At 52.7% G+C, this 224,058-nt stretch carries 222 protein-coding genes, 7 tRNA genes, 3 other RNA genes, 3 pseudogenes and 1 riboswitch (1 of these 236 only partly in view); of the genes and pseudogenes, 128 read left to right on the top strand and 107 right to left on the bottom strand.

What is annotated here, in order from left to right; genetic code table 11:
- Positions 1 to 197: 197 nt before the first annotated feature.
- Both fur and fldA read right to left on the bottom strand, forming a co-directional pair.
- A complete protein-coding gene (gene fur, locus J1784_RS23265; RefSeq protein WP_013576469.1) occupies positions 198 to 653 on the bottom strand; it encodes a ferric iron uptake transcriptional regulator in 456 nt (151 codons plus the stop codon).
- A gap of 314 nt (positions 654 to 967) precedes the next feature.
- A complete protein-coding gene (gene fldA / locus J1784_RS23260) occupies positions 968 to 1,495 on the bottom strand; it encodes a flavodoxin FldA (RefSeq protein WP_112287653.1) in 528 nt (175 codons plus the stop codon).
- A 408-nt stretch (positions 1,496 to 1,903) separates the two neighbouring features.
- On the opposite strand from fldA, the gene J1784_RS23255 reads away from it, so the two are divergent.
- A complete protein-coding gene (locus tag J1784_RS23255) occupies positions 1,904 to 3,586 on the top strand; it encodes a methyl-accepting chemotaxis protein (RefSeq protein ID WP_217151144.1) in 1,683 nt (560 codons plus the stop codon).
- Positions 3,587 to 3,661: 75 nt separating this feature from the next.
- Here the strand turns inward: J1784_RS23255 and ybfE are convergent, their stop codons facing one another.
- Entirely contained in the window at positions 3,662 to 3,943 is a 282-nt protein-coding gene (gene ybfE / locus J1784_RS23250) for a LexA regulated protein (RefSeq protein ID WP_056772022.1), read from the bottom strand.
- 262 nt (positions 3,944 to 4,205) lie between these two features.
- Positions 4,206 to 4,988: an esterase gene (ybfF, locus tag J1784_RS23245; protein WP_217151168.1), complete on the bottom strand. Its 783-nt coding sequence runs from the start codon at positions 4,986 to 4,988 to the stop codon at positions 4,206 to 4,208.
- Between the two features lie 238 nt (positions 4,989 to 5,226).
- Here ybfF and seqA point away from each other — a divergent pair, with 238 nt between their 5' ends.
- The 3 genes from seqA to J1784_RS23230 all read left to right on the top strand — a co-directional run bounded on the left by seqA (position 5,227) and on the right by J1784_RS23230 (position 8,342).
- Positions 5,227 to 5,784, top strand: a complete 558-nt coding sequence (seqA, locus tag J1784_RS23240) for a replication initiation negative regulator SeqA (RefSeq protein ID WP_217151143.1) — start codon at positions 5,227 to 5,229, stop codon at positions 5,782 to 5,784.
- Positions 5,785 to 5,809: 25 nt separating this feature from the next.
- Complete coding sequence (gene pgm / locus J1784_RS23235) at positions 5,810 to 7,453, top strand: phosphoglucomutase (alpha-D-glucose-1,6-bisphosphate-dependent) (protein WP_217151142.1); 1,644 nt, start codon at positions 5,810 to 5,812, stop codon at positions 7,451 to 7,453.
- A gap of 172 nt (positions 7,454 to 7,625) precedes the next feature.
- Positions 7,626 to 8,342 carry a PadR family transcriptional regulator gene (locus J1784_RS23230; RefSeq protein ID WP_217151141.1) on the top strand — a complete coding sequence of 239 codons (717 nt, stop codon included), beginning with the start codon at positions 7,626 to 7,628 and terminating at the stop codon, positions 8,340 to 8,342.
- On the opposite strand, the gene kdpE is transcribed toward J1784_RS23230, so the two are convergent.
- Genes kdpE through J1784_RS26670 form a run of 6 tightly spaced genes read right to left on the bottom strand, consistent with a single transcriptional unit; the run spans position 8,332 to position 16,222 of the window.
- Entirely contained in the window at positions 8,332 to 9,021 is a 690-nt protein-coding gene (gene kdpE / locus J1784_RS23225) for a two-component system response regulator KdpE (RefSeq protein WP_120160358.1), read from the bottom strand. The genes J1784_RS23230 and kdpE overlap by 11 nt on opposite strands.
- Entirely contained in the window at positions 9,018 to 11,714 is a 2,697-nt protein-coding gene (gene kdpD, locus J1784_RS23220; RefSeq protein WP_217151140.1) for a two-component system sensor histidine kinase KdpD, read from the bottom strand. The genes kdpE and kdpD overlap by 4 nt, the downstream gene beginning before the upstream one ends.
- A gap of 7 nt (positions 11,715 to 11,721) precedes the next feature.
- Positions 11,722 to 12,300: a potassium-transporting ATPase subunit KdpC gene (gene kdpC, locus J1784_RS23215; protein WP_217151167.1), complete on the bottom strand. Its 579-nt coding sequence runs from the start codon at positions 12,298 to 12,300 to the stop codon at positions 11,722 to 11,724.
- A gap of 33 nt (positions 12,301 to 12,333) precedes the next feature.
- Positions 12,334 to 14,400 (bottom strand): potassium-transporting ATPase subunit KdpB, encoded by a 2,067-nt coding sequence (gene kdpB, locus J1784_RS23210; RefSeq protein WP_217151139.1) that lies wholly within the window; start codon positions 14,398 to 14,400, stop codon positions 12,334 to 12,336.
- A 43-nt stretch (positions 14,401 to 14,443) separates the two neighbouring features.
- Positions 14,444 to 16,132 carry a potassium-transporting ATPase subunit KdpA gene (gene kdpA, locus J1784_RS23205; protein ID WP_217151138.1) on the bottom strand — a complete coding sequence of 563 codons (1,689 nt, stop codon included), beginning with the start codon at positions 16,130 to 16,132 and terminating at the stop codon, positions 14,444 to 14,446.
- Entirely contained in the window at positions 16,133 to 16,222 is a 90-nt protein-coding gene (locus J1784_RS26670; RefSeq protein ID WP_071823630.1) for a K(+)-transporting ATPase subunit F, read from the bottom strand.
- 305 nt (positions 16,223 to 16,527) lie between these two features.
- Here J1784_RS26670 and J1784_RS23195 point away from each other — a divergent pair, with 305 nt between their 5' ends.
- From J1784_RS23195 to J1784_RS23175, 5 genes are all read left to right on the top strand, one after another.
- Complete coding sequence (locus J1784_RS23195; RefSeq protein WP_013576456.1) at positions 16,528 to 16,734, top strand: YbfA family protein; 207 nt, start codon at positions 16,528 to 16,530, stop codon at positions 16,732 to 16,734.
- Between the two features lie 287 nt (positions 16,735 to 17,021).
- Positions 17,022 to 17,975: a YbgA family protein gene (locus tag J1784_RS23190; protein ID WP_217151137.1), complete on the top strand. Its 954-nt coding sequence runs from the start codon at positions 17,022 to 17,024 to the stop codon at positions 17,973 to 17,975.
- Between the two features lie 10 nt (positions 17,976 to 17,985).
- The gene (gene phrB / locus J1784_RS23185; protein ID WP_217151136.1) at positions 17,986 to 19,416 is read left to right on the top strand and encodes a deoxyribodipyrimidine photo-lyase; all 1,431 of its coding nucleotides are present in this window, start codon (positions 17,986 to 17,988) and stop codon (positions 19,414 to 19,416) included.
- A 33-nt stretch (positions 19,417 to 19,449) separates the two neighbouring features.
- Complete coding sequence (locus J1784_RS23180) at positions 19,450 to 20,433, top strand: MBL fold metallo-hydrolase (RefSeq protein ID WP_217151135.1); 984 nt, start codon at positions 19,450 to 19,452, stop codon at positions 20,431 to 20,433.
- Positions 20,434 to 20,460: 27 nt separating this feature from the next.
- The gene (locus tag J1784_RS23175; protein WP_217151134.1) at positions 20,461 to 21,204 is read left to right on the top strand and encodes a type 2 GTP cyclohydrolase I; all 744 of its coding nucleotides are present in this window, start codon (positions 20,461 to 20,463) and stop codon (positions 21,202 to 21,204) included.
- A 117-nt stretch (positions 21,205 to 21,321) separates the two neighbouring features.
- On the opposite strand, the gene J1784_RS23170 is transcribed toward J1784_RS23175, so the two are convergent.
- The gene (locus tag J1784_RS23170) at positions 21,322 to 22,713 is read right to left on the bottom strand and encodes an MFS transporter (protein ID WP_238485684.1); all 1,392 of its coding nucleotides are present in this window, start codon (positions 22,711 to 22,713) and stop codon (positions 21,322 to 21,324) included.
- 276 nt (positions 22,714 to 22,989) lie between these two features.
- On the opposite strand from J1784_RS23170, the gene pxpB reads away from it, so the two are divergent.
- The 6 genes from pxpB (at position 22,990) to J1784_RS23140 (ending at position 28,343) form a co-directional block, all read left to right on the top strand.
- A complete protein-coding gene (gene pxpB, locus J1784_RS23165) occupies positions 22,990 to 23,655 on the top strand; it encodes a 5-oxoprolinase subunit PxpB (RefSeq protein WP_217151132.1) in 666 nt (221 codons plus the stop codon).
- Entirely contained in the window at positions 23,649 to 24,578 is a 930-nt protein-coding gene (gene pxpC / locus J1784_RS23160) for a 5-oxoprolinase subunit PxpC (RefSeq protein ID WP_217151131.1), read from the top strand. Before pxpB ends, pxpC begins: the two co-directional genes overlap by 7 nt.
- The gene (pxpA, locus tag J1784_RS23155) at positions 24,568 to 25,305 is read left to right on the top strand and encodes a 5-oxoprolinase subunit PxpA (RefSeq protein ID WP_217151130.1); all 738 of its coding nucleotides are present in this window, start codon (positions 24,568 to 24,570) and stop codon (positions 25,303 to 25,305) included. Before pxpC ends, pxpA begins: the two co-directional genes overlap by 11 nt.
- Before the next feature lie 15 nt (positions 25,306 to 25,320).
- The gene (gene pcp / locus J1784_RS23150) at positions 25,321 to 25,971 is read left to right on the top strand and encodes a pyroglutamyl-peptidase I (protein WP_217151129.1); all 651 of its coding nucleotides are present in this window, start codon (positions 25,321 to 25,323) and stop codon (positions 25,969 to 25,971) included.
- Positions 25,971 to 26,765: an endonuclease VIII gene (gene nei / locus J1784_RS23145; RefSeq protein ID WP_217151128.1), complete on the top strand. Its 795-nt coding sequence runs from the start codon at positions 25,971 to 25,973 to the stop codon at positions 26,763 to 26,765. Before pcp ends, nei begins: the two co-directional genes overlap by 1 nt.
- A 144-nt stretch (positions 26,766 to 26,909) precedes the next feature.
- Positions 26,910 to 28,343: a CBM96 family carbohydrate-binding protein gene (locus J1784_RS23140; RefSeq protein WP_217151127.1), complete on the top strand. Its 1,434-nt coding sequence runs from the start codon at positions 26,910 to 26,912 to the stop codon at positions 28,341 to 28,343.
- A gap of 75 nt (positions 28,344 to 28,418) precedes the next feature.
- Here J1784_RS23140 and J1784_RS23135 read toward each other — a convergent pair whose 3' ends face one another.
- Positions 28,419 to 29,702 (bottom strand): citrate synthase, encoded by a 1,284-nt coding sequence (locus J1784_RS23135; protein ID WP_217151126.1) that lies wholly within the window; start codon positions 29,700 to 29,702, stop codon positions 28,419 to 28,421.
- Between the two features lie 885 nt (positions 29,703 to 30,587).
- Between J1784_RS23135 and sdhC the strand changes: the two genes are divergently transcribed.
- The 27 genes from sdhC (at position 30,588) to pnuC (ending at position 53,171) form a co-directional block, all read left to right on the top strand.
- Entirely contained in the window at positions 30,588 to 30,977 is a 390-nt protein-coding gene (gene sdhC / locus J1784_RS23130; RefSeq protein ID WP_101077384.1) for a succinate dehydrogenase cytochrome b556 subunit, read from the top strand.
- The gene (gene sdhD, locus J1784_RS23125) at positions 30,971 to 31,318 is read left to right on the top strand and encodes a succinate dehydrogenase membrane anchor subunit (protein WP_095921202.1); all 348 of its coding nucleotides are present in this window, start codon (positions 30,971 to 30,973) and stop codon (positions 31,316 to 31,318) included. The genes sdhC and sdhD overlap by 7 nt, the downstream gene beginning before the upstream one ends.
- Before the next feature lie 3 nt (positions 31,319 to 31,321).
- Complete coding sequence (gene sdhA / locus J1784_RS23120) at positions 31,322 to 33,088, top strand: succinate dehydrogenase flavoprotein subunit (protein WP_095921203.1); 1,767 nt, start codon at positions 31,322 to 31,324, stop codon at positions 33,086 to 33,088.
- 18 nt (positions 33,089 to 33,106) lie between these two features.
- Positions 33,107 to 33,823, top strand: a complete 717-nt coding sequence (locus J1784_RS23115; protein WP_217151125.1) for a succinate dehydrogenase iron-sulfur subunit — start codon at positions 33,107 to 33,109, stop codon at positions 33,821 to 33,823.
- Between the two features lie 405 nt (positions 33,824 to 34,228).
- Positions 34,229 to 37,036, top strand: a complete 2,808-nt coding sequence (sucA, locus tag J1784_RS23110; RefSeq protein WP_120506248.1) for a 2-oxoglutarate dehydrogenase E1 component — start codon at positions 34,229 to 34,231, stop codon at positions 37,034 to 37,036.
- 45 nt (positions 37,037 to 37,081) lie between these two features.
- Positions 37,082 to 38,311, top strand: a complete 1,230-nt coding sequence (gene odhB / locus J1784_RS23105; protein ID WP_217151124.1) for a 2-oxoglutarate dehydrogenase complex dihydrolipoyllysine-residue succinyltransferase — start codon at positions 37,082 to 37,084, stop codon at positions 38,309 to 38,311.
- Between the two features lie 100 nt (positions 38,312 to 38,411).
- On the top strand, positions 38,412 to 39,578 hold the full coding sequence (gene sucC, locus J1784_RS23100; protein WP_113876027.1) for an ADP-forming succinate--CoA ligase subunit beta: 1,167 nt from the start codon (positions 38,412 to 38,414) through the stop codon (positions 39,576 to 39,578).
- Complete coding sequence (gene sucD / locus J1784_RS23095; RefSeq protein WP_013576436.1) at positions 39,578 to 40,450, top strand: succinate--CoA ligase subunit alpha; 873 nt, start codon at positions 39,578 to 39,580, stop codon at positions 40,448 to 40,450. The genes sucC and sucD overlap by 1 nt, the downstream gene beginning before the upstream one ends.
- Positions 40,451 to 41,149: 699 nt before the next feature.
- A complete protein-coding gene (cydA, locus tag J1784_RS23090; RefSeq protein ID WP_120160391.1) occupies positions 41,150 to 42,718 on the top strand; it encodes a cytochrome ubiquinol oxidase subunit I in 1,569 nt (522 codons plus the stop codon).
- Between the two features lie 14 nt (positions 42,719 to 42,732).
- Entirely contained in the window at positions 42,733 to 43,872 is a 1,140-nt protein-coding gene (gene cydB, locus J1784_RS23085; RefSeq protein ID WP_120506245.1) for a cytochrome d ubiquinol oxidase subunit II, read from the top strand.
- A gap of 10 nt (positions 43,873 to 43,882) precedes the next feature.
- The gene (cydX, locus tag J1784_RS23080) at positions 43,883 to 43,996 is read left to right on the top strand and encodes a cytochrome bd-I oxidase subunit CydX (RefSeq protein WP_013576433.1); all 114 of its coding nucleotides are present in this window, start codon (positions 43,883 to 43,885) and stop codon (positions 43,994 to 43,996) included.
- 2 nt (positions 43,997 to 43,998) lie between these two features.
- Positions 43,999 to 44,292 (top strand): cyd operon protein YbgE, encoded by a 294-nt coding sequence (gene ybgE / locus J1784_RS23075; RefSeq protein ID WP_217151123.1) that lies wholly within the window; start codon positions 43,999 to 44,001, stop codon positions 44,290 to 44,292.
- Positions 44,293 to 44,441: 149 nt separating this feature from the next.
- A complete protein-coding gene (gene ybgC, locus J1784_RS23070; protein ID WP_217151122.1) occupies positions 44,442 to 44,846 on the top strand; it encodes a tol-pal system-associated acyl-CoA thioesterase in 405 nt (134 codons plus the stop codon).
- On the top strand, positions 44,843 to 45,532 hold the full coding sequence (gene tolQ / locus J1784_RS23065) for a Tol-Pal system protein TolQ (protein ID WP_056771666.1): 690 nt from the start codon (positions 44,843 to 44,845) through the stop codon (positions 45,530 to 45,532). Before ybgC ends, tolQ begins: the two co-directional genes overlap by 4 nt.
- Positions 45,533 to 45,543: 11 nt before the next feature.
- Positions 45,544 to 45,975, top strand: a complete 432-nt coding sequence (gene tolR / locus J1784_RS23060) for a colicin uptake protein TolR (RefSeq protein WP_013576429.1) — start codon at positions 45,544 to 45,546, stop codon at positions 45,973 to 45,975.
- Between the two features lie 113 nt (positions 45,976 to 46,088).
- On the top strand, positions 46,089 to 47,303 hold the full coding sequence (gene tolA, locus J1784_RS23055) for a cell envelope integrity protein TolA (RefSeq protein WP_217151121.1): 1,215 nt from the start codon (positions 46,089 to 46,091) through the stop codon (positions 47,301 to 47,303).
- Between the two features lie 130 nt (positions 47,304 to 47,433).
- Positions 47,434 to 48,726 (top strand): Tol-Pal system beta propeller repeat protein TolB, encoded by a 1,293-nt coding sequence (gene tolB, locus J1784_RS23050; RefSeq protein ID WP_120506241.1) that lies wholly within the window; start codon positions 47,434 to 47,436, stop codon positions 48,724 to 48,726.
- A gap of 47 nt (positions 48,727 to 48,773) precedes the next feature.
- Positions 48,774 to 49,283, top strand: coding sequence for a peptidoglycan-associated lipoprotein Pal (pal, locus tag J1784_RS23045; RefSeq protein WP_095921214.1), 510 nt, complete (start codon positions 48,774 to 48,776; stop codon positions 49,281 to 49,283).
- A gap of 9 nt (positions 49,284 to 49,292) precedes the next feature.
- Positions 49,293 to 50,084: a cell division protein CpoB gene (gene cpoB, locus J1784_RS23040; RefSeq protein WP_217151120.1), complete on the top strand. Its 792-nt coding sequence runs from the start codon at positions 49,293 to 49,295 to the stop codon at positions 50,082 to 50,084.
- Between the two features lie 197 nt (positions 50,085 to 50,281).
- Positions 50,282 to 50,357: transfer RNA gene (locus J1784_RS23035), tRNA-Lys, on the top strand.
- Between the two features lie 14 nt (positions 50,358 to 50,371).
- Positions 50,372 to 50,491, top strand: a non-coding RNA gene (locus J1784_RS23030) — RtT sRNA.
- Positions 50,492 to 50,562: 71 nt separating this feature from the next.
- Positions 50,563 to 50,638: transfer RNA gene (locus tag J1784_RS23025), tRNA-Lys, on the top strand.
- Between the two features lie 14 nt (positions 50,639 to 50,652).
- Positions 50,653 to 50,772: non-coding RNA, RtT sRNA (locus tag J1784_RS23020), on the top strand.
- Positions 50,773 to 50,837: 65 nt separating this feature from the next.
- Positions 50,838 to 50,913 (top strand) — tRNA-Lys (locus J1784_RS23015).
- A gap of 14 nt (positions 50,914 to 50,927) precedes the next feature.
- A non-coding RNA gene (locus J1784_RS23010) (RtT sRNA) lies at positions 50,928 to 51,047 on the top strand.
- Between the two features lie 296 nt (positions 51,048 to 51,343).
- Positions 51,344 to 52,408, top strand: a complete 1,065-nt coding sequence (gene nadA / locus J1784_RS23005; protein ID WP_217151119.1) for a quinolinate synthase NadA — start codon at positions 51,344 to 51,346, stop codon at positions 52,406 to 52,408.
- 40 nt (positions 52,409 to 52,448) lie between these two features.
- Entirely contained in the window at positions 52,449 to 53,171 is a 723-nt protein-coding gene (gene pnuC, locus J1784_RS23000; RefSeq protein WP_217151166.1) for a nicotinamide riboside transporter PnuC, read from the top strand.
- A 79-nt stretch (positions 53,172 to 53,250) separates the two neighbouring features.
- On the opposite strand, the gene zitB is transcribed toward pnuC, so the two are convergent.
- Positions 53,251 to 54,204 carry a CDF family zinc transporter ZitB gene (zitB, locus tag J1784_RS22995; protein WP_217151118.1) on the bottom strand — a complete coding sequence of 318 codons (954 nt, stop codon included), beginning with the start codon at positions 54,202 to 54,204 and terminating at the stop codon, positions 53,251 to 53,253.
- A gap of 127 nt (positions 54,205 to 54,331) precedes the next feature.
- Entirely contained in the window at positions 54,332 to 54,661 is a 330-nt protein-coding gene (locus J1784_RS22990; RefSeq protein WP_217151117.1) for a YbgS-like family protein, read from the bottom strand.
- Positions 54,662 to 54,862: 201 nt separating this feature from the next.
- Here J1784_RS22990 and aroG point away from each other — a divergent pair, with 201 nt between their 5' ends.
- On the top strand, positions 54,863 to 55,915 hold the full coding sequence (aroG, locus tag J1784_RS22985; RefSeq protein WP_217151116.1) for a 3-deoxy-7-phosphoheptulonate synthase AroG: 1,053 nt from the start codon (positions 54,863 to 54,865) through the stop codon (positions 55,913 to 55,915).
- Positions 55,916 to 55,980: 65 nt separating this feature from the next.
- Here the strand turns inward: aroG and J1784_RS22980 are convergent, their stop codons facing one another.
- The 8 genes from J1784_RS22980 to J1784_RS22945 all read right to left on the bottom strand — a co-directional run bounded on the left by J1784_RS22980 (position 55,981) and on the right by J1784_RS22945 (position 63,674).
- Positions 55,981 to 56,454, bottom strand: coding sequence for a GNAT family N-acetyltransferase (locus J1784_RS22980; protein WP_217151115.1), 474 nt, complete (start codon positions 56,452 to 56,454; stop codon positions 55,981 to 55,983).
- Positions 56,455 to 56,795: 341 nt separating this feature from the next.
- The gene (gpmA, locus tag J1784_RS22975; RefSeq protein WP_217151114.1) at positions 56,796 to 57,548 is read right to left on the bottom strand and encodes a 2,3-diphosphoglycerate-dependent phosphoglycerate mutase; all 753 of its coding nucleotides are present in this window, start codon (positions 57,546 to 57,548) and stop codon (positions 56,796 to 56,798) included.
- Positions 57,549 to 57,752: 204 nt separating this feature from the next.
- Positions 57,753 to 58,088 carry a PsiF family protein gene (locus J1784_RS22970; RefSeq protein WP_217151113.1) on the bottom strand — a complete coding sequence of 112 codons (336 nt, stop codon included), beginning with the start codon at positions 58,086 to 58,088 and terminating at the stop codon, positions 57,753 to 57,755.
- A gap of 164 nt (positions 58,089 to 58,252) precedes the next feature.
- Complete coding sequence (galM, locus tag J1784_RS22965) at positions 58,253 to 59,299, bottom strand: galactose-1-epimerase (RefSeq protein WP_217151112.1); 1,047 nt, start codon at positions 59,297 to 59,299, stop codon at positions 58,253 to 58,255.
- A complete protein-coding gene (galK, locus tag J1784_RS22960) occupies positions 59,293 to 60,441 on the bottom strand; it encodes a galactokinase (RefSeq protein ID WP_217151111.1) in 1,149 nt (382 codons plus the stop codon). Before galK ends, galM begins: the two co-directional genes overlap by 7 nt.
- Complete coding sequence (gene galT / locus J1784_RS22955) at positions 60,438 to 61,490, bottom strand: galactose-1-phosphate uridylyltransferase (protein WP_217151110.1); 1,053 nt, start codon at positions 61,488 to 61,490, stop codon at positions 60,438 to 60,440. Before galT ends, galK begins: the two co-directional genes overlap by 4 nt.
- 19 nt (positions 61,491 to 61,509) lie before the next feature.
- Positions 61,510 to 62,526, bottom strand: coding sequence for a UDP-glucose 4-epimerase GalE (gene galE / locus J1784_RS22950; RefSeq protein ID WP_113877919.1), 1,017 nt, complete (start codon positions 62,524 to 62,526; stop codon positions 61,510 to 61,512).
- A 248-nt stretch (positions 62,527 to 62,774) separates the two neighbouring features.
- The gene (locus J1784_RS22945; RefSeq protein WP_217151109.1) at positions 62,775 to 63,674 is read right to left on the bottom strand and encodes a LysR substrate-binding domain-containing protein; all 900 of its coding nucleotides are present in this window, start codon (positions 63,672 to 63,674) and stop codon (positions 62,775 to 62,777) included.
- 140 nt (positions 63,675 to 63,814) lie between these two features.
- Here J1784_RS22945 and J1784_RS22940 point away from each other — a divergent pair, with 140 nt between their 5' ends.
- Complete coding sequence (locus J1784_RS22940) at positions 63,815 to 64,642, top strand: MFS transporter (protein ID WP_217151108.1); 828 nt, start codon at positions 63,815 to 63,817, stop codon at positions 64,640 to 64,642.
- On the opposite strand, the gene modF is transcribed toward J1784_RS22940, so the two are convergent.
- A complete protein-coding gene (modF, locus tag J1784_RS22935; protein WP_217151165.1) occupies positions 64,596 to 66,065 on the bottom strand; it encodes a molybdate ABC transporter ATP-binding protein ModF in 1,470 nt (489 codons plus the stop codon). The genes J1784_RS22940 and modF overlap by 47 nt on opposite strands.
- Positions 66,066 to 66,188: 123 nt before the next feature.
- On the bottom strand, positions 66,189 to 66,971 hold the full coding sequence (gene modE, locus J1784_RS22930; RefSeq protein WP_217151107.1) for a molybdenum-dependent transcriptional regulator: 783 nt from the start codon (positions 66,969 to 66,971) through the stop codon (positions 66,189 to 66,191).
- A gap of 188 nt (positions 66,972 to 67,159) precedes the next feature.
- Between modE and J1784_RS22925 the strand changes: the two genes are divergently transcribed.
- Positions 67,160 to 67,315, top strand: a complete 156-nt coding sequence (locus tag J1784_RS22925) for an AcrZ family multidrug efflux pump-associated protein (protein ID WP_217151106.1) — start codon at positions 67,160 to 67,162, stop codon at positions 67,313 to 67,315.
- Here J1784_RS22925 and J1784_RS22920 read toward each other — a convergent pair.
- A complete protein-coding gene (locus tag J1784_RS22920) occupies positions 67,312 to 67,488 on the bottom strand; it encodes a hypothetical protein (protein WP_217151105.1) in 177 nt (58 codons plus the stop codon). The two genes, J1784_RS22925 and J1784_RS22920, sit on opposite strands and share 4 nt — an antisense overlap.
- A gap of 54 nt (positions 67,489 to 67,542) precedes the next feature.
- Between J1784_RS22920 and modA the strand changes: the two genes are divergently transcribed.
- The 3 genes from modA to modC all read left to right on the top strand — a co-directional run bounded on the left by modA (position 67,543) and on the right by modC (position 70,246).
- A complete protein-coding gene (gene modA / locus J1784_RS22915) occupies positions 67,543 to 68,316 on the top strand; it encodes a molybdate ABC transporter substrate-binding protein (protein ID WP_217151104.1) in 774 nt (257 codons plus the stop codon).
- Between the two features lie 177 nt (positions 68,317 to 68,493).
- A complete protein-coding gene (gene modB / locus J1784_RS22910) occupies positions 68,494 to 69,183 on the top strand; it encodes a molybdate ABC transporter permease subunit (RefSeq protein WP_217151103.1) in 690 nt (229 codons plus the stop codon).
- Between the two features lies 1 nt (position 69,184).
- Complete coding sequence (modC, locus tag J1784_RS22905) at positions 69,185 to 70,246, top strand: molybdenum ABC transporter ATP-binding protein ModC (protein WP_217151102.1); 1,062 nt, start codon at positions 69,185 to 69,187, stop codon at positions 70,244 to 70,246.
- On the opposite strand, the gene J1784_RS22900 is transcribed toward modC, so the two are convergent.
- Entirely contained in the window at positions 70,243 to 70,521 is a 279-nt protein-coding gene (locus tag J1784_RS22900) for a helix-turn-helix domain-containing protein (protein WP_217151101.1), read from the bottom strand. The two genes, modC and J1784_RS22900, sit on opposite strands and share 4 nt — an antisense overlap.
- Positions 70,522 to 70,665: 144 nt before the next feature.
- Here J1784_RS22900 and J1784_RS22895 point away from each other — a divergent pair, with 144 nt between their 5' ends.
- Positions 70,666 to 70,935, top strand: coding sequence for a helix-turn-helix domain-containing protein (locus J1784_RS22895; protein ID WP_217151164.1), 270 nt, complete (start codon positions 70,666 to 70,668; stop codon positions 70,933 to 70,935).
- A 63-nt stretch (positions 70,936 to 70,998) separates the two neighbouring features.
- Here J1784_RS22895 and J1784_RS22890 read toward each other — a convergent pair whose 3' ends face one another.
- Entirely contained in the window at positions 70,999 to 71,820 is an 822-nt protein-coding gene (locus J1784_RS22890; RefSeq protein WP_217151100.1) for a pyridoxal phosphatase, read from the bottom strand.
- A gap of 181 nt (positions 71,821 to 72,001) precedes the next feature.
- Here J1784_RS22890 and pgl point away from each other — a divergent pair, with 181 nt between their 5' ends.
- The gene (gene pgl, locus J1784_RS22885) at positions 72,002 to 73,000 is read left to right on the top strand and encodes a 6-phosphogluconolactonase (protein WP_217151099.1); all 999 of its coding nucleotides are present in this window, start codon (positions 72,002 to 72,004) and stop codon (positions 72,998 to 73,000) included.
- Between the two features lie 254 nt (positions 73,001 to 73,254).
- Entirely contained in the window at positions 73,255 to 74,766 is a 1,512-nt protein-coding gene (locus tag J1784_RS22880) for a methyl-accepting chemotaxis protein (RefSeq protein WP_217151098.1), read from the top strand.
- Positions 74,767 to 74,860: 94 nt separating this feature from the next.
- Here the strand turns inward: J1784_RS22880 and J1784_RS22875 are convergent, their stop codons facing one another.
- From J1784_RS22875 to J1784_RS22860, 4 genes are all read right to left on the bottom strand, one after another.
- Positions 74,861 to 76,141, bottom strand: a complete 1,281-nt coding sequence (locus J1784_RS22875; RefSeq protein ID WP_217151097.1) for a putative acyl-CoA thioester hydrolase — start codon at positions 76,139 to 76,141, stop codon at positions 74,861 to 74,863.
- 121 nt (positions 76,142 to 76,262) lie between these two features.
- Positions 76,263 to 76,745, bottom strand: a complete 483-nt coding sequence (locus J1784_RS22870; protein ID WP_120506216.1) for a kinase inhibitor — start codon at positions 76,743 to 76,745, stop codon at positions 76,263 to 76,265.
- Positions 76,746 to 76,782: 37 nt separating this feature from the next.
- Positions 76,783 to 77,475 carry a type 1 glutamine amidotransferase domain-containing protein gene (locus tag J1784_RS22865; protein ID WP_217151096.1) on the bottom strand — a complete coding sequence of 231 codons (693 nt, stop codon included), beginning with the start codon at positions 77,473 to 77,475 and terminating at the stop codon, positions 76,783 to 76,785.
- A gap of 42 nt (positions 77,476 to 77,517) precedes the next feature.
- Positions 77,518 to 78,555, bottom strand: coding sequence for an NADP-dependent oxidoreductase (locus J1784_RS22860; RefSeq protein WP_217151095.1), 1,038 nt, complete (start codon positions 78,553 to 78,555; stop codon positions 77,518 to 77,520).
- 271 nt (positions 78,556 to 78,826) lie between these two features.
- Between J1784_RS22860 and aphA the strand changes: the two genes are divergently transcribed.
- A complete protein-coding gene (aphA, locus tag J1784_RS22855) occupies positions 78,827 to 79,540 on the top strand; it encodes an acid phosphatase AphA (RefSeq protein ID WP_217151094.1) in 714 nt (237 codons plus the stop codon).
- A gap of 53 nt (positions 79,541 to 79,593) precedes the next feature.
- Here aphA and J1784_RS22850 read toward each other — a convergent pair.
- The 3 genes and pseudogenes from J1784_RS22850 to J1784_RS22835 all read right to left on the bottom strand — a co-directional run.
- Positions 79,594 to 80,038: pseudogene (locus tag J1784_RS22850) on the bottom strand (type VI secretion system baseplate subunit TssF); the annotation flags it as partial.
- 264 nt (positions 80,039 to 80,302) lie between these two features.
- The gene (locus J1784_RS22840) at positions 80,303 to 81,082 is read right to left on the bottom strand and encodes an ABC transporter substrate-binding protein (protein WP_217151092.1); all 780 of its coding nucleotides are present in this window, start codon (positions 81,080 to 81,082) and stop codon (positions 80,303 to 80,305) included.
- Positions 81,083 to 81,122: 40 nt separating this feature from the next.
- A complete protein-coding gene (locus tag J1784_RS22835) occupies positions 81,123 to 82,277 on the bottom strand; it encodes a methionine aminotransferase (RefSeq protein ID WP_217151091.1) in 1,155 nt (384 codons plus the stop codon).
- Between the two features lie 155 nt (positions 82,278 to 82,432).
- Here J1784_RS22835 and J1784_RS22830 point away from each other — a divergent pair, with 155 nt between their 5' ends.
- Complete coding sequence (locus J1784_RS22830; protein ID WP_217151090.1) at positions 82,433 to 83,386, top strand: LysR substrate-binding domain-containing protein; 954 nt, start codon at positions 82,433 to 82,435, stop codon at positions 83,384 to 83,386.
- Here J1784_RS22830 and bioA read toward each other — a convergent pair whose 3' ends face one another.
- The gene (gene bioA, locus J1784_RS22825; RefSeq protein ID WP_217151089.1) at positions 83,387 to 84,664 is read right to left on the bottom strand and encodes an adenosylmethionine--8-amino-7-oxononanoate transaminase; all 1,278 of its coding nucleotides are present in this window, start codon (positions 84,662 to 84,664) and stop codon (positions 83,387 to 83,389) included.
- A gap of 130 nt (positions 84,665 to 84,794) precedes the next feature.
- Between bioA and bioB the strand changes: the two genes are divergently transcribed.
- From bioB to bioD, 4 genes are all read left to right on the top strand, one after another.
- Positions 84,795 to 85,832, top strand: a complete 1,038-nt coding sequence (gene bioB / locus J1784_RS22820; protein WP_217151088.1) for a biotin synthase BioB — start codon at positions 84,795 to 84,797, stop codon at positions 85,830 to 85,832.
- A gap of 3 nt (positions 85,833 to 85,835) precedes the next feature.
- Entirely contained in the window at positions 85,836 to 86,987 is a 1,152-nt protein-coding gene (gene bioF / locus J1784_RS22815) for an 8-amino-7-oxononanoate synthase (RefSeq protein WP_217151087.1), read from the top strand.
- Positions 86,971 to 87,762, top strand: coding sequence for a malonyl-ACP O-methyltransferase BioC (gene bioC / locus J1784_RS22810; protein WP_217151086.1), 792 nt, complete (start codon positions 86,971 to 86,973; stop codon positions 87,760 to 87,762). Before bioF ends, bioC begins: the two co-directional genes overlap by 17 nt.
- Before the next feature lie 65 nt (positions 87,763 to 87,827).
- Complete coding sequence (gene bioD / locus J1784_RS22805; protein ID WP_238485656.1) at positions 87,828 to 88,505, top strand: dethiobiotin synthase; 678 nt, start codon at positions 87,828 to 87,830, stop codon at positions 88,503 to 88,505.
- Positions 88,506 to 88,509: 4 nt separating this feature from the next.
- On the opposite strand, the gene J1784_RS22800 is transcribed toward bioD, so the two are convergent.
- On the bottom strand, positions 88,510 to 89,220 hold the full coding sequence (locus J1784_RS22800) for an ABC transporter ATP-binding protein (protein WP_217151085.1): 711 nt from the start codon (positions 89,218 to 89,220) through the stop codon (positions 88,510 to 88,512).
- 16 nt (positions 89,221 to 89,236) lie between these two features.
- Between J1784_RS22800 and J1784_RS22795 the strand changes: the two genes are divergently transcribed.
- From J1784_RS22795 to J1784_RS22780, 4 genes are all read left to right on the top strand, one after another.
- The gene (locus tag J1784_RS22795) at positions 89,237 to 89,560 is read left to right on the top strand and encodes a hypothetical protein (protein WP_217151084.1); all 324 of its coding nucleotides are present in this window, start codon (positions 89,237 to 89,239) and stop codon (positions 89,558 to 89,560) included.
- Between the two features lie 649 nt (positions 89,561 to 90,209).
- The gene (gene uvrB, locus J1784_RS22790; RefSeq protein WP_217151083.1) at positions 90,210 to 92,216 is read left to right on the top strand and encodes an excinuclease ABC subunit UvrB; all 2,007 of its coding nucleotides are present in this window, start codon (positions 90,210 to 90,212) and stop codon (positions 92,214 to 92,216) included.
- 66 nt (positions 92,217 to 92,282) lie between these two features.
- Positions 92,283 to 92,651: a VF530 family protein gene (locus J1784_RS22785; protein ID WP_013576381.1), complete on the top strand. Its 369-nt coding sequence runs from the start codon at positions 92,283 to 92,285 to the stop codon at positions 92,649 to 92,651.
- 38 nt (positions 92,652 to 92,689) lie between these two features.
- A complete protein-coding gene (locus tag J1784_RS22780; protein ID WP_217151082.1) occupies positions 92,690 to 93,214 on the top strand; it encodes an isochorismatase family protein in 525 nt (174 codons plus the stop codon).
- A 63-nt stretch (positions 93,215 to 93,277) separates the two neighbouring features.
- Here J1784_RS22780 and J1784_RS22775 read toward each other — a convergent pair whose 3' ends face one another.
- Positions 93,278 to 94,186, bottom strand: a complete 909-nt coding sequence (locus J1784_RS22775) for a gluconeogenesis factor YvcK family protein (RefSeq protein ID WP_217151081.1) — start codon at positions 94,184 to 94,186, stop codon at positions 93,278 to 93,280.
- A 261-nt stretch (positions 94,187 to 94,447) separates the two neighbouring features.
- Positions 94,448 to 94,605, top strand: a riboswitch (molybdenum cofactor riboswitch).
- Here J1784_RS22775 and moaA point away from each other — a divergent pair.
- From moaA to J1784_RS22745, 6 genes are all read left to right on the top strand, one after another.
- Entirely contained in the window at positions 94,595 to 95,581 is a 987-nt protein-coding gene (gene moaA / locus J1784_RS22770; RefSeq protein WP_217151080.1) for a GTP 3',8-cyclase MoaA, read from the top strand. (Overlaps the previous riboswitch by 11 nt.)
- Before the next feature lie 31 nt (positions 95,582 to 95,612).
- On the top strand, positions 95,613 to 96,125 hold the full coding sequence (moaB, locus tag J1784_RS22765) for a molybdenum cofactor biosynthesis protein B (protein WP_217151079.1): 513 nt from the start codon (positions 95,613 to 95,615) through the stop codon (positions 96,123 to 96,125).
- Between the two features lie 2 nt (positions 96,126 to 96,127).
- Positions 96,128 to 96,619 (top strand): cyclic pyranopterin monophosphate synthase MoaC, encoded by a 492-nt coding sequence (moaC, locus tag J1784_RS22760; RefSeq protein WP_217151078.1) that lies wholly within the window; start codon positions 96,128 to 96,130, stop codon positions 96,617 to 96,619.
- Positions 96,616 to 96,861, top strand: a complete 246-nt coding sequence (gene moaD / locus J1784_RS22755) for a molybdopterin synthase sulfur carrier subunit (RefSeq protein ID WP_217151077.1) — start codon at positions 96,616 to 96,618, stop codon at positions 96,859 to 96,861. The genes moaC and moaD overlap by 4 nt, the downstream gene beginning before the upstream one ends.
- Before the next feature lies 1 nt (position 96,862).
- Entirely contained in the window at positions 96,863 to 97,315 is a 453-nt protein-coding gene (gene moaE / locus J1784_RS22750; RefSeq protein WP_217151076.1) for a molybdopterin synthase catalytic subunit MoaE, read from the top strand.
- A gap of 118 nt (positions 97,316 to 97,433) precedes the next feature.
- Positions 97,434 to 98,144: a Bax inhibitor-1/YccA family protein gene (locus tag J1784_RS22745; protein ID WP_013576373.1), complete on the top strand. Its 711-nt coding sequence runs from the start codon at positions 97,434 to 97,436 to the stop codon at positions 98,142 to 98,144.
- 698 nt (positions 98,145 to 98,842) lie between these two features.
- Here J1784_RS22745 and J1784_RS22740 read toward each other — a convergent pair.
- Positions 98,843 to 100,048 carry a multidrug efflux MFS transporter gene (locus J1784_RS22740; protein WP_338019939.1) on the bottom strand — a complete coding sequence of 402 codons (1,206 nt, stop codon included), beginning with the start codon at positions 100,046 to 100,048 and terminating at the stop codon, positions 98,843 to 98,845.
- Positions 100,049 to 100,426: 378 nt separating this feature from the next.
- Here J1784_RS22740 and rhlE point away from each other — a divergent pair, with 378 nt between their 5' ends.
- Positions 100,427 to 101,836, top strand: a complete 1,410-nt coding sequence (gene rhlE / locus J1784_RS22735; RefSeq protein ID WP_217151075.1) for an ATP-dependent RNA helicase RhlE — start codon at positions 100,427 to 100,429, stop codon at positions 101,834 to 101,836.
- A gap of 72 nt (positions 101,837 to 101,908) precedes the next feature.
- On the opposite strand, the gene J1784_RS22730 is transcribed toward rhlE, so the two are convergent.
- Positions 101,909 to 102,556 carry a helix-turn-helix transcriptional regulator gene (locus tag J1784_RS22730; protein ID WP_217151074.1) on the bottom strand — a complete coding sequence of 216 codons (648 nt, stop codon included), beginning with the start codon at positions 102,554 to 102,556 and terminating at the stop codon, positions 101,909 to 101,911.
- Positions 102,557 to 102,676: 120 nt separating this feature from the next.
- Between J1784_RS22730 and J1784_RS22725 the strand changes: the two genes are divergently transcribed.
- From J1784_RS22725 to pbpG, 4 genes are all read left to right on the top strand, one after another.
- Positions 102,677 to 104,122: an MFS transporter gene (locus J1784_RS22725; protein ID WP_217151073.1), complete on the top strand. Its 1,446-nt coding sequence runs from the start codon at positions 102,677 to 102,679 to the stop codon at positions 104,120 to 104,122.
- A gap of 58 nt (positions 104,123 to 104,180) precedes the next feature.
- A complete protein-coding gene (gene dusC / locus J1784_RS22720; protein ID WP_217151072.1) occupies positions 104,181 to 105,110 on the top strand; it encodes a tRNA dihydrouridine(16) synthase DusC in 930 nt (309 codons plus the stop codon).
- A gap of 52 nt (positions 105,111 to 105,162) precedes the next feature.
- Positions 105,163 to 105,588, top strand: a complete 426-nt coding sequence (locus tag J1784_RS22715) for a VOC family protein (protein ID WP_217151071.1) — start codon at positions 105,163 to 105,165, stop codon at positions 105,586 to 105,588.
- 197 nt (positions 105,589 to 105,785) lie between these two features.
- Positions 105,786 to 106,724: a D-alanyl-D-alanine endopeptidase gene (gene pbpG, locus J1784_RS22710; protein ID WP_167458038.1), complete on the top strand. Its 939-nt coding sequence runs from the start codon at positions 105,786 to 105,788 to the stop codon at positions 106,722 to 106,724.
- 203 nt (positions 106,725 to 106,927) lie between these two features.
- Here the strand turns inward: pbpG and J1784_RS27010 are convergent, their stop codons facing one another.
- Positions 106,928 to 107,011, bottom strand: a complete 84-nt coding sequence (locus tag J1784_RS27010) for a small membrane protein YohP (protein WP_019105993.1) — start codon at positions 107,009 to 107,011, stop codon at positions 106,928 to 106,930.
- Between the two features lie 108 nt (positions 107,012 to 107,119).
- Positions 107,120 to 107,749, bottom strand: a complete 630-nt coding sequence (locus tag J1784_RS22705) for an aspartate/glutamate racemase family protein (protein WP_217151070.1) — start codon at positions 107,747 to 107,749, stop codon at positions 107,120 to 107,122.
- A gap of 265 nt (positions 107,750 to 108,014) precedes the next feature.
- On the opposite strand from J1784_RS22705, the gene J1784_RS22700 reads away from it, so the two are divergent.
- The 5 genes from J1784_RS22700 (at position 108,015) to J1784_RS22680 (ending at position 113,501) form a co-directional block, all read left to right on the top strand.
- The gene (locus tag J1784_RS22700; RefSeq protein WP_217151069.1) at positions 108,015 to 108,734 is read left to right on the top strand and encodes a gluconate 2-dehydrogenase subunit 3 family protein; all 720 of its coding nucleotides are present in this window, start codon (positions 108,015 to 108,017) and stop codon (positions 108,732 to 108,734) included.
- A 54-nt stretch (positions 108,735 to 108,788) separates the two neighbouring features.
- Complete coding sequence (locus J1784_RS22695; RefSeq protein WP_217151068.1) at positions 108,789 to 110,561, top strand: GMC family oxidoreductase; 1,773 nt, start codon at positions 108,789 to 108,791, stop codon at positions 110,559 to 110,561.
- Positions 110,562 to 110,563: 2 nt separating this feature from the next.
- Positions 110,564 to 111,874, top strand: a complete 1,311-nt coding sequence (locus J1784_RS22690) for a c-type cytochrome (protein WP_217151067.1) — start codon at positions 110,564 to 110,566, stop codon at positions 111,872 to 111,874.
- 220 nt (positions 111,875 to 112,094) lie between these two features.
- Complete coding sequence (locus J1784_RS22685) at positions 112,095 to 112,760, top strand: hypothetical protein (protein WP_217151066.1); 666 nt, start codon at positions 112,095 to 112,097, stop codon at positions 112,758 to 112,760.
- 150 nt (positions 112,761 to 112,910) lie between these two features.
- Complete coding sequence (locus J1784_RS22680; protein WP_120133666.1) at positions 112,911 to 113,501, top strand: Yip1 family protein; 591 nt, start codon at positions 112,911 to 112,913, stop codon at positions 113,499 to 113,501.
- 139 nt (positions 113,502 to 113,640) lie between these two features.
- Here J1784_RS22680 and dld read toward each other — a convergent pair whose 3' ends face one another.
- Positions 113,641 to 115,332 (bottom strand): D-lactate dehydrogenase, encoded by a 1,692-nt coding sequence (gene dld, locus J1784_RS22675; RefSeq protein WP_217151065.1) that lies wholly within the window; start codon positions 115,330 to 115,332, stop codon positions 113,641 to 113,643.
- A gap of 206 nt (positions 115,333 to 115,538) precedes the next feature.
- Between dld and phnC the strand changes: the two genes are divergently transcribed.
- The 4 genes from phnC to phnE (J1784_RS22655) all read left to right on the top strand — a co-directional run bounded on the left by phnC (position 115,539) and on the right by phnE (J1784_RS22655) (position 119,360).
- Positions 115,539 to 116,372, top strand: coding sequence for a phosphonate ABC transporter ATP-binding protein (phnC, locus tag J1784_RS22670; RefSeq protein ID WP_217151064.1), 834 nt, complete (start codon positions 115,539 to 115,541; stop codon positions 116,370 to 116,372).
- A gap of 106 nt (positions 116,373 to 116,478) precedes the next feature.
- Complete coding sequence (gene phnD / locus J1784_RS22665; RefSeq protein WP_112291356.1) at positions 116,479 to 117,411, top strand: phosphonate ABC transporter substrate-binding protein; 933 nt, start codon at positions 116,479 to 116,481, stop codon at positions 117,409 to 117,411.
- 162 nt (positions 117,412 to 117,573) lie between these two features.
- Positions 117,574 to 118,437, top strand: coding sequence for a phosphonate ABC transporter, permease protein PhnE (gene phnE, locus J1784_RS22660; RefSeq protein WP_120133730.1), 864 nt, complete (start codon positions 117,574 to 117,576; stop codon positions 118,435 to 118,437).
- On the top strand, positions 118,437 to 119,360 hold the full coding sequence (gene phnE / locus J1784_RS22655) for a phosphonate ABC transporter, permease protein PhnE (RefSeq protein ID WP_217151063.1): 924 nt from the start codon (positions 118,437 to 118,439) through the stop codon (positions 119,358 to 119,360). The genes phnE (J1784_RS22660) and phnE (J1784_RS22655) overlap by 1 nt, the downstream gene beginning before the upstream one ends.
- Before the next feature lie 64 nt (positions 119,361 to 119,424).
- On the opposite strand, the gene J1784_RS22650 is transcribed toward phnE (J1784_RS22655), so the two are convergent.
- Together J1784_RS22650 and J1784_RS22645 are read right to left on the bottom strand one after the other, a co-directional pair.
- Positions 119,425 to 120,546, bottom strand: coding sequence for a ribosomal protein uL16 3-hydroxylase (locus J1784_RS22650; protein WP_217151062.1), 1,122 nt, complete (start codon positions 120,544 to 120,546; stop codon positions 119,425 to 119,427).
- Between the two features lie 150 nt (positions 120,547 to 120,696).
- Complete coding sequence (locus J1784_RS22645) at positions 120,697 to 122,076, bottom strand: NAD-dependent succinate-semialdehyde dehydrogenase (protein ID WP_217151061.1); 1,380 nt, start codon at positions 122,074 to 122,076, stop codon at positions 120,697 to 120,699.
- A gap of 338 nt (positions 122,077 to 122,414) precedes the next feature.
- Here J1784_RS22645 and J1784_RS22640 point away from each other — a divergent pair, with 338 nt between their 5' ends.
- On the top strand, positions 122,415 to 122,744 hold the full coding sequence (locus tag J1784_RS22640; RefSeq protein WP_217151060.1) for a DHCW motif cupin fold protein: 330 nt from the start codon (positions 122,415 to 122,417) through the stop codon (positions 122,742 to 122,744).
- Positions 122,745 to 122,804: 60 nt separating this feature from the next.
- Positions 122,805 to 123,902: a D-alanine--D-alanine ligase gene (ddlA, locus tag J1784_RS22635; RefSeq protein ID WP_217151059.1), complete on the top strand. Its 1,098-nt coding sequence runs from the start codon at positions 122,805 to 122,807 to the stop codon at positions 123,900 to 123,902.
- Positions 123,903 to 123,971: 69 nt separating this feature from the next.
- Here ddlA and J1784_RS22630 read toward each other — a convergent pair whose 3' ends face one another.
- From J1784_RS22630 to J1784_RS22600, 8 genes are all read right to left on the bottom strand, one after another.
- A complete protein-coding gene (locus tag J1784_RS22630; RefSeq protein WP_217151058.1) occupies positions 123,972 to 124,310 on the bottom strand; it encodes a helix-turn-helix domain-containing protein in 339 nt (112 codons plus the stop codon).
- Positions 124,294 to 124,494 carry a type II toxin-antitoxin system RelE/ParE family toxin gene (locus J1784_RS26755; protein ID WP_338019937.1) on the bottom strand — a complete coding sequence of 67 codons (201 nt, stop codon included), beginning with the start codon at positions 124,492 to 124,494 and terminating at the stop codon, positions 124,294 to 124,296. Before J1784_RS26755 ends, J1784_RS22630 begins: the two co-directional genes overlap by 17 nt.
- 9 nt (positions 124,495 to 124,503) lie before the next feature.
- Positions 124,504 to 124,647, bottom strand: coding sequence for a hypothetical protein (locus J1784_RS26750; protein ID WP_338019936.1), 144 nt, complete (start codon positions 124,645 to 124,647; stop codon positions 124,504 to 124,506).
- A 184-nt stretch (positions 124,648 to 124,831) separates the two neighbouring features.
- Positions 124,832 to 126,046: an MFS transporter gene (locus J1784_RS22620; protein WP_217151057.1), complete on the bottom strand. Its 1,215-nt coding sequence runs from the start codon at positions 126,044 to 126,046 to the stop codon at positions 124,832 to 124,834.
- 243 nt (positions 126,047 to 126,289) lie between these two features.
- Positions 126,290 to 126,547: a multiple stress resistance protein BhsA gene (gene bhsA / locus J1784_RS22615; RefSeq protein WP_152325512.1), complete on the bottom strand. Its 258-nt coding sequence runs from the start codon at positions 126,545 to 126,547 to the stop codon at positions 126,290 to 126,292.
- Positions 126,548 to 126,707: 160 nt separating this feature from the next.
- A complete protein-coding gene (gene bhsA, locus J1784_RS22610; protein ID WP_217151056.1) occupies positions 126,708 to 126,965 on the bottom strand; it encodes a multiple stress resistance protein BhsA in 258 nt (85 codons plus the stop codon).
- A gap of 167 nt (positions 126,966 to 127,132) precedes the next feature.
- Positions 127,133 to 127,390, bottom strand: coding sequence for a multiple stress resistance protein BhsA (gene bhsA / locus J1784_RS22605; protein ID WP_217151055.1), 258 nt, complete (start codon positions 127,388 to 127,390; stop codon positions 127,133 to 127,135).
- Between the two features lie 410 nt (positions 127,391 to 127,800).
- Positions 127,801 to 128,058, bottom strand: coding sequence for a hypothetical protein (locus J1784_RS22600; protein ID WP_217151054.1), 258 nt, complete (start codon positions 128,056 to 128,058; stop codon positions 127,801 to 127,803).
- Positions 128,059 to 128,259: 201 nt separating this feature from the next.
- Between J1784_RS22600 and J1784_RS22595 the strand changes: the two genes are divergently transcribed.
- Both J1784_RS22595 and J1784_RS22590 read left to right on the top strand, forming a co-directional pair.
- Positions 128,260 to 128,919: a TetR/AcrR family transcriptional regulator gene (locus J1784_RS22595; RefSeq protein ID WP_217151053.1), complete on the top strand. Its 660-nt coding sequence runs from the start codon at positions 128,260 to 128,262 to the stop codon at positions 128,917 to 128,919.
- 45 nt (positions 128,920 to 128,964) lie between these two features.
- Entirely contained in the window at positions 128,965 to 129,804 is an 840-nt protein-coding gene (locus J1784_RS22590) for an oxygenase MpaB family protein (protein WP_338019935.1), read from the top strand.
- 3 nt (positions 129,805 to 129,807) lie between these two features.
- On the opposite strand, the gene abgT is transcribed toward J1784_RS22590, so the two are convergent.
- From abgT to J1784_RS22575, 3 genes are all read right to left on the bottom strand, one after another.
- Entirely contained in the window at positions 129,808 to 131,331 is a 1,524-nt protein-coding gene (gene abgT / locus J1784_RS22585) for a p-aminobenzoyl-glutamate transporter (protein WP_217151051.1), read from the bottom strand.
- A gap of 104 nt (positions 131,332 to 131,435) precedes the next feature.
- Entirely contained in the window at positions 131,436 to 132,890 is a 1,455-nt protein-coding gene (locus J1784_RS22580) for a M20 family metallopeptidase (protein WP_217151050.1), read from the bottom strand.
- The gene (locus J1784_RS22575; RefSeq protein WP_217151049.1) at positions 132,890 to 134,206 is read right to left on the bottom strand and encodes a M20 family metallo-hydrolase; all 1,317 of its coding nucleotides are present in this window, start codon (positions 134,204 to 134,206) and stop codon (positions 132,890 to 132,892) included. The genes J1784_RS22580 and J1784_RS22575 overlap by 1 nt, the downstream gene beginning before the upstream one ends.
- Positions 134,207 to 134,407: 201 nt before the next feature.
- Here J1784_RS22575 and J1784_RS22570 point away from each other — a divergent pair, with 201 nt between their 5' ends.
- Together J1784_RS22570 and J1784_RS22565 are read left to right on the top strand one after the other, a co-directional pair.
- Positions 134,408 to 135,304 carry a LysR family transcriptional regulator gene (locus J1784_RS22570; RefSeq protein ID WP_217151048.1) on the top strand — a complete coding sequence of 299 codons (897 nt, stop codon included), beginning with the start codon at positions 134,408 to 134,410 and terminating at the stop codon, positions 135,302 to 135,304.
- A 141-nt stretch (positions 135,305 to 135,445) separates the two neighbouring features.
- Complete coding sequence (locus J1784_RS22565; RefSeq protein WP_217151047.1) at positions 135,446 to 136,552, top strand: suppressor of fused domain protein; 1,107 nt, start codon at positions 135,446 to 135,448, stop codon at positions 136,550 to 136,552.
- A 624-nt stretch (positions 136,553 to 137,176) separates the two neighbouring features.
- Here J1784_RS22565 and J1784_RS22560 read toward each other — a convergent pair.
- A complete protein-coding gene (locus J1784_RS22560) occupies positions 137,177 to 138,670 on the bottom strand; it encodes an MFS transporter (protein WP_217151046.1) in 1,494 nt (497 codons plus the stop codon).
- Between the two features lie 362 nt (positions 138,671 to 139,032).
- Between J1784_RS22560 and osmF the strand changes: the two genes are divergently transcribed.
- The 4 genes from osmF to J1784_RS22540 are packed head-to-tail and all read left to right on the top strand — an operon-like array spanning position 139,033 to position 142,897.
- Positions 139,033 to 139,971 carry a glycine betaine ABC transporter substrate-binding protein OsmF gene (osmF, locus tag J1784_RS22555; protein WP_217151045.1) on the top strand — a complete coding sequence of 313 codons (939 nt, stop codon included), beginning with the start codon at positions 139,033 to 139,035 and terminating at the stop codon, positions 139,969 to 139,971.
- Positions 139,972 to 140,031: 60 nt separating this feature from the next.
- Entirely contained in the window at positions 140,032 to 141,201 is a 1,170-nt protein-coding gene (locus J1784_RS22550) for an ABC transporter permease (RefSeq protein WP_217151044.1), read from the top strand.
- Positions 141,198 to 142,142, top strand: a complete 945-nt coding sequence (locus J1784_RS22545; RefSeq protein WP_217151043.1) for an ABC transporter ATP-binding protein — start codon at positions 141,198 to 141,200, stop codon at positions 142,140 to 142,142. The genes J1784_RS22550 and J1784_RS22545 overlap by 4 nt, the downstream gene beginning before the upstream one ends.
- Positions 142,139 to 142,897, top strand: a complete 759-nt coding sequence (locus J1784_RS22540; RefSeq protein ID WP_217151042.1) for an ABC transporter permease — start codon at positions 142,139 to 142,141, stop codon at positions 142,895 to 142,897. Before J1784_RS22545 ends, J1784_RS22540 begins: the two co-directional genes overlap by 4 nt.
- On the opposite strand, the gene J1784_RS26945 is transcribed toward J1784_RS22540, so the two are convergent.
- Positions 142,886 to 143,062, bottom strand: a complete 177-nt coding sequence (locus tag J1784_RS26945; RefSeq protein WP_217151041.1) for a hypothetical protein — start codon at positions 143,060 to 143,062, stop codon at positions 142,886 to 142,888. The genes J1784_RS22540 and J1784_RS26945 overlap by 12 nt on opposite strands.
- Positions 143,063 to 143,286: 224 nt before the next feature.
- Between J1784_RS26945 and yedA the strand changes: the two genes are divergently transcribed.
- The 5 genes and pseudogenes from yedA to J1784_RS22510 all read left to right on the top strand — a co-directional run bounded on the left by yedA (position 143,287) and on the right by J1784_RS22510 (position 147,517).
- Entirely contained in the window at positions 143,287 to 144,204 is a 918-nt protein-coding gene (gene yedA, locus J1784_RS22530; protein ID WP_217151040.1) for a drug/metabolite exporter YedA, read from the top strand.
- A 240-nt stretch (positions 144,205 to 144,444) separates the two neighbouring features.
- Positions 144,445 to 145,005: pseudogene (locus J1784_RS22525) on the top strand (DUF6531 domain-containing protein); the annotation flags it as partial.
- Positions 145,006 to 145,123: 118 nt separating this feature from the next.
- Positions 145,124 to 146,146 (top strand): RHS repeat-associated core domain-containing protein, encoded by a 1,023-nt coding sequence (locus J1784_RS22520; protein ID WP_217151038.1) that lies wholly within the window; start codon positions 145,124 to 145,126, stop codon positions 146,144 to 146,146.
- Between the two features lie 62 nt (positions 146,147 to 146,208).
- Positions 146,209 to 146,877, top strand: coding sequence for an ankyrin repeat domain-containing protein (locus J1784_RS22515; protein ID WP_217151037.1), 669 nt, complete (start codon positions 146,209 to 146,211; stop codon positions 146,875 to 146,877).
- 274 nt (positions 146,878 to 147,151) lie between these two features.
- Positions 147,152 to 147,517, top strand: coding sequence for a DUF4019 domain-containing protein (locus tag J1784_RS22510; protein ID WP_217151036.1), 366 nt, complete (start codon positions 147,152 to 147,154; stop codon positions 147,515 to 147,517).
- A gap of 727 nt (positions 147,518 to 148,244) precedes the next feature.
- On the opposite strand, the gene J1784_RS22505 is transcribed toward J1784_RS22510, so the two are convergent.
- The 9 genes from J1784_RS22505 to J1784_RS22465 are packed head-to-tail and all read right to left on the bottom strand — an operon-like array spanning position 148,245 to position 155,155.
- Positions 148,245 to 148,781, bottom strand: coding sequence for a DUF3833 domain-containing protein (locus J1784_RS22505; RefSeq protein ID WP_217151035.1), 537 nt, complete (start codon positions 148,779 to 148,781; stop codon positions 148,245 to 148,247).
- Positions 148,782 to 148,803: 22 nt separating this feature from the next.
- Positions 148,804 to 149,331: a hypothetical protein gene (locus J1784_RS22500; RefSeq protein WP_238485655.1), complete on the bottom strand. Its 528-nt coding sequence runs from the start codon at positions 149,329 to 149,331 to the stop codon at positions 148,804 to 148,806.
- The gene (locus J1784_RS22495; RefSeq protein ID WP_217151034.1) at positions 149,331 to 149,831 is read right to left on the bottom strand and encodes a DUF2878 domain-containing protein; all 501 of its coding nucleotides are present in this window, start codon (positions 149,829 to 149,831) and stop codon (positions 149,331 to 149,333) included. The genes J1784_RS22500 and J1784_RS22495 overlap by 1 nt, the downstream gene beginning before the upstream one ends.
- On the bottom strand, positions 149,828 to 151,060 hold the full coding sequence (locus J1784_RS22490; RefSeq protein WP_217151033.1) for an SAM-dependent methyltransferase: 1,233 nt from the start codon (positions 151,058 to 151,060) through the stop codon (positions 149,828 to 149,830). The genes J1784_RS22495 and J1784_RS22490 overlap by 4 nt, the downstream gene beginning before the upstream one ends.
- A 2-nt stretch (positions 151,061 to 151,062) precedes the next feature.
- Positions 151,063 to 151,779, bottom strand: coding sequence for a DUF1365 domain-containing protein (locus J1784_RS22485; RefSeq protein ID WP_217151032.1), 717 nt, complete (start codon positions 151,777 to 151,779; stop codon positions 151,063 to 151,065).
- Positions 151,776 to 153,134, bottom strand: a complete 1,359-nt coding sequence (locus J1784_RS22480) for an NAD(P)/FAD-dependent oxidoreductase (RefSeq protein WP_217151031.1) — start codon at positions 153,132 to 153,134, stop codon at positions 151,776 to 151,778. Before J1784_RS22480 ends, J1784_RS22485 begins: the two co-directional genes overlap by 4 nt.
- Position 153,135: 1 nt before the next feature.
- Positions 153,136 to 153,852 (bottom strand): SDR family NAD(P)-dependent oxidoreductase, encoded by a 717-nt coding sequence (locus J1784_RS22475; protein ID WP_217151030.1) that lies wholly within the window; start codon positions 153,850 to 153,852, stop codon positions 153,136 to 153,138.
- A complete protein-coding gene (locus J1784_RS22470; protein ID WP_217151029.1) occupies positions 153,852 to 154,304 on the bottom strand; it encodes a nuclear transport factor 2 family protein in 453 nt (150 codons plus the stop codon). Before J1784_RS22470 ends, J1784_RS22475 begins: the two co-directional genes overlap by 1 nt.
- Positions 154,304 to 155,155: a MerR family transcriptional regulator gene (locus J1784_RS22465; protein ID WP_217151028.1), complete on the bottom strand. Its 852-nt coding sequence runs from the start codon at positions 155,153 to 155,155 to the stop codon at positions 154,304 to 154,306. Before J1784_RS22465 ends, J1784_RS22470 begins: the two co-directional genes overlap by 1 nt.
- 180 nt (positions 155,156 to 155,335) lie before the next feature.
- On the opposite strand from J1784_RS22465, the gene J1784_RS22460 reads away from it, so the two are divergent.
- On the top strand, positions 155,336 to 155,905 hold the full coding sequence (locus J1784_RS22460) for a helix-turn-helix domain-containing protein (protein WP_217151027.1): 570 nt from the start codon (positions 155,336 to 155,338) through the stop codon (positions 155,903 to 155,905).
- A gap of 24 nt (positions 155,906 to 155,929) precedes the next feature.
- A complete protein-coding gene (locus J1784_RS22455; protein WP_217151026.1) occupies positions 155,930 to 156,466 on the top strand; it encodes a GNAT family N-acetyltransferase in 537 nt (178 codons plus the stop codon).
- Positions 156,467 to 157,059: 593 nt separating this feature from the next.
- On the opposite strand, the gene J1784_RS22450 is transcribed toward J1784_RS22455, so the two are convergent.
- The 15 genes and pseudogenes from J1784_RS22450 to rutA all read right to left on the bottom strand — a co-directional run bounded on the left by J1784_RS22450 (position 157,060) and on the right by rutA (position 173,715).
- Entirely contained in the window at positions 157,060 to 158,058 is a 999-nt protein-coding gene (locus J1784_RS22450; RefSeq protein WP_420803991.1) for an ABC transporter permease, read from the bottom strand.
- Between the two features lie 8 nt (positions 158,059 to 158,066).
- Complete coding sequence (locus J1784_RS22445) at positions 158,067 to 159,548, bottom strand: sugar ABC transporter ATP-binding protein (protein ID WP_217151160.1); 1,482 nt, start codon at positions 159,546 to 159,548, stop codon at positions 158,067 to 158,069.
- A gap of 686 nt (positions 159,549 to 160,234) precedes the next feature.
- Positions 160,235 to 161,095 carry a VOC family protein gene (locus J1784_RS22440; RefSeq protein WP_217151025.1) on the bottom strand — a complete coding sequence of 287 codons (861 nt, stop codon included), beginning with the start codon at positions 161,093 to 161,095 and terminating at the stop codon, positions 160,235 to 160,237.
- Entirely contained in the window at positions 161,088 to 162,197 is a 1,110-nt protein-coding gene (locus J1784_RS22435; RefSeq protein WP_217151024.1) for an alkylhydroperoxidase domain protein, read from the bottom strand. Before J1784_RS22435 ends, J1784_RS22440 begins: the two co-directional genes overlap by 8 nt.
- Positions 162,194 to 163,255, bottom strand: coding sequence for a putative FMN-dependent luciferase-like monooxygenase (locus tag J1784_RS22430; protein ID WP_217151023.1), 1,062 nt, complete (start codon positions 163,253 to 163,255; stop codon positions 162,194 to 162,196). Before J1784_RS22430 ends, J1784_RS22435 begins: the two co-directional genes overlap by 4 nt.
- 32 nt (positions 163,256 to 163,287) lie before the next feature.
- Positions 163,288 to 164,908 (bottom strand): annotated as a pseudogene (locus tag J1784_RS22425) (dipeptide ABC transporter ATP-binding protein).
- On the bottom strand, positions 164,905 to 165,768 hold the full coding sequence (locus J1784_RS22420) for an ABC transporter permease (RefSeq protein ID WP_217151022.1): 864 nt from the start codon (positions 165,766 to 165,768) through the stop codon (positions 164,905 to 164,907). The pseudogene J1784_RS22425 and the gene J1784_RS22420 overlap by 4 nt, the downstream one beginning before the upstream one ends.
- Positions 165,765 to 166,724, bottom strand: coding sequence for an ABC transporter permease (locus J1784_RS22415; protein WP_217151021.1), 960 nt, complete (start codon positions 166,722 to 166,724; stop codon positions 165,765 to 165,767). The genes J1784_RS22420 and J1784_RS22415 overlap by 4 nt, the downstream gene beginning before the upstream one ends.
- Before the next feature lie 17 nt (positions 166,725 to 166,741).
- Positions 166,742 to 168,382 (bottom strand): TIGR04028 family ABC transporter substrate-binding protein, encoded by a 1,641-nt coding sequence (locus J1784_RS22410; protein WP_217151020.1) that lies wholly within the window; start codon positions 168,380 to 168,382, stop codon positions 166,742 to 166,744.
- Between the two features lie 254 nt (positions 168,383 to 168,636).
- Complete coding sequence (gene rutG, locus J1784_RS22405; protein WP_217151019.1) at positions 168,637 to 169,986, bottom strand: pyrimidine utilization transport protein G; 1,350 nt, start codon at positions 169,984 to 169,986, stop codon at positions 168,637 to 168,639.
- 25 nt (positions 169,987 to 170,011) lie between these two features.
- Complete coding sequence (gene rutF / locus J1784_RS22400; RefSeq protein WP_217151018.1) at positions 170,012 to 170,590, bottom strand: NADH-dependent FMN reductase RutF; 579 nt, start codon at positions 170,588 to 170,590, stop codon at positions 170,012 to 170,014.
- 32 nt (positions 170,591 to 170,622) lie between these two features.
- The gene (gene rutD / locus J1784_RS22395) at positions 170,623 to 171,423 is read right to left on the bottom strand and encodes a pyrimidine utilization protein D (RefSeq protein ID WP_217151017.1); all 801 of its coding nucleotides are present in this window, start codon (positions 171,421 to 171,423) and stop codon (positions 170,623 to 170,625) included.
- 38 nt (positions 171,424 to 171,461) lie between these two features.
- Positions 171,462 to 171,848, bottom strand: a complete 387-nt coding sequence (gene rutC, locus J1784_RS22390) for a pyrimidine utilization protein C (RefSeq protein ID WP_217151016.1) — start codon at positions 171,846 to 171,848, stop codon at positions 171,462 to 171,464.
- A 26-nt stretch (positions 171,849 to 171,874) separates the two neighbouring features.
- Positions 171,875 to 172,627: a pyrimidine utilization protein B gene (rutB, locus tag J1784_RS22385; protein WP_217151015.1), complete on the bottom strand. Its 753-nt coding sequence runs from the start codon at positions 172,625 to 172,627 to the stop codon at positions 171,875 to 171,877.
- Positions 172,624 to 173,715, bottom strand: coding sequence for a pyrimidine utilization protein A (gene rutA, locus J1784_RS22380; RefSeq protein WP_217151014.1), 1,092 nt, complete (start codon positions 173,713 to 173,715; stop codon positions 172,624 to 172,626). The genes rutB and rutA overlap by 4 nt, the downstream gene beginning before the upstream one ends.
- 335 nt (positions 173,716 to 174,050) lie before the next feature.
- Here rutA and rutR point away from each other — a divergent pair, with 335 nt between their 5' ends.
- Together rutR and J1784_RS22370 are read left to right on the top strand one after the other, a co-directional pair.
- Positions 174,051 to 174,740 (top strand): HTH-type transcriptional regulator RutR, encoded by a 690-nt coding sequence (rutR, locus tag J1784_RS22375; protein ID WP_217151013.1) that lies wholly within the window; start codon positions 174,051 to 174,053, stop codon positions 174,738 to 174,740.
- A gap of 10 nt (positions 174,741 to 174,750) precedes the next feature.
- A complete protein-coding gene (locus tag J1784_RS22370) occupies positions 174,751 to 175,740 on the top strand; it encodes a metal-dependent hydrolase (protein WP_217151012.1) in 990 nt (329 codons plus the stop codon).
- Between the two features lie 54 nt (positions 175,741 to 175,794).
- Here the strand turns inward: J1784_RS22370 and cycA are convergent, their stop codons facing one another.
- The gene (cycA, locus tag J1784_RS22365) at positions 175,795 to 177,195 is read right to left on the bottom strand and encodes a D-serine/D-alanine/glycine transporter (RefSeq protein ID WP_217151011.1); all 1,401 of its coding nucleotides are present in this window, start codon (positions 177,193 to 177,195) and stop codon (positions 175,795 to 175,797) included.
- A gap of 370 nt (positions 177,196 to 177,565) precedes the next feature.
- On the opposite strand from cycA, the gene J1784_RS22360 reads away from it, so the two are divergent.
- Positions 177,566 to 177,641: transfer RNA gene (locus J1784_RS22360), tRNA-Lys, on the top strand.
- A 78-nt stretch (positions 177,642 to 177,719) separates the two neighbouring features.
- Here the strand turns inward: J1784_RS22360 and J1784_RS26940 are convergent.
- Positions 177,720 to 177,935, bottom strand: a complete 216-nt coding sequence (locus J1784_RS26940) for a site-specific integrase (RefSeq protein ID WP_217151010.1) — start codon at positions 177,933 to 177,935, stop codon at positions 177,720 to 177,722.
- Between the two features lie 943 nt (positions 177,936 to 178,878).
- Between J1784_RS26940 and J1784_RS22350 the strand changes: the two genes are divergently transcribed.
- Positions 178,879 to 179,250 (top strand): hypothetical protein, encoded by a 372-nt coding sequence (locus J1784_RS22350; protein ID WP_217151009.1) that lies wholly within the window; start codon positions 178,879 to 178,881, stop codon positions 179,248 to 179,250.
- A 186-nt stretch (positions 179,251 to 179,436) separates the two neighbouring features.
- Here J1784_RS22350 and J1784_RS22345 read toward each other — a convergent pair whose 3' ends face one another.
- Positions 179,437 to 179,685: a hypothetical protein gene (locus J1784_RS22345; protein WP_120506137.1), complete on the bottom strand. Its 249-nt coding sequence runs from the start codon at positions 179,683 to 179,685 to the stop codon at positions 179,437 to 179,439.
- 227 nt (positions 179,686 to 179,912) lie between these two features.
- Between J1784_RS22345 and J1784_RS22340 the strand changes: the two genes are divergently transcribed.
- Complete coding sequence (locus J1784_RS22340) at positions 179,913 to 180,332, top strand: hypothetical protein (RefSeq protein WP_217151008.1); 420 nt, start codon at positions 179,913 to 179,915, stop codon at positions 180,330 to 180,332.
- A gap of 56 nt (positions 180,333 to 180,388) precedes the next feature.
- Here the strand turns inward: J1784_RS22340 and J1784_RS22335 are convergent, their stop codons facing one another.
- On the bottom strand, positions 180,389 to 182,155 hold the full coding sequence (locus tag J1784_RS22335; RefSeq protein WP_217151007.1) for a sensor domain-containing phosphodiesterase: 1,767 nt from the start codon (positions 182,153 to 182,155) through the stop codon (positions 180,389 to 180,391).
- A 193-nt stretch (positions 182,156 to 182,348) separates the two neighbouring features.
- On the opposite strand from J1784_RS22335, the gene leuA reads away from it, so the two are divergent.
- Positions 182,349 to 184,019, top strand: coding sequence for a 2-isopropylmalate synthase (gene leuA, locus J1784_RS22330; RefSeq protein WP_217151006.1), 1,671 nt, complete (start codon positions 182,349 to 182,351; stop codon positions 184,017 to 184,019).
- A gap of 9 nt (positions 184,020 to 184,028) precedes the next feature.
- Here the strand turns inward: leuA and J1784_RS22325 are convergent, their stop codons facing one another.
- The 3 genes from J1784_RS22325 to J1784_RS22315 all read right to left on the bottom strand — a co-directional run bounded on the left by J1784_RS22325 (position 184,029) and on the right by J1784_RS22315 (position 185,321).
- Positions 184,029 to 184,790: an AraC family transcriptional regulator gene (locus J1784_RS22325; RefSeq protein WP_217151005.1), complete on the bottom strand. Its 762-nt coding sequence runs from the start codon at positions 184,788 to 184,790 to the stop codon at positions 184,029 to 184,031.
- A gap of 3 nt (positions 184,791 to 184,793) precedes the next feature.
- Positions 184,794 to 184,967: a hypothetical protein gene (locus J1784_RS22320; RefSeq protein WP_217151004.1), complete on the bottom strand. Its 174-nt coding sequence runs from the start codon at positions 184,965 to 184,967 to the stop codon at positions 184,794 to 184,796.
- Positions 184,968 to 185,096: 129 nt separating this feature from the next.
- The gene (locus tag J1784_RS22315; RefSeq protein ID WP_015697982.1) at positions 185,097 to 185,321 is read right to left on the bottom strand and encodes a DUF2594 family protein; all 225 of its coding nucleotides are present in this window, start codon (positions 185,319 to 185,321) and stop codon (positions 185,097 to 185,099) included.
- 778 nt (positions 185,322 to 186,099) lie between these two features.
- Between J1784_RS22315 and uvrY the strand changes: the two genes are divergently transcribed.
- The 6 genes from uvrY (at position 186,100) to J1784_RS22285 (ending at position 189,641) form a co-directional block, all read left to right on the top strand.
- Positions 186,100 to 186,756: a UvrY/SirA/GacA family response regulator transcription factor gene (uvrY, locus tag J1784_RS22310; RefSeq protein WP_013576296.1), complete on the top strand. Its 657-nt coding sequence runs from the start codon at positions 186,100 to 186,102 to the stop codon at positions 186,754 to 186,756.
- The gene (uvrC, locus tag J1784_RS22305; RefSeq protein ID WP_217151003.1) at positions 186,749 to 188,584 is read left to right on the top strand and encodes an excinuclease ABC subunit UvrC; all 1,836 of its coding nucleotides are present in this window, start codon (positions 186,749 to 186,751) and stop codon (positions 188,582 to 188,584) included. Before uvrY ends, uvrC begins: the two co-directional genes overlap by 8 nt.
- 56 nt (positions 188,585 to 188,640) lie before the next feature.
- Positions 188,641 to 189,189 carry a CDP-diacylglycerol--glycerol-3-phosphate 3-phosphatidyltransferase gene (pgsA, locus tag J1784_RS22300; protein WP_101077248.1) on the top strand — a complete coding sequence of 183 codons (549 nt, stop codon included), beginning with the start codon at positions 188,641 to 188,643 and terminating at the stop codon, positions 189,187 to 189,189.
- A gap of 147 nt (positions 189,190 to 189,336) precedes the next feature.
- Positions 189,337 to 189,412 (top strand) — tRNA-Gly (locus J1784_RS22295).
- Between the two features lie 58 nt (positions 189,413 to 189,470).
- A tRNA-Cys gene (locus tag J1784_RS22290) sits at positions 189,471 to 189,544 on the top strand.
- Between the two features lie 11 nt (positions 189,545 to 189,555).
- Positions 189,556 to 189,641, top strand: a tRNA-Leu gene (locus tag J1784_RS22285).
- Between the two features lie 287 nt (positions 189,642 to 189,928).
- Here the strand turns inward: J1784_RS22285 and J1784_RS22280 are convergent.
- Complete coding sequence (locus J1784_RS22280) at positions 189,929 to 190,195, bottom strand: hypothetical protein (RefSeq protein WP_217151002.1); 267 nt, start codon at positions 190,193 to 190,195, stop codon at positions 189,929 to 189,931.
- Between the two features lie 266 nt (positions 190,196 to 190,461).
- Here J1784_RS22280 and J1784_RS22275 point away from each other — a divergent pair, with 266 nt between their 5' ends.
- Positions 190,462 to 191,121: a metallophosphoesterase gene (locus tag J1784_RS22275; RefSeq protein WP_217151001.1), complete on the top strand. Its 660-nt coding sequence runs from the start codon at positions 190,462 to 190,464 to the stop codon at positions 191,119 to 191,121.
- 85 nt (positions 191,122 to 191,206) lie between these two features.
- The gene (gene deoR, locus J1784_RS22270) at positions 191,207 to 191,971 is read left to right on the top strand and encodes a DNA-binding transcriptional repressor DeoR (RefSeq protein ID WP_217151000.1); all 765 of its coding nucleotides are present in this window, start codon (positions 191,207 to 191,209) and stop codon (positions 191,969 to 191,971) included.
- A 4-nt stretch (positions 191,972 to 191,975) separates the two neighbouring features.
- Here the strand turns inward: deoR and J1784_RS22265 are convergent, their stop codons facing one another.
- Positions 191,976 to 192,452 (bottom strand): GyrI-like domain-containing protein, encoded by a 477-nt coding sequence (locus J1784_RS22265; protein ID WP_217150999.1) that lies wholly within the window; start codon positions 192,450 to 192,452, stop codon positions 191,976 to 191,978.
- A 177-nt stretch (positions 192,453 to 192,629) separates the two neighbouring features.
- Here J1784_RS22265 and J1784_RS22260 point away from each other — a divergent pair, with 177 nt between their 5' ends.
- The 3 genes from J1784_RS22260 (at position 192,630) to J1784_RS22250 (ending at position 193,854) form a co-directional block, all read left to right on the top strand.
- The gene (locus J1784_RS22260; RefSeq protein ID WP_217150998.1) at positions 192,630 to 193,139 is read left to right on the top strand and encodes a YlaC family protein; all 510 of its coding nucleotides are present in this window, start codon (positions 192,630 to 192,632) and stop codon (positions 193,137 to 193,139) included.
- Between the two features lie 127 nt (positions 193,140 to 193,266).
- Positions 193,267 to 193,542 (top strand): hypothetical protein, encoded by a 276-nt coding sequence (locus tag J1784_RS22255; protein ID WP_120134614.1) that lies wholly within the window; start codon positions 193,267 to 193,269, stop codon positions 193,540 to 193,542.
- Positions 193,543 to 193,590: 48 nt separating this feature from the next.
- On the top strand, positions 193,591 to 193,854 hold the full coding sequence (locus tag J1784_RS22250; RefSeq protein WP_232829968.1) for a hypothetical protein: 264 nt from the start codon (positions 193,591 to 193,593) through the stop codon (positions 193,852 to 193,854).
- A gap of 87 nt (positions 193,855 to 193,941) precedes the next feature.
- On the opposite strand, the gene J1784_RS22245 is transcribed toward J1784_RS22250, so the two are convergent.
- Positions 193,942 to 194,154, bottom strand: a complete 213-nt coding sequence (locus tag J1784_RS22245; protein WP_095921306.1) for a YccJ family protein — start codon at positions 194,152 to 194,154, stop codon at positions 193,942 to 193,944.
- A gap of 223 nt (positions 194,155 to 194,377) precedes the next feature.
- Between J1784_RS22245 and J1784_RS26665 the strand changes: the two genes are divergently transcribed.
- The 3 genes from J1784_RS26665 to J1784_RS22235 all read left to right on the top strand — a co-directional run bounded on the left by J1784_RS26665 (position 194,378) and on the right by J1784_RS22235 (position 195,790).
- Positions 194,378 to 194,509: a hypothetical protein gene (locus tag J1784_RS26665; RefSeq protein ID WP_013576285.1), complete on the top strand. Its 132-nt coding sequence runs from the start codon at positions 194,378 to 194,380 to the stop codon at positions 194,507 to 194,509.
- Positions 194,510 to 194,760: 251 nt separating this feature from the next.
- Positions 194,761 to 195,123: a DUF2502 domain-containing protein gene (locus tag J1784_RS22240; protein ID WP_217150997.1), complete on the top strand. Its 363-nt coding sequence runs from the start codon at positions 194,761 to 194,763 to the stop codon at positions 195,121 to 195,123.
- A 406-nt stretch (positions 195,124 to 195,529) separates the two neighbouring features.
- Positions 195,530 to 195,790 (top strand): hypothetical protein, encoded by a 261-nt coding sequence (locus J1784_RS22235; protein ID WP_217150996.1) that lies wholly within the window; start codon positions 195,530 to 195,532, stop codon positions 195,788 to 195,790.
- Between the two features lie 90 nt (positions 195,791 to 195,880).
- On the opposite strand, the gene J1784_RS22230 is transcribed toward J1784_RS22235, so the two are convergent.
- Together J1784_RS22230 and J1784_RS22225 are read right to left on the bottom strand one after the other, a co-directional pair.
- The gene (locus J1784_RS22230) at positions 195,881 to 196,327 is read right to left on the bottom strand and encodes a universal stress protein (protein WP_217150995.1); all 447 of its coding nucleotides are present in this window, start codon (positions 196,325 to 196,327) and stop codon (positions 195,881 to 195,883) included.
- Positions 196,328 to 196,356: 29 nt separating this feature from the next.
- On the bottom strand, positions 196,357 to 197,136 hold the full coding sequence (locus J1784_RS22225) for an IclR family transcriptional regulator (protein WP_217150994.1): 780 nt from the start codon (positions 197,134 to 197,136) through the stop codon (positions 196,357 to 196,359).
- A 255-nt stretch (positions 197,137 to 197,391) separates the two neighbouring features.
- Here J1784_RS22225 and J1784_RS22220 point away from each other — a divergent pair, with 255 nt between their 5' ends.
- Together J1784_RS22220 and J1784_RS22215 are read left to right on the top strand one after the other, a co-directional pair.
- Entirely contained in the window at positions 197,392 to 198,993 is a 1,602-nt protein-coding gene (locus J1784_RS22220; RefSeq protein WP_217150993.1) for an MFS transporter, read from the top strand.
- A gap of 56 nt (positions 198,994 to 199,049) precedes the next feature.
- Positions 199,050 to 200,081 carry an HlyD family secretion protein gene (locus J1784_RS22215; protein ID WP_217150992.1) on the top strand — a complete coding sequence of 344 codons (1,032 nt, stop codon included), beginning with the start codon at positions 199,050 to 199,052 and terminating at the stop codon, positions 200,079 to 200,081.
- A gap of 90 nt (positions 200,082 to 200,171) precedes the next feature.
- Here J1784_RS22215 and mdoC read toward each other — a convergent pair whose 3' ends face one another.
- Positions 200,172 to 201,356, bottom strand: a complete 1,185-nt coding sequence (gene mdoC / locus J1784_RS22210; RefSeq protein ID WP_217150991.1) for a glucans biosynthesis protein MdoC — start codon at positions 201,354 to 201,356, stop codon at positions 200,172 to 200,174.
- A gap of 331 nt (positions 201,357 to 201,687) precedes the next feature.
- Here mdoC and J1784_RS22205 point away from each other — a divergent pair, with 331 nt between their 5' ends.
- The 3 genes from J1784_RS22205 to J1784_RS22195 all read left to right on the top strand — a co-directional run bounded on the left by J1784_RS22205 (position 201,688) and on the right by J1784_RS22195 (position 206,247).
- Positions 201,688 to 203,223 carry a glucan biosynthesis protein G gene (locus J1784_RS22205; protein ID WP_120134653.1) on the top strand — a complete coding sequence of 512 codons (1,536 nt, stop codon included), beginning with the start codon at positions 201,688 to 201,690 and terminating at the stop codon, positions 203,221 to 203,223.
- Entirely contained in the window at positions 203,216 to 205,798 is a 2,583-nt protein-coding gene (mdoH, locus tag J1784_RS22200; protein WP_217150990.1) for a glucans biosynthesis glucosyltransferase MdoH, read from the top strand. The genes J1784_RS22205 and mdoH overlap by 8 nt, the downstream gene beginning before the upstream one ends.
- Before the next feature lie 203 nt (positions 205,799 to 206,001).
- The gene (locus J1784_RS22195) at positions 206,002 to 206,247 is read left to right on the top strand and encodes a YceK/YidQ family lipoprotein (protein WP_217150989.1); all 246 of its coding nucleotides are present in this window, start codon (positions 206,002 to 206,004) and stop codon (positions 206,245 to 206,247) included.
- A 16-nt stretch (positions 206,248 to 206,263) separates the two neighbouring features.
- On the opposite strand, the gene J1784_RS22190 is transcribed toward J1784_RS22195, so the two are convergent.
- Complete coding sequence (locus J1784_RS22190) at positions 206,264 to 206,671, bottom strand: MysB family protein (protein WP_217150988.1); 408 nt, start codon at positions 206,669 to 206,671, stop codon at positions 206,264 to 206,266.
- A gap of 212 nt (positions 206,672 to 206,883) precedes the next feature.
- Between J1784_RS22190 and J1784_RS22185 the strand changes: the two genes are divergently transcribed.
- The gene (locus J1784_RS22185) at positions 206,884 to 207,282 is read left to right on the top strand and encodes a VOC family protein (RefSeq protein ID WP_217150987.1); all 399 of its coding nucleotides are present in this window, start codon (positions 206,884 to 206,886) and stop codon (positions 207,280 to 207,282) included.
- 39 nt (positions 207,283 to 207,321) lie between these two features.
- Here the strand turns inward: J1784_RS22185 and mdtG are convergent, their stop codons facing one another.
- The 4 genes from mdtG to J1784_RS22165 all read right to left on the bottom strand — a co-directional run bounded on the left by mdtG (position 207,322) and on the right by J1784_RS22165 (position 211,881).
- Complete coding sequence (mdtG, locus tag J1784_RS22180; RefSeq protein WP_217150986.1) at positions 207,322 to 208,560, bottom strand: multidrug efflux MFS transporter MdtG; 1,239 nt, start codon at positions 208,558 to 208,560, stop codon at positions 207,322 to 207,324.
- A gap of 284 nt (positions 208,561 to 208,844) precedes the next feature.
- Entirely contained in the window at positions 208,845 to 209,279 is a 435-nt protein-coding gene (locus tag J1784_RS22175; protein WP_217150985.1) for a DoxX family protein, read from the bottom strand.
- Between the two features lie 224 nt (positions 209,280 to 209,503).
- Positions 209,504 to 210,439, bottom strand: a complete 936-nt coding sequence (locus tag J1784_RS22170; protein ID WP_217150984.1) for a Kdo(2)-lipid IV(A) acyltransferase — start codon at positions 210,437 to 210,439, stop codon at positions 209,504 to 209,506.
- A gap of 344 nt (positions 210,440 to 210,783) precedes the next feature.
- On the bottom strand, positions 210,784 to 211,881 hold the full coding sequence (locus J1784_RS22165) for an NADH:flavin oxidoreductase/NADH oxidase (RefSeq protein ID WP_217150983.1): 1,098 nt from the start codon (positions 211,879 to 211,881) through the stop codon (positions 210,784 to 210,786).
- 230 nt (positions 211,882 to 212,111) lie between these two features.
- Between J1784_RS22165 and trhO the strand changes: the two genes are divergently transcribed.
- Positions 212,112 to 213,167, top strand: coding sequence for an oxygen-dependent tRNA uridine(34) hydroxylase TrhO (gene trhO / locus J1784_RS22160; RefSeq protein WP_217150982.1), 1,056 nt, complete (start codon positions 212,112 to 212,114; stop codon positions 213,165 to 213,167).
- A 69-nt stretch (positions 213,168 to 213,236) separates the two neighbouring features.
- Here trhO and J1784_RS22155 read toward each other — a convergent pair whose 3' ends face one another.
- Positions 213,237 to 213,815, bottom strand: coding sequence for a YceI family protein (locus J1784_RS22155; protein ID WP_217150981.1), 579 nt, complete (start codon positions 213,813 to 213,815; stop codon positions 213,237 to 213,239).
- A gap of 62 nt (positions 213,816 to 213,877) precedes the next feature.
- Positions 213,878 to 214,423, bottom strand: coding sequence for a cytochrome b (locus J1784_RS22150; RefSeq protein WP_217151158.1), 546 nt, complete (start codon positions 214,421 to 214,423; stop codon positions 213,878 to 213,880).
- Between the two features lie 559 nt (positions 214,424 to 214,982).
- Between J1784_RS22150 and J1784_RS22145 the strand changes: the two genes are divergently transcribed.
- The 3 genes from J1784_RS22145 to J1784_RS22135 are packed head-to-tail and all read left to right on the top strand — an operon-like array spanning position 214,983 to position 220,323.
- On the top strand, positions 214,983 to 216,161 hold the full coding sequence (locus J1784_RS22145; RefSeq protein WP_217150980.1) for an efflux RND transporter periplasmic adaptor subunit: 1,179 nt from the start codon (positions 214,983 to 214,985) through the stop codon (positions 216,159 to 216,161).
- Between the two features lie 9 nt (positions 216,162 to 216,170).
- A complete protein-coding gene (locus tag J1784_RS22140; RefSeq protein WP_217150979.1) occupies positions 216,171 to 219,266 on the top strand; it encodes an efflux RND transporter permease subunit in 3,096 nt (1,031 codons plus the stop codon).
- A 19-nt stretch (positions 219,267 to 219,285) separates the two neighbouring features.
- Entirely contained in the window at positions 219,286 to 220,323 is a 1,038-nt protein-coding gene (locus J1784_RS22135; RefSeq protein WP_217150978.1) for an AI-2E family transporter, read from the top strand.
- A gap of 2 nt (positions 220,324 to 220,325) precedes the next feature.
- Here J1784_RS22135 and J1784_RS22130 read toward each other — a convergent pair whose 3' ends face one another.
- The 6 genes from J1784_RS22130 to pyrC form a co-directional block, all read right to left on the bottom strand.
- A complete protein-coding gene (locus tag J1784_RS22130) occupies positions 220,326 to 220,784 on the bottom strand; it encodes a MarR family winged helix-turn-helix transcriptional regulator (RefSeq protein ID WP_217150977.1) in 459 nt (152 codons plus the stop codon).
- A gap of 175 nt (positions 220,785 to 220,959) precedes the next feature.
- Positions 220,960 to 221,628, bottom strand: a complete 669-nt coding sequence (locus tag J1784_RS22125) for a LuxR C-terminal-related transcriptional regulator (protein ID WP_217150976.1) — start codon at positions 221,626 to 221,628, stop codon at positions 220,960 to 220,962.
- A 202-nt stretch (positions 221,629 to 221,830) separates the two neighbouring features.
- Entirely contained in the window at positions 221,831 to 222,946 is a 1,116-nt protein-coding gene (gene solA / locus J1784_RS22120; protein WP_217150975.1) for an N-methyl-L-tryptophan oxidase, read from the bottom strand.
- Between the two features lie 142 nt (positions 222,947 to 223,088).
- Positions 223,089 to 223,343, bottom strand: a complete 255-nt coding sequence (gene bssS / locus J1784_RS22115; protein ID WP_013576258.1) for a biofilm formation regulator BssS — start codon at positions 223,341 to 223,343, stop codon at positions 223,089 to 223,091.
- 346 nt (positions 223,344 to 223,689) lie between these two features.
- Positions 223,690 to 223,944: a DNA damage-inducible protein I gene (gene dinI / locus J1784_RS22110; protein ID WP_217150974.1), complete on the bottom strand. Its 255-nt coding sequence runs from the start codon at positions 223,942 to 223,944 to the stop codon at positions 223,690 to 223,692.
- A gap of 81 nt (positions 223,945 to 224,025) precedes the next feature.
- A protein-coding gene (pyrC, locus tag J1784_RS22105) for a dihydroorotase (protein ID WP_217150973.1) crosses the window boundary here: on the bottom strand, positions 224,026 to 224,058 show its 3' end. Its footprint extends 1,017 nt past the window's final position; 33 of the gene's 1,050 nt are visible here — the last part of the coding sequence; the start codon falls outside the window, past its right edge; it ends in the stop codon at positions 224,026 to 224,028.

The raw sequence follows: 224,058 nt of genomic DNA, 5'->3' as shown, positions 1-224,058 counted from the left end.
TCACCTTGCTTATACCTGTCCCAGATAATCGCTTTCTGTTCTGGCGTGTAGTAAATGCGCGTTCTTCGTTTCATGGCAACGTCCCCCTTGTTTAAGGATAGCGTTGCGTCGACCCGTTGAACTCACACTGATAAACGGACATAAAAAAACCGCTTTTCAGCGGTTAATTTTAGATCGATATCAACGAGCCCGGCAGATTACTGCGCAGGTTTGTCATTGTGCAAAGAGTCATCTTCGCGGCAGTCGCCTGCTTCACAGTGGCCGTACAGGTACAGGCTGTGGTTAGTCAGTTTGATGCCGTGTTTTTTAGCAATTTCACGCTGACGACCTTCGATGTATTCGTCACGGAATTCAATCACACGACCGCAATCCAGGCAGATCAAATGATCGTGGTGATGTTGTTGTGTCAGTTCAAATACGGACTTGCCGCCTTCGAAATTATGACGGGTGACGATACCGGCATCGTCAAACTGGTTCAGAACACGGTAAACCGTGGCCAGACCAATTTCTTCGCCCATATCAATCAGTTGCTTGTAAAGATCTTCCGCACTAACGTGATGACCTTCCGGCGCTTGCAGCACTTCCAGGATTTTGAGGCGCGGAAGCGTGACTTTTAAGCCGGCTTTCTTCAGTGCGGTGTTGTTGTCAGTCATGCGGATTCAGTCCTGTTACTATGTGCTAATCAAGTTGAGGCATGCAGCCTGTGGCATCGGCGGCACAAAATTGTTCGTTTACTGTTCTTCGTTTAAAGGAAGTGTGCCCATTCCCGTAAACGACAGCCTGTTAATAAAGATCACAAATTACCTGTCACATTAATAATGCAACGACTTGATCGATAGAAAAAACAGATGAACTCAGTGTACCTTGATACGACCGAAAGTTACAATTTTGTAGCGGTTAAATTGTTAATTTCAGTAATAGTTTGGCCCTTCAATTGTAGAATAAATCCTCAGGGCCAACAGGGTTTTTAGCCAATAATTTCTGAAAGGCTCAGTTCTTCTGTGATCTGTTTTACCCACGCATCAACACGTTCAGCGGTCAGTTCCGGCTGACGGTCTTCGTCAATTGCCAGTCCGATGAAGTGCTTATCATCCGCCAGGCCTTTAGACGCTTCGAAATGATAACCTTCAGTTGGCCAGTGACCGACAATCACTGCGCCGCGCGGTTCAATGATATCGCGCACGGTACCCAGCGCATCGCAGAAATACTCGGCATAGTCTTCCTGATCACCGCAGCCAAACAGAGCTACCAGCTTACCTTCGAAATCTATCTCTTCGAGCGACGGGAAAAAGTCGTCCCAGTCACACTGTGCTTCACCGTAATACCAGGTTGGAATTCCGATCAGCAAAATATCGAATTTTTCCAGATCCTCTTTGCTGCTCTTCGCAATGTCATGCACCTCTGCAACATCTTTACCCAATTGTTTCTGGATCATTTTAGCGATGTTTTCGGTGTTACCTGTATCGGATCCAAAGAAGATACCTACAACGGCCATAAGATTACCTAACCTCTTGTTCTAAATGAAGTGCCCTGCATTGCAGGCAATAATAGCGAAGATGATACCAAACTCGCGAGGCGGAGAATATGCTTCTGCTCGCCTTCTTAACTGGGGAATAAGTTTATCGGGCAATATTTTAAAGTGTTATCGCCATCGTGTGCTAATTAACCTCAAAGTTACTGAGGTTAAAAGCAAAGTGAAGAAATATACCGGCTCCTTCCTTAAGTTTATGCACGTCCCGCCGATAGATGAACCGAGAGTAATCTCATCATAATAAAGAAATCGATGCCCGGAGAGGTGTTCAAACATGTCCGGGGCCGCAAGCCTGCGGGTTACCTGTCTTGATTCTCCGCATCCCCGTCAATCCTCAGACCAGAAACAGTCCTGTTTCGAGAGAGGCATATCGTGCAGTTTTTAAAAAATATTACCATCAGGGCCGCTTTATTAACCATTCTTGGCATCTTTTGCGTGATGTGGGCCGGTGTTTCGCTTTATACCGTCACATCGCTTGGCACACTGACCCAAAACACCAGCAACAGTACCGAACTGGTCAACAACATGACGCTGATCAGCAAAGGTAACGATCAGTATTTCCGTACCGTAACGCGCCTGAGCCGTGCGGTTGCACAGCTTCAGGCCGATCCGTCGAAAGGACCTGAAATTTTTGACAGTGCAAAACAATCCCTTGATGGCCTGACCCAGGCGCTGGCCGGTTTTAAATCATCGCCACATCCGGGTGTGGACGATTCCGCCATTCAGGAATTACTGACCAGTTGGGAAAACTTGCTGACTCAGGGCGTTACGCCGCTATTCAATGCCGCCAGCAGCAAGAATATCGACAGCTATAACCAGTTAGCCAACACCACGGTTCCGGCGCTGAGCCGTAATTTTGGCTCATCAATGGAAAAGGTCAGCGGCCAGATTGCGGTTGATTTTCAGGCTGCACAAACCCAGTCCAATCATCTGACCTACATGAGCAAAGTGATCCAGCTGAGCGCATTCGGTATCGGGCTGATCCTGTTGCTGCTCACCGATCGTTATCTGGTGATGGCGCTGGTAAAACCTCTGGATAAAATCCGCGATCAGTTCGCGGTGATCGCCAGCGGTGACCTGACGCATTATATGGAAGAGTTCGGTAAAAACTGTGCCGGTAAACTGATCCCGCTGTTAAACGTGATGCAGGCGAGTCTGGTGAATACGGTGCAGACAATCCGTAACTGTACGAACCACATCTATCAGGGCGCGTCGGAAATTTCAGCGGGCAATAACGATTTGTCTTCGCGTACGGAAGAACAGGCTTCTGCGCTGGAAGAAACCGCAGCCAGCATGGAAGAACTGACGGCGACGGTGAAACACAACGCCGACAACGCACATCACGCCAGCCAGCTGGTGATTGAAGCCTCCGGCACGGCGCAGAAAGGCGGCAATATTGTGGCGGATGTGGTCAGTACCATGAAAGACATTTCCGGCAGCTCGAAAAAGATTGCGGAAATTACGTCGGTCATCAACAGCATTGCTTTCCAGACCAACATTCTGGCGCTGAACGCTGCGGTTGAAGCCGCGCGTGCCGGTGAACAGGGCCGTGGATTTGCGGTGGTCGCAAGCGAAGTGCGCAATCTGGCACAGCGCAGCGCCCAGGCGGCGAAAGAAATTGAATCGCTTATCAGTGAATCGGTTTCCCGCGTAGACAGCGGTTCCAGACTGGTGGAAAACGCTGGTCTGACGATGAATGAAGTGGTGCGCTCGATTACGCATGTCACCGATATCATGGCGGAAATCGCTTCGGCATCCGATGAGCAAAGCAAAGGTATCGGTCAGGTCGCGGTCGCGATCACTCAGATGGACAGCGTGACACAGCAGAACGCCTCGCTGGTGGAACAGGCCTCGCAGGCGGCAGTTTCTCTGGAAGAACAGGCTTCATTGCTCAACAACGCCGTGGCTACATTCAAACTCAAAGACAGCGTGACCAACGTGAAGGGACGACCAGCGAAAGCAATTTCCACTCCGTTGCTGCGTCCGGATACCGGTATGGCCGGGATGCTTTCAGTGAAAGGTGCCAAAAGCTCGGAAAATTGGGAAACATTCTGAGTGATAAAGGGTAGGTTGGGGTAGATAAAGAAAGGAAAAACAAACGGGTAGCCTGGAAAGGTTACCCGTTTTCACTCAGCCTTCATGACCGTTAAGATGCGCCAGCAGCATCTCTTCAATCAGTTCGCTACGACTGATATTACGTTCTTCAGCCAGCTTGTTGAGCGTATCAACAGCATCGGCATTCATTTTCAGCTCAACGCGACGCAGGCCGCTCGCTTTATCGCGGCGTAACTGATTGCGCTTGTTGATCCTGAGCTGTTCATCACGGGATAGCGGATTTGTTTTTGGACGCCCAGGACGGCGGTCATCTGCGAACAGATCAATCGTCGTGCGATCCAGTTGTTCTTTTGCCATAGGTAGCGGTACAACCAGGGAAGTTTTTACATCGGAAAACGGCAAGCCGATTCCTGACGAGCGTTTCACACATTTCGGGCTAAGAAACCCTGACCCAATTTACCCCCCGCAACTCAGCCTGAGTGAAACGGGGCGGCAAAATTATAGCGCGCAATCATACACTGGCGCGCCTGGGGTTCACAACGCCTGATTGCCCTGATTTCATGATAACTTTCGAAGTTGTGCAGACTTTTTGCACAATTTATCCCCAGGATGTTAAACCTTAGTCCACATCGATGAAACGGTGAACAGCGCGCAGCACGGCCTCGGGTTTCTCCGCGTGAACCCAATGTCCGGTTCCGGCGACGACATAAGCTTTTGCCTGCGGGAACTGGCGGGCGATATCTTCGCGGTAGGCGTCCTGCACATACGGGGACAATCCGCCGCGGATAAACAACGCCGGGTGATCCCACGCTGGCACATCTTCCCAGCCGGTGATGGTTTCGTATTCACTGAGCAGCACCGGTACGTTAAAGCGCCATTCTCCCTGCTGGAAAGATTTCAGCAGGAACTGAATCACACCTTCTTCCTTTATATACTCACGCATACAGGTGGCGGCGGAAGTCCGGTCGCGTACACCGGCGGCGGTGACGGCGTTAATTGCCGCAAAAATCTCATCGTGGCGTCGAACCTGGTAATCGACCGGCGCGACATCAATGGCGATCAGCTTTTCGATGCGGCCTGGGATAAGCGCCGTCAGTGCCATTGCCGCTTTGCCGCCCATAGAGTGGCCGATAACAATGATTTTTTGGAAACCGACTTCATCCAGCGTTTCTGCTAAATCCTGCGCCATGGCGGCGTAAGACATGTCGTCAGAACGCCCGGACTGGCCGTGATTACGCAAATCGACCTGCAACACTCTATGCTGTTGTTTCAGATCGCGGCCCAGAACGCCCAGATTATCAAGGGTTCCGAACAGGCCGTGGATTAACAAAACCGGCAGGGCATGGCTGCCAGCGACTTCAGGTTCTTGCAGGCGATAATGTAATTTCATGGCGAAGTTCATACTGATAAACGATTCCATTAGGTTATCATGAGTTGCGGATGATTTTTTTAAAACAGAAAGTTTCTGCCAGATGCCTGAGCGGGATTTGACTACCAGAGAAAGAACAGGCCGGAGCCTGCATGCAGCAAAAACGGGAACTAGTCTGGTTTTTGCTTCGCGGCACAATTCCCCTGTTTGTTACTGTGTAGAAATTTGTATAATCCTTTTGAATTAAGTAGAAAAACAGTACTGGATAAAGATGAAAACTATTGAGGTTGACGAAGAACTCTACCGCTACATTGCCAGCCACACGCAGGCTATCGGTGAAAGTGCGTCTGATATTTTACGCCGTATGTTGAAGTTTACTGCCGGACAGACCGCTCCTGCCGCGCCAGTGAATGCTTCCGTTATTGCCGGCACCGTTGCACAGGAAAAACCTGCCGCCGCCGCTACAGCACCGACTTCGCGTGATAAAGTCCGCGCCGTCCGTGAACTGTTACTGTCTGACGAATACGCAGAGCAGACCAAAGCGGTGAACCGCTTTATGTTAATCCTGTCGACCTTGTATGGCCTGAACCCGAAAGAATTTGCCGTTGCGACCGAGTCATTAACGGGCCGCACGCGTACCTATTTTGCCGGTGACCAGCAAACCCTGCTGCAAAACGGCATTCATACCAAGCCTAAACACGTTCCCGGAACGCCGTATTGGGTTATTACGAATACCAACACAGGTCGCAAACGCAGCATGATCGAACACATCATGCAACTCATGCAGTTCCCGGCGGAACTGACTGACAAAGTGTGCGGCACCCTCTAAATTTCAGCGTAAGGGAGAAGCGCCAGTGGCTAATCACCCCCGTGCAGGGCAACCTGCTCAGCAAAGCGATTTGATTAATGTGGCGCAGTTAACGTCACAGTATTACGTTCTGCAACCGGATCCGGCTAACACAGCGCATGCTGTGAAATTCGGTACGTCCGGCCATCGCGGTAGTTCGTTGCGTCACAGCTTTAATGAAGCGCACATCCTGGCCATTGCTCAGGCAATTGCTGAAGTGCGTAAAGAGCAGGGCACCACCGGCCCGTGCTACGTGGGTAAAGACACGCATGCGTTGTCCGAACCGGCGTTTATCTCTGTGCTAGAAGTGCTGACGGCGAATGGCGTTGATGTCATCGTTCAGGATGACAACGGCTTCACGCCGACGCCTGCGGTGTCTCACGCAATCCTGACTCACAACCGCAACGGCGGCGCGCTGGCTGATGGCATCGTCATCACACCTTCGCACAACCCACCGGAAGATGGCGGCATCAAATACAACCCGACCAACGGTGGTCCGGCAGATACTAATCTGACCTCTGTGATTGAGAAACGCGCTAACGCGCTGCTGGCGGCAAAGCTTGCGGGCGTGAAGCGTCAGTCTCTGGATCAGGCGTGGAAAAGCGGTCATCTGGTCGCGCAGGATCTGGTTCAGCCGTTTATCGAAGGCCTGACCGACATCGTTGATATGGCTGCGATTCAGAAAGCGGGCCTAAAACTGGGTGTGGATCCTCTCGGTGGTTCCGGTATCGAATACTGGAAACGTATCGCAGAGCATTACAAACTGGATCTGACGCTGGTGAACGATGAAGTCGATCAGACTTTCCGTTTCATGCATCTTGACCACGACGGTGTGATCCGCATGGACTGCTCGTCTGAATCCGCGATGGCCGGTCTGCTGGCGCTGCGTGATAAATTCGATCTGGCCTTCGCCAATGACCCTGACTACGACCGCCACGGCATCGTGACGCCAGCCGGTCTGATGAACCCGAACCATTATCTGGCGGTGGCGATTCAGTACCTGTTCCAGCATCGTCCGCAGTGGGGCAAAGATGTTGCCGTCGGTAAAACGCTGGTGTCCAGCGCCATGATCGACCGCGTAGTGGAAGATTTAGGCCGTAAACTGGTAGAAGTGCCGGTAGGCTTTAAATGGTTCGTGGATGGTCTGTTTGACGGCAGCTTCGGGTTTGGTGGCGAAGAAAGTGCAGGGGCTTCTTTCCTGCGTTTCAACGGCACACCGTGGTCTACCGACAAAGACGGTATCATCATGTGCCTGCTGGCTGCGGAAATCACCGCCGTCACTGGCAAGAACCCGCAGGAACATTACAACGAGCTGGCTGCCCGCTTCGGCGCACCAAGCTACAACCGTATTCAGGCACCTGCGACTCACGCGCAGAAAGCCGCGTTGTCCAAACTTTCTCCAGAACAGGTGAAAGCCGACACGCTGGCAGGTGACCCGATCACTGCCCGTCTGACCAACGCACCGGGTAATGGCGCGTCAATCGGCGGCCTGAAAGTGATGACCAAAAACGGCTGGTTCGCGGCACGTCCGTCCGGTACTGAAGAAGCGTACAAAATCTATTGTGAAAGCTTCCTGGGTGCTGAACACCGCGAACAAATCGAGAAAGAAGCGGTAGAAATCGTCAGCAAGGTTCTTGCCGACGCCAAATAAGCCACTTTCTTCATCTGATTAAAAGCGCTGATTATTCAGTGCTTTTTTTTTGCGCAAAATCCAGATGTAAAAAAGATATATCTAAACGCGCAATAAGACTTGCCACTGTCTAAAATTCGATCTAATTTAGATATATCGAAATGATTCGATATATCTAAATAGGACGTAAATTATGTTTAGCAAAATGTTTGAAGGCCGCCATCGCGGTCACGGTTGCCGGGAAGAAGGGCATCGCGGCCATTGCCGCAATGAGTCAGAACGCAGCGATCACAGCGAGCGCCACATGTTGCGCCGAGATGGTCGTCATCGTGGAGAAGAACGCGGTGAAGAAGGGCGTGAACGTCGCGGACGGGGCGAAGGTCGTCGCGGGGGGCGTGGCGAGCGTGGTGTACATCGTCTGTTTGAACACGGTGATTTACGCCGCGTACTGCTGGCGCTGGTGGCGAAAAAACCGAGCCACGGTTATGAGCTGATCAAGGCGATTGAAGAAGCGTCGTCCGGTCTCTACGTGCCAAGCCCAGGCGTCATTTATCCGACGCTGACGCTGCTGGAAGAGCAGGATTTTCTCGAGCCTGTTGCGACCGGTAATGGCCGTAAAAGCTATCAGATAACCGAAGCCGGGAAAGTGGAACTTGCGCAACATCAGGCTGCGGTGGATGTGATTTTTGCCCGTCTGGCTGGCGCTCAGCGTCCGCGTGAAAATAATCTGGCAGAAGGTATTCATGAATCAATGCACCGCCTGCGTCACGCGTTGCGCGGCAACATGATGCGTTCGGATTTAACACCGGAGCAGGTGGTGCGTGTGAGTGCGATATTGCAGCAGGCGGCAGAAAGTCTGGAAGCCGAATTTGGCGACGCCAAACCGGAAACCGACGAACCTAAGGCATAAAACGATAGCCCACGCCGGTTTCGGTCAGTAAATGACGTGGCCGGGTGGCGTCGGCCTCCAGTTTCTGGCGCAAATGCCCCATGTAGATGCGCAGATAATGGCTGTGTTCGACGTAATTCGGGCCCCACACGTGGCTCAGCAACTGACGCTGGGTAATGACTTTGCCGCTGTTTGCCAGCAATTCGGCCAGCAGGCGAAACTCAATCGGCGTCAGATGACAATCTTCTCCGTTACGCTGTACGCGGCGGTTAATCAAATCCACCGTCACATCAGCAAACGTCACCAGCGGGCTTTCCTGTGAATTGCCCGCATGACGGCGCAACGCAACGCGAACCCGCGCCAGCAGTTCACCGACGCCAAACGGCTTGGTCAGAAAGTCATCGGCACCGGCATCCAGCGCCGCAATTTTGTCTTCTTCGCTGGTGCGTGCCGACAGCACAATCACCGGGATGGCGCTCCAGTGGCGCAAATCGCGGATATACGTCAGGCCGTCACCATCCGGTAAACCGAGATCGAGAATAATCAGATCCGGCTTACGTGTACCAGCTTCTATCAGCCCGCGTTGCAGCGTCTCACTTTCAAATACCCGCAAGCCTTCCGCCTCGAGTGCCGTGCGCACAAAGCGGCGGATCTCTTTTTCATCTTCAACAATTAAAATATTTACCGGGGATGCGCTCACGTTGCCTCGTCGATGTCAGTGTCCATATCCGCTTCCATCTCAGGCAGGGCTTCCAGCGGCAACCTGAAACGAAAACGCGCGCCGCCGTCAGGGCCATTCTCAGCCCAGATTCGTCCGTCGTGCACCTCAATAATGGCACGACAAATCGCTAATCCCAACCCCACGCCGGGAATGGCTGACTCTTTATTTCCACGGGCAAATTTTTCGAAAATAGCGTGCTCGGCACCGGCCGGAATTCCCGGGCCATTATCCCAGACTTCGATTTCCAGCCACTCATCCAGCGGCGTGGCTTTGATTCCAATCGTCGCGCCAACTCCGGCATATTTATGGGCGTTTTCCAGCAGATTGATCAGCACCCGTTCAATCAGGCTGGCGTCGCAGCTGACCAGCACCATTTCCTTCGGTAAATCGATTTCGATGTGGTCGTGCGCCAGCACCGGTTCAAGCATCCGCAGCGCGCTGCCGGTGATTTCTTCCACCGACTGCCACTCTTTGCGCAAATTAAATCCGCCGGACTGAATGCGCGCCATATCCAGCAAATTATTCACCAGCCTCGTAGTGCTCAGCACCTGCTGGCGGATCTGGCTGGCCTGCGGCGCGTGCTTCGACCCTTCCGATGCCAGATCCAGTGTCAGAATTTCTGCCTGCCCGAACAGCACCGTCAGCGGCGTGCGTAAATCGTTGGAAAGCGCGGAAAGCAGCGAGTTTCTCAGTTGCTCGCGTTCGGTTTCCAGCCGCGCCGTTTCAGCCCTGGCCGCCAGATGCAGACGTTCGAGCGCATTGGCAATCAGCACGGTAAAGGTCTGTAACAGGCGTTGCTGTTCCGGCACTAACAGCTGGCGGATATTGGACGGTTCGACTGCCAGCAGACCGCGCGATTCACCGGAAGCAATCAGCGGCAGAAGCTGATACGGCACGCCGGGCAGGGTATCAGTGCCCGCCCCGGCAGGCAGTTTTTTATCAAAACTCCAGCGGGCGATGGCGTCATCCACCACAATCGACGTGATTTCACCCGCAGGCTGTGCCAGCTCACCGTTCTCCTGCGGCAGCAAAATGGCGGTTTTGGCGTTCAGGCTGGAAGAAATAAAGTGGCGGCTGGTTTGCGCGATGGCTTCCGGCGTCAGCGACTGACTCAGTCCTTTGGACATTTCATACAGATGCTGCGCACGCTTTTCACGGTGGCGCGCAATACGCGCCTGATAACGCACACCGGCGGTCAGATTCCCGATCAGAATACCGACCAGCAGCATCACGCCAAACGTCACCAGATATTGTGCGTCAGTGACCGCCAGCGAGCCGCGCGGCTGCACGAAAAACAGATCAAAACTGACGACGTTGATAACCGCCGCCAGCACCGAAGGCCAGCGACCATAGAACAGCGCCACCACGACCACGCCAAGCAGATACACCATCACCAGGTTAGCCTGGTCAAACGTCGGCACCAGCCATTGTGACAGCACAGTAATCACCGCACACAGCGCCACGGCCAGGGCACAGCCCCGCAACTGGCGGCTGAAACGGTCGGCGAAAGTGCGCGGGTCCTGTTCTTTTCGTGCCGGATTAGGTGGCGAATCTTCCAGCCCGACGACGATTAAATCGAGATCCGGCGCGATATCCGCCAGCTTATCGGCAAAGCTGGCGCTGAATTTCCAGCGTTTTTCGCGGCGGCGGCCGGTCAGAATTTTACCCAGACGATGTTCACGGGCGTAGCGCAGAATAGCCTGTTCTTCCTGCGGATCGGAAAGCGTGGCGGTTTCCGCACCCAGTTCCTGTGCCAGTTTCAGGGAATGCAAAATCGCGCGGCGCTGGCCTTCCGGCAGGCGGTGCAGTCGCGGGGTTTCCACGTAAACGGCGTGCCAGACGCAGCCGAGACGCGCGGCCATGCGGGAAGCGACACGCACCAATTTTTCGTTGCCGCCGCCATGACCAATGCACAGCAACAGCGCGTCGCGGGTATGCCAGACACGGTTGACGCCCTGATCGTCGCGATACTCACGCATCTGATCGTCCACGCGGTCGGCGGTGCGACGCAGTGAAAGTTCGCGCAGGGCAATCAGATTACCTTTGCGAAAGAAGTGTTCGATGGCGCGTTCGGCCTGACCAGGGATATAAACTTTGCCTTCTTTCAGGCGCTGACGCAGGGAATCGGGGGGTAAATCTACCAGTACCACTTCGCTGGCGTCATCAAACAAACGGTCGGGAACCGTTTCGCGAATAATAATGCCGGTAACGCCGCTGACCACATCGTTCAGGCTTTCGAGGTGCTGAACGTTGACGGTAGTAAACACGTCGATCCCGGCATCAAGTAATTCTTCGACATCCTGCCAGCGCTTCGGATGGCGGGATCCGGCGGCATTGCTGTGCGCCAGTTCGTCCATCAGGATCAGGGCAGGGCGGCGGGCCAGCGCGGCGTCGAGGTCAAATTCCTGCACCTGACGGCCAAGATGGCTGATGCGTTTCGGCGGTAACAGAGAAAGCCCCGGCAGCAGCGCCTGCGTTTCCTGCCTGCCGTGGGTTTCTACCACGCCAACCAGCACGTCGAGGCCGGTGGCGCGCAGACGCTGTGCTTCCTGCAACATGGCAAAAGTTTTCCCGACGCCCGCACAGGCGCCGAAAAAGACTTTCAGTTGCCCGCGTGGCTTCTCGTTGGCGAGCGCCAGCAGGCTGTCAGGATCGGGGCGGTCGTCAGTCATATTTTCCTTATTGAGCTTTCAGTTCATCCAGCGCCTGATTCAGCCCGAGCACGTTAACCACGTCAGGGCCGAGGAAACCAATCAGCGGTGATGATGTATTATCATCAATCAATTTATTCACTTGCGCCAGTGGCAGACCGCGCGCGGCAGCAATGCGCGGTGCCTGCCATTGTGCGGATTCCACCGAAATCTGCGGATCTAAACCGCTGCCGCTGGCGGTCACCAGATCCACCGGCACCGCAGCCGGACTTTGCGGATTCGCCTTACGCAGTGCCGCCACACGGTCTTTCACCGCCTGATCCAGCGCCGGATTACTGGCCGCCAGATTACTGCCACCGGAAGCCATCGGGTTATACGGCGAGTCGGAGGTGACAGATGGACGCCCCCAGAAATAATCATCGCGGGTAAAATTCTGCCCGATCAGTTCTGAGCCAATCACTTTATTGCCGCTGTCTTTAATCAGCGACCCCATCGCCTGAGTGCTGAACACCAGCTCAGAAACGCCGGTGGTCAGCAGCGGATAAACGACGCCGGTCGCCAGTGTCAGCAGAACCGTCATCACCAGAGCCGGGCGGACATAGGACATTCTTTTAACGGACATAATGGTCTTCCTCAAAAATCAGCTCAGATGTAAAACGGTCAGGATCACGTCAATCAGTTTGATACCGGCAAACGGCACCAGCAGGCCGCCGACGCCATAAATCCACAGGTTACGGCGCAGCAGCGCGGCGGCACTCATGGCTTTATAGCTCACGCCTTTTAGCGCCAGTGGGATCAGAAACACAATCACCAGGGCGTTGAAAATAACCGCCGACATAATGGCCGACGACGGCGACGTCAGATGCATCACGTTCAGCGCATTCAGCTGCGGATACGTTGCCGCGAACGCCGCAGGAATAATGGCGAAATACTTCGCCACATCGTTGGCGATACTGAATGTGGTCAGCGAGCCACGGGTCATCAGCATCTGTTTACCGATGTGTACCACTTCAATCAGTTTGGTCGGGTTGGAATCGAGATCGACCATGTTCCCGGCTTCTTTCGCCGCCTGCGTCCCCGAGTTCATCGCCACCGCCACATCGGCCTGCGCCAGTGCAGGAGCGTCGTTGGTGCCGTCGCCGGTCATCGCCACTAAACGGCCTTCGGACTGATACTGGCGGATCAGAGCCAGTTTGGCTTCCGGCGTGGCTTCCGCCAGAAAATCATCGACACCCGCTTCCGCAGCAATCGCGGCGGCGGTCAGACGGTTATCCCCGGTAATCATCACCGTTTTGATACCCATTTTGCGCAGCTCGGCGAAACGTTCCTTAATGCCGCCTTTGACGATGTCTTTTAGCTCGACCACGCCCAGCACTTTCGCGCCTTCCGCCACCACCAGCGGCGTGCCGCCTTTACGCGCGACGTTTTCCACCAGGCCATCGACGGCTTTCGGGAATGTGCCGCCGTTGGATTCCACATGGCGACGAATCGCATCCACCGCACCTTTGCGGATGCTGCGCTCGCCGACGTTAACGCCGCTCATGCGGGTCTGTGCGGAGAAGGGGACGAAGGTCGCATTCAGTGAATGGATGTCGCGTTCGCGCAGGTTAAAGCGTTGCTTCGCCAGCACCACGATACTGCGGCCTTCCGGCGTTTCATCCGCCAGAGAAGATAACTGTGCGGCATCGGCCAGCTCCTGTTCCGTCACCTGAGGGGCGGGCAGAAACTGAGATGCCTGACGATTACCGAGCGTGATGGTGCCGGTTTTATCCAGCAGCAGCACATCCACGTCACCGGCGGCTTCCACCGCACGGCCACTGGTAGCGATAACGTTGGCTTCCAGCATGCGGCTCATCCCCGCCACGCCGATGGCTGACAACAAGCCACCGATGGTGGTCGGGATCAGACACACCAGCAGCGCGACCAGCACGGTGACGGTAACCGGAATACCGGCGTGACTGGCGCCCACGCTGAACAGAGAGAACGGATATAACGTGGCTGTCGCCAGCACGAACACCAGCGTCAGCGCCACCAGCAAAATGGTCAGCGCCACTTCGTTTGGCGTTTTGCGGCGTTTCGCGCCTTCGACCATCGCAATCATGCGATCGAGGAAGGTATCGCCGGGGTTCGCCGAACACTCGACCACCAGCCAGTCAGATAAGACGCGCGTTCCGCCGGTAACAGAGGAAAAGTCGCCACCGGATTCGCGGATAACCGGTGCGGATTCACCGGTAATGGCGCTTTCATCCACTGACGCGCCGCCGACCAGCACTTCACCGTCGCAGGGCACGGTATCACCCGCTTCGATCAGCACGTAATCGCCTTTGCGCAGCGTATCGGCGGCGACTTTAATCACCGGTGATTCAGGGCGCGGTTCATAAATCTTTTTCGCCCAGCTGGTCTTCTGCACGCCTTTCAGGCTCTGCGCCTGCGCCTTACTGCGGCCTTCCGCCAGCGCTTCGGCGAAGTTGGCAAACAGCACGGTGAACCACAGCCACAGCGACACACTGCCGGTAAAGGCCGCGCTGCCGTCAGTGCGATTCATCAGGATCGCCAGCCAGATAATTGTGGTCAGAATGCTGCCCAGATACACCACGAACATCACCGGATTGCGCCACTGAACGCGGGGATCCAGTTTTTTCACTGAATCCAGCAGGGCAGTGCGGATCAGACGGGGTTCAAATAACGCACGTTGTTTACGACTCATCTTTTTAGTCTCTATATTCATCAGTTCAACGAGTTATGCAGCATTACTGTGCTGACCAGACCTGCAAATGTTCCGCGACCGGCCCCAGCGCCAGCGCCGGAATAAAGGTTAGCGCGCCCACTAACAGCACGGTGCCAACCAGCAGGCCGATAAACAGCGGACCGGACGTCGGCAGGGTGCCGTTGCCTGCCTGCTGGCGCTTTTTCGCCACCAGTGAACCGGCAATCGCCAGCACCGGAATGATCACCCCGAAGCGGCCAAAGAACATGCAGGCTGCCAGCAGCAGGTTGTAGAACGGCGTGTTGACGCTCAGCCCGGCAAACGCGCTGCCGTTGTTGTTGGCGGCGGAAGACACCGCGTACAGCACTTCACTGAAACCGTGTGCGCCTGGGTTTAAAATCCCCGCACGACCGGCGTCGGTGACCAGCGCCAGCGCGGTGCCGAGCAGCACCAGCGTGGGTGTGACCAGGATCGCCAGCGCGGTCATTTTCATGTCGTAAACGTCGATTTTCTTACCGAGATATTCCGGCGTGCGGCCGATCATCAGCCCTGCGATAAACACCGTCAGCAGCACGAACAGCAGCATGCCGTACAGCCCTGAGCCCACGCCGCCGAACACCACTTCACCAATCTGCATCAGCCACATCGGCACCATGCCACCGAGTGCGGTAAAGGAATCGTGCATGGCGTTGACCGCACCGCACGACGCCGCCGTCGTGACCACCGCATACAGACTGGAGGCCAGAATACCGAAGCGGCTTTCCTTACCTTCCATATTGAAGTTGCTGTTGGCACCGAGCATCGTGAAGTGCGGATTGCCTTTCAGTTCGGCGTACATCACTACCACTACGCAGACCACGAATATCACCGACATCGCCCAGACCAGCGCGTGACCCTGACGGTTGTCGCCGACCACGCGGCCAAACGCGAAGCACAGTGCACAAGGGATGATGAATATCGCCAGCATCTGCACCATGTTGGTCAGCGCTGTCGGATTCTCAAACGGATGTGCTGAGTTAGCGCCAAAGAAGCCGCCACCGTTGGTGCCAAGCATTTTGATCGCTTCCTGCGAAGCTACCGGCCCCATCGGTAATGTCTGTTGCAGACCTTCCAGCGTAGTGATGTGCTGATACGCTTCGAAGTTTTGCAGCACGCCCTGACTGACGAAAAACAGCGCCAGCAGGAAGGACACCGGCAGCAGCAGATACAACGTGATGCGCCATAAATCCGTCCAGGCATTTCCGATGGTCTGCGCTGAAGGGCGCGCAAAGGCGCGGATCAGGGCGAATGCTACGGCGATACCGGTTGCAGCAGAGAGGAAGTTCTGGACGGTCAGCCCGACCATCTGACTGAGATAACTCAGCGTGCTTTCGCCGCTGTATGCCTGCCAGTTAGTGTTGGTGACGAAGCTTACTGACGTGTTAAAGGCCAGATCCCATGACAGCCCGCCAAAATGCTGCGGGTTCATCGGCAATACGCCCTGCGCCATCAGCATCGCCATCAGTACAATGATGCCCAGAACGTTAAACACCATGATCGCCAGCGCGTACTGCCACCAGTTCATTTCGGCATGGCTGCTGCCAGACGTGCGTAAAACACCGTTTTCTATGCGCTGTATAAACGCGCCGGGCTGTCCTTCAATCAGTTGAGCAATAAAGTTTCCCAGTGGTTTTGCCAGCAGCAAAAGCACCAGCATAAAACTGGCAATCAGTAAGGATCCGGTTGCGGCCATTTAAAAATCCTCCGCATTCAGCAGGGCATAAACCAGATAGCCGAGCAGCAGAAGAACCAGTAATGCGCCGCAGATTACGCCAACACTCACAATCCACCTCCACAGGTGTGTTTTTATGTTGTGGCGAGAATAAGGAAAGGCGGGAAAAGATCCTGAAAAGAAACAAAGCCTGCGTGTAAAAAAAGTATAAAAATGCGCAAAAAATGAAACTCCAGAGAAACTTTAATTGCGTATTTATTTAACCATTCTGTAACTCAATTACAGCAATAGGGCAAAATTGGCGAATATTTACACTTCTGAGTGGTCAGATGAGTAGTAAAATTTCACCAATTGCAGTATATTTTTCGCAACTTACAGTTTCCGAAAAATATGACAGGAGCAACGCTATGAGTGCTATGAATGATTACACGCCGTACACAATGACCCGCATACTGGCCCGCCGCGCTTTTGTTATCGCAGCCGGTGTTCTGGCTCTGCCGGTTATGCTATTCCGCGCCGACCGCGCCCGTTTTTACAGCTATTTACACCGCGTCTGGATGAAAACCAGCGATAAGCCTGTGTGGCTGAGTCATGCTGAGATGGCGACACAAGATTTCTACTGAGTTATTCCCGTCGTCCTTGACGCCGCAGCTGCGTTGGCTACATTCGCTCACCCGAATCACTGACCTCAGTCAGCTCATCGGGAATTGCTCATTTGCCGCCTTGCTGCAACTGCAATGACTCGTGACTAACCTGAGGCAGGATAAAACCCCGTTTCCCCGACGGGGTTTTTTATTGTCCGCCGTTAAACCTGTACAACATTATTTTTATGTATAACTTGTGCTAAGGTTATACATGCAGGTGATGAAGTTCAGGCACCCCTTTTTTTTCTTACTTCCGGGAGCTGATCATGGCGAAAACAATTCCAGTTGGCATCAGTGCATGTCTGTTGGGTGACAACGTCCGTTTCGATGGCGGTCATAAACGCCTGGCATTTGCGGTCGAGCAATTGTCGCCTTATGTGCGCTTTGAGTCTGTCTGCCCGGAAATGGCCATCGGCTTACCGTCACCCCGCGCGGCGCTGCGTCTGATTAAAAGTGACGATGGCGTGATCATGCGATTCAGCAACGACGAAACCACCGATCTCACCGAGAAAATGCAGGCTTACGCCGAGAAACGCGTCGCGCCGCTTGATCATCTTTGCGGCTATATCGTCTGCGCAAAATCCCCCAGCTGCGGGATGGAACGTGTGCGTGTTTACAGCGCCAACGGTAAGGACGCTAAGAAATCCGGTGTCGGTATTTATACCGCCGAGCTGATGAAACAGCATCCGTGGTTACCGGTGGAAGAAGACGGGCGGCTGAACGACCCTGTTTTACGCGAGAATTTTGTCGAGCGTATTTTTACGCTGTTCGAACTGAATCAGCTGCGTGATAGCGGTCTGACGCGCGGCAAACTGATGGCGTTTCACAGCCGTTATAAACTGATTTTGCTGGCTCATTCACAGCCTGAATATCGTGAACTGGGGCGTTTTGTTGCCGTGATGGCGGAGTGGGATTCCCTCGATGAATACTTTAAAGAATACCGCCAGCGACTGATGACTCTGATGAGTCACAAAGCCACGCGCCGTAATCACACCAATGTGCTGATGCATGTGCAGGGATATTTCCGCAAACAGCTGAGTTCGCCGCAACGTCAGGAACTGGCCGGGCTTATCGACCGTTACCGTCAGGGCATGCAACCGCTGCTGGCACCTATCACTTTACTCAAGCATTACATGTCGGAATATCCGGACGCTTATCTGGCTGACCAGCGCTATTTCGAGCCATACCCGGAAGCCTTAAAACTTCGATACGGACATTAAAAGGAGTGTTATGACCACGCATTTAGTCTGGTTCCGTAATGACCTGCGGATAACCGATAACCGCGCGTTGCACGCCGCTTGTGAAGATCCGCAGGCACGTGTCATTGCCCTTTTTATCGCCACGCCGGAACAGTGGAAGCAGCATGAAATGGCGCCGCGTCAGGCGATGTTTATTTATCAGCACCTTCAGGCACTGCAACATGCACTGGCGGAACGCGGGATAGAACTGCATTACCACCAGTGTGATGATTTTGCCGAAAGCGTGGACTGGCTAAAAGATTTCTGCAACGCCGAAAAAGTGGATACGCTGTTTTACAATAAACAGTATGAAATCAATGAGCTTAAGCGTGATGCGGCACTGGAGAAAGTGATCAGAGAATCGGTCATCTGCCATGCGTTTGACGACAGCCTGCTGCTGCCGCCGGGTTCGGTAACGACCGGCAATAATGAGATGTACAAGGTGTATACACCTTTTCGCCGGGCGTTTTTATCCCGCCTGACCGAATCTGACAGCCGTTCCTTACCTGCGCCACCCGCCCGCGAGAATGTCGGAAAAGTGGTGATGCACCGGCTGATGCCGTTTGATTATCCGCTGGCCGATATTGGTAAAGATTTTGCGATTGGTGAGGAAGCCGCCCGCAACCAGTTACGCAGTTTTTGCCGTGAACAGGTGCAGGATTATCTCGAACAGCGCGATTTACCGGCGGTCGATGGCACCAGTTCGCTTTCGCCGTATCTGGCGATTGGTGTGCTATCGCCGCGCCAGTGTCTGAACCGTCTGCGCACCGAATGCCCGCAGGTGCTGGAGAAAACCGACGGCGGCGCATTCGGCTGGCTGAATGAGCTGGTGTGGCGTGAGTTTTACCGCCATCTGATCGTCGCCTGGCCGAAGCTTTGCAAACATAAGCCGTTCGTGGAATGGACCGACAATGTGCGCTGGCGTCATGCGCCGGAAGAGTTGCAGGCGTGGAAAGACGGGAAAACCGGTTATCCGATTGTTGATGCGGCCATGCGTCAGCTGAATGCGACCGGCTGGATGCATAACCGCCTGCGCATGATTGTCGCCAGTTTTCTGGTGAAAGATTTGCTGATTAACTGGCGGGAAGGCGAGCGGTATTTCATGTCGCAACTGCTCGACGGTGACCTGGCAGCCAACAATGGCGGCTGGCAGTGGGGCGCGTCTACCGGTACCGACGCCGCACCGTATTTTCGCATTTTCAATCCGACGACGCAGGGAGAACGTTTTGACAAAGCCGGACGCTTTATCAAAGCCTGGGTGCCTGAACTTGCGGATGTGCCAGAAAGAGACATTCATCAACCCCATCGCTGGGCGGAAAAACATCAGCGCGTGCTAGACTATCCGCTGCCGGTTATTGATCACGCGCGGGCACGTAAAGATACGCTTGCGGCGTTTGAGGCGGCAAAAAACCGGTCTGACTGACCTTATTCTCTCACCACGACAAGGAGCGATGTGATGAAAAAACACCTGCTGGCGCTGATGCTGGTGTGCTGGGCGGGACAGGCCACCGCGGGATTTGATGTGGTGGCGCTGGGCGTGAACGGCGGCGTAGAAGAAGGTAATCTCACCTCGTACCTCATCAGAAGTGATGACCAAAAACTCTATCTCGGGCTGGACGCCGGTTCTGTTTTACCGGGCATCCGCAAGGCACTGGATAAGGGCAGCTTCCCGCAGTTGACGGCTGAAAATGCCGCGCCGCTGACGCCGCAGGGCGCGGTTTTCCGTAATCTTATCGGCGGATACTTTATCAGCCACGGTCATCTCGACCATCTGGCGGGGCTGATTATCAGCTCGCCGGAAGACACTAAAAAACCGATTTACGGCTCGGCGGACACCATCGGCACGCTGCGTCAGCATTATTTCAATGGCCGTATCTGGCCAAACTTCACCGACTCCGGCAGCGGTTTGCGCATCGGCACTTATCGCCTGAACCAGCAACGTCCGGCGCAGCGTTTCTCCCTCGGCCTGACCGGCCTGGACGGCAATATTTATCCCCTGAGTCACGGCGGTACGCCGTCGAGCATGATCCTTGTGAGCCGTAACAAAGAGTCGTTTGCGTTCTTCGGTGATACCGGCCCTGACGAAGTGGAAAAATCGAAGAACCTGGATACCGTCTGGCGCGTGCTGGGCGATGAGGTTAAAGCCAAACGTCTGAAAGGCATCATCATCGAAACGTCGTATCCCGATGGCGTGCCTGACAGCAAACTGTTCGGTCATCTGACACCGGACTGGCTGCTCAAAGAGCTGGGATATTTGCAGCAATACGCCGGTGGCGCGGGTTCGCTGAAAGATCTGACGGTGATTATCAGCCACGTAAAACCGAGCCTGAAAGCAGGCGTGGATCCTGAAAAAGAGATCATGGCGCAGCTGGAGAAAGGCAATAATCTGGGCGTGAAGTTTGTCAGAATGGCGCAGGGTGATAAATTAGAGGTCAAATAGACCATCCATTTAAAAACGAGAAACGCCATGAATAATCTCCAGCTGGAAATGCTGATCAACCAGAAACTGGACGTCAGTAACTTCCACGATTACGCACCCAATGGTTTACAGGTAGAAGGCCGCCGTAACGTGCAGCGCGTGGTGACCGGGGTGACGGCGTCTCAGGATTTGCTGGATGCCGCCATTGCCGTGGAAGCTGACGCCATTCTGGTTCATCACGGTTATTTTTGGAAAAATGAACCGGCAGTGGTTCGCGGAATGAAGCGTAATCGTCTGAAAACGTTGCTGGTCAGTGATACCAATTTATACGGTTACCACTTGCCGCTGGACGCGCATCCTGAACTGGGAAACAACGCGCAACTGGCAAAACTGTTCGGGATTAATGTGCAGGGTGAAGTGATGCCGCTGGTGCCTTACGGGGAACTGGACAAGCCGCTGACCGGTGAAGAACTGCGTCAGCGTATCGAAGTCACTCTGGACCGCAACGTGCTGCACAGTTCGCAGGGCGGACCGGCTGAGATCCGCCGTGTCGCCTGGTGTTCCGGCGGTGGTCAGGGCTTTATCCAGCAGGCGGCAGAATTTGGCGTTGATGCCTTTATCAGTGGCGAAGTGTCAGAACAGACCATCCATATTGCGCGTGAAATGGGCATCCATTTCTACGCTGCCGGCCATCACGCTACCGAACGTTATGGCGTGAAAGCGCTGGGCGAATGGTTAGCTGCGGAACATGGATTAGATGTTATGTTTATCGACATCGATAACCCTGCCTAGGGGCTATCTTATTTGCCATTTTGAATCCGGTCAGTGCTCGTGACAGTCACATACTCACGGTACGCTCCTGTCCCTGCGCGCTGGCCGAATCCAAATTGCCTGCAACGATTACGCCCCTTACTGATGTATCGTTTTATCAGTTGTCTCTTCAGAAACGCTGTCTTCCAGCAGGGTAAACGCCCGCTGTAATCCGGTATCCACTTCGGGGTCTGCGCCCTGCGGTGGATACTTGCTTTCCTCTTCCGGTTCTTCTGCGGCCTCGTTTTCCTCAACCTGCGGTTCGACGACGTTTTCCGGCGCGGGCATGGTTTCCTGAATCATCTGTTCATCAAACGCCGGATTCAGGGCAGGAGAAAGCGGTGAACTGCTCAGACTGTCTGGCATGGCGATGTGCGGAACCGGTGCATCGACCGCCATCTGCGTCTCTTCTTCCTTCTTCGATGTCCTGCTTAGCGCCATAATGCCGCCGCCACACAGGGCGAAAAAGGCATACAGAATATTGCCACCCAGTGGCTCGATCAGCGCGCCAACTGCCAGCGGCCCGATACAGGCACCGACGCCAAATGCCATCAGCAGACAGGCGGACAGCGAAACACGTCGTTCCGGCGCGATCATGTCATTGGCCAGAGCGACGACCAGCGGGTACAAGGTGAACTGCATCAGGCTGACGATAAAACCAATGCCGAGCAGCAGCGGGAAGGAGATATGCGTCAGCAGCGCCAGCGGCAAGGCGGCGACGGCCAGCAAGATGGCGTTGATGCGCATCAGCATGTTGCGGTTATAGCGATCCGACAGCCAGCTCAGCGGGAACTGCGCCAGCAATCCGGCGAAAATCGCCAGCGCCATAAACAGGCCGGTTTGTTGTGTGCTCAGCGATTGCTGACTGGTATAAATCGGTGCCAGCCCGTAGAAGGAACCGACCACCATGCCGATCAGCAGCGTGATGGCCAGCACTTTGGGGATCGCGCCGATAAAGAATTTCAACTCCATCGGTGCCGGTGACATATGGCCGACGTTGGTGCGGGTCGTCAGGGCAATCGGCACCAGACACAGCGCGAAACACAGCGCGATAACGATAAGCGTACTGACGCCTAAATCGCTGTTGAGCATCAGCACCACCTGACCCAGCGCCATCCCGAGATAAGACGCCACCATATAAAAGCCGAACACCACGCCGCGCTGATTAGCTTCAGCCTGATCGTTGAGCCAGCTTTCCAGCACCATATATTGCACCATCATGCACAAGCCAATGATCAGGCGCAGCACCACCCAGACGGGAATAATGTCGGTCAGGCCGTGACCGAGCACTGCGGCGGTAATGATGCCGGAGCAGGAAACATAAGCGCGAATATGCCCGACGCGGGCGATCAGGATATGGCCGACTTTGCCACCGATCACCAGCCCGATGTAGTTAGCAGCAATAATTGCCCCGATCATCGCGCCGCTGACGTGGACAGCGGAAAGACGCAGGGAAATATAAGTCGTCAGCAGGCCGGAGCCCAGCAGCATCAGTAATGTCGTGGTGTAGAGCGGAAAGAAGAGTGCTAATGGTTTTCTCACAGGCCATCCCTATTGTGTAACGAAGGCGTTATCCAAACGCTAAAAAAAACAGCAACTTTTATGAGAGTACCAGTTGCGGACGGCGGACGAAACCTCAGTGTCCCGCGCAATCGGGCAGATGTGTTGACATCACTACTCGATTTCACGCATAACTGATAACAAATCACACACTATTGATTTGTGAATAACCTGATGATCCACAACCCTTCTTTGAGGAGTGCCTGAGTGCAACGAGCACGATGTTACCTGCTGGGTGAACGCGCGGTAGTGCTGGAACTGGAACCCCCGGTTTCGCTGGCGAGCCAGCAACGTATCTGGGGACTGGCTCAGCGTTTACAGGACCGGGCGATGTATCCCGGTGTCCGCGAAGTCATACCCGGTATGAATAATCTGACGGTGTTACTCACCGACGCGCAAAGTTCGGCGCTGGACGCCATTGAACGCCTGCAAAACTGGTGGGAAGAAAGCGAAGCGATTGAGCCGGCATCACGGCTGATTGAAATTCCGGTGATTTACGGCGGCGCACAGGGGCCGGATTTAGAGCATGTGGCGCAACATACGGGCATGACACCGCGTCAGGTGGTGGAATGCCACAGCGGCGTGGATTACACCGTTTATTTTCTGGGTTTCCAGCCCGGCTTCCCGTATCTGGGCGGCATGTCGGAGAAACTGGTGACGCCGCGTCACGGCGAACCGCGTCTTTCCGTGCCTGCGGGTTCGGTCGGTATCGGTGGCAGCCAGACGGGGATTTATCCGCTTGCCACGCCGGGCGGCTGGCAGCTGATCGGGCAAACGCCCCTGACGATGTTTGACCCGCTGCGTGAAGTACCGACATTACTTTTGCCGGGTGACAGCGTGCGCTTCGTGCCACAAAAGGAGGGCGTATGCTGAAGGTTTTACGCGCAGGGATGTTTACCACCGTTCAGGATTCAGGGCGTAACGGTTACCGCCAGCAAGGCGTCAGTCAGTCCGGCGCGCTGGATGCACCGGCATTGCGGATTGCCAATTTGCTGGTCGGCAATGATGAGAATGCCGCTGGTCTGGAAATCACGCTCGGTCAGTTCAGCGCAGAGTTCCACCGTGAAGGATGGATTGCGCTGACCGGCGCGGGTTGCCACGCGCAGCTCGACGGCAAAGATATCTGGACCGGCTGGAATTATCCGGTGAAACCGGGGCAGATTCTCACCATGAAAATGCCCACACGCGGTATGCGCAGCTATCTGGCGATTTCCGGCGGCATCGATGTGCCGGAAGTCATGGGGTCGCGCAGTACAGATCTGAAAGCCAAATTCGGCGGTTTTCAGGGGCGTCAGTTGCAGGATGGCGACCAACTGCCTACCGGTGATTCGTATCAGCAGCCAAAGCATTCCGGCGGCATTAAACAGCTGCTGTTCGGCAACCGCATCCGTGCCTTGCCGGGGCCGGAATATCAGGAGTTCAGCGCGCAGTCGCGTGAAGAATTCTGGCGCGTCTCGTGGCAGCTCAGCCCGCAAAGTAACCGTATGGGATACCGTCTGCACGGACATGTTCTGAAGCGCGAAACTGACCGCGAAATGTTATCGCATGGCCTGTTGCCGGGCGTGGTGCAGGTACCGCATGGCGGGCAGCCGATTGTGCTGATGGCTGATGCACAGACTACCGGCGGTTATCCGCGTATCGCCTGCGTCATCGAAGCGGATTTATATAATCTGGCACAAATCCGTCTGGGTGAGCCGGTTCATTTTGTTCAATGCACTCCGGCAGAGGCTCAGAAAGCGCTGCGCGAACAGACGCAGTTTATTGAACAGGTCAAACGGGGGCTGCATGGTCGTTGATCTCAATGCAGATTTAGGCGAAGGCTGCGCCAACGATGAAGCGCTGTTACAGCTGGTCAGTTCCGCCAATATTGCCTGCGGATTTCACGCTGGTGACGCGCAAACCATGCGGCAATCCGTGCGCTGGGCATTGAAATACGGGGTGGCAATAGGCGCGCATCCGTCGTTTCCTGACCGCGAAAACTTTGGCCGCACCGCGATGCGGCTGCCGCCTGAAACGGTATACGCACAGGTGGTGTATCAGCTCGGCGCGCTGGTGGCTATCACTCGCGCAGAAGGCGGGGAAATGGTTCACGTGAAGCCGCACGGTATGCTTTACAACCAGGCCGCGACCGACGCTATTCTGGCGGATGCGATTGCGCGCGCTGTGCATACTATCGACCCGGCGCTGCGCCTGGTCGGGCTGGCGGGCAGTGAATTGATCCACGCGGGTGAGCGGCTCGGACTGCAAACGCGTCAGGAAGTCTTTGCTGACCGGCGGTATCAAAGTGACGGCACGCTGGTGCCCCGCAGTCAGCCGGATGCCATGATTGAAAGCGACGAAATGGCGCTGGATCAGACGCTGGCAATGGTGCAGCAGGGTAAAGTTCTCAGCCGCGAAGGACTCTGGGTGCCGGTCAGCGCCGATACTGTTTGCCTGCATGGCGACGGTGAGCATGCACTGACTTTCGCCCGCCGGTTGCGGGAAGCGTTTGGTGAGCAACAAATTCAAATCAGCGCGGGCTGATCTTAGGGAATATCGATGCGTAAAGTTCTGGTAACCGGTTTTGAACCTTTTGGCGGCGAGCGCGTGAATCCGTCATGGGAAGTGGTGAAACAGCTGGGCGACCTGGAATTATCCGGCGCGCAGATTGTGGTGCGACAGCTGCCGTGCGTATTTGGCAAAGCCATTGATGCGCTGAATGCGGCAATAGATGAGATCCTGCCCGAAATGGTAATTTGCGTCGGACAGGCGGGCGGGCGCGTAGATTTTAGCCTCGAACGTGTGGCGATCAACGTCGATGATGCGCGTATTCCTGATAACCAGGGGCATCAGCCGGTGGATGAAACCATTGTTGAAGGCGGACCAGCAGCCTATTTTTCCTCACTGCCGATCAAAACGATTGTCAGCGGATTACGCGAATCCGGCATTCCGGCGTGCGTGTCGCAAACTGCCGGAACTTATGTCTGTAATCATGTGATGTACGGGCTCATGCACCGGCTGGCGCAACCATCATGCAAAGTGGTGAAGGGCGGTTTTATCCATATTCCTTATCTGCCTGAGCAGGCGGCTAAACATCCCGGTGCGCCAAGTATGTCAGTACACACTGTCCTGAACGCCCTTGAGTTGACTATCGCGATTGCGCTGCACACAGAACAGGATTTGAAAATTGCCGAGGGTGCGACTCACTGATGCCTGAAGGTCCTGAAATCCGCCGCGCCGCCGATTTGCTGGCGGCGGCGGTTGTTAATAAGCCGCTCACGGATGTCTGGTTTGCGTTTGGTTCTCTCAAGCCTTATCAGTCCGCATTGCGCAGTACAAAAATCACGTCGATTGAAACGCGCGGCAAAGCGCTGCTGACGCACTTTTCCAACGGGCTGACGCTCTACAGCCACAACCAGCTATACGGTGTCTGGCGGGTGGTTAACGCCGGTGAGGTGGCGAAGGAAACCAAGCGATCCCTGCGGGTAAAACTGGAAACCACCGAAGCCGCCATCCTGCTGTACAGCGCTTCAGAAATCAGTATTTACGATACGGCGGAAATTGAAAATCATCCGTTCCTGCAACGCATCGGGCCAGACGTTCTGGATGAGCGGCTGACGGTCGCGCAGGTACGTGAGCGGTTACTTTCGCCGAAATTCTGCAACCGCCAGCTGGGCGGAATGTTGCTGGATCAGGCATTTCTGGCGGGACTGGGAAACTATCTGCGCGCGGAAATTCTCTGGCTGGCAAAACTGTTGCCGGATCATAAACCCAAAGATCTCAACGATACGGAACTGGATGCGCTGGCGGATGCCTGTTTGTCTGTCGCGCGGCTGTCTTACGCGACGCGTGGAACCATGGATGAAAATGTGCATCATGGCGCGCTGTTTCGTTTTAAGGTGTTTGGCCGGACAGGGCAACCCTGTGAGCGCTGTGGTGATCCGATCGTCAAAACCAGCGTGTCATCACGCCCGTTTTTCTGGTGTCCGGTGTGTCAGATATAATCATATCATTTACATATATTAGATTTGTGCTGACGATGAATGAGCCAGTATGATTTTTAATGCCCGCCGCAAAATTATACTGTGAACAAAGCAATATTTTTCTCTTATTGCCAGTTCGCAGTTTAACGACACAGAGGGTATTTTATGCGTAAACGTACCAGAGCATTATTTATTTCTCTTTGCAGTGTGAGTCTTATTCCCTTCTTCAGCAATGCTGATAATTATCAGACCAGCGTGAAATGCGCTTATTCCCATACATTAGGTGATGATGCAATTTTAATGTTCGATATGCCGGGGCATGCGATGTGGCATGACTTTTTCGGAAATATCGCTACTGATGCTTCTTCGACTTATACGACATTACGGAAAACCCCCGCCACCACCTGTACGGATCTGGCCGATTCATCTGCTTATTGGACACCTTCGCTGAGATTGCCGGACGGTACAGAAGTCAGACCTGCCTATCAGAAAACATATTATCAGACAGTCAACAGTATCGAAAATCCACTCACACCTTTTCCTGAGGGATTACAACTTCTGGCAGGTGATCACAAAGGAACCGCTCCTAATTCACAGGTGAATTTTTTGTGTAATGACGACAAAGGTTATAGCCATAGTGCAGACCGTGTTTGTTTACCTCCGTCATCCAGTGAACCGATACAATTGAATATCGCTATTGAGTTTCCAACGTGCTGGGATGGAATAAATATTGCGGCTAAGCCGGCAGGGGCTACGCATAAACCCAATGCGGTATATGCCGATAAAAACGGTGTTTGTCCTTCCGACTATCCGAAGCATATTCCTAAGGTTAATCTGAATGTGGCATATTTATTTCCAGGGCTGACTTCGCTAGATCTGAGAACAGTCCAGTTATCATTGGATCCTGTCATGAATGGGGATCAACGTATAGAACAATGGGGCACAATTTATACGGCGCATGGTGATTTTATTAATGGTTGGGCACCGGACGCGGCTAAATTCATGACCGAACGCTGCATGAATAATAATTATGACTGTACCAGTTATATGCCATATCATTATGTTGACCCAGTTGCCGATACATATGTGAGCAATAAAGAGGACAGTGATAAAAATTTTGGTACTTCTGATGAATTAATTGTTCAGGGTGATGCATCTAACGCCAGTGAAAGTGCTAATCCTCAAAAGATTATTTTGGTGAAATATAGTATACCTCCTGTGCCTGAAAATTATCCGTCAGAGCAAATGGCTTTATTCAAATACAATGTTCATCTGTATGGAGCGAGAACAACGCTTAGCGGTGCCCAAACAATTTATATTTACCCTACGACGAATGACTGGGATGAAAATAGTTTGACCTGGAATACTCGCCCGATCTGTGATTATAAAACCTATTCAAGATTATATCTGGATGAGGAAAAACAATACCGTGATTTTGATGTCACCGCTATGGTGAAAAAAGCTCAGCAGCAAGGGCAGCAACAAATATCATTTTGTATTAGTGGGGATACCAATAAGAAAGGGGATACTTATACCTTCGGTTCGAGAAACACCCATTATTCCTCTCAGTTGACGGTTGTCGGAATTCAGAGTGAATAAATTTTTCCTTCATCATAAAGTAAAAAACGCCAACGTAAAAGTTGGCGTTTTTTTACTGCTGAGAACTAGACGAAATTACTTTTTCAGCTGAGAGTGGAAATCGCGTTTGTCGTAGCCGGTATAGAGCTGGCGAGGACGGGCAATTTTGATGCCTTCCTGATGCATTTCGCTCCAGTGAGCAATCCAGCCAACTGTACGCGCCATCGCGAAGATTACGGTAAACATGGAAGACGGAATACCCATCGCTTTCAGGATGATGCCGGAGTAGAAATCGACGTTCGGGTACAGTTTCTTCTCGATGAAGTACGGGTCGTTGAGTGCAATGTGCTCAAGTTCCATCGCCACTTCCAGCAGGTTGTCTTTCAGATCCAACTCTTTCAGCACTTCATGGCAGGTTTCACGCATCACGGTAGCGCGCGGGTCATAGTTTTTGTAAACACGGTGACCGAAGCCCATCAGACGGAATGAATCGTTTTTGTCTTTCGCACGCTTAACGAATTCCGGAATGTGATCCACGCTGCTGATCTCTTCAAGCATTTTCAGTGCAGCTTCGTTGGCGCCGCCGTGAGCCGGTCCCCACAGGGACGCGATGCCCGCAGCGATACAGGCGAACGGGTTAGCGCCAGAAGAACCGGCGGTACGTACGGTAGACGTCGAGGCGTTTTGTTCGTGGTCAGCGTGCAGGATCAGAATACGATCCATCGCGCGTTCCAGAATCGGGTTCACTTTGTATTCTTCGCACGGCGTGGAGAACATCATGTGCAGGAAGTTACCGGCATATGACAGGTCGTTGCGCGGATAAACAAACGGCTGGCCGATAGAATATTTGTAACACATGGCCGCCACGGTCGGCATTTTAGACAGAAGGCGGTAAGCCGCGATTTCACGGTGACGTTCATTTTCGACGTCAATCGAGTCGTGATAAAACGCCGCCAGCGCGCCGGTCACACCACACAGCACAGCCATCGGGTGAGAGTCACGACGGAAACCGTGGAACAGGCGGGTGATTTGCTCGTGAACCATCGTGTGACGGGTCACATTGGTTTTGAACTCTTCGTACTGTTCCGGCGTCGGGGTTTCGCCGTTGAGCAGCAGATAGCTCACTTCCAGGAAAGTAGATTCTTGCGCCAGTTGATCAATCGGGTAGCCGCGATGTAACAGGATTCCTTCGTCACCATCGATAAAGGTGATTTTAGATTCGCAAGATGCGGTAGACGTAAAACCGGGGTCATAGGTGAAAAAACCTTTTGCGCCTAACGGGCGGATATCAATTTCATCCTGGCCCAGCGTGCCGGATAGCACGTTTAGTTCGATCGGGTCGTGACCTTGTAGGGTAAGTGTCGCTTTCTTATCAGCCATTTACAGTCTCCTTAGCGCCTTATTTTTAAAAATCCCTAACAACAGAAATGCCTGGAAGCGACGCCTTGTAAGGTCATTATTATTGTCAGCCTTAGCTCTTCGAACGAATAAAATAGGGAACGTAGAGCTGAGTCGAATTGCAGTCTCAGACTGCTCTGTGACAAACAAGCGGCGTTTCATCGTTGTTAAAGATTCGGTAAATCATGTCTGTTCTGTCGCTCAGTACCAGTGAGAAGAATGAGGATTTACACAATCACCACTTTTGCATAACTTGAGCCATCAGGGAAGACCCGTATTTGCGATTGTGTGATCCACTGATTCTTCAGAAACTTTCACCATTTTGGTGCGTCAGGCGAAAGACGGTATGTGCTCAGTATCACAGTCCTATAGGAATAACTCATTTGTAATGGAAATGTTGATCAATTGTCAAACCAGATAATTTATTTTGTGTCTTTTATGAAAAGTGAGAGCTAACTCACTGTTTCGGAGAAATGTGAATAAAGCATTTGTAGGGCAATTGTAATAGGAATGTGATCAACCTATACTCCTACAAGGTCTCCGGGCAATCCGAAGTAGGAGCACCCAGCACTCTCTTTTTTGTCTTAGATTTTATGAAAATGGACTTAAAGGAAAATACATTTCTGCGCCGTTTAAGCACATCGGATGTCGTTGTTTGAGCGCGGGAAATGTCGGGCTTTTAGCTCAGCTTTCCAGAGTTATTGGTGTTGTGGGAAGGCGGCAAGCAACCGAATCCCTATCAGCTGACATTGGTCAGTGATTAGGGTCAGCGCGCGCAGCCAACGCACCCACAGCGACAAGAACAAAGGAAAGAGTGCTGTCTGACATACTGCTCCGGTCCGGAGGAAGTAAAATAATAAGAGCTGTGTGGGCAAAACCGTGAAAAAACAAAGACCTGTCAATCTGGATCTGCAAACGATCCGGTTTCCTGTTACTGCGATAGCGTCCATCTTACACCGAGTCTCTGGCGTAATTACCTTCGTCGCCGTCGGTATCCTCCTCTGGCTTTTAGGCCTGTCTCTCTCTTCTCCTGAAGGGTTTGCACAAGCTGCCGCCATCATGAATAGCTTCTTCGTCAAATTCATCTTTTGGGGAATACTCACTGCGCTGGCCTATCACGTTTGCGGTGGCATCCGCCATTTGCTGATGGATTTTGGCTATATCGAAGAGAGTTTAGCTGCCGGTACCCGTTCTGCCCAAGTGGCAATCGGTCTTACCGTCGTGCTGTCAATTCTGGCTGGAGTCCTCGTATGGTAAGCAACGTTTCTGCGTTAGGGCGTAATGGTGTGCACGACTGGCTGTTACTGCGTGCTTCCGCAATTATCCTCACCCTGTACATCCTCTATATTCTGGGCTTCGTGGTTCTGGCTCAGGAACTGACATTTGATGTCTGGCATGGCTTCTTCTCTTCCTCCATCACCAAAGTATTCACACTGCTGGCGCTGCTGTCGATTCTGATCCATGCGTGGATCGGCATGTGGCAGGTGTTAACGGACTATGTGAAACCGGTAGCTGTCCGGCTTGTGCTGCAACTGGCCATTGTCGTGACGCTGGTGGTTTACCTACTTTACGGAACAATTGTTGTTTGGGGAGCGTAGTAAATGAATCTGCCAGTCAGAGAGTTTGATGCTGTCGTTATCGGCGCAGGTGGCGCCGGTATGCGTGCGGCGTTACAAATTTCACAAATGGGGCTGTCTTGCGCCCTGATTTCTAAAGTCTTCCCGACCCGCTCCCATACGGTGTCAGCGCAGGGCGGTATCACCGTCGCGCTGGGTAACACCCATGAGGATGACTGGGAATGGCACATGTACGACACCGTAAAAGGTTCCGACTATATCGGTGACCAGGACGCCATTGAATATATGTGTAAAACCGGCCCGGAAGCGATTCTGGAACTGGAGCACATGGGGCTGCCTTTCTCCCGTCTTGAAGACGGCCGTATTTATCAGCGTCCGTTTGGCGGCCAGTCGAAGAACTTCGGTGGCGAGCAGGCGGCACGTACTGCGGCTGCGGCTGACCGTACCGGTCACGCCTTGCTGCACACGCTGTATCAGCAAAACCTGAAAAACGGCACCACGATTTTCTCCGAATGGTATTCACTGGATTTAGTGAAAAACCAGGACGGCGCAATCGTCGGTTGTACGGCTATCTGTATCGAAACCGGTGAAGTCGTGTACTTCAAAGCCAAAGCGACCGTGCTGGCCACCGGCGGTGCGGGCCGTATTTATCAGTCCACCACCAACGCCCACATTAATACCGGTGACGGTGTCGGCATGGCGCTGCGTGCTGGCGTGCCGGTGCAGGATATGGAAATGTGGCAGTTCCACCCGACCGGTATCGCCGGTGCAGGGGTTCTGGTAACAGAAGGCTGCCGTGGTGAAGGCGGTTATCTGCTTAATAAAGACGGCGAACGTTTCATGGAACGTTATGCGCCGAATGCGAAAGACCTGGCGGGTCGTGACGTGGTGGCGCGTTCCATCATGATCGAAATCCGTGAAGGCCGTGGCTGCGAAGGTCCGTGGGGCCCGCACGCTAAACTGAAACTTGATCATCTGGGTAAAGACGTTCTGGAATCCCGCCTGCCGGGCATCCTTGAACTGTCGCGTACCTTCGCACACGTCGATCCGGTGAAAGAGCCCATCCCAGTTATCCCAACCTGCCACTACATGATGGGCGGTATACCGACCAAAGTGACCGGTCAGGCGCTGCGTGTAAACGCACAGGGTCAGGATGAAGTGATTCCGGGGCTGTTCGCGGTCGGCGAAATCGCCTGCGTATCGGTTCACGGCGCTAACCGTCTGGGCGGTAACTCACTGCTGGATCTGGTGGTGTTTGGTCGCGCAGCGGGTATGCATCTGCAGGAATCCATTACCGAGCAGGGCGAAAGCCGCGATGCGTCTCAGGATGATATCGATGTGTCTCTGGAACGTCTGAACCGCTGGAACAACACCCGTTCAGGTGAAGATCCGGTGGCTATCCGTAAAGACCTGCAATCGTGCATGCAGAATAACTTCTCGGTATTCCGCGAAGGTGATGCGATGGCGAAAGGTCTGGAAGAACTGAAAGTGATCCGCGAGCGTCTGAAATCAGCGCGTCTGGATGATACTTCCTCAGAATTCAATACCCAGCGCGTCGAGTGTCTGGAGCTGGATAACCTGATGGAAACCGCGTTCTCTACTGCCGTCTCCGCAAACTATCGTACAGAAAGCCGTGGCGCACACAGCCGCTTCGACTTCCCTGAGCGTGATGATGCGAACTGGTTGTGCCATACGCTGTATCAGCCGGAAACGGAAAGCATGACCCGCCGTGAGGTGAACATGCAGCCTAAGCTTCGCGCGGCGTTCCCGCCGAAAGCGCGTACTTACTAGGGCGGAGCGGAGAAAATCATGAAACTCGAATTTTCGATTTATCGCTATAACCCGGACGTCGATGACGTTCCGTACATGAAAGATTACGTGCTGGAAGCCAAAGACGGGCGCGACATGATGTTGCTCGACGCGCTGATTTTGCTGAAAGAACAGGATCCGACGCTGGCTTTCCGCCGCTCATGCCGTGAAGGTGTTTGCGGGTCTGATGGCGTGAACATGAACGGTAAAAACGGTCTGGCGTGTATCACGCCGGTATCGACGCTGCGTAACGGCAGCAAGAAAATTGTTATCCGTCCGTTGCCAGGTTTGCCGGTTGTGCGTGACCTTGTTGTGGACATGGGACAATTCTATAAGCAGTATGAGAAGATTAAGCCTTACCTGTTGAATGATGGGAAAAATCCTCCGGCACGTGAACATTTACAGATGCCGGATGATCGTGAAAAGCTGGACGGATTGTACGAATGTATTCTTTGCGCCTGCTGCTCGACGTCCTGTCCTTCGTTCTGGTGGAATCCGGACAAATTTGTGGGTCCGGCAGGCCTCCTGGCCGCTTACCGTTTCCTGATCGACAGCCGCGATACCGAAACACAATCGCGCCTTGACGATCTGAATGATGCTTTCAGCGTATTCCGCTGCCACAGCATCATGAACTGTGTGAGTGTATGTCCGAAAGGGCTGAACCCGACCAAAGCGATCGGCCACATCAAATCCATGCTTCTACAGCGTGGTGCCTGAGTGGTTTAGGTAACGCAATCAGCGGGAACTCAGGTTCCCGCTGTTATTTAGTTACCCCCGGTTTTACACTTTCTTTAGTTACAAATGCAGTAACTGAGGCGACGATAGCAAATAAGTAATTTTTTAATAACAAAGTAGCAACAAGTGCAACAAAGTTGCGCCTGACTGGAGTAAGATAGCCGGGTCAAAATCAGGGGGATAAAGGGGCAGGAGAAAGCAGGGAAGAAAAAGCAGGGCAACTTCAAAAATCACTCAGCCAGATGGATGATTTTTGAAGGTTCCTTGAAGAGCCAAATGCTCAACCAACGAACTGTTTTAGTAAGGCAAACCGTTTTACCGCGGTGTATCACGGTCAATATTATTAACCACGGCGAAAACTAAAGCTTCAAAGCTTAAGGGATCACGATGCAGAACGGCGCAATGAAGGCCTGGCTGGATTCCTCCTATCTGGCGGGTGCGAACCAGTCTTACATAGAACAACTCTATGAAGACTACTTAACCGATCCTGGTTCCGTTGACGATAGCTGGCGTTCGATTTTTAAACAGCTACCAACAGTGGGTGTGAAACCAGAGCAACTCCATTCTCAAACACGGGACTACTTCCGCCGCCTGGCGAAAGACGCGTCACGTTATAACTCCTCCATCAGCGATCCTGAAACGGATGCCAAGCAAGTCAAGGTGCTGCAGTTAATCAACGCCTTCCGCTTCCGTGGCCATCAGAACGCGAACCTTGATCCCCTCGGCCTGTGGAAACTGGACGACGTACCTGATCTGGATCCTGCGTTCCATCATCTTACTGAAGCTGATTTCCAGGAGACCTTCAACGTCGGTTCTTTTGCCATTGGCAAGGAAACCATGCAGCTCGGCGAGCTGTATAAAGCCCTGAAGCAAACCTATTGCGGATCCATTGGTGCGGAATATATGCACATCACCAACACAGAAGAGAAACGCTGGATCCAACAGCGTATCGAATCCGTGGCTGGTCGTGCGAATTTCACCAATGATGAGAAAAAAACCTTCCTGAAAGAACTGACCGCAGCTGAAGGTCTGGAGCGTTATCTGGGTGCGAAATTCCCGGGCGCAAAACGCTTCTCTCTCGAAGGCGGCGATGCGCTGGTTCCTATGCTCAAAGACATGATCCGTCATGCCGGCAAAAACGGAACCCGCGAAGTGGTGCTGGGTATGGCGCACCGCGGTCGTCTGAACGTGCTGATCAACGTGCTGGGTAAAAAACCTCAGGACCTGTTCGACGAATTCTCCGGTAAGCATAAAGAACACCTGGGTACCGGTGACGTGAAATACCACATGGGCTATTCGTCTGATGTGGAAACCGAAGGCGGCATGGTTCACCTGGCGCTGGCGTTCAACCCGTCGCACCTGGAAATCGTCAGCCCGGTGGTTATCGGTTCTGTTCGTGCCCGTCGTGACCGTCTGGACGAAGCGCGCAGCAACATGGTTCTGCCAATCACCATTCACGGTGACGCGGCAATTACCGGTCAGGGTGTGGTTCAGGAAACCCTGAACATGTCGCTGGCACGCGGTTATGAAGTGGGCGGTACCGTGCGTATCGTCATCAATAACCAGGTGGGCTTCACCACCTCGAATCCAAAAGATGCGCGCTCCACCGATTACTGTACCGATATCGCGAAAATGGTGCAGGCGCCGATTTTCCACGTGAATGCCGATGACCCGGAAGCGGTCGCTTTCGTGACCCGTCTGGCACTGGATTTCCGTAACACCTTTAAACGTGACGTCATGATCGACCTGGTTTGCTACCGTCGCCACGGCCATAACGAGGCCGACGAACCAAGCGCAACCCAGCCGCTGATGTACACCAAGATCAAGAAACACCCGACGCCACGCAAAATCTACGCAGACGTCCTGACTGAGCAGAACGTTGCCAGTCTCGAAGATGCGACGGAAATGGTCAATCTGTACCGTGATGCGCTGGATGCCGGTGAGTGCGTAGTGGAAGAGTGGCGTCAGAATGACATGCACACTTTCACCTGGTCACCGTATCTCAATCATGAGTGGGACGAGCCATACCCGAATAAGGTTGAGCATAAACGTCTGCAGGAACTGGCGCGTCGCGTCAGCCATGTGCCGGATGCGATTGAAATGCAGTCACGCGTTGCCAAGATTTACGGCGACCGTAACGAGATGGCCGAAGGTAATAAGAAATTCGACTGGGGCGGCGCAGAAAATCTGGCGTACGCTACGCTGGTGGACGAAGGTATTCCGATTCGTCTGTCCGGTGAAGATACCGGTCGTGGCACCTTCTTCCATCGTCATGCTGTGATCCACAATCAGAAAAACGGTTCCGTATACGTGCCGCTGGCCAATATCCATAACAGCCAGGGTGAATTCAACGTCTGGGATTCCGTGCTTTCCGAAGAAGCAGTACTGGCGTTTGAATATGGTTATGCCACCGCTGAACCTCGCACCCTGACTATCTGGGAAGCGCAGTTCGGTGACTTCGCCAACGGTGCGCAGGTGGTTATCGACCAGTTCATCAGTTCCGGCGAACAGAAATGGGGCCGCATGTGTGGTCTGGTCATGCTGTTGCCGCACGGCTACGAAGGGCAGGGGCCGGAGCACTCCTCCGCGCGTCTGGAACGCTATCTGCAACTTTGCGCTGAGCAAAATATGCAGGTGTGTATCCCGTCTACCCCGGCGCAGGTTTACCACATGATCCGTCGTCAGGCACTGCGCGGTATGCGCCGTCCGCTGATCGTGATGTCACCGAAGTCACTGTTGCGTCATCCTCTGGCAGTTTCTACGCTGGAAGAACTGGCCGACGGCAGCTTCCTGCCAGCGATTGGTGAAGTTGACGAGCTGGATCCAAAACAGGTTAAGCGCGTGGTGATGTGCTCCGGTAAGGTTTATTACGACCTGCTGGAACAACGTCGCAAAAACGAGCAAACCGATGTGGCGATTGTCCGCATCGAGCAGCTGTACCCGTTCCCGCACAAAGCGATTCAGGAAGTGCTTGAGAAATTCTCACACGTTCATGATTTCGTCTGGTGTCAGGAAGAGCCGCTGAACCAGGGCGCGTGGTATTGCAGCCAGCACAATTTCCGTGAAGTGATTCCTTTCGGGGCTTCTTTACGTTACGCAGGACGCCCGGCCTCTGCCTCTCCGGCAGTCGGATACATGTCCGTTCACCAGAAGCAACAGCAAGATCTGGTTAACGATGCGCTTAACGTTAAATAACGCGTTGGCGTGAGTTAACACTATGGAACATAAGAAGGATTTATAATGAGTAGCGTAGATATTCTGGTCCCTGACCTTCCTGAATCCGTTGCGGATGCGACGGTTGCCACCTGGCACAAAAAGCCGGGCGACAGTGTTGAGCGTGACGATGTACTGGTAGAAATTGAAACCGATAAAGTGGTTCTGGAAGTTCCGGCAAGTGAAGCCGGCATTCTGGACAGTATTATCGAAGACGAAGGCGCCACTGTGATTTCCCGTCAGATCCTGGCGCGTATCCGTCCTGGCAACAGCTCCGGTAAGCCAAGCACTGAGAAAAGCTCCGAAAAAGAAGCGACTCCTGCGGCACGCCACACGGCAGCACTGGAAGAAGAGAACAATGACGCACTCAGCCCGGCTATCCGCCGCCTGATTGCTGAACATTCTCTGGATGCCAGCGCTATCAAAGGCAGCGGTGTTGGCGGTCGTCTGACCCGTGAAGATATCGAACAGCATCTGGCGAAAGCCAAAGACGCTAAACCGGCAGCCGCGCCAGCCGCAGCTCCGACAGCGACCAGCGCCGCACCGGCTCTGGGTTCACGTAGCGAAAAACATGTTCCTATGACCCGTCTGCGTAAGCGCGTTGCTGAGCGTCTGCTTGAAGCGAAGAACAGCACTGCGATGCTGACCACCTTCAACGAAATCAACATGAAGCCAATCATGGATCTGCGTAAGCAGTACGGTGATGGTTTCGAAAAACGTCACGGTGTGCGTCTGGGCTTCATGTCTTTCTATCTGAAAGCCGTGGTTGAAGCGCTGAAACGCTATCCGGAAGTGAACGCATCTATTGATGGCGAAGATGTGGTTTACCACAACTACTTCGACGTCAGCATTGCTGTATCGACTCCGCGTGGCCTGGTAACGCCGGTTCTGCGTGACGTAGATACCCTGGGCATGGCTGATATCGAGAAGCAAATCAAAGAGCTGGCGATCAAAGGCCGTGACGGCAAACTGAAAGTGGAAGAACTGACCGGCGGTAACTTTACCGTGACTAACGGCGGTGTCTTCGGCTCCCTGATGTCCACGCCAATCATCAACCCACCACAGAGTGCGATCCTCGGCATGCATGCCATTAAAGATCGTCCTATGGCGGTTAATGGTCAGGTAGTGATTTTGCCAATGATGTATCTGGCACTGTCCTACGATCACCGTCTGGTGGACGGCCGTGAATCGGTCGGCTTCCTGGTGACCATTAAAGAAATGCTGGAAGATCCGGCTCGTCTGTTGCTGGACGTTTAGTCCCGGCACAGCGAAAGATTAGAGATCGAAAAATCTGCGGCACAGTTCGCTGTGCCCTGATAAGCCTTCCTACTTACCGAATAAGAATGGATAGAACATCATGAATTTACACGAGTATCAGGCGAAACAGCTGTTCCTGCGCTACGGCCTGCCAGCACCATCAGGCTTCGCCTGTTCCACCCCGCGTGAAGCGGAAGAGGCGGCATCGAAAATCGGTGCCGGTCCGTGGGTGGTGAAATGTCAGGTTCATGCCGGTGGCCGCGGTAAAGCGGGCGGCGTGAAAGTGGTTAAAAGCAAAGAAGAAATTCGCGCTTTTGCTGAGCACTGGCTGGGTAAACGTCTGGTCACTTACCAGACAGACGCCAGCGGTCAGCCGGTTAACCAAATTCTGGTTGAAGCGGCAACGGATATCGATCAGGAACTGTACCTCGGTGCGGTAGTCGATCGCAGCTCCCGTCGTGTGGTGTTCATGGCGTCTACTGAAGGTGGCGTGGAAATTGAGAAAGTGGCAGAAGAAACGCCACACCTGATCCATAAAGTGGCATTGGATCCGCTGGCAGGTCCGCAGCCTTATCAGGGTCGCGAACTGGCTTTCAAACTGGGTCTGACCGGTAAGCAGGTTCAGCAGTTCACCAAGATCTTCATGGGTCTGGCGAACATCTTCTTAGAGCGCGACCTGGCGCTCATCGAAATCAACCCGCTGGTTGTGACGACTGCAGGTGACCTGATCTGCCTCGATGGCAAACTGGGTGCGGACGGCAACGCCTTGTTCCGTCAGCCAGAATTGCGCGAAATGCGCGATTACAGCCAGGAAGATGCCCGTGAATCTCAGGCAGCGCAGTGGGAACTGAACTACGTTGCGCTCGACGGCAACATCGGTTGCATGGTGAACGGTGCCGGTCTGGCAATGGGTACCATGGACATCGTGAAACTGCACGGTGGCGAACCGGCTAACTTCCTGGATGTTGGCGGTGGTGCAACCAAAGAACGCGTGACCGAAGCCTTCAAAATCATCCTGTCTGATGAAAAAGTGAAAGCCGTCTTCGTTAACATCTTCGGCGGTATCGTTCGTTGCGACCTGATCGCCGACGGTATCATCGGTGCGGTGGAAGAAGTGGGCGTCAGCGTACCGGTTGTGGTACGTCTTGAAGGTAACAATGCAGAGCTGGGTGCCAAAAAACTGGCAGACAGCGGTTTGAACATCATTGCAGCGACCAGCCTGACGAATGCGGCTCAACAAGTTGTCGCGGCAGTGGAGGGGAAATAATGTCGATTTTAATCAACAAGAACACCAAAGTTATCTGCCAGGGTTTCACCGGTAGCCAGGGTACTTTCCACTCCGAACAAGCTATCGCTTACGGCACAAAAATGGTGGGCGGTGTTACGCCAGGCAAAGGCGGCACCGAGCATCTGGGTCTGCCAGTGTTCAACACCGTGCGTGAAGCGGTAGAAACCACCGGCGCCACCGCGTCTGTGATTTATGTTCCGGCACCGTTCTGTAAAGATTCCATTCTGGAAGCGCTGGATGCTGGCATCAAACTGATCATCTGTATCACTGAAGGTATCCCGACGCTGGATATGCTGGTTGTTAAAGTGAAACTGGATCAAAGCGATGCAGTGATGATCGGGCCAAACTGCCCGGGCGTTATCACCCCTGGCGAATGCAAAATCGGCATCATGCCTGGCCATATCCACCTGCCAGGCAAAGTGGGTATCGTTTCCCGCTCCGGTACTCTGACGTATGAAGCCGTTAAACAGACCACTGATTACGGTTACGGCCAGTCTACCTGCGTCGGTATCGGCGGTGACCCGATCCCGGGCTCTAACTTCATCGATATCCTGAAACTGTTCCAGGAAGATCCACAGACTGAAGTGATCGTCATGATCGGTGAAATCGGTGGTAACGCGGAAGAAGAAGCGGCTGCTTACATCAAAGCACACGTGACCAAACCGGTTGTAGGTTACATCGCCGGTGTCACTGCGCCTAAAGGCAAACGTATGGGCCACGCTGGCGCCATCATTGCCGGTGGTAAAGGCACCGCAGACGAGAAATTTGCAGCACTGGAAGCCGCTGGCGTTAAAACCGTTCGCAGCCTGGCAGATATCGGCGAAGCCGTGAAATCTCTTCTGCCACAGTAAGTATCACCGGTCGCGCCGGAAAAAATTCCGATGCGATGGTGTCTATTTTTATAAGAAAAAGATTCGACATGTTGGCCGCCCTCGGGTGGCCTTTTTTATTTTAAGTAAAATATTTAACATTCGCTGAATTGAGCTATATTTATTAACACAGCACGATACGTTCATTGGAAATAAAAGGTTAATAATTAGGTTTCAACAGGTAGCAAAATAGATATTTACGACAACTATAAAAATACAATTAATTAACATTAAGACCACCGTTAAAGCTCAATGAAACCAATGGTTAACATTCTGAAATATTTTTTCGGAATTTGACGTGGATAATATAGAAATAAACAAGGAGATAGGCTTAAATTGCGGCAGATCAATTACAGGGAATTTTACTGTTTTGTTCTTAAATTGACCTGTACACGGAAATCCGCTTTGGGTCACTAAAAAACCTATTTAATGTGTGGGATTACTGGCGTAACATATTGGTCCTGTAACATCAGCTTTTTGTATGTTTACTTTTCCCCGCGATTTCGCCTGTTCATCAGCCTCTTACAGGCTTACTGACGTTGCGTTTTCCGGGTCCAGAATGCCTGCCGCGGGCATTTCTGTTCTACACACATTTGAATACTGGTAGTCATGAGGCGTTCCGGCAACCGGTTCGTCAAAGATCGCAATTTGGGGTCTTCCTCCGAGGAGCAAGGGGTCAAGATGTTTGATATCGTTGAACTGTCGCGTTTACAGTTTGCTTTAACAGCCATGTACCATTTCCTATTTGTGCCATTAACGCTGGGTATGGCGTTTTTACTGGCAATTATGGAAACGGTTTATGTGCTTTCCGGCAAACAAATCTATAAAGATATGACCAAATTCTGGGGCAAACTTTTTGCAATTAACTTTGCACTGGGCGTTGCAACCGGTTTAACCATGGAATTCCAGTTCGGTACTAACTGGTCATATTTCTCACATTACGTCGGTGATATCTTCGGTGCGCCTCTGGCGATCGAAGGTTTGATGGCGTTCTTCCTGGAATCCACTTTAGTCGGCCTGTTCTTCTTCGGTTGGGATCGTCTTTCTAAAGTTCAGCACATGACAGTGACCTGGTTTGTGGCTCTTGGCTCAAACTTGTCTGCATTGTGGATCCTGGTGGCGAACGGCTGGATGCAAAACCCGATTGCTTCCACCTTCAACTACGAAACCATGCGAATGGAAATGGTCAGCTTCTCTGAGCTGGTCCTGAACCCGGTTGCACAGGTTAAATTCGTTCACACCGTAGCGTCTGGTTATGTGACTGGCGCGATGTTCATTCTGGCTATCAGCTCTTACTACCTGCTTAAAGGTCGTGACGTCGGTTTCGCGAAACGCTCATTTGCGATTGCTGCAAGCTTTGGTCTGGCTGCCGTACTTTCCGTTATTGTGCTGGGTGATGAATCCGGTTACGAAATGGGTGACGTGCAGAAAACCAAACTGGCGGCTATCGAAGCAGAGTGGGACACCCAACCTGCACCCGCCAGCTTCACGCTGTTTGGTATGCCTAATCAGGATAAAATGGAAAATGAATATTCTATTCAGATCCCATACCTGCTCGGCCTGATTGCGACGCGTTCTGTTGATACGCCGGTCACCGGTCTGAAAGACCTGATGGCGCAACACGAAGTGCGTATCCGTAACGGTATGAAAGCGTACACCCTGCTGGAAGAACTGCGTTCGGGCAACACTGACCCGAAAGTACGCAGCGATTTCGAAAATGCTAAGCAGGATCTGGGCTACGGTATGTTGCTCAAACGCTATACCGACAACCCGGCGGGTGCGACCGACGCTCAGATTCAGAAAGCAACCAAAGATTCTATCCCGCGCGTTCTGCCACTTTACTTCGCATTCCGTATCATGGTTGCCTGCGGCATCCTGATGTTCGTGCTGATTGCGCTGTCCTTCTACACCGTATTGCGCGGCAAGATTGGTCAGAAACGTTGGTTACACCGCGCGGTATTCATCGGCCTTCCATTGCCGTGGATTGCTGTCGAAGCGGGCTGGTTCGTGGCCGAATATGGCCGTCAGCCTTGGGCGATTGGTGAGGTGTTGCCGACTGCGGTTGCACACTCCTCCCTGACGGTGGGTGATGTACTCTCCTCGATGATCCTTATCTGTGGCCTGTACACCCTGTTCCTGATCGCTGAAATGTTCCTGATGTTCAAATATGCGCGCCTGGGCCCAAGCAGCCTGAAAACGGGCCGTTATCATTATGAACAAACTTCAGCGCCACTTGAGCAAGCTCGGTAATAGGGAGTCCACTTATGTTTGATTATGAAGTTTTACGGTTCATCTGGTGGGTGCTGATTGGCGTGCTGTTTATCGGCTTCGCAGTCACCGATGGATTTGATATGGGCGTAGGGATCTTGGTGCGCATTATCGGTAAAACCGATACTGATCGCCGCGTGATGATCAACGCCATCGCCCCGCACTGGGACGGTAACCAGGTCTGGCTGATCACCGCCGGTGGCGCATTATTCGCTGCATGGCCGATGGTCTACGCGGCGGCATTCTCCGGCTTCTATGCCGCGATGGTGCTGGTGCTGTGCGCCTTGTTCTTCCGTCCGCTGGGTTTTGACTATCGTTCAAAACTCGAGAGCCCTCGCTGGCGTGGCATGTGGGACTGGGGCATCTTTATCGGTAGCTTCGTCCCTGCACTGGTGTTCGGTGTGGCGTTCGGTAACCTGCTGCTGGGTGTTCCGTTCCATATCGATAACGATCTGCGTCTGTTCTATACCGGCAATCTGCTGGGTCTGCTGAATCCGTACGGCATTCTGGCCGGTCTGGTCAGCCTGACCATGCTTATCACGCAAGGTGCGACCTATCTGCAAATGCGTACTGTAGGTGAACTTCACCTGCGTACCCGCACCGCGTCGCAGATTTCTGCGCTGGTGATGATGGTGTGCTTCCTGCTGGCAGGTATCTGGTTAGTGAAAGGGATTGATGGCTTTACCGTGACGTCTGTGATGGACCACGCAGGCCCGTCTAACCCGCTGCGTAAAACGGTGTCTCATGAAGCAGGCGCATGGCTGGCCAACTTCAACAAGACCCCCGGTCTGTGGGCAATTCCTGCACTGGGTGTGATTCTGCCGCTGCTGACCATTTTGTTCTCTCGCCTGAACAAAGCGGCGCTGGCTTTCATCAGTAACTCACTGACTATCGCCTGTGTGATCCTGACTGCGGGGATCACTATGTTCCCGTTCGTGATGCCGTCAATCACTGAGCCGAACGCCAGCCTGACCATGTGGGATGCGACATCCACATTGCTGACGCTCAAAGTGATGACCGTTGTTGCCTGTATCTTTGTGCCAATCATCCTGATTTACACCTCATGGGCGTATTACAAGATGTTCGGTCGCCTCGATAAGCACTACATCGAGAACAACAAGCATTCGTTGTATTAAGGAGAACACCATGTGGTATTTTGCCTGGATCCTCGGCACCTTACTGGCTTGCTCATTCGGTATCATTACCGCGCTGGCATTTGAACACAGCGAAGCCAATAAAGCGGCTAAAGAAGAGAAGTAATAATGAGTGTGATCGTGGATAAACTCTACGCCATCACAGACAAGGGCCCCTTGCGGGCCCTTTCGCTTGTGATGTCACTGGTGCTTGCCGGTTGCGTCTTCTGGAAGCCGGGACTGTTTGCCTCGTCAACCAGTCAGTTGGAAGTCTGGCACGGGATCATCCTGATATGGGCAGTCTGTGCCGGAGTGATCCACGGCCTTGGCTTTCGTCCGCATAAATCGATATGGAAGGCATTCTTCTCTCCGATACTTGCCATGATTGCGCTGGCCGCAGGACTTTTTTACTTTTTCAGCTGATTCTTTGCTGAAATAAAAGACAAATTTACACTATTCTTCCTATGGGCCGCTCCGGCCCATAATTATTTTCGTTCCAGCAATGCAACCCATTCCCAACCCTAACTCACTTGAGTATAGTAGTGCCGTCAAATTGCATTACGGGATGTAGAGTGAGTAATTCGTTGTTCCGATGGCCGGTTCGTGTCTACTACGAAGACACAGACGCGGGAGGTGTGGTCTACCATGCCCGATACGTCGCCTTTTTTGAAAGGGCTCGCACAGAGATGTTGCGCCAACGCAATTTTCACCAGCAACAGCTGCTGGGAGAACATGTCGCTTTTGCTGTCCGCCGCATGACGGTCGAATACTTTGCACCAGCTCGCCTAGATGACCTGCTGGATGTCCAGAGTGAGATTACGTCCATTCGCGGAGCTTCTCTTACTTTTGCACAACGAATTCTTGATTCGCATGGAAACCTTCTGAGTTCTGCGGAAGTGTTAATTGCGTGCATTGATCCACACGAAATGAAGCCACGTGCGCTTCCTAAGTCTATTGTCGCGGAGTTTAAGCAGTGACTGACATGAACATGCTTGATTTATTTTTAAAGGCCAGCATCCTGGTTAAGCTGATTATGCTTATCCTGGTGTGCTTCTCTGTCGCGTCCTGGGCGATCATCATTCAACGCACGAAAGTGCTGAATGCAGCCACCCGCGAGGCAGAAGCGTTTGAAGATAAATTCTGGTCCGGTATTGAGCTTTCCCGTTTGTATCAGGAAAGCCAGGGCCGTCGCGAAACCCTGAGCGGGGCAGAGCAAATCTTCCATTCCGGTTTTAAAGAGTTTGCGCGTCTTCATCGTGCCAACAGCCATGCGCCCGAGTCTGTGATTGAAGGCTCTTCACGTGCGATGCGTATTTCCTTTAACCGTGAACTCGAATCTCTTGAGATGCACATTCCTTTCCTTGGCACCGTCGGTTCCATCAGCCCGTATATCGGCCTGTTCGGTACGGTCTGGGGGATCATGCACGCCTTTATCGGTTTAGGTTCTGTGAAACAAGCCACTCTGCAAATGGTTGCGCCAGGTATCGCAGAAGCACTGATCGCTACCGCGATTGGTCTGTTTGCAGCTATCCCTGCGGTTATGGCGTATAACCGCCTGAACCAGCGTGTGAACAAGCTTGAGCAAAACTACGATAACTTCATGGAAGAATTTACGGCTATCCTGCACCGTCAGGCTTTCTCTCGCGAAACCAGCAGTAACTAAAGGGGGAGAGTATGGCTCGTTCACGAGGTCGTCGTAACCGTCGCGAAGGTAAGTCGGAGATCAACATCGTTCCGCTGCTGGACGTATTGCTGGTTCTGTTACTGATTTTTATGGCAACAGCTCCCATCATTACCCAGAGCGTGGAAGTCGATCTGCCAGACGCGACGGATTCCAAAACGGTATCCAGCGATGATAACCCGCCAGTGATTGTCGAAGTCTCCGGCGTGGGTCAGTACACCATTGTGGTAGATCATCAGCGTATGGAACAATTGCCTGAACAGCAGGTTATCGCGGAAGCGACCAGCCGTATTCAGGCCAATCCGAAGACGGTGTTCCTGATCGGCGGCGCGAAAGATGTGCCTTATGATGAAATCATCAAGGCGCTGAATATGCTGCATCAGGCTGGCGTGAAGTCTGTCGGATTGATGACACAACCTATCTGAGGATAGGTAATTTGTAACACTTATTTGAAACCCGGCATTCTCTGGCTTGTTAAAACAATGACAGGCGATACAGGAAACCGGGTTTTTAGTAATCCTGTCTTGGGAAATCTATTTTGGTAAAGGCAACTGCAACTGAACAAAACGATAAGCTCAAACGCGCCGTTATTGTTTCGGTCGTTCTGCATATCATCATTATAGGCCTGCTGATTTTGGGATCGCTGGACGAAGATACCAGCATGAGTGGTGGCGGTGGCGGCAGTGATATCTCTGCTGTGATGGTCGATCCAAGCGCCGTGGTTGATCAGTACAACCGTCAGCAGCAGCAACAGGCTGATTCCCAACGTGCTGCCGCAGCGCGTCAGAAAAAATCAGAGCAACAGGCTGAAGAGCTTCAGCAGAAACAGGCCGCAGAACAACAGCGCCTGAAAGAACTCGAGAAAGAGCGTCTGCAAGCGCAGGAAGATGCGAAGCAGCAGGCTCAGGACCAGGCTCAGCAGCAAAAGCAGGCTCAACAAGCCGCTGAGCAGGCAAAAGAACAACAGAAGCAGGCTGAAGCGGCTGCGGCGCAAGCCAAAGCGGAAGCAGCGAAAGAAGCTGCCGTTCAGGCTAAAGCCGATGCGGCGAAAGAAGCGGCTAAAGCACAAGCGGACGCGCAGAAAAAAGCGGCTGCTGATGCTCAGAAAAAAGCAGAGGCTGAAGCGACCGCCGCTGCAGCCGCTGCGAAGAAACAGGCAGAAGCAGATGCGAAGAAAGAAGCCGCTGCCGAAGCGAAAAAAGCCGCTGCTGCCGAAGCGAAAGCACAGGCCGCTGCAGATGCAAAAGCTCAGGCTGAAGCTGATGCCAAAGCCGCTGCCGCTGAGAAAAAAGCGGAAGCTGCCGCAGCAGCGAAGAAAGCCGCAGCCGATAAAAAAGCTGCCGCTGCCGCCGCTGCGAAAGAAGCGGCTGATGCAAATAACTTATTTGATGGCCTGGCTGACTCCAAAAATGCACCGAAAGGGGCAACAGGTGGTGGCGCTTCTGCTCCGGCAGGGAAGGGGACTCAGAAAAAGGCAGGTGCATCAGGTGCCGATATTGCGAACTATGGTAGCCAGATTAAGGCCGCCATTGAGAGCAGATTCTATGACGCGTCATCCTATGCAGGTAAAACTTGTTCGTTGCGCGTTAAAATGAACCCGGATGGCTCGCTTATCAGCGTGTCGGCGGAAGGTGGGGATCCAGCACTTTGTCAGGCAGCGCTTGCCGCAGCCCGACAGGCGAAGTTCCCGAAACCGCCTTCTGAAGCAGTCTATGAAGTCTTTAAAAATGCTCCGATAGATTTTAAACCGTAGAAAGACGAAAATAATTTCTTTTCAGAATTTTACGATAGATTGCAGGGTGTAATTCTAGTTTTGTATGCGTTGGTTTGTTAAAATTCTGCTAAATTATCGCGGGCAGATACGTCCAGATAAGGGAGATACAATGAAGCAGGCATTTCGAGTAGCGTTCGGCCTTTTGATGATGTGGGCATCTGTAGTTCATGCAGAAGTTCGCATTGAAATTACCCAAGGGGTAGATACAGCTCGCCCGATTGGCGTTGTGCCATTCAAATGGGCTGGCCCGGGTACACCACCTGAAGATGTGGGTGGTATTGTTGCCGCTGACTTACGTAACAGCGGCAAATTCAATCCTATTGATGCATCACGTATGCCACAACAGCCGACCTCTGCCGCAGAAGTAACGCCTGCTGCATGGACCGCGCTGGGCATTGATGCGGTTGTTATCGGTCAGGTTCAGCCTGCTGCCGATGGCAGCTACGTGGTGTCTTACCAGCTGGTAGATACCTCTGGCGCACCAGGCACAGTGCTGGCACAAAACCAGTACAAAGTGACCAAACAGTGGTTACGTTATTCCGCCCATACCGCCAGTGACGAAGTTTTCGAAAAACTGACCGGTGTTAAAGGCGCGTTCCGTACCCGTATCGCGTATATCGTGCAGACCAACGGCGGTAAATTCCCGTATGAACTGCGCGTAGCGGATTACGACGGTTACAACCAGTTCGTGGTTCACCGTTCACCAGAGCCACTGATGTCTCCGGCATGGTCTCCTGATGGCAGCAAACTGGCGTATGTAACGTTCGAAAGCGGTCGTTCAGCACTGGTTGTTCAGACCCTGGCCAATGGCGCGATCAAACAGATTGCTTCATTCCCGCGTCACAACGGTGCGCCGGCGTTCTCTCCGGACGGCAGCAAACTGGCCTTCGCTCTGTCAAAAGACGGTAGCCTGAACCTGTACGTGATGAACCTGTCTTCCGGTCAGATAAGCCAGGTGACAAACGGTCGTAGCAACAACACTGAACCAACCTGGTTCCCGGACAGCCAGAATCTGGCGTTCACTTCGGATCAGGGCGGTCGTCCGCAAGTTTATAAAGTAAGCATTAATGGCGGTGCGCCTCAGCGTCTGACCTGGGAAGGCTCGCAGAACCAGGACTCTGACGTAAGTGCAGATGGTAAGTTCCTGGTGATGGTGAGCAGCGCCAGCGGTAACCAGCACATCGCTAAACAAGATCTGGCAACGGGAGCCGTTCAAACATTGACGGACACGTTCCTGGATGAAACGCCTAGCCTCGCACCTAACGGCACCATGGTAATTTACAGCTCTTCACAGGGTCTGGGTTCCGTATTGCAGTTGGTATCGACTGATGGGCGCTTCAAAGCGCGTCTTCCGGCAACTGATGGACAGGTCAAATTCCCTGCCTGGTCGCCGTATCTGTAATGCATAGAAAACTATGTATGGCAAAAAATTATAAAAGGATCGAATAGATGCAACTGAATAAAGTGCTGAAAGGGCTGATGCTGGCGTTGCCTGTACTGGCAGTAGCTGCTTGTAGTTCTCACAAGAACGCAGACAACGACCAATCTGGTATGGGTCTGAACTCTGGCGCAGGCACTGAAAACGCTAACATGTCTTCAGAAGAGCAAGCTCGTCTGCAGATGCAAGAACTGCAGAAAAACAACATCGTTTACTTTGGCCTGGACAAATACGATGTGTCTTCTGAATTCGCTCAGATGTTAGACGCGCACGCAGCATTCCTGCGTAGCAACCCGTCTTACAAAGTGACTGTAGAAGGTCATGCTGACGAACGTGGTACTCCAGAGTACAACATCGCCCTGGGCGAACGTCGTGCTACTGCTGTTAAAATGTACCTGCAAGGCAAAGGCGTTTCTGCTGACCAAATCTCTATCGTTTCTTACGGTAAAGAAAAACCAGCTGTACTGGGCCATGACGAAGCGGCATACGCTAAAAACCGTCGTGCAGTACTGGTATACTAAGAGAATAGTATGAGCAGTAACTTCAGAACTCACCTGTTGAGTCTGTCGTTACTGGTTGGCGTAGCGGTCCCATGGGCCGCTACTGCCCAAGCGCCAATCAGTGATGTCGGCTCAGGCTCGATTGAAGATCGGGTCACCTCTCTGGAGCGTATTTCTAACGCTCACAGCCAGCTATTAACTCAACTCCAGCAGCAACTTTCTGATACCCAACGTGATATGGATACGCTTCGTGGTCAAATCCAGGAGAACCAGTATCAGTTGAGTCAGCTTGGTGATCGCCAGAAGCAAATTTTTAATCAACTGGACAGCTTAAGCCAGGGCAATGCCGGAGCCGCCAGTACGGGCGCTGCAGCTGCCACAGGTGACGCATCCGGTTCTGCTGCCGCAACGCCGGACGCGGGTGCTGCACAAGCGCCTGCAAGCACCGGTGACGTGAACAGTGATTACAATGCTGCGGTTTCACTGGCGCTGGAAAAGAAACAGTATGATGAGGCGATTGCTGCCTTTCAGAGTTTCGTAAAAAAATATCCTGATTCAACTTATCAACCTAACGCTAACTACTGGTTAGGACAGTTGTATTACAACAAGGGTAAAAAAGATGACGCTGCGTATTATTTTGCAGTCGTGGTCAAAAACTATCCTAAGTCTCCAAAAAGTTCTGACGCGATGTTCAAGGTTGGGGTGATCATGCAGGAGAAAGGTCAGGCTGATAAAGCCAAAGCCGTCTTCACGCAGGTTGTAAAACAGTACCCAAATACCGATGCGGCAAAACAAGCTCAAAAACGTTTATCTGCAAAGTAGTTCCTCATTCAGGTCTGGAAAATGTACATATCGTGCATTTTCTGGGCTTGAGTGTGTGAAACACCATCAGTTAGCACTCTTTCTGAAAATTAAAGTTGCACTGAAAAGTTAAATAAGTAATATATGCCGCCGTTGCCCAGACAACTCCAAACGGCTAACGCTGTCAGAGATTTAGGCAATATGCAGTAGGTTTAGAGGGGCCGTTAGCTCAGTTGGTAGAGCAGTTGACTTTTAATCAATTGGTCGCTGGTTCGAATCCAGCACGGCCCACCACTTTTAAAGTGGAAACAGTAGTGAAGCAGTGCAGGATGAGAACCACAGGTTCGAGCCGAGCGAAGCGAGACGACAACGCGCAAGCGTTGCCCGCAGGGCGAGGTGAAACCGAGTCAATCCAGCACGGCCCACCAAATCTAAACATTATTGCATGTGGCTTGCACACCAACTGCAAGGCACGCAGGCAGACAGAAGTATTCAGGAAGGGCCGTTAGCTCAGTTGGTAGAGCAGTTGACTTTTAATCAATTGGTCGCTGGTTCGAATCCAGCACGGCCCACCACTTTTAAAGTGGAAAATGTAGAGAAGCAGTGCGGGATGAGAACCAATGGTTCGAGCCGAGCGAAGCGAGACGACAACGCGCCAGCGTTGCCCGCAGGGCGAGGTGAAACCGAGTCAATCCAGCACGGCCCACCACTTTTAAAGTGGAACCTTCTGAAGATTTTGAAAGCTAAAAATAAAGTAGTACCAGGCATTTAGATGGGCCGTTAGCTCAGTTGGTAGAGCAGTTGACTTTTAATCAATTGGTCGCTGGTTCGAATCCAGCACGGCCCACCACTTTTAAAGTGGAAAATGTAGTGAATCAGTGCGGGATGAGAACCAATGGTTCGAGCCGAGCGAAGCGAGACGACAACGCGCAAGCGTTGCCCGCAGGGCGAGGTGAAACCGAGTCAATCCAGCACGGCCCACCACTTTTTGTGAAGCCATCTAAATTGCAGAATTCAGAGAAAAGCGCCTTTTGGCGCTTTTTTCGCATCTGACGCCCTAAACTTCCTCCCATCGCGATATCTATTTCTCCTGCAATTTGCTCACTTCCCCGCTCTTTTAAGTGCAGTAAACATTTTAAGCCTTATGGCTAATATCTGGACGACTTTCCCTGCATTTTGCGGTATTTTGTTTAGCATACAAAACCAACGGATTTCAGGATGGGATCTGTTGCGGCTTCTGGCTTTCCGGGCGTGCTGCCTGACTGAATGAGATGACGAGTATGAGCGAAACATTGGATCTGAATGCGGCAGTTTATCCTTTCCCTCCTAAACCCGCTGTTCTGAGTGCAGATGAAAAGAACTTCTATAAAGAGAAGATCAAAAAACTGCTGAAGGAACGTGATGCCGTGATGGTGGCGCATTACTACACAGACCCTGAAATTCAGGCGCTGGCAGAAGAAACCGGTGGCGTTGTCGCGGACTCGTTGGAAATGGCGCGTTTTGGCAGTCAGCATCCGGCGTCCACGCTGCTGGTGGCGGGTGTGCGCTTCATGGGGGAAACGGCCAAAATCCTCAGCCCGGAAAAAACAGTGCTAATGCCGACGCTGAACGCGGAATGCTCGCTGGATCTGGGCTGCCCCGAACAGGCTTTCTCAGATTTCTGCGACCAGCACCCCGATCGCACCGTAGTGGTCTACGCTAATACCTCGGCGGCGGTAAAAGCCCGGGCCGACTGGGTGGTCACTTCCAGTATTGCGGTTGAACTGATTGAACATCTTGATAGTCTGGGTGAAAAAATCATCTGGGCACCGGATCGTCACCTCGGCAATTACGTCCGTAAGCAGACAGGGGCCGATGTCCTGTGCTGGCAGGGCGCCTGCATCGTCCATGACGAGTTTAAAACCCAGGCCCTGACCCGAATGAAAGGTTTGTATCCAAACGCCGCTGTTCTGGTGCATCCTGAGTCTCCTCAGGCGATTGTGGATATGGCTGACGCCGTGGGTTCTACCAGTCAGCTGATCCAGGCGGCGAAAACGCTGCCTCAGAAACAGCTGATCGTGGCTACCGATCGCGGGATTTTCTACAAAATGCAGCAGGCGTGCCCGGATAAAGAATTATTCGAAGCGCCAACAGCAGGTGAGGGCGCAAGTTGCCGCACTTGCGCGCATTGTCCGTGGATGGCAATGAACGGCCTGAAAGCCATTGCTGAAGGTCTGGAGCACGGTGGCGCAGAGCACGCGATAGAAGTGGATGAAGCGCTGCGAGTGAAGTCACTCATTCCGCTGAACCGTATGCTGGATTTTGCCGCGCAACTCAAATTACGCACGCAGGCTAAAGCCCTGTAAGCAAAACGCGATGTGACTGACGAAAAGGAAGGATGTGATGATGGATTTTTTCAGTACCAGCAATATTCTGGTTCATATTCCTCTGGGGAAAGGCGGATATGACCTGTCGTGGATTGAAGCGGTTGGCACTATTTTTGGTTTGCTATGTATCTGGTACGCCAGCAAAGAAAAGCTGATCAACTATGCGTTCGGTCTGATCAACGTCACTTTGTTTGCGATCATCTTCTTTCAGATCCAGCTTTACGCCAGCCTGCTGCTGCAGATCTTCTTCTTTGCCGCCAATATCTATGGCTGGTATGCGTGGAGCCGCCAGACAGCGGATCAGACAGCGGAATTGCAGATCCGATGGTTGCCGCGTGGAAAAGCGCTGATATGGGGCGTGGCATGCGTTGCAGGTATTCTGCTGATGACATTTAATATTGACCGCGTATTTGCTGCGCTCACGCTGGTAGCCGTCAATCTGATGCAGGCGCTGGGGCTGAATGTGCAAATGCCTGAATTGCAGCCGGATGCTTTCCCGTTCTGGGATTCATCGATGATGGTGTTGTCGATTGTGGCGATGCTGCTGATGACGCGAAAATATGTCGAAAACTGGCTGCTGTGGGTGGTGATCGACGTGATAAGCGTGGCAATTTTTGCCTATCAGGGCGTTTATGCGATGGCGCTCGAGTATGTACTGCTGACGCTGATTGCGCTGAACGGTTCGTGGCTGTGGATCAAAAGCGCGAAGCAAAACGGCTCGCAGCCACTGCAAACGGCCTGACATTGCGTTCATAAAATCTCACTTCAACAAAAAACGCCTCCATCACGGAGGCGTTTTGCTTTCTGCCTTTTAGAAACGATCAGTGATGATGGTGCGCGAGGTTGTGACCGTGATGGTCGTGCCCGGCACTTGGCGCCGGGATTTCATTTATCCCGCAATCTGGCGTTTCACAGCGACCGTATTCCATCTGAATCGTCGCATGCCCGATACGGCATTTCTCCAGTAAATGATGCTGAATACGGTCTAACAGCGCATCATGATCGTGCGGAGGTACGACCTGCACATGCAACGTCATCAGCCTTTGTTCGCCAATCTGCCAGACATGAACGTGGTGAACATTGCGCACTTCCGGAATACTCATCGACAAATCGCGGCGCAACTTATCGATATCAATTTCTTCCGGCGTGCCTTCCAGCAGCTCATGAAAACTTTCACGCAGCAGCCGCCAGGCGTTATTGAGCACCAGACACGACACCAGCACCGACAGAATCGGGTCGACGGGCGTCCAGCCGGTATACATGATGATCAGCGCCGCAGCCACAGCCCCGATCGAACCCAGCAAATCTCCCAGAACATGCAGAGCCGCCGCACGCACGTTGATGTTGGCCTTTTCCTGACCCTGATGCAGCAACCAGAACGCCAGAATATTGGCAAACAGCCCGGCGATTGCGATGACCAGCATCGTGGTCCCCATGACCGGTTGTGGATTGAAGAAACGGGCAATGGCTTCCCACACAATCAGTACCACTATCACTAGCAGCGCAGCAGCATTAACGAAAGCCGCCATTGTTGTCAGGCGCAGATAACCAAAGGTATGACGCGAATTCGGTTTACGTTTAGCAAAACGCACCGCCAGCAACGCCACCAGCAAAGCAGCAGCATCCGTCAGCATGTGACCGGCATCCGCCAGCAATGCCAGAGAGCCGGAAATCAGGCCGCCAATGACTTCAGCAACCATAAAGACAACGGTGACAAGGAAAGCCAGCAACAGACGGCGGCTATTTTTATCCTGCGGTAACAGGGAAGAGGACATAGTTATATTCACAAAAAAGGATGAACAGAGAGGATCACAATAACGTAATCACATTGCGTTGCAAGAAGGGCGGGAGATCAAAAAAGAGGAACCGAAGTTCCTCCTGAGCGAGAAGCTACCGGCGTAGTTATTTACCGGTTTCTTTTGATTGCGTGGTGCCAGGAGCCTGGTCAGGACAACGTCCGTCCTTACACATCGCTTTCTTATGCTCTTTGTTTTTGCTCATGTGATGCTCGGTGGTATCCGTTTTGGTGTTCACTTCATCCGCCGGCTTGTTCGTGTTGTTAATCTGGTCATTATCAACACTCTTTGGTGCCATTTTCTGAATTGAGCCCGGCGAGCCGGACTGGTTAGCCTGGCCGTTGTTATCACCAGCGGAGGTTTCACCGGCAGCGAAGGCTGCGCCTGTTGTCAGAGCCATGGTGGCAGTCAGTAACATGATTGCGAGCTTTTTCATAATGTCATCTCCATTGTTTCAGAAAGGTCCGTGGTCGTGTTTCATGTGTCTGATAAAAGCCTAGCCAAATAAATCATGTCTTAAATGAAAATGAGACTATTCGTAAGTGTAAAAGTAGATTTACACTGATGCCCAATCCGGCTAGATTGAAGGCGGTCAGCGTTACGCTTTGTCTCTTATGAACACCCCAATGGAATAGCTATGAATTATCAAAATGACGATTTACGCATCAAAGAAATTAAGGAACTTTTACCCCCTGTTGCTCTTCTGGAAAAGTTTCCCGCCACCGACAAAGCGGCAAAAACCGTCTCTCACGCCCGGAATGCCATTCATAAGATCCTGAAAGGAAACGATGATCGTCTGCTTGTCGTTATCGGTCCTTGCTCTATCAATGATCCTAAAGCTGCCAAAGAATATGCCGCACGCCTGCTGAAAATGCGTGAAGAATTGCAGGGCGAGCTGGAAGTGGTAATGCGTGTTTATTTCGAAAAACCGCGTACTACTGTGGGCTGGAAGGGGTTGATCAATGACCCGCACATGAACAACAGCTACCAGATTAACGACGGTTTGCGCATTGCCCGCAAACTGTTACTGGATATTAATGACACCGGTTTGCCTGCTGCCGGCGAATTCCTGGACATGATCACGCCACAATATCTGGCGGATTTAATGAGCTGGGGCGCCATTGGTGCGCGTACAACCGAATCTCAGGTACACCGTGAGCTTTCCTCCGGTTTATCCTGCCCGGTAGGTTTCAAAAATGGCACTGATGGCACCATCAAAGTGGCAATAGACGCCATTAACGCCGCAGGCGCGCCGCATTGCTTCCTGTCTGTGACCAAATGGGGTCATTCCGCTATCGTGAATACCAGCGGGAATAACGACTGTCATATCATTCTGCGCGGCGGTAAAAAGCCAAACTACAGCGCTCAGGATGTGCAGGAAGTGAAAGAAGGTCTGAAAAAAGGCGGTCTGCCTGCCCGTATCATGATCGACTTCAGCCACGCTAACAGCAGCAAACAATTCAAAAAGCAGATGGAAGTCTGTAAAGACGTTTGCGCACAAGTGGCTGGCGGAGAACAGGCGGTAATGGGCGTGATGGTTGAGAGCCATCTGGTTGAAGGTAATCAGAACCTCGACAGCGGCGAGCCACTGGTTTACGGCCAGAGCGTAACCGATGCGTGCATCGGCTGGGAAGATACCGAAGTGCTGCTGCGTAATCTCGCGAACGCAGTTAAAGCACGTCGCGGTTAATTCTTTTACGTCATAACCCCTTTCTGAGCCCCGCTTCTGCGGGGCTTTTTATTATCTGAATACGGTTAAAGTGCGCAGCACATCTCCATGCAACGCAAATCTGCGTTCGCCATTTCAGAACGGTACAGGCTTTCTTTCACCAGACTAAATCCGTTTCTCTTATAAAACTCAAATGCATTGGGCGTGGATGACAGCGTTAGCTCTTTAAATCCCCGCGATCTGGCTTCGGTTTTTATGGTATTGAGGATTTGCGTGGCAAGTCCTTTCCCTTCGAATTCCGGCAAGGTGAAAATCGCCTCAACGCTGCCATTTTTCAGGTCGAGATAGCCCGTTGCCGCTGGCGTGCCGGGCCCGTGCGCCTCAGCCACAAAGAAAGGATTCTCAGCAATGGCTTTGCGGTACCCGGCGGGCATCTGATCCGGCGTCCACGCCATCACAATCCCGTCGCTATAAGTGTTTTTACATCCGTGGCGGATAGCCTGATTTCTTATTTCCCAAAGTATTTCTGCTTCATCGGGGGTGGCGAGTCTGACGGGCATTTTTTATCTCCTTATTACTTATCCGGGAGTGTGGGTTTTCTCACATATTAAACGGATGAATATCAGGATAGTAGAAGATACAAAAGACTGATGCAGGGAAGGCAGGATGATGACAGAGGATGAATTGGATAAAGCCATTCATAAAGCCAATGAAAGGGAACGTTATCTCTGGCGATACGCACGCTGGTTTATCAAAATTTTGTGGTTTTGCCTGATTATGGCTTTTTTTGTGCAATTAATAGCACGTTTTCTGTAGTACTTCGGAATACACAGTGAGCAAGAAAAAAGGGACCTTTCGGTCCCTTTTGCATATTTTCTGTGATAACACAGAAAACGCGAGATTACTTCGCTTTACCCTGGTTTGCCACGGCCGCTGCTTTCGCTGCGATTTCGTCAGCATTACCCAGATAGTAACGTTTGATTGGTTTGTAGTTTTCGTCGAATTCGTAAACTAATGGAACACCGGTAGGGATGTTCAGTTCCAGAATTTCTTCTTCGCTCAGGTCGTCGAGATATTTGACCAGCGCACGCAGGGAGTTACCGTGTGCAGCGATGATCACGCGCTCGCCGCTGGCGATGCGTGGTTTGATAACGTCAGTCCAGTAAGGGATTACACGTTCGATGGTCAGCGCCAGGCTTTCAGTCGTTGGCAGTTCTGCCGCAGTCAGTTTTGCGTAGCGTGGGTCATGGCCTGGGAAACGCTCATCAGCGCGATCCAGTTCTGGCGGGGTTACTGCGAAGCCACGACGCCATTGTTTAACTTGCTCGTCACCGTATTTCTGAGCGGTTTCTGCTTTATCCAGACCCTGCAACGCGCCGTAATGACGTTCGTTCAGTTTCCAGGATTTCTCAACCGGCAGCCACGGCTGGTTCAGTTCGTCCAAAACGCTCCACAGAGTGTGGATGGCACGTTTCAGCACGGAGGTATAAGCGAAGTCGAATTGGAAGCCTTCGTCTTTAAGCAGCTGACCCGCAGCTTTTGCTTCAGTGCGACCCTTGTCGGACAGTTCAACATCATGCCAACCGGTAAAACGGTTTTCTTTGTTCCACTCACTTTCACCGTGTCTTACCAGCACCAGCTTGGTTACAGCCATAGCTAAACTCCTCAGTTAACTGAATTTTCAATGATAACGGTTATCATTATAGGGGCTTGGCCTCCCGGACAGCAATCTGAAACTTCCTCAGTCAGCCTTTGCGGGACGCCGTTTGTATTAAACATAACGAATTTGCTGCGGCGATGTAAAACAAAACGCGCGAACGGTTTCCCGGACAGCGCGTTTTGTGCAAAAGGACAGCAGTTAGCTGGCTTTTTTCAGGCAGGTACTCATGTAAGTTTTACGCGCATCGCCTTTGAGCTCTTTTTTCGCCGCGTCTGCGTTACAGGTTTTCATTTTCTCCTGCTGAGGCGTCATGCCTGCCGTCGCCGGTTTGGTTTCCGCCTTGAGACACTGACTCATGAATTTCTTACGGTCGTCACCTTTAAGTGACTGGGTGGTGGCCTGCTGATTACAGTCGGTCATCTTTTGGCGCTGCTCAGTCTGAGCAGGGGAAGGCACTTTCACAGGATCAGCCGCCAGAGCGGAGCCAGCCGCACACAGCGTTGCCAGCAGGGATAACACAACAGGTAAACGCATATCGAACTCCTTATTAAACGTCCTTTTATGCAGGACACTCTCTAAGCGTAGATGCGGGAAATGCCTTTAGCTGAAAATGTGCTCATACAGATGCGTCGTGAGTCACAAATTCGCAGAAGTCGGAATAGATGAAGACAGGGCCGGGCGACCCTGTCGGTCAGGCGTTACAGCACGAAGAACTGATAAGTGGTGGCAGATTTATAGGTCTGTCCCGGTTTAATCCAGCAGCTGGGTTGTGGCCAGGTCGCGTGATTCGGGCTGTCTGGCAGGAATTCACTTTCCAGCGCCACACCGCTGTAGCTGGCATATTCGCCGCCGCTGCGGTTCGGTGTACCGCCGAGGAAATTACCACTGTAGAGCTGAACGGCAGGCGCCGAGGTAAACATGGTCATTTTCACTTTGCCGTCTGCGGACCACAAATGCGCTGCCGGATTAGTACTGGCGTTGCACGAGCGGTTAAGCAGATACGCATGGTCATAACCTTTCACCCGTTGCTGGTCACGGTCAGTGAGGAAATCTTTAGCCAGCGTTTTTGCGGCGTTGAAATCCATTCCGGTATGTTCAACCGGCGTCGGATCGGCGCACGGAATACCGTCGCTGTCGACCGGCAGGAAGCGGTCAGCAAACAGCTGCAGCTTGTGCTGACGTGCATCGGTGCCTTCGCCGTCGAGATTGAAATAAGCGTGATTGGTCAGATTGACCGGACACAGCTTATCGACAGTCGCTTCGTAACGAATTTCCAGACGGTTATCATCAGTCAGCTGATAATGCACTCTGGCGGTCATATTACCCGGATAACCCTGATCGCCATCGGCTGAAAATAACTCGAAAGTCAGCTTCTGCGCGGTCTGCTCAAGAATTTTCCAGCGGCGGGCATGGAAACCTTCCGGCCCGCCGTGCAGCTGATGAACGCCCTGATTGGCGACCACCAGATGCGGTTTGCCGTCAATTTCAAACTGCGAGCGGGCAATACGGTTGGCGTAACGCCCCACGGTCGCGCCCAGATACGCGCTCTGATTCATGTACGCCAGCGGCGACTGACAGCCGAGCAGCAGCTCACGTTGGTTCCCGTCAGCCAGCGGCAGCGTGAAGGATAACCAGGTCGCGCCCCAGTCCATAAATGTGGCGGTGGCACCCGCCGCATTCTGTAGCGTCACCTGTTCAAACGGCTGGCCATCGGGCGCCAGCTGCGTGTTTTCAGGTTTTAACATATGCTTGCTCCTTGGGAAGCGGTGCAAACGTAGAAGGTTTCTTTCAGGCCGCTGTGGGCGTGATATTGCTGTTCAACGGCCTGACGGACTTTTTCCACCATATCTTGCGGAACCAGCGCCACGATACAGCCGCCGAAACCGCCACCGGTCATGCGCACGCCGCCTTTATCGCCAATCACTTCTTTGACGATTTCCACCAGCTTGTCGATTTGCGGCACAGTGATTTCAAAATCATCGCGCATGGAGGCGTGAGATTCCGCCATCAGTTCGCCCATACGTTTCAGGTCGCCGCTGGCCAGTGCATCAGCCGCTGCCAGTGTACGGTCGTTTTCAGTGATCACATGACGCGCACGGCGGGCCACCACCGGATCCAATTCATCCTGAATGGAGAAGAACAGGGCAGGGTCAACGTCACGCAGCGCTTTCACACCAAAGAAGCGAGCCGCCACTTCGCATTGTTCGCGACGGGCGTTGTATTCGCTATCGACCAGACCGCGTTTCACGTTGGAATTGATGATAACCACCGCAGCGCTTTCCGGCATGGACACCGCGCGGGTTTCCAGCGAACGACAGTCGATCAGCAGCGAGTGATTTTCTTTGCCGAGTGCGGAAATCAGCTGATCCATAATGCCGCAGTTACAGCCGACAAACTGGTTCTCTGCTTCCTGACCGTTCAGCGCCAGCGCCACGCCGTCCAGCGGCAAGTCGTACAATGATTTCAGCGCCTGACCGACCGCCACTTCCAGCGATGCTGATGAACTCAGGCCCGCGCCCTGTGGCACGTTGCCGCTGATCACCATGTCTGCGCCGGAGAAATCTTTGTTACGCAGCATCAGGTGTTTCACCACGCCACGCACGTAGTTGGCCCACGGGTGCGCGTCGGTGTGCAGAATCGGTTCGTCGAGAGAGAAGCTGTCTTCGTCGTTATCGTAATCGGCGGCGATCACGCGGATCGTACGGTCGTTGCGTTGTGCGCAGGCGATCACCGTTTCATAGTCGATGGCGCACGGCAGCACGAAGCCGTCGTTATAGTCAGTATGTTCGCCAATCAGGTTTACGCGGCCCGGTGCCTTGATGGTTATGGTCGCAGGGTAGCCAAATATATCGGCAAAGATTTCCAGGGTCTTGGTTTTCAGTTTCATTGTTTTTCTCCGGCCTCACGATAATGAACATCACTCACCGCCCGCAGACGCTCTGCGGCTTGTTCCGCTGTCAGGTCGCGTTGGGTTTCAGCCAGCATTTCGTAGCCGACCATGAATTTGCGCACTGTCGCTGAACGCAGCAACGGTGGATAGAAATGCGCATGCAACTGCCAGTGTTCGTTGTCGCCTTCGGTAAACGGCGCGCCGTGCCAGCCCATTGAATACGGGAAAGAGCACTGGAACAGATTGTCGTAGCGGCTGGTCAGTTTCTTCAGCGCCAGCGCCAGATCACTGCGCTGTTCATCAGAAAGCTCAGTGATGCGTTTCACATGCACTTTCGGCAGTAAAATCGTTTCGAATGGCCAGGCCGCCCAGTAAGGTACCACCGCCAGCCAGTGTTCAGTTTCGACCACCGTACGGCTGCCGTCCGCCAGCTCGCGCTTAACGTAATCAACCAGCATCGGTGAACCCTGCTTTTCGAGGTAATCACGTTGCAGGCGATCTTCACGTTCGGCTTCGTTTGGCAGGAAACTGTTAGCCCAGATCTGACCATGTGGATGAGGATTCGAGCAGCCCATTGCGGCGCCTTTATTCTCGAAAACCTGCACCCACGGATAGGTTTTAGCCAGATCTGCACTCTGTTCCTGCCAGGTTCTGACGATTTCCGTCAGTGCTTCAACGGACAGTTGCGGCAGTGTTTTGCTGTGATCCGGCGAGAAGCAAATCACACGGCTGGTGCCGCGTGCGCTCTGAACGCGCATCAGCGGATCTTCGCTTTCCGGCGCAAACGGCGTATCCGGCATCAGCGCGGCATAATCGTTGGTGAACACAAAGGTGCCGGTGTATTTCGGATTCACATCGCCGGTCACACGGGTATTGCCCGGACACAGGAAACAGTCCGGATCATGTGCTGGCAATACTTCCTGAGAAACCGCTTCCTGCTGGCCCTGCCACGGGCGTTTGGCGCGGTGCGGACTGACTAACACCCACTGATCGGTCAGTGGATTGTAGCGGCGATGCGGGTGATCAATCGGGTTAAACGTTGTCATAAACTTTCCTTAGTGCACCTTAATCCGGGTAACCCTGCGGGTTTTTCGACTGCCACAACCAGGTATCATTGGCCATGTCTTCCAGTGTGCGGGTGACTTTCCAGTGCAGTTCTTTCTCTGCTTTGGTCGGATCCGCCCAGTACGCCGGTAAGTCGCCATCACGACGTGGCGCAAACTTGTAATTCACCGGCTTACCGCACGCTTTGCTGAAGGCGTTAACTACGTCCAGCACGCTGTGGCCGAAGCCCGCGCCCAGGTTGTAAATATGTACGCCCGCTTTGTTGTGCAGGGTTTTCATCGCCGCGATATGACCGTCAGCCAGATCCACCACGTGGATATAGTCACGCACGCCGGTACCGTCCGGGGTCGGATAATCGTTGCCGAAAATAGCCACCGACTCACGACGGCCTACCGCCACCTGCGCGATAAATGGCATCAGGTTATTTGGCACGCCCTGCGGATCTTCGCCCATCAGGCCAGACGGATGCGCGCCGACCGGATTGAAATAGCGCAGCAACGTCATGCTCCATTCCGGTTCCGCACGCTGCACGTCTTCCAGAATCTGCTCGACCATCAGTTTGCTGCGGCCATAAGGGCTGGAAGGATTGCCGGTCGGGAAATCTTCGACATACGGCGTTTTTGGCTGGTCGCCATACACCGTTGCTGAGGAGCTGAAAATCATATTTTTGACGCCCGCAGCGCGCATTGCTTCGAGCAATACCAGCGTACCGGTGACGTTGTTGTCGTAATACGCCAGCGGTTTTGCCACGGATTCACCCACGGCTTTCCAGCCCGCAAAATGAATCACGGAATGAATATGATGTTCACTGAAAATTTTATCGAGGAGGGCGCGGTCGCGGATGTCCCCTTCATAGAACAGCGGCGTTTTGCCGGTCAGGGTATTAATACGTTCGAGCACGCTGACTTTGCTGTTGTGAAGGTTATCCAGAATGATTGGCGTATAGCCTGCGTCAATCAGTTGCACGCAAGTATGACTGCCGATGTAACCGCTACCACCTGTGACTAAGACGTACATAAGAGCTCCCCGATGATTATCTTGCTGCAACGATATCACGCTGCAAGGCTGAAAAAGGTGATCCATCCCCAATAAAATGGAATCGCTTACACAAACAGTTTATCACCTTTCAGGATGTCCAGACAGGTGCAGTGCGCCGTACAGAAAGCCTGCGACTTCAGGCGGTAAGTCAGAAATGATGGCTGGTGTAATCGCTTACACTTAAGGCTCTGCGTTATCCGAATCATCCATTTTCATAATTTTTCAGACTACATCCCGTGTTTGATGGCCATTTTTTCCAGCAGCCAGCGGCGTAAAACCAGGATATCTGCCCGTTCCGCTTTCTCTTTTGTGGTCACCAGATAGTAATTTGCGCCGGGAAGATGATGCCGAAATGGCGTGCACAGGATGCCTTTTTCGATGAAATCCTGAGCGAGCAGGCTGCTGACAATCGCCACGCCCTGACCGGCAATCGCCGCCTGAATCGCATGGGTTTCATCGGTGAAACGCAGGCCGCTGTCGATGTTTAATTTCGCCGGACCGAAATGCTGACGCCAGTTTTCCCAGTCGGGAGAAGGTTGCGGAATATGGCGGTTTTCCACATGAAATAATGTCGCGCCCGCCAGCTCTTCCGCCGTGGTCAGGTGAAGGGAAGGGCTGGCGACCAGTACAAATGTGTCCTGATACAACAGCGTTGAATCGAGCGTTTCATCAGCCGACTCGCTGTAACGGATGGCGATATCCACCGTATTGCGGGATAAATCCACCAGCTCGATACCGGTGTGTAGCCGTAAATCCATTTCCGGCGCAGCCAGTTTCAAATCTGCCAGCCTGGGCACCAGCCAGTGAGTCAGAAAATTGGACGTCGTGGTGAGCGTCAGCGCCGCAGGTCGTGCCGCATGATGAATATCTTCCACCGCCGCCTGTAACCCGGTAAAAGCCTGCCGCGTTGCCTGACGCAAAATCTCCCCGGCGGCGGTCAGCCGGACTTCCCGCGCACTGCGCTCAAAGACCGCGGTGCCCAGCGCTTCTTCGAGCACGCGGATCTGATGGCTGATGGCGGTGGCGGTCACGCCAATTTCTTCTGCCGCGCGTTTGAAACTGTTCTGCTGCGCCACGACATCAAATGCCCTGAGCGAACCCAGCGGCGGTAAGCGGATTTTTTTCATGATGAGTTATTTTCACCTATGGCTGAAATCTATGACTTTGAAGTCCCTAAAATAGGCGGTGTAAGCTCCTTTATCAAATTGGTGAGGATGAGATTGAATCATCTTCATGGCATGCAGTTTTGATAAAGGAAAGACTAATCATGAACCGTTCCCGTTTGCCATTGTGGTCCCTGATACCGGGGCTGCTGTTTATTGTGAGTCTGGTACTGACACTGCTAAGTGTTGCTTTTTACGGACTGGACACGCCGCGGAGTCACGCGCTGGCGGGTGCCGCTGCGCTGTCTTTCGTCGTGTTTATCATCAGCGAAAATTACCATCCGGTGCCACTGCTGCCGCGTTCATTACGTGCGTCTCAGCCGTTGCAGATAAGCCTCTGGACGGGAATTTTCTCTGCGGCAGTCACTTATGCCGCAGGATTTCTGCTGGCGGTGGCGATGTATCAGGTTTACTCAGTAAATGTGCCGGGGATTATTCTCAGCTTTGTTCCGTGGCTGCTGATGCGGCTGGCGGGAACGGCGCTCGGCGAAAAGCTCGGGCAGGGCATTTCCTCCACCGCGATTTTGCTTTGGGGTTTTATGCTGGCGGCGGGCGGTCTGGGGCTGATATCGGTGATGCCCGCACACACGCCGTTCTGGCTGGCGCTGCTGCCGGGCATATTGCTGAGCAGTTTCGGGACGGGACTGGTTCGCCACGCCGCCTGCGCTGGCAGGGACGCGTTAACCGGTGATGAATACCATTATGCGTTACGGCTGGGTGTGCTGGTGCAGGTCAGCAGCACCGCGGTAATTCTGGCGCTGCTGACATTGTTGCTGCGAAATAATCCCGGTCATCAGGGTTTTGAATCCGGGTTTTCATTACTGGGGGCACTGGCGCTGGCGGGTGTAGTGACGGCGCTGATGGCTCCCGTGAAGGGGAAGAAAGTTACAATACGTCAATCTGATAACGGTAAATATCACCGTCAGGGATAAAGCTCAGACGATGCGTAATACATTGCGGCGCATCTTCGGCGTGATGCGAAACAAACAACAGCTGCGTTTCGCCTTCACCAATCAGAATATCGACAAAACGACGAACCAGCTGGCGGTTGATCGGATCCAACCCCTGCAACGGTTCATCGAGAATTAGCAAGGCAGGATGTTTAACCAGCGCGCGGGCAATCAGCGCCAGGCGCTGTTGTCCCCAGGATAAACTGTGGAATGGCGTCTCACCGGCATCGCCGCCCAGACCGAGGAGTTCCAGCCATTGTGATGTCAGGAACCGCTGGCGATCGGATACTGCCTGATAAATACCGATAGAATCGAAGAAACCGGAAGTAATCACATTGCGTACGCTGGAGCTGACGCGGTAATCCAGATGCAGGCTGCTGCTGACGTAACCGATGTGGCGTTTGATATCCCAGATGGTTTCACCGCTGCCACGACGACGACCAAACAGCGTCAGATCGTTACTGTAGCCCTGCGCATGATCGCCGGTGATCAGACTCAGCAGCGTGGATTTCCCGGCTCCGTTCTGGCCGGTGATCTGCCAGTGCTGGCCGTGATCGACCTGCCAGCTCAGGTTATGCAAAATCGGTTTATCGTTGTACTGAACCACGCCGTCACGCAGCACGATCAGCGGACTGTCAGCAGGCGGATTAACGCGCGCCGTCGGATCTTCCGCTTCCGGCACTGCCATCCCGCTCAGACTTTCGCTGTGCGCCAGTTGTGCGATCAGCGCATCGGCCATTACCTGTTCCCGCAGGCCTAATGAAGCCAGCGTACAGTCCGCCAGCACGCCGACATTTTTCACAAACGCTGGAATGTCGTCAAAGCGGTTAAGTACCAGCACCATCGTCTGGCCTTCGCCGGAAAGCTTCTCAAGCAGTTGTGCCAGCTGCGCGCGGGCGTTAACGTCGAGGCCATCAAACGGTTCATCCAGCACCAGCAAATCGGGTTGTTGCATCAGCACCTGACACAGCAACGTTTTGCGGGTTTCACCGGTTGATAGATATTTGAAGCGGCGGTCGAGTAATTTCTCGATACCAAACTGTGCGGCAAGCGCGGCGCAACGGGCGGGATCACGCACTTCATCCTGAATGATTTCAGCCGTTGTGCGGCCAGTATCGTCTTCACCTTCACTCAGTAAATCGGTGTTATTTCTCTGCCATTCATCGGCGACCAGCTTCTGTAATTGTTCAAATGAGAGGCGGACGATATGCGCAAAACTGTTTTCGCGGGTGCCGTTCAGCAGGGTTAAATCGCCCGCCAGTGCGCGGGCAAGTGCTGATTTGCCGCTGCCGTTCGAACCGACAAACGCCCAGCTGTCGGCCTGTTGGATTGTCAGATCGGAAAGTGTGAGGGTTCGGGTATCGCTGAGGCGAAAAACACCTTGCGAGATATGCAACGACGACATCATTCATCCCTTATTTAGAAATAATTATAAAATAAGGGATAAGCGCTGCACCTTCGCAAGTCAATTGACAATTCTGCAAAATGAAAACGCTTATTTTGCAAGATACTGATTAATATTCGGTTTTTAGCAGAGGGTGGCAATGATGACTTTGTCGTCGTCAAACTGTGCAAAGACCGTCTGACCGGTTTTCAGTGCCAGTGTATCCATATCGGCATTAGACACCGTGGCGCACAACGTTTCGCTGCTGAGCAATTTCACCAGCACTTCGCTGTTTTTCTCGCCGCGCTGAATGCTTGTGACATCACCGCGCAATGCGTTGTGGGTGTTTTCAGCGTTAAATCCGAGCGTTATCCAGGGCGCTTTAATCAGCACCAGCACTTCTTTACCCGGCGTCAGCGCCAGCCGGTCGGCACTTTGCTCGGTAATGGCAGCGCGGATTTGCGTTTTTCCGTCCGCCAGCAGGATATCAATATGCTGCTGAACGGTCTGATGGGTGCGTTCCACGACGGTACCGAAGAACTGATTACGTGTGCTGGTTTGCAGTGAGAAACGCGAAATTGCCGCCAGCAGGCTATCGAGCGGCAGGGAATCTTCTTTAAGCACATCAAAGGCTTTTTGCTGGATTTGCGCCAGCAGCTCATAAAGTTGGATCAGGCGCTCGCCGTAAGGGGTCAGCACCGCGCCGCCGCCGCCTTTGCCGCCGGTACTGCGGTCTACCAGCGATTCATCCGCAAGCTGATTCATCTCATTGATGGCATCCCAGGCGCTTTTATAACTGATGCCCGCGAGTTTCGCGCCCTGGCTTATTGAACCGGTATGACGCACTTGTCGCAGTAATTCGATACGACGTGGATCGGCGAACAAGCGTTGCTGGAGCTTGAGAGTTAAGAGAATTTCGGCTTGCATTGCAGCTTCCTTATATGAATCATGCTTTATTGTCGCCGCTAAACCCGCAGGCAGGCAAGTTGGCTAAATGCTAAAGTAATTACAGTCGCGTGCTGTTATTATCAGCCACAGTTTGATTTACGTTTTTGACTTCATACAAGAAGTCCTACACCGTCTGCGGGCGGTTCAGCCAGCTAAGTGAGGCTATCATGTTAGAATTATTAGAAAGTTTGCTTTTCGCTGCCATCATGGTGCCGGTTTTCATCGCTGTGATCCTGGGCCTGATCTGGGGACTGGGCGAAGTCTTCAACCTCATTTCCCACGTCGGTCACTCTAAAGAGTCCCGCGAGAAACCTCATTACTAAAAGATGAGCGTTTGCTGAGAAAGCATTTTCCTGAAGCCCGGCCATTGTGCCGGGTTTTCTATTTTTATAATCCCAACAATTTCAGAAACAGAATCCACTTCCCGCCTGAGATCAAAAAACTTTCGGTTCTTCAGCAGAGTGCGGATAAAACGCATGACATCGTATTTTTCCACGTTATATTTATTTATACATAACGCATTCGCAATCTATAACAGGAAGGAAATCCGATGAAATATACCTGGGGCAAATTATTAACCGCGACCGTGCTGGTGGCTGGCGTCAGCATTCACGCGCAGGCTGCCGAAAAAATCACAGTTTTCGCCGCGGCGTCCCTGACCAACGCATTACAAGATATCGCCACTCAATATCAGAAAGAAAAAGGTGTGCAGGTTGTGTCTTCTTTCGCGTCATCTTCGACGCTGGCTCGCCAGATTGAGCAAGGCGCGCCTGCGGATATGTTCATTTCTGCCGATCAGCAGTGGATGGATTATGCGATAAGCAAACAGCAAATGGTCGATAACACCCGTTACACTTTGCTGGGTAATGAGCTGGTGCTGATTTCAGCGGCCAGCAGTAAAATCGATAAAGTCGACATCTCTGACAAAACCGAATGGACCAAACTGATTGGCGACAGCCGTCTGGCGGTGGGGGATCCGGACCACGTTCCGGCCGGTATCTACGCGAAAGAAGCGCTGCAAAAACTCGGTGCCTGGACCACGCTGGAACCTAAACTGGCACGTGCCAGTGACGTTCGTGCCGCAATGGCGCTGGTTGAACGTGAAGAAGCACCGGTCGGGATCGTGTACGGATCTGACGCCGTTGCCAGCAAAAAAGTGAAAGTCGTGGGCGTCTTCCCGGCATCCAGCCATAAACCGGTTGAATACCCGATGGCGATTGTCAAAGACCATGACAACGCCACCGTGAAAGGTTTTTATGATTATCTGAAAACCCCTGCGGCTGCGGAAATTTTCAAAAAATACGGTTTTACCCCGCGCGGTTAACGTAATCTGTCGGACGAAACACTTAAGCCATCGCCTCTGGGGATGGCTTTTTTGTCTCAACGCCTGTCCGTCGCGGCTTATTCTTTACAGATGCTGGATCCCGTGATTAAAGGCTTTTAAATTTTTGCCGATATTTTATCTTTAGCAGCACGTTTACTTCAGGATTAACAAACCGACATGATGTTGAGTGAATATGAGTGGCAGGCGGTACTTCTCAGTCTGAAAGTATCGGGTCTGGCCGTAGTTTGCAGTCTGCCGCTTGGAATTCTGATGGCGTGGATCCTGGTCCGCTGCCGCTTTCCCGGCAAATCCCTGCTCGACAGTATTATCCATCTGCCGCTGGTATTGCCACCGGTGGTCATCGGCTATTTGTTGCTGGTGGTCATGGGGCGGCGCGGTTTTATCGGCCAGCGTTTATATGAATGGTTTGGTTTCAGCTTCAGTTTCAGCTGGCACGGCGCTGTGCTCGCGTCCGCCGTGGTGGCATTCCCGCTGATGGTCCGCGCGATACGTCAGTCGCTTGAAGCCGTCGATCCTAAACTTGAACTCGCCGCCCGCACGCTCGGGGCTTCACCGTGGCGGGTCTTTTTCACCATTACTTTGCCGCTTTCGGTGCCCGGCGTTATTGTCGGTATCGTGCTGGCTTTCGCTCGTTCTCTGGGAGAATTTGGCGCCACCATTACCTTTGTGTCGAATATTCCCGGCGAAACCCGCACCATTCCGCTGGCGATGTATACCCTGATTGAAACGCCGGGCGCAGAAAGTGCCGCCGCGCGCCTTTGCGTGCTGGCGATTCTGTTGTCTCTGGCAGCGTTACTGATTTCTGACTGGCTGGCAAAACGCAGCCGAATCCGGCTGGGAGGCTGAAATGCTCGAACTCGATTTCAGTCAAAAGCTGGGCGATTTGGATTTGCAGGTCACGCAAACTTTACCGGCGCAGGGAATTACGGCCATTTTTGGCCTGTCGGGCGCAGGTAAAACGTCGCTGATCAACGCCATCGGCGGGCTGACTAAACCTGATAATGGTCGCATCACCCTGAATGGCCGCATCCTGTCAGATGCACAAAACAACATTTTCCTGCCGCCTGAAAAGCGCCGTGTGGGCTATGTTTTCCAGGATGCACGGCTGTTTCCGCATTATCGCGTAAAGGGTAATCTGCAATATGGCATGGCGGCGTCGATGCGCGGTCAGTTCGACAGTATCGTCCGTTTGCTCGGTATTGAATCCTTGCTGGATCGGTTTCCGCTCACTTTATCCGGTGGCGAAAAGCAGCGTGTGGCGATTGGCCGTGCGTTACTGACTGCACCGGAAATTCTGCTGATGGACGAACCGCTGGCGGCGCTGGATATCCCGCGGAAACGGGAACTGATGCCGTATCTGGAGCGTCTGGCGCAGGAAGTCAGCATTCCGATTTTATACGTCACGCACAGTCTGGATGAGATTTTGCGTCTGGCGGAAAAGGTACTGGTGCTGGATGCCGGTAAAGTGCTGGCGATGGGCGCGCTGGAAGAAGTCTGGGCGAGCAATGTCATGCGTCCGTGGCTGCCAAAAGCCGAACAGAGCAGCGTGCTGAATGTCAGTGTGCTGGAACATCATCCGCGTTATGAAATGACGGCGCTGGCGGTGGGAGATCAGCGGTTGTGGATAAGCAAAGTGGAAGAAGCGCCCGGCACGCCGCTGCGGATCCGCGTTAATTCCACCGATGTTTCACTGGTGCTGCAACCGACGGCCAACAACAGCACGATCCGAAATGTTCTGCCCGCTAAGGTGCTGGAATGTCTGGATATCGGCAATCAGGTGGAAGTAAAACTGGCGATGGCCGACCACATTATCTGGGCCCGCATCACGCCGTGGGCGCGCGATGAACTCATGATCCGCCCTGGACAGTGGCTGTTTGCGCAGATCAAAAGCGTGTCGGTTAACCGTTAATTCTGTCGCAGGTTGTTTTGCTGAGCGTGGAACGCTTCGTAAAGCGCCAGAACCTGTTCGGCAAACGCATCGTCGGTGATATAGAAATAACATTCCGGCACGTTCAGTACGCGGGCGAAATGACACATGGTGTCGAAGTTCGGGCTGTACGTGCCGCTTTCATATTGAGAAACCCGCGAGCGCGCGGTGCTTTCATCAATACCCGCTAAAACGCCTAATTTTTCCTGTGTAAGTTTAGCTTTTGCTCGTGCTGACTTCAGTCGGTGAGGGATCATAACCAATAACCATAAAAACTGTATTGACGTTATGTTTAGCATCCCTTAACATCATTGTTGTTTAGAGTTACTGAACGTTGTAACCGGAAAGTGTAGTGAAGATTTCTGATGACTGTATCAATAACGAAAGGAAGAACGATGAAAATGGAAAATGACTGGCATCCCGCAGATATCATTGCCGGATTACGTAAGAAAAGAACCACACTGGCAGCGGTATCTCGTCAGGCAGGATTAGGGTCTTCAACGCTGGCAAACGCGCTGGCACGACCCTGGGCAAAAGGTGAAATGCTGATCGCGCAGGCGCTGGGTGTTCCACCGTCCAGCATCTGGCCAAGCCGTTATTTCGACGACAAGCACTGTCTGATCACCCGTTCAATCCGGGCGGCGAAGGTAAAAGCGGAGAATGTTGAATAACCCCTGTCCGGGTCAGAAGAATAACGCCTTCTCTTTAAGTCAGGGGAAGGCGTACAAAGCTAATCAGTTCAGCACTTTACTGCGGATAACGTCGGCGATACCCGGCGTTTCGTGATCGCCGATGACCAGCGCAGCGCGTTCTTTGATAGCATCCGCCGCATTGCCCATCGCCACGCCCAGGCCGACATTTTCCAGCATGCTCAGGTCATTGTAGTTATCCCCGAACGCGACCACATCCTGCATGCTCATGCCCTGAGATTCGACCCATTCCTGCAAACGACGGCCTTTGCTGTTGCCGCCTTTGGCGACATCCACCTGATCGTGCCATGACCATTCGCACGCCAGACCGAGCTCGTTTTCGACCTGTGCTGCAAAAGTATGCAATGCATCGAGATCCTGATGAGAAGTGGCGAATTTCCAGATAGATTGCGCTTCATCAGCCGCTTCACGCAGGCTGTTAACCTGAATGATATTCGGACGCTGATTTTCCGGCAGGGTTTGTCCCCAGGCGATAGAACGGCTCACATGACCGCTTGGCTGCTGATACAGCATTGCATCATCGACATACAACAGACCGTGAATACCGTGATACTCCAGCAGGTCGACCACTTTTTTGGCTTTCACGCTGTCGAGCGGATCAGACGTTAAGACCTTACGTGCCTGATAATCATACAAATATGTGCCGTTACAGCAGATAGCAGGTGTATCGAGCTGCAATGCCTGATAAAACGGATGTATCGCCACGTGATGACGACCGGTGACCACTACCACTTTGACACCTTGTGCGCGGGCGTCGGCCAGAGCGGCAAGGGATTCAGGAAGGATACGTTTTTGGCGGTCCAGCAGTGTACCGTCGAGATCGAGCGCGATAATGCGATAAGTCATGAGCAGTCCGTCGTAAGTGAAGGAGGATCGGAGAAATTATCGCCATATTACCTTTTTTTGCCTGCTAATTAAACTGCGTATCTGGCACTAAAGGTGCCGCCAGAGCGTTGGGGAATCGTGTTAACCTGAGCTACGCTATAAAAAAACATAACGACTCATTCAGTCTTAATAAGGAGATGTGATGAAGCAAGTTGTCTACGTTGCCAGCCCTGAGAGCCAGCAAATCCACGCTTTTCGTCTGGCGGACAATGGTGAGCTGAACCTGCTGCAAACGGTTGAAGTGCCGGGACAGGTTCAGCCGATGGTTATCCATCCTGATGGTCATCGCTTGTACGTCGGTGTTCGCCCTGAGTTCGGCGTGCTGACTTACCACATTGATGGCGAAGGTAAACTGGAAGAGGGTGCGATGGCGCCATTGCCGGGCAGTCCGACGCATCTGGGTATCGATCTGCAAGGGCGCTTTGTGTTTTCGGCTTCCTACAGCTTCAACAATGTCAGCATTCACCCTTTGAATGAAAAGGGTCACGCGCTGGCGCCGGTTCAGGTTCTGGAAGATATTCAGGCACCGCATTCCGCCAACATTGACCCGACCAACCATTTGCTGATGATCCCGGCGCTGAAAGAAGACCGCATTCGCCAGTTCGATTTCAGTGCGAAAGGTGAGGCAACTCCCCATGCATCCGCAGAGCTGAAAACCGTGGAAGGTGCCGGTCCGCGCCACATGGCATTCCACCCGAATCATCATTTTGCCTACTGTGTCAATGAGCTGAACAGCAGTGTGGATGTGTACCAGAAAGATGTCACCAGCGGTGAATATCGTCAGGTGCAGACTCTGGGCATTATGCCGGCTGATTTTTCCGGCACCTGCTGGGCGGCCGATTTGCACATTACGCCAGACGGTAAATACCTCTACGCTTCAGACCGTACTGCCAGCCTGATTTCCATCCTGACCGTCTCCGCAGATGGCAGCGAGCTGGAGCTGGTCGGGCATCACGCCACTCAGACGCAGCCGCGCGGTTTCAATATCGACCATTCCGGCCAGTTCGTGATCACGGCCGGTCAGAAATCTGATGCGATTGAAGTGGCGAAAATTGACCCGAAAAACGGTCAGCTGACGACACTCACAACTTACCCGGTGGGCAAAGGCCCGATGTGGGTAAGCATTCTGGAAATTAATTAATCACCTTGGGTTACTGTTCATGTTTACTCATGTTTACTTTTCATTAGAACAATAATCCCGCCTTGATATTATGATCAAGCCCCTGTATTAAGGGGCTTTTTTATTGTCTGATGCTTCCTGGTAATAGTTAAGAATAATTTCATTTCCTGCTAAATGTTATTCCGAACTGGTCGATAACTCTCCCGTATTTCACTCATTCCCCGGTGGTATTTGCCGCCTGAGAATCAGTCCTTTTGGAAATCAGGGAGAAGACAATGAACGTACTTTCAGGGATCGCTGGCCGGGTTCGCCATGCCACCATCGCCGGTAAACTTGGCGCAGGCTTTGCGCTGGTGCTGCTGCTGGGATCCTCAATCGCCGTATCCGGCATTTACCATCTCACCAGCATCAATGAACGCGCCGAAAAATCCACGCTGCTGAAAAGCATGAATGACTTGCTGAACGAGGCCAAATTTTCACGTCTTTCGTACATGGCCAGCAAAGACCCCAAATTTGTAGAAGAAAACCGTCAGGCGCTGGATAAACTCGAAACCGTCCGCGCCGATGTCGCCGCATATTCCTGGGCCAGAGGCGATCAGACATTAGTGGATACGATGCCGGATAACATTGGTCGCTATCGGAAAAGCTGGCAGCAAACGCTCAATCCGCCCGCAGGCAGTGATCCGCAGCAGATAAGCGCACAGCTGGCCGCCGCTGGCCTTGCGCTGACGTCTGCGTCCAACACTCTGTTAAACCATGAGATGACCGACCTGCACCATGAAGTGAGCCGTACTATATCTGAGATGCTGGCGATTATTGCAGCGGCCATTCTTGCCGGTGCGCTGATTTCGTGGCGTATGACCCGTCAGCTGACACTGCCTCTGCGCCGTACGCTGCAAACCGCTGAACGCATCGCCGCCGGGGATTTATCCACTCATGTTTCCAGCCACAGTTTTGATGAAGTCGGGCAACTGAGCCGCGCTATCGAAACCATGAATCAGAACCTGCACGGCATTATTGGTGATATCCGCGAAGGCGTGATGCAGGTAACGCATGCCTCGGGCGAAATTGCAGCAGGCAACATTGACCTGTCCGCACGCACCGAAGAACAGGCCGCCGCGCTCGGGCAAACGGCGGCAAGCATGGAAGAGCTGACTTCCACGGTGAAACAGAACGCTGACAATGCCACTCAGGCCAGCCAGCTGGCGTCTGATGCGGCCAGCACTGCCGCGCGCGGAGGCAAACTGGTGGCGGACGTCGTCGGTGTCATGAAAGAGATTACCGTCAGCTCGAAACAGATTTCGGAAATCACCACCGTCATCAACAGCATTGCTTTCCAGACCAATATTCTGGCGCTGAATGCAGCCGTCGAAGCAGCAAGGGCAGGCGAGCAGGGGCGCGGATTCGCCGTTGTCGCCAGTGAAGTCCGAAGCCTTGCACAGCGCAGCGGTCAGGCAGCGAAAGAGATTGAAGGGTTGATCAGCAAATCGGTGGTGAATGTCAACAATGGTTCGCAGCTGGTCGCTAAAGCCGGTGAGACGATGGAAGAAATTGTCGGCTCAGTCCGCCACGTCACGCAGATCATTCATGAAATTGCTTCAGCCTCTGACGAACAGAGCCGGGGTATCAGTCAGATTGCGCTGGCAGTGGCGGAAATGGATACCGTGACGCAGCAAAACTCCGCGCTGGTTCAGCAGTCAGCCAGTGCGGCGGCGTCACTCGATGAACAGGCGGTAAATCTGGAACGCACGGTTTCTGTATTCCGCCTGGGCAACGAAGCGCTGTAACCTTTACTCAGCACAACATTTTCAAAACGAAAAAAAACCGCCGGAGCTTATCCCGGCGGTTTTTCATGAGGTTAAATCATATCCTCAGACGAAATTACTTCGCAGGCTGAGTCAGCACGTTGTTGTACTGCCACAGGCGGTTGAAGTTGGTGTCGTTCAGATTACGCTGCTGCTTCTCATCTTTCGGCAGGTTGCCTGCAAACGGCTGGCCGGAGAAGACGGAAGCGCCCCACGGGTGCAACTGGTCATAGCTGTTGTCGAAGCTGCTGTCACGGATAACCAGCTGGCTGCTCGCGCCTTCAGCATCCCACGCACGGCCCATTTTCGCTTTTGCTGCCTGCTCGAAACCGCGGTCGCCGGTCAGGTTACTGTCGATAACCAGGAAACCGTATGGCGCGGTTGCCGGAGTATTCGGTGCGAAGACGGAAGCCTGTTTCACGCCACGGCTGCTGACAGTGTGGAATTCAACGTGATCGAACACTGCATTAGCGCGACCAAACACGTAATCCACATCACCGACGATCAGGCTGTTATGCACGTAAACGCGGCTATAACGGCTGTTGTCAGTTTGGTTGTGGATATTGGCGGTGTTGGCCATAAACGTATTCTGGCGACCAATCAGACGCACGTTATCCAGAATGATGTTATCCCCGTCGGTACGCAGTGCCACCGCGGAGTGATCGCCGCCGTCTACGGTATCCAGCAGAGAGTTACCAATGGTCAGATTCTGCAATTGCAGGCTGCTGCTCTGTGACCAGACGGTCGCGGTACAGCCGGTGCCGATGGTTTCAGTGGTCAGCGTTGCGCAGTTCTGGAACATGTAGAATGCGCGGTCTCCCGGAAGGAACTGACCGGCAGGGCTGACGGTAGAACGGTAAACGGCTGGCGCTGCAGAAGCTTCCAGGCCTTGTGCCAGGGTCACGTCAGCGGAGCTGTTGCCCGCACCGAACAGAGTGATTGGCGGTGCGCCAGCGGGAATATAAACTGCGCCGTTATAGGTGCCCGGCAGAATTTTAATGAAGATACGTTCGCCGTGGTTACGCACTGCCAACGCGGCATTCACTGCCTGCTGAACGTTCGCGTAAGCTGCGCCGTCGGTGCCTAACTGCGGCCCGACCACGAAGTCGGTTTTCGCGCCGTCAGTGCTTGCCAGTTTAGGGAACCAGCCCTGCTGCTGAACCTGCAAAGAAGGGCCGCCAAAGGCCAGATAATTTTTCGCTGTAAAGTTGGCCGCTTCGTCCGCAGATAACACGGGAAGTGACGCGGTGCCCGGAGCAACCTGGCTGGATAAGCCTTGATGGCTGCTGCTACATGCCGCCAGGATCAGGCTGGCAGACAACATAGCGCACGCGCGCGACAGGGTGGAAATTTTCACTGTGACTGACTCCTTGATGAAGAAGATTGTTCTTTTTTTCAATGTTGCGGTCATCGCCGCAATAAAAAAACGGTGGCCAGTAAAACTGACCACCTTTTCTGCGTCTTTTATACCACAGGAATCAGCTGTATATCACTGTCAGTGATGCTTTGCCGAGAGTATGGAAATGCACATTGAAGCCGAGATAAGCGCCGCTGGCATTTTCATCCACTTCCAGCGTTTCTGTATCGATGGCGTATACGGTGAAATGATAGTGATGATGTTCGCCCTGCGGAGGGGCTGCGCCGCCATAACCGGCTTTGCCAAAGTCGGTACGGGTCTGCACGGCACCGGCAGGTAAACCGCCTTTACCGGAGCCTGCACCTTGCGGCAATTCGGTCACGTTTGCCGGAATATTCGCCACGCCCCAGTGCCACCAGCCGGAACCGGTCGGTGCATCGGGGTCATAAACGGTAATCACAAAACTTTTGGTGCCTTCCGGTGCGCCGGACCAGGCCAGATGTGGCGACAAATTGTCGCCGTTGTAGCCCATGCCGTTAAAAACCTGTGTTTCCGGCATTTTTTCGCCATCGCGCAAATCATTACTGGTCAGTGTAAATGCCATAAAATCCTCATCTTTTGGTGAAGGGTTGCCCGTCAGATTACTTGCTGATCTCAGCCCCGCCCAGCATTTTCAGCAACGCCAGGGCGACCGTTTTGGAAGACGCCGGATTCTGGCCGGTTATCAGCTTGCCGTCGGTGATGGCATAGGGACGCCAGTCGGCAGCTTTGCTGTAATCGCCGCCGTTTTTCTTCAGTTCATCCTCGACCAGGAAGGGCACGATATCGGTCAGGCCAACGGCGTCTTCTTCGCTGTTACTAAAACCGGTGACGCGTTTGTCTTTGACCAGCGGTGTGCCATCAATCAGAACATTGCGCAGAACGCCCGGCGCATGACACACGGCAGAAACCGGTTTGTCCGCCTTCCAGAACGCTTCGATCAGCGCAATGGAATCCGCATCTTCCGCCAGATCCCATAACGGCCCGTGACCGCCGGGATAGAAAACAGCATCAAAGTCATCCGCGCTGACGTCACTGAGTTTCAAAGTGTTCGCCAGCGCCTGTCTGGCTTTGTCATCCTGGTGAAAACGGGCTGTGGTTTCCGTTTGGGCATCCGGCTCAGAGCTTTTCGGATCCAGCGGCGGTTGCCCGCCTTTGGGCGAGGCCAACGTCAGTTCAGCGCCCGCATCCAGAAATTCATAATAGGGTGCGGTGAATTCTTCCAGCCAGAATCCGGTTTTCTTGCCGGTTTCGCCGAGTTTATCGTGTGATGTCAATACAATCAGTAATTTCATGTTACCTCCTGTGGACGCCGTCAGCTGATGTAGAAGGGGGGATCAGTCCTGACCGACACGAACAACCAGTTTGCCAAAGTTCTTACCTTCCAGCAGACCAAAGAACGCCTGCGGAGCATTCTCCAATCCTTCCACAATGTCTTCGCGGAATTTAATTTTCCCTGCTTCAAACCATTCGCTCATCTGTTTTGCAAACTCCGGATAGCGATGGCCGTAATCATCAAAAATAATAAAGCCCTGCATGCGCATGCGTTTCTTCAGGATAGTTCCGGTCAGCAGCGACAGGCGATCTTGTCCTTCACTGAGCCCGGTGGCGTTGTACTGTGAAACCAGACCGCACACCGGAATACGTGCTTTGGTGTTGAGCAGCGGCAGCACCGCGTCAAACACAGCACCGCCGACGTTTTCGAAATACACGTCGATACCGTCCGGACAGGCTTCTTTCAGACGTTTGTCCAGATCTGGCGCGCGGTGATCCAGACATTCATCAAAACCGAAATGCTCAACCGCGTAACGGCATTTCTCTTCGCCGCCCGCGATACCCACCACGCGACAACCTTTGATTTTACCAATCTGCCCGACCAGCGAACCGACCGGCCCGGTCGCCGCCGCCACAACCAGCGTTTCGCCGGGCTTTGGCTCGCCGATATCCAGCAGGCCCATAAAGGCCGTGAAGCCGGGCATACCTAAAACGCCCAACGCCAGGGATGGCTGTTTAAGCGCCGCGCCTTCCAGTTTCTTCACCGCTTTGGCATCGGCAACCGAATAATCCTGCCAGCCGGTGCTGCCGACCACTAAATCACCGTTTTTGAAATCCGGACTTTTAGATTCCACTACGCGCGAAACCGCGCCGCCGGTCATCACTTCACCGATTTGTACCGGCGCAGCGTAGGAGGGAGCGTCGCTCATGCGTCCGCGCATATAGGGGTCTAGCGAAAGCCACACGGTGCGCAGCAATAACTGGCCGTCTTTCGCTTGCACAAGCGGGGCTTTTTCCAGACGGAAATTATCATCGACAGGTTTACCGTGAGGACGTGAGGCCAGCACGATGCGGCGGTTTTCAGACTGTAACTGGGGCATAGTCATTCCTTTTCGTTTTCTTATAAGAAAGTTAAAAGCTAATGTAATTGGGAATAAGTATAGGACGCTAAACGGTTTTCGAACCAAGCGCTTTATGCCATCTTTGAATAATTCGGAGGGTTTTACCCTGAAATGTGACCATCATCTTTTCCTATGACATCCGCCGGAAAATTCCTTTAAATCTGTCAGTTGCGCAGGTATGGTCGTTAAGAATTTTGACCAGTTGCTCCACTTTATCTGCAAGATTAATAAGCATAAAAAAGGGATCCGAATGCGTAAAACTCCTCTGGCACTCAGTGCCATTTTCCTGCTGCTCAGCCTGAATTACTCTGCTGTCGCGAAAGACGCCACGCCTGGACCGCTTTATCCGGGGGTGAATGTCGCGCAACTCGCTCAGCAATCGCCGGTTCACTGGGTGTCTGTCGCTCAGATTGAAAACAGCCTTAATGGCCGCCCGCCAATGGCGGTGGGGTTTGATATTGATGACACTGTGCTGTTCTCCTCACCGGGCTTTTATCGCGGTCAGGTAGAGTTTTCACCCGGCAAACAGGATTACCTGAAGAACCCGCAATTTTGGGAGAAGATGAACAACGGCTGGGATGATTTCAGTATGCCGAAAGACGTGGCGAAGAGCCTCATTGCCATGCACCTCAAACGCGGTGACAGCATTTACTTCGTGACAGGGCGCAGCGAAACCAAAACGGAAACTGTGACGAGAACATTGCAGGAAGATTTCCAGATCCCGCAGGACAAAGTAAACCCGGTGATTTTTGCCGGTGATAAAACCGGGCAGAACACTAAAGTCCAGTGGCTAAAAGACAAGCAAATCAAAGTGTTTTACGGCGATTCTGACAACGACATTACTGCCGCTCAGGCCGTGAGCGCGAGGGGGATCCGCGTACTGCGCGCCTCAAACTCCAGCTATAAACCGTTGCCGCAAGCCGGTGTGTTTGGCGAAGAAGTCATTGTGAATTCGGAATACTGATTATCAAAAGAAGGTGTCTGCCGGTGGCAGGGGCCTTCTTTAAACCAATTCCACTACATCAGTTTATGTTGTCCCTTTCTGGCTTCCCACTCGAAACATTCCTGCGTATCAAGATTGACCATTTTGAGCATATGAAAACTATTTTCACTGGAATACATCGCGAATACGTATGACAGAACTCGTCCCGAGTAAATACATTTCGCCGGTGCAGGAAAATGCTGACGGTCGCACAAACAGCGTTGAATGGAGGCCACGCACAGGGATCCCCCTGAAAAGCAGGTCGACAGGGTGCGTATCAAGCTTTTCGATGGCCTCCAGTTTTTGCTCTGAAAGTCCTGCCAGATTCGGATGATAAATCCCTGGTAAATCGAAGTCGCGTATAACCTGCCGGATCCCTTCAACATCGAGCAAGGTCAGATAGCTTAGATTCATGCTGGAAAGCAAAGACCAATGCTGCTGCTCCGCCGTTACTGGTGGTAAGGGAAAGGTTGGCCGGGTCGTTTTGACGGGATACTTACATAGCGACCATGACCATCGACGGTTTTCCCACAACGCTAATCGGAATGCGGAATATTATTCCTAAAGGTCCTCATCAGCAGTTAATTAATGGCGTACCCATTGTGCTGGAAGGGGATGTTGTGGCCTGCGGTTGCCCGGAGGGAGCAAATGTCGTGATGCCATTAACGGCAAGGGTTACGGTGAAATAATGAGGATCAGAAGATAATGCCAGCTGATTGTTTCAACCGGCATTGTCTCAAAAATTTACTTCACGCTCACATCAATATCGCCAAAATATTTCTTCGACAGCGTTTGCACGGTGCCTTCCTGCTTCACTTTGGCGATAGCTTTGTCGAGTTTCTCTTTGGTGGCGGAATCACCTTTACGCAGGCCGAACGCAATGCCGCTACCGAGGATTTTGTCATCGCGCACGGCGTCACCGACGAAGCCATAATCTTTACCGTCAGGACGTGACAGGAAACCGCTCTGACCGGCTGGCGCCAGCACTAATGTGCCGTCCAGACGACCGGAAGAGAGATCCAGATAAACCTGGTTCTGATCCTGATAAGAGACGATATCCACGCCTTTCGGAGCCCAGTGTGCCTGCGCGTAGCTTTCCTGAATCGAACCCTGCAACACGCCGATGTGCTTACCTTTAAGCGACTCTATGGTTGGCAACAGGCCGGAATCTTTCTTAGCAATAAGCTTTGTTGGCACGCGGTAAATTACGTTTGTGAAATCAATTGCCTGACGACGTTTTTCCGTTACGTTCATGGCTGAATTAATCGCATCAAATTTACGTGCCTGAAGGGCCGCAATCAGACCGTCGAATGAGGTATCAAACCATTCGCACTTCACGCTGGCGGCGGCGCAGACGGCATTGCCCAGATCGATATCAAAACCTTGTAACTCGCCGGTCGCGCTTTTGGATTCAAATGGTGGATATTGCGCTTCCAGACCGAATTTGAGCGTGGAACCGTCCGCCAGTGCGGAGAAAGAAGCCACGGCACATCCTAACAGTAATGCGATTTTCAACTTTTTCATTATTCACAATTCCCCAGCGTGATGTAGATAAATGCAAGGCTCAGACGCGACACAGGCGGCGTGCGCCCTCGTACAGCGTGTCGTTGTCTTTGGCGAAACTCAGGCGGATAAGCCCGGTGGGTTTGTTATTGCTATAAAAAGCCGAGAGCGGGATGGTGGCAATCTGATGATCACGGATCAGACTCAGCACGAATTCGTCGTCGGTCAGCGGGCTGAAATGACTAAAACGCGCCAGCATAAAGAAGCTGCCACGACTTGGCAGTAATTCAAAGCGGGATTCAGTCAGCGCTTCGGCCAGCAGGTCGCGTTTTTGCTGATAAAAATCCGCCAGACCTAAATAACTTTGCGGATCCGCCAGTGCTTCAGCGAAAGCCACCTGCATCGGCGTATCGGCGGAGAACATCATAAACTGATGCACTTTACGGATTTCACTCATCAGCTCCGCCGGTGCCAGGCAATAGCCCACGCGCCAGCCGGTGACGTGATAAGTCTTGCCGAACGATGACACAATCACACTGCGTTCGGCCAGTTGCGGATGGCAGGCCATGCTTTCATGGCGCTCGCCGTCGAACACCACATGCTCATACACTTCGTCGGACAAAATCACGATGTCGGTGTCTTTGGTCAGCGCGGTCAGACGCTCGATATCAAAATCAGTGAAAATAGCGCCAGTCGGATTGTGCGGGCTGTTAATGATGATCATCCGCGTGCGGCTGTTGATCGCACTCGCTACCTGATCCCAGTCGATGCTGAAATCATCCATCGACAGGCCGATGGCGACCGGCTTCGCGCCCTGCAAACGGACAATCGGCGCGTAGCTGTCAAACGATGGTTCGAAATAAATTACCTCATCGCCCGGATGAACCAGTGCGCTGATGGCGGAATACAGGCCTTCGCTGGCGCTGGCAACCACAGTTACTTCGCTGTCGGCGTCATATTTGCAGCCGTAAAGCGCTTCGGCTTTGGCAGAAAGCGCGTGACGTAACGCCGCCACGCCGCTCATCGGCGCGTACTGGTTATGACCATCGCGCATGGCTTTGGCGACACTTTCAATCAGTGCCGGCTGACAGGAAAAGTTCGGCGCGCCTTGCGATAAATTTAGGGCATTATGCTCGGCGCTGAGCTGGCCGATAACGGTAAAAATGGTGGTGCCGACGTCCGGTAATTTAGACTGCGGCGACATGGCGCTCTTCATAGCATTTCCCCAATAAAACAGGCCGTGCGGCCATGAGAAGGTATAAAAGGGTGTTGAATGATTAAGCAACAGTTCCCCTGTGCCGACAATGGAAAGTTTGTCATACTCGTTATGATCTGAAGTCATGGCTTTATGACGTTTCTAACGAGGTAACTGTGAGCTTTTCGCCTGAACTGCCGTACCTGAATTTACCCTCACTCAACGTGCTGAAAACCTTTTCTGTGGTCGCGCAGACGCTGAATCTGACCCACGCCGCATCGCTGCTGCATATCACGCAGGGCGCAGTCAGCCGTCAGATAACCGGACTGGAAGCCACGCTGGGTTATCCGTTGTTTTTACGCCAGGCCCGCGGGCTGACGCTGACACCGCGCGGGGCGCAGCTCTTGCCGCCAGTACAGCAGGCGCTCACGCTGATGGGCGAAGCCCTGAAACGCGTCGGATCGCATCCGGATACCTTACGCATTAAATGCCCGACCTGCTCGATGCGCTGGCTGTTACCGCGGGTTATTCAGCTGCAAAATAACCGGCCTGATATGCAGATTGAGCTGACGGCCTCTATCGCGCATGGGGTGGATTTCAGCAGCGAGCATTTTGATGCTGCCGTGGTCTTTGGTCGCCCGCCGGAATCGCCGCGCCGCGCTCATCATCTTTTTGATGAAGTGCTGACACCGGTCTGTGTGCCGGATTTTTTGCCGCATCATAAAGGGCAAACCAAAGTGGCAGATCTTGAGGATAAAACGCTGTTACACCCGACACGGGATCGCCGCGACTGGCTGTTATGGTTGCGTGAAGAGGGTGTTCAGGGGCTGCCTTCTGCCAAATCCCAGCATTTTGATACGCTGGATCTGGCCATCAATTCGGCGTTACAGGGATATGGTGTGGCGATGGGTGACCTGACGTTAATTGAGGACGATTTGCAGGCGGGCAGAATTGTCGCACCGTTCCCGCTGTGCGTGGCGAGCGGTGCGTCTTATACCTTGCTGTATCCGGAAAACCCCACGCCTGCGCTGAAAGTAGCGATTGATTTTCTCAATGAAGAAGCGCGGCTCAGCCGGGAAAAACTGAGCGCGCTGTTATCGACGTCGCACCGGTTAGTCAGCGCAAACTGATCAGTACAGCGCAGCCAGCGCGCTGGCTATCGCGCCGGTCAGTTTGCTGAGATCTTCAGCCGAAATGATGTAAGGCGGCATCAGATAAATCAGTTTACCGAACGGACGGATCCAGACGCCTTGTCCGACGAAATGCTTCTGCAATTGCGCCATATCGACGGGCTGGCGCATTTCCACTACTCCAATTGCGCCCAGCACCCGCACGTCGGCAACGGCCGGATGTTCAGCCAGCGGTCGCAATTGGGCTTTCAGTTGTTTCTCAATATTCAGCACCTGCGCCTGCCAGCGATTTTCGGCTAACAACCGCAGGCTGGCATTGGCGACGGCGCAGGCCAGCGGATTACCCATAAACGTCGGGCCGTGCATGAAACATCCCGCTTCGCCATTACTGATCACCTCGGCGACATGACGCGTGGTTAAGGTGGCGGAAAGCGTCATGTAACCGCCGGTCAGCGCCTTGCCGAGACAAAGAATATCCGGCGAAATCTTCGCATGATCGCAGGCAAACAGTTTGCCGGTGCGACCAAAACCGGTGGCGATTTCATCGGCAATCAGTAGTACGCCGTACTGATCGCATAAATTGCGCACGCGTCTGAGGTACAGCGGATGGTAAATCCGCATGCCACCCGCGCCCTGAACCACCGGCTCCAAAATCACGGCTGCGATTTTGCTGTGATTTTCATCGAGCATTTTGGCGAACGGCGCGATATCAGCTTCATCCCATTCGCCGTCGAAACGGTTTTGAGGCGCATCGGCAAACAGATGCAGCGGCAGATAACCCTGATACAAACTGTGCATCGAATTTTGCGGGTCACAAACAGACATCGCGCCAAACGTATCGCCATGATAGCCGTTGCGCAGCGTCAGTAAGGTCTGACGTTTTTCGCCGCGCGCCTGCCAGTATTGCATCGCCATTTTCAGCGCCACTTCTACTGCAACCGAACCCGAATCCGCCAGAAACACGCATTCCAGCCCGGCTGGTGTCATCTCCACCAGACGACGCGACAGCGCAACCGCCGAAGGATGCGTGATCCCGCCGAACATCACATGTGACATTTTTCCGATTTGTTCGACCGCGGCATGATTCAGTTGCGGGTGATTGTAACCGTGGATCGCCGCCCACCAGGACGACATTCCGTCCACCAGTTGACGGCCATCTGCCAGTTGCAACATCACGCCGGACGCGGATTCCACCGCGTATGCCGGCAATGGTTTGGTCATGGACGTGTACGGATGCCAGATGTGGCGCTGGTCGAATTCAATATCGGCGGGTGTCATAAAAGAGTCCTGCGGGTGGTGAATCGTAAACTAAAAAACAATTTTAACGTTGACGGTAAACCAAAACAATTCAAAAATGGTTTACGGATTATGAAAAAAATATAACTGAACACTTTTTTAAGGAGTCGCAATGACTGCCCGCACCCACTGGACGCTGGAAAAAACTCAGGCCTTGTTCGATAAGCCATTCCTGGAGCTGATGTTTGAAGCTCAGCAAATTCACCGTCAACATTTCGATCCGCGTCAGGTGCAGGTCAGCACCTTGCTGTCGATTAAAACCGGTGCCTGCCCGGAAGACTGTAAATACTGTCCGCAGAGCTCCCGTTACAAAACCGGGCTGGAATCTGAGCGTCTGATGCAGGTCGAACAAGTTCTTGAATCCGCCCGTCAGGCAAAAGCCGCCGGCTCGACCCGTTTCTGCATGGGCGCTGCGTGGAAAAACCCGCATGACCGCGATATGCCCTACCTTGAACAAATGGTGCAGGGCGTCAAAGAAATGGGCATGGAAACCTGCATGACGCTCGGCACGCTGAACACGACTCAGGCGCAGCGTCTGGCGCACGCCGGACTGGATTTCTACAACCATAACCTCGATACCTCGCCGGAATTTTACGGCAGCATCATCACCACCCGTAGCTACCAGGAACGTCTGGATACCCTGGCGGAAGTGCGCGGTGCGGGCATTAAAGTCTGTTCGGGCGGGATTGTCGGTCTGGGCGAAACCGTTAAAGACCGCGCAGGTCTGCTGATGCAGCTGGCGAATCTGCCGGTGCCACCGGAAAGCGTGCCAATCAACATGCTGGTGAAAGTCAAAGGCACGCCGCTGGCCGATAACGACGATGTGGATCCGTTCGATTTCATCCGTACCATCGCCGTGGCGCGCATCATGATGCCGCAATCTTACGTGCGCCTTTCCGCCGGTCGTGAGCAGATGAGCGAACAGACGCAGGCAATGTGCTTTATGGCCGGTGCCAACTCGATCTTCTACGGTTGCAAACTGCTGACCACGCCAAACCCGGCGGAAGATAAAGATTTGATTCTGTTTGGCAAGCTGGGGCTGAATCCGCAGTCCTTTGAAACAGAAATGGGCGATAACCAGCAGCAGGCCGCGCTGGCGGAACAGCTGGTCCATGCCGATACCGAACAGTTCTACAACGCGGGGGTATAACCGGTGAGCTGGCAAACGCGGATTAACGAAGCGGTCGCGGCGCGTAAACAGGCGGCGGCTTTTCGTGTGCGTCAGCCGAACAGCGGCGGCAGTGCGCGCTTTCTGACACAGGCTGAGCGTCGTTATCTGAACTTTTCCGGTAACGATTATCTGGGCCTGAGTCAGGATGCTGATGTTATTGCCGCGTGGCAGGAGGGTGCGACGAAATACGGCGTCGGCAGCGGCGGTTCCGGGCATGTCACCGGTTACAGCGAGGCGCACGCCGAATTTGAGCAACAGCTGGCGGACTGGCAGGGCTATCCTCGAGCGTTGCTGTTTATCTCCGGTTTTGCAGCCAATCAGGCGATTCTTGCGGCGCTGATGCAAAGTGATGATCGGGTGCTGGCGGATAAACTCAGCCACGCCTCGTTACTGGAAGCCGCCGCGCATGCGCCTTCGCAGTTGCGGCGTTTTCACCATAATCAGCCGGATTCCCTGCAACGTCTGCTGGAAAAACCGGTGGCTGGCGAAACACTTGTCGTCACCGAAGGCGTGTTCAGCATGGATGGCGATGCTGCACCACTGGCAGAACTGCATGATTTGTCTAAAGCGCACGGCAGCTGGCTGATGGTCGATGATGCGCACGGTGTGGGCGTTATGGGTGAAGAAGGGCGTGGAAGTTGCTGGCAGCAGGGCATCAGGCCGGAGCTGCTGGTGGTCACATTCGGAAAAGCTTTCGGTTGCAGTGGCGCGGCAGTGTTATGTGATGATGCCACCGCCGGTTACCTGTTGCAGTTCGCCCGTCATCTGATTTACAGCACGGCGATGCCTGCAGCGCAGGTCTGTGCGTTACAGGCTTCGCTGGCACGAATCCGGCAGGATGACGGCCTGCGTGGTAAACTGGCGGCTAATATTGCCCGTTTTCGCGCGGGTGCGGCCAGTTTGACTTATCAGCTTACCGGTTCGCAGACCGCTATCCAGCCTGTCATTGTCGGTGAAAATCAGCCTGCGCTGGATCTGGCATCGGCAGTGCGCGAACGCGGGTTGTGGGTCAGCGCCATCCGTCCACCGACGGTGCCGACGGGCAGTGCGCGGTTGCGTATTACCCTGACGGCGGCGCATGAGCCGGAAGATATCGATTTTTTGCTGGAGTCCCTTCATGGGTGCAGTCACTGAATTAGTGAACAAACAAGCGGTGGCCGACGCGTTCAGTCGCGCCGCCATCAGTTATGAAAACGCCGCACAATTGCAGCGTGATGTGGGCGGGGAATTACTGGCGCTCGCGGCGCCGTATCTTAAAGACGCCGGCAATCTGGTCGTCGATGCAGGCTGCGGCACCGGTTATTTCAGCCGTCACTGGAAAGCGCAGGGCAAAAAGGTCATTGCGCTGGATCTCTCTGAAGGCATGTTAGATCGTGCCCGCGAGCTGGATTCCGCCGATGAATATGTGCCGGGCGACATCGAGCGTTTGCCATTCGCCGACAATTCTGTCGACATTTGTTTCAGCAATCTGGCGGTGCAGTGGTGTAACGCGTTGCCGCGCGCGCTGGAAGAAATGCACCGCATCACCCGCAACGGCGGGCTGGTGCTGTTTTCCACGCTGGCAGAAGGTTCGCTTAACGAACTGGCTGCGGCATGGATGAAAGTCGATGGCCGCCGTCATGTGAACCAGTTCCTGACACCGGACAAAATCGCCGAAGCTTGTGCGCCGTATCGCCACGAAGTGACCTTCAGCGATCACGTTGCGGAATTCCCCGATGTGATGTCACTGATGCGCTCGCTGAAAGGCATCGGCGCGACACACATCAAAAACGGCCGTCTCGGCGGTCTGGGCGGCAGAGAGCGCCTGCAATTGCTGGAAAAACACTACGTCCGCCGCGACGGCATTCTGCCGCTCAACTACCGGCTGGTTTACGGCATTTTGCAGGTCGAAGAACTGATCCCACGTTAACAAAGCTCCTCCCCTTCGCAGGGGAGGAGCTAAAGACCAACACCAGGCTTTTATTAAAATAAATCATGAAAAAATACTTCATTACCGGCACTGACACTGAAGTCGGGAAAACCGTCGCCACCACCGCATTTTTGCAGGCCGCCGCATGCGCCGGACACACAACAGCCGGATATAAACCGGTGGCATCAGGCAGCGAAATGACCGCTGAGGGGCCGCGTAACAGCGACGCTCTGGCGTTGCAGGCATACAGCACCGTCGGTCTGCGTTATGACGAAGTGAATCCGTGCACCTTTATCGAACCGACGTCGCCGCATATCGTCAGCGAGCTGGAAAAATGCCCGATTGACCCGCGGGTGTTATCCGCAGGTTTACGTCATCTGGAACCGCTGGCGGACTGGGTGGTGACAGAAGGCGCGGGCGGCTGGTATACGCCACTGACTGCGGATTACACCTTTGCTGACTGGGTTATCACCGAGCAGTTGCCGGTCGTTTTAGTGGTGGGCATGCGCCTCGGCTGCATTAACCACGCGGTGCTGACGGCACAGGCCATCGCACAAAGCGGGTTGCATCTGGCGGGCTGGATAGCCAACGACGTGCAGGAAACGGGGAAGCATCATCAGGCATATATGGATACGCTCACGCGTATGCTGCCTGCGCCGCTGCTGGGCGAGATCCCGTACCTGAGCGCCGGAACTGACGTTCATCTGGGACAATATCTTCATCTGGATCGTCTCACCGCGTGAAACGTCAGACCGTCAGATAGTTTTTGATTAACGTTTCATCGAGCTGCGCCAGCGTGCCCTGTGCGACATTACGACCGCCATCGACCAGACAGAACCGATCGGCGACGCTGCGGATAAACGGCAGTTTATGACCGACAAGTAACAGGGTCAGCCCGAGATCACGGTTCAGTCGGTGAATGATATTGCCCATATTCGCTGCCATCGACGCGCTGGTGTGCTCGGTCGGTTCATCGAGTATCAGCAACTCCGGCTCCTGAACCAGCGCCCGGCTGATCGCCAGCTGTTGCTGCTGGCTCTCATCGAGCTCTCCCGCCTTACGCGCACCCATCTCCTTTAATGTCGGAAACAGGTCATAAACTTCTTCCGGCACGCGACGTGTCTTATTCCGGCTGGCCATCATGGCGATTTGCAGGTTTTCATCGACGCTCATCTGCGAAAAAATCTGCCGCCCTTGCGGCACATAGCCGATGCCGATCTGTGCGCGGCTTTCTACCGGCAGATTCAGCAGACTTTGCGGCTCTTCATCGCGCGACTGCCAGGAAATAGCGCCGCTTTTCACCGGAAGATGGCCCATGATGCAATTAACCAGCGTTGTTTTGCCCACGCCATTTCGCCCTATCAGGCAGGTGCACTGCCCGCGGTACAGTTCGAGATTGATGTCCCACAGAATATGTTTTTGCCCATAGTACTGATTAACGGATTTTACACTTAACATCAGACGTACCTCCCTCATGGAGCTTTTCACCGGACTGCATTTTGACGGCCACTGTCATGTTTCTGACATTTATGTTCCGCTGCAGGCGCTTTTTGCAGGGGAATCCTTCACGAAATCTCTTCAAAGAGTGAAATTGCAACTCTCAGGCCAAGTTTTACCAGAGGGTGATAAAAAGAGAGGTTACACAGCTGTTAACAGCCCGCGGGCGGATGATTTAGGATTATTCATGAGTATTGTCAGGATTTTGAGATTGGGCGTGATAAGCAATAAAAGGAAACTGCACTTTGGCAGTGCCAGCTTCACTGATTTTGGTGCAAGGTTTGCGCTGCTGAGAAGCTGAAAAATCCTGATCAGATGCACTTTTGGGTTTTGCAAGGAACATCCGCCCGGAAATCTAGGCAAAATAGGCATAAATAAGGAGATAAAAAAGATAAAAAATAACTAAAAAAGAGCTCTCAGGCGCTGACGGAGCAAAAATTGGTTTTTTACCAACTCCCGCCGCGCTTGGCGTGCTGAGACTTATCCACTATTCCTGTGGATAACCTTGTGCATGAGAGTAAGAAAAGTTGCTACAGACGAGACTGGACGCGGGTTGCGCTCAGTTTGCCCGTATTCGCAGCTTTTTGAAGATACTTTTTTTAATCAATGAGTTAGTTAAAAGCAATACAGACGTAATTCGTTCGTCATAGTTGTGTCAATCTTCGTCAAGCTGTGGTCAGAAAGTGAATAGTCGTAAATTTCAGGTTAAAAATGTCTTGTGATGGTGAGAATTCCCCTTTGCCTTAACCTAAAAAAGTGCAGTTGCAGCAAGACGTTAAAACTGACTCTGTTTTTATCGATTGGAAGCTGGTTTTATATACAGTATTATAGCCCAAGTAAAATCAGGGCTGGCAAAAATTGCGAAGTCTTTCATACTATTTTTCCGCGAACTGTTCACCGGTTCAGTCCGTACGGCCTTGTGCATTTTCATTTCAGTCAGGTAGCCCGTCATGAGTAAAGAGTTCAAACTGCATTCCGAATTTAAACCGTCGGGCGATCAGCCTGAGGCGATACGCCGCCTGGAAGAAGGGCTGGAGAACGGGCTGGCGCACCAGACGTTGCTCGGGGTGACCGGTTCTGGCAAAACCTTTACCGTGGCGAACGTGATTGCTGACCTGAACCGTCCGACGATGGTGCTTGCTCCGAATAAAACGCTCGCGGCGCAGCTTTACGGCGAGATGAAAGAGTTCTTCCCGGAGAACGCCGTCGAATATTTTGTCTCCTACTACGATTATTATCAGCCCGAGGCGTATGTCCCGAGCTCAGACACATTTATCGAAAAAGACGCCTCAGTGAATGAACACATTGAGCAAATGCGTCTTTCTGCGACTAAAGCCCTGCTGGAACGCCGTGATGTGATCGTGGTGGCGTCGGTTTCTGCCATCTACGGTTTAGGTGATCCGGACCTGTATCTGAAAATGATGCTGCATCTGACCAAAGGGATGATTATCGATCAGCGGTCAATCCTGCGTCGTCTGGCAGAGCTGCAATATGCACGTAACGATCAGGCTTTCCAGCGCAGTACTTTCCGCGTGCGCGGTGAAGTCATTGATGTGTTCCCGGCAGAGTCGGACGATCTGGCGCTGCGCATCGAGCTGTTTGATCAGGAAGTCGAACGCCTGTCGCTGTTTGATCCGCTGACCGGTCAGGTTCAGCACGAAGTGCCGCGTTTCACCATCTACCCGAAAACACACTACGTCACGCCACGCGAACGTATCGTGCAGGCGATGGAAGAAATCAAAGTTGAGTTGGCCGACCGTCGTAAGGTATTGCTGGCCAATAACAAACTGCTGGAAGAACAGCGCATCAGCCAGCGCACGCAGTTTGATCTCGAAATGATGAACGAGCTCGGATACTGCTCCGGTATCGAAAACTACTCACGCTATCTGTCTGGGCGCGGGCCGGGCGAGCCGCCTCCGACGCTGTTTGACTATCTGCCCGCCGACGGCCTGCTGATTGTCGATGAATCCCACGTCACCATTCCGCAAATCGGCGGCATGTACAAAGGTGACCGCTCACGTAAAGAAACGCTGGTGGAATATGGCTTCCGTCTTCCTTCTGCGCTGGATAACCGTCCGATGCGCTTTGAGGAATTTGAAGCGCTGGCACCACAAAGTATTTATGTTTCCGCCACGCCGGGTAAATACGAACTGGAAAAATCCGGTGATGATGTGGTCGATCAGGTGGTGCGTCCGACCGGTCTGCTGGATCCGATTATCGAAGTGCGTCCGGTCACCACGCAGGTGGACGACTTACTGTCGGAAATCCGTAAGCGTGTGGCAATTAACGAGCGTGTGCTGGTCACCACGCTGACCAAACGTATGGCGGAAGACCTGACGGAATATCTGGAAGAACACGGCGAGAAGGTGCGTTACCTGCACTCTGATATCGATACGGTGGAGCGTGTGGAGATTATCCGCGATTTGCGTCTGGGTGAATTCGATGTGCTGGTCGGCATCAACTTACTGCGCGAAGGGCTGGATATGCCGGAAGTCTCGCTGGTGGCGATCCTCGATGCTGACAAAGAAGGTTTCCTGCGTTCAGAGCGGTCGCTTATTCAGACCATTGGTCGTGCGGCGCGTAACCTTAACGGTAAAGCGATTCTCTACGGCGACAAAATCACCAATTCAATGGCCCGTGCCATTGAAGAAACGGAACGTCGTCGTGCCAAACAGGAAGTGTACAACCTGGAAAACGGCATCACGCCGATGGGGCTGAACAAGAAAATTTCCGACATCCTGCAACTCGGCCAGCCGAAGACCAAAAAGAACAAAGACAAACGCGATGCAGAAGCGGCGCAAACTTTCAAATCGCTTACGCCGAAAGCGCTGGAGCAGCGCATCAAAGAGCTGGAAAGTAAGATGTATGCGCACGCACAGAATCTGGAATTCGAAGAAGCGGCCAACACCCGCGACGAGCTGCATGCATTGCGCGAGCAGTTTATTGCGATTTCGTAACGTGAAAAATGCTAAAGTGCGCGGCTTGAAAATCATCACCCTGACATTTTAACGAAGAGCGAGCCAATGACTGATACACCACAAAACCCTGGCGCAGCGAAAGATCCGCTGCACGGCGTCACGCTGGAAAAACTGCTGACAACGCTGGTGGATAACTTTGGCTGGCCCGCGCTGGCCTCGCAGGTGAATATCAACTGCTTTAAAAGCGACCCGAGTGTGAAATCCAGTCTGAAGTTTCTGCGCCGCACACCGTGGGCGCGCAAAGAAGTGGAAACACTGTATCTGGATTTCATCGAAGGCCATCTGCGCCCGGATATGACCCGCAGCAAGCGCCGCACGCCGCTTTCTGCGCAGGCACCGCAAAAACCAAAAGTCAGTACTGCGAAGCCCGCTGCCGACAGCCCGTGGAATAATCATCCGCTGGTGAAAAAGTAATTTCGCGCATTTCATTGTGTTCATTTGAGGGAAAAGTCGTGCCTGAGCAAAACGTTCTTATCGTAGTGGATATGCAAAACGGGGTTTTCGCTTCCCCGCGTTATGACCGCAACGGACGTGCTGAGCGCATTAATCAGCTGATTAACCGGGCAGGGCGCGTTATTTTTATTCAGCACGCTGAAGGCGAAATGACCGAAGGCAGCGAGTTCTGGCAGGTGTTACCTGAGCTTCATCAACCCGAAGGCGCGATTTCTGTGACCAAAACCGCCTGTGACTCTTTTTATCGCACCACGCTCGGGGCGGTATTGCAGGAACTGAATGCGACCCGCTTTACTGTCTGCGGTTGTGCGACAGATTATTGTGTGGATACGACCATTAAAATCGCTGCCAGCAAAGGGTATGCCGTGACTGTCGCTTCGGACGCGCATACCACCGGTGACCGCACGCACGCTACGGCGCAGCAGCTGATCGGTCAGCATAACGAAGTCTGGCGTGAATTGTCGGTGCCGGGCAATCCGGTCACAGTGAAAACCACCGCAGAAATCCTGGCTGACTGGCAGTAAATTACGTTTTCTGACGTAAAAAGGCCGCATTGCGCGGCCTTTGTTGTTTCTGTTACTGATAAATCAGAGCATTTTTTGCAGTGCTTCTTCGATGGCCGCCCGCAACATATCGCGGTCATGGCGATAGGGCACATCGCTGGCTTCGAGCGGACTCTGAATAATCAGATGTTCAGCGGCGCTTCCGCCGACTTTCACTTTCGGCCCCACAATCGCCGCATCCGCACGGCGACCAATGCGCGTTTCGATCATATCCAGTTTGTTATCCAGCGTCAGCGAGGCGGCAGCCACGCTAAGTTCTTTCCCCAAATTACCGATATACACGATGTGCGCACGGCTGCGACGTAGCGCCGTGGTGAGGTCATTCATTAGCAACAGCGGCATCAGGCTGGTGAAGAAACTGCCGGGACCAATCAGGATCAGATTAGCTTCCGCAATCGCCTGTAACGCTTCACGTGTGGCGGGCACCTGCGGTTCCAGCATCAGTTCGCGAGGGATCTGCGTCAGTTTATCGACATTCACCTCTCCGTGAACGGTTTCACCGTTAGCGCCAGTGGCGGCCAGATCGACCGGCTGTTCTGACATCGGGATAAGTTCTGCATCCACTTTCAGCAGACTGCGCACCAGATTGATTGCTTCGAGCGGACGCACGGTCAGATGATCCAGCGCACGCAGCATCAGATTGCCCAGATTATGCCCGTCCAGTTCGCCCTGACCGCTGAAGCGGTACTCGAACATTGCCGATGCCAGACTGGGTTCGGTGATCAGCTGATTCAGGCAGTTGCGCATATCGCCCCAGGCGATGCCGCCGACGGAGCGACGAATGCGGCCGGTCGAACCGCCGTTATCGGTGGTGGTCACAATGCCGGTCAGGCGCGGGCCAAGGGAGGAGAGGGATGACATCACGCGGCCAAGCCCGTGACCTCCGCCTAATGCCACCACCCGGTCGAGATCAGCTAAAGTTCGGTTGCGCATGGTTTTCCTTACAATGGGGAGCGGCGGGTTAAATCAATTTTCTGCGGGGATTTTACCTAACTTTGCAACAAGATGTTATCCCCTCACGCCACTCTCAGAGCATTCAAAAGCAAGCGGTTTTAGCGTTGAAAATGCAGCCTTTTGTTGTGAAAAGTCGTTATATATCAAAATGCATAACGAAAAACCATCTTGGCGATCCGGACTTTACAGCGTTAGAATATGCCCTGTTACCCCCGTATTCATCATCGCTCCGCTATGGACGGGATGAATCAACTCCTAGCCCTGGTTCCTAAGTTGCCTTTCTGACGTTGTTCCCACAGAAACAATATGGAGCCCTGGCCGTGACAATCAGTCACCAGGGTGCATGGCAGAAATGCCCGCATCTCCCGTATTTGGAAAGGTGTTAAGGTGCTTCAACTTACTGATGCTTTTGCCCGCAAGTTTTATTACTTGCGGCTGTCGATCACAGACGTGTGCAATTTTCGTTGCACCTATTGTCTGCCGGATGGCTATAAGCCACACGGACACAGCAATAAAAGTTTTCTCTCGCTCGATGAAATCCGTCGGGTCAGCCGCGCGTTCGCTCACTTAGGGACGGAAAAAGTGCGTCTGACCGGTGGAGAACCGTCGCTGCGCCGCGATTTCTGCGAAATTATTGCCGCAGTGCGCGAAAACCCCTCTATCAAAACCCTTGCGGTGACGACCAACGGTTATCGCATGGCGCGTGACATCAACAAATGGCGTGATGCGGGTCTGACCAATATCAACGTCAGCGTCGACAGTCTCGATGCCCGCCAGTTTCACGCCATCACCGGTCAGGATAAATTCCGCGATGTGATGGCCGGGATCGACGCGGCTTTTGACGCCGGTTTCAGTAAGGTGAAAGTCAATACCGTGCTGATGCGCGATGTGAATCACGCCAGCCTGAACACGTTCCTCGACTGGATCAAAACCCGTCCAATCCAGCTGCGTTTCATCGAACTGATGGAAACCGGCGACGGCGGTGACCTGTTCCGCAAACATCACGTTTCTGGTGAAGTGCTGCGCGAGCAACTGGTGCGTCAGGGCTGGCAGTTACAGATTCGCTCCCGCAGCGACGGTCCGGCGCAGGTCTTCAGCCATCCGGATTATCTCGGTGAAATTGGTTTGATCATGCCGTACGAAAAAGACTTCTGCGCCAGCTGTAACCGGCTGCGCGTGTCTGCCATCGGCAATCTGCATTTGTGTCTTTTCGGCGAGCAGGGTATTCCGCTGCGTGATTTATTAGCCGACGACATGCAGCAGGACGATCTGATGGACCGCATTCAGGGCGGCCTGAGCCGCAAAAAACAAACTCACTTCCTGCATGAAGGCAATACCGGAATTACACAGAATCTGTCGTTTATCGGCGGCTGAGTCCGGCATTTATCGTTTAAGGAGCAAACTGATGAGCAAAGCCAGCAAAGAGTTTTTGCCTTTATCTGTCGCGATCATGACGGTTTCCGATCGCCGCACCGACGCAGAAGACACGTCCGGGCATTACCTGAAAGAAGCCGTGACCGAAGGCGGTCACCACGTCGTCGCACAGCAAATCGTCAGAGAGAGCATTTACAGCATCCGTGCCGTGGTCTCCGCATGGATTGCCGATGAAAAAATTCAGGCGATACTGATCAACGGCGGCACCGGATTTAACGCGGGCAACAATACGCCGGAAGCGCTGAAACCCCTTTTTGACCGTGAGATCGAAGGCTTCGGTGAACTGTTCCGCATGGTGTCGTTTGAAGATATCGGCACTTCGACCATTCAGTCGCGTGCCATCGGTGGCATCGCCAACCAGACGGTGATTTTCGCCATGCCCGGTTCAACCCGCGCCTGCCAGACTGCCTGGAACAATATCATTGAAGCGCAGCTCGATGCCCGTCAGGGGCCGTGCAATTTCACTCCACATTTGAAGAAATAAGTATGTCTGAACTTACTCATATTAATGCTTGCGGCGACGCTCACATGGTGGACGTCTCCGGTAAAGCCGAAACCGTCCGCGAAGCCCGTGCCGAAGCCTTTGTCGAAATGGCCGCTGACACGCTGGCGATGATTATCAACGGCAATCACCACAAAGGTGATGTGTTTGCAACGGCGCGTATCGCCGGAATTCAGGCCGCGAAAAAGACCTGGGATCTGATCCCGCTTTGTCATCCGCTGTTGCTGACCAAAGTGGAAGTGAATCTCGAAGCTCAGCCGGAACATAACCGCGTGCGCATCGAATCGTGCTGCCGTCTGAGTGGTAAGACCGGCGTGGAAATGGAAGCGCTGACGGCGGCCTCCGTTGCAGCGCTGACCATTTACGACATGTGTAAAGCGGTTCAGAAAGATATGGTGATCGGCCCTGTCCGTCTGCTGGAAAAAACCGGCGGCAAATCCGGGGACTTTAAAGTAGAAGGTAAGGTGGAAGTATGATCGACATTTTATTCTTCGCGCAGGTACGTGAACTCACCGGCACCGCAAGTCTGCAACTTCCGGCGGAATTTCCGACGGTGGACGCATTACGCATCGCTCTGACCGCACGTGGCGACCGCTGGGCGCTGGCGCTGGAATCAGGCAAATTGCTGGTGGCGGTTAATCAGACGCTGACCACGATGGCGCATCCGCTGACTGCCGGCGATGAAGTGGCGTTCTTCCCACCGGTCACCGGAGGCTGAGATGGATCAGACGAAAATTGTTGTTGATGCCGCCCCGTTCAACGTCGGTGATGAATACAACTGGCTGGCGCAATCTGACGCCGACGGTGCAGTCGTCACATTTACCGGCAAAGTGCGTAATCACAATCTGGGAAATCACGTCAGCGCGTTAACGCTGGAACACTATCCTGGCATGACCGAGAAAGCGCTGGCGGAAATTGTCGCCGAAGCCCGCACCCGCTGGCCGCTGCAACGTGTGTCGGTTTATCACCGCGTCGGACCGATGTATCCGGGCGATGAAATAGTGTTTGTCGGCGTGACCAGTGCGCATCGCGGCATGGCGTTCGAAGCCAATGAATTCATTATGGATCACCTGAAAACCCGCGCGCCGTTCTGGAAACGTGAAGCCACAGAAGAGGGCGACCGCTGGGTTGATGCCCGTGACAGCGATAAACAAGCAGCGGCTCGCTGGTAAATAGCGGCTCAACCGCACGCAGACCTCCCATGCTTTTCTCTCTATCTGTGATACGCTTTAAAAATCGGGAGGCTGTTTTGGCCTCATTTTTCGTCCTCCATGCAAAAGGGTAATCATCATGGATCGATATCCACGCAGTAATGGTTCAATTGTCGAACGCGCGAATACCGGCATTCAGGCGTACATGGCGCAAGTGTATGGCTGGATGTTCTGTGGTTTGCTGCTGACCGCTTTTGTAGCCTGGTACGCTTCCGGCTCTGAGAAAATCATGAGTTTTGTTTTCTCTAGCCAGATTACTTTCTTCGGGTTGATCATCGCGCAACTGGCGCTGGTCTTCGTGATTTCCGGCATGGTGAACCGTCTGAGCGGCACCGTCGCAACCGGCCTGTTCATGTTGTATTCCGCGCTGACCGGCCTGACGCTTTCCAGCATTTTCCTGGTCTACACCGGTGATTCCATTTTCGGCACCTTCATTGTCGCCGCCGGTATGTTTGGCGCGATGAGTGTGTACGGTTATGTGACCAAGCGCGACCTGACCGGCATCGGCAGTATGTTGTTCATGGCGCTGATCGGCCTGGTGCTGGCGTCGCTGGTCAACATGTGGTTGAAAAGCTCTGGCCTCGCGAACATCATTTCGTACGCCGGAGTGCTGATCTTCGTCGGTCTGACCGCGTATGACACGCAGAAGCTGAAAAACATGGGTGCGCAGTTGTCTGCGGATGACCGCGATAATTTCCGCAAATACTCCATTGTTGGCGCACTGACGTTGTATCTTGATTTCATCAACCTGTTCCTGATGCTGTTGCGGATTTTCGGCAACCGCCGGTAACGGTTTTTGATTGCAAACTGAAAAGGGACACTGAGAAGTGTCCCTTTTTTATGCCGGAGCCGCGGCAATGGGCGGCTTTTAAAAAAGGATTGAGAAAGTTTCGGTTTCTCACGTGCGTTGATCGCATAACTCACTGTGCCGAAACCGACCAAAGAGGGCTATGACGAGCCCTCTTTGGAATCTCCACGTCTTGAACTGCCCGCTACCGCTCGCTGGCTATGTTTCAGTTGCCGCAGAGACAGGCTGGAAATCTTGCCGCTGCGCGGTCCCTTCTCTCGGTCTTCGAGCCAAAGGTCTCGAAGCCGCTCTGTTCAGCAAGATTTCTGAATCGCCCGCACGATCTTAAATTCAAAGGCAGACTGTTTATCATCTTTAGAAAAGTGGATTGGCGTGATCAAAAATGGCACCGAATGAATGGTTCGAGACGTAGGGCTCGAAGCCTGAAATGAGGGAATCGCGCAGCGATGACATTTTGCGCCACCCGGTGATGCGAGAGGATATGTCCATCGAGTCTGCGATAGCGCGCAGTAAAAAAGCGAGGGGAGTTCAGAGGGGAAAAGCCTTTCCCCTCTGGTCGGTTTCGGCGCAGCAAGTTAAATGAACGACGTCATTGAGAAACCGAAATTTTCTCGATCAATTTTTAAGTCAAAAAGTTTCCGCCATTTTCAAATGGCCATGACAGCCCTGGCTACCGTGGCTTACGGTATCCGCACTCTTCCCGTCGGCACCTGCCGGAAACTCCACCAAACCTGAACGGTGTTAAACAACACCAGTATCGCGGTGACGATAAACACCCACCGGAAGCCCAGCACGGCCGAGGCGCTTGAGCCAATCAGCGGGCCGACGACATTCCCGAGATACATAAACGACTGGTTATAACCAAATATCCGGCCAGTGACCTGGTCGCTGCTGTATTTCACCAGCAACGCCTGTACCGCAGGCATCAGCGCCCCATCGCCGAAACCGAGCATGAAACGCAGAATACCCAGCTGGGTAGGGGTATTAATCAGCGCCATCAGGCAGAACAGGATAAAGCAAAACACCAGCGCGGCGATAAGAATGCGGTGTGCGCCAATACGGTCGCCGAGCTTACCGAGTTTCGGGGCGGCCATCAGCGCGGAAACGCCCGGTACGGCGGCAATCACGCCGCTGATAAAGGCGATGTTGCTGGTGTCGGGAGAAAGCTCGCGGATAAAAAGCGTCAGGATCGGGCTGATGGAACCATTCGCCAGCTGAATCATCATGGTGGTGACGAACAGGCTGACGATAAGCCAGGGATAAGGAAGTGTCGTGAATACCGCTTTCCCGCTCAGGCGGTTGGCTTTGGTGACCGGTACTACGCGCTCTTTGATCAGGAATAATGTGATCAGGAAGCTGATAAACAACATCCCGCTGGTGACGAAAAATACTGTGCGCAGGCCGAGGTGGTCGGCCATAAAACCGCCAAGCAGCGGGCCGATGATGACGCCAGATACCTGACCAGTGGATAACGTACCCAGCGCCCAGCCGCTTTTATCACGCGGCACCTGTGAGGCTACCAGTGCCATCGCATTGGGAATATAGCCTGACGTCAGGCCCATCAGCGTGCGCAAAATGAAAAGCTGCCAGACGTTAGTAGCAAAACCCTGCAACATCATGACGATCGCCATCCCCAGCGCCGCACGTAACAACATCAGTTTACGACCTTTGCGGTCAGCGAGGCTGCCCCAGAGCGGTGCCACAATGGCGGAAACCAGGAATGTGCCGCTGAATACCAGCCCTGACCACAGGCTCAGAGATTGGTGAGACGTCACACCCAGTTGTTCGATATAAAGCGGTAAAAAAGGCAGGATCTGACTCATCGCCATGCCGGTAAAAAAACAGCCGAGCCAGACGGAGATTAAATTTAGTTTCCAGGTTTCCATGTTGCAGCGGTGTGGCCTTATGGATAAGAAGAGGGGGCTGCCGAAAGCATAGCAAGCGAATCCATATAGCGGGGAGCAAAAAGTGGGAACATATTGATCAGGTTTATAATTGATTATCCTGTGTCAACATTTGGGATTATCTCGACAGATTATGCCGCCGGAAAACGCCAGCGAAGCCAGTCTCTGTAACCGCCCGTTACAGGGACGGAGGAGATAAGTTCACGCACTGCGGCGTTTTATGATAGAATCGCCTCAACTGGCGCACTGCAGTTTGTGCCGAATCCTCGTGGTAATGCCTCATTTGCCTCGTCTGATCATCCACTCTTGAAACTGCACCGAACCCCGTTCGGGTTAGAGTGGACTGGAGCTTTTCCTTATATGTCATTTGATTCCCTCGGCTTAAGTGCCGAAATTTTGCGTGCTGTTGAAGAACAGGGCTATCGCGAACCTACGCCTATTCAGCGTCAGGCTATTCCTGTCGTGCTTGAAGGTCGTGACCTGATGGCGAGTGCGCAGACCGGTACCGGTAAAACCGCTGGTTTTACCCTGCCGCTGCTCAATATGCTCAGCCATACCAACGCGCAATTCAAAGGACGTCGCCCGGTTCGTGCGCTGATCCTGACCCCAACCCGTGAGCTGGCGGCGCAGATTGGTGAAAACGTACAGGCTTACAGCAAATACCTGACCCTGCGTTCGCTGGTGGTATTTGGTGGTGTGAGCATCAACCCGCAGATGTTGAAACTGCGCGGTGGTGTGGATGTGCTGATCGCAACGCCTGGTCGTTTGCTGGATCTGGAACATCAGCGTGCTGTTGATTTATCTCAGGTTGAAATCCTGGTGCTGGACGAAGCTGACCGCATGCTGGACATGGGCTTCATTCACGACATCCGTCGCGTGCTGGCGAAACTGCCTGCCAAGCGCCAGAACCTGCTGTTCTCCGCGACTTTCTCTGATGAGATTAAAGGTCTGGCGAGCAAGTTGCTGACTAACCCTGCTTCTGTCGAAGTGGCGCGTCGCAACACCGCTTCTGCGCAAATTGAACAAAGCGTTCACTTTGTTGATAAGAAACGTAAAAGAGAATTGCTGTCTCAGATGATTGGCGAAGGCGACTGGAAACAGGTTCTGGTCTTCAACCGTACCAAACACGGTGCAAACCATCTGGCTGAGCAACTGAATAAAGACGGCATCACTGCCGCCGCTATTCACGGCAACAAAAGTCAGGGCGCGCGTACCCGTGCACTGGCTGATTTCAAAGCCGGTTCCATCCGTGTTCTGGTCGCAACTGACATCGCTGCGCGTGGTCTGGATATCGACCAGTTGCCGCACGTGGTGAACTATGAGCTGCCAAACGTACCGGAAGATTACGTTCACCGTATCGGCCGTACCGGTCGTGCGGAAGCCACCGGTGAAGCGATTTCTCTGGTGTGCGTTGACGAACACAAACTGCTGCGTGATATCGAACGTCTGCTGAAACGTGAAATTCCGCGCATCGCGCTGGAAGGTTACGAGCCGGACCCGAGCATCAAAGCTGAGCCGATCATTAATGGTCGTCAGGGCAGCGGCGGCGGCGGTCGTGGCGCACCACGTCAGGGCCAGCGTCCGGGCGCACCACGTTCAGGTGCTCCACGTTCCGGCGCTCCGCGTCAGGCCGGAAACGGTCAGCGCAGCGGCACCTCTGAAAATCGCGGTTCAGAAAACCGTGGTTCTGCAGAAAACCGTCCGGCACGTTCGCGTCCTGCTCATGCAGGCCAGCGTCGCACCGGCAATGCAGGCAGCGGCAACAAGTAATTGTTATCACTGTTCTGCAATCAAACCGCCTTCACCGGCGGTTTTTTTTCGTCTTCAGATCGGGTAGATAGATTACCTGATCACATAAGCACAACGGCGTGCGCCCTGCAAAATATGCTCCGTGCGTTTCACGTCCGCGTTCAGCACATCGCTGAATATATCGCGCTCCGCCCGGCAAAATCCCTGACAGGTGGTGGCTGCGGCACAAATCGGGCAGTGATTTTCGACGAACAGATAACTGCCGTCTTCCTGTAATGTCCAGTCCGCCATATAACCTTCGCGGGTACGGATATCCGTCAGCCTTTGCAATTTTTCTTCCATCGATACCGCACCGCGCATCGCCAGACGGTAGTTTTCCTGCGTGATTTTTTCCCGCGAGGTGATGAGATTGTCCAGCGCCGAATCGCCCAGAGAGGTGCGGATCAGCTGCAAAAGTTGTACGGTGAGATCGGCGTGCGCATCGGGGAATCGCGCATGGCCCGCAGCGGTCAGCTGCCAGTACTGCGAAGGGCGGCCAACGCCTTGCGAAACGGCTTTGGCTTCCACCAGACCTTCTTTCGCCAGCTTCACAAACTGCTGTCGTGCGGCTTCGCCGGTGGTTCCCAGCAGATGTCCGGCATCACTGGCCTGTAATTCCCCGCGCGTTTTCAGAAGCCGCAGCAGGCGTTCTGCCACGCTTTGTCGGACGTCATTTTTATTTTCCAAGTCGCTGCTTGACATATTACCTCGGCGGGTTCTAGATTACGTAAAACATATTCCAAGTTATTTCTTGTTTTAATCATACCATAACCATAACGCGCTTCAATGCGTGGAAAGCATAAACCAAAGGGATGCAGAGAAATGTCGGGAAGTCAGAACGGTTGGGCGGATTTATTCAGCGCAGAAAACCGCGGGAGCGCCATCACCCTGAGTGCAGGTGTCGCGCTTTACGCCACCAACAGCTATATCGTGATCACCATTTTGCCCTCGGTCGTGCAGGATATCGGCGGGCTGGCGTGGTATGCGTGGAACACCACGCTGTATGTCGTGTGTTCCATTCTGGGTTCGGCGCTTTCCGCTCGTCTGATGCGTACTGCCGGACCGCGCGGCAGCTATCTGATGGCCACCGGGATTTTCATCGCCGGAGCGGCGATTTGTACCGCGGCGCCGAATATGCCGGTGCTGTTGCTGGGCAGGGCACTTCAGGGGCTCGGCGGCGGATTCCTGTTCGCGCTTTCCTACGCGATGATCAACCTCTTGTTTAAAGAATCCCTCTGGCCGCGCGCCATGGCGCTGATTTCTGCCATGTGGGGGATTGCAACGCTGATTGGCCCGGCGGTAGGCGGCATTTTTGCTGAACTGCACGCCTGGCGCTGGGCGTTTGGTTTGCTGCTGCCGGTCACCTCATTGTTCGGGCTGTGGGTATGGCGGATTTTACCGAAAGCGCAGCGGGAGAAACAGGCCGATGAGCCGTTACCGCTGATGCAGCTGGCGCTGCTGACCGGCGCGGTTCTGGTGGTTTCTGCCGGGAGTTTGTCGTCCGAAGGGCTGATTAACCTGCTCGGATTCGTGATTGCGGTGGTGATGATTTTGATTTTGCGTCATCGTGAATTTACCGCTGATGTCCGGCTGCTGCCGCGCAATGCGTTGCGCCGTTCTTCTCCGCTTTACGGCCTGTATCTGGTGATGAGCCTGCTGATTATCGGTCTGGGCTGCGAGCTGTTTGTGCCTTATATGCTGCAACATTTACATGGCCAGGCTCCGCTGGCGGCCGGTTACATAACTGCGGCAGCGGCAGCGGGCTGGACATTAAGTGAAGTGGCGAGCTCCGGCTGGACAGGTCGCCGTGCCGACAACGCGATTGTGTGCGGGCCGGTGATACTGGCTGCCGGTTTGCTTTTACTGCTCTTTACCGTACCCGTGGCGTTTGGTCTGCCGTGGCTGAATATCAGTGGCGTGGTGCTCGGGCTGACGCTGGCCGGTTTTGGTATCGGTCTCGGCTGGCCACATCTTCTCACCCGCGTGCTGCAACAGGCACCGGAAGACGATCGCGAAAAAGCCGGGGCATCGATAACCGTTGTTCAGTCCTTTGCTTCAGCGCTCGGCGCGGCACTGGCGGGCACCGTCGCTAACTTCGCGGGCGTAAGTCAGGGCGATACCGGCGCGGCCAACGCGGCATTCTGGATGTTCCTGCTGTTTGCGATACCGGCGTTTCTGGCCGTGTGGATTGCCTGGCGTTCTGTAAAAGCCCGGCAGGCCAGCGGCAGTGCACCTGAACAACTGCGCCGCGATTTGTCACAGGGGTAATTGCCCGGCGGCGGGGCATGCGGTAATCTTGCGCGTCATTTTTAAAGGTTGAATTGCGATGCGCGTATTACTGGCTCCAATGGAAGGTGTGCTTGATCCTCTGGTTCGTGAACTTCTCACTGAAGTGAACGACTACGATTTGTGCATCACTGAGTTTGTGCGTGTGGTCGATCAGCTGCTGCCCGCCAAAGTTTTCCATCGTCTGTGCCCCGAATTACATCACGAAAGCCGTACGCCTTCCGGCACCCGCGTGCGCGTACAGCTGCTCGGACAATATCCGCAATGGCTGGCTGAAAATGCCGCTTTCGCTGTCGAGCTCGGCTCATACGGCGTGGATCTCAACTGCGGTTGCCCGTCGAAAATGGTCAACGGCAGCGGCGGGGGTGCCACGTTACTTAAAGATCCAGAACTGATTTATCAGGGCGCGAAAGCGATGCGTGCGGCAGTACCTGCGCATCTGCCGGTGACGGTGAAAGTGCGTCTCGGTTGGGATTCCCTCGCGCGCAGTTTTGAAATTGCCGATGCGGTGCAGCAGGCCGGTGCTACGGAACTGACCGTTCACGGGCGTACCAAAGAAGACGGTTATAAGGCGGAGCGCATTAACTGGGCGGCGATTGGCGAAATCCGCCAGCGGCTGAGTATTCCGGTGATCGCTAACGGCGAAATCTGGGACTACGAAAGCGGTCAGGCCTGTCTGCAGACCACAGGCTGTGATGCGGTAATGCTGGGTCGCGGTGCGCTGAATATCCCGAATCTCAGTCGCGTGGTGAAGTACAACGAGCCGCGTATGCCGTGGCCGGACGTGATGACGTTGTTGCAGAAATACACCCGTCTGGAAAAGCAGGGCGATACCGGTTTGTATCACGTTGCGCGTATCAAACAGTGGCTGAGCTATCTGCGTAAAGAGTACGAAGAAGCGACAGAATTATTTACTGAAGTTCGTGTGCTGAAGACGTCGAAGGAGATTGCTGAACGCATCAACCGGTGATCTTGCTCCATGACTTCTCCACGCGATAACGCTTAAAAAATGGAGAAGCATCATGGAAAACAAAGATATCGGCCTGACCCACATCGCATTCGCTGTTAAAGACCTGGATGCCAGCATCGCTTTCTATCAACAATTCGCCGACATGAAAGTCATTCATCGTCGCGGAGTAAAGGGCAGCACTGCCCGTCCGGTCGCCTGGCTGAGCGACATGACCCGCCATTTCGCCATCGTTCTCGCCGAAGACCCTGAAAACACCGACACCAAACTCGGCCCTTTTGGCCATCTCGGCGTCGCCTGTGCGTCAAAAGCAGCGATGGATGCCAAACTGGCCGAAGCACGTGCCGCAGGCGTTTTACGTCAGGAACCGACTGATTCAGGCGCGCCGGTGGGCTACTGGGCATTTCTTGATGACCCGGACGGCAATACGCTGGAATTATCCTTCGGTCAGGAAATTGGCTATCTGATCGACAACCAGTAAGTTTTAGCCAGTAGACGGAATTCAGTGCAATCTTACGCAAGTGTTCACTTACTCGCCGTTCCACGGTTTGCGGGCGCTGGTGACAGACTTTGTGACAAATAGAATTGAAAATTGCGGGTGCTAAGACTATTCGCGTCACATATAATTCCGCCCGCTGTTTCGACATAACTCAATGACAACTTTCTAAATACAGAGCAATGCATGTGAAAATCCGTCTTCTGGTTCTGAGCTTATTAGCCTTAAATACAGGCATGTTGTCTGCACCTGCCGCCTTCGCTGCAAAGCAAGAGCAGGCTGTCGCCCCGATTGTTCAAATTGCTTCCGGCAGCGCCATGGTGGTGGATCTGAAAAGCCACGAAGTAATTTATTCCCGAAATCCTGATGAGGTGAGGCCGATTGCCTCCCTGACAAAACTCATGACCGCAATGGTCACGCTGGATGCGAATCTGCCACTCGACGAAGTGATCAATGTCGATATCAGCAATACGCCTGAAATGCGCGGCGTTTTCTCCCGCGTCAAACTCAACAGCGAAATTACGCGTCGTCAGATGATTCAGCTGGCGCTGATGTCTTCAGAAAACCGTGCGGCGGCCAGCCTCGCGGCGCATTATCCTGGCGGCTATTCAGCATTTATTAAGGCCATGAATGCCAAAGCGAAATCGCTGGGAATGACCCATACGCATTATGTGGAACCCACCGGTTTGTCGCCGCATAACGTGTCCACCGCGCGCGATTTAACGCGTCTGCTGCTGGCTTCCCAGCGTTATCCGCTGATCGGCCAGCTGAGCACCACAGCGGAAAAAACCGCGGTGTTCAGCCATCCGGCGTACGCGCTTCCGTTCCGTAATACCAATCATCTGATCATGAACCCGTCCTGGAGCATTCAGCTGACCAAGACCGGTTATACCGATGATGCAGGGCATTGTCTGGCCATGCGTACCACCATCAACGGCAAACCGGTGACACTGGTCGTGATGGATGCCTTCGGTAAATTTACTGCCTTTGCGGATGCCAACCGTCTGCGCACCTGGATGGAAACCGGTAAAACCGTGCCCGTTCCGCAAATTGCGAAGAACTATCGTAAGCAGAAAGAGCAGCAGAAGACACAGCCATCCGTCGAAGAAGCCGACGACTAAAAATATCCTGCATACTTCGGACCGCAATGGCGTTGGCTGCGTTCACTCACCCGAATCACTGACTAAATGTCAGCTCATCGGGATTCGTTCGCTTGCCGCCATATTGCAATCCGAATTATTTTGGATATTTCAGCAATCGCTGATAAATGAAAAAGTCCGGCCAGAGTGCCGGACTTTTTGTTTTGCAGGGCAGAAAGTCGTCATCAGAAAATCAGTTTAAACACCCCTGTGAGGGTCAGTAAGCCGACGATAAAGATGATGGCGATGATCCACAGAATAATTTTCATGTTATCTCCTTAACACAATCTTCAGTCGTCATCGGCGGTGCGGCTAAGCCAATGATATTCCTTATCAGTATAGCCTCTGCCTGCATTTTTGCTTTCTGCCCGCCGTTTTCAGGCCAGTGCTGCGCGCAATCCACATTCGGGGCTGGTGAGCGGTTTACCCATTTGTGTCAGCTGTGCCGCGCCGGTCATTGAAGCCTGAGCCAGCACCACACACGCCGCGCCATTCAAATATTGCGCATCAGCCGCCGCTGCGATGGTTTGTAAATATCCCGCCAGATCTCCCTGTTTAAACTTGTCCCATGCGCCCGCCACCAGATGCATTTCAAGCAGTGCCTGCGGATGTTTTTCCACTTGCGCGAACAAGTGACGCGTCGGCTCCAGCGTCGTTTCAACCGCACACAGTGCGACCACGTTTCCGGCTGTTTTCATGGCCTGTTCTGCCAGCGCCTGATCGACCCGCAAAACCGGCACCGCGGCTGTTTCCGCGGCAAGCGTTGCGGCTGAACCCAGCGTCGAGCAGGTCAGTAAAACGCAGTCGGCATCTTCACTCAAAGCCAGCAGGACATCAGCGGTTTGCTGACGAATATCCGCCGTCAGTCCGCCCGCTTTTTCGGCAGCGGCGAGTAAATCAGGCCGGGACACATGCACAAACTGATGCTGATTTAGCCCGAGCTCCCGCGCTGCGTTTTCAAATACCGCAATATTGCTGTCCGCCGTGTGTAAACAGGTGATGCGCATTTCATTCTCCTGAGAAATTCCAGCCTCTACGTTAATGATTTTTTAAACGTTGTGCAGGCTTATTCGCCTGTAAAAATGTGTTAGTTAGTGTGCTAACTCACTACCAAATAAATAATACCTTGATTTAACACAAATAAAGTATGTACCAGTTGGTACAAAATATCTTACTTTCGCCTAACATCTTCGTATAATCTCCGTCACAAAATAAATGCCCACCACCGATGTGGGTACCTCCCCGTCAGACCCCTTCAACAGGAGCTATATCGTGAAGCGCAGACATTTTCTGACCTCAATGGCAGTGCTGTTATTCAGCACCGCGCTGAAGGTTAAAGCCAAAATTTTCTCCGGCGGTATGCCGTGGATTATCCATTCGGTTCGTCCCCCAAAGCCGGTGGTCGCCGGTGACTGGACATTCTTCACGCCTGATGAAGTCAGTCTGGTTGAAACCCTGGCCGACCGGATTATTCCGGCGGATGAGCTGAGTATCGGCGGCAAAGAAGCCGGTTGCGCAGTGTTTCTGGACAGACAGCTAAGCGGTGATTACGGCAAAGCGGTGACCACCTACCGTCTCGGGCCGGTAATTCAGGACGGGCTGCCGCAGGCCGGTCCGCAATACAAAGACACGCCAGCCGAACGCTACAAACTCGGACTGACGGCGCTGAATAACGTCGCGAAAGCGCGCAACGGCGGGAAAACCTTCACCCAGCTGACCGGCGTACAGCAGGACGATTTACTGCGCGGCGTGGAATCGGGCGAGATCCCATTAGCGGGGGTTAACGGCCCGCTGTTCTTCAACATGCTGGTGCAGAACATGCGCGAAGGTTTCTTCTCGGACCCTTTATATGGCGGCAACAAAGATATGGCGAGCTGGAAAATGCTCGGTTTCCCCGGTGCGCGTTATGACTTCCGTGATGTCATCGACCGCCGTGGTGAAGACTTACATATCGAGCCTGTCAGCATGCTGTCCCAATACGAAAAATCATAAAACCGGCAACGGACGGTCACTGATTGAATTGATTTTTGCAGGAGTAAATGTCGTATGAGTAATAAACGTGAAAAGGTTGATGCGGTCATCGTCGGCCTCGGTTGGGCGGGGTCGCTGATGGCGAACGAGCTGACGCTGGCAGGGCTGAATGTGGTGGCGATTGAACGGGGTTCATGGCGCGATACCAGCAACGATTTCCCGACCACCATTGATACCGACGAACTGCGTTTCGTTAGCCGTCGCGCGATCATGCAGCCAACGGCGGTGGAAACCCTGACGTTCCGTAATAATCCGATCCAGCAGGCGTTACCGCTGCGCGAATTCAACACTTATCAGTTTGGGATGAACGTCGGCGGCGCAGGCACGCACTGGAATGGCATGACCTGGCGCTTTCTGCCGTACGATTTCCAGAGCTACAGCCAGACGGTTGAGCGCTACGGTAAGAACAAATTCCTCGAAGGCATGCAGGTTCAGGACTGGGGCGTGACCTTTGATGACGTCGAGCCGTTCTACGACAAATTCGAACGCTATGCCGGAACGTCCGGTAAAGCAGGCAATATTAAGGGCGAAAAAATTGAAGGCGGCAACGTCTTCGAAGGTCCGCGAAGCCGCGATTATCCGCTGCCGCCACTCAAACGCACCCAGCTGTCGATGATTTTCGATAAAGCCACCCGCGAGATGGGTTATCACCCGTTTGCCGTGCCTGCGGGCAACACCTCCGGCGCATATACCAACCCGCTGGGCGTGAATATGGCGCCGTGTACTTATTGCGGTTATTGCGAATTCTTCGGCTGTGGTAACTGGTCAAAAAGCAGCCCGAACGCCTGTATTTTGCCCGCGGTCATGCAACGCCCTAATTTCACGGTGATCACCGAATCTGAAGTGCTGCGCGTGAATAAAGCGGCGGACGGTAAAACTGCGACCGGCGTGACGTTTATCGGCAGCGACGGCGTGGTGTGGGAACAACCGGCGGATATTGTGGTGATTTCTGCTTACCAGATGGACAACGTGCGTCTGATGCTGCTTTCCGGCATCGGCAAGCCTTACGACCATAAAACCGGTGAAGGTGTGGTCGGGCGTAACTATGCCTATCAGACCGTCTCCGGTGCAGGCTTCTTCTTTGAAGATGAAATGATGAATCCGTTCATCGGTGCCGGTGCGCTGTCGCAGGCGATTGATGATTTCAACGGCGATAATTTCGATCATACCCACCACGATTTTATCGGCGGCGGTGTGGCACTGGTGCATTCCACTAATGGTCGTCCGATTGGCTATTCCAATAACGTGCCGCCGGGCACTCCGCGATGGGGCGCTGACTGGAAGAAAGCCGTCAAACACAGCTACCAGAACTACAACAACATCTATTGCATGGGCAACAGCTACCCGCATCGTGATGTTTTCCTCGATTTGGATCCCGAATATAAAGACCGCCACGGCCAGCCACTGTTGCGTGTGACCTTCGACTGGATCGAAAACGATAAACGTTCAGCGAAATTTATGGCCGACCGTTCGGTAGAAATTGCGCATGCAATGGGGGCAAAAACCGTGGTGCGTCAGGAGCCGACGACAAAACCGTTCTCTCCGATGGATAACCTTTCCTCGCACACCACCGGTGGCGCCTGCATGGGTGATGACCCGAAAACCAGCGCGGTAAACCGTTATCTGCAAAGCTGGGATGTGCATAACGTCTTTGTGTGCGGTGCTTCTGCCTTTGCCAATAATGGCGGATATAACCCGACCGGAACCGTTGGCGCGCTGACCCTGTGGGCTGCCGAAGCCATCAAAACCCAGTATCTGAAATCTCCTGGTCCGCTGGTGAGGGCTTAAGCATGAGCGTGAAAAAGACATTAGTAATTATCGCGGGCGTGGTGGTCATCGGCGGGCTGGGCTTTGTCGGATTTAAAACCTGGCATAACGCCAGCCAGTCAGGCGATTTTCAGGCACCAGCGGCGGCAACCATGAGCGGCAAAACCGCCATTGAGCGTGGCAAATATCTGGCGCTGGCCGGGGACTGCGTGGCCTGTCACACCGCGCCCGGCGGCGGTAAACCTTTTGCGGGAGGCTACGGGCTGAACACGCCTTTCGGTACGATTTACGCTACCAATATCACGCCGGATAAAGAGACCGGGATTGGTGGCTGGACCGACAAGCAGTTCATTAATGCAGTGCGCAACGGCAAAGGAATTAATGGCGAGAATCTGTATCCGGCGATGCCTTATAACGTCTATGCGAAGGTCAGTGATCAGGATCTGAAAGACATCAAAGCCTACCTGAATACCGTGCCGGCCGTGCATTACGACGGTCCGAAAACGGATCTTCCGTTCCCGTACAACATCCGTCTGATGATGTTCGGATGGAACCTGCTGTTCCTGGATACGGCACCGTTTAAAGCGGATCCGTCGCAGTCGGCAGAATGGAATCGCGGCGCGTATCTGGTAGAAGGTCTGGGGCATTGCACCTCCTGTCATACCGCTAAAAACCCGCTGGGCGGCGATAACTTTGGCGTGCATTTGCAGGGCGGAGAATTGCAGGGCTGGTTTGCACCAGAAATCACCGGAAATACCCGTCAGGGCATCGGTGACTGGAGTAATGACGAAGTGGTGCAGTACCTGAAAACAGGGGCTAACTCACGTACCGTGGCCGCCGGTCCGATGGCAGAAGCTGTGACGAATTCACTGCAACACCTGTCAGATGCTGACCTGCATGCCATAGCGGTCTACCTGAAAAGTTTGCCGGGCAGTAAAGATGAGTCCGCGCCTTTAGCGGTAAATTCTGCGATGGCTAACGGAAAAGCACTCTACGCCGATAACTGCGCCGCCTGCCACCAGAATTCTGGTGAAGGTGTACGTAATATGATACCCGCGCTGAAAGGCAATAATGGCGTTCAGGCCACCGGGCCGACTAACATTTTGCACGTGCTGATGAACGGCGGGCAGGGTGCGGCAACAGCCAGCAATCCGACCAGCGCGGATATGCCGGAATTTGGCTGGAAGCTGACCGATCAGCAGATGGCGGATGTCAGTACATACATCCGAAATGCATGGGGAAATCAGGCTCCGGTGGTCAGTAAAGATGACGTGACCAAAGCCCGTAAATCTCAGCAGGGCGCATCGGCGTTGCATAATCCCGCACCGCAGTAAACGAAGAATAACGTAAGCGTTTAAATTTAAAGGGCCTCGTAAGAGGCTCTTTTTGTTGGTTTTATTCATCATCTAAATGTAAGTTTTCGAAGCATAGATACATAAGTAGCAGCATGTGAATCGAGAAGGAAATTGATTTGATATGGTTATTTATACAGCGCAAACTCACCGCAGATTAAGAATCTCTAAACAGGGAAAGCTCATGTGAGGGACAACAGACATGTTTCAGCTCAGCACAATGGAAATCTCGCCCGTCAATCCGATGCTCTATTTTCCCGGCGCTCCCGCATGGCCGGAAGAACACAAAGGAAAATTGCTCATGGAAAAGCTCATGCAAAATCAGATCAACAGTATAGAAAAACAAGGGATCAAAAACGGTGAGGAGATTGCCGGATTGAATCTGCGGGTAGGGAAGGTGGAACAGCAGGTCACGCATCTGACCGAAGTCGTCACCGAAACTAATCTCCGGGTCGGCAAACTGGAGTATCAAATGGTCACGCTCACTGATGCAGTGACAGATATCGGTGTGCGTGTAGGAAAAACCGAACAGAGCATCTCCCGCATCGACGGGCATCTGCTGAGAATTGACGATCATTTTGTACGGATCGATCAACAGTTTGAACAAGTGGATAAGCAGTTTGAAAGGGTCGATAAACAGTTTGAACAGGTAGATAAGCAGTTTGAAAAGGTAGATAAGCAGTTTGTGCGTATGGATGAGCGCTTTGAGAAGATCGAAGCTTCAATAACGTCGATGCAGACAATGTTTTACGGGCTTATGATCACACAGACTCGCTGGATTATCAGCATGATGCTGGTACTGGTAGGTGCAACATTTACAGCCGCGCGCTTTATCCATCAGAGGCAGCCTGCTGCGGTCAATCGTTGATTTGGATGAGTCGGTCGCAGCAGCAAAACTGGCAATAACGACTATAATATAGACAGGTCGCCACCTTCCTTGTGCCTTGGTGTGACGGGCATTTCCGAAGGTCTATCACTGCACGCCGCTGGCGGCTTTCGGCGTACAAGGGGGTGTTTCATGGCAAATCATGTCTGGGGACTGATGTCCCATCCTGGTCCTGAACTGCAGCAAATCCAGCGTGAGCGGGAAACCGTTTCACATGTCTATTCCCACCATGTTCTTTTGATGGCGTTGATCCCGGTTGTCTGTTCGTTTATCGGTACAACACAGTTGGGCTGGAACTTCGGTGACGGTCAGAAGCTGATGGTTTCCATGTTCACCGCGTCATATATCGCCGTTATATTCTATGTTCTGATGCTCGCCGCTGTCGCACTGATGGGGCGCATAATCTACTGGATGGCACGTCGTTATGACAGCCGCCCGACACTCAACAGTTGCATCGTGTTTGCCGGTTACGTTGCTACTCCGATGTTCCTCAGCGGTCTCGTTGCGCTTTATCCGATGGTCTGGTTATGCCTGTTTGTCGGTATCATCGGGCTGTGTTACAGCGGATATTTGTTGTATCTCGGTATTCCTAACTTCCTGAATATCGACCGTCGCGAAGGGTTCCTGTTCTCCAGTTCAACGCTGGCAATGGGGGTTCTGGTATTAGAGCTACTTCTGGCTCTGACGGTGATTATGTGGGGTTACGGAACACAGTTATTTTAACTTAATGGCTATCTTACTTGCCATTTTGCCCCCGGGCAGTGCTCGGACTCCTCACGTACTTTATGTACGCTCCGGGTCCTCCGCGCTGTCCGGGAACAAACTGCCTGCGCCGACTACACCATTCCTCTTTTGAAAGACATTATTCCTGCCAGTTTTTCATCTTACTGGTTTTCCCAATGCCCGGATTAAAGCTGTTGGTCGGGTCGGCCTGTCGGTAGAATTCTTTCAAATGCGGTTTCGCGAGATACAAATGGCCGACGTTGTGCTCGGCCGGATATTCGGCGCCTTTGGCATCCAGAAGTTCCAGCATCCGGTGTTTCAGAGCCTGACTGTTTGCACCTTTTTTGACAATGTAATCCTGATGGAACACGTGGCACATGAAATGGCCGTAATACAGTTTTGCCACCAGCTGATTGTCGATGTCTTCCGGCAGTGTTTCGAACCAGTCGCGGTCATTACGTCGTAGTGCGATATCCAGCGCCAGAATATCTTCCACCTCTTTTTCATGTACTGCGTGATAACGAACGGCAGCACCGGCAGCGGCGAAGCGGTGCAGGAAAGCTTTCTTACCTTCGTCAGCCGAGCAGATAAAGAAATCCCCCTGACCATCACTGAAGAACCTTGTCAGGAAAGTTCTGGCTTCTTCTATACCAGGGCCGGACATTTTCAGCAGCAGATGATGTTCGAACCGGTCGCGGTACTGCTTCATGCGTGGTGGAAGGTGATTCGGCAGGGCTTTGCTCAGACACTGCATAACACGGTCACTGAAGTTTTTCGGCAGGAAAGGAACCTTACTGATGTGCGCATCGAACTTGCCTTTGGCAGTAAACATGTCCGGCATTTTGTCGGTGCCAAGCTTATCGATCATCATGAAAGTGTCTTTGCCGTAGATTTCAGTAATATCGAAAATGTCCCGATGCATGTATTCACCGGCCACCGGCAGGTTCGTAAAATCACGCAGGATCTGACGGCGTAATTCGGTCAGCACCGCCGTGTCATTGGTGCCGATGTAAAATACCTGCTGCTGAGTTTCAGCCGGGAAAGTATCTAGTCGTACAGCAAAAACGGCCAGCTTGCCCGCACAACCCGAGGCTTCAAACAGACGCCGCTCATCGGCATTAAAACGCGAAGGCGTATCAGCATCCACTTCACGCACCCGCGCAGCGTAATCATGATCAGATGCCAGACGCTGATCGTGCAGAATATCAGTCTCCAGATAATCCGCTTTTTCCAGACGTGTCAGGATTTCTTCCGGCGTTTCGCCAAGATTGATCCCAAGATGATTTATCAGACGTAATTCACCCTGCGCGTCGATCTGCGCATAAAGCGCCATTTCGGTATATGCCGGGCCGCGTTTCACCAGTGAACCGCCGGAATTATTGCAAATCCCGCCGACAACAGATGCACCAATGCACGATGAGCCAATCACCGAGTGAGGTTCGCGGTTATAAGGTTTGAGAATTTTTTCCAGCTTATAGAGAGTACTTCCGGGAAAGCCGATGACCTGATGGCCGCCGTCGAGCAACTGGATTTGATCAAGTTTAAGGGTGCTGAAAATGACGATATCACGGTCATAATCATCGCCGCTTGGTGTTGAGCCTTCTGTCAGGCCGGTATTGGCGGCCTGCATGATGACAATTTTATCGGCGTCAATACAGGCTTTGAGCAACTGCCATTGTTGCAGCAGCGTCTGCGGGAAAACCACCGCCAGTGCTTTGCCGCCGCCCGAACGAAACCCTTTGCGGTAGCGCTCGGTGTTGCTGTCGCCGGTCAGTACATGGCGGCTGCCAGCAATCTCTTTGAGCGTGGCGATGAGTGACTGATTATCCATTTCATCTTCCTTTTTAAATGCGTTGCCTGCTAATCATAGACTTAAATGATACGTGTTAAGTTAAACCCCATTCGGGATATCCGTTAGGTAATTTCACTTAATCTGTTGCATTTTTGTCATGCGCTGTCCATTTAATCGTCATTGATGTGTCATAAAACTCGCGCTTAATGAACGCCAGATTATGAAAGCAACCGAGAGACAGCATCATGGCGCAAGCTCAACTTAAGCTGGCACAGGCTGAATATCCTCAGGCCGGGCCACAGCATTTGAACAAAGTTCTGGACGTGAAAGGCCTGGTGAAATCCTATAAATCAGGCCAGCGCGTCCTGAATGACATCAATTTCGATCTACACGCGGGCGAGTTCGTGGCGGTGATTGGCCGTTCCGGCGCAGGAAAATCGACTTTGCTGCATGTCCTGAACGGCACCATTCCGCTTACTGAAGGCAGCGTGGTGTGTCATTACGAAAACGGAGAACAGCAACAACTGGCCGGTCTGACGGGCAAATCGCTGCGCCGCTGGCGCTCTGGTTGCGGAATGATTTTCCAGGATTTTTGTCTTGTTCCCCGTCTTGATGTGCTGACGAACGTACTGCTGGGCCGCCTGAGCCATACCTCAACGTTCAAATCTTTCTTCAACCAGTTTGATGACGAAGACCGCGCCCGCGCGATTTCACTGCTCGAGTGGCTGCATATGTTGCCGCATGCGCTGCAGCGTGCTGAAAATCTTTCCGGTGGCCAGATGCAGCGTGTGGCGATTTGCCGTGCTCTGATGCAGAACCCGAAAATTCTGCTGGCTGATGAGCCTGTTGCGTCGCTGGATCCAAAAAATACGCTGCGCATTATGAATGCGTTGAAAAAAGTCAGTGAAGAAAATATCGCCGTTATGGTCAACCTGCATTCGGTTGAACTGGTGAAAGACTATTGCACCCGCGTTATTGGCATTGCGAAAGGGCAGATTATTTTCGATGGCCATCCGGACCAGTTAACCGAAGGGATCCTGCATCAGCTCTATGGCGAAGATCACGAATCGCATGAATAACATTCTCAGAATGCAGTAACAAATAACGGCCGCAATATACGGCTATTAAAACTCTTGGCAGTGCTTATTTCTATTTTCTCTCAATCTACACAAGGTCATCATTAACATGAAGAAGTTATTACGTCTGGCAGTCTTCGTAGCAGGTTCTTTTACCGCGATGCACAGCATGGCAGAAGATGCTCCTAAGGAATTGAATTTAGGTATTCTGGGCGGCCAGAATGCGACTCAGCAAATCGGCGATAATCAGTGTGTTAAAGATTTCTTCGATAAAGAATTAAATGTGGATACCAAACTGCGTAATTCATCCGATTACTCAGGTGTTATTCAGGGCTTGTTAGGTAAGAAAGTGGACATGGTATTAAGCATGTCACCTTCGTCTTTCGCCTCCGTTTATATTAATAACCCGAAAGCCGTAGATCTGGTCGGTATTGTTATCGACGATACCGATAAATCACGCGGTTATCACTCCGTTGTTGTTGTTAAAGCCGACAGTCCTTACCAGAAGCTGTCTGATCTGAAAGGCAAATCATTCGGCTTCGCCGATCCGGATTCCACTTCCGGCTATCTGATCCCGAACCAGACTTTCAAGAAAGAATTTGGCGGCACCACTGACAACAAATACAACAATTTCTTCTCAAGCGTGACCTTCTCGGGCGGCCATGAGCAGGATATTCTTGGCGTACTGAACGGTCAGTTCGAAGGCGCAGTGACCTGGGCATCAATGATCGGCGACCGTGAAACCGGTTATACCTCCGGCGCATTCAACCGCATGATCCGCATGGACCATCCGGATCTGATGAAGAAAATCCGTATCATCTGGGAATCTCCGCTGATCCCTAACGGCCCGATTTTAGTGCGCAGCGATCTGCCACCAGCCTTCAAAGCCAAACTGGTTTCTGCCATCAAGAAACTGGATAAAGAAGATCACGCCTGCTTCGTTAAAGCCGTGGGCGGTAAACAACATATCGGCGAAACGTCCCTGGCAGAATATCAGCAGATTATTGATATGAAGCGTGAGCTGACGAAAGGCGGTCGCTAACCCTTTACTCCCTCCCCTGCGAAGGGGAGGGTTGGGGTGGGGTATTAATGGCAATTCATTAAGAGAAAGTTTTTACCGTGAGTGTTGTTTGTAATATCCCTACCTGTCCTTGCCCTTCGCAGGGTGAGGAATGATTATTATCTGCAAACCGGAAATATTATTTTGAATAAAGACTTCAATCGTTATTATCAGCAGATCCGCGGAAAACAAAAACGTGAGGCACTGATCTGGTCAGGGCTGATGCTGTTGTTATATCTGTGGTCAGGCAATGTTTCCGAGCTTAATTTAAAAACGATTATTGTCTCCGCGCCTAGCTTCTTTGATTATATTGGTCAGACGGTACCGGTATTACACTGGTCATTGTTATTTGCTGACGGTCATACAGAAGGCTCACTGGCATATTGGGGATATCGTCTTAATATTCAGTTGCCGCTGATTTGGGAAACTATTCAGCTGGCATTATCCTCGACGATATTATCGACAGCGCTGGCCGTCGTTCTGGCGTTTCTCGCCGCGGGCAATACGGATTCACCAAAATGGGTGAAATTCAGCATTCGTACTTTTGTCGCTTTCCTGCGCACCATGCCTGAGCTGGCATGGGCGGTGATGTGCGTCATGGCCTTTGGCGTCGGCGCTATTCCGGGCTTTATCGCACTGACGTTACACACCGTCGGCAGCCTGACCAAACTCTTCTATGAATCGATTGAAACCGCATCCGATAAGCCGGTGCGCGGCCTGAGAGCCTGCGGAGCAGGGCGTTTGCAGCGTATGCGTTTCGCCATGTGGCCGCAGGTAAAACCGATTTTCCTGTCTTACAGCTTTATGCGCCTTGAAATCAACTTCCGTCAGTCCACTATCCTCGGTTTAGTGGGGGCCGGAGGCATCGGGCAGGAACTGATGACCTCAATCAAACTGGACCGCTATGACCAGGTCAGCATGACCTTACTGCTGATTATTCTGGTGGTGTCGGCGATGGATTTTCTATCCGGTAAATTGCGCAAACGCGTCGTGGAGGGCACTTTCTGATGTTAACTGATGCGCTCGAACCTCATGTGGTCAGCAGCCTGAAGCAGCAGCACGGGCATTTGTTTGCCGCGCAGCGCCGTTATCTGCGTTATCTCGCAATACTGGCTGTCGTCATTACGCTGTACTACGTTTATTTCTTCAGTTATTTCGGTATTCCGTGGAGCGAAGTAGTGCGCGGCACCCGTGAAGTCGGGCGGTATTTCCTGCGCATGTTTGTCTGGCATAACGTTTCCGAATGGCCATTTAAGTATTACTTCACGCAGATTGCGATCACGCTGGCAATTGTATTTGCGGGCACGATTACTGCGTCTTTCCTTGCTCTGCCACTTTCCTTTCTGGCGGCGCGCAACGTGATGTCAACGCCGGTACTCAGACCTGTTTCTATGGTTATCCGCCGTATTCTGGACGTGTTGCGCGGGCTGGATATGGCAATCTGGGGACTGATTTTTGTCCGCGCCGTCGGTATGGGACCGCTGGCCGGTGTGCTGGCGATTGTGATGCAGGATTTGGGCCTGCTCGGCAAACTGTATGCCGAAGGGCACGAGGCGGTGGAACGCTCGCCGAGCCGTGGTTTGCGGGCGCTGGGAGCTTCTCCGTTACAGACTCACCGTTTCGGGATTTTCACGCAATCCTTCCCGACATTCCTTGCGCTGTCGCTGTATCAGATTGAATCGAATACCCGTTCGGCCGCTGTTCTCGGCTTTGTCGGGGCAGGCGGGATAGGTCTGGTGTATGCGGAAAATATGCGTTTATGGAACTGGGATGTGGTGATGTTTATCACGCTTATTCTGGTCGCGATTGTGATGACGATGGATAAGATCTCTGCGATGTTGCGCGCCAAATATATTCATGGCGAAGAGATTGATTTGTTTGAGCCGGAAGAGCGAAAAATGAAGCCGCCGGTTGAGCTTTATCGTCCGTAACTCACCGCATTAAAAAGGCGGCATCCGCAGGGACGCCGCCTTTTGCTATTTTAGCGATGAAAGGTTACTCGTCGAAATACCAGTAACCCTGATTCACCAGATCCGTTAATACCAGAACAAATTCAGGATCCTGCAAGGCGCTGCCCAGTTCTTCGTGACCGATCAGCGTATAACGGCACAGTGCATCGGCCGCGTGATGCTGAGCCGTTTCCAGCGGTTCACTGTTCACAAAGAAACGTTCACCGACATTCAGCACGCGCAATCCGGTCAGACGGGTCAGGCTTTCACCCTGCATCAGTGCATCCACAATTTCCTGCGCTTCATAAGGTGGTTCCGCCGGGGCGATATCCAGCTCATGGCGTGGCGTGGTGGCGAAACGACCAAACCACTGTTTGAAATCTTCCGGCTGGCTGAGCATTTCAACCATCATCTGGCGCACACGTTCCAGCTCATACTCTTCAACTTTCCCGACGTGGTCACGCAGCGTTAAATCCGGATCGCTGTAATGATTGCCACCCAGATCGTTTTCCAGTGCGTAGTCAGCAAAACTGCTGATAAAATCGCGCGAGTTAGGGCCACGGAAACCGACGGAATAGTTGAGGGCCGTTTCATGGGTGAAACCGTCATGCGGGAAGCCTGGCGGAATATACAGAATGTCGCCCGGCTCAAGATCTTCATCAATGATTGGCGTGAAAGGATCGACATGCAGTAACGCCGGATGCGGGCAAAACTGACGCATCGGCAAGGCATCGCCCACGCGCCAGCGGCGGCTGCCCATACCCTGAATGATAAACACGTCGTACTGGTCGATGTGCGGACCGACACCGCCGCCGGGCACGGAATAAGAAATCATCAGGTCATCTAAACGCCAGTCCGGTAACACGCGAAAAGGCTTCACCAGTTCCGCAGCGGGCAGATGCCAGTGGTTCACGGCCTGCGCCAGCAATGACCAGCCGGTTTCGCCGAGCCCATCAAAATGTTCGAAAGGTCCGTTGCTCGCCTGCCATTCCCCATTTTTATGGCTCACCAGACGGCTGTCCACTTCCGGCTCCATCGCCAGACCGGCTAACTCGTCGGCAGAAATGGGATCGACGAAATTGGAGAACGCTTTTTTAATGACAACAGGTTTTTTTTGCCAGTATTTCTCTAAAAATTCCGGCCAGTCCAGATTGAGTTCATACGCCATGTGATTTACCAGTGGGAAGACAAACGGGCCTGATTATAGAGAGGGGAATACGCACAGCGCTTTGTCGTGGGTCAAAGCTTGGTAAATGAGGGGGAAGGGCAACAACGTGAAGGGGAAATCCTCCCCTTTACGGGGAGGATTAAAACCGATTTATGACTTAGCGGCCAGCACCACCAGTTTCTGGTTCACAAACTCCTTGATACCTAAATCAGACAGTTCACGACCAAAACCGGAGCGTTTCACACCGCCGAAAGGCAGTTCTGCTGCAGTATCGGTCGGCGAATTGACGTACACCATTCCGGTTTCAATCTGGCTCGCCAGCTTACGTGCACGGGTTAAATCGCGGGTGAACAGTGAACCGCCAAGGCCGTAATGGGAGTCGTTGGCGAGTTTCACCAGCTCCTCATCATTTTTGACCACATACACCTGCGCGACCGGGCCGAAGAACTCTTCAAAATACGCCGGATTATCGCGGGTAATGTGCGTCAGAATAGTCGGCTCGAAGAAATTCCCCGGATTATCGCTGACCTTTTTGCCACCAAAGTGCAATTTCGCACCGTGTTTGACCGCGTCATCCACCTGTTTACTCAGGGTTTTCACCGCATCGGCAGACGACAACGGTCCGAGGGTGGTGGATTTATCCAGTGGATCGCCCATTTTCAGCGCCTTAAAGTGCTCGGTGAATTTTTTTAGGAATTCGTCTGCCACTTTCTCGTGAATAATGAAACGCTTGGCGGCGGTACAGACCTGACCGGCATTCGATACACGCGCCTGAGCACCGGCTTTGGCTGCTTTATCAATATCGGCATCATCGAGAACGGCAAATACGTCATTCCCGCCCAGTTCAAGAGTTGATTTCTTGAGCTTGCCTGCGGCACGAGCAGCCACAATGGCCCCGGCTTTTTCCGAGCCCGTCAGCGCGACCCCCTGAACACGGTCGTCATCAATGATTGAGGCCACCTGATCCTGTGAAATAAACAGATTGGTATAGGCCCCTTTTGGCGCGCCCGCTTCGGCAACCAGTTTCTCAAAGGTTTCAGCACAATGAGGAACGATACTGGCGTGTTTGACGATAACACTGTTACCGGAAGCCAGATTGGGTGCCAGCACGCGCATCAGCTGATAGAACGGGAAATTCCACGGTTCGACGGCCATGATCACCCCGATCGGATGATGCTCAACCCAGGCTTCGCCGAGATCGGATTTATACGGCACAGGTTTGAGAAATTCCTCCGCTTTTTCAGCATAGAATTTCGCAATATCGGCGCAAATCTGCACTTCTCCACGGCTCTGACCGATGAGTTTCCCCATCTCGACACTGACCACTTCTGCCAGTTCATCTACACGTGAAGCCATCAGGTCTGAAAGTTTATGCAACACTTTCACGCGTTGTTTAATGTCGCCTTGCGCCCAGTCAGATTTATACAGGGCATGTGCTGTGGACAGCGCTTCCTCAACCTGTTGGTCATTATGGGTCTGATATTCTTTGATGAGTTTGTTATTGAAAGGATTTATCGTTTGATATGGCATGTGTTGCTCCTTGTTTTGTGGCGTGTCGTCGAAAACAACGGCACGTTGGAATTGAGGTGCGTTCGCCTTACTGCGTTCTTTCTCAACAGAACACTAAGCATAGACGAAAAAACGTGACCTCTGTCCCACAGACACCCCGTGCAACACAACAGTAATACCTGCTCAGTCCGCATTCTTACTGGTCCCGCCATACGCGGGCTGTGGCCCGTCTCTAAGAACAATCGGCTTTACGTAACTTTGCGGCGCGCTGTTAATGAATTGTTTTCAGCAAGCGATTGATAAATTTACCGCTCACTTTTATGCTGGCTTTCCTTCCAATTCCCGACATTGAGAAACTCATGAAGCTTGATGCGATTCCGTTTTGCACGACTGACTGGAGTGACGTAACGCCGACAAAACATCCCGGCGATACCGGCATGGCGCTGTGGCGTACGCAAAAATTTGGCGATATCCGGGTGCGTATTGTTGAATATTCAGCAGGTTATGAAGCAGATCACTGGTGCAGTAAAGGCCACGTGTTGTTCTGTCTGGAAGGTGAACTTCATACCCGTCTGGAAGATGGGCGCAAATTTACGCTGTCGCCTGGCATGAGTTATCAGGTGGCGGATAATGCCGAAGCGCATCGTTCCTCCACGCCGGTGGGCGCGAAGCTGTTTGTAGTCGACTAGTCGTTTGTTGTTTATAAGAAAATTCGCCGCCAGCCACGCGCTGGCGACAAGGAGCACCAGGTGAGTAAATTACGGGTTGGTATCATTTTTGGTGGTAAATCGGCAGAGCACGAAGTGTCACTGCAATCGGCAAAAAATATTGTAGATGCGATTGATAAGCAACGTTTTGATGTGACATTACTCGGCATTGATAAGAAGGGCGAATGGCATATCAATGATGCCAGCAATTACCTGATCAATGCTGAGAACCCTTCGCTGATTGCCCTGAACCGCTCGAATAATCAGGTCGCGCTGATCCCAGGGCAAACGGAAAATCAGTTAATCGAAACGCACAGCGCCAGCGCGCTTTCACAAGTCGATGTGATTTTTCCGATTGTCCACGGCACACTGGGCGAAGATGGTTCGTTGCAGGGATTGCTGCGTATGGCAAATATCGCCTTCGTCGGTTCGGGCGTATTAGGTTCAGCCGTGAGCATGGATAAAGACGTCACCAAGCGCTTGTTGCGCGATGCTGGTTTATCCGTCGCCCCGTTTGTCTGCCTGACACGCGCTAACCGCCAGAAACATACCTTTGCCGCAGTCTCTCAACAACTCGGCCTGCCGCTGTTCATCAAACCGGCGAATCAGGGATCATCAGTAGGTGTCAGCAAGGTCAGTGATGAGGCAGGTTTTGTGCGGGCGCTCGACGAAGCGTTTAGTTTCGACCATAAAGTCCTGGTCGAATCCGCCATTAAAGGCCGCGAAATTGAATGCGCAGTGCTGGGCAATGATTATCCGCAGGCAAGTGTGTGTGGGGAAGTTATCCTGCACGACGAGTTTTATTCTTACGATACTAAGTACATCAACGAATCCGGCGCTTCCATTGCTGTTCCGGCAGATTTGCCACCGGAAACGCATGACCGCATCCGCGCCATCGCTTTACAGGCGTTTCAGGTGCTGGAATGTCGCGGCATGGCGCGCGTGGACGTATTCCTGACGGAGCAAGGCGAGGTCATCATTAATGAAATCAATACGCTGCCAGGGTTTACCAATATCAGCATGTATCCAAAACTCTGGGCGGCCAGCGGCTTAGGTTACAGCGATTTGATCACCCGCCTGATTGAACTGGCACTGGAGCAACATCAGCAGGACAACCAGTTGAAAAGCTCGGCTAACTGACCGCCTGGTTTAAGGGAAAGATGAAGAAGGCAGGGAGAGATCCCTGCCTTTTGTATTTTTTGGAAATGTTTATTCCACCACCAGCTTCACCTGTTTTCCGGCCAGACTCAGCATCAGAATCAGGGCATCCAGAGTAAATTTATCCGTTTTCTTGTTCACTACGTCGGAAACCCGCGGGCGTGAAACCTGGAGCACTTTAGCTGCATCACTCTGACGCAGATTTTGCAGTGCTATCCAGCTGCCAATCTCAGTCATCAGTTGTTCCTTCAGGGCAATGGTCTGTGCGATTTTAGCTTGCGAATCTGCGTGTAAAGAGTGCGCTTCATTTTCGCTAAATCCTAAATCAGCGAAGACATTCCCGCCAGCTAGTGTGATATGGCGCGAGGCAACATCAATATCTTCTTTCATTTTCTCTCCTTTGGCGCTCTCTGAGGATTTCGGCGTACCGTGCTTTTATAATGGCAATATCCGTCAGAGGAGTTTGCTGAGTCTTTTTCGCAAAGCAATGAAGGATGTAAATCGCATCTTCAAATTTCGCGATATAGACAACCCGAAATGTGCCGGTAAAGGCATCAAGTTTAATTTCAACCACGCCGGATCCTCATTCATTGACGGATTTCCATTGCGTCGGGGGCAGGCCTTGCTGGATCTGCTCAAGTTCATAGCCTGCCCGCCTTTTGACATCAACAGGAAAATTGCGCAAATCTTTGAGTGAACTTCCCCGCCAGTCGATATTTTTAGTCACCGTCACTTTCCTTGTGTATAAAATTTTATACCTAAATATGTCTCACGCCAACACCTTTATATGACGGCAGGGGCTGTGAGCGAGAAAGCGGATAAGTTTTTGCGTGGCGTGCCGTAACAAATGTGATTTTGCCGACGCTGAAAAGGAAAAAGGCATCCCTGCCTTTTGTATTTTGTGATACTGATTACGCCCGATAACGCCAGAGCAGAATCGCTACACCTGCCAGGCTGGTGAGAGAAACGCTATAGAGTGCAATCGCGGCACCGGCACTTTCTGCCAGATATCCGGCAATACCGGTGGTGATGGCGGCGATGAACACCTGTCCGCGCCAGGCGAGAGCGCTGGCGCGTGCAACATCAGCGCCTTGAAATTGGCTCAGTACACCGAAAGTCCCCAATGCAAACACCACATTTGATGCCAGATGCGCGCCGAATATGAGCGTCAGCGCGGCAAGCGGCCATAAGGCGAAGTGCGGTAACAGAAAATATCCGCCCAGAAACACCATCAGACATATCAAGAGCCGCAGGTTGCTGGCGCTGTAATGCCGGAGTTTGTCCGCGTTGAGCAGCAGCGGACCGCAAAGTTGTCCGAGACTGCGCGCAAACAACAGCGGCAGTGCCAGACTGGCCGTATCCTGCGGATGCATTTGCTGAGCCAGCGCTGGTAATAATGCCATCGCCGGAGAACCCACCGCAGCGAGTGCCGGGAGCAGCAAGACGCTTCTTTTTTGCAAAGGCGTAAAAGCTTTCCAGTGTAGTGGTGGTTCAGTATTCGTTTCGGGAGAGGAATGATACGGGGAGGCTGCTTTAAAGAGGGCTAATGAGCCGGCCAGCAGAGCCGCGGATGCCGCGAAACTCAGTGCATCCAGAGCCAGAAGGTTAAGTGGCGAAAGCACATCAAACAGCAAAACGCCCAATCCGGTACCAAGTAAGACCTGAGCGGCAAAAATCAGGGTTTCCAGCGCTGTTGCCGCCGGTAACTCTTCAGTGTTAAGGCCGCGTTTGAACAACAACGTCAGTGCCGGATAACTCATCCCGCTGAACAATGCTTCGGCAGACTGAACGGCCAGCAGCGCCAGAATATTATGAGTCAGCACCCCATACAGCGGCATTATCAGCGCCAGCATACCGAGTATTTCGCACAAGATCAGAATGCGCAGCGGTGACATCTTCCGGCAAAGTCTTTCACCCCAGATGCTGCCGAGAAAACCGGGCAGCGTCGCCAGCATATACGCCAGTGTCAGTATCGCGGGTGAAGCTTGCCAGCGCAGCAGTTGACCAAAAACCACTACCTGCGTCAGACCATTTCCGAGTGAAGATAAAATAAAGGCACAGCCCAGCAGACGCAGCCAGCGGTGACTGCGTAATGCGCGTATCAGCGCATGCAATAACGAATTCATGAATGAGATTCTCATCTGAAATAACAGGAACCCCCGCATTGCTTTCAGGCAACAGGGATATAAATAACTGTCAGTGATGAGAATTCGTTACATCGGGATTAAGAACCTGAATGGAAACAGAAGAGAAAAATGTAGCACAAAAAGAAGCGGATGGAAGAGGGTGGCATGAATGTGTGATCTGCAGACACGAAAAAGGCGGCAAACGCCGCCTCTTCAGCTTACTACCTGACTTTACCGCTGGGCTTATTTATACAGTTCAGCTGTGCCGTACAGATGGTTATCACCGGAAGCACCGATAATACGGTAAGAACTTGCACCGGCTTCACTGGCTTTAGCATTCAGTTTGTCCTGCAGGCTGCTCAGGCTGTTACCTGAAGTTGCGCTGACGACACCAATCGCCTGCTGACCTGCCGGTGCAGACTGAACTTCAGTCGCAGCCAGAGTAGAGAATGAAGCTGTTGCCAGAGCAATAGCGGCGAGAGTCATTGTGATGTTTTTCATATTGTTTTTCATAAAATATGTCCTCTATTCGTATATTGAGCTTTGCCAGGCGTTGTCATCAACGTTCATTTAATGGGCAAAGCAGTCTTCTGTCCGATCTGACATCTAGCTTATTAATCGTTAACTAAATGTCGGTTACCCTAAACGCAAAACTTCTTACTTATTTGTACAACTCAGCAGTGCCGTGCAGATGGTTGTCACCAGAAGCACCGATGATGCGGTATGAACTTGCGCCAGCTTCGTTAGCTTTTGCGTTCAGTTTGTTCTGCAGGCTGGATAAATCGTTGCTTGATGAAGCACTTACTACACCGATTGACTGCTGGCCAACAGGAGCTGACTGAACTTCAGTCGCTGCCAGGGTGGAGAAAGAAGCGGTAGCAAGGGCGATTGCAGCTAATGTCATTGTGATGTTTTTCATGATGATGTTCCTTTTTATCTGTTTATCAGCAGGTGATGATTAGGTCAGACGCTTTAAGTTAACGTTCGATAATTAAATCTTAGACCTGGATCACATTCTGCGCAACTCATTTATTTATTAATCGTTAACTAATTGTGCGGAACAATCTGCTAACGCGTCTTCATCTCTTATTTGTACAACTCAGCAGTACCGTACATGTGGTTTTCACCGGAAGCGCCAATGATGCGGTAAGAGCTTGCACCGGCTTCAGTCGCTTTAGCGTTCAGTTTTGACTGCAGGGTGCTCAGGTCACCGTTAGATGAAGCACTGATAGTCCCGATAGTTTGTTCACCTGCCGGAGCAGACTGAACTTCAGTGGCTGCCAGGGTAGAGAAAGTTGCGGTTGCCAGTGTCAGGGCAGCAATGGTCATTGCGATAGTTTTCATGATGTTTATTCCTGTTCATTAATTTTTTTCGGGGAGCCCGATGCAGGCGCCTCAGTTTCAGGTCAACGTTACTTATTAGTTAACGTTCGATAAGTAAATGGTAAGGGGTGTTGCGAGTTTGTGCAAGATGTTTTTTTAATGAGCATTAACTAATTGTGCTGTGACTCAGATCACGCCTGGATGGGTTGTTGTTTGTGTTTTGTTAAATTTATGTTTTTAAAATGGTTCGCCGGAAAGGAATGAAACAGCCATATCCATAATTTCGCTAAATGAATCTTTAATGATCGCTAAGTTAATGGTTGGCTCTGACCGGAGAGGGTGATAAAACAGGGGTCGGCTGAAAAAGATAAGGCGACCAGAGCCGCCTTATCGTTATTCCTGCCCTGACTAACTTTCGTCAGGCGCCGCGCTTAGTAGTAAATAGAAGCGGGCTGATGACCAGAGGTCGAAGGTGCAGGTGGCTGAGTTGGAGAAGTGGAAATACGGCCCTGTGTAACTTTTTTGTTCGCGCAGGTTGCCGGGTTACAGAAGTTACTGTCACCGGTCACATTGACCATTCTCACTTCCTGACTCAGTAAAGGCATCATGATAACCTGCTGTGCGGCAACATTGGCAACCGGTACAGCGGTTAGTGCCAGAACTGCAAGAAGGGTTTTAAAGTTACTCATGATGTTACGTCCTGGGTTTTGTTGCTTATCAAAGCGTTTGTAGCTGTGCTGCTTTGCGGGTTTGAGTGATTTTCTTATCGCTCGATAATTAAATAATAAACTCCGCTGGACTTGTGCGCAACTATTTTTAATAATGATCGTTAAGTTATTTCTATAACTATTTTAATAACCATAATCACAATGGTGATGGAAGGAGGGTGTATGAGCACTGAACAGACGGCTTTGGTCCGGAAAAGTCGCGGTCGCCCAAAACAGTTCGACCGTGGAACTGCTCTGAGCAAGGCCCTGAATTTATTCTGGCGCCATGGTTACGAGGCCACTTCATTAGCCGATTTGGTCGAAGCAACCGGTGCGAAGGCACCTACTTTGTATGCTGAATTCGGTAACAAAGAAGGGCTTTTTCGTGCAGCCGTTGAACACTATCTGAAAAACTTTTACGAAAAGAGCTCATGTTTACTGAGCAGAACAGATTTGTCCGTCGAAGATACGGTTGGCCGTTACCTGCGTGCCATCGTTGAGCTGTTTACTGATTGCGATACGCCAAGTGGCTGCTTCATGATCAGCGCATCATCCGGGATGTCTTCATCGTCTGCGGATATTGCTGAAATGCTGCGTGCCCGCCACCTCTCGCAGGAACGCACTCTTTTTGAATATTTCGAGAAGAAAAAAGAGAGTGGCGATCTGACGGCGGTTACAGACAGCGCACTGCTGGCGAAATACCTCGCCTGCACCATTCAGGGCTTCTCCGTTCAGGCCCGTGACGGTGCAAGTTCAGCTGAGCTAAACCGGTTGATCGACGTAGTCATGAATCTGTGGCCGGAGCTGACTAAAGCCACGGTTGTCAGTAAAGCCGCACACTAACCGCTGAGTTTCAGACAATTGTTAAGAAAGAGAATAGAACGCCAGGTGCTGAGTATTTCGGGCCTGGCGTTAGGCGGTATAGACTTTGAGAAACCGGCGGGTGATCCGGGGCTTTTTGGCCCTGACAGCATCACCTGGCGAATTCACGGAGACTTCTCCTCAATGCTTTGTGGCGGTGTCAGTGCTTTACTGCTGCAGATGCTTCATCCGCTGGCGCTCGCCGGTGTCTGGGATCATTCCTCATTTCGTGAAGATATGCTTGGCCGTCTTCGCCGCACCAGCCAGTTTATTTCGGCGACGACTTTTGCGCCGGTTGATGACGCCAATGCATTGATCGAAAAAGTAAAATCCATCCATTTACGCGTCACCGGAACCGATGTTTATGGCACGCCGTATGCAGCCAGTGACCCGGATTTACTGGTCTGGGTACACGTAGCCGAAGCGTATAGCTTCCTGCAATCGCATCTGCGCTACCGCAATCCTTCACTCAGCCTGAGCGATCAGAACCGCTATTATCAGGAGTTTGCCCGCGTGGCAGAAAGCCTTGGTGCGATAAATGTGCCCGCCAGCGTGGCAGCGATAGAAGACTATTTGCAGGCGATGCGCCCGCAGTTACGCTGCGATGAGCGCACGCTGGAAGTGGTGAGATTATTGCAAAATGCGCCTGCGCCAAGCCGTCTGGCAAAGCCGGTCGGCAGCCTGATGATCAGTGCCGGAATTGAGCTTTTACCCGACTGGGCGGCTTTGCAACTGGGGATTTCTCTTTCCCCGCGCAAGCGCCGAAGCATTCGTTTCGCCACCCGACGCATTGCAGGCGTACTGCGCTGGGCGGTGAGAAACGGCTCATGGCACCGGGCCATGCGCCGTATGGGACGTCAGAACTGATCGTTAAAGATGCGGGTAAACACCCGGACCAATCGGCAAACCGAGCAGATACCAGCCCACCAGCATCAGCAACCACACCACGAAAAATACAATCGGATACGGCAGCACCAGTGAATAATAGGTGCCGAGTTTCGCCTCCTTGTTGTACCGCTGAAGGAAGCCGAGGAACAGCGGAACGAACGGCGACATTGGCGCGAGCGGAATAACGGAAGAATCCGCCACGCGGAATACGATCTGGGCGAAAGCCGGATGGAAGCCGAGCAGCATAAACATCGGCACGAAAATCGGTGCCAGAATCGACCATATAGCCGAGCCGCTGGCGATAAACATACACAGCAACGCCGACAGGAAAATCAGCCCGAGAAACGCCGGGATCCCGGTCATGCCTAAGTTTTCCAGCACATCCGTCAGTCCGATAGCCATGAATTTCCCCATATTGCTCCAGTTAAAAAACGCCACAAACTGAGAGAGCGGGAACACCATCACAATAAAACCAGCCATCGATTTCATCGGATCAACCAGCAGATCCGGCACATCGCTGGCGCTGCGGATTTGTTTCGTGACCATGCCGTAAGGCACTGAAATCACGAAGAAGAACAAGATGATCAGCGGCACAATACCCTGAATAAACGGCGAAGGGATAATCCCGCCGGTTTTCGGGTTACGCAGCGGCGCGGCTTCCGGCACCACCAGCAACGCGACCAGTCCGATAAACACCAGCGCCGCAATACCGCTGGCCATCAGCCCGCGGTTCTGCTCCGGCGTCAGTTTTTTCATCTCTTCATTGCGCTCGCCCTGATATACCGGCAGGCGTGGCTCGACGAATTTATCGGTCAGAACAGCGCCGACAATGGTCAGTAGGATCACCGACGCGGCCATAAAGTACCAGTTGTCGATCACGCTGACCTGCACCGCCGGATTGATGGCTTTCGCCGCTTCGGTACTCAGGCCGGATAACAACACATCCGTCGTCACAATCAGCAAATTAGCAGTAAATCCGCAGCCCACACCGGAAATTGCGGCCAGCAAACCGGCCACCGGATGGCGCCCGACGGCGAGGAAAATCAGCGCGCCCAGCGGCGGCATCACCACCAGCGCAGCATCCGATGAGATATGGCTGAAGAAGGCGATAAAAATCACCATATAACTGGCGTAGCGGGCATTCACTTTGGATGCCATTTTATACATCAGGCTTTGCAGCAGCCCGACACGCTCCGCCAGTCCTGCACCGATCACCAGCGCCAGAATCGAGCCCAGCGGCGTAAATCCGCTGAAATTTTTGATGACGTTCGGCAAAATCCACTGAATACCTTCCACACTCAGCAAATTCTTTACGCGGATGATCTCGCCGTTGGTCGGGTTTACCGCCGTGATGTTGAACCATGAAATCACTGCACTGGCGATCATCAGTAAAGCAATCAGATAAACAAATAATAAAAACGGATTGGGAATTTTATTACCAATGCGTTCAACCCACTGGAGAAATCCTCCCGGGCTCTGGCCGGAATCCTGCGCCTGAATACTCATCTGTTAACCCTCTGTCGTGTTTGATTTTTTTATAATTTTTCCGCTCATCAACGCCGGAACGTGGCGCAGATGAGCGGTTTACTTCATTAACTGACAACAATGATTTACTTCAGTGGTGAAGGTTTCACACCCGCCGGGATCGGACACTGGTACGGGCGTCGTGCGCGTTGTTCATCGCGCTCTTTCTGACAGGCCGCCAGTAAATCCGGCTGAGTGAACAGTTCAAGTGCGGTTGAGGACATGACTTTTGCCGCCAGACACATCCCTTTATGCGCGATGGAAGTGCGTCCCTGGGACACAATCTGCCAGGTATGCAGAGGTGAGCCGACCGCAAAACATGGGCTGAAACACTGCGCCGTCGGCACCAGCCAGCTGACATCACCGACGTCCGTTGAACCGTAGAGGATATTGCCGTTCGGGGCATACGGTGCAACGTGGTCAGTCAGCGGGGAATGGCGCAGGGTCTCGGCGAATTCCACGCCTTCTGCGCCACTGGTGCGGGAAATATTCAGCAGATTATTATCGATATCCTGATCCGTCAGCGTGGCATGAATCGACGCCGCAAACGCCCGCTCTTGGTCGGTGTAATGCGGTGCGCCGAAAGCCTGCACATACTGATACATCGCGCTTTCCAGCGTGCGGTTAGGGACATAATTAGAACAGGCCTTATCAAAGCGCATCGACATCTGCGTGCCGGTCATCAGTGCCGCGCCTTTCGCAATATCCACCACACGGTCGAAAATCGCCTGCGCCTGATCCATCTGCGGCGCGCGCACCAGATACAATACTTCCGCGTCAGCCTGCACCACGTTTGGCGAAATCCCGCCTGCGTTGGTGATCGCATAATGCAGGCGCGCTTCCTGAATGATGTGTTCGCGAAGGAAGTTCGCGCCGGTATTCATCAGCGTCAGGGCATCCAGGGCGCTGCGACCCAGATGCGGCGCAGCGGCGGCGTGTGAGGACACGCCTTTAAAGCTGAACGAAGCCTGAATATTGGCCAGCGTCTGGTTGCTGAACATGCCGCTGTAGGTTTCCGGGTGCCAGGTCAGCGCGGCATCGACGTCATCGAACAACCCTTCGCGCGCCATAAAGGTTTTGCCGGAACCGCCTTCCTCACCGGGACAGCCGTAGAAACGCACCGTGCCCTGAATGTTTTCACGTTCCATCCAGGCTTTTACCGCCAGCGCGCCGCCGAGTGCCGCCGTACCCAGCAGATTATGGCCGCAGCCGTGCCCGTTACCATTTTCCACCAGCGGCTGCGCCACATCGCAACCGGCTTTCTGACTTAAACCGGCCAGCGCGTCGAACTCACCGAGCAGGGCGATCACCGGCTTACCGCTCCCGAAGCTGGCGATAAACGCGGTTTCCATGCCACCGACGCCACGCTCAACGGCAAATCCGCGGGCTTCGAGTTTGTCAGCCAGTAATGCAGAGGAGAAGGATTCTACAAAGCGGGTTTCGGGATGATCCCAGATGGCATCGCTGATTTCTGCCAAGGCGGGTTGCTGGTTATCGATAAAGTCATTGATGAAACTGACGATGTTTTTTTGATGAGTCATCAGTTTTCTCCTTTGAATTCAGCAATATTCAGCGCCAGAGCCGCCAGCGTTTTGATGCCCTGCATCATCACTTTTTCATCAAAATCGAACAGTTCATTGTGATGACCCGCGCTCAGATCGGTGCCGAAAATCACATAAGAGGCTTCGCCGCCGCGGGATTTAACGCGCTCCATCATGTACGTGGCGTCTTCCGAACCGGCGGCGCCTTCCTGACGGTCAATGATTTGTTCGAATTCGCCAAGTTTTTCTGCCTGCTGGTGGATGTAATTCACCCAGGCTGGCGTTGGCGTGCTGCTTTGCGCTGCACCCATCAGTTTGATCTCGAATTTCACCTGATGCATTTCGGCTGCGCCGGAAATCACTTTCAGCGCCTGCTGATAAATAAATTCGTTCACTTCATTGGTTGTGCCGCGCGTTTCCACTTTCATGGTGGCGCTGGATGGCACCACGTTACGTCCGGTACCCGCCTGTAAAACGCCGACATTGATGCGTGAATCACCGCCGCTGTGGCGCGGGATCGCGTGTAAACCGAGCGTTGCCTGCGCCGCTGCCAGCAGTGCGTTGCGACCGTCTTCCGGTTTGCCGCCTGCGTGTGAGGCCACGCCGGTGAAATTCACGTCGAGTTTGGTGGTCGCCATAAACGTGTCGTTACCGCAAACGATGTGATTCGCGGGTACGCCGGTGCCGATATGCACGGCGGTGAAATAATCCACATCATCCACTACACCGGCTTCAACCATTGATTTCGCGCCGCGTGTGCCTTCTTCGGCGGGCTGGAAAATCAGTTTGATGGTGCCGCACAACTGGTCACGCACCTGCATCAGCACTTCCGCCAGCCCGAGGCCGATGGTGGTATGCCCGTCGTGACCGCAGGCGTGCATCATGCCGTTATTGGCAGAAGCAAATCCTTCGCGGTACGGGCGGTGCTCATCTTCCAGTACTTCGCATAAATCCAGGGCGTCCATATCCACGCGAAAACCCATCACCGGACCGGGACGACCGGTTTCCAGCGTGGCGACAATACCGGTGAAACCGCCGGAAAAATGCGGCATCCAGCGGGCAATCGCACCCTGTTCCAGCGCACGCTGTTCCTGTTCAGCCAGCACTGCGGGAGAAGGCAAACCCATGCGTGACGGGGCATCAATGACTTCTTTACCCAGTTTCAGCGCATAACCGAGCTTTTCCAGACGATCGGCAACCAGCGTAGAGGTACGGAATTCCAGCCAGCCGGATTCGGCGTATTTATGCAGGTCACGACGTTGCGTTTGCAGGGCAGGGAACAGCTTTTCTACACGTTCAGAAATCTCATTAACCATCTCGGACTCTCTTTTTATACAGACATGCAGGCTTTCCGCGCAGCGGCAGAAAGGAGGAAATCAACGCTTTGAGAAGTGCAGGCCTGCACGCAGAAAGCGGCGAAAGGCGGCCTTAGATGATTTTCAATGTACATAAAGCAATCAGGCCATATAAGATGCCAAAATCTTCTCAATGATAATCAGGAGTTATCAAAGAATTTCATGCCATCACAAATAAAAATGCATCAGTTGCGGGCTTTTGTGTCGGTTGCACGTCAGGGAAGTATTCGTGCGGCGAGCCGGACGCTAAATCTCTCGCAGCCCGCGCTGACCAAATCGATTAAAGAGCTGGAAGAAAGTCTCGGGGCGAGATTATTTATCCGGCGTCGTCAGGGCGTGACGCTAACTGACTGTGGTGAGGCGTTTTTTAAGCGCGCAAGCCTGATTCTGGAAGAGCTGCGCGTCGCACAGGAAGATATTTCTCAGCGCCTTGGTGGCACCAGCGGCAGGGTAAATCTCGGTGTCGGTGCCAGTATTGCACGCACGATCATGCCGGAAGTGGTCGACCGTTTTCACCGCGAATTCCCCAATGTGAAGGTGCGCATCGCCGAAGGACAGCTGGTATCGATGATCCCGGAACTGCGTCAGGGCGAGCTGGATTTCACCGTAAATACCTATTATCAGGGTCCCTTTGATAACGAACTGTTATATGAAAAGCTTATGGATAAAGAGTATCGGGTAGTGGCAAGGCGCGGTCATCCGATGCAGAACGCCCGCTCGATAAAGGAACTTTTACACTGCGACTGGACGATGCCGACGCCACGCGGCAGCTATTACAAACTGCTCAGTGAAGTGTTCAGTGAAATGGACGCGGAGCCGAATATCAGCGTGATTTGCGAAACGTTTATGTCGTGCACCAGTCTGATTGCGAAGACCGACTTTCTGAGCGTGCTTTCTATTGATGTCATTAACGATCCGGTCATCGGCCAGAGTCTGGTGGCGTTGGATCTCGACCTGCCGCTGCCGAAAGCCACGTTCTATCTTATTCAGCGACGTGATACCACACTGACGCCAATGGCCGCGCATCTGGCACAACTGTTCCGCATGTATTGCCGCTGATGTCGAAATTTTGACAAAAAAGCGCCTGTTTTAATGACTTATCGGGGATTTTTGGGAATATTGCCCGTTATCGGGCTGGCTTATCCGTTCTACACTGACCATCACAGGGAATAATAAGCTTCCTAATATTGTTGAGGTCATATGCGCCAGTCCGACATAGTTGCTGAAGTCAGTAACGACAAACAAACCCTGACCGCGCTGGTCGAGCAGGACAACCGCGTGGTGTATTTCTACATTTTCGCCCGCGAAGATTTGCGCGACCGCTTTCCGAAAATGCGCGCCTGCTGGGTACGCAATCTGGTGCCCGCGCCGGTGAACGATGATACCGACGCGATGGAGCAGGGAATGGCCCCGATGCTGGCGGCGCAATATTGCCGCAACCTGGAAGGCGAAGCGCCGCTGGATCCGGCACAAATTCAGATCCTGTGGAATGAGAGCGATGACGGCGCGGCGCTTTGGTATCAGGGATTGTTGCTGGCGGTGATCCCCGGCTGGAGTTTGTATATCGACCATTCGGTGTGTTATTCCGCCGGCTGCATTAAACAGAATCCGCTGACCTTCCCGCTGGGTTCTGCCTCGACTAACGCCCAGTGTGAACTGGCAGAAAAGACCCGTCTGTTCTGGCGTGACTGGCAAAATGAGTTCAGCAATCCGTGGCCGAAAATTCAGCGCAAACTGCTGGAATCCTATGAAGACCGTTTTGGGCCGTCGCTGAAATATTACCTGATCAATCAGGGCAGCTGGCCCCCGATGGCGATTTCCCAGCATGAAGATGAAGAAAACTATTATTTCTTCACCGTCGGCATGAGCATTCGTCCGATGCCGCAAATCGACATTGTACTCAATGATGAAGCGGAAAAGCACCGCCGCATCGAACTGGCATTTTCAGTTGGCAAAGAGTACGTCACCGAAGAAAACGCCGTACAGATGGCGAGTGCGTTGTCCGGTTACGCGCAGGTTCCGTGGACCACGCTCAGCTGGCTGGGCGAAGGTCATACGTTAATGTCGCCGATGGCTCCGCTGGGTTTTGAAGGCCATGTAATTTCCTCCGCACTCTGCGGTCCGGCGGACAAAATGCGTCTGCCGAAAATCTACGGCGACCCGGTGAATCAGTTCTGGGTGAGCCCGGTGTTTACCAGCGAACTGGAGTTCGCCCAGGGTAAGCCAAACGGTGGATTTGAACTGGTGGCCGCGATGATCGAAAACGACATCGGGTTTGTGTTTGCGCCGAGAAGCGCAGTGATTTGATGTCAGACCGGACATCGGGCGGTTTCTTCAGAACGAGTGAATTTCGGTTTCTCACCACCTGCGCTCATTTGGCTACTCGTGCCGAAACCGACCAAAGAGGGCTATGACGAGCCCTCTTTGGGATCTCCACGTCTTAAAATGCGCGCTTTGCTCGCTGACAATGTTTCATAAGCAGCAGCGATAGCCGCAAAATCCCGCCGCTGCGCGGTTCCCTTCGTTCGGGCTTCAACCCGCGCAAAAGACGCGCGGTTTTGCGACTCTCCTCCGGCGGAATTTTGGAACCGGCCTCAGGCTATTACTTCACAACCTCACTGATTTTGATTTGAAAAGCCAATGGGTTTTGAATTTAAGATAGTGCGGGCGATTCAGAAATCTTGCTGAGTGAGAGGTTGCAGACCAGAGGCTGCAAACCCGAAACGAAGGCACCGCGCAGCGGCAAGATTTCCAGCCTGACGCCGTGGTAACTGAAACATAGCCAGCGAGCGGAGCGCGTTTTGAAAAAGCGGGGAGAGATCCAAGAGAGGGAAAGCACTTCCCTCTCTTGGGCGGTTTCGGCGCAGTGTGATAGGTGATCACCGCACGTAAGAAACCGAAATATTCTCGTTCTGAACTGATTAAGCCGCCTTAATGCCCGGCTTCGGCATTAAAATCCTCTGCATCCACATCATATCCCGATGGTTCCCAGCGTATCGCGGTCAGCACGATCAATCCGGCCAGCGGTGCTAACGCAATAACCCAGAACACGCCGGTGCCGAGTGCTGCGGAAAGTACCGGGAACAGGAACAGGGAAAGCGTTGAGCTGGCGCGCATCAGCGTCTGGTTGAAGCCGACCCCCATGCCGCGCAGCGACGTCGGGTAGCTCAGGGACGCAAACGTCATCGTGTGCGAGCCCGGACCGAAGCCCTGACCGAACAGGAATAACGCCAGCATGGCGATGGAAATCGCTGCTTCACCGCCGTCTGCCGGACGACCCACCAGCGCGAGGCCGATCATCGCCACCAGCTGACAGGCATAACCGGCGTAGGTCATTTTCCATGCGCCAAATTTTGACACATATCTCACCGCAATCAGGCCGCCGACGAAGGCGAAGCACAGATTCAGGCCAAGCGAGAACAGAATGGTGCTGATCATCGACTGTTTCAGGAAGCTGGATAAAATCACCGGCAGCCCGAATGCCACAGCGTTGTAAGCAAAGGACGAGGCCACGGCAGTCACGGTCGCCAGCACGGTGCGGCGCAGATAAATACCCTGCAACAGCGTGCCGTAGTTGCGCCATGCGGCTTTGCGCACTTTGACCTGCGGTGTTTTGTCGGCATCGTCGGCAACGACCGCATTAATGTTGTATGACTTACGCAGGATCGCCGCAGCGCTTTGCAGGTCGCCCTGATTCGCTGCCCAGACCGGGGATTCATTCATATAACGGTGACGGATAGCGATAATCAGAATCGCCGGAACCGCACCGAAACCGAGGATCAGACGCCACAACCAGTCGGTATGCGTGGCAGGTAACACCGCGTAAAGCAGCAGAACCAGCAGATAGGAAACGCTGATCGCCGCGTACCACGTCGGGCACCACATCGCCACGCGCGAGGCTTTATTGCCGCGCCCCTGCAGTTTTGAGAACTCCGCCAGAAACGCCATCGCTACCGGTAAATCGATGCCGACGCCTAATCCCATCACGAAACGCGAGCCGCCGAGCACCCATTCGTTTGGCGCAAAAGCACAGGCCAGCGCGGCAATCACGAAGAAGAACATGTCGGCCATGAACACGCGGTAACGGCCAATTTTGTCGGTCAGATAGCCGCCAAAGAGTGCGCCGACAATCGCCCCGAAGGTGATAGCCGACGCCACAAAGCCCGCGCCGGAAGGCGTAAGGCCGAACTGGCGGGTGATATCTTTCATCCCGAAGGCCAGCGCACCGAGGTCGTACGCGTCGAGGAAAACGCCGCCTAGTGCGATAGCAATCACGACACGTGCGTCACTGATTTTCGCAGCGCCGCGGTTCACTAACTGAGTAATATCGGCAGCGGAACGAATCACCACCGGCTGGTCAGACGCAGAATCTGCGCTGTAATCCCCTGAAGAGGCGGCGGGAGAGGCCGCAAATGAATCAGACATTATTGTGTTTACGCTTTTTGACAAAAAAACCAGCATAGAGGGGAGGTGATGCCCGTCACAAGTCCTGATTAGATGCTGAGTAAAAACAAATGGCTATAAGTTAAAGCAAAGTGTTCTAAGGCGGTGCGACCCGCCGATTTTTCCGCGGAGGAGGGCGCTCATTCCTCTGCGATTTCACGGATAAGCTTCGAACATTTCGGCATTTTACTCTGCTACCGCGGCCTGCTTTTATGGCTCACCATCCATTCCCCTGCGCGAAATTGGACTATTCTTGTTAGCAGCTTGTTTATTCAGATGAAAGCAGAAAGACAAAGCAGTCGCCGGGCGACAAAAACCAACATAACCCGATAAGAGGATAGAACATGACTGTAACAACAGGGCAGGTAAGGGGATTTTCAGTGGCAGCGCTGGCGCTGGTTTCAGCGTTAAGTTTCAGCGCACAGGCCGCTGATGATGCCGTGCGTGTCGGCTCAAAAATTGATACCGAAGGTTCGCTGCTCGGTAACATTATTATTCAGGTGCTGGAAGCCAACGGTATTCACACCACCAATAAATTGCAGCTGGGAACAACGAAAGTAGTGCGTGGCGCAATCACCGCCGGTGAAATCGATATCTATCCGGAATACACCGGTAACGGCGCGTTCTTCTTCTCTGACGATAAAGATCCGGCGTGGAAAAATGCCCAGGCCGGTTTCGATAAAGTCAAAAAACTGGATTACGACCAGAACAAAATTGTCTGGCTGAACCCGTCTCCGGCGAACAATACCTGGACTATCGCGGTGCGTCAGGACGTGGCCAGTGCACACAACCTGAAATCACTGGGTGATTTGGGCAAATTCATCAGCAGCGGCGGCGAGTTCAAACTGGCGGCTTCGGCAGAATTTATCGAGCGTCCGGACGCTTTACCTGCGTTTGAAAATGCCTACGGTTTCAAACTGACTCAGGCGCAGTTGCTGTCGCTGGCGGGCGGTGATACGGCGGTAACCATCAAAGCAGCAGCGGAAAAAACCTCCGGTGTGAACGCGGCGATGGCCTACGGTACGGACGGTCCGGTCGCGGCGCTGGGTCTGCAAACGCTGGAAGATCCGAAAGGCGTGCAGCCGATTTATGCGCCTGCGCCAATCATCCGAGAGGCGGCTCTGAAAGCGCATCCGAACATTCCTGATTTGCTCAAACCGGTATTTGCTTCACTCGACACCAAAACATTGCAGGGCCTGAACGCGAAAATCGCGGTTGATGGTCAGGATGCGAAAAAAGTGGCGGCGAAGTATTTGCAGGAAAAAGGTTTCGTTAAAAAATAACCGGGCAGTGACGCCCGGAGCACGGCCCTCGGGTCGTGCTCTTTCATATCAGGTAATGTTTTGACTTATCACTCACCCGTTAAAAACCGTGTCCTGCTGACGCTGGTTTTACTGCTGTTACTGGCCGGTTTCGGACTGGCCTTCGTCAGCCATGCCCCTAACCGGCTGGTGTCCGGCAAAGGTATATCGCTGGCGAGTCTGCTGAATGGCTATTCTGCATTACTGCTTTTGCCCGCCGTTTTGCTGCTGGTCTGCGCCTTTCTGACGCTGTATGGCCGTAATCATTTAGGGGTGATGCTGCTGGCGGAAATCCTGCTGACCGCGTTGGTCTGGCTGGCGGGGCACAGCGCACTACAACTGGCGGGTGGCGACGAAGACAGTATCGCGCGCACCTCGCTCGGCGGCGGTTTCTGGGCGGGCGCGGCGCTTTGTCTGCTGATCGCCTCTGATGCCATATCCCGTTTTACCCGCAATCACAGCCTGCGCATTTTGCTTAATGTGCAGATGGTCGTGCCGGTGGTTTTGCTGCTGGCGTACGGTCAGCTTGCCGAACTTTCGCTGCTCAAGGAATACGACAACCGTTCTGACGTGTTTAACGACGCGTTGTGGCAGCATCTGGGCATTTTGTTTGGCACGCTGGTGCCTGCGGTGCTGATTGGCCTGCCGGTCGGTTTGCTCTGTCACCGCAAACCGCGCTGGCGCGGGCCGGTATTATCCGTGCTGAACATTATCCAGACCGTGCCGTCTATTGCGCTGTTTGGCTTACTGCTTGCGCCGCTGGCCGGGCTGGCAAAAGCATTGCCGTGGCTGGCGGATCACGGGATCAGCGGTATCGGACTGGCTCCGGCAATTATCGCGCTGGTGCTTTATTCGCTGCTGCCGCTGGTGCGCGGCGTCATTGCCGGGCTGGAGTCGGTGCCGGAGGCGGTGATTGAATCCGCCCGGGGCATGGGCATGAACCGCGCGCAGGTATTTTTCCGTGTGCAGATGCCGATTGCCTTGCCGGTTGTTCTGACCGGCGTGCGTATTGTGGCGGTGCAAACGGTCGGTATGGCGATGGTCGCGGCGCTGATTGGTGCGGGCGGGCTGGGCGCGATTATGTTCCAGGGGTTGCTGAGCAGCGCGCTGGATCTGGTGTTACTCGGCGTGATCCCTGCGGTGCTGATGGCCGTTGTCGTCGACAGTCTCTTTAAATTTGCAGTCTCAATTCTGGAAACCACACGCAGATGATTCATTTCAAGCAGGTAAGCAAACACTTTGCCGGAAAAGCGGTCGTGCGTGACCTGACGCTGGAAATGGCCAAAGGCGAATTCACCGTTCTGATCGGCACGTCCGGTTCGGGAAAATCCACCACACTTAAGATGATCAACCGGCTGGTGGAGCACGATCGGGGCGAGATTTTATTTGCCGGTGAACCGATAGAAAAATTCCGCGCGCAGGATTTACGCCGCCGGATGGGCTACGCCATTCAGTCGATTGGCCTGTTCCCGCACTGGACGGTGGAAGAGAATATTGCGACCGTGCCGCAGTTGCTCAAGTGGCCGAAAGTGAAAATCCGCGACCGCGTGACCGAACTGCTCGAGCTGCTCAATCTGGATCCGAAACAGTTCCGCCATCGTTATCCGCATCAGCTTTCCGGTGGTCAGCAGCAGCGCGTCGGCGTGGCGCGTGCGCTGGCGTCAGACCCGGAAGTGTTGCTGATGGACGAACCGTTCGGCGCGCTCGATCCGGTGACCCGCGCAACGTTGCAGGAAGAAGTGGCGCGCATCCATAAAATGACGCACCGCACCATTGTGCTGGTGACACACGACATCGACGAAGCGCTGGCGCTGGCCGACCGCATCGTGCTGCTTAACGACGGACAAGTGGTGCAACAGGGAACGCCGCTGGAATTACTGACTCAACCAGCGACGCCGTTTGTGCGTGATTTTTTCGGCGGCAGCGATATGGGGATCCGTTTGTTGTCACTGCGCGAAGTCGGTTCACTGACGCGGCGCGGCGAGCCGTATTCCGGCAGCCAGCCGCCGCTGACCGAGTCCATGAGCCTGAGTCAGGCGCTGTCAAAGTTCGTCGCGCAACAGGTTCAGCAACTGCCGGTGACTGATGAACAGGGACAGCCGCTCGGCGTGTTGCATTTCGCCGATCTGACCACTGAGAGGCACGGCGCATGAAACGGGTATTTGCAGATCCTCTGATTTGGTTATTCGCGTTGTTGCTGGCGCTGATTTTCGGCATGACCTCGCTCGGCGGCCTGTTCCACTGGATGTTCCCGGAGCTGAGCAGGCCGGTATATCAGCAGGAAAGTTTCGCCTCGCTGGTCGAAGCCCATCTGCTACTGGTCGGCATTTCCAGCCTGATTGCAGTAGTGATTGGTGTGGCGGCAGGCGTCAGTGTGACGCGTCCGGCGGGCAAAGAATTTCGCTCCCTGGTCGAAACGCTGGTGGCGATGGGGCAGACATTTCCGCCGGTCGCCGTGCTGGCCGTGGCCGTTCCGGTGATGGGATTCAGCGAAAAACCGGCGATTATCGCGCTGGTGCTTTACGGATTACTGCCGATTTTACAGGGCACCATTGCCGGGATTGAATCGGTACCGGCGTCGGCACGCGAGATTGCGCAGGGTGTGGGAATGAGCCGCTGGCAGATGTTGCGCAAAGTGGAAATTCCGCTGGCCGCGCCGGTGATTATTGCGGGCATCCGCACGTCTGTGATTATTAATATCGGGACGGCGGCGATTGCCTCGTCGGTCGGCACGTTAAGCCTGGGTTCCCCGATTATTATCGGGCTGAGCGGCTTTAATACGGCTTATGTACTACAGGGCGCGGTGATTGTGGCGCTGCTGGCGATTTGCGTAGATATGCTGTTTGAACGCTGGAGCCTCTGGTTACAACGCTGGCAGCAGCGGTCAGGAGAAGGATCAGTTCGCTGATGTAGCAGACGGTGCCGGAACGACGGAAGGGGCGTCGCTGTCGCTGGCGGGCTTAGCGTCGCCCTGGATCACCACCGCATAACCGGCAACCATCACGCCGCCAATTGCGCCAATCGCCATCAGACCAAACAGCGCGATAAATAATTTTTTGCCAAGCGAATTCATGTGCAATACCTCAGAAATTTGAACGACGAATTATAAGTCGTTTCGTTACCCCTGCAACAGGCTATTCATGCTGTGACTACATTATCGTTGCCGTCGGCGAGTTTTTTGTCATATGCAGAAACTTTTTAGCAACATTTTGACGCGATCGCACAGATTCACTTGCCGGAAATCAGGGCAATAGCGTTAACTGTTGGCCTTCATTATCACGCTAATAAGTTCTTCCTATGACTGGTTCCGCTACCCGTTCACTGCTTCCCTTAATTGCTGCACTGTTTGCGCTGTATTTTATCTGGGGTTCTACGTATTTCGTTATCCGCGTCGGCGTGGAAAGCTGGCCGCCGCTGATGATGGCCGGTCTGCGTTTCTTCGTCGCCGGATGTATTCTTTTCACCTTTTTACTGCTGCGCGGACATAAAGTCCCGACGCTGAAACAGTGGATGGCCGCCGGTGCTGTAGGGGTTTTGCTGCTCTCGGTCGGCAATGGTCTGGTGACGGTGGCGGAACATATGCAGGTGCCGTCAGGCATTGCCGCAGTGATGGTCGCGACGGTTCCGCTATTCACCCTGTGTTTCAGCCGCCTGTGGGGGATGCCCAACAGCCGCCTGGAGTGGACCGGTGTCGCCATCGGCCTGTTCGGAATTGTGCTGCTCAACACCGGCAGTAATCTGGAAGGCAATCCGTGGGGCGCGGCGCTTATTCTGCTCGCCTCATTAAGCTGGGCATTCGGTTCGGTGTGGAGTTCGCGTCTGCCGCTGCCAACAGGCCTGATGGCTGGTGCAGCGGAAATGATTATCGCCGGTGTGGTATTGCTGGTTGCCAGCCGCGTCACCGGCGAACATCTGACCGCAACGCCATCGCTGCACGGTTTCCTGGCGCTCGGCTATCTGGTGGTTTTTGGCTCGATGATTGCCATCAGCGCGTATATGTTTTTGCTGAAAACCGTGCGTCCCGCCGTCGCCACCAGTTATGCCTACGTGAACCCGATTGTTGCGGTTCTCCTGGGTATCAGCTTCGCCGGTGAATCCCTTTCACCGGTCGAGTGGGTCGCGTTAGGCGTGATCCTCTGCGCAGTCCTGCTGGTCACGTTGGGGAAATTCGTCTTCGGGCGCAAGAAATCGGTGATTAAGGAAGTGAAGGTTTAAGACTCTCTGAGACATATTTCTACTTTTTATCTCCCCGGCCTTGAGCCGGGTTTTTTATTTATCCCACTTCACTTTTTCTGCTTTCCTTCCGTTTGCGACACCCGTCACATCAAACGTTCATTCCTGCGCCTAATCTCATCCATCTATTTGATTATGTTGTATTTGTTTTATTTATGTAACAGCAAATACACCCCTTTCAAATCAATCATTCCACGGACGTTTCGCTAAAAGGATTACCCCATGACCGGATTTCCGGCAGCACGGCAGTTTGATATGACCGCCATGGGTGGCCCGATTGTTCAGGGTTCGCTGGGCGTCATGATTGGCGCGCCGACCGGCGTGGCGTGCTCGGTGTGCCCCGGCGGGGTCAAAGTGGGGAGCCCGGTCAACCCGTCGCTGGGCGCTAAAGTCCTGCCAGATGAGACCGATATCGCGCTGCCCGCGGCGCTGCCGTTTGTCCTCAGCCGCTCCTACAGCAGCTATAAAACGGATACGCCCGCGCCGGTCGGGCTGTGCGGCCCCGGCTGGACGGCGGCGGCCGATATCCGCCTGCAAATTCGCGCGGATGAACTGATTTTGAACGACAACGGCGGGCGCAGCCTGCATTTTCATCTGCTGCCGCCGGGCCAGATTGCCTTCAGCAACAGCGAAAAGCTCTGGCTGGCGCGCGGTGGTATTGATACGCAAAACAGCGCACATCCGCTCAGCAAACTTTGGCAGGCGCTGCCGGAGAAGCTTCGCAACAGTCCCGACGACTATTTCGTGGCGAACGACGCCACCGGTCCCTGGTGGATTTTAGGCGGCGTTCATTTACGACCCGCTCGGGCGGCGCGTCGGCAAGCAGGTCAGCACGCTCAATCCGCAGACGCAGGAAACTGACACGCAAAACACCTGGTTCGGCTGGGACGCCGACCGGCTGGTGCTGACCGAAAACCGCGACATCCAGCTGCACACCATTTATCACCCCGGCAACTTCGTGCCGCTGCTGCGCGCCGAGCACGCGCGGGCAGAAGACAGCCACCGCACGCTGGCAGAGAAGCTCGAAGAAGACGCGGGCGGCGTTTTCCCGCCGGATGTCCATGAGCGCTTTAACGTGATTGAGCAGGAAATCCGCCGCAATCAGGTGAGCGAGGCGAATCACCAGTGGCTGGCCTCCGTCAGCCTGAAAGCCGAAAACATCGCGCTGTGGGTCGACCCGCTGCCGGAAAGCGCCGACATGACCCTGCACCTGTTCCACTGCGACCATCTCGGTACGCCAGTAGGCCTGATTAATCACAAAAACGGCAAGGTAGAATGGCGCGCGGATCTCGAAGTCTGGGGCAACGTGCAGAGCTGCGACAACCCGCACAAACTCCGCCAGCCTATCCGCATACAGGGCCAGCATTTTGATGAAGAATCGGGGCTGCATTACAACCGGCATCGTTATTACGACCCGGCGCAGGGGCGGTATATTACGCAGGATCCGATCGGGTTGATGGGGGGATGGAATGGGTATTCATATACAAATAATCCCATTCAACAGGTAGATCCTCTTGGATTATCTCAAAAAGAAGCCTCGAAAAGAGGAGATATTAAATCGAAAGTCTCAGTACGACCGGATGGTCGACCTTGGGGGGCAGGCTGCGGGGATGCTAGTACAGATAAGTTAGTGCCAGATGGGCTTTTTGGGGCGACATTCTTGCCTGCCTGCAGCGCCCATGATAAATGCTATGAGGATTTGAAAAAAAGTAAGGCTACCTGTGATATTCAGCTAGGAAAAGATATTGTCCTGGCTTGTGATGACAAGTTTGGCGTATTGAAAGGAATGCCAGAAGCAGAGAATCTTCTGTACAATTGCCAAGCAATGTCAGGTATTTATCAGTCCGCAGTAGAAATTCTTGGTGGTGATGCATATGAAACAGCTCAAAAGGCTGCAAAATTAGGGGGGGGTCAATATCAATAGAGAAAAACAATATTTTAATAGCTGGATAGTGAGAGAATAATTTATTATTTATAGGGGGTATATTGAAAAGCTCATCGATACTAATAATTATCATTATAATAACAATGCTTTCTAGCTGTGATGAATATGACCTTAAAAGAGATTTCCATATAAGTCACGTGGCAGTTTGGCCATATGAAATCAAAGGGTTGAGAAATAGGATTATATTCTGTCAAACATGTCTAAAAAACCAAAAATGTAATTCCTATGAGGAAAATCAATGCAGGACTGTCACTCTGCCTGACAGAGTTGAAGCTCTAAATTTAGCAATTATAAAACCTAATTCTGAAGCGGTTTACTTGCTTGTAGATGTTGCGAAAACTGATGTTAATGCCCCCTTTGGAGAGTATGACGAGACACCTTTAATGGTAGCTGCTTATTATGGAACAAAGCAACATGAGGAGATTGCGAAATTTCTGATTTCGAGAGGTGCAGATGTTAATGCGATGGGTGAATCAACAACCAATACGGCTTTATTAACAGCTATTTGGAGAAATCATATCGATTTTGCAAAATTACTTCTCAATAATGGAGCAAATCCCTCATTAACCTCTACAGGTGAACAAGTTGGGTATGCTTGCAAATATGCTGTCAACAGAAAAAAAATCGATTTTCTAGCTATTATACCTAATTGTTGTTCTTTAATTAAAAAAGACCCAAGCTCGACGACTGAAATTAAATCGCATTGTTAATTAATCGATTTTTTACTGCTATCTAGTATGGCTTCATTATTTTTTTATGATGAAATTAAATTTTAAAAGATTTGGTTTGTAATAGCGCAGTGATTAATGGATTCCTTCCTCAGGAATGAGATGACTGCGTTTACAATTAAATTATTTTATGGTGATTAGAGCCGAAATGAAAAAACTTTAAGTATATTGTTTATTTATTGTTGTTCTTGGATTTGCGTTAACTGTTGCAGGGTGTGATAAAAAATTCGAAAAGCTGATTGAAGTTGAAAGTAAAATGATGAATCTTCAGGGTGAATATAACACAGGGGAATATGAATTAATATACAAGCAAGCGTCTGTGTCTTTTAAAGAAGTAGTATCAAAAGACGGATTTGTTAAATTCATGGCGGAAAAATTTAATCAGTTAGGAAAGTATAAGAGTTCGAAGGTGTTGTTTAGCAAGGAGGTCAATGGACGAGTTGTCAACATAACATACATCTCTGTATATGAAAAATATACGTTGGCTGAGGATGTGACATTTAAAGATGAAAAGAATGGTAAGGGCTTGAGGCTATTTCAATATGCCGTTGATACCGGCGGAAAGATAGTCCCTGTAAATAAAACCGAAAGCTCAATGAGAGTGGATTTTGCGCTAAAGTAACTATAATCACTCTTAATATATAATGTTAATTATTATGTGAGTTATGAATTAAGCAAGGAAAAAGTGAAAATGGATGGCATGCGTGATTTAAATAGTGTATGAACGACTATGCCCTGAATTTAACTGGAGGGAGGATGAAAAAAATTTCAGAATTACCACCTAAGATAGGATTGGTTCTTTCATATGTTATTTGTGTGAATATGTGCGCATTCACCAGGAATATGTTTAAAATTATAATGTGGTATGTGTTTAAAAACTCATACCACAGTGTTTGGCTAGTGAATTTTTCAAATCTTATAGCCTATTCTATAATGTTTTGGTGTGGATGTCTTATGGGGTATCTGATACAAGAGAAATCAATTTTTCACGCGTCCTTATCCGTGGCAATAGGCGTTTTATTCACTTATCTGCTTTCCGGGATTACCCCGAATGATTTTGTTATGGTGTTTGAAGGTATCCTGACGGGGGCTGTTTTAGGCGGCATTGGGGGCGGCAGTACCCAGATAGTCAGAAAAATTTTAACCTCAAGAAGCCATAATTAGAGTGTGGAATGACTCATACTCCGCGTCGTGTACCTGATGCTTCGTTCATCAATTATTAGAAGCTATAAAAATCATGCTGAATAGGAACATATTTGGGATGTGGGAAAGGACTGCTGAGTATTTATACACCCTCTGTTTCATTCAAACGGTGCATATAACCTCTCAACAGATTCATTCCGCTGGGATCACTTCTTCTCAAAGAAAATCGACACCCGTGCGACTTCCACGCCGAATTTTTTCAGGGAGGTCACGTTGAACAGGTGCTGTTCGTCCTGCTGATAAATCCAGTCATCGAAGGTCAGGCGGTAGGTGCTGCCGCCTGATTTCACGTCCATCACGTATTTCCAGTTAAACGCGTTACCGGCGGATTGTCCGGTGGCGGTGCCGATAATGTCGCCTGCTGTGCCGCTATACCCGCCGTCGGCGAGTTTGCGGATGTGCCAGACGCGGGTTTGTTTCTCGCCGTCGTCATACACAAAATCTTCATGCAACGTCAGCGTACCGGCCACCACATCGCCACGAATTTTCGCGGTAAAACGTCGCGTTTGTTTATTGCTGTGATCCTGCACCATGCCGTACGCCCGGCTTTCACCGGCGAACCAGGTGAAAATATCCAGTTTGGGTTGGGCCTGAGCATAATCCTCAATGTTGGCTTTACAACCGGACAGAATCAGGATGCAGCCCAGCATTAACGCGAAAAAAACTTTGCGAAAAACAGTCATAAAGCCTCCGGTCAGAGGGATATTAATCCGATGCGGTGGCACCGGTCAGTTTGCTGCGTAAATCCGGATATTGCGTTTCAGGAGAGAGCCAGATGGCCAGAAAGGCGTCACGGAAAGCCGGAGTAAACGCTTTTCCGGCCGGGTTTATCATCACGCTGTTGGCCGCACGGCTGTAGAATTGTCCGCCGTTTTCCGTGGCGACAAAAATGATTTCACTGCCATTACTGACGTCCGGCCAGGTGTCTTCCACGGCTTCCAGCCAGCCATTTTTCTGCGCCTCGGCCAGCAGTCCGAGCGCCTGCCACTGTTCTTCGGTCGCTTTGGTCAGTTCCCCGCGGTCAATACTGCGCAGGTAATCAATGTCTAAAGCCAGCGGCCATTTTTGGGGCTGATATTTGCCGTCAGGCGTCAGCAACTGCGAGTTGTAAACCTCGAACGGCCCCCAGCTGAGCGTGGCGTGTCCGACGGGTTTCCACTGTTCCCAGGGCACAGCAGCGAATAGCGGAGAGGAAAATATCAGCATCAGTGCGGCGGTTAAGAGTGATTTCATCAGCTTCTCCGCAGAGGATTTTGACTGAGCAGAACCGGCAGGCTTATCAGCGGTAAAAACAACGCCCAGCCTGCGGCCAGCAACGGCCAGACATGCCACGGGGTGGCCTGAAGTTGCATCGCGCCAAGGTGCATACCGATAAAATAGGCAAACGGACCACTGACGGCGCCGAGCGGTATCAGCCAGTACACCCTGAGCCGTAAAACTCCCAGCAGCCACAGCCACCAGGCACTGAAACCCAGCCACAGCGCCATCATCCACGGCGGCACGGCGGCGGAATCCGTAAATTCAAACAGGCCCAAAATACACCACAACGAATCCATCATGATGCCCAGCGTACAGGTTACTGCGACCCACAAGCGACGGCGTGACGGGGTGAATGCCAGCATCAGAAAACTGCTGATCAGCAGAAAAAGAATAAAACGATCGCGCCCCCAGACTGCCAGCGTCCACCAGACGTCAAAGCCTGCTGCCAGCAGCCAGAAGCGCAGGGAATTCATCCGCGTCGCTCGGCGGTCAGCTGCACGGTGCTGATGGTACGGGCGCGGAATCCGGCCTCGCAATAGCACAGATAAAACAGCCACAGGCGGCGAAAATGTTCGTCCTGCCCATCGCCGGTTTGCGCATTCCAGTAACGCTGCACGCGCTCGCGCCATTCATGCAGGGTGCGGGCGTAATCGGATCCGATATCAAACAAATCGCGAACCACCAGGCTGGTACAGCGCGTCATGGTGTCATTCATGGCGGTAATGGAGGGCAGAAAACCGCCGGGAAACACGTAACGCTGAATGAAATCGACTTTGCGGCTGTAAGACGCGTAACGCTGGTCGGCAATGGTGATCGCCTGAATTGCCATCCGTCCCTGCGGTTTGAGCAGTGCGTTACAGCGTTTGAAAAAGGTCGGGAGATAGCGCTTTCCGACCGCTTCGATCATCTCAATCGACACCAGTTTGTCGAACTGACCGCGCAGCGAGCGGTAGTCCTCGCACAGGACCGTCACGCGGTCACTCAGCCCGGCTTTTTCAATCCGCTCGCAGGCGAAACGGTATTGCTCGCGGGAAATAGTGGTGGTCGTCACCTGACAGCCGTATTCGCGCGCGGCAAATTCCGCCATTGCGCCCCAGCCGGTACCGATTTCCAGCAGATGATCGCCCGCATGCAGTTGCAGCTGTTCGCACAGACGGCGCATTTTGGCTTCCTGCGCCTGTTCCAGCGTCATTTGTGGTTCCTGATACCAGGCGGAGGAATAGAGCATTTTCTCATCGAGAAAACCCTGATAAAAATCGTTGCCCAGATCGTAATGGGCGGAGATGTTTTTACGCGCCTGAGAAGGGTTGTTGCGGCGGAAAAAGTGGATCAGATTATTGGCGGGCGTGCTGAGCCAGCTCAGGCGCGCTTCGAGTTTATCCACCAGTTTCAGGTTTTCCGCCAGCAGTTGTAACACCGTCGTCAGGTTCGGCGTGGTCCAGTCGCCGTCAATAAAACTTTCCCCCGCCGCAATGCTGCCGCCCAGTAAAACCCGGCGGTAAGCGCGCAGACGATGAACTTCGATTTCACCCTGCAAAGGCGCGGTGTGATCACCAAAAAAAATAGCGTCTTCGCCCGGCTCCCGCAGGGTCAGACCGGCCCCTTTGAGCTGCCTGAGCACGCTCAGGATCACTGCGCGTGCGGCCTTGCTGCGCCTGTTGTTCGCCCCTTCACGGGCGAGCTGCACTTCAGGTTGGCTCATGGTCAGTCCTTATCAACGGGAGGATGAGAATAAATGGGTGCCCGTTTCAGCCACAGTTTCAGTGCCTGCCAGTATATGGTCAGTGCAGTTTTTGCGGTCATCAGGGGCAGCCGCCACAATTGCTGACGCAGCGCCTCGCGGGTCAGCGGGCGGGCGGTCAGAGAAAGGGCAGCATCGAATTCCCGTTCTTTGCGGTGATTTTCGATAGTGATGTGTAACTGTTTTCCCGGGGGTGTCAGACGCCAGTGATAGACCATGTCCATCGGATTGAAGGGCGACACATGAAAGGCTTTCGGCACCGGCTGCGAGCCGTCAGGGAGCACCGCATAGGTGTGGCGTTCATTCCAGGGCGTATTACGCACCTCGGCCAGCATCCAGCGCAAAATTCCACTCTGATCATAAAGGTAGTAGAAGTTGACCGGATTGAAATAACAGCCGAAATAACACAGCTGACATAACAGCATCACGCGCCCTTCGGGGCGTTCGCCGGTCAGCTCGGCAATTCTCGCCTGCGCCTTGGTTTTGATATCGCCGCCGCCGAGATAATCTTTGCGGCGAAAACTGGCATGAGAAAACTTTTCCAGCCGGATCCCCAGAGCGGGCAGCGCATCCAGCTCATCAAGATCAATCAGCGGCATGAAAATGTCGTAGTCAAAACGGTGCTCAACCGGCGTAAACCGGCGATGGCGCACGGTGCCAACATACAGCTGGCTGTTCATGACGCCTCCCGTTTTTCCTGACTGCGTTCGGCCTGCACGCTGAATAACCGCAAACTCAGCTGTTCCGCCACGTCGCGCGCGCTGTTGACGCCATCTTCATGAAAACCGTTGTACCAGTACGCGCCGCAATACCAGGTGTTGTGGAAGCCGTTGATCCGGTAACGCTCCTGCTGTGCGTGATGGCTGACCAGATTCAGAACCGGATGCATATAAGTGGCGCGGAACAATACTTTGCTCTCATCAATGGGCGTCAGCGGATTAAGGGAAACACAAAAGGTTTGCGGCGTATTCAGTCCCTGCAAAATATTCATGTTATAGGTCACGCTGGCACGGCGGCTGTGCGCCGGATTGCTGTCGCGAAAATCACCGCGCTCCGACGGATGCAGCGAATTAGGCAACTGATAATTCCAGCTCGCCCAGGCGCGTTTTTCGCGGGGTAACAGGCGAGTGTCGGTATGCAAAATGACGTCATTGGCCTGATAAGGCAGCGCACCGAGAATGTTTTTTTCTGCTTCCGTGGCGCTCTGCCCGAGAATATTCAGGGCCTGGTCGGAATGGCAGGCGAAAACCAGCTGATCAAATTGTTCTTCGCCGCGCTCAGAGTGCAGCGTCACGCCGCAGGGCGTGCGGACAACGTGAGTGACCGGCGTGCTGGTCAGCAGTTTTACGCTGACGGGCAATTTCTCCTGCATCCGGCGGATATATTCGCGCGAACCTCCCGGTACAACCATCCACCGGGGACGGTTCGTGACATCCAGCAGCCCGTGATTGTTGAAGAAACGCAGAAACATCGACAGCGGAAAATTCGCCATATCGCCGAGAGAAGATGACCAGATCGCCGCGCCCATAGGCAGCACATAATGCAGGGCGAAGAACGGCGAAAATCCGTTCTGATCGAGCAAATCAGCCAGCGTGTCTTCGTCGTTATGCGGATTGAGCAGGCGTGCTTTACACAGTTTATTAAAGCGCAAAATTTCGAAAATAAACCGCCAGAACTGCGGCCTGAACAGGTTGCGCCGCTGTGCAAACAGGCTGTTGAGAGAATGCCCGTTGTATTCGAGTTTGCTGAGCGGATTACGCACAGAAAAACTCATTTCAGTCGGCTGGCCTTCAATGCCCAGCTCTTTGAGCAAAGCAATAAAATGCGGATACGTGCGCGAGTTATAGACAATAAAACCGGTATCAATGGCATATTCCTGACCGTCTGAAATCACATCCTGCGTGGCGGTGTGCCCGCCTAATGTGGGAGACGCCTCAAAGACGGTAATTTCGCAATCCGGCTGCTCCTTGGCCAGTAACCAGGCACAGCTCAGCCCCGAAATTCCGCTGCCCACGATAGCCACTTTAGTCGTCATTTTATTTCACCATTTTCCGGCATAACCATTTTTGCAGACCGACCGGCAGCAATGCGGCGGTTTTCAGCAAGCGGGCAAAAAGAGGAGGGAAGGCAATTTCGCTGGCTCCGTGCGCCAGTTTTTTACGGATGTGATTTGATGCCTGCTCCGCGGTCACCATCATCGGCATCGGAAAATCATTGCGTGCCGTCAGGGGCGTTTCGACAAATCCCGGCTGGATCAGGGAAACGTGGATCTGACGTTTGGCCAGATCCACCGCCAGAGATCGCGCAAAAAAGGCCAGTGCGGCTTTTGATGCGCCGTAAGCTTCGCTGCGTGAAAAAGGTAAAAGCCAGGCAGTGGAACCGACCAGCGCCACGCGACTGCCGGGGGCGAGACGGGGTAACAGGGCGTCGAGACAATTGACCGGGCCGATGAAATTGGTGTTCATCACGCGGGCGACTTTTTCAGCCTCAACCACGCCGTCATCCAGATATTCGCAGGTTCCGGCGCACAGGATCACCAGATCAGCCTGCGTGTCCTGCAAAGCCTGGCGGGTTTCTGATAAATCGGTGATATCAAAACGTAGCGGGATAATCAGTGGACTGGCGGCGGCGACCGCAATGAGTTTTTCACCGTCACGCCCGCAGGCGATGACTTCCCAGCCTTCTGCGGCATAGTCCTGTGCCAGCTGTTTTCCGATACCCGAACTGGCACCGGTGATCAGGACGCGGCGCATTATTTCAGCCTGGCTTTGACCGCGCGGACAGCGCCGCCGAGAACCGGAACATGCTCATACAGCATGGCACCGAGATCGTAATAATCCCGCTGATAGGCAATCCGGTTGTCCGTCAGGCGCAGATGGCTGGCACCATTGAGAAACATGGCCTGACCTTTTTTCAGCGCCGGATGCGAAAACTCCATCTGCCAGAACAGCGATGCCTGATTGCCATTGGTCAGCGGAGGCTGAATTTCAAAGCGGCAATAATTCACTTTTTTAAGCAACTGCGCGAAATAGCGTTCGAGCGCATCGACGCCGTCGTAATGCGAAACCGGATCGATAAAAACCACATGCGGATGGTAAATCCGTGAAAGCTGCGGCAGCTGGCTCACATCAAGATGGCTGTAAAATTCGCAAAGCCGGGTCAGAACATCAGCAGGTATTGCGGGTTCAGGAAAATGTTTAATCATTATTTTTTCCTTTCATTACGCACTGGCACTATCTGCAGAACAGGAGGCGCACCTGCACCGTGAAGATTTTCGACATTATCGTTTTCGTCTTCGCTGTCTTGCGAGCCCAGCAGCAGAGCGGCGCTGCCCAGAAGAAGGATCGACAGTCCCTGTTCAACCCAGTTCAGCAGGCGCTGGCGCTGAATTTGCGTCAGCTTGCCCTCCGCCCACAACAGGATTTGCGAACCGGTGAGGTTTTCCAGATGCGGGTCATCGAGCTGTACGGGCATGATTTCGACCTGCATCCCTTCCTCGCAGCGCACAATGGCCTCAAGCCACAGTTCGGTGCTGTCCAGATGCCCCCAGCCGACCAGCGTCGCGGGATTGCCGGGACGTTTACGGGCAGCGGCCATGCACATCACTGCGTGCTCAATGATCAGCCCGTCGAGCTGGCTGCGTAACATCAGCAGGCGCGGATCCCCGGCACTCAGGCGCGAGCGCAACGGTCTGAGCACGTTATTCACAAATGACGTCGCCGGATATTCGCGGCCCAGTTCCATGATTAACTGGCGGACTTTATTGCTGCGGCCTTCCTGCAATGCGGTCAGTAACCGATGTTCGGACTGCGACCAGCCGCCCGGCAGCGCGTCGACTTTGCCTTCGAGCAGGGATTTCACCTGACCGACCGGGATGCCGCGATTAATCCAGCCCAAAATCGTGCGGATAGTATCAAGGTCATCATCATTAAACAGACGATGGCCGCCTTCGGTTCGCTGAGGCTTCAGCAGGCCGTAACGGCGCTGCCAGGCACGCAATGTAACCGGGTTGATACCACAAATTCGGGCGACTTCGCCGATGCTGTAAAGAGACATAATGATTTCCAAAATTTTCCCGCTAACTAAAGTTAACTCTAGCGTCAGATTGCAAAGCTGTACAACTTTATTATTTTTGTACAACTTAACTAATACTCACTGATTACATTATTTTAACTTGCTCAATTCCCGAATAAGAGATAATTTCCCGATATTGAGATTTCACGGCTGGGATTAAAAATGGAAGAAGGGCAGGACAATCACGATCTGCGTCTGGCAGAGCGGCTGGCGGAATTACGCATCGGGCAGGGCTGGTCGCTTGAACAACTGGCGCAACACACCGGTATCAGCCGCGCCACGCTTTCACGGATAGAACGGGCAGAAACCAGCCCGACCGCTTCTTTGCTCGGCAAACTGAGCGCGGCCTACGGCCTGACCACTTCACGTTTGCTGATGGCACTGGAAGATAACCCGCCGGAGCTTATCCGCAGCGCGCAGCAACCGGTCTGGCATGATCGCGAAACCGGTTTTGAGCGTCGTTCGGTCTCCGCGCCTGCTCCGGGTTTTCGCGCAGAACTGATTTCCGGCGTGCTGAAATCAGGTGCGACTATTTCCTATGACTCCCCGCCGGTGGACGGCCTCGAGCAGCACATCTGGATGCTGGAAGGCGTGCTGGAATTCACGCTTGATGGGCGGTGTTACCGTCTGGAGGCGGGCGACTGCCTGCGTTTTCATCTTCACGGCACTTCCTCTTTTCACGTACCTGGCCCGCAGGCTGCCCGTTACGCCATCGTTATTTCACGTCCTTAGTCTCTGATAACAAGGAAATATTCCATGCAAAACAGCCATGAAGTGGTGATAAGTGAAGTGCAGGGCGGCGTGCTGACATCCGCGGATCTGGATGCACTGGCAGAAACGCTGATGCAATCCGTCGCACTCGGCGCGAGTATCGGCTTCATTTTACCTTTTGGTTTTGTGCAGGCGCAGGCGTTCTGGCAAAAACTTCTGCCAGCCTTTGAGCGCGGTGAAAAGCGTCTGCTGGTGGCGCGCGTGGCAGGGAAAATTGCCGGCACCGTGCAACTGGTGGTCGATCAGCCCGCCAACGGCATACATCGTGGCGATGTCGTGAAACTGATGGTTCACCCCGACGGCCGCCGCAAGGGTATTGCCCGCCAGCTGATGACTGCGGTCGAATCGCTGGCACGCGAAGAAGGCAAAACCCTGTTGGTACTCGATACCGTCACCGGCAGTCCGGCACAGACATTGTATGAAAATCTGGGGTTCACCCTGAGCGGCACCATTCCACACTACGCAATGTCGACGGAAGGCCTGCTGGAATCGACGAGCGTGATGTATAAGGTGCTGATGTGAAATGTTTTAAAGTCAAAACCGTGGGCGTCGGCCCACACCGACTTGGGAGGCGGCCTATCGCCGCCGCCCCCCAAGACCCCCGGGCTCTTTCACTGCACGCTCCGCTCGCTGACTATGTTTCATAAGCCGCAGTGATAGCCGCAAAATCCCGCCGCTGCGCGGTTCCCTCCCATCGGGTTACAACCCGCGCAAAAAGATGCGCGGTTTTCCACCTCTCGTCCGGCGGTATTTTGGAACCGGCCTCAGGCTCTTAATTCACAACCTGACTGATTTTGAAATCTAAAAACTGTCTGCCCTTGAATTTAAGATGCTGCGGGCGTTTCAGAAAGCTTGCTGAATGAGAGGTTGCAGACCTGAGGCTGCAATCCCGAAATGAAGATACCGCGCAGCGGCAAGATTTCCAGCCTGTCGCGGTGGTTGCTGAAACATAGTGTCTAGCGATAGCGCGCAGTGTAAGAGCCCGGGATTCTCAAGGGGTGCGGCGACAGGCGCCCCTTGAGGCCAGTTTGGGTGGCAACCCAAGGTTTTGTGGATGTGGGCGGCGAGCCCACGGTGTTGACTTCAAAAAAGCCGAAATATAGCGGCGGTCTCTGCTATCTCTTCTGAATATATGTCAGCGCTAAAGCCACCGCCAGCACCAGTCCTTTTATGATATCCATCGCGTAATACGGCACGGACAACATCACCAGACCGTTCGACAATACGCCTAAAATCACTGCGCCCAGCAAAGTCCCCAGCGCATTTGGCTTGCCGGAACCTGCCAGCGAGAAACCGATATAGGCAGCGGCAACGGCGTCCATCAGATAGCCGCCACCGGCATTTACCTGTGAAGACCCGATACGTGAAGCCAGCAAAATCCCGCCTGCACCGGCCAGCACTGATGACATTACATACGCAATCACGCGGTAACGCGCGGTGCGGATCCCTGCCAGACGCGCAGCCAGCGGGTTGCCGCCAATGGCGTACATGCGACGGCCATGCTTGGTCAGCGACATAAACAGTTGTACCGCAACGGTCACGACCGCCATCACGATCACAATCACCGGCACCTGACCGAGCAGGCTAAACACCGCCGGCACCGTGCCTTCTGCCATATCACCGCTCGGTAAAAGCATGTTTTCAGTGATCGAACCACCGTAGCTGTACGTCATTGCCGCGCCCTGGATAACAAACAGGCTGGCGAGGGTGGCGAGCATATCTGGGATCTTCAGGATGACAATCAGGAAGGCGTTGAACAGGCCGACCAGCGTACACAGCGCCAGCGTGATTAAGATGGCTTCGGTAGTGCCGAAACCGTGCCAGACGAACATCGAAATCACCAGCGCATTGGCGAGTGACGCCGTTGAGCCGACCGACAAATCGAAGCCACCAACCGCCAGGGAAATCGATACGCCGATGGCAATGACCGTCACGATGGCAATGGAACGCAAAATATTGATGATGTTCGACGGTTCGAGGAAGTTATCGGATGCCACGCCAAAACCGGCGATCAGCAATACCACGGTCAGTAACATGCCCCATTTATACAAAAACTCGAACAGCTGATGACGCCACGGCTGACTCGCTGCGGGCACGCTTTCTTTACTCACCACGGCTTTGTTCACGCGGGTGTTCCTCCGGTTGAATAGACTAATAAGGTTTCTTCGTCGACGTTGGCGGCGTCGAGTTCGGCCACAATTCGGCCATCCCACAACACCAGAATGCGGTCGCATAAACCGACCAGTTCGGCGAACTCACCGGAAGCATAAATAATGCCTTTTCCCTGTTGCGCCAGGCCGTCGATCAGCCTGAACACGTCCGTTTTGGCCTTGATGTCTACGCCTTTGGTCGGTTCGTCAAAAATCAACACCTGACTCTCACTGCGCAGCCATTTCCCGATAGCGACCTTTTGCTGGTTGCCGCCGGAAAGCCGTGCCAGCTTCTGCATCGGCCCGGAAGCGCGAATGCCTAAGCGGCTGATAATGTCTTTTGCCCATGACAATGACTGGCGCGTGTTGAAAATACTCCAGCGCGAAAACGAGTCATCGGCGGTCACGCTCAGGTTCATCGGGATATTTTCATCAATGAAAATCCCTTCCTTACGCCGTTCTTCCGGCACTAACGCCAGCCCCTGTTCGACAGAAAGGTGCGGCTCTTTCGGTTTCCACGGTTTGCCATTCAGCTCGCCGCTTTCCACCTGACTCGGCGTCGCACCAAACAGCGCTTTGCACAGTTCAGTTTTTCCGGCACCGGCCAGTCCGGCAATCCCAAGAATTTCCCCGCGATGCAGACGTAGCGAGATATCGCGCAGTTTGTCTTTATCGTGCATCCCGTGAATGCTCAGCAGCGTTTCACCGCTGTGCGGCGGGCGGCGCGGCGGATAAATATCATCAAGCTGATGGCCAATCATCTTCTCGATAATGTGCTCGTTGCTCAGGCCGTCCATGCTGTCATCGCTGACCAGACGCCCGTCGCGCAGCACCGTCATGCGGTCACAGATATCGCGAAGTTCATGAATGCGGTGCGAGATAAACACAATCGCCATTCCGGCGGCTTTCAGCTTGCGCACCAGTGTAAACAGACGCGCGCTTTCCGCCTGATCGAGCGGGGCAGTGGGCTCATCAAGGATCAGGAACCGGCATTTGTGCGATAACGCACGCGCCAGCAAAATCAGCTGTTTCTCTGCCAGCGTGCAGCTTTCGATACGCGCCCGCAGGCTGATGTTCAGCCCGAGTTGTTCGATGAGCAATTGCGCCTGACGGTAAAGCTGCGGCCAGTTATGCAGATGACCCGGTTCCGAAAGCCGGTCGAGCATAATGTTTTCGGCAACGTTCAGCGTCGGCACCAGCGCGACATCGACTTCCTGCTGCACCAGATGAATACCGTGCTCACGGGCATGATGCGGCAGGCGGATATTCACCGCTTCACCGTCGATGTGTATCTGCCCGGTGTAATGATCATGCGTGCCCGAAAGCACCGCCATCAGCGTCGATTTTCCCGCACCGTTCGCGCCGACTAACGCGTGGACGGATCCGCCTTGCAGCGTGAAATCCACCTGGCGCAGGGCAGGGAATCCGGCAAATGAAATCGAGATATCGCGCATCTCAAGGAGGGAGGTGGTCACTGAGCGTTGGGCCTTATTAAATAGACGGATGGGGATTTAGACGTTTAGCCGTCTATTGAGATTTTAATTGCAAATTTTTAACATATCGGGGGATTAAATCAAGCGATTAAAAAGGATAAGAGATAACAGAAAGATCTAAGGTCAAGGTTAAGACCGTGGGCGTCGGCCCACACCGACCAGAGACCCGGTAACGCGCGGGCCTCTGGACTCCGCGCTTTTTTCACTGCGCGCTATCGCGGGTATGACGGACATGTTATGACGCAATCGTGCATGGCGCAAAATGTCATCGCTGCGCGATTCCCGAATTTCAGGTGTCGAGCCATAGGTCTCGAACCGTTCATTCGGTGCCATTTTTGAGCACGCCAATCCACTTTTCTAAAAGATAAACATCAGTTTGATGTTGAATTTAAGATCGTGCGGGCGATTCAGAAATCTTGCTGAACGGAGCGGCTTCGAGACCTATGGCTCGAAGACCGAGAGAAGGAACCGCGCAGCGGCAAGATTTCCAGCCTGTCGCTGCGATACCTGAAACATAGCCAGCGAGCGGAGCGCGCAGTGAAAGAGCTGGAGATTCCTAAGAGGCGCGGCGATAGGCGCCTCTTAGGGCCAGTTTGGGTGGCAACCCAAGGTCTTGTCGGTGTGGGCCGACGCCCACGACCTTGACCTTATTCCTCGCTGAATTTAAGCGCGACCCCTAGCCCGTCCGCTGCCCGGACAGACACGAGATCAACGTCATCCCTGAATGTAATTTCCCCGACCCGCAAGCTATTACGCACTGCTTCCAGCGACCGGGTGGCAAATTCCAGTCCGATCATGCGGGCGCTGCCGTTTTCGCCTTCAGGCACAGTGCCGAATTCTGCGGTTGCCTGTTCCGGCGTCACGAACCGCACTGTGGCGCGGCCTGCGCGCAATGTCACTTCCTGAGGTTGTATCGCCAGGGCGCTGGCACCGAATAACTCGCCATATACTTTTGCCGCATCCTGCGGACTGGCCGCAGAAATCACAAAGCGGGTGATATCAGCGACGCCGTTCGGGTGGTTTTGCCATTCGTTGCGCCACACCAGTTCCGGTGTCAGGTGGTGACAGAAGAAACTGCGGCCATTCGGTACGCGGCTGGCGGCCAGCGGTACGGTGCAAAATCGCGCGTTCGGCGAGGTGCCGTCGTTGAGTGCTACCGGACGGAAAAATTCTGCCGGTGCAGAACCTGCAATATTTTGCTGTTGCAGATGCTCGTAAACCGCGGACGAATTCTGCGTTTTCCACACCAGTCCGGTCAGGCCGAGCGGTGCATGCCACAGGTCTTTGCGGGTGTGGGCGTTGCCCGGCTCATAGCCGAGCAGTTCCAGATAGTTTTCACCAAAAATGGCCAGATGATTACTCGACCCCAGCGAATGATGGCCACGCGGCGTGAGATAAAAACCCAGACGGCGGAATTGCTGCTCGGCCTGATTCAGCTGTTCGGCGACGTTAATCACTACATGATCAAGCTGCGGGATAAGTTTTTGCGGACTCTGTACATCAGCCATTAAACGGTTCTCCCAGCGTTAACATCAGACGGTTGGCCCAGGCGAAGAAGGCTGCGGATTGCGCCAGATCGACAATCTCCAGCTCAGTTAAACCCTGTTCGCGCAATGCCGCAATGTGCTGCTCCGTGGCAACCGGCGGCGTTGCAGAAAGTGCGGCAGCAAAATCAATTTGAGCCTGCCAGCGCGGGGATTGTTCTTTGCTGAGAATACCGCCCGGCGGAGTGTCGATCAGCCGCTGAACGTCTTCCGTTTGTTTGGAAAGCTGGCTGGCTTTGCGCGAATGCACTGACGCGCAGTAAATACAGCCGTTGATTTTGCTGGCAACGGTCGCCGCCAGTTCACGCTCTTTGCGCGGCAGGCCGCCGGAGGTGTAGAAAATCCCTTTATCGGTCAGCGTGCGTTGTTCGAGTACCGGCAGATTACGGCCTAACAGGCGGAAATAATCGGAATCGGTATGGCCGAATTTCGCCAGAATCGCCTGCTGTGCTTCATCAAATTCTTCCAGTTTTTTCGCCGGGATCCACGGCTCCCAGCCGAGTTCTTCCTGAGTGAACGCCTGCGGCGCATCGCGGCCACTGTGGGTATTGGGCTCTGTACGCCAGAACGCCGCACCGACCGGTTTATTGCTGCCATTCTCCACCGGTTTGCCGCCAATCAGCCGGTAGCTGCGCAGCACGCGGCTCTGGAAACTGACGAAAGCAATCAGCTGCGACAACGTGACAATCGCATCCACCGACCAGCCGGCTTTTTTCAGTGCCTGTAAATGTGCAGGCGTGGCGCTGGCGGGTTTGAAACTCAGACGCTCACCGTGCGTCAGCGCAGCGTCGAGGCGGGCGGTTTCATCAATATCCGGTAAATCCTGCAAACGTTCGGAATAGTGATTGGTCAGCTGTGAATCGCCGTGCCAGCGCGCGACGTTTTGTGCCAGACGCAGGCGCTCCGCCAGTGAGAAATCCACGCCATCCTGTTCGGTAAACAGCGCGTCATAGCTGCCCTGCGCGTGACGGGTGGCAGCGTCGCGGGTTTCACGTGCCTGTTTCAGTGCCGAATCGGGGGCGATGTCAGCCAGTTTTTCCAGCAGGTCGGTCGAATAAGTGGTCATAGGGCTTCCCTTGAAAATGAGGAATCAGCGGATGAGGAAGAAACATGGCGTTGCGGCGTGCGGCGAACCCAGCCGAGCGCGGGCGCAACGTGACGGGCAATCAGTTCGATGGAACGTAAAATGTACGGATGCGGCGGATCGATAGAATGCACCTGAAACGCCAGATCAGTGACGCGGGCCAGCGCAGTATCGGCCTGTAATGACGCAGTCACCTGCGCTGGCGTGCCGAGATGCACGTCGAAGGCGCGGATGTAATCGTCCAGCGTATCGCCTTTGACAATCTGCCCGCTGGCGCGGTGATTTTCGGCCTGACGGCGTAAGCCTTTTTGCGCCAGTTCACGCGCTTCATCGCCGTTTTCAGTTACGAATGCGGTTCGTGACCCCATGATGCGTGGCGTAACGCCTTGCGGCAGGGCATCCAGATAGGCATCAATAATCGGGTTTTGCAGTTCATCGAGACGCAAATCTGGCGCATCCGCCGGACGTGGCTGAGTGCGCGAAAGCATCAGGCCGTCGCCGGATTTACCCGCACGCGCGCCGCCGTCCACCGAGAAAGTCGCCTGCCAGACGCGGTTCGCCAGCTGGGGTGCCGCCGGATATAACCGGTTATCGGTGCCCGCCAGCGGTTCGCCGCGCCAGGCGGTGAGCAGGGTTTGCAGATTATTGCCAAAGGCTTTGCCGCGATCCTGACTTTCCAGCCCGAACGGCGGAAATGACGTGGGCGTACCGCCTGACCCTAAGCCGATTTCAAGCCGTCCGCCGGAAAGTAAATCCAGCACGGCGGTGTCTTCGGCGACGCGCACCGCATTCTCCATCGGCAGGGTGATCACGCCGGTGCCCAGACGGATAAAGCGGGTATGCGCCGCCACCTGTGCGAGGAAAACCAGTGGCGCAGGCAGGCCACCCTCGGCTTCGTGGAAATGGTGCTGCGCGACCCACGCAGAATCAAAGCCTAACTGTTCGGCGTGAATGATTTGCTCGGTCGCCAGCCGGTAACGTTCCTGCGCGCTGGTGTTGTCCAGCAGGCGGGTGAAGAATCCAAGACGTTTACTGCTCATAATGTCCCTCTTTTCTTTTTTCATGTGCTGAGTCAGGCGGCGCGGTGGCGGCCTGGGATCGCATCGATAAGCTGACGGGTGTAATCGCTGGAAGGCAGAGCAAAAACGTCTTCCACGTTGCCGGAATCCACCTGCTGTCCGCGGTTTAACACTGAGACGCTGTGTGAGATTTGCCGGACGGTCGCCAGATCATGCGAGATAAACAAATAGGTGAGGCCGAGTGAATCCTGTAACTGCGAAAGCAGCGTCAGGATTTGCGCCTGCACGGTGACGTCGAGCGCCGACGTGGCTTCATCGAGGATCAGGACTTTCGGCTCTAAAATCAGCGCGCGTGCAATCGCCACACGCTGGCGCTGACCACCGGACAGTTCGCGCGGTTTGCGGCTGAGCAGTTCTTCCGGCAGCGCCACACGGCGGGCGATATCCAGCACCCGTTCACGGCGTACAGCCGCCGGGATTTTTTTCGAAATTCAGCAGCGGTTCTTCAATGACTTTGAACAGCGTTTGCGACGGATCCAGCGAGGCGAACGGGTTCTGATACACCAGTTGGATTTTTTTGCGCAGCTGACGCAGCGGTTCCCCTTTCAGGCGTGTGATGTCTTCGCCGTCGATCAGCACACGTCCGCTGTCCGGTTTCTGAAAACCAAGCAGTATGCGTGCCAGCGTGGTTTTACCCGAGCCGGATTCGCCCACCAGCGAATGCGTGGTCCCGCGAGAAATGCTGAAAGAGACGTGATCGACAGCGCGGAACGCCGCCTGATTTTTGCCGCCCAGCGTGAAATCATGGGTAATGTTCTCCACTACCAGCACCGGATCTTCAGCCGCACGGATCTGTGCGCGGTGACGGCCAGAAAGGGCAGGTACGTCGGCGAACAGCTGGCGGGTGTAATCACTTTTCGGTGCGCTCAGTACCTCGGCGGTGATGCCCTGTTCCTGCACTTTGCCGTGACGGAACACCAGCAGCCGGTCGGCGCGTTCAGCGGCAATCGCCAGGTCATGCGTCACCAGCAGAACGGCGGTGCCGAACTCGCGACGCAGATCGTCGATCAAATCCAGAATGCGTTTCTGCACCGTGACGTCCAGCGCGCTGGTCGGTTCGTCGGCGATGATCAGCGCCGGTTGCAGCGCAATCGCAATGGCGATCAAGACGCGCTGTTTCATGCCGCCGGAAAGTTCGTGCGGATACTGTTTCGCCCGCTGTTCCGGATGCGAAAGCCCGACGCGGGAAAGCAGTTCCACCACGCGGGCATCGCGCTGCGCACGCGGCAGACGCTGATGGATATCCAGAATTTCTGCCACCTGTGAGCCAATGGTTTTGACCGGATCCAGCGAGCTGGTCGGATCCTGCGGTATCAGGCTGATGCGCGCACCGCGCAAGGCATCGAGACGGCGCTGCGACCACTGGCTGATGTCGGTGCCATTAAGGCGAATTTCGCCCTGTTCGATATGGCCGTTTTCTGCCAGTAAACCAATAATCGCCTGCGCGGTGGTGGTTTTCCCCGAGCCGGATTCACCGACCAGCGCCAGCACTTCACCGGCGTTAATCGAGAACGATACGTTGTGTACCACCGGTTTGCCGTCGTAGGCGATCGACACGTTTTCCAGTTCGAGCACCGGCGGGGCGTCATGCGTAAAAGTGGCCTGTGCGTTCATCGCGTTCTCCTGCGTAATGACTGGCTGATGCGGTTGGCGGAAAGCACCACTAACACCACGACCACGCCGGGGAAGGTGGTCAGCCACCAGGCGGTCGAGATGTAATTACGGCCTTCGGCAATCAGCAATCCCCATTCCGGCGTTGGTGGCGGTGTGCCGTATCCGAGAAAACTCAGGGTGGAAATCGCCAGAATGGCGCTGCCGAACTGCAATGCAGAAAAGGCGATCACCGACGTCAGAGAGTTGGGCAAAATGTGCCGCCACAAAATGGAGAAGAAGGAACCGCCGCTGCCGTATGCGGCTTCGACGTAATCGCTGTGACGCACCAGTACCACTTCGGCGCGCGCCAGACGGGCGAAGTTGGCAACCGACGTGACACCGACGGCAATCGCTGCGTGAACCGTGCCGAAGCCAAGCAAAATAATCACGCTCAGCGACAGCAACAGGCCGGGAATGGACAGCAGCACGTCATTGATGCGCATGACGATGGCATCCACCAGACCGCCGGTCGCGCCCGCAGCCAGCCCGAGTGCGGTGCCGAACACCAGACCGAGCGCCACGGCGACCAGCGCGCCGGAAAGTGAATGCGACGCACCGTAGACAATACGGGCGTACACATCGCGGCCAAGCTGATCAGTGCCCAGCCAGTGTCCGGCCTGCGGGGCCAGACGCTGCGCACCGGCAATCCCTTCGGTGCCGCTGTAATCCGTAAATAAACCTGGGGCGATCGCCCACAGAATGACGGTTGCCATCACCAGCCACGCGAGGATTAATCCCGGTTGCAGGCGGGCGGGTTTCCAGCGACGACGCTGTGTGAGCGGTAATGAAAGCGTGCTTTTACCAAGCGGTAAACTGCTCATGCGGTGGCTCCCCGTGAGTTTTTAGACGCTGACGCTTTAAGACGCGGATCGAGCAGCGGATACAGCAAGTCGACCAGTAAATTAATGCCGACAAAGGCCGCGGCGGAAATCACCACAATCGCCTGAAGCACCGCGACATCCTGATTATTTACCGCCTGCTGCGTCAGTTGTCCGAGGCCGTTAAGGCCGAACACCGTTTCGGTGATAAGCGCGCCGGCAATCAGTTCACCAAACAGCAAACCGGCTATGGTCAGCGCCGGAAGCAGGGCGTTACGCGCCACATGACGCCATAATACGCCGCTGCGGCTGGCGCCTTTGGCGCGTGCGACGGCGACGAATAGCTGGGTTTGCACCTGATCAATGCTGCGGATGAGGATCTGCGCCAGCGGCGCGGAGATCGGCACCGCCAGCGTGATGATCGGCAAAATCAGCCCGACCCATTCACCCGGATTAATCACCGGGATCCAGCGCAGATGGAACGAGAAAAACTGAATCAGCGCGATTCCCAGCCAGAATGTCGGAATGGAAATAAACAGCGACGGCACGGCCTGTAAGGCGTTTTTCAGCCAGCCGAAATGCAGCAGGCTGGAGAGAAACGCCAGCGCAAAGGCCACCACGGCGGCCAGTGCAAAACCGAACAGCGCCAGACGTAGCGTCGGCGGGAAGTTGCTGCTGAGTAATTCAGTCACCGGCACGCCAGCCTGAATCGAATAGCCCAGATCCCCGTGCAGGAAATTGCCCAGCGTATGCAGATATTGCTGCCAGACCGGCACATCCGCTCCGTATGCGGCACGCATATCGGCGATTTGCGCCGGGCTTAGTCCCATGTCCGGGTTCTGGAATTTTATCAGGATTGCGTCGCCGGGCAGCACCTGCAACAGGATGAAGGAGACGGTAAACGCCGCCCACAACACCAGCAAAGCCTGCCCGAACCTGCCGCTAACGTATCGGCTCATGATTTACTCCCCGTCTGTTAATGCTTTTCCAGCCACGCGCCGTAGAAACTCGGACGCCCGACCGCTTCAAAGCTCACGCCTTTGAAATACGGCGCACCGGCAAATACCTGCGGCTCTTCGAAAATAGGAATGACATATGCCTGATCGAGCAGATAGTTCTGCACGTCGCCGGTCAGTGCCAGACGTTTTTTCGGGTCCACTTCGGCAGAAATGGCGGTCAGCAGATCGTTAAGTTTGTCGTCGCGGAAGCTTTTCACCTTGCTGCTCAGGCCGCCTTTTTGCAGCAGCGCATCACGGTTGGTCGGGTAGAAGGAGCTTTTGATGACGTCCGGATCGGCGCGACCCACTTCCACCACGTTGGCCGGTGTTTTCTCCGGATCGAGGTTATCCGCCACACGGCTGCCCGCATCGCCCGCCAGAATATTCAGCTTCGCGCCGACCTGACTCCATTGCTGGGAAACCAGCTGCAACACCTCTTTGTTCTGCGGCTGTGGCAGGGATTCATAGATGGTCAGCGACAGCGTTTTGCCATCTTTCTGGCGAATACCGTTCGGGCCCGGTTTCCAGCCCGCTTCATCCAGAAGCTTTTTAGAAAGCGTCGGGTCGTAAGTCAGTTTGTTGCTCAGATCGACGTATCCGGCGGCAGTTTTGGCAATCACCGAGGTGGCCTGCGGATAGTTCGGCGAGAACAGCGTATCGACCACCTGTTTGCTGTTGGTGGCATGCAGCAGCGCCTGACGCACTTTCAGGTCTGACACCAGCGCGTTGTCCGGGCGGAACGAAATGCTGTCGTTGACGCCTTTGGTCGGCGCGGCATAAATCGGGAAGTTCTGGTCTTTGGCCTGTTTCTCGTCATAGGCCTGAACCTGACGGATGAAGTCAGCCTGACCCGCCAGCAGCGCACCGATACGCACGCTGTCTTCGCCGGTGACGATCACTTTAATGCCGTCGAGATTGGCGCGACCCTGCTGTTTGAGGTTTTTCGGCCCCCAGTTGTAATCCTTGCGCGCGGTCAGGTCGACTTCGCGGCCCAGCGTTTCCTTGCTGACCACGAACGGACCGGAACCGATGATGTGCGTCGCGTCGCCCAGCGCATCAAAATTGCGCGCCAGCGTACTCAGCGACACCAGTCCGGAACCAATCGTCGCGGTGCCTTGCAGGAAGCCCGGCGAGGATTTTTTGAAATAGAACTTCACGGTCAGCGGGTCAACCACTTCGCTGTGGTCGTAATTATTGATGACTTCGGAAACCGGCAGATGGTGCTCTTTATTGCCCAGACCGTAAGTATCGAAGTTTTTGGCGACTGCATTGGCATCCAGCGGTGTGCCATCGGAGAAGGTCACGCCCGGACGCAGTTTGAATGTGTATTCGGTTTTGTCGGCGTTAAATGACCAGGATTCGGCAATCCACGGTTCCACTTCCAGCGTCTTTGGATTCTGGTAGGTCAGTTTGTCAGTGATCTGATTGAGTATGCCGCCGTTCGGGTAGAAGCCACCTGCGGGCGGATACAAATTCGTATGCGCCTGCTGTTCGAGATAAATCAGGGTGCCGCCCTGAACCGGTGTGCCGTCAGCGGCGATAGCGGAAAACGTGCTGGTGAGAAGTGCCCCTAAAGCCAGTGCGCGGGTAACCGCGTTAATCCGGCGAATGTTCTTCATCGTTAAACCCTTTTTCTTATTGGTCATGGTGGCAGGTGATGACTCTGGCGTTCTTAGAACCAAAGTGCTGAGCCCATAACAAACCAATTTAAGGGGGAGGTGAACGAAGGAATTTTGCAATCGTTAGCTGGAAACGGCATTAGGGAAGATGTGCGGGAGGCAGAAAGAAAAAAACCAGCGGCTAATCCGGACGGGTGGACCGGATAACCGCTGGCGATCATCAAAAATGATGAGCTAAGGAGAAACTGAGGTCGTCAGTGATCTTTTAATGCAGCTTCTGTGCCAGTTTTTATTTCAGGCTGCGTTTTCGCCTGTTTGCTGCGGCTCAGGAAGGCATTCAGTAAAATAGCGCCAAATGTCGCCGTACCGATGCCGCCCATGCTGAAGCCGCCCAGACTGAGGGTAAAGTTGCCTGCGCCCAGTACCAGCGTGACCGCCACCATAATCAGATTGCCGTTAAGTCCCAGATCCACCTGATTTTGTACCCAGATACGGGCACCGGCCACGGCGATTAAACCGAATACCACAATCGACGCGCCACCGAGCACCGGTCCCGGAATGGTGTGGATCAGTGCACCAAATTTGGGCGAGAAGCCCAACACAATGGCAACAATTGCCGCAGCGACAAAAATCAGTGTGGAGTAAATTTTCGTTACCGCCATTACGCCGATGTTTTCGGCATACGTCGTTACGCCGGTGCCGCCCGCCGAGGCAGAAAGCAAGGTCGCCAGACCGTCGCCGACAAATGCACGCCCCATGTACGGGTCGAGATTTTTACCGGTCATACCCGCGACCGCTTTAATGTGGCCGAGGTTTTCTGCCACCAGGATCACTGCCACCGGTGCAATCATCAGCATGGCGTGAGAGCTGAATACCGGTGTGGTTATGGCCGGCAGGCCAAACCAGGGTGCCTGCGCCACAGCGGAGAAATCCACCGGCGCACCCAGCCCGAGGCCGTTAGTGATCACCATATATATCAGATACGCCGCTACCAGCCCGAGCAACAGCAACAGGCGCTGCACCAGACCGCGGGTGAAAACCGCCACCGAGCCGATACACAGCACGGTCATCACTGCCATCCAGCTGTCAAACGAAGACGCTGACACGCTGTTAATCGCAATCGGTGCGAGGTTCAGACCAATCGCCATCACCACTGCGCCGGTCACCACCGGCGGCATCAGGCGTTCAATCCAGCGCGTACCGACCGCCATCACCACAAAACCGATCAGCGTATAAATCACTCCACAGGCAATAATGCCGCCCAGCGCCACGCCGATGTTCGGGTTCGCGCCGTGGCCGCTGTAGCCGGTCACCGCGATCACCAGCCCGACAAACGCGGCACTGGAACCGAGATAACTCGGCACACGCCCGCCGACCACCAGGAAGAACAGCAGGGTGCCGATGCCCGACATCAAAATCGCCATGTTGGCGTCAAAGCCCATCAGCAAGGGCATTAAAACGGTGGCACCAAACATCGCCACCGTATGTTGCAGCCCCATGATCACCGTCGATCCTAACGGCAGCCGTTCATCCGGCGCGATCACCGCGCCATCCAGATTGCCTTCTCTTTTACGCCATTGTGGAAACCAGGAGGTATTTGCCATGCTGTAAGTCCCTAATCAGGTTGAATTAACAGGCTGTCTGACGCATCAGCGGGTGATAGCGCCGGTCGAAATACACCAGTCCGTGGCGATCGTCGTTGCGCCGTAACGCAACGGCTTCACAAATCAAAATGTCGTGGGTGCCGACGCTGGTGATTTGCGTGACTTTGCAGTCAAACGACACCAGTGCGTCGGTGAGGATTGGCGAACCCGTGGCGAGACGCGCCCATTCAGCGGCTTCAAAGCGTTGTTTCATCGGCGTTTTTCCGCCGAATAAATTGGACAGCGACTCATGACAATCAGTCAGCGTATTCACGCACAGCACCTGATTTTGCGTAAAGGCCGCATGGACCGATGCCGAGCGGTTCAGGCACACCAGCAGCGTCGGCGGGGTATCGGTGACGCTGCACACCGCCGAAGCGGTAAAACCCGCGCGTCCGCCGGGGCCGTCAGTAGTGATGATGTTGACGGCGGAACCGAGGCGCGCCATCGCATCGCGGTACTCTTGTTTTTCAACGGCAGCTTGTTTTTCAACGGCGACTTGTTTTTCAACGGCGACTTGTTTCTCAGCGGTGGCGGGCAATGTGGCATTCAGGGCGGATTGCATAGTCAGGTCCTCAGGGGCTTAGTCAGTACTGATTACGGCTTAACGGGCGCTTGCGATGAATGCCGCAGCAACCAGTCCAGTAAAATCGGGTTAAAGGTTTCCGGGTCAGTCACGCTCATCGCATGACCGCCGTACAGCATTTGTGTGTGCTCGCCATTAGGCAGGCGGGACGCGAGATCCACCGAACGCGACCACGGCACCAGCAAATCGTCTTTGCAGCTGAAAGCCAGCGTCGGGGCGATCACCTGTCCGAGGCTTCCGGTCAGATCGGAATTCATCAGCGCCTGCAAACGGTGCAGCAGGTTTTCCATCCCCTGAAAATGCGCCACCTGATGCTGGCGCTCTTCCTGCATTAATGCGTCGTTTGCAGAAAGCCAGTCAGCCGGATAGAGAAACAGCGGTTGTGCCTGCACGTAGGCATCAACGCCGCTGTTGAGCAGCAGATTCTGCCGTACCTCAAAGCAGCGGCGCGTCTGGCTGTCGAGCTTCGTCCAGCCGTTTATCACCACCAGACTTTGCAACAGCGCCGGATAACGCAGTGCAAGATGCAGGCCGATAATGCCGCCGAGCGCGTGACCGGCCAGATGACAGCGGCTGATGTCCAGCTCGTTGAGCATACCCGCCAGTTCATCGGCCATGTCTTCCATGCGATAACCGGCGGGCACTGTGCCCTGACTGACGCCGGTGCCGTGCTGGTCGTATACTACGACGCGAAAATGCTCTGCGAGCATCGCCAGCTGCGGCTGCCAGAAACTGCCGGAACCGCCAAGCCCGGAGGAGAGCACAACGGTTTCTGCGTCAGCATTTTTTTTACCCAATACCTTGTAATACATGCTGTTTCCTCAGGGTGTCCGGACAGAGTGAGAAGCCTCTACTTGCCGATGTGGGCGATGGAAGCGATTTCGATCAGCGCATCGGGTTTCACCAGCCCGCACTGAATGCAGAACCGCGCCGGTTTTTCACCGGGGAAAAATTCAGCGTAAACCTGATTCACCGCGCCGTAGTTCGCCCAGTCGGTGATGAAAATCGAGTTCATGGTGACGTCATCCATCGTGCCGCCTGCGGTTTCCACAACGCTTTTGATGATCTCCAGTACATGACGGGTTTGTGCGGCGGCGTCGCCGATATGCACGACGTTATTGTCTTTATCAAACGGCAGGGTGCCGGACACGTACACCACGCCATCGGCGAGAGTACCCGGAACAAATGGCGCCAGCGGAACGCCGCTGCCAGCCGGAATAATGGCGCTTTTAGGCATCGTTAATCATCCTTTTCAGAAAGCGGTCAGGCCGCGTTTTGTTCAGTTTTGTAACCTACGGCGTCGCAGAAATTGCGCACGCTGGAGACCCAGCCAAAGAAGGTTTCGATGTTATAAATCGCGGCTTTTTGCGCGAATTCCGGCCCTGCCTGATGGGTGGCGTCTTCCAGCACCACGCCGAAATATTCCAGAAAGAATCCGTCTCGCAGGGTAGATTCCACGCACACGTTGGTGGCGATGCCGGTGAACACCAGATGATGAATGCCGTAGCTGCGCAGCAGGCTGTCGAGCTGGGTATTAAAGAAGCCGCTGTAGCGCGGTTTGGGCAGCACAATGTCGCCCGGTTGTGGTTGCAGTTCATCCACCAGGTCGTAATCCCAGTCGCCTTTTGCCAGCAGTTTGCCCATCAGTTCCGGGCGCTTACGCATGGTTTTCAGTGCATTGGATTTGTGGAAGTTAGGAGAACCGGCACCACCGGCTTCGACGTACTGATTGTCCCAGCCGTTTTGGAAGAAAATCACTTTGATCCCGGCGGCGCGGGCGGCGGCAATCGCCACTTTAATATTGGCAATCACCGGCGCGGTGGCGGAAACGTCAAACCCTGCCAGATCCAGATAACCGCCCTGTGAGGCGTAGGCGTTTTGCATATCCACCACAATCAGCGCCGTTTGCTGCGGCGTAAAGGCGATGGCTTCAGGACGTGCTGTGAGGATCGTTTCCTCGCCGGTATTTTGGGGCTCGCGGCGGACCACAGTTTGATTCTCAACAATGTTCATCATGCGACCTCTTTTTGCTCAGTGCCAATGTGCTGGCGGGTTTTCATTAATGGCTGGATGTAACGTCCAAAGTTTTCGATACCCTGTACGAAATCGTCAAAGGTCAGCAATACGCCGCCTGCGCCGGGTACGGTGTCGATTTCATCGAGCATTCTGGCGACGCTGGCGTAAGAGCCGACCAGTGTGCCCATGTTGATATTGACCGCCGAAGTCGGGTCGGCCATCTGGCGGACATTCGTATCGCTGCCGGATTTGGTATCTTTACTGCTCTGGTCGGTGAGCCACGCCAGCGCATCGGCATCGGCGCCGGATTTATACAAATCCCATTTGGCACGGGCGGCGGAGTCGGTTTCGTCGGCAATCACCATGAACAGTACGTAGGAGGAGACGTCGCGGTTCTCCGCTTCTGCCGCCGTTTTCATGCGGGCTGCGGTCGGCGCAAAGGCCGTTGGCGTGTTAACGCCTTTACCGAAACAGAAGTTAAAGTCGGCGTGTTTTGCCGAGAAGGCCATACCCGCATCGCTTTGTCCGGCGCAGATCACTTTCATTTCGCTCTGCGGACGCGGGCTGACGCGGCAGTCATCCATTTTGAAGAATTCGCCGTCGAGCGTGCAGTGACCGGTGCCCCACAGATCGCGCAGCACGCTGACGTATTCGGTCAGGTAATCGTAGCGGCGGGTGAAATAGTCATCGCCCGGCCACATACCCATTTGCTCGTATTCCGGTTTCTGCCAGCCGGTGACAACGTTGACGCCAAAACGGCCGTTGGAAATAGAGTCGATAGTGGCGGCCATGCGCGCAACGATTGCCGGAGGCATGACCAGCGTGGCGGCGGTAGCGTAGAGCTGAATGCGTGAGGTCACAGCGGCAAGACCGGCCATCAGCGTAAACGACTCCATGTTGTGTTCCCAGAATTCGGTTTTGCCACCGAAGCCGCGCAGCTTGATCATCGAAAGTGCGAAATCGAAATGGTAGTGCTCCGCTTTCTGCACAATGGTTTTGTTCAGTTCGAAGGTCGGCTTGTACTGCGGCGCAGTTTCAGAAATTAACCAGCCGTTGTTGCCGATAGGAATAAAGACACCGATTTTCATAGCTCACCTCATGATGCAACGCGAATGAAGGAATTCAGATTCGGTATTGCAAGGCGGGTGCCAGTTTTTAAATCACTATGATTATCAGCAGATTAAAAATAACGACGGATTACTGATGGAGCAAATGGTCTGTTTCAGACCATCTGGTCAAAAATAACTGCACATTTATCAGGCAGGATTGAACGGAAATGGTGCAAATTTGTTAAATTAATAACCCTTTATAGTTATGTGGTGTTGTCCTGAGTGTTACTTTCATCATCCATATGCATAGCGATAGTCGCCTGTAGCGCCATTTGTTATGATTTCCGCCTTGCTGTTTGTCTCAGGGAGACGTTGTGAAGCCATTGGTTGAACCTCCGCAGTCCGACGCCGGAGAGAAAAAATCCCGCCAGACGGCGGCGAAGACACCGACGCGACGCTCGCGGGCAGTCGCTGCCAAACGCGGCAATATCATGGCGGCGGCGCTGGAATTCTTTTCGTTGTACGGCATTCATGGAACCAGTCTGGATCAGGTGGCTGAGCGCGCTGACGTGTCCAAAACTAATCTGCTGTACTACTTCCCCTCGAAAGAAGATTTGTATATCGCGGTGCTGAAAGGGCTGCTGGATATCTGGCTGGCGCCGCTGAAAGCGTTGCAGTCAGATCAGCATCCGCTCGAAGCTATCAGGGAATATATCCGCCTTAAGCTGTGCGTTTCGCGCGATCACCCGCAGGCGTCACGGCTGTTTTGTCTGGAGATGGTGCAGGGCGCGCCGCTGCTGAAACAGGAACTGGGTGGCAGCCTGAAAACGCTGGTGGAAGATAAATCGGATGTCATTCGCGGCTGGATTAAAGCCGGGCTGATAGCACCGGTGGATCCGATGCAGCTGATTTTTATGCTGTGGGCAACCACGCAGCATTACGCGGATTTTGGCGTGCAGGTTGAGGCTATCACCGGTAAAACGCTCAGCGATCCTGAGTTTTTTGAACAGACGGTGGAAAACGTGCAGCACATTATCACCGAAGGCATTCAGCTTCGGGCTTAAAGAGGTCAGGATGGATTCGGTTTCTCAATTCGTATTGGGCGCGGCTGTCGGTATCGCGGTGATGGGAAAGCGTGCGCCGGTGTGGAAATCCGCGCTGGCCGGTGCGGTCTGCGGCACGTTGCCCAATCTGGATGTGTTTTACGATCACGGCGATGCCATCAGCAACATGACGATGCACCGCACTGAAAGCCATGCGCTGTTTTATCTGACGCTGATTTCGCCGTTGCTGGCGTGGCTGATGGCAAAATTGCTCAGCGGGGGACAGCATTTCAAACACTGGTGGGGCGCGGTCTGGCTGGCACTGATCACCCATCCGTTGCTGGATTTAATGACCGTTTACGGTACGCAGCTCGGTCTGCCGTTCACAAACTATCCTTTTGCCGTGGGCAGTGTTTTCATCATTGATCCGCTCTATACCTTGCCGCTGATTATCGGCGTCGGGCTGGCGCTGTACCGCGAGCAACAGCGCGGGATCATGTGGAATAATGTGCTGCTGGGTGTGAGTTGTTTGTATCTGGCTTGTACCGCTTTCGAGCAATATCAGGTGACGCGGCATGTGGGCGAGGAACTGCAACGTCAGAACATTGAAAGCACGCAGGTGCTGGTCACGCCGACTCCGCTGAATTCGCTGGTGTGGCGCGTGGTGGTGATGAATAAAGACAGTTATGGCGAAGGGTTTACCTCGCTGCTGCATCCTGATTCACCGATCCGCTTCCGCTTTTATCCGCGTGGTGAAGCCCTTTATGAAGCGCACAAAGATAATGCATTTCTGTCGCGCGTCGCCTGGTTCAGCCACGGGTTCTTTAGCGTAAAAGAGCAGGGCGGACATATTCTGGTCAGCGATTTACGCATGGGACAGGAACCGGATTACACTTTTGTGTTTGATCTCGGCGAGATGAAAGAAGGCGCGCCACCTGAACTGCCGGTGAAAGTGGCCTCTGCCAGACCATCCGCCAGAAAAATGCTGGATCAATTCTGGCAGGCCCTGGAAGTAGAGTAGTCCGCAATAAAGCAAAAGGAGCCATAAGGCTCCTTTTTTGTATCAATGGTCTGTTCAGGCTTTACGGCTTCTCGTCCGCAGCCAGTAACCTATGCCCAGCACCACAAACCATAACGGTGTGACTAACAGTGCCTGACGGGTGTCATCCTGCAAGGTCAGCAAGACCAGAACGAAGGCGAAGAAGGCCATACACACCCAGCACATCAGTTTACCGAGCGGCATTTTGTAGATGGATGCTTCGTGCAGTTGCGGACGTTTACGGCGGTAGACCAGATAAGAGCAGAGGATGATTGTCCAGACGAACATAAAGAGGATCGCAGATACGGTGGTGACCAGCGTGAAGACCGTGACCACGTTTGGGATCAGGTAAATCAGCACCACACCGCCGAGCAGACAGATACAGGAGAAGGTCAGGCCGTTCGACGGTACTGCACGGGAAGAGAGTTTGCCAAACGCTTTCGGCGCATTGCCTTCCTGTGCCAGCCCGAACAACATGCGGCTGGTGGAGAACACGCCGCTGTTGGCGGAAGAAGCCGCAGACGTCAGCACCACAAAGTTGATAATACTTGCCGCCGCCGGAAGACCGGCCAGCACGAACAGTTCAACAAACGGGCTTTTATCCGCAACGACGTGGCTCCACGGCGTCACGGACATAATCATGATCAGCGAGAAAACGTAAAACATGATGATGCGCAGCGGGATGGCGTTGATGGCGCGCGGCAGAGATTTTTGCGGATCTTTGGTTTCAGCCGCGGTGGTGCCCACCAGTTCGATACCGACAAACGCGAACACGGCTATCTGGAAACCGGCAAAGAATCCGCTGACGCCTTTCGGGAAGAATCCGCCGTCATTCCATAAATTACTGAAGGAAGCGACGGTGCCGGTTGGCGTCTGGAAGTGCGTCAGTACCATCACCAGTCCGGCGATAATCAGTCCGACGATGGCGACGATTTTGATCATCGCAAACCAGAATTCCATCTCACCAAACATTTTGACGGTCGCGAGATTCAGGCTGAGCAATACCAGAACGCAGAGCAGGGAGGCGACCCATTGCGAGAGTCCGGGGAACCAGAACTGCGCGTAGGCGGTAATGGCGACGACATCCGCGATGCCGGTGACCACCCAGCAAAACCAGTAAGTCCAGCCGGTGAAATATCCGGCCCACGGACCCAGCAGGTCGGCGGCAAAGTCGCTGAAGGATTTGTATTCAAGGTTGGACAGCAAAAGTTCGCCCATCGCGCGCATGACGAAAAACAGCATGAAGCCGATGATCATGTAGACGAAGATGATGGACGGACCAGCGAGGCTGATGGTTTTGCCCGAACCCATAAACAGGCCGGTACCGATGGCGCCACCGATGGCAATAAGCTGGATATGGCGGTTGGAGAGATTACGCCGCAGACCTTCTGCACTCTCTTCCTCCGGCCGGGCGAGGATTTTTGACTCTTCTTGCATGTTGTATAGATTCCTGTTTTTTGCTTTTTGCGTATGAACTCCGCCATATCGCATTCATTTACGTCAATTATTTGAGCTCTGAGGCTCTTTTATCATCTCAGCTGGAACGACAGCGGGAGTGAGTGGTTGTAATAATAATGTTAATTTCAAAGATGTTATAACCGGCATAAGAAATGCCAGGGATAAAAAATGTATCGTATTTTTTACATAGTGGATAACTGAGTGTTAATTAATCAGGCATGACAGAAGGGTGAGAATAATACCTTTTTTCTATGTGATGGGCTTCACAAATATTTACCGTAAAGACAGTAAAAAAAGTAGGGATAAGCGTTTGACATCATCAGGATAGAGGAGAATAATTCGTCCTGTTGGGTCGTTAGCTCAGTCGGTAGAGCAGTTGACTCTTAATCAATTGGTCGGCGGTTCGAACCCGCCACGACCCACCAACGAAAACAAGATGTTAGCTATTTCCCACTGACCTATTTTCACGGAGTGGGACATATTTGAGACATGTTCATAAAATATTAAAATATTGAGTCTATTTGAGCGGCATGTTCAGTTAAATGACCCGGTGCTAAGCGGGCATACCTGCGCCCCATTTCAATACTTTCCCAACCCTCCATTTCTTGTAATACCGATAGCGAAACTCCGGACTGAATTACCAGCTCGCTTAGGTTTGCCTTAAACGTAAAAACTGAAATTATCAATATCTGCCCGTAATACAGCAGATTTACAGGCATGAGGATTGTCTTCCTCTTGCAGGGCCAATCTCTCCTTCTGCATGCTATCTCTTCTTTGTTTTATAGGGTCATGCGCAAAGGAATGCATCTGTTGTCAGATACCGCCAAATAAATATGATACATATCAACAAAAAGTGTAAAAATTCAAATCGCTGACATTTCTTTGCAAAAGTTTTAGGAGTATTCTTAGGCAGTTCTGTTCATGCTTTGGAGTTACTCACCGTGAGAGTAAGAAATGGAGTTTTGTATGCGCTGCCACTTTTATTGGTTGGTAGCATAGCTTTTGCCAGTTACACCAGTGGAAGTAACCCTGCTTTTGTTGAAGAGGCGGTAAACACTGTCAGCAGCAAGATGTCCTATAGTTTTGGACTTAGCACCTGTAAAGCGATTCAAAAAAGTGCGGCTCAGTGGGATTTAACGTGTACTTCCGCCACGACCCCGTCAGCTTTAACGTTTACCATCCAGTCTGCCGATAAAGCCCCTTACGATGTTGCCACTCCCTATTATCTTACTGCGAGTAATGAACCCGCTAAGAAAGCATCAGGGGAGGGTCTGCTTAGGTATCTGATGATTAACAATGGTTCGAAAATCTAGTGGGATTTGGTAAATAAAATTACCCGTCCAGCGGGTAATTTATCATTTCGTATAACATTTTTTTAAGGTTTTATTCCATCCAGTTTTTCGCAATCAAAAATCATCTTGCTGCTCTTTCTGAAAGAAGGGTTCATTGGATAAATATGGATTCGGAGGCAGGCATATAATTTCTGATTATTTGTATTGACTCTCGGGCATCTATTTTAGCCATGCTAAATATAGAATGTAGGATTTATAAATATTTATTAATGTTTATTGAAACGAAAATATTTCTTTAGGAATTGAAGTTTATTATCACCGAAATAAAGAGTAATCTATCGGGCGAAATCACCTCAAAGGAGTGTCTGAATTGAAAATAAGGAATGTTGTTTTATATACATTGCCACTGTTCCTCGTCGCGGGTATAGCTTACGGGAATTATCGTGGCGAAAATGTCCCTGACTTTGTGAATGAAGCTGTCGCTACAGTAAGCAACAAAATGTCCTACAGCTTTGGTGCCAGTACGTGTAAGATCATAAAAAACAATGAAGCTCAATGGGATATGGCATGCAGCTCACCTCTGACATCTGAACCATTAATCTTTACAGTCCAGGCTGCGGAAAAATCCCCTTATGATGTCTCTACTTCATTTTACCTGACTGCGGAAAATACCGCCGCCAAGAAGGCTTCTGATGAAGGGTTGATGAGATATTTGATGATTAATAAAACTTCTGTTATCTAATTAATATAATAAAACCCCTCTTTCTGCGGTTTTTTTTGTTCAAAACAGGGCAGGTGTTTTTTTTATTTTCCGAAAGATGGTTTTAACTATGTTTTATCAGAAAGATAAGTTTGTTTCGGAAATAGATACTCTGGAAAAGTCTGGCCTCAGAACAGAGGCCTGAACATTAATTATGTCGTTAAGTCTTTAATACATAATCGTTGTATTGGGCGTTTTGCCATTCTTAAGCTGTTTTTGCACCCGCATACACAAGCTGAAAATCAGCAGATGGACATGGGTGATAAACGTACGTTCTTCAGCAAACTGACTGCTGCGTAAAACGACCGTTTCAGAACGGTTCTGTTTGGCCACCAGCAGTTCAATCCCTTTTTCACGGAATTCGTCTTCGTAAGCCTTAACAATTCCTGCGGGAGCGATGAGTGTGTAACTGTACATATTCATTCCTGATACTGAGTTGAACATTTGATCGGATAAATCCTATTAAGAATATCAAATACGACCTGCTGACAATTAGCAATTCGGGTGGTTGTTTTTTATACGGATGTCACAGATTAGGACGACTTTTCAGAGGAGTGGACATTCCGCCGGTGGCTGGCATCGGTTTTTAGTTGCCCGTGGCGCGCACACTGCTATCATTCGTTCATAAACTCAGGGAGATAACGATGAAAAAAACACTGGTGGCCTTGGCTGCTTTATTTTTAGCCGGGTGTGCGGGTAATCCTTATGAACCGACGCTTCAGGTTAAGTCTGCCTATGCGAATCCCAGCGCCGTGGCGCCAGAAGGGCAGACGCACATTCGTTTGCACCGGTTAGAACAAACTTCAATCGTGCCGTTTGAGAAAACCTGTCCGTTGCTGGTTATTCTGGACGGAAAGACAATTGCAACCCTGCATTTCAATCAGTATGTAGATTTGAATGTGCCGAACGGTATGCGCAAGATTGAAGTGCGTATCGCCTGTGCGCTGACAAAAACCACCGGTGAGATCACGGTCGATGCCAACGGCAAGAACATCAGTCTGGAAACAGACCGCAGCTTCTTCGGAACCTACAACATCCGGCCGGAAGGCAGCAGCAGTAAGTGATTAAATGAAAAAACCCGCCAAGGCGGGTTTTTTGTTTTCAGCCGGTCATCGTTCTTTCAGATGTAAGGCTTGGACCATTCCAGGATTTGATCGTGTTGCAGCGGCCGTGAGAAATAGAAGCCCTGCACGGAATCGCACTGAAGTTCTTCCAGACACCTCAGGGTATCATTATCTTCTACCCCTTCAGCCACTACCTGATAGCTGAGCGCATGCGCCATTTCAATCATCGATTTCACAATGACTTTGCTTTTGCTGTCATTACTGATGCCCTGAATCAGTGACTGATCCAGTTTCAGCGTATCCGCCGGGATTTTTTGCAGGTAATTCAAATTGCTATAACCGGAGCCGAAATCATCAAGCGCGATGCTGATCCCCATATTGCGCAGGGCATCCAGTGAGGCCACGGCGTGAGGATTATTCGCCAACGTCTGAGTTTCCAGACATTCGATTTCCAGCATGGATGGCGATACCTGATGCAGAATAAGCGCGGTGTGAATTCGCTGAACCAGATCCTGTTCCACCAGGTTATTGGCCGTCAGGTTTATCGAGACCTGAATTTGTGCGCCACGTTTTTGCCATTCGGCAATTTGCATCACGGCCTGGGTGATCACCCAGTTGGTCAGCGGCGTAATCAAAGGCGTTTTTTCAGCCAGAGGAATAAATTCTGAAGGTGAAATTACCCCGAGAGTCGGATGCTGCCAGCGGATCAGCGCTTCGACTCCCTGAAATTTTTTATCGGCCAGACGAATTTTCGGCTGGTACAGCAGATGGAAGTCTTTGCAGGAAGCGACAGTCGCCATCAGGTCATTGAGCAGGTTAAACGCGCGCCGCTGAATCACATCAGATTCCTGATGATACGGCATCACCAGCTGGTTATTGCTGATCGCTTCATGCAGTGAAGACATGCCCTGACGCATGATGTTTTCAGCACAGTCAGAGGTTGGCGAAAACACCGTATACCCGGCGTGCAGACGCACATTGATCGGAATATCGCTGGTAATACTTTGCTGAATTCTTGTCGCCGCATTTTCCAGCTGAGTGAATATTTCCTCCTGTTCATCAAGGCGCTTGATGAGGGCAAAACGGCCCAGCATCAGGCTGTAAACTTTGTCGTTTTCGTTGAGTTCACTGCGCAGAAATGAGCCGATGTCTTTGAGGATATTTTCGACTTTCGGAATGCCAATCGCACGGCCAATGTCATAGGCGTAGAGGGTATCCAGGGTGTCGATCAGGATCAGCAGATATGCGGTGTTGTCAGGTGCCCTGATAAGTTGCGCGATGTCTTCCATCAGACGCTGGCGGTTAGGCAAGCGCGTGACGATATCGACAAAACTCATGCTGCTGCGGGACTCGATTATATCAATGACAATCGCCGCCAGATCCGAAAGCATGTCTATTTCCTGAACGGAAAAGTCGCGCGGGTTTTTATCGGCCAGACATAAACTGCCAACCGCAAAACCATCGCGAGTAATCAGCGGCGCGCCGGCGTAAAAGCGCATCCCTTCTTCAGCCGTTACCAGCGGATTTTCGTTAAAACGCGGATCAAGAGTGGCGTCGTTCACCACCATCACTGACGAGGAGCGGATGGTGTAATCGCAAAAGGCGATATCCCGCGCGGTATATTTTAACGCGGTATTGGTTTTGGATTTAAACCACTGACGGTGCTGGTCAACCAGAGTAATGATGCAAATAGGAATATCAAAAATTTGCTGCGTAAGACGGGTTATCAGGTCAAGAACTTCATCCGGATTGCCGTCCGCAATCTTCAATTTTTGCAGCGCCGCAAGCCGTTTCTTTTCGTTTGGATTCAGAACCCTTTTCATTCTGTACGACCTCTGATCGCCGAACTGGACGCGTTTAGTTATGCACTATAGCGTGACTTTGATTCGTTTATCATTTTCTTTTTGTCCGTTTTGCGAGGGTTGCTGTCAGTTAGTCAGGCGCAGGAAGTTATCGTTTGCGTACTATGGATTTACCGGCGCATCACAGCCGCCTCTAAACCCCAAGGAGAATCGTATGTTAAACGACCCGTCGCAGAAGTATCGCCCGTTCCCGCAGGTCAATTTGCCTGATCGTCAGTGGCCGGGAAATGTGCTCAGTGCAGCGCCGCAATGGTGCTCAAGTGATTTGCGCGACGGTAATCAGGCGCTGGCTGAACCTATGGATAATGCGCGTAAACGCCAGTTTTTCGACTTACTGATTAAGTGCGGGTTTAAGCAGATTGAGGTCGCCTTTCCATCGGCATCGCAAACCGATTTTGATTTTGTCCGCAGTCTGATTGAAGACAGGCTGATCCCTGAAGACGTGGTGATCCAGGTTCTGACGCCTTCACGCCCGGATCTGATAGCGCGTACGTTCGAAGCCCTGAAAGACGTGCCGCGCGCCATTGTGCATTTATACAACGCCACCGCGCCGGTTTTCCGTGAAGTAGTTTTCAATCAGGATCAGTCGGCAACCCGTGAACTGGCGGTGCGTGGCGCGCAACAAATCCGCCAGCTTTGCGAACAATATTCGCAAACCGAATGGACCTTCGAGTATTCACCGGAAACGTTTTGCTTCACCGAACTGGAGTTTGCTTTGGAAGTGTGTGAAGCCGTGGCGGATGTCTGGGAACCGGGTGAACAGCGACCGATGATCATTAACTTACCGGCGACAGTGGAAGTCAGCACACCGAATATTTATGCCGATCAGATTGAATGGTTCTGCCGTCATTTCAGCCGCCGTCAGCAGGTTTCAATCAGCGTGCATCCGCACAATGATCGTGGCACCGGTGTGGCGTGTGCTGAACTGGCTATGCTGGCAGGTGCCGACCGCGTGGAAGGGTGTTTATTCGGAAACGGCGAGCGTACCGGAAACGTGGATATCGTAACGCTGGCGCTGAATCTTTATACCCAGGGGGTCGCGCCTGAGCTGGATTTCAGTAATTTGCAGGCGATTGTCGAGGCGGTGGAAGAGTGCAATCAGTTGCCGGTGCATCCGCGCCATCCGTATGCGGGTGAACTGGTGTTTACGGCATTTTCCGGTTCGCACCAGGATGCAATTAAGAAAGGTTTTGCGGCGCAGAAAACGTCAGAGAGTCCTTACTGGCGCGTGCCTTATCTGCCACTGGATCCGGCGGATGTCGGGTGCAGCTATGAAGCGGTTATCCGCGTCAATAGTCAGTCCGGGAAAAGTGGAGCGGCATGGTTGCTTGAGCAAAATCATGGTCTGAAATTGCCGCGGGGTTTGCAGATAGATTTCAGCAAAGCCGTCCAGCGCGAGACAGATACGCATGGCAAGGAAATGAGTACCAGTGATATCTGGCGTCTTTTCCGTCTGCGTTATGGTTTGACTGAGCAACCGGTGATCAAATTGCTGGGTTATGACATCCGCAGTGATGAACAAAACGTGTGTCATTTCAGCGCGAGGATCCGTTATCGCAATGAAGAGCAGCATATTTCCGGTAGCGGCAATGGTCTGCTTTCCGGTGCAGCCGATGCAATGCGTCGCAGCTTCGATGTGGAACTCGAGATTGGCGATTATCATGAGCACACGCTGGGGCATCAGAGCCACAGCCGTGCGGTGGCGTATCTGAGCTGTCAGGGGCGTCCGGGAGAAACCTGTTATGGCGTGGGGATCGACAGCGATGTTTCCAGTGCATCTTTGCAGGCGCTGTTTAATGCCGCCGGCGCCATTATGGCTGACTAAGCTGTCTGATTAGTTTGTTTGATTAAAGTATTCGCTGGGTGATACGCCCAGCAAACGGCGGAACATCGCACTAAAGGCGCTCGGGCTGTCATAGCCGAGTGCCAGCGCTACATCTATCACTGAAACGCCCGCCGCCAGCTGATTCAGTGCTTCCAGTAATTTCGCCTGCCGTACCCAGTCACTAAAACGCAGACCGGTTTCGCGCTGAAAACGGCGCGAGAGGGTACGGCTGCTGATTTCCATACGTTGCGCGACGTCTTCCAGTTCCCAGGATGAGCACAAATCTGCGCGGATCTGCTGAGTCAGTGCCAGAAGCTCCGGCTCTTTCGGTTCCGGAAGATGAAGCGGTAAGCTCGGCAAAAGACGCAATTCGTCCAGCAAAAGTTCCATAATACGTTCGTCACGACCACCGGGCAGATAATCGACCGGAATGGTCAGTGAGGTGAGGATCAGTTCACGCAGCAGGGGCGAAATTTGCACGACCTGACATTGTGCGGGCAAATCGGCACGGGCCAGTGGCTCAACAAACAGGGTGCGGGCTTCGACGCCACCGATAAAGCGCAGGCTATGCTCGACGTGAGCAGGTAACCAGACGCCGCGCCCAGGTGGCACCATCCAGGTTCCCAGCGCGGTATGTACTTCCACCACGCCGGATAAAGTATGAATCAGTTGTGAACAGCTGTGGCTATGCGCAGGCTCACTGTCGCCATGCTGGTAGTCGATAGCCAGAGGCGCTACCGCCTGATGAGGAGCAAGGAAATTGTGTTGCATGGATCAATGATGTTTTTGGTTCTTGGCTTCTTCCACGGCTTGTTTCGCTTCTTCTGCCGCTTTCTGAAGTTCTTCTTCAGTCAGTTGTTCCGACACTTCAAGCAGCTCTCCCAGCCCGTCACTGACATGGACATCATCGGCTTTGCTTTTGTTTTCTTTATTTTTTTCGTCGCTCATGATTTGGTCCCGTTAAATGAATTCAGTACCTGATTATAGCAGAAAGTCGAAGCAGAGAGCGGCAGCAGAAAGTGCGGGGCAAAAGCAGAGGGAAGGCAGAGCCTGTCAGGCGACAGACTCCTGAATACATTACTGGCGGTAAGCGAACTTGATTTGTTGCAGGGAGTTTTTGAAGACTTCAGCCTGTTGCTCGTCTTCCATCTGCGCAACAAAACGCTCCATGTTCAGCATCACTTTACCCGCATCAGCCTGACCGATGGCTTTAAGGATCAGGGTCAGTGTCGCTTTAAGGCAGGCAACTTCGGTCGCCAGTGTTTCAACGTTCGCTTCAGTCGTAAAATCGCAATTACTCATTATGTAAATCTCCTCAGGCTGACTGCCAGGCAGCACGCCGAATTCTAAACGGGTGAAAAATGGGGCTAAAAATGAACTCACCCTTTCGCGCCGGGTGGAAAGTGGCGGCATTTTAGCATAGTTAGCCGGTTTTAGTGCATCGCCCGTCAGGGGGTGACCAATGTGTTAATCCGATATAAACATATAGCGGTTTTGTCAACGGAGTAAAGAATACTAAACATTATTGCCGGTTGAGAACATTTCATCTGCACGTGCAGATTTATTCATATAAACCATCAGCAATTCGTGCGATCGCAAATAATCATCGGTCATATCATATATATATCAATGAGGATTGCTGGCGGTTAAATAGTCAGGCCAGTTAACAGTGCCATTAAAGCAACAAAGAACGGCTGGCATTATTTTTTTGCGGAAAATTAGACAGGGCAGGGGCTGCCGCTTGACCCTTGATTAGAAAAGCCTTTTTATAAATTATTAATACAGGTGATGGCACTTCTCATTTACATTCAGCAAAGTAGTTTTTTGCAGACACTCCTTGGTCAGGAAGACATGTTAGAGTAAAATACGCGGGCTATAATAAATATCTGTGTCTTCCTGATTTAAAAACACTGCCGGTAACCGGGAGTGGGACGAGTTAGTTGATGCTGGTCTCTAATTGCCACCTTCTCTTCATTTATAAGCTGTCTGAGAACAATATTATTGTTCGCCACGTTTGAATACGTAAGACTGGCCTGAAGACCCTGACGGTGTGTTGCCCTTATTTTTTGGAGAATTCTCTTTGATTAGCGTTCTTCTTGTTGATGACCACGAACTGGTGCGCGCAGGGATCCGACGCATTCTTGAAGATATCAAAGGCATCAAAGTCGTTGGTGAGGCGCAATGCGGTGAAGATGCCGTCAAATGGTGTCGTACCAATGATGTTGATATTGTCCTGATGGATATGAACATGCCAGGCATTGGCGGGCTGGAAGCGACGAAAAAAATCGTTCGTTTCTCCCCGGATATCAAGATCATCATGTTAACGATTTATACTGAAAACCCGTTGCCGGCCAAAGTGATGCAGGCGGGGGCGTCAGGTTACCTGAGTAAAGGTGCGGCTCCACAGGAAGTGGTGAATGCAATTCGTCTGGTCGATTCCGGTCAGCGTTATATTGCGTCTGATATTGCACAACAAATGGCGCTTAGCCAGATAGAACCTCAGTCCGAGACACCGTTTGATTCCTTATCTGAGCGTGAATTACAAATCATGCTGATGATTACCAAGGGACAAAAAGTGAATGAAATTTCAGAACAACTGAACTTGAGTCCGAAGACAGTTAACAGTTATCGTTATAGGATGTTTAGTAAATTAAATATCAGCGGCGATGTTGAGTTAACCCATTTGGCTATTCGACACGGTTTGTTCAACACGGAGACTTTATCAGGCAGTGAGTGATGAGCGTTTCGACCCCAAGGCCTTTCTGAAAACGGTCACCAGCCAGCCCGGCGTCTACAGGATGTATGACGCCAGCGGCACCGTAATCTACGTAGGTAAAGCCAAAGACCTTAAAAAACGTCTTTCGAGCTATTTTCGTGTCCAGGTTTCCAGCCGCAAGACCGAAACTCTGGTCAAAAATATTGCGCAAATTGATGTCACCGTTACGCACACCGAAACGGAAGCGCTGCTCCTCGAACATAACTACATTAAGCTGTATCAGCCACGTTATAACGTTTTATTACGTGATGATAAGTCTTATCCGCTGATCTTCCTCAGCGCGGACAACCATCCGAGAATTACGGTCCACCGCGGTGCAAAACACGCCAAAGGCGAGTATTTCGGTCCTTTCCCGAACTCTTATGCCGTGCGTGAAACACTGGCGTTGCTGCAAAAACTTTTTCCTATCCGCCAGTGCGAAAACAGCGTTTACAGCAACCGGTCGCGTCCTTGCTTGCAATATCAGATTGGCCGTTGCCTTGGCCCCTGCGTGAAAGGGCTGGTCAGTGACGAAGATTATAATGATCAGGTCGAATACGTCCGGCTATTCTTGTCAGGTAAAGATCAGCAGGTGGTTACCCAACTGGTGAACCGTATGGAAGAAGCCAGTAAGTCGCTGCGATTCGAAGATGCCGGGCGGATAAGAGATCAAATTCAGGCCGTGCGCCGCGTGACGGAGCGTCAGTTTGTTTCCGGTAATAGTGAAGATCTGGATGTCATCGGTGTGGCCTTTGAATCGGGAATGGCCTGTCTGCACGTCTTGTTTATCCGCCAGGGCAAAGTGTTAGGCAGCCGTAGCTATTATCCTAAAGTGCCGGGTGGCACTGATCTCGGCGAGGTCGTCCAGACTTTTGTCGGGCAATTTTATCTGCAAGGCAGTCAGCAGCGGACGCTTCCGGGCGAAATCCTGCTGGACTTCAGTCTGGCGGAAAAAGATCTGCTGGCCGAATCGCTCAGCGAGCTGGCCGGGCGCAAAGTGCAAATCCAGAGCAAACCGCGCGGTGACCGTGCGCGCTATCTGAAACTGGCCCGTACCAATGCTTCAACAGCTCTGACGACCAAGCTGGCGCAACAGTCGACTATCCATCAGCGGCTGGCAGAGCTGGCAAAAACCCTCCATCTTGCAGAAATTAACCGCATGGAATGCTTCGACATCAGCCATACTATGGGCGAGCAAACTGTTGCGTCTTGTGTGGTATTTGACGGTAACGGTCCGGTACGCTCGGAATACCGGCGTTATAACATTACCGGTATTACGCCTGGCGATGATTATGCGGCGATGGCGCAGGTCTTGCAGCGCCGTTATGGCAAAGCGCTCGATGATAATAAAATCCCGGATGTCATTTTTATCGATGGCGGTAAAGGGCAGTTGGGAATGGCGCTGGATGTGTTTCACTCCCTGAACGTAGAGTGGGATAAATCGAAACCGCTGCTGATTGGTATCGCCAAGGGTGCAGATCGTAAAGCAGGACTGGAAACACTTTTCTTCGTGCCGGAAGGCGAGGGGATTGCGTTACCGGCAGATTCACCGGCCCTGCATGTTATTCAGCATATTCGCGATGATTCGCACAATCACGCCATTACCGGTCACCGGCAGAGACGCGCTAAAGTCCGAACCACCAGCGCCCTGGAAGACATCGAGGGCGTCGGGCCGAAACGGCGTCAGGTTTTACTGAAATACATGGGAGGCATTCAGCCATTACTGAATGCCAGCGTAGAGGAAATTGCACAGGTACCGGGTATTTCTATCGCATTGGCAGAAAAGATTCATAATGCGTTGAAACACTAAGGGCGTTGTAGCAACATACTCATAATATCCACACCGGACAAACAGTTACCTTCGCTATGCAATTTAATATACCTACGTGCCTTACCCTGTTTCGCGTTGTACTGATACCGTTCTTCGTGCTGGCCTTCTACCTGCCTTATCCGTGGGCACCGCTGGCTTGTGCGCTGATCTTCGTTTTTGCTGCTGCGACCGACTGGTTTGATGGCTATCTTGCCCGCCGCCTGAAGCAGACGACACGCTTTGGTGCGTTTCTCGATCCCGTCGCTGACAAAGTGATGGTGGCGATTGCACTGGTGCTGGTGGCAGAGTATTTCCACTCCTGGTGGATTACGTTACCTGCAGCGACCATGATTGCCCGTGAAATCATCATTTCAGCCTTACGTGAATGGATGGCTGAAATTGGTAAACGCAGCAGCGTAGCGGTGTCATGGATTGGTAAAGTGAAAACTACCGCGCAAATGCTGTCGCTGGTCGCGTTGTTGTGGCGTCCGGATGCCATTGTTGTCGGTGTGGGCGTCGTCGCGTTGTACATTGCAGCGGTGCTGACTTTCTGGTCAATGTTCCAATATCTGAACGCTGCGCGACACGATTTGCTGGAACCCTGATCAAACTGACGTAAAAAACGTCAAACGATCGCATGAAGCGATAATTTTATTGACTCAATCCGTCAGGTCAGTAGAATGCAACGCATCGGAAGGCAGCTAGCGTTACGCCAGAAGATTAGTCAAAAAAATCAGTACGTTCTGATTAAAGCGGGAATAGCTCAGTTGGTAGAGCACGACCTTGCCAAGGTCGGGGTCGCGAGTTCGAGTCTCGTTTCCCGCTCCAAATTTTCTTAAACGGGTTCGTGAATCGGTTTAAGTGCAAGACAAGTAGTAAGATTTAAGGCGCGTTAACAAAGCGGTTATGTAGCGGATTGCAAATCCGCCTAGTCCGGTTCGACTCCGGAACGCGCCTCCAATTTTCCCGGAGCCCGGGTGGTGGAATCGGTAGACACAAGGGATTTAAAATCCCTCGGCCTTAGGCTGTACGAGTTCAAGTCTCGTCCCGGGTACCATGGGAAAATGTAAAGAATAATCAAAAGCAATATAGTAGTAATGTCGTTATAGCCACCTTCGGGTGGTTTTTTTATGTCTGAAATTCAGGCCATTCCCGAATTTACCACTAAACCCGATGCAATAAAAAAGGCCACCTTCAACAGGGGGCCTTAAGTGTTTCTTCAATAACATTCTTTGCGCAGGGTGCCGCAGTCAGAATTTGATTTTCTGAACAAAATGCTGGTCAGTGGGTAAAAAGAATGAAGAAAATCAGAGATTAAAACAGCCCCGAGGGGCGTTTTTAGGGTCAGAATTCACCCGGTGATTCAGTGTTGCTCAGTGCCCTGATAGATAAAGGCAGGTGGTAGTTAGGCTGGCTGGTGAAAAACGCCTGCAGGGCAACACGTTTCTTACGGTCAATTGAGATTTCTTCCATCGTTTTACGGAAGATACTGTACCGGCCACAAGATGTGCAGGTCACAGTAACAATTTTTGCCGACATATTGACCGACGTCTTATTCGTGTTTTGGCACAACGGACACTCGTCTTGAGCGCTTACAACGGTGGAACTCATAAAACCTCCGGTTTTACTTAGAGCGGCCAGTAGTCTAGCACAAAAAGGCGTCAGTCACTTAACGATAATTTAATTATCAGTGGATTTCAGCGTCAACTCAGTGTAGAGAGCCCACAAGCCGCTGATGCCTTGGGGAAAGTGACCACTCCGTTTTCCTGATATTTTTCGCTTCACTTCCATGCTTTCCACTTCACTTCCATGCTTTCCACTTCACTTTCCTGCGTTACACTTAAAAGATTCATTCCTTTTATGGATTCTGACTACGTATGACTTCCGCTTTATACCAGCGTATTGATGGTTCGGTTTACAGACATATTTATATCGTCGGCGATTTGCACGGCTGCCTGAGCCTGCTTGAAGAGCAGCTGGCAAAAGTGGCTTTCGACCCGCATCGCGATCTTTTGCTGTCGGTCGGCGATCTCGCTGACCGCGGGCCTGACAGTGTGGGATGTCTGAGATTGATGAATGAGCCCTGGTTTTCCTGCGTCAGGGGTAATCATGAGCAGATGGCCATTGATGCGGTAAATGAAGAAAATATTCCCCGCTGGCTGCGCAACGGTGGTGACTGGTTTTATGCGCTTGAGACCGGCAGGCAGGAAGAAGCGAAATCTCTGATTCTCAGGGCTGATAATTTACCTCACGTGCTGGAACTGACTACCCGTGAAGGCAAACGTATTGTGGTCGCTCACGCGGATTATATTTCAGATGACTATGTTTTCGGTAAGCCGCTGGACGGGTATGAAATTATCTGGAACCGGGAGCGCGTTAACTCTGCCCTGGCCGGGCGTTATACATCCATTTCCGGAGCTGACGAATTCTATTTCGGCCATACGCCGGTGGAACCTGCGATGCAGTTCGCCAATCAGTTTTATATTGATACCGGTGCAGTTTTTGGCGGCTATCTGACGCTGCGTCGGCTGCAATAAATTCAGGCGTTGCAGGGGTTTGCGGTGAGTGACTGGCAACGGTATAGTGAGCGGCTGCGAAACGGTAAGGGCGTGAGATAACATCATGGAAAGTAAGCGTGAAGACAGGATCCAGCGTCTGTTACTGGCTTTAAAAAAGACTGATAAAATTCATCTGAAAGAAGCGTCTTTGCTGCTCAATGTTTCTGAAATGACAATCCGCCGTGATCTGAATTCCGCACCCGCCCCGGTTATTCTTTTGGGCGGTTACATCGTGATGGATCCCAAAAATAGCCCGGCTACGCATTATTTTGTCAGTGAGCAGAAAATGCGTCAGATAGGGGAAAAGCGTCGGCTTGCTTCCCGCGCTGCCAGCCTCATTCAGAATAACGATACCGTATTTTTCGATTGCGGCACGACCATGCCATATGTGATTGAAAAGATCTCAGAAGATTGTGTATTTACTGCCATTTGCTATTCCCTGAATACGTTTCTGGCCTTGCAGGAAAAACCGCATTGCGAGGTAATTTTGTGCGGCGGGGCGTTCAAATCCAGCAACAGTATTTTCACGCCAATCGGGCGCAGCAGTGAACTCGATTTTATCCGACCCTCGAAAGCGTTCATCTCGGCAGCGGGTGTGAGCATTGAACACGGGGTCACGTGTTTCAATTTCGACGAGCTGCTGATGAAACATCAGGCCATTGAGCGTTCCACGCAAAGCATTCTGGTGGCTGACAGCACTAAGTTCGATCAGGTGCGACCGGCTGCGATCGCACCTCTTGCCCGTTTTAATGTGGTGGTCAGCGACGCTGAGCCACCACAGGCTTATATCGATTTTTGCGACCAGTCTGACATCCCGCTGCTGGTTTAAGTCTTTAGCGGATCGGTGGGATCTTCTCGACCGACTGATACAACACCACTTCCCAGATGCCATTTTTCGAGCCATCACTAAGATAGTGCTCAAAACAGGCTTTACCGTCCGGACGGTAATGACTGCTGGCGAGCAGCTGGCTGTAAAAATCTCGCCAGGCTTTCTCGAAATTCTCATCTGTTATCGTGGTGTGATAGGCCGCATAAGTGCCACCGGGCAGCGTTTGCAGCGTCAGCCCTTCGGCATCATCGAGAATAAAATTATCCGCAACGCATACCGAAGGATCGGCACGCAAAGCTTCGGCAGGTGTGGTATCCGGATTATCGTGAAACCACGTCAGCCATTCATTTTGCGGCTGATGGTGCCGCGCGACCCATTTTGTCAGGTGCTGAAAGCCGTGATGGATTGACTCCTTATAAGGGCCAACAACCCTGTAGCTCACCAGCTTTTTCGCCGGTCTTTCTACGATTAATAATGCCACGATGATCTCCTTTTATCTGACACGCAGTGAGTGGGTTCCTTATTGGGATGACGCAAATGCCAAACTATAACAGTTTGCCTTGTAACTCCCGGCAACTGCTCTACGCGCTATAACAGTTGTCATGATAAAATTTACCTGACAGATTGCATTATAGTCGTGACGCAATGAGGAAATGAGATGGACGTAATCAAAAGTGTATTAAACAGTGAAATTGATCGTATCAACCATCAGGAAGGCCGCGACGGGAAACCAAGGATCAACGCAGAATTCTTTGTGAATCACCCGTGGTTATGTCTGGCCATGCTGGTGGGATACATCGCTGTAGGCATCGTGATGTACGTTTCGCCTTACATGGGCATCGGCTGGTTCATCGGATTCACTGCGTTTCTGGTCTTTATGTCGGCGATGTTGTTGCTGGAAATCAAACCGGTTTATCGTTATGAGGATATCGGCGTGCTGGATTTACGTGTCTGCTATAACGGGGAATGGTATTTCAGTCGTGAATTATCTGCCGATGCCGTGCAACAAATTCTCAGTTCCGGCAGTGTAAGCGTCCGCATAAAAAATCGCATTGAGTCTATTGTCAGCCATAAAGGGTTTGTCGACTTTTACGATGTGTATGATCTGGCCCGTCTTGAACAACAACAGTTGCCGGACCCCACCGGAACAGCACAGTTAGCTCATTAATTCCGCGTTTAAACATGGCCACAGGCCATGACGTTACCCTGCCTGCTCTGATAAAATAGCGGCTGGACATCATTTTCGTGAATGAATCCCACCACGAAAAAGATGTTAAGCCGTGACAGGAGCGACTGTGGAACGAATCAAACTCACTATTCATCATCTGCACAAAATCATTTCGGGCGAGAAACAAGATGCTCAGGCCACCGCACGCATTTATGCTGGCGATGAATTGTTGCTGACTGAAACGATGACCGGGCAGGCGACGCATTTTGATCGCTTCATCAAAGCTGAACGCGACAACGGTAAACCTTTGAGAGTGGAATGGGACAGTGACGGCAGCGCTGAGATGTCCGTTTCCCGCGCCGAAGTGTGCCCCTGCTGTGGCGGTGACGCCTTACACGGTTGATTTAATCCGGCACTGACCGCATGTAGAGTAAAAGCCGAACAGAGGTGAATGATGAAATTTATCAACAATGAATTTGAATACCGTAAATGGATTATGGATGAAATATTCCAGGCGAGTGCGGTAGGCGAAACCTCTGAGTTTGCCGATCAGGAAGTGGATGACTTTATCTTTGATGCCCGTCCGGTGGCATATCCGTGTGTGGCCGTCATGATCCAGACGCCGGGAGAACCGGGCGTGTGTGAACCGCGCTTTTTCTACAAAGAACAAATCTTTGAGTGGGCGCATAAAATGGGCTTCGGGTTCGACAGCTGAAGGCTGTGGGACGGACATGCGAAAACCCTGAGCGTGGCTCAGGGTTTCTTGTTACCGGTTCGCTCTTACCGGTGTAGAACAGGGTAATCAGACGTTTTTACGGTCGATTTTCTCTTCGCCCCAGAACAGATAATCATCTTTGGTTTTCGCGAAGGCGATGGGCAGAACCTCATCGTTTCCTTCCTCCCAAATTTTCTGCGCCAGTTTCTCGTCGTTTTTAGCCAGTTCAAAAATAGCCTCAGCGATTTCGTGAGACGTTTCACGGGTATTTGCCCAGGCTTTGATGTTTGACGTCGTCATCCGGTTCTCCTCGTATTTTCAGCAAAAAGTGTCTCCGTGACACCGTGATATTCACTATAACTATGGTTTCCGAAAGGTGTTTATGCAAATCCTGCGGGATTTTTGCGATGTGTCCGCAGGTATAAAAGCCCCTTCAATACCGCGGCAAGGGCACAAAAAAAGCGGCATCCTGCGTAGCGTGTCGTTATACTAAAGCCGATTTTGAACAATTAAGGTGATGAGAATGAGCGACGATATTTTTGATTTTGACATTGATGCTGCACTGGAAACTGCTGAAGTCAAAGCGGCCGAAAAAGCAGCAGAAGTGCCTGAAGCCGTTCAGGACGAAAGTGACTGCGAAGGCTGCAAAATCTGATTTTGCACAACATAGCAGCAAACAGAAAACCGCTTCGGCGGTTTTTTTGTATCTGTCATTTATTTCTCTTTCGCCATTTTTCGCTGAATATCCTTTGCTGACATAGCGTTGCAACCGGTTGTCCGCAGCGGTGTTCTGACGCAAATGTAAGGGTAGCGTTAAGGCATTTTTTTTGGGATAAATTCCTATAGAACAGGAAGATAGCTGGCGGTACTTTGTCACCACCTGATAAGCAGGTCGTGAGGTTCACAATGAAAAAATTGATTTTAGTTCTCGCCGTTTTGCTAACTTTGCCAGCTATCGCACAGGCAGACGTCGAGCTCGGAGTTAATATGCCTGGCCTGTCATTGCATATCGGCGATCGTGACAACCGCGGGTACTACTGGGATGGGGGTGACTGGCGTCCGCCAGGCTGGTGGGATAATCACTATCGTGATGAAGGCCGTGGTCACTGGGTCTATTATGAGCCAGCTCCGCCGCCGCCGCGATACTGGCATCACGAGCACTGGCACGAAGGCCCTCCACCGGGTTACTGGCATGATGGTCCTCCGGGACATTGGCGTGATGGCCCTCCGGGGCACTGGCGTGAAGGTCCACCGCCAGGGCGTTGGTAACGGGTACCAGGCAGTAAATAGTCAGATTTAAAACAGTCATAAAAATTTTGGGAACAGGGTTGGCAGTGGCGATGCAAAGGCATCCCCAATGTCAGTTCTGTTCCTCTCACATTCCCTCTTTATTCGTAAACCCTCGCTCTGAATTAATCATGTCACTAATAATAAAAATGTAATGTATTTTCTGAGATTATATTTAATTCAAAAATACGTGCAGTTAATAAATTATCGTTCGTAAAATGAAACTTTCAGAGTAATTGCAGCTTGCTAAAGGCTATTGATATGTTAATTTCTTGTTATATGGAATCAGCAATGGATGGCTCGAACGCGACGCGTGCCTGATGCCATAGCATCACTAAGGGATAAATTTTTTCAGGTACGTAACATATCTTTTACCGAGATTATCCCTATGCACTTGATTAAAAACGATTATGAGTACCGGGTCTGGATGCTGGATGCCTATTTTTATCAGGATAATATCGAAGGAGATAAACTGCTGACTGATGAGGAGATGGATGATTTTCTCTTTGAATACCGGCCGCAGGAATATCCGTGTTTAGGCACAGTAACACCGTCGAAAGAAAGTTCGCTGGAACTGGATATCACTTTCTTTTATCGGGATCACATCAGTGAATGGGCAAAATCGATGGGTCTGATCAATACGAAGTAATGCTCAGTCGCAATATAAAAGCGCCCTCTGGCGCTTTTTTGCTTTTTTTAACCCCGCCTTTTATCGCTAAAAGCTTTATGGCCCCGGATTTTAATTACCCCGGACTTCAACCAGCACAGGGCAGGGCGAGCCTTCGATCACATCGGCGCTGACCGAGCCTTTCATCATGCGACCAAAAGCGGAAAGCTGACGGTGCCCGATAACTATCACGGAAGCATTAATTCTTGCTGCTTCTGCTACCAGCGCTTCACCTGCCGCGCCGACAATCAGATTACCCCGGGCGTTAATACCCGCCTGCTTCAGCTTTACCATGGCCTGAGCGACGACGGCCCTCGCGGTATTTTGCTCTTCTTCTGCCGGTGGATAATCTACGATTTCGCCCGGTTCATCTCCGTTGTTTTCCAGAGCGTAGGATTCATCAATGCAACAGGTGACGTAAACGGCAGAAGTCTGACCTTTCGCCAGCTGACAGGCAAGATCTGCCACATAAGGAGATTGCTTTGAGCCGTCTACGGCTAACAAAATGACATCAAACACGGTGACTCCTGTATTCATTTTTCGCGCAGTTATTTGTTTTCACCCAGCTTGCCGATTTCACCAATCAGGGCGGTTTTGCATTCGAGCAACGCTTCGCGGATTTGCGCTTCTTTGGCTGCGCGCCGGGCCGTGGGGAAAAGCACGGAGACAGAATAACGCCCGAGAATAGTGTCTATTGCGACGGCAAGAGTCGTGACGCCGCTGACTGTTTCTCCTTCTTCCACTGAAACGCCGCTTTCGCGCACACCGGCGATTTTTTCCAGCAGAGAATCAATGGTGCGTACGGTATTTTCGGTGGCCGGTTCCAGCACGTCACCCACCAGAATGCGGATTTCTTCATCTGTTTTCAGCGACAGCAGGGCGCGACCGCCTGAGGTGCTGTATATCGGCAGATTCAAACCGACGCGGGGAACGACGCGTAATTCCCGTTCTGCCACGATGCTGTGAATATTGGCTATCTGCCTGCCACTCGCACGTCCCAGAGAAACGGTTTCCTGCGTGATATCGCAAAGCTGGCGCAGAAAAGGGGAGGCGATGGCAATGACATCAGTGTGAACGGTAGAAACCAGTTTCAGCAGCGTCGGACCTAAACGCACACCACCGCTGCCTTCTGAACGCACCAAACCTTCTTCAGCCAGCGCTGCGACGATGCGCTGCACGGTCGAGCGGGGCAGGTCAACTTCATTGGCGATTGCACCAAGACTCATACCCTGCGGGTGTTTTCCCAGTGCATTGAGTATGGTCGCCGCACGCGAGATAACCTGGATCCCGCCACTGCGTTCTTCATCTGCCGGAATGTCCTGAGCCATCTTCTCTCCTTTTTACCCACGGTGACCCTGATCAGGATCCTGAGCGGTCAATGTAATAGCTCGGCGAGTGAAAAACAATTTTAATCACATTGCAATACAGTGCACCGTATTATAGTATTCTTGCATGTATCGCATAGTGGTGCATTGCATCGAAAAAAGATTTTCACTCGATGTCGTGTCTTCTCACGCTACCAAACCTGCCTTTTCCCTCTCACCGCACCCATAAAGCGGCGAAGTTAACCAGTTGAGAAATATATGAATCAGTCAGTCACGGCAGCGCGTGCTGCCACGATGCCTGTTCCGCAGCCTTTCACCCTGAGGCTGGTGACCGGGCTCATCGGCATATTAATCGCCGCGCTTTGTTCGGGTCTTAATGACCGCGTTACGGACATTGCGCAGGCAGATGTGCGCGGCGCACTGAGTATCAGTTCTGATCAGGGGTCGTGGCTTATCGGTGCGTATCAGGCTGCGGAAGTTTCAGCCATGATGCTGGCGCCATGGTTTGCGATGACGTTTTCACTGCGTCGGTTCACGATGTTTGTCACGATGGGCTTTCTGGCTCTGGCCGCAGTTTTGCCTTATGCGCCTAACTTGCCAGTGCTCATCGCATTGCGCGCTGTGCAGGGTATTTTTGGCGGTGCGTTACCGCCGTTGCTGATGACGGCAGCACTGCGGTTTATGCCGCCGCATCTGAAGCTTTACGGGCTGAGTGCTTATGCGCTGACGGCAACATTCGGGCCGAATATGGCCACCTCACTGGCGGCTATCTGGACAGATTATGTTGGCTGGGAATGGGTATTCTGGCAGGTGATCCCGCCATGTCTTCTGGCGTTCGCCATGATCGGTTACGGTCTGCCGCAAGACCCGTTGCGTCTTGAGCGGTTTAAACAGAGGGATACCGTCGGAATGCTGACCGGGCCCGCCGGGATCACTCTGTTAGTGCTGGCGTTGCAGCAGGGCGAGCGGCTGGACTGGTTTAACTCACCGCTTATCACAATGATGTTTTTTGGCGCGCTCGGATTACTGACTCTTTTTCTGGTTAATGAGTGGCACCATCCGTTGCCCCTTTTCAAATTACAGATGCTGAGCCGGCACAATCTGGCGCATGGACTGATCACGCTTTTCGCACTGATGTTCCTGTTCTTATCCGGTTCGGCATTGCCTTCCAGTTATATGTTGCAGGTCGGCGGATTTCGGGCAGTGCAGGTCGGGCCGCTGGCGCTGACGATTGGTTTGCCACAGTTATTGCTCGCGCCGCTGGTGGCCTTCGTGCTGACCATGCGCTGGATAGACAGCCGCTGGGTGCTGGCCTGCGGGTTAGGGCTGGTTGGTTTCTCCTGTTATTGGGGAACACATATCACCGGTGTCTGGTCGCGCGATAACTTTTATCTGATCCAGATAATGCAGGCGTTCGGACAGCCGATGGCGGTGCTGCCGATTCTGATGAGTGCCACCAGCGTGGTTCAGCCTCAGGAAGGGCCCTTTGCTTCGGCGATGTTCAACACGGTTCGCGGGCTGGGCAGCGTCATGGGCGGTTCTCTTGTGGCGGTTTTTGTCAGCCATCGTGAACAGTTTCATTCCAATATTTTACTCAACCATGCCGGCAGCGTGAGTTATCTCCTTTCGCAACCTTACAGCGGTGACAGCACCTTTCTTGCGCCGCTGAGCAGTAATGGTGCGGCCATTTCGACAGAAGTCCTGACTCAGTTTTCCAGAGGCGTGAAACAGCAGGCGCTGGTGCTGGGCATATCTGACACCTATATGGTCATCATCGGCCTGGCACTGTTTCTGATCTTACTGGCCGCCGTTTTACCCAAGCGCACATATCCGCCTCAGTCGCTGGTTAAGCGCCCCTGAATGCAACATCACCTGACTATCTGAATTCACAATAAAAAAAACGAGAGAAAAGACACATGATTAAGACTTCACCTGTCCGCCTGAGCTGGCTGATTGCCGCTGTGGTGGTGATATTTCTGGTAATAATGGCTTTCTGGATCCTCAGCGGTAACTCCCGGCCAGTCACGGATGATGCCTTTGTTTCTGCGGATTCCACGCTGGTCGCTCCGCGGATTTCCGGCACAATCGCTGAAGTGTATGTGCAGGATAATCAGAGCGTGAAAGCGGGCGACGTGCTGGCGAAAATTGACGACCGGGATTACCGCAACGCAGTGCTGACGGCACAAGCTAATCTGGAAACCGCCAATGCTCAGATGCTCAGCCTGACCGCGCAGCTGGCTAAACAGCAGCAAACTATTTTGCAGGCACAGGCCCTGGTCAATTCCGATGCGGCAAGTATTGCTTATGCGCGTCAGAGTGCGGATCGCTACAGACGTCTGCTGCAAAACGGTTCGGGTACGGCAGATGCGCGTGATGAATCGGATGCCAATTTACGTGCAAAACTGGCTTCACAGCAAAGTGATATGGCCGCAGCGCTGGGCGCTGAAAAGCAGGTAGATGTCCTGAAAGCCGGGCAGGCGCAGGCCAAAGCAGGAATCGATTCAGCGGCGACAGCGCTGGCACAGGCCAAACTGAATCTTTCTTATACAGAAATCACCGCACCGGTAGACGGCGTGGTCGGTCAGCGATCGTTGCGTATTGGCGGATATGTGAGCGCCGGTGCGCGCGTGCTGGCGATTGTGCCGCTGAAGGATGCGTATATTGTGGCGAATTATCTGGAAACTCAGCTGGGCGATGTGCAGATGCAGCAGCCGGTAGAGATTCAAGTCGATGCGTTGCCGGGTGTGGTTCTCAAAGGCAAAGTGGACAGCATCTCTCCGGCAACCGGCGTGACGTTTTCGCCAATTTCGCCCGATAACGCGACGGGGAATTACACCAAAGTCGTGCAGCGGCTGGCGGTGAAAATTGTGCTGGATGCGAATCAGCCGGATGCAAATCGTCTGAAAGTCGGGATGTCAGTGATCCCGTCGATTCAGACAGCGCGCTGATAAAAGTCTCAGACTCAGAAACTAAAAAGGCGACCTTGCATCAGCAGGGCCGCCTTTTCTTTTTGTCCGCACCTCAGTGCGCAAAAGGGATCAGGATGCCTGATTTTGAGGTGGCGTCGGCTCAGATGTGCTTTTCTTGGCCGGATGCTGTGGTTTACCCGAGAACAGGAAACGCAGGATCGGGATACGTTTGTGAACCTCATAAAGGAAGAAAGCGATACCGAACACAAACACCAGCCCCAGGAAGAACCCCAGCCAGTCACTTTGAATTTTGGGCGTAATAAACGCACCGTAAATCAGCGTTAACGGGTGGTGAATCAGATAGATAAACAGCGATGAGTTCACCAGATAGGTTATCCACGGCGCCTGGAAATTCAGCAGATAATGGCTGAATGAGAACACCACGTTAACCATCAGGATCCCCAGCAGGGTCGTGATGATGGCATCGATTTCCATCGAGTACAGCTGCGGGGTGTTCACATGCTGATTGAACATGTAAGCCACGAACAGGAAGATACTGACCACCCCGGCCGTCGCTGAAGGTTTCAGGAACAACTCTTTCAGCCAGGAGAATTTATAAGCAAACGCGCCAATGATGAAAAATGGCAGATAAAACAACGTCTGCATAACGATGAAATTAAACGCACCGTTGGAAAGTAAATCAGGCGCAAAAAGATACAGACCTCTGTTAAATGCCGCGTAAATTAATCCGATGAATAAAAATATAATTGAGAGTTTTCCTAAACTGTTTGTCCGGCTTTTAATAATTTGAATGCGACTAGTCTTAATTTCTTTAATAAATTTGAAGAGGTAAAAACAAATACTGGTAAGAATAACCAACGTTAAAAGGAACCATAAATGGGAGACCAGTTCCCAGACGGTGGCATTAATTTTCTGATAAAAATCCATGCTGTTCCAGCCGGAGAATTTATCGGTAAATTTCATCAGGAAATACAGCTGTGGAATGGTGATGAGCGGGAAGGCCGCCGCCAGCGGGATGGCGACCCGCTCCAGACGCACCTTCAACCATTGATGAGGATTGTAGCGCTCATACAGCATATAAGAAAAATACCCGGAGATGACAAAGAAAACCTGCATCCGGAATGCGTGAATGACATCATTGAATATTGTCAGGCCGTCAGAGGGTATTGCACTGTTTACCGCCCAGATATGACTGGAGTAAATCAATGATATATGGAAAGGAATACCCAGCAGCATCAAATATGCGCGGATGGAGTCTAAGAAGAACTCACGTTGTGGTTTCTGTTCTTTCATTACGTATCCGTTGTAGAGAGCTCATCCTAATTTTAGAGCGTAATTTGTCTTTGGGTTAATTGTTCGGGTAACCAAAAATGACGGTCATTGACATAAGTTTAGTTTCTGACCTTAAAACATGCCTCGTTATAAGACAAGTTTCCATAGCCGGAGTTTCAACGAATTGATATCCTTGTACCCTGTTGCGCTTAAACGGTTCATCAATGGCTGAACCATCGACTGCTCAAGTTGTCGGAAACCTGACACTTCCCTTAAAATAGTTACAGTAAACGAGTTAAGCGCGCGTAAAGGAGACAAGGTGTCGGATAAAAATTTTTCCATAGGGTCACGTATGATCAAAGTCCGTTTGCTAAGTGCCGCAGTGTTGATGACCATGTTCACCTCATCTGCCTGGGCTTTTTCTATAGATGATGTTGCCAAACAAGCGAAGGCATTAGCCGATAAAGGTTACGAAGCGCCGAAAAGCAATCTTCCGTCTCAGTTCCGCGATCTCAAATTCGCAGATTACCAACAAATTCAATTCAATCATGATAAAGCGTACTGGAAAAACCTGAATACGCCTTTCAAGCTTGAGTTTTATCATCAGGGTATGTACTTCGATACGCCGGTTAAAATCAATGAAGTGACGGCGAACTCGGTCAAAGAAATCAAATACAGCCCGGACTACTTCAACTTTGGCAACGTCAAACATGACGCTGACTCAGTGAAAAACCTCGGTTTTGCTGGTTTCAAAGTGCTTTATCCGATCAATAAAGCCGACAAAGATGATGAAATTATGAGTGTGCTGGGTGCCAGCTACTTCCGCGTCATCGGTAAAGGTCAGGTTTATGGATTGTCTGCCCGTGGTCTGGCGATCGACACGGCTCTGGCTTCAGGCGAAGAATTCCCGCGTTTCCGCGAATTCTGGATCGAACGCCCAAATCCGGATGAAAAACATTTAGTCATTTATGCGTTGCTGGATTCTCCACGTGCAACCGGTGCTTATCGTCTGGACGTTTATCCGGGCAAAGAAGCCACGGTAGACGTGCAGTCTCAGGTTTATCTGCGCGACAAAGTGGGCAAACTGGGTGTGGCTCCATTAACCAGCATGTTCCTGTTTGGCGCGAATCAGCCTTCACCGGTACTGAATTATCGTCCGGCATTGCATGATTCCAACGGTCTGTCGATTCACGCCGGTAACGGTGAATGGATCTGGCGTCCGCTGAACAATCCGAAACACCTTGCGGTCAGCCAGTTCTCAATGGAAAACCCGAAAGGCTTCGGTCTGCTGCAACGTGGTCGCAGCTTCTCCAACTTCGAAGATTTGGACGATCGCTACGATTTGCGTCCGAGCGGTTGGGTTGAGACCAAAGGCGACTGGGGTAAAGGTAAAGTTGAGCTGGTAGAAATTCCGACGGCTGATGAAACCAACGACAACATCGTTGCATTCTGGACGCCGGATCAATTGCCTGATGCAGGCAAACCGCTGAGTCTGAACTATCGTTTACACTTCACCCGTGAAGAAGAGAAGTTACATTCTCCTGATCTGGCATGGGTTGAACGGACTATGCGTTCTACCGGTGATGTGAAACAGTCGAACCTGATCCGTGAGCCAGATGGCAGCGTTGCCTTCCTGGTTGACTTTGTGGGTCCGAATCTCAAAGCACTGAAGAGCGACACTCCGGTGGCGTCTCAGGTCAGCGTTGGTGACAACGGTGATCTGGTTGAAAACTCCGTCCGCTATAATCCTGTGACTAAAGGCTGGCGTCTGACGCTGCGCCTCAAAGTGAAGGATCCGAAGAAAGCGATCGAAATGCGCGCTTCTCTGGCCAATGGCGACAAAACTCTGAGTGAAACCTGGAGCTATCAGCTGCCTGCAAATGAATAAGTCAACGCACTCTACTCAAGATTATGTAGAAGCTTTGCCGCTTACTGAAGAACAGAAAGCGGCGCTCACTCAGCAGCTTCCCGTTGCTGAAGAGCAGGCTTTTGCAACCGTCCATCACCGCTTAGGCGGTGATGTGTCGGCCACCGTCGATGCTGCCGATCCTGATGCCCCTCTGGTATCAGTTAAAGCCCGCGTCAGCGCAAGCTGGCCAGATGCCCGGGAGAAGGGCACTCTGGACGAAGTCGATAACGAAGGTCGTACTATCGCCAGCGCCATGCCGCCGGTTAAGCGTTCCAGCATGTTCCCTGATGTCTGGCGGACCAACCCGGTCGGGCGTTTCTGGGATAACCTGATGGGTCGCAGTGCGGCTTCCCGTCACCGTGCCTCAGAAATGCCTGAGTCCGAAAAGCGCTGGCGTCATGCCGGTTCTGTTCGTCGTTACATCCTGCTTATCCTGATGTTGGTGCAGACGGCGATTGCTACCTGGTATATGAAAACCATTCTGCCTTATCAGGGCTGGGCGCTCATCGACCCGAGCGATATGCTGAATCAGGACTGGCAACAGTCGGTTCTGCAATTGCTGCCTTACGTCTTACAGACCGGGATTCTGGTGCTGTTCGCGATCCTTTTCTGCTGGGTTTCGGCCGGATTCTGGACCGCACTGATGGGCTTTTTGCAATTGCTCATCGGGCGCGACAAATACAGCATTACGGCATCGACCAAAGGCAATGAACCGCTGAATCCGAACAACCGGACTGCGCTGATCATGCCGATTTGTAACGAAGACGTGGAGCGCGTTTTCGCGGGTCTTCGTGCAACGTATGAATCAGTGAAAGCCACGGGCGACCTCGATCAGTTCGATATATATGTGCTGAGCGACAGTTACGATCCGGATATCTGCGTAGCGGAACAAAAAGCCTGGATGGAAGTGTGCCGCGATGTTGAAGGTCACGGACGCATCTTCTATCGCCGTCGCCGTCGCCGCGTGAAACGTAAAAGCGGAAACATCGATGACTGGTGCCGTCGCTGGGGTGGGGAATATGCCTATATGGTTATTCTCGATGCCGACAGCGTCATGAGTGGCGAATGTCTGACAGGTCTTGCCCGTCTGATGGATGCCAATCCGAACGCCGGTATTATTCAGTCTGCGCCAAAAGCGTCAGGTATGGATACGCTGTATGCGCGTTGTCAGCAATTTGCGACCCGCGTTTACGGCCCGTTGTTTACTGCCGGTCTGCACTTCTGGCAACTGGGCGAATCTCACTACTGGGGTCACAACGCGATTATCCGCGTGAAGCCGTTCATCGAACACTGCGCGCTGGCGCCATTGCCAGGTGAAGGTTCATTTGCCGGTTCCATCATGTCTCATGACTTTGTAGAAGCTGCGCTGATGCGCCGTGCAGGCTGGGGCGTGTGGATTGCTTATGATCTGCCGGGCAGTTACGAAGAGTTACCGCCAAACCTGCTGGATGAGCTGAAACGCGACCGCCGCTGGTGTCACGGTAACCTGATGAATTTCCGTTTGTTCCTGGTTAAAGGGATGCACCCGGTTCACCGTGCGGTGTTCCTGACCGGCGTAATGTCTTATCTTTCTGCTCCGTTGTGGTTTACGTTCCTTGCCTTGTCTACGGCACTGCAGGTCGTCCATACGCTGATGGAACCGCAATACTTCCTGCAGCCGCGGCAGTTGTTCCCGGTGTGGCCGCAGTGGCGTCCTGAACTGGCGATAGCCCTGTTCTCGACCACCATGGTATTGCTCTTCCTGCCGAAACTGCTGAGTATCGTGCTTATCTGGGCTAAGGGCGCGAAAGAGTTTGGCGGTGCATTCCGTCTGCTGGTTTCGATGTTCCTTGAAATGCTGTTTTCGGTTCTGCTGGCTCCTGTACGCATGTTGTTCCACACCGTTTTCGTGGTCAGCGCGTTCCTGGGCTGGGAAGTAGTCTGGAACTCACCGCAGCGTGATGATGATGACACGCCGTGGGGCGAAGCCTTTAAACGTCATGGATCACAGCTGTTGCTGGGGGCTGTCTGGGCTGCCGGTATGGCATGGCTGGACTTGCGTTTCCTGTGGTGGCTGGCGCCAATCGTCTTCTCCCTGATCCTTTCGCCGATTGTTTCGGTGCTGTCGAGCCGTGCAACGCTCGGGATTAAGAGTAAACGAGCCAAGCTGTTCCTGATCCCGGAAGAGTACAATCCTCCGCGTGAACTGGTGGCGACTGAAGAATACCTGACGCTTAACCGCGAACGTAAGCTGCAGCATGGCTTCATGCACGCGGTATTTGATCCGGGCTTCAATGCACTGGCAACGGCGATGGCAACGTCCCGTCACCTGTTGCGTGATACCGTTGAAAACGGTCGTCGTGCTCATCTGGAACATGCGCTGAAAACCGGTCCGAAGGATCTGGGTAAAGCGGATCGTCTGATTTTGCTCAGTGATCCGGTGCTGATGGCGCGTTTACACTCCGCGGTGTGGACGCAACCGGACCAGCAGGCATGGGGCGCTTATTACAACCAGCTGCCGCGTAACGTGCAGGCATTCCCTGTCACTCAGACGCTGGAAGTAAAACCTGCCTGACTGACAGTGCAGGGATAAAAACGGGCAGTATGTGCAAACATACTGCCCGTTTTCTTTATGCGCGAAGACAGGTACTCTTTAGCAGATTAGGTCGTAAATTTTACCTCCCCTTAACATCAAGGGGGCAACGTGCGTGCTAAGCTGACAGCGCAATTTTGCGCTAAAGAGCGTGCTTCTTTTGATTGATTCGACAGGTAGTGTGAGTGATTAATCGGTTTGTTTTTCGCGGGTGTGTGCTGGCGGTACTGAGTCTTCTGCTGGCCGGATGCGGCAGTATCATCAGCCGTACCGTGCCGGGGCAGGGCCACGGTAACCAGTATTATCCCGGCGTGCAGTGGGATTTACGTGACAGCCCGTGGCGCTATGTCACCGTCATTGACGTGCCTTTATCAATGATTGTTGACACCTTTATGCTGCCGGTTGATGCGCGCCACGGGCCTTACGAATAAGCCTGAATCCGCAATCTTAGTCGATATCGCGTCCGGGATACTCGTCTTCATCATCCCATTCTTCTGCTGCCGCTTCGCCTTCTTCGGTATCAAGCTGCGGCTCGTGCTGGAATTCGCCTTCATCCCATTCATATAACGTGGCTTCGTCATCCCACTCTTCTTCGAGTTCTATCTGATCATAGTCCTCGTCAAAGATGGCCTGTGCTGCCGCACCGCTGCGGAAAGTCAGCGCGTCGACCGCTTCACCTTCACCGGTGAGAAACTCTGCCTGCCACATGATATCGCCATCCTGCATGATGTATTTTTGCAGGTTGAACTGATCCGGAACGGGCTCTTCATCGCCCTGGATCCTGTCTTGCGCAGCTTCGAGAAATTCTTCGCGGGCGGCATCAATAGCTTCTTCAAGCGTTGCGTACATGCTCATTGTTGTCTCCTGAGTTGAAAGGGAAATAGGGGTGAAGCAAATAGCGTTATTAATGAACAAGTAACAGCCATCTGACAGTGAAAAACCTGATTAAATGATTGTTGTCGATAACTGACAGGATGCAAGTTTTCAGACCAAATCAGTCGTATTTTTTCTGCTATTCTCATTTTCTTGCAGGTGACATTCATTAGATAAAAGGGGTGATGGGGCAAATGGTTTCACGACATGCAGTTCTGCGGGTGGCGCGCCCGACGGATAATCTTGAGCCGTTAGCGCGTATGTATTGTGAGGGGCTGGGCTTCGAAGAAATTGGTAGTTTCAGCGATCATCAGGGCTTTGATGGCGTGCTGGTGGGACATCCGCATCATCACTACCATCTGGAATTTACGCATCACCACGGCACTTTAGTCGGGCGGGCACCGACGCAGGACAATCTTCTGGTGTTCTATATCCCGGATGACGGGGAATGGCAGAGTCAGTGCCGGCGGATGTCAGAAGCGGGCTTTATCGCCGTACCGTCTTTTAATCCGTACTGGGATGAATGCGGTAAAACCTTTGAGGATATGGATGGTTACCGCGTGGTTCTGGCGCTGCGTGACTGGACAGCCTAAGGCAAATGTCAGCACAAACCTTGCAACGCCTGTCAGGTGCTAATCAGCCATAGCCTGTTTAGGTCGGCGTTGCAGACACCAGTATGAATATCCTGCATTGAACAGCACCACCATCGCCGTGACAAAAAATACCGTACGGAATCCATAACTGGCAGATACCGCCGCGCCCAGTAACGGACCTGTGACATTCCCGACATCGCGGAAAGACTGGTTATAGCTGAATACGCGTCCGGCAACCTGATTGGTGCAGTTATAAATCAGCAGAGTCTGTACGGCGGGAAGCAGTGCGCCATCGCAGGCACCGAGGAGGAAGCGCAAAATACCTAATTGTAATGGCGTCTGGACAAAAGCCATCGGGATTAACAGCAGCACTGACAGCGCCAGCATCGCCACCAGAATACGCTCCGGACCGATCCGGTCACCGAGCTTGCCTAAACGGGGCGCACTCATCAGTGCTGCCACACCGGGCACCGAGGCAATCATGCCGCTGATGAACGCCAGGTTTTGTGTATTACCCGCCAGTTCACGAACATACAGCGTCAGGATCGGGGCAATTGAGCCGGTCGCAATCTGAATAATCAGCGTAGTGACGAACAGACATAACACCAGCTTGGGATTTTTTAACGAAGCGAAAACCTGCTTACGGTTGAGCATGTCCTTTTTGTTCACCGGCACGAACTGCTCGCGGATGAAATACAGCGTCATCAGAAAACACAGAAACAATACACAGGCGGTAATGAAAAACACCGGACGTAAACCGTAGCTGTCGGCGAGTAATCCCCCGACCAGCGGGCCAATCAGTGCGCCACTGACGGCGCCGGTAGACAGAGTTCCCAACGCCCAGCCGCTTTTATTGCGCGGAATTTGTGTGGCGATCAGCGCATTGGCATTAGGGACGAATCCGCCAAGCAGTCCGAGTAATGCGCGCAGAACCAGAAACTGCCAGATATTTTGCGCGAAGCCCATCAGCGCCATGACAATCGCCATGCCCAGCGCAGAACGCAGCAGCATGATCTTACGGCCTTTACGGTCGGCGAGTCCGCCCCAGAAAGGTGAAGCGATAGCGGAAAACAGGAAGGTAATACTGAAAACCAGCCCCGACCACATATTCAGGGATTCATGGCCGGTAACGCCGAGAGTTTCTATATACAGAGGCAGGAACGGCATGATCAGGCTGAATGCGGCACCGGTCAGGAAGCAGCCAATCCAGGCAACATACAGATTACGTTTCCAGTTTATAGGGGCTGGTGCGATTTCAGGTTCAGGTGCCGGAGTCATAAAATACCGAAAAAGGAGGTCAGGTTCGCTCTGGAATGACAGACGGAAACAAGGCAGAGCACAAGTAACAATCAATTGGCATGATAATTATGCGCCTAATTATCATTCACTTCAATGATGTTAATGAACTGTAACAAGAAGAACTAAAATACAGGTTTAAAAAAAACAGGGAGTGAAGAAGATCAAGCGAAAGGAGGAAAACTCAAAAAAAACGGTCAGCAACGAGGCTGACCGAGACAGACACAGATTTAAAACAGACCAACATGACGCAAAAAATCGGACGATTAACGCAGGGCTTCGTTTTTCATAACGGAGTAACGGCCGCTGCCCAGGAACATGATCACCAGACCGCCGAAGAAGTACAGGGCTTCACTTTCCAGACCCCATGCACCCACTTCTGTCGTGGTAAAGAACTTGCCGGCGACCACCAGGAATACAGCGACTAAAATATTGAAAGCCATCACCAGCGCAGCAGGACGGGTGAGAATACCTAAAATAATCAGCACCGGAGCAATCACTTCACCGATGTAGGCGCCATAAGCGATGAAACCCGGCAGACCGTCTGCCTGCAACATCTGGGCTATCCAGCCAACGCCGTTTTCCATTTTTGCCACGCCGTGGAATAGAATCAGAATACCAAAAGTCAGACGTAACAGCAGTTTACCGAAATCCTGATGATCAATCGCGCGGGTAAAAGAAGCGTTCAGTTTAGCCAACATAATGTGTTCCTTTTGAAGGTAATATGCCCGGGTGCAGGCAGCGGGTCACGCGGCTCCAAAAGAGTGGAGTAATCACGTGGAGAAATTATGCTGAGAGTATTGGCCTAAACGGGACGGGATAAAATCAGATAACTTTGAAGAAGTCTGTCAAAAAAATTGTCGAAAAAAATCAAAAAACCGGCAGAGCCTGAGCCCGACCGGTTTTTATTGCCTATCGCTTAACGCTAATCGCTAAGGGCTTTATAGAGCGAAGGTTCGCCTTGCGGACGCGTTTTAAAGCGGCGGTGTAGCCACATGTATTGCTCCGGCGCCTGGCGGATTTCGTTTTCCACCACTTTGTTCATATATGTCGCGGCGACAACTTCATCATCAAGCGGGAAGTCGGCCACCTGAGGATGAATGATCATCTCATAGCCTTTACCACCAGCCAGACGGCGCGGGGTAAACGGTATAATGGCCGGTTTGCCCATTCGCGCCAGCAGGTAAGTGCCGGTCGTGGTGGCGGCTTTATCCACCGCAAAGAAAGGGACAAACACGCTGGCGCGCGGGCCGTAATCGTGATCTGGCGCATACCAGATAATGTCACCCTGCTTAAGGCTGCGGATCATGCCTTTCAGGTCTTTGCGGTCGAGCATACCTTTGTTCGAACGCATACGGCCTTTGGTCTGGATCCAGTCCATCAGCTTATTATCGTGCGGACGGTAAACGCCTACGCCCGGATTATGAATACCGAAAATGCGGGCACCCAGTTCCAGCGTCAGGAAATGCACGCCAATCAGCAGCACGCCCTGTTTGTTGTCACGCGCGCGTTGAATATGTTCCAGTCCGCTGACTTTAAACCAGCGCTCAATACGCCAGTCAGGCCAGAACCAGGCCATGCCGGTTTCAAATAAACCCATTCCCACGGATTCAAAATTTTTCACCACCATATCTTCGCGCTGTTCCGGATGCATGTCCGGGAAACATAATTCGATATTACGTTGCGCGATTTTATAGCGACGTTTGAGAAAACGCATAGAGAAGCGGCCCAGTCCGGTGCCAATTCGATAAATGACCGGATAAGGTAATAAGACCAGCGCATACAGCAATCCCAGACCAAGCCAGGTCAGCCAATATCGTGGGTGTAGCAACGAACGGTTAAAGGTGGGTACCTGAGTCATAGATTCTCTGCGTCAATCAATCGAAGTAGAAAGTTTATAAGCTCTGTCTAATGCAGCAGCCTGCCACAGAAATACGTCCATATTTCAACAGGAAATAAAGGTCATCCGTAATTTTTCGCAGCAAAGTGAAACATTGTGGCATTTTTTTTGTATGAGGTGAAAGCTAACGGCACTAATACCTCATTTTATTTATGGATTGGATGAATGAATAACAAGTTGGTTTTTTATGTACTCATCCGTTTTTGCCACAGTATCTGACGCTTCAAATATCAGTACAGAAACGGTTTTTGTCAATGAAACAGGCAGCCCTGAAGGCTGCCTGTTGCGCTTTTGTGACTGAGAGATTATTCCGGCAGGAACAGACCTTTCAGCCCGTGGGGTTCACTGCGCCAGTATTGTTTCGGTGCTGAGACTTTGGCACCCAGTTTTGCGGCGGCATGCCACGGCCAGCGCGGGTTGTATAAAATGCCACGTGCGAGAGCAATCATATCCGCCTGACCGGTGCCGATAATCGCTTCTGCCTGTTCCGGTTCGGTGATAAGACCTACAGCGATCACCGGCATTTTCACATAGCGCTTGATGCCATCAGCGAAAGGCACCTGATAGTTCGGGCCCACCGCGATTTTCTGATGCGGGCTCAGGCCGCCGCTGGACACGTGAATGTAGCTGCAACCCAGTTCATCCAGCGCTTTTGCCAGTTCGATAGACTGTTCCAGATCCCAGCCTCCGTCCACCCAGTCAGTCGCGGAAATACGCACACCAATGGGTTTTTCAGCCGGGAATTCGGCGCGGATTTCCTGGAAGATTTCCAGCAGCAGTCGCATACGATTTTCCAGTGAACCGCCGTACTGATCTGTGCGCTGGTTTGAAAGCGGTGACAGGAACTGATGCAGCAGATAACCATGCGCACCGTGTAGTTCGAGCAGGTCAAAGCCCAGACTGTCCGCGCGGCGGACGGTTTCCACATACGCTTTTTTCAGTTCATCAATACGCGCCAGAGACATCGCTTCCGGCGCTTCAGTACCTTCGGCAAAGGCTACGGCGGAAGGCGCGACGGTTTGCCAGCCTCCGGCAGATTGTGCTATTTGCGCACCCCCGTTCCACGGCGCAGCGCAGGAAGCCTTGCGGCCGGCATGTCCGAGTTGCAGACCCAGCGGCATATTGCTGTTGGCACGCAGGCCGGTAACCAGGTCTTTCATCGCCGCTTCAGTGGCATCGTCCCATAACCCTAAATCCTCAGCAGAAATACGTCCTGCGGCTTCAACGGCGGTGGCTTCAAGGATAAGCAGACCTGCGCCGGAGAAGGACAGCTGGCCCAGATGGGCATGATGCCAGGCAGTGGCTTTCCCCTCATCGGAGGAATACTGGCACATCGGGGCGATCACAATGCGGTTTTCCAGCGTCAGGTTGCCTAAGGTAATCGGTTCAAAAAGCTTACTCATATTTCATGCCCCTTAAAATTCAGCGTGGTGAAGAGTTCACAAGGATGGGTAACATCTAAGGATAGGTTATCCCATTTAAAATAAAGGCAATGCGCAGCAGGTGTTTTTCTTAGGACGAATTTGCAACGGAAGATGTCCTTGTTGTTGCTTTAATGTATAATCTTGCCGCTTCAAAAGTAGCTATTCGGTATTTAATAGTTAAATTCCCCTGAAAGACAGGAACGTACACCATGCCAGTGTTACATAACCGTATTTCTAATGAGGAACTCAGGGCGCGCATGTTGGCTGAAACCGAGCCACGCACCACCGTTTCTTTTTATAAGTATTTCCAGCTCGAAGACCCGAAAACCTTCCGTGATGCTTTGTATGTCAGCCTGACACGCCTTAACGTGTTTGGTCGTATTTACGTGGCAAAAGAAGGGATTAACGCGCAAATCAGCGTGCCGCAAAGCAAGTTTGAAGCGTTCAAAACTGAGCTGTTTTCCAGCCATCAGGCGCTGGATCAAATTCGTCTGAACGTGGCGCTGGAAGACGACGGCAAATCCTTCTGGGTGCTGCGTCTCAAAGTGCGTGACCGCATCGTGGCGGACGGGATTGATGATGACTCTTTCGATCCGTCGAACGTGGGTGAGTACCTGAAAGCCGAACAGGTTAACGCCATGATTGACGATCCGGGCACGCTGTTTGTGGATATGCGAAACCACTACGAATACGAAGTGGGGCATTTCGACAAAGCAATAGAAGTGCCATCCGATACCTTCCGCGATCAGCTGCCAATGGCCGTTGATATGCTTAAAGAAGACAAAGACAAAAAAATCGTGATGTATTGCACAGGTGGGATCCGCTGTGAAAAAGCCAGTGCCTACATGCTGCATAACGGTTTTAAGAATGTGTATCACGTCGAAGGCGGGATTATCGAATACGCACGCCGTGCGAAAGAGCAGGGCTTACCGGTCAAATTTAAAGGCAAAAACTTTGTCTTTGATGAGCGTATGGGTGAGCGCATTTCTGACGATGTGATAGCGCATTGCCATCAGTGTGGCGAAGCGTGTGACAATCACACCAACTGCAAAAATGACGGCTGCCATTTGCTGTTTATTCAGTGCCCGACGTGTGCGGCGAAGTTTGACGGCTGTTGCAGCGAAATCTGCATGACCGAACTGAAACTGCCGGTGGAAGAACAGCGTGCGCTGCGCGCTGGCCGTGAAAATGGCATTAAGATTTTCAACAAGTCCAAAGGCCTGTTGCAAACCACCATGCACATTCCGGCGCCGGAAAACGACTGACCGGTATCTGAGTAACAAATAGCCCTGAACGGCCATCGCTGTTCAGGGCTTTTTTACTGGCGCAGTGAATTACTTTTCCTGTACGCCTTCGACTGAAAGGATCAGCTCGACGTTTTGCGATGCCGGGCCGAGATCGGTAGTGATCCCGTAATCCTTCAGCGCGATAGTACCTGCTGCTTCAAAACCTGCGCGGTAGCCGCCCCACGGATCCTTGCCCTGACCGAGCAATTTGGCCTGAAGTGTCAGTGGTTTGGTGACGCCGTTCAGCGTGAAATCGCCGGTCACGGCCAGATTTTCACCTTCTTTTTTCACTGACGTTGATTTGAATGTGGCCTGCGGATGCTTGCTGACATTCAGGAATTCAGCGCTGCGCAGATGTTTATCGCGTTCGGCATGATTGGTGAACACGCTGGTGGTATTAATGGTCACATTCACTTTATCCGCTGCGGGATCTTTCTCGTCAAACGTGAATCCGCCGTCGAAATCGTTAAAGCTGCCGTAAAGCCAGCTGTAACCTAAATGCTTGATACGAAATTCGATAAAGGCGTGCTGACCTTCTTTATCGATTTTGTAATTTGCTGCGCTGGCGGAACCGGCAGCCAGTAACAGGGAGGCCAGCGTCAGGCCCAGAGTGGTCTTTTTCAACATACTTATTCTCCATGTATTTTTAAAAAACAAATCACAAAAGTGAACGACAGAAAGTGATCAGTTCAGCGACCGGACATGCGCGTCAGGGTGCTGTCCCGGTCAATGAAATGATGTTTAAGCGCCGCAAGCGCGTGGAACGCTGAGACAATCACGATGCCCCACGCCATCCATAAATGCAGCGTGCCCGCGATGTCTGCCTGCTGATCTAACCCGAACAGCGTCGCAGGGAGTTCAAACCAGCCGAAGACGCTGACGGCCTGACCTTCAGCAGTCGAAATGAGATAGCCGCTGATCAGAATGCCGAACAGGCCGTTAAACAAAAGAACGTGGGCAAGCCACGCGCCGATCCGCGTTTTAGCGCTGTAGCTTTCAAGTGGTGCAGGCGGCGGAGAAATAAATCGCCAGACCAGACGAAATACCATGGCAATAAACACCAGCACGCCAATACTTTTATGTATTTCCGGTGCACGGTGATACCAGGTGTCGTAATAACCCAGTCCGACCATCCACAATCCCAGCGCAAATAATCCGTAAACGGCCAGTGCAATAATCCAGTGCAGGATCACCGAAATATGACCGAAACGGACAGGCGTATTTTTCCACAACATAATCGGGCATTCCCAATAAAGGCTTTTATGAAAATTAAACATTTAGAAACATTCTGGCAAACTATTATTTTCAAAACAGGTGATTAATTCAACTCTTTCATTATTTTTGATTGTCTTTAGCTAATCTTATTCAATGCTTTCGTTTTAACTGCCGGGGTATTCGGTTTTTTCATCAAGATCCAGTGCTGCAAAGGGTTTGTCAGGTTTTGTCATCGACGGTAAAGTTTGTTTTGGTTCTAAAAATTTGAGTAAAAATTATAATTTCAACCGTGATTAATAATATCTGATGCTTTTGATTTCAGGTTTTGAATGACGGGGAATTCTGAATAACGTCATGTTTATGCCGTAAACACTAAATGTTTCTTAAATAAAGCGTAAAGACTTTTAGGGTTTTGTGCAGACCTGATCGAGATCAGCTTATGCAATCAGATGATATTTATAATCCTTTTTAATTATGATTCGGAATATTTTTATTATCTTATATTTGATGTTTCCTGATGAGGTTTCTTTCCCTGAATTCAAAGAAAGCGGCATCCGGCATCACATGGAGAGTGACACTATGTTTACTGCAACAAAATGGTTTACTGCAACAAAATGGTTTACTGCAATAAAACGTTTTGCCGCCATTCCGGTACTGCTGACATTATTTATCACCCCGCAGGCGGTGCATGCGGCGCAGCCTCTGCCGGTGGTGACAACTGTCACCATCGAAACCGGTGCTGACGGCGCGAGCCGTACTTATCTCGGGCGTCTTGAAGCCGTTCAGGCGGTGAATATCACCAGCCGGACGGAAGGATTTATTGCCCGCCGGGCCTTTGAAGAAGGGCAGTTCGTGAATGCCGGCGATGTGCTGTACGAAATTGAACCGGCTTTACACAAGGCCGCTGTTGCTCAGGCAAAGGCCCAACTCGACAGTGCCAATGCGACAGCCCGTCACGCCCAGACGCATCTCAACCGAATTCAGCGTCTTGGAGATGCCCGCACGGTGAGTCAGTCTGATGTCGATACGGCGCTCGCCGCACGTGATACCGCCCGCGCAGCCGTGGCGCAGGCGCAGGCCGCTCTGAAAACTCAGGAACTTCAGCTCAGTTACACCCGAATTACAGCACCCATTTCAGGTCGTATAGGCGTGAGCCATTTTCATACCGGCAGTCTGGTCAGCCCGGCCAGCGGCGTCATGACAGAAATTGTGCAACTTGATCCCGTGCGTGTGGTGATTTCAGTAAACGAGCGTGATGTCCTGAGCGCCACTCATACCTGCGGCAATTTCGGGCAGGTTTTTTCTGACGCGCATATGGCGCTGTCCCTGCGTTTATCCGATGGTTCGCCTTATATGAAAACACCGGTCTTCGAGTCGCTGGGTAACCGCATCGAAGCGCAGACGGGGACGCTGCCGGTCAGGCTGACGGTCGCAAATCCGGATCATCGCTTATTGCCAGGCGGTACGGTGAATGTGACGGCGCAGCCGCGTAGCGGGGATCCGCTGCCGGTATTGCCCGCGCAGGCTTTGCAGCAAAACGCGACGGGCTATTTTGTTCTGCTGGTGAATGCTGAACAGCGCATCGAGGCGCGACCTGTGCGGCTTGGTGTGCAAACGTCTCACGGATATTTCGTGGCTGAAGGATTGCAGGGCGGAGAAAGCGTGGTGACGGAAGGGCTGCAATGGGTTCAGCCCGGCATGAAAGTCAATGCGCGTGGCGCATCTGATGCCCCGGCCTCCGCTGCGAAAAAAAGTTAAGGAACAACAATGCTCCAGCAATTTATCAAAAGACCCCGCTTTGCGGTGGTGATTGCGCTGGTGACAGCGCTGATTGGTGCCGTTGCACTGAAGGTTATCCCGGTTGAGCAGTATCCCGATATTACGCCGCCGGTGGTGTCAGTCAGTGCCACCTATCCGGGCGCCAGTGCGCGCGATGTGGCGGAATCTGTCGCTGCGCCGATTGAAGCGCAGGTCAACGGCGTCAGTAATATGCTGTATATGTCGTCGAACAGCGGCAATAACGGCAGCTACACGCTGACCATTACCTTTGCCAGTGGCACCGATCCGGACACCGCAGCCGTAGAAGTACAAAACCGTATTTCTCAGGTCAGCTCACGGCTTCCGCCGGAAGTGCTGAATACCGGTGTATCTGTGCGCAAACAGGCGTCCAATATTCTGATGGGGATCAGCCTGCTTTCCCCAGAAAATACGCACGACAAATTATTTATCAGTAACTTTGCCAGCATTCAGCTGCGCGATGCACTGGCGCGTGAGGATGGCGTGGGTGATGTCAGGGTTTTCGGTTCGCGCGACTACAGTATGCGTATCTGGCTGGACCCGCGGAAAATGGAAGCGCTGGATGTCAGCAGTATCGAAATCAGCGCCGCCATTCGTGAGCAAAATGTGCAGGCCGCCGCCGGGCAGATTGGTGCGTCGCCTAGCCCTTTAATGCAGCAGCAAACCCTGACTATCAGCGGTGCCGGACGTCTGAGTTCGCCGGAGGAGTTTGGCAATATCATCGTGCGCAAAAATGCCAACGGCGGGACGGTACGATTGCGCGATGTCGCGCGCATTGAACTGGGCGCGCAGGATTATCAGGTGAATGCCACGCTGAACCAGACGCCGTCGGCGTTCCTGTCGGTATATCCCGCGCCGGGAGCCAATGCGCTGAATGTAGCGAATGCGGTTCGCGAAGAAATGTCGCGTCAGTCACGTAATTTTCCTGACGACCTCACCTATGAAATCAAATTCGACTCGACCCGTTTTGTCAGCGCAACGCTTGATGAAATCGCGGTTTCACTGGTGCTGACTTTCATCGTTGTTCTGACAATTGTTTACCTTTTCCTGCAAAGCTTGCGGGCGACATTCATCGTCGCACTGACCATTCCGGTTTCTTTACTCGGCACGTTCGCCGTGCTCTACGCCTTTGGTTACTCCGCCAATACCTTGAGTCTGTTCGCCATTATTCTGGCGCTGACGGTGGTGGTCGATGATGCCATTGTGGTGGTTGAAAATGTCGAACGTCTGATGATGGAAGACCCGTCACTCGGTCGTGTTGCCGCCACCCGCAAAGCCCTGAAGCAAATTGCCGGCCCGGTGATTGCGACGACGGTGGTACTGCTGGCGGTCTTTGTCCCGATTGCGGTTTTGCCGGGCATTACCGGTGCTCTGTATCGCCAGTTTGCCGTAACACTTTCGGCCGCTGTGGTGCTTTCCAGTATCAATGCGCTGACGCTCACACCCGCGCTGTGCGCGACGCTGCTAAAATCTCGCCCGGAGAAACCTGCCCGTATTTTCTACCTCTTTAATCAGGGGCTCGACAGCGTGCGTGATGTGTATGTCAGCGCCACTGCGGGTCTGAGTAAACATGCGCTTACCAGCGTGGTGACAGTGCTGGTGATCGCCGGTGCGTGCGTGTGGGGCTACAACAGCCTGCCAAAATCATTTCTGCCGGATGAAGATCAGGGCTACTTCTTCGTAAATGTGCAGTTGCCTGATGGTGCGTCGCTTAACCGCACTGATGCAGTATTGAGCCAGATGCAGATCCTTCTTGAAAAAGACCCGGCGGTCGAAGATGTGATCGCCATTAGTGGTTTCAGCCTGATGAGTGGCGGCAGTGCGCCTAATACCGCCTTCGGTATTGTATTGCTCAAACCCTGGGGCGAGCGCAACGCGGTAGAACAGGTGATCGGACGACTGCAACCGGCAATGGCGGGTATTCCTTCCGCGATGATTATGGCGATAAATCCGCCCGCTATTTCCGGGCTGGGAACCGCTTCCGGACTGGACTTACGCCTTCAGGCATTGCAGGGACAATCCCCGCAGGAACTGGCAGAAATTGGTCGTTCGATAATCCAGACTGCCAATCAAAATCCGCAACTAAGCCGTGTCTTCACCACGTTCAGCGCCTCAGTGCCGGAAATTGCGTTAAGTGTGGATCGTGACCGCGCCGCAATGCTACAGGTGCCGGTTGGCCGGATTTTCTCTACATTACAGACGTCACTCGGCGGCGTGAATGTCAGTGACTTCATCATGAATAACCGTCTGTTTAACGTGCAGATGCAAAATGAAATGGAAGATCGTCAGCGCGCCGACCAGATTTCAACTCTGACCGTGCGCAGTGGTAACGGTTCTCTGGTCAGCCTGGGTAAAATGGTGAAACTTACGCCGTCACTGGGCGCGCCATTCATCACGCAGTACAACCAGTTTCCGTCGCTGGCCGTGAGCGGTTCGGCGGCGCCGGGCGTTAGTTCGGGCGAGGCGATGGCGCAGATGGAAAATATCCTCAGCGAAAAGTTACCGGCAGGATATGGCTATGAGTGGAGCGGAATGTCGTTGCAGGAAATTCAGGCGGGAGGGCAGGCAATCCTTATCTATGCCGCCGCACTTCTTTTTGCCTATCTGTTCCTGGTGGCGCAATACGAAAGCTGGAGCATTCCGCTGGTGGTCATGATTTCGGTTATTTTTGCGGTCTTTGGCGCTATCGGCGGTCTGCATTTAGCGGGATTAAGTAACGATGTCTATGCTCAAATTGGCATGGTGTTGCTCATCGGACTGGCCGCGAAAAACGCCATTCTGATCGTCGAGTTCTCGAAAGCGCGCAGGGAAGAGGGGGCAACTGTCCGCGAATCCGCGCAGGAAGGGGCGAAACAGCGTTTCCGTGCCGTTATGATGACAGCCATCTCCTTCATTCTTGGCGTATTACCTCTGGTGGTGGCGTCGGGGGCGGGAGCCATGAGCCGTCATATTATCGGTGTCACAGTGTTTAGCGGAATGTTGTTGTCCACTACGGCAGGCATCCTGTTTATCCCCGCGCTGTATGTTCATATCCAGCGTTTACGTGAGTGGGCGAAATCCCGTTAATGGCATAAGGGAGAGGAATTTGCGTAAGACAATGGTGACAACTCAGGGCCTGAGGATCGTCGTGATGATGGCGATGCTGGTGGTGATATTTGCAGGCATCAAATCGGCAGCAGATATCATCGTGCCATTTATTCTGGCGCTGTTTCTGGCTTTTGTGCTCAATCCGCTGATTGTCTTACTGGGAAAATGGCGGGTGCCACGGGCACTCGCTGTTTTACTGGTCGCGACTCTCGCGGTATGCCTGATGGTTTTCCTGACCACCAAGCTGCTGATGACCCTGAATGAGTTTGCCCGCACGTTGCCGCAGTACCGCGGGTTGATTGCCGTCAAACTGGTCGAAATTGATACCTGGTTTCACTGGTCAGAGCTTTCATTAACGCCCGAACAGCTGGCCGGATATATTGACCCGGCGGTGATGCTCAATCTGGTCAGTAAGCTCATCAGCTATTTGTCGAATGCGATGGCGGGTTTATTTTTATTGCTGATGACCGTTGCCTTTATGCTGCTTGAGGTTCCGCAACTGCCTTATAAAGTGCAGCAGATGTCCGAAGACCCGGGCAAGGGCATGGCGAATGTTCAGCGTGCGCTCGACAGCGTGACGCGTTATCTGGTGATCAAAACGTTGATTAGCGTCGTGACCGGGCTGGCGGTGTGGGCACTGCTGGCGGTAATGGGGATCCGGTTTGCCTTTCTCTGGGGGATGCTGGCTTTTGCACTCAATTATATTCCCAACATTGGTTCTTTTATCGCGGCAATTCCGCCCATCATTCAGGCATTTTTGTTCAATGGCGTCAGCGACGGTCTGATTCTGACCGGCGGATATATCCTGATTAACCTGCTGTTTGGCAGTATTATTGACCCGAAAATTCTGGGCCGGGGGCTTGGACTTTCAACATTAGTGGTGTTTGTCTCGTTGATTTTTTGGGGATGGCTGATGGGGCCTGTAGGGATGTTGTTATCAGTGCCGTTGACCATTGTGCTGAAAATCGCACTGGAACCGACCGCCGCTGGCCACAAAATTGCAGTCCTGCTGGGCGACGGACCGCTGAAACGTTAAATTCAGTTTTGCTCTTCTATCCGCTGCGCCAGGGTTTCGATACTTTGCAGCGATATCAGTAACTGCTGACGGGCTGTGGGATCAAGCCCGTCAAACAATCTGTCGATGGCTTCCTGCTTGGGTTTTTTTACCTGCGCCAGTGCCTGTTTACCTGCTTCAGTCAGCTCAAGCAACTGCGAACGGCGGTCGGTGGGATGACGACGACGCACCAGTAAACCATCTCTGTCCATCGCATCTATCGCGTCTGTAATCGTTCGGGGAGATTGCTGGAGAACAATCGCCAGCTCCGCCGGACGACAGGTACCTTCCAGGGCAATCGCCGTCAGTAGTTTTTCGCGTGCCAGAGAAAGCCCCTGAGCCGACATTGCGGCATCAACCTGTTTACGCATCAGCCGGATCACCGACAGCAATGTTTCGGTGATCACCGCCGGAGTTGCTTCGTCAAATGTTGATTGAGTCATATTGTGAGGCCACTCAAAATTAGTCTGCTAACGTTGAGTTTATTGTATCCCTCTTCAGGCAGAGTGCAACGGGCCTTTGGAATGAACGGGAAAACACGGATTTTGACACGGGGAAATAGTGTGGGTAAAACGCCCAACACACTGACTTAACAGGGTGTTGGGTTGTCATGCAGGCTTAACTGTGGATTTTATAAATCTGCTGAAGGTCATCTTTAATCTGCCGACTGACGGGGGGCGCGGAAATATCATCAATTGGCCAGAACAAATATTTGATGAGGTTATAAACGAAACAGAATTCCAGACGGTTACGAACTTTTATTTTCTGCGCCAGATGACGCTTATGGACATACACCGTGCGGCTGCTGATATTCAGTTTTCTGGCGATGCGGTAGTTAGGCATTTCCGACATCCAGTAACTCATGACCAGAATTTCCTGATCGCTGAACAAGGTTCTGGGTATCTTGAAATTATTATCCGGCATAAAGGATTGCGGGTCTAAAGCTATGCCTTGTAATAATGACGTGAGTGACTGTTTGTTGAGAATAAAAACTTCGCGGGTAACCGGTATTGGCGCATCACAATCGGGATAATTCGCGTCGATATAACAGTATATGCGTGCGCAGTGCCGCAGCTCAAAGAAGCTTTTTAATTCTTCAGATAATTCAGCATTGTGACAATACTTTGTCATATTGACTAAAATAATGTCTGGCTGGAATTCAGGAATTGTATCTAATGCCTGAGAAACATTCACGCTATCAATAATGTTGAGATTATTATTCTCAACCAGATAAGAGAAAATTCCTAATCGGGTAAAGCCACAGGGTTCAATAATTGAGATTTTCATTTCACGTCCTTGTCATGCGTGTCATTACGCGATGGAAACCACTCCTGTGATTTCTGTGGCTAGCATAGATTTTTTCCTATAATGCTGTCAATTCGGAAATACCAGACTATTGATCTCGTTCAAAGCGAAATTAGAAATAATTCTTACAGAAATATAATGACAACCATCGTTAAATATTAACGATGGTTGAAACATTTTTACATTAACTGAATCTTGAGAGAGAAAAGGGTTTCAGATCAAAAGGAATAGGATGATTGTTAGCGAAGTGAGTAACTATTTCACCTAATACGCTGGCAAATTTAAATCCGTGACCACTTAACCCTGAAATAACCAGTGTATTTTCACGGCCAGGCAGCGTATCAATAATGAAGTCTTCATCCTCAGTCATGTCGTAAGTGCATGATGCACCGCGCAGACTGACGCCAACTCCTGGCAGGAAATGACGGAAGAAATTGAAGGATTCGCTGCCATCCTGACTGATTTTGCCGAAAGGAGAACGCTCCTCTGGTTCAGTGATCCACTGACCGCCGTTGTGTTTTCCGAGCTTCAGTGCGTCTTTGACTGACGGGAAACCGTAATATTGGTCGCCTTGCTGCGTCTCAAGCGTGAATGCAGGGAAATGGTTTTCCTCACTGTAGCGGCCATCAGCATGAAACCAGGCGAAAACTTTACGCAGAGGCTTAACCGGTAATTCAGGCAGGATTTTAGTGACCCAGGTACCCGCTGAAACCAGCAATTTTGCTGCGCTGTAAATACCGTCTACCGTAGTAACCTCAACGCTGTCCTCGTGCCACTCAATATTTTCAACAGGGCAGTTAAACAGCTGCGCACAGCCGGCTTCGCGTGCGAGGCGGATATACGCGGTGACGGCCATTTCACTTTGCAAATACCCGGAATCTGGCTCAAACACACCGGAATAACCATCAGGCAGGGTGAACAGGGGCCATTTCGCGCGGATTTCGGCGGCGCTCATGTTCTGTGTGTTCAGATGATAGGTTTCTGCGCTGTGTTTTACATTGCCGATGAATTCTGAATTTTCAGGGCCAATGTTAAGCACCCCGCTGCGATGAAAAACATTATCGCCGCTCAGTTCTGCCAGTTCATTCCAGAGCGTTTGTGCCCGGAGCAGCATAGGAACATATCGCGCACCTTCGCCGTAAGCGTGGCGGATCAGGCGGGTTTCACCGTGATGGCTGCCTGCCTGATGGGGCGGCATTGAACTGTCTATCATCAGCACCTTCAATCCGGCACGGGTGGCGTAATAGCCAGCAGCTGAACCGACAGAACCACTGCCGACGATGATGAGGTCGTAATCCATATTTAAAAATTCCTGAGGTGAGTTTTTAACAAATAGGCTACAGGCATGATAGAGAGTTTACGGCGGTAATGGCAAGCAGAGCAGGGGCAAAGAAAAAGGCACCAGGATGAAATCGCTGGTGCCTCAGGCTGGCAGATAAAAATCAATGTTTTCGGTGATCACTGTATTCGTACTCGTTAGATTCTATCTTTTCAATGCCGGCTTCGAGAATGTTAATCAGTTGCCGGGCAACATCGGTAGTTAACCACAAGGTTCTGTCTACCTGAGCATCCTCGGGTGTCTGGTCTTTTGAAGACAGGTAATGAAGACGTATCATCATGGCGTCATAAGAGTCGACGGTACTGATATCCCAACCAACAAGCGGGTGTGTCTGAATAACTTCATCATTTCTGTCCATATAGACCCCTTATATTGTAGTGACTAACGTGAGTGACTATCTGAGGATCAATGCGGCTCATTATCAGGTGAGCTATTTCAGTATAAACAGTTAAATCGTTTTATGGTGAGATTTGAGAGTATTTAATTGTAAATAATTTGTGTCGATTAATTCTTCAGCAGAATAGTCCGAAGATTAACCAAAATTATTTTTTCGGGGAAGTGTGTTTTATGCATCCCAATGGAATAAAAAACCGGACTGCGACGCCCGGTGAAATACATAAATAGCCTTGCGGCGTGGTTTTAATAAACCTGATTATTATAAATAGGGTATCGAAAATGAATAGGTTTGCTGAAATTTCATAACGTTACTCATCGTTCTGATTTGAAAACCAGTCATCAGCACTTTCCCAGGTTTCCTGCAAAATTTCTTCGATGAGATCGCGATCAGTTTTGGCTCCGCCCAATACAGACAGGCTATTTGCTCCGGCATAACGAACCTGAACTTTATTTTCGCGGTCGGAAAACTGTTTGTTAATTCTTTTACTCAATTCACCGGATAACGCGTCCAGCGCGCCAACAGGCAGAGGCTTGGTTTTATCGATTGTGACTTCAACACGCATAGGACCTCCTGAATAGATTTGACTGTATATTTATACAGTCAAATCATGTTCAGCGCAAGCCACTGTATTGAGAAATCGTAATCAGAACGAGGTTACTTTCCAGTTCAGGGTTTG

It is taken from the genome of Rahnella ecdela, assembly GCF_019049625.1.
In the GTDB taxonomy this organism is placed as follows: domain Bacteria; phylum Pseudomonadota; class Gammaproteobacteria; order Enterobacterales; family Enterobacteriaceae; genus Rahnella; species Rahnella ecdela.
Note: the sequence above shows the minus strand (reverse complement) of the source record. Positions and strands in the feature narration are given on the sequence as shown.

Excerpts from the sequence above, each read along its gene's own strand:
- J1784_RS22890 (WP_217151100.1), bottom strand. The coding sequence starts at position 71,820 with ATGACTTATCGCATTATCGCGCTCGATCTCGACGGTACACTGCTGGAC.
- ybfE (WP_056772022.1), bottom strand. The coding sequence starts at position 3,943 with ATGGCAAAAGAACAACTGGATCGCACGACGATTGATCTGTTCGCAGAT.
- sdhA (WP_095921203.1), top strand. The coding sequence starts at position 31,322 with ATGAATCTGCCAGTCAGAGAGTTTGATGCTGTCGTTATCGGCGCAGGT.
- zitB (WP_217151118.1), bottom strand. The coding sequence starts at position 54,204 with ATGTCCTCTTCCCTGTTACCGCAGGATAAAAATAGCCGCCGTCTGTTG.
- J1784_RS22155 (WP_217150981.1), bottom strand. The coding sequence starts at position 213,815 with ATGTTGAAAAAGACCACTCTGGGCCTGACGCTGGCCTCCCTGTTACTG.
- J1784_RS22215 (WP_217150992.1), top strand. The coding sequence starts at position 199,050 with ATGATTAAGACTTCACCTGTCCGCCTGAGCTGGCTGATTGCCGCTGTG.
- J1784_RS22795 (WP_217151084.1), top strand. The coding sequence starts at position 89,237 with ATGGAGCTTTTCACCGGACTGCATTTTGACGGCCACTGTCATGTTTCT.
- deoR (WP_217151000.1), top strand. The coding sequence starts at position 191,207 with ATGGAAAGTAAGCGTGAAGACAGGATCCAGCGTCTGTTACTGGCTTTA.
- moaE (WP_217151076.1), top strand. The coding sequence starts at position 96,863 with ATGGATCAGACGAAAATTGTTGTTGATGCCGCCCCGTTCAACGTCGGT.
- phnD (WP_112291356.1), top strand. The coding sequence starts at position 116,479 with ATGAAGAAGTTATTACGTCTGGCAGTCTTCGTAGCAGGTTCTTTTACC.
- J1784_RS22775 (WP_217151081.1), bottom strand. The coding sequence starts at position 94,186 with ATGCGCAACCGAACTTTAGCTGATCTCGACCGGGTGGTGGCATTAGGC.
- nei (WP_217151128.1), top strand. The coding sequence starts at position 25,971 with ATGCCTGAAGGTCCTGAAATCCGCCGCGCCGCCGATTTGCTGGCGGCG.
- J1784_RS22560 (WP_217151046.1), bottom strand. The coding sequence starts at position 138,670 with ATGTCTGATTCATTTGCGGCCTCTCCCGCCGCCTCTTCAGGGGATTAC.
- rutA (WP_217151014.1), bottom strand. The coding sequence starts at position 173,715 with ATGAAAATCGGTGTCTTTATTCCTATCGGCAACAACGGCTGGTTAATT.
- sucD (WP_013576436.1), top strand. The coding sequence starts at position 39,578 with ATGTCGATTTTAATCAACAAGAACACCAAAGTTATCTGCCAGGGTTTC.
- J1784_RS22250 (WP_232829968.1), top strand. The coding sequence starts at position 193,591 with ATGATGAAATTTATCAACAATGAATTTGAATACCGTAAATGGATTATG.
- J1784_RS22190 (WP_217150988.1), bottom strand. The coding sequence starts at position 206,671 with ATGAGCATGTACGCAACGCTTGAAGAAGCTATTGATGCCGCCCGCGAA.
- sucA (WP_120506248.1), top strand. The coding sequence starts at position 34,229 with ATGCAGAACGGCGCAATGAAGGCCTGGCTGGATTCCTCCTATCTGGCG.
- J1784_RS22185 (WP_217150987.1), top strand. The coding sequence starts at position 206,884 with ATGGTTTCACGACATGCAGTTCTGCGGGTGGCGCGCCCGACGGATAAT.
- sucC (WP_113876027.1), top strand. The coding sequence starts at position 38,412 with ATGAATTTACACGAGTATCAGGCGAAACAGCTGTTCCTGCGCTACGGC.
- galT (WP_217151110.1), bottom strand. The coding sequence starts at position 61,490 with ATGACAACGTTTAACCCGATTGATCACCCGCATCGCCGCTACAATCCA.
- J1784_RS22595 (WP_217151053.1), top strand. The coding sequence starts at position 128,260 with ATGAGCACTGAACAGACGGCTTTGGTCCGGAAAAGTCGCGGTCGCCCA.
- J1784_RS22570 (WP_217151048.1), top strand. The coding sequence starts at position 134,408 with ATGCCATCACAAATAAAAATGCATCAGTTGCGGGCTTTTGTGTCGGTT.
- cydB (WP_120506245.1), top strand. The coding sequence starts at position 42,733 with ATGTTTGATTATGAAGTTTTACGGTTCATCTGGTGGGTGCTGATTGGC.
- J1784_RS22945 (WP_217151109.1), bottom strand. The coding sequence starts at position 63,674 with ATGAAAAAAATCCGCTTACCGCCGCTGGGTTCGCTCAGGGCATTTGAT.
- J1784_RS22325 (WP_217151005.1), bottom strand. The coding sequence starts at position 184,790 with ATGCAACACAATTTCCTTGCTCCTCATCAGGCGGTAGCGCCTCTGGCT.
- rutF (WP_217151018.1), bottom strand. The coding sequence starts at position 170,590 with ATGCAATCCGCCCTGAATGCCACATTGCCCGCCACCGCTGAGAAACAA.
- rutG (WP_217151019.1), bottom strand. The coding sequence starts at position 169,986 with ATGGCAAATACCTCCTGGTTTCCACAATGGCGTAAAAGAGAAGGCAAT.
- galE (WP_113877919.1), bottom strand. The coding sequence starts at position 62,526 with ATGTACGTCTTAGTCACAGGTGGTAGCGGTTACATCGGCAGTCATACT.
- galK (WP_217151111.1), bottom strand. The coding sequence starts at position 60,441 with ATGAAACTGAAAACCAAGACCCTGGAAATCTTTGCCGATATATTTGGC.
- J1784_RS22150 (WP_217151158.1), bottom strand. The coding sequence starts at position 214,423 with ATGTTGTGGAAAAATACGCCTGTCCGTTTCGGTCATATTTCGGTGATC.
- moaB (WP_217151079.1), top strand. The coding sequence starts at position 95,613 with ATGAGCAAAGCCAGCAAAGAGTTTTTGCCTTTATCTGTCGCGATCATG.
- J1784_RS23190 (WP_217151137.1), top strand. The coding sequence starts at position 17,022 with ATGGCGAAAACAATTCCAGTTGGCATCAGTGCATGTCTGTTGGGTGAC.
- J1784_RS22165 (WP_217150983.1), bottom strand. The coding sequence starts at position 211,881 with ATGAGTAAGCTTTTTGAACCGATTACCTTAGGCAACCTGACGCTGGAA.
- J1784_RS22620 (WP_217151057.1), bottom strand. The coding sequence starts at position 126,046 with ATGAATTCGTTATTGCATGCGCTGATACGCGCATTACGCAGTCACCGC.
- moaC (WP_217151078.1), top strand. The coding sequence starts at position 96,128 with ATGTCTGAACTTACTCATATTAATGCTTGCGGCGACGCTCACATGGTG.
- J1784_RS22460 (WP_217151027.1), top strand. The coding sequence starts at position 155,336 with ATGGAAGAAGGGCAGGACAATCACGATCTGCGTCTGGCAGAGCGGCTG.
- J1784_RS22320 (WP_217151004.1), bottom strand. The coding sequence starts at position 184,967 with ATGAGCGACGAAAAAAATAAAGAAAACAAAAGCAAAGCCGATGATGTC.
- modB (WP_217151103.1), top strand. The coding sequence starts at position 68,494 with ATGATGTTGAGTGAATATGAGTGGCAGGCGGTACTTCTCAGTCTGAAA.
- bioA (WP_217151089.1), bottom strand. The coding sequence starts at position 84,664 with ATGACACCCGCCGATATTGAATTCGACCAGCGCCACATCTGGCATCCG.
- J1784_RS23230 (WP_217151141.1), top strand. The coding sequence starts at position 7,626 with ATGTTTAGCAAAATGTTTGAAGGCCGCCATCGCGGTCACGGTTGCCGG.
- J1784_RS22865 (WP_217151096.1), bottom strand. The coding sequence starts at position 77,475 with ATGAAATTACTGATTGTATTGACATCACACGATAAACTCGGCGAAACC.
- J1784_RS22730 (WP_217151074.1), bottom strand. The coding sequence starts at position 102,556 with ATGTCAAGCAGCGACTTGGAAAATAAAAATGACGTCCGACAAAGCGTG.
- mdtG (WP_217150986.1), bottom strand. The coding sequence starts at position 208,560 with ATGACTCCGGCACCTGAACCTGAAATCGCACCAGCCCCTATAAACTGG.
- J1784_RS22705 (WP_217151070.1), bottom strand. The coding sequence starts at position 107,749 with ATGCGCATCACCTGTTTACACACGGCGGACAGCAATATTGCGGTATTT.
- abgT (WP_217151051.1), bottom strand. The coding sequence starts at position 131,331 with ATGAGTATTCAGGCGCAGGATTCCGGCCAGAGCCCGGGAGGATTTCTC.
- J1784_RS22240 (WP_217150997.1), top strand. The coding sequence starts at position 194,761 with ATGAAAAAATTGATTTTAGTTCTCGCCGTTTTGCTAACTTTGCCAGCT.
- J1784_RS22870 (WP_120506216.1), bottom strand. The coding sequence starts at position 76,745 with ATGGCATTTACACTGACCAGTAATGATTTGCGCGATGGCGAAAAAATG.
- solA (WP_217150975.1), bottom strand. The coding sequence starts at position 222,946 with ATGGATTACGACCTCATCATCGTCGGCAGTGGTTCTGTCGGTTCAGCT.
- J1784_RS22315 (WP_015697982.1), bottom strand. The coding sequence starts at position 185,321 with ATGAGTAATTGCGATTTTACGACTGAAGCGAACGTTGAAACACTGGCG.
- fldA (WP_112287653.1), bottom strand. The coding sequence starts at position 1,495 with ATGGCCGTTGTAGGTATCTTCTTTGGATCCGATACAGGTAACACCGAA.
- J1784_RS22465 (WP_217151028.1), bottom strand. The coding sequence starts at position 155,155 with ATGTCTCTTTACAGCATCGGCGAAGTCGCCCGAATTTGTGGTATCAAC.
- moaD (WP_217151077.1), top strand. The coding sequence starts at position 96,616 with ATGATCGACATTTTATTCTTCGCGCAGGTACGTGAACTCACCGGCACC.
- odhB (WP_217151124.1), top strand. The coding sequence starts at position 37,082 with ATGAGTAGCGTAGATATTCTGGTCCCTGACCTTCCTGAATCCGTTGCG.
- J1784_RS23140 (WP_217151127.1), top strand. The coding sequence starts at position 26,910 with ATGCGTAAACGTACCAGAGCATTATTTATTTCTCTTTGCAGTGTGAGT.
- seqA (WP_217151143.1), top strand. The coding sequence starts at position 5,227 with ATGAAAACTATTGAGGTTGACGAAGAACTCTACCGCTACATTGCCAGC.
- J1784_RS22130 (WP_217150977.1), bottom strand. The coding sequence starts at position 220,784 with ATGACTCAATCAACATTTGACGAAGCAACTCCGGCGGTGATCACCGAA.
- J1784_RS22125 (WP_217150976.1), bottom strand. The coding sequence starts at position 221,628 with ATGAAAATCTCAATTATTGAACCCTGTGGCTTTACCCGATTAGGAATT.
- J1784_RS22140 (WP_217150979.1), top strand. The coding sequence starts at position 216,171 with ATGCTCCAGCAATTTATCAAAAGACCCCGCTTTGCGGTGGTGATTGCG.
- J1784_RS22895 (WP_217151164.1), top strand. The coding sequence starts at position 70,666 with ATGGAAAATGACTGGCATCCCGCAGATATCATTGCCGGATTACGTAAG.
- J1784_RS22785 (WP_013576381.1), top strand. The coding sequence starts at position 92,283 with ATGACTGATACACCACAAAACCCTGGCGCAGCGAAAGATCCGCTGCAC.
- J1784_RS22415 (WP_217151021.1), bottom strand. The coding sequence starts at position 166,724 with ATGAGCCGATACGTTAGCGGCAGGTTCGGGCAGGCTTTGCTGGTGTTG.
- J1784_RS22345 (WP_120506137.1), bottom strand. The coding sequence starts at position 179,685 with ATGTACAGTTACACACTCATCGCTCCCGCAGGAATTGTTAAGGCTTAC.
- pnuC (WP_217151166.1), top strand. The coding sequence starts at position 52,449 with ATGGATTTTTTCAGTACCAGCAATATTCTGGTTCATATTCCTCTGGGG.
- phrB (WP_217151136.1), top strand. The coding sequence starts at position 17,986 with ATGACCACGCATTTAGTCTGGTTCCGTAATGACCTGCGGATAACCGAT.
- bhsA (WP_217151055.1), bottom strand. The coding sequence starts at position 127,390 with ATGAAAACTATCGCAATGACCATTGCTGCCCTGACACTGGCAACCGCA.
- J1784_RS22145 (WP_217150980.1), top strand. The coding sequence starts at position 214,983 with ATGTTTACTGCAACAAAATGGTTTACTGCAACAAAATGGTTTACTGCA.
- J1784_RS26940 (WP_217151010.1), bottom strand. The coding sequence starts at position 177,935 with ATGCCTGTAAATCTGCTGTATTACGGGCAGATATTGATAATTTCAGTT.
- pxpC (WP_217151131.1), top strand. The coding sequence starts at position 23,649 with ATGCTGAAGGTTTTACGCGCAGGGATGTTTACCACCGTTCAGGATTCA.
- J1784_RS22280 (WP_217151002.1), bottom strand. The coding sequence starts at position 190,195 with ATGAGTTCCACCGTTGTAAGCGCTCAAGACGAGTGTCCGTTGTGCCAA.
- kdpC (WP_217151167.1), bottom strand. The coding sequence starts at position 12,300 with ATGTCCTATGTCCGCCCGGCTCTGGTGATGACGGTTCTGCTGACACTG.
- J1784_RS22715 (WP_217151071.1), top strand. The coding sequence starts at position 105,163 with ATGGAAAACAAAGATATCGGCCTGACCCACATCGCATTCGCTGTTAAA.
- J1784_RS22980 (WP_217151115.1), bottom strand. The coding sequence starts at position 56,454 with ATGCCCGTCAGACTCGCCACCCCCGATGAAGCAGAAATACTTTGGGAA.
- J1784_RS22430 (WP_217151023.1), bottom strand. The coding sequence starts at position 163,255 with ATGAGCAGTAAACGTCTTGGATTCTTCACCCGCCTGCTGGACAACACC.
- kdpB (WP_217151139.1), bottom strand. The coding sequence starts at position 14,400 with ATGAGTCGTAAACAACGTGCGTTATTTGAACCCCGTCTGATCCGCACT.
- J1784_RS22835 (WP_217151091.1), bottom strand. The coding sequence starts at position 82,277 with ATGAAGAGCGCCATGTCGCCGCAGTCTAAATTACCGGACGTCGGCACC.
- J1784_RS22680 (WP_120133666.1), top strand. The coding sequence starts at position 112,911 with ATGGCAAATCATGTCTGGGGACTGATGTCCCATCCTGGTCCTGAACTG.
- J1784_RS23135 (WP_217151126.1), bottom strand. The coding sequence starts at position 29,702 with ATGGCTGATAAGAAAGCGACACTTACCCTACAAGGTCACGACCCGATC.
- cycA (WP_217151011.1), bottom strand. The coding sequence starts at position 177,195 with ATGCAAGAAGAGTCAAAAATCCTCGCCCGGCCGGAGGAAGAGAGTGCA.
- J1784_RS22650 (WP_217151062.1), bottom strand. The coding sequence starts at position 120,546 with ATGGCGTATGAACTCAATCTGGACTGGCCGGAATTTTTAGAGAAATAC.
- osmF (WP_217151045.1), top strand. The coding sequence starts at position 139,033 with ATGACTGTAACAACAGGGCAGGTAAGGGGATTTTCAGTGGCAGCGCTG.
- pxpA (WP_217151130.1), top strand. The coding sequence starts at position 24,568 with ATGGTCGTTGATCTCAATGCAGATTTAGGCGAAGGCTGCGCCAACGAT.
- gpmA (WP_217151114.1), bottom strand. The coding sequence starts at position 57,548 with ATGGCTGTAACCAAGCTGGTGCTGGTAAGACACGGTGAAAGTGAGTGG.
- J1784_RS22235 (WP_217150996.1), top strand. The coding sequence starts at position 195,530 with ATGCACTTGATTAAAAACGATTATGAGTACCGGGTCTGGATGCTGGAT.
- phnC (WP_217151064.1), top strand. The coding sequence starts at position 115,539 with ATGGCGCAAGCTCAACTTAAGCTGGCACAGGCTGAATATCCTCAGGCC.
- J1784_RS22260 (WP_217150998.1), top strand. The coding sequence starts at position 192,630 with ATGGACGTAATCAAAAGTGTATTAAACAGTGAAATTGATCGTATCAAC.
- J1784_RS22860 (WP_217151095.1), bottom strand. The coding sequence starts at position 78,555 with ATGCCCCAGTTACAGTCTGAAAACCGCCGCATCGTGCTGGCCTCACGT.
- J1784_RS22420 (WP_217151022.1), bottom strand. The coding sequence starts at position 165,768 with ATGAGCAGTTTACCGCTTGGTAAAAGCACGCTTTCATTACCGCTCACA.
- J1784_RS22880 (WP_217151098.1), top strand. The coding sequence starts at position 73,255 with ATGAACGTACTTTCAGGGATCGCTGGCCGGGTTCGCCATGCCACCATC.
- pgsA (WP_101077248.1), top strand. The coding sequence starts at position 188,641 with ATGCAATTTAATATACCTACGTGCCTTACCCTGTTTCGCGTTGTACTG.
- dinI (WP_217150974.1), bottom strand. The coding sequence starts at position 223,944 with ATGCGTGTTGAAGTCACAATCGATAAAACCAAGCCTCTGCCTGTTGGC.
- J1784_RS22600 (WP_217151054.1), bottom strand. The coding sequence starts at position 128,058 with ATGAGTAACTTTAAAACCCTTCTTGCAGTTCTGGCACTAACCGCTGTA.
- bhsA (WP_217151056.1), bottom strand. The coding sequence starts at position 126,965 with ATGAAAAACATCACAATGACATTAGCTGCAATCGCCCTTGCTACCGCT.
- J1784_RS22275 (WP_217151001.1), top strand. The coding sequence starts at position 190,462 with ATGACTTCCGCTTTATACCAGCGTATTGATGGTTCGGTTTACAGACAT.
- bioB (WP_217151088.1), top strand. The coding sequence starts at position 84,795 with ATGACTGCCCGCACCCACTGGACGCTGGAAAAAACTCAGGCCTTGTTC.
- tolB (WP_120506241.1), top strand. The coding sequence starts at position 47,434 with ATGAAGCAGGCATTTCGAGTAGCGTTCGGCCTTTTGATGATGTGGGCA.
- modA (WP_217151104.1), top strand. The coding sequence starts at position 67,543 with ATGAAATATACCTGGGGCAAATTATTAACCGCGACCGTGCTGGTGGCT.
- J1784_RS22565 (WP_217151047.1), top strand. The coding sequence starts at position 135,446 with ATGCGCCAGTCCGACATAGTTGCTGAAGTCAGTAACGACAAACAAACC.
- J1784_RS22540 (WP_217151042.1), top strand. The coding sequence starts at position 142,139 with ATGAAACGGGTATTTGCAGATCCTCTGATTTGGTTATTCGCGTTGTTG.
- J1784_RS22505 (WP_217151035.1), bottom strand. The coding sequence starts at position 148,781 with ATGACTGTTTTTCGCAAAGTTTTTTTCGCGTTAATGCTGGGCTGCATC.
- J1784_RS22245 (WP_095921306.1), bottom strand. The coding sequence starts at position 194,154 with ATGACGACGTCAAACATCAAAGCCTGGGCAAATACCCGTGAAACGTCT.
- J1784_RS22455 (WP_217151026.1), top strand. The coding sequence starts at position 155,930 with ATGCAAAACAGCCATGAAGTGGTGATAAGTGAAGTGCAGGGCGGCGTG.
- ybgE (WP_217151123.1), top strand. The coding sequence starts at position 43,999 with ATGAGTGTGATCGTGGATAAACTCTACGCCATCACAGACAAGGGCCCC.
- J1784_RS22445 (WP_217151160.1), bottom strand. The coding sequence starts at position 159,548 with ATGCGCGATATCTCGATTTCATTTGCCGGATTCCCTGCCCTGCGCCAG.
- pcp (WP_217151129.1), top strand. The coding sequence starts at position 25,321 with ATGCGTAAAGTTCTGGTAACCGGTTTTGAACCTTTTGGCGGCGAGCGC.
- J1784_RS22725 (WP_217151073.1), top strand. The coding sequence starts at position 102,677 with ATGTCGGGAAGTCAGAACGGTTGGGCGGATTTATTCAGCGCAGAAAAC.
- J1784_RS22205 (WP_120134653.1), top strand. The coding sequence starts at position 201,688 with ATGATCAAAGTCCGTTTGCTAAGTGCCGCAGTGTTGATGACCATGTTC.
- J1784_RS22475 (WP_217151030.1), bottom strand. The coding sequence starts at position 153,852 with ATGCGCCGCGTCCTGATCACCGGTGCCAGTTCGGGTATCGGAAAACAG.
- J1784_RS23115 (WP_217151125.1), top strand. The coding sequence starts at position 33,107 with ATGAAACTCGAATTTTCGATTTATCGCTATAACCCGGACGTCGATGAC.
- J1784_RS22170 (WP_217150984.1), bottom strand. The coding sequence starts at position 210,439 with ATGACTCAGGTACCCACCTTTAACCGTTCGTTGCTACACCCACGATAT.
- kdpA (WP_217151138.1), bottom strand. The coding sequence starts at position 16,132 with ATGGCCGCAACCGGATCCTTACTGATTGCCAGTTTTATGCTGGTGCTT.
- sdhD (WP_095921202.1), top strand. The coding sequence starts at position 30,971 with ATGGTAAGCAACGTTTCTGCGTTAGGGCGTAATGGTGTGCACGACTGG.
- J1784_RS22800 (WP_217151085.1), bottom strand. The coding sequence starts at position 89,220 with ATGTTAAGTGTAAAATCCGTTAATCAGTACTATGGGCAAAAACATATT.
- J1784_RS22695 (WP_217151068.1), top strand. The coding sequence starts at position 108,789 with ATGAGTAATAAACGTGAAAAGGTTGATGCGGTCATCGTCGGCCTCGGT.
- rutC (WP_217151016.1), bottom strand. The coding sequence starts at position 171,848 with ATGCCTAAAAGCGCCATTATTCCGGCTGGCAGCGGCGTTCCGCTGGCG.
- J1784_RS26665 (WP_013576285.1), top strand. The coding sequence starts at position 194,378 with ATGAGCGACGATATTTTTGATTTTGACATTGATGCTGCACTGGAAACT.
- phnE (WP_217151063.1), top strand. The coding sequence starts at position 118,437 with ATGTTAACTGATGCGCTCGAACCTCATGTGGTCAGCAGCCTGAAGCAG.
- mdoH (WP_217150990.1), top strand. The coding sequence starts at position 203,216 with ATGAATAAGTCAACGCACTCTACTCAAGATTATGTAGAAGCTTTGCCG.
- pal (WP_095921214.1), top strand. The coding sequence starts at position 48,774 with ATGCAACTGAATAAAGTGCTGAAAGGGCTGATGCTGGCGTTGCCTGTA.
- cydX (WP_013576433.1), top strand. The coding sequence starts at position 43,883 with ATGTGGTATTTTGCCTGGATCCTCGGCACCTTACTGGCTTGCTCATTC.
- modC (WP_217151102.1), top strand. The coding sequence starts at position 69,185 with ATGCTCGAACTCGATTTCAGTCAAAAGCTGGGCGATTTGGATTTGCAG.
- J1784_RS22545 (WP_217151043.1), top strand. The coding sequence starts at position 141,198 with ATGATTCATTTCAAGCAGGTAAGCAAACACTTTGCCGGAAAAGCGGTC.
- rutD (WP_217151017.1), bottom strand. The coding sequence starts at position 171,423 with ATGTATTACAAGGTATTGGGTAAAAAAAATGCTGACGCAGAAACCGTT.
- pgl (WP_217151099.1), top strand. The coding sequence starts at position 72,002 with ATGAAGCAAGTTGTCTACGTTGCCAGCCCTGAGAGCCAGCAAATCCAC.
- J1784_RS22500 (WP_238485655.1), bottom strand. The coding sequence starts at position 149,331 with ATGAAATCACTCTTAACCGCCGCACTGATGCTGATATTTTCCTCTCCG.
- J1784_RS23180 (WP_217151135.1), top strand. The coding sequence starts at position 19,450 with ATGAAAAAACACCTGCTGGCGCTGATGCTGGTGTGCTGGGCGGGACAG.
- J1784_RS27010 (WP_019105993.1), bottom strand. The coding sequence starts at position 107,011 with ATGAAAATTATTCTGTGGATCATCGCCATCATCTTTATCGTCGGCTTA.
- J1784_RS22840 (WP_217151092.1), bottom strand. The coding sequence starts at position 81,082 with ATGAAAAAGTTGAAAATCGCATTACTGTTAGGATGTGCCGTGGCTTCT.
- rutB (WP_217151015.1), bottom strand. The coding sequence starts at position 172,627 with ATGATGAACATTGTTGAGAATCAAACTGTGGTCCGCCGCGAGCCCCAA.
- leuA (WP_217151006.1), top strand. The coding sequence starts at position 182,349 with ATGTTAAACGACCCGTCGCAGAAGTATCGCCCGTTCCCGCAGGTCAAT.
- tolR (WP_013576429.1), top strand. The coding sequence starts at position 45,544 with ATGGCTCGTTCACGAGGTCGTCGTAACCGTCGCGAAGGTAAGTCGGAG.
- J1784_RS26945 (WP_217151041.1), bottom strand. The coding sequence starts at position 143,062 with ATGAATTCGCTTGGCAAAAAATTATTTATCGCGCTGTTTGGTCTGATG.
- J1784_RS23175 (WP_217151134.1), top strand. The coding sequence starts at position 20,461 with ATGAATAATCTCCAGCTGGAAATGCTGATCAACCAGAAACTGGACGTC.
- bhsA (WP_152325512.1), bottom strand. The coding sequence starts at position 126,547 with ATGAAAAACATCACAATGACTCTCGCCGCTATTGCTCTGGCAACAGCT.
- J1784_RS22740 (WP_338019939.1), bottom strand. The coding sequence starts at position 100,048 with ATGGAAACCTGGAAACTAAATTTAATCTCCGTCTGGCTCGGCTGTTTT.
- galM (WP_217151112.1), bottom strand. The coding sequence starts at position 59,299 with ATGTTAAAACCTGAAAACACGCAGCTGGCGCCCGATGGCCAGCCGTTT.
- J1784_RS22485 (WP_217151032.1), bottom strand. The coding sequence starts at position 151,779 with ATGAACAGCCAGCTGTATGTTGGCACCGTGCGCCATCGCCGGTTTACG.
- modF (WP_217151165.1), bottom strand. The coding sequence starts at position 66,065 with ATGTCGTCGTTGCATATCTCGCAAGGTGTTTTTCGCCTCAGCGATACC.
- J1784_RS22410 (WP_217151020.1), bottom strand. The coding sequence starts at position 168,382 with ATGAAGAACATTCGCCGGATTAACGCGGTTACCCGCGCACTGGCTTTA.
- yedA (WP_217151040.1), top strand. The coding sequence starts at position 143,287 with ATGACTGGTTCCGCTACCCGTTCACTGCTTCCCTTAATTGCTGCACTG.
- trhO (WP_217150982.1), top strand. The coding sequence starts at position 212,112 with ATGCCAGTGTTACATAACCGTATTTCTAATGAGGAACTCAGGGCGCGC.
- cpoB (WP_217151120.1), top strand. The coding sequence starts at position 49,293 with ATGAGCAGTAACTTCAGAACTCACCTGTTGAGTCTGTCGTTACTGGTT.
- fur (WP_013576469.1), bottom strand. The coding sequence starts at position 653 with ATGACTGACAACAACACCGCACTGAAGAAAGCCGGCTTAAAAGTCACG.
- J1784_RS22925 (WP_217151106.1), top strand. The coding sequence starts at position 67,160 with ATGTTAGAATTATTAGAAAGTTTGCTTTTCGCTGCCATCATGGTGCCG.
- J1784_RS22440 (WP_217151025.1), bottom strand. The coding sequence starts at position 161,095 with ATGGCTGATGTACAGAGTCCGCAAAAACTTATCCCGCAGCTTGATCAT.
- uvrB (WP_217151083.1), top strand. The coding sequence starts at position 90,210 with ATGAGTAAAGAGTTCAAACTGCATTCCGAATTTAAACCGTCGGGCGAT.
- pbpG (WP_167458038.1), top strand. The coding sequence starts at position 105,786 with ATGCATGTGAAAATCCGTCTTCTGGTTCTGAGCTTATTAGCCTTAAAT.
- J1784_RS22340 (WP_217151008.1), top strand. The coding sequence starts at position 179,913 with ATGAAAAAAACACTGGTGGCCTTGGCTGCTTTATTTTTAGCCGGGTGT.
- J1784_RS22480 (WP_217151031.1), bottom strand. The coding sequence starts at position 153,134 with ATGACGACTAAAGTGGCTATCGTGGGCAGCGGAATTTCGGGGCTGAGC.
- dld (WP_217151065.1), bottom strand. The coding sequence starts at position 115,332 with ATGGATAATCAGTCACTCATCGCCACGCTCAAAGAGATTGCTGGCAGC.
- J1784_RS22225 (WP_217150994.1), bottom strand. The coding sequence starts at position 197,136 with ATGGCTCAGGACATTCCGGCAGATGAAGAACGCAGTGGCGGGATCCAG.
- aphA (WP_217151094.1), top strand. The coding sequence starts at position 78,827 with ATGCGTAAAACTCCTCTGGCACTCAGTGCCATTTTCCTGCTGCTCAGC.
- J1784_RS22745 (WP_013576373.1), top strand. The coding sequence starts at position 97,434 with ATGGATCGATATCCACGCAGTAATGGTTCAATTGTCGAACGCGCGAAT.
- J1784_RS22690 (WP_217151067.1), top strand. The coding sequence starts at position 110,564 with ATGAGCGTGAAAAAGACATTAGTAATTATCGCGGGCGTGGTGGTCATC.
- modE (WP_217151107.1), bottom strand. The coding sequence starts at position 66,971 with ATGCAAGCCGAAATTCTCTTAACTCTCAAGCTCCAGCAACGCTTGTTC.
- J1784_RS22370 (WP_217151012.1), top strand. The coding sequence starts at position 174,751 with ATGGATTCGGTTTCTCAATTCGTATTGGGCGCGGCTGTCGGTATCGCG.
- ybfF (WP_217151168.1), bottom strand. The coding sequence starts at position 4,988 with ATGAACTTCGCCATGAAATTACATTATCGCCTGCAAGAACCTGAAGTC.
- dusC (WP_217151072.1), top strand. The coding sequence starts at position 104,181 with ATGCGCGTATTACTGGCTCCAATGGAAGGTGTGCTTGATCCTCTGGTT.
- J1784_RS23170 (WP_238485684.1), bottom strand. The coding sequence starts at position 22,713 with ATGCTGCTGGGCTCCGGCCTGCTGACGACTTATATTTCCCTGCGTCTT.
- bioC (WP_217151086.1), top strand. The coding sequence starts at position 86,971 with ATGGGTGCAGTCACTGAATTAGTGAACAAACAAGCGGTGGCCGACGCG.
- J1784_RS22435 (WP_217151024.1), bottom strand. The coding sequence starts at position 162,197 with ATGACCACTTATTCGACCGACCTGCTGGAAAAACTGGCTGACATCGCC.
- bioD (WP_238485656.1), top strand. The coding sequence starts at position 87,828 with ATGAAAAAATACTTCATTACCGGCACTGACACTGAAGTCGGGAAAACC.
- J1784_RS23195 (WP_013576456.1), top strand. The coding sequence starts at position 16,528 with ATGAATGATTACACGCCGTACACAATGACCCGCATACTGGCCCGCCGC.
- J1784_RS22495 (WP_217151034.1), bottom strand. The coding sequence starts at position 149,831 with ATGAATTCCCTGCGCTTCTGGCTGCTGGCAGCAGGCTTTGACGTCTGG.
- J1784_RS22510 (WP_217151036.1), top strand. The coding sequence starts at position 147,152 with ATGATGAATCTTCAGGGTGAATATAACACAGGGGAATATGAATTAATA.
- J1784_RS22580 (WP_217151050.1), bottom strand. The coding sequence starts at position 132,890 with ATGACTCATCAAAAAAACATCGTCAGTTTCATCAATGACTTTATCGAT.
- nadA (WP_217151119.1), top strand. The coding sequence starts at position 51,344 with ATGAGCGAAACATTGGATCTGAATGCGGCAGTTTATCCTTTCCCTCCT.
- J1784_RS22175 (WP_217150985.1), bottom strand. The coding sequence starts at position 209,279 with ATGTTGGCTAAACTGAACGCTTCTTTTACCCGCGCGATTGATCATCAG.
- J1784_RS22640 (WP_217151060.1), top strand. The coding sequence starts at position 122,415 with ATGAAGCTTGATGCGATTCCGTTTTGCACGACTGACTGGAGTGACGTA.
- rhlE (WP_217151075.1), top strand. The coding sequence starts at position 100,427 with ATGTCATTTGATTCCCTCGGCTTAAGTGCCGAAATTTTGCGTGCTGTT.
- J1784_RS22630 (WP_217151058.1), bottom strand. The coding sequence starts at position 124,310 with ATGAAAGAAGATATTGATGTTGCCTCGCGCCATATCACACTAGCTGGC.
- J1784_RS22490 (WP_217151033.1), bottom strand. The coding sequence starts at position 151,060 with ATGAGCCAACCTGAAGTGCAGCTCGCCCGTGAAGGGGCGAACAACAGG.
- J1784_RS22685 (WP_217151066.1), top strand. The coding sequence starts at position 112,095 with ATGTTTCAGCTCAGCACAATGGAAATCTCGCCCGTCAATCCGATGCTC.
- cydA (WP_120160391.1), top strand. The coding sequence starts at position 41,150 with ATGTTTGATATCGTTGAACTGTCGCGTTTACAGTTTGCTTTAACAGCC.
- J1784_RS22220 (WP_217150993.1), top strand. The coding sequence starts at position 197,392 with ATGAATCAGTCAGTCACGGCAGCGCGTGCTGCCACGATGCCTGTTCCG.
- J1784_RS22900 (WP_217151101.1), bottom strand. The coding sequence starts at position 70,521 with ATGATCCCTCACCGACTGAAGTCAGCACGAGCAAAAGCTAAACTTACA.
- bssS (WP_013576258.1), bottom strand. The coding sequence starts at position 223,343 with ATGGACAGAAATGATGAAGTTATTCAGACACACCCGCTTGTTGGTTGG.
- aroG (WP_217151116.1), top strand. The coding sequence starts at position 54,863 with ATGAATTATCAAAATGACGATTTACGCATCAAAGAAATTAAGGAACTT.
- J1784_RS22990 (WP_217151117.1), bottom strand. The coding sequence starts at position 54,661 with ATGAAAAAGCTCGCAATCATGTTACTGACTGCCACCATGGCTCTGACA.
- J1784_RS22470 (WP_217151029.1), bottom strand. The coding sequence starts at position 154,304 with ATGATTAAACATTTTCCTGAACCCGCAATACCTGCTGATGTTCTGACC.
- kdpD (WP_217151140.1), bottom strand. The coding sequence starts at position 11,714 with ATGACTGACGACCGCCCCGATCCTGACAGCCTGCTGGCGCTCGCCAAC.
- J1784_RS22940 (WP_217151108.1), top strand. The coding sequence starts at position 63,815 with ATGAACCGTTCCCGTTTGCCATTGTGGTCCCTGATACCGGGGCTGCTG.
- J1784_RS22575 (WP_217151049.1), bottom strand. The coding sequence starts at position 134,206 with ATGGTTAATGAGATTTCTGAACGTGTAGAAAAGCTGTTCCCTGCCCTG.
- mdoC (WP_217150991.1), bottom strand. The coding sequence starts at position 201,356 with ATGAAAGAACAGAAACCACAACGTGAGTTCTTCTTAGACTCCATCCGC.
- J1784_RS22970 (WP_217151113.1), bottom strand. The coding sequence starts at position 58,088 with ATGCGTTTACCTGTTGTGTTATCCCTGCTGGCAACGCTGTGTGCGGCT.
- J1784_RS22335 (WP_217151007.1), bottom strand. The coding sequence starts at position 182,155 with ATGAAAAGGGTTCTGAATCCAAACGAAAAGAAACGGCTTGCGGCGCTG.
- J1784_RS22645 (WP_217151061.1), bottom strand. The coding sequence starts at position 122,076 with ATGCCATATCAAACGATAAATCCTTTCAATAACAAACTCATCAAAGAA.